This window comes from Mesorhizobium sp. M0563 (assembly GCF_040321065.1).
Taxonomy (GTDB): domain Bacteria; phylum Pseudomonadota; class Alphaproteobacteria; order Rhizobiales; family Rhizobiaceae; genus Mesorhizobium.
On record NZ_JAMYQV010000008.1, the window covers coordinates 1 to 214,644 of the forward strand.

Here is a 214,644-nt window from a genome sequence, read left to right on the forward strand (position 1 = left end):
AGCCCCCCCCCCACCATCCCCCCCCCCCCCCCCCCCCCCCCCCCCCCCCCCCCCCCCCCCCCCCCCCCCCCCCCCCCCCCCCCCCCCCCCGGTTCTCATTCGTCAGAAATCGGCAGGTTTAGTTTAGCTCGCCACGCTGGCCTGCGGCGCCGAGCGCTCGATCAGCATTTGCCGGACGGTCGACATCGAGGCACTCAGTTCGCTGATGGCGTCATCGATCAACGCCCGCTGCTTCTGCAGGCGGGCAAGCTGCTTCTCCGACTTGTCGAGCGCCAACCGCAACTGCTTGGTGTTGGAGCCGTTCGGATCGTAGAGGTCCATCATCTGCTTGACATCACGCAGCGAGAACCCGACCTTGCGGCCGAGCAAGATCAGTTTCAGCCGGGCCCTGTCGCGGCGTGTATAGAGACGGGTTGAGCCGTCACGCTGCGGGTTGAGTAGACCCTTGTCCTCATAGAAACGCAGCGTGCGCAGCGTCACTCCGTATTTCTTGGCCATTTCGCCGATGCGGACAAGCTCTTCACCGGCTTCGCTCGACATATCGTTGGTATTGGCCGCGGCTTGGCCGGGCGAAATAAGTTTCATGGTCACTGGCTTTCCCCGTCTGGTGGCGTCGCGGTCGCGGACCTTGCGTCGCCTGAGTGAAAGCGGGGGCGTGCTTCCACTCGTGGTTTCAACAAACAAATCACAAACGGCGTAATCCGCTCGTTTACGTTTACGTCAATGCTATATCGATAGCCGCCTTACGACGCAAGAGCGTTCTGGGCTTGGAACTTTATGCCGCAGCGCCGGTGGATAACCTAAAAGTCGTGGCCGATTTCGGGAGCGATCATGCGGCTGATCAAAACTCTACAGCGTCTTTTGTGCGTCCAAAAAGACACCCGGCGCCGTCCGCAGCCAGTCGACAAAGTTGCAACTTCTTAAGCTTGGTTAACGCGTTGTTTACCACGTTGAGGCGAAATGTGCGCATGTCGGTTACCCGTGTTTATCCTGTATTGAATTTTTCACGGTTTTTCGGAGCGCGGGTAAGACCCGGGAAGCTCGTCTTCCACTGCAACAAGCCAAGCAGTCGCGTTCGTCCCGGCAGGACTTTGGGAACCTGGTGAAAGCCAGCAATTCTGAAACGGGCGCATTGATGAACAGCAAGCGGTCCTACCTCGATACACTCAACGCCGGCAGGCAGCGCAGGCCGCACACGACGCTTGAAGAGCTCAACCGTTCCCTGGAAACGCTGGAGCAGCGACTGGAGCGGACGCGCGAGGAGACTGCAAGCCATCCCGGTCCACGCCGACCAGCGGCAGAACCGCGCTATCCTAGTGCCCAACCCTATGGCCAGCAGCGCCGGTACGAGGACCCACGCGACGCGCAGCGGCCGAAAGGTCCAGCGGCGGCCGTCGACCAGAACTACCAGGCGATCGCCCGCGATATCGACCGGGTGCGCGGCCAGGAGGACGGCGTCGCCCTAGCCGGCAAGATCGCTGGCGAATTGCGCGGCCTGCGCGAAGAGCTTCGCCAGCAGATGACCTCCGGCCTGCAACGCGAGTTCGACGCACTGCGCAAGAATATCGAGCGAGCCTACCAGTCAAATGGCGGCGGCAAGGGCAGCGCCGAACTCGGCGTCGAATTCGAGCGGCTTTCCGGCGCCATCCAGACGCTGGCCGAAAAAAGCGACGACAGAAGCGTCAATATGTTGCGGCTCGAGCTTGAGCAGGTCAAGGCAGCTCTCGATACGCTGGCGCGCGACGAGAGCGTGCAGGCAGTGGGCCGCCGCTGGGACGATTTCGACCGCCGCTGGAGCGCCTTCGAGGACCGCGTCGACGCCGATCAGCGCAAGCGCTCCGACGCGCCCGGCCTGTCGGCGCTGACCGAGCGGCTCGAACAGATCAGCAATGCCGTCAGCAATCTGCCGGAATCGCTGTCGCTGCGCTCGCTGGAGGAAAAGGTCCGCATGCTTGCCGGAGCGGTCGACCATTTCGCCCGCCAGCAGGACAATCGCGGCAGCGACACATTCAGTCAGATCGACGAGCGGCTCGACGAGATTTCCCGCGCGATCGTCGCCTCGACGGTTGCCGCGCAAGCCAATTCGTTCGACCCCGAGCCCTTCGAACGCATCGAGAAGCGGATCGATTCACTGGCCCAGCAAATCGAAGAAGTGTCGCAGGATCGTCCGGGCCGGGAGGTCATCGACCGTCTCAACACATTGTCGAGCCGCGTGGATGAGCTGGCCGGCCGAGCCAATCTGCCGGAACAAGCTATGGAGCGCCTTGCCAGGCAAGTCGCGCTTATCGCCGACAAGATCGACCATGCACCTGCCATGCCCGACGCCGACTACATCTTCCAGGGGCTCGAGCAGCGCTTCGAGGTGCTGTCCAGCATGATGGAACGTCGCCAGGGCGACGCCATCGAACAAGGCAACATGCTGTTTCGCGACCTTGAGCGCCGGTTGGACGAAGTCGCCGACAGGCTGGATCAGCGCATGCCGCAGGTCGACAGCGCCGGCATCATGGATGCCATCGACGCCCGCTTCACCGCGCTGGCCAAGCGGATGGAGACGCGCGTTCCAGATCCCGCCAGCGAGGCGGCGATCCGCGGCCTGGAGAGCCGGCTCGAAGACATTTCAAGCCGGCTGGATTCGTCCGCGGCACAGGTCGCCAGCATCGACCCGGCGTTGATCCGCAGCCTCGAAGCGCAGGTCGCGGGCCTGACGGCGCATCTTTCCAAGCCCGGCACGCCGCTGCCGGAATTCGACGACATCAGCCCGCGCCTCAACGAGATCGAGAAGTCGCTGGCCGGAACCCGCGATTCCATCCTCGGCGCGGCGCGCGAGGCGGCCGAGAGCGCCGTCCGCTCGCTGGCCGGATCAAGCGCCAACACGGCGGCCGTTACCGGCCTCGCCCAGGACCTGAAGACGCTCGAGGCGCTGACGCGCCGTTCGGACGAGCGCAATTCAAGGACGTTCGAGGCTATCCACGACACGCTGCTCAAGATTGTTGACAGGCTAGGTTCACTGGAGACCGGCGAACCGGCAAGCGCAGAGTTGAGCAAACGCTTCGGCCGGGCATCCAAGATCTCGGTGCAGGACGCACCGTCGATGGACATCGACCAGCCGCTGCCGTTAACGGGCAACATGGCCGATCTGGACGGTCGCACCGCGGCGCTCGTGCGCGACGAGCCAGGTCCGCGTACGCCGGCCGAGGCGGCCGCGGCAGCCGCCCTGGCGGCCCTCGGTTCAGACACGACGCATGAAAAAACCGAGCACGGCGGCGGCAGGAAATCGATGTTAGGCGGGCTGGCGCGCGCCTTGAAGGGCAAGAAGGAGGCCGAGATGCCGCCGCTTGCCGGCTCGGCGTCGAGCGTCGAAATACCGAGCGTCGATCTGGACGAGCCGCTCGACCCCAAGGTCGCCAATCGGCCATTGGAACCCGGCTCCGGCGCCCCCGACCTCAGCGCCATCATGAAACGTGTGCGCGACGAGCGCGGGCAGCCGGCCCGCGAAGGCGGCGCCGAAGCGGCGAAATCGGACTTCATCGCGGCAGCCAGACGGGCTGCGCAAGCGGCGGCCGCCGAGGCGGACGCCCTTAAGCGCCAGTCGACGATGAAAGGCCCGGTCAAGGCGCTCAGGATAGGCGACCTGCTCAAGGCGCGGCGCAAGCCGATCCTGATGGGGGCAATTGCCATCATGCTGGCGCTTGCCGGCCTGCAACTGGGCAAAGCCTTCTTCTCCGATCCGGTCGAAGTCGCCAACAATGACGCGGCGCCGGCTGTGGCCGCACAGCCGGTGGAGACTGCATTGGCCAGCGTTGCCAGCGAACCGAAGGCGGACGCGCAGACGGCAGCGCAGGATAGCGCGCCGTCCTCCATCGTCAGGCAGGCAGAGCCGTCCGCAGCGACGACCAAGGACGACACGGCGGCGCAAACCGGCCCCGCCACACCGGCAACCGAGGCATCGACAGCCCCCGCGGCAGCCCCTGACATGGCGGCGCCAGACGCCACGGCCGCAGTGCCCGCACCGGCAGCGGCGACGGCCAGCGACGCCGAGCCAATGGCTGCCGCGCCTGCTACCACCACAGCTGCGACGCAGGACACGACGGGCACGGTGCCGCCGGCAGATGCTGCCGCGGCAAGCGTTGCCAAGATCGAGGTTCCGGCCGGTGTCGGTCCGGCCGCCCTGCGCGATGCAGCGGCCGGCGGCGACGCCAAGGCACTGTTCGAGATCGGCTCGCGCTACGCCGAGTCGCGCGGCGTCAAGGAAGACATGGCAGCGGCGGCCAAATGGTACGAGAAAGCTGCCGATCTCGGTTTCGCACCGGCAGAATACCGCATCGGCAATTTCTACGAGAAGGGCATCGGCGTCGCACGCGACATCAAAAAAGCGAAGACCTGGTACCAGCTTGCCGCAGAGCAGGGCAACGCCAGCGCCATGCACAATCTGGCCGTGCTGTTTGCGATGGCGGCGGATGGCGTGACCGACAATGAATCGGCAGCGCGCTGGTTCCAGGCGGCGGCGGACCTCGGCGTCAAGGACAGCCAGTTCAATCTCGGCATCCTTGCGGCGAAGGGCGTCGGCATGAAGCAGAACCTCGAGGAGAGCTACAAATGGTTCGCGCTCGTCGCCAAGACCGGCGACAAGGATGCGGCGGCCAAGCGCGACGAGATCGCCAAAGCCCTGAGACCCGAGCAGCTGGAGCGTACGCGTGCCGCGGCCGAGCTGTGGAAGGCCAAGCCGCTCGATCCAGCCGCCAATTCGGCCGACATTCCTGAATCGTGGCAGGACGGCACACCGCAGACGACGGCCGGCATCGACATGAAGAAAGCGGTCCAGAACATCCAGCGCATCCTCAACAAGAACGGCTACGAGGCCGGCAATCCCGACGGCATGATGGGCCGGAAAACCAAGAACGCGATCATGGCCTTCCAGACCGACAACGACATGAAGGCAACCGGCGCGATCGACGAAAAGCTGGTCAAGGCGTTGCTCGCGCGCAAATAACGGCGGATGCGTCGTTTCCGCGACGCCCTTGCCACAGATTTGCCTGTTAACTGATTGAGTTGTTTTTTGTTTCGGCGGTGCGACGAAGTTTGACTTCACCGCCCGGCCGGCGCAAGAACGAGATAGCCTTCTGGCGCAAAATGCCCGCAACGGTTGCATTCGCCAGGAGGCAAACTGATCGAGACTGACGGGTGGGCATCTATCTCCCGATCGCGGAAATTTCCGTTAACGTCTTCGTGCTGCTGGCCATGGGCGCAGCGGTGGGTTTCCTGTCGGGCATGTTCGGCGTGGGCGGCGGCTTTCTCATCACGCCGCTGCTGATCTTCTACAACATACCGCCCGCGATTGCGGTCGCCACCGGCGCCAACCAGGTCATCGCTTCCTCCTTCTCCGGCGCCCTGTCGCACATGAAGCGCGGCACGCTCGACTTCAAGCTCGGCGGCGTGCTTTTGGCCGGCGGCATCGTCGGCTCGACCGGCGGCATCTATGTCTTTGCGTTCCTGCGCCGACTCGGCCAGCTCGATCTGTTCATCTCGCTGCTCTACGTCGTGCTGCTCGGCACTGTCGGCGGGCTGATGCTGGTCGAGAGTATCAATGCGCTGCGCGTCACCCGCAGCGGCGCCGCACCGGTGTTGAAGAAATCCGGCCAGCACAACTGGATCCACCGCCTGCCGCTGAAGATGCGGTTCAGGGCCTCGAAGCTCTTCGTCAGCGTCATTCCGGTGCTTGGGCTGGGCGCGGCGATTGGCTTCCTATCGTCGATCATGGGCGTCGGCGGCGGCTTCATCATGGTGCCGGCCCTGATCTACCTTTTGAAAGTGCCGACCAACGTCGTCATCGGCACCTCGCTGTTCCAGATCATCTTCACCTCGGCTTACACCACGCTGGTCCACGCCACCACCAACCAGACGGTCGACGTCATGCTCGCCTTCCTGTTGATGGCAGGCGGCGTCGCCGGCGCACAATATGGCGCCAAGGCCGGTCAGAGGCTGCGGGGCGAACAACTCAGGGCGCTGCTGGCGCTGCTTGTGCTGGCGGTCGCCATCCGGCTCGCCATCGATCTTTTCGTCACGCCTCCCAATCTCTATTCGCTGTCCGGCGTGGGCCTGAGCTGATGGCTGGCTTGAGGACGCTCGCGGCCGCCGCCTTGCTGTCGCTGCTGGCCGCGGCGTCAGCGGCGAAGGCACAGACGCCACTAACCGAAAACATCCAGATCGGCCTTTCCACCGACAATGTCTCGATTACCGCCGGCTTTTCCGGCGCCGACCTGACCATCTTCGGATCGCTGGAAAATGCCGATCCGCTTGTCGCACGGCAAGGGCGCTACGACGTGATCGTTGTGCTGGAAGGCCCGGCCCGACCGGTCGTCGTGCGCCGCAAGGACCGGGTGCTCGGCGTCTGGGTCAATCTGGAGTCGGAGACCTTCGAAAACGTACCTGTCTCCTATTCTGTGGCGACGACGCGACCGCTGCAGGACGTCACCGATCCGAACAGCTACAAGCAGCTGTCGCTTGGCGCCTCCAACCTCTATTTGCAGCCGGCCGACGCCGAGGACAGCCCGGCGACAATCGAGGAGTTCACCGCCGCGCTGCGCGAGCGCAAGGCGGCAACAGGCCTCTACAGCGAGAATGTCGGCGGTGTGCAGTTCCTGTCGCAGAACCTGTTCCGCGCCACCGTCAGGCTCGCTCCCAACGTTCCGGTCGGCACCCACAAGGCGCGCGCCTTCCTGTTCAAGAGCGGCCTGTTCATCAAGGAAAGCTCCGCCCAGCTCGAAATCCGCAAGTCCGGTTTCGAACAGTCGATCTTCCGCGTCGCCCACGACTACTCCTTCCTCTACGGTGTCTTTGCCGTATCGCTGGCCATGCTGACAGGCTGGCTCGGAAGACTGGTCTTCAGGAAAGACTGAACTCTCGTAAAAGTGGTTTCCCTTTCCGAGGGTATGGGCTAGACCGCGATCCCCGGTCCGACCGGGCACGAGCTGCTGCTCCCCAAATCAGAATATAGGAACGCACGATGCGACCAGCATTTGCCGGTATCGACTTCGGCACTTCGAATTCCACCGTGAGCGTGGTCAGGAACGGGCAGCCGCGGCTGGTGGCCTTGGAAGACGGCCAAGTCACTCTGCCCAGTGCGGTGTTCTTCAATTTCGAGGACAACCGCACCTATTTCGGGCGACGCGCCATCGCCAACTATACGGACAGTATCGAAGGCCGCCTGATGCGCTCGCTGAAGAGCGTTCTCGGCAGCTCGCTCGCTCACGAAAAGACGCGCATCAAGGCGCGCTCGATCGGCTTCATGGAAATTGTCAGCCTATTTGTCGGCCACCTGAAAAAGAAGCTCGAAGAAAACGCCCTCGACACAGTCGAAAGCGTCGTAATCGGACGGCCGGTACAGTTCGTAGACGACGACGCCGGGGCCGACGCCGAGGCCGAGCACGAACTCGAAAATGCCGCTCGCGCTCAGGGCTTCAAGCACATCGCCTTCCAATTCGAGCCGATCGCGGCGGCACTCGACTACGAACAGAAGGTGACGCGCGAGGAACTGGCGCTGATCATCGACATGGGCGGCGGCACGTCCGATTTCTCGATCGTGCGGGTCTCGCCCGAGCGCGCCCGCTCGCTCGACCGCAAGGACGACATCCTGGCCAGCCGCGGCATCCACATCGGCGGCACCGACTTCGATCGGCTGCTGAGCATCGCCCATGTGATGCCGCAGCTCGGCTATCTGACGTCGACTAAGGATGGCAAGCGCAATCTGCCGGCGAGCTACTTCATCGACCTGGCGACATGGCAGCGCATCAACCTGGTCTATACCGCAAGGGCGATGACGCATCTTCGCCAGATCCGCTACGAGGCAGAGCGCGCAGACCTGGTCGACCGCTTCATCCACATCGTCGAGCATCGTTACGGCCACGCGCTAGCGGCGCTGGTCGAAAGGGCCAAGATCGAGCTGACGGATCGATCGTCGGCCGGTATCGAGGTCGCGCTACCGGAGGTGAGGTTCACGGCAGAGATCACGCGCGAAGGTCTCGAAGCCACTATCGCTCGGGATATTGAGCGCGTTGCAGGTACCGTCGAGCAGACCGTCCGCGACGCGCAGGTGAAGCCCTCCGACATCACGGCGGTGTTCCTGACCGGCGGATCGACCGCGATCCCGCTGGCCAGGCAGCAGATCCTGGCTCTGGTGCCGCAGGCGTCGGTTATCGAAGGCGATGTGTTCGGCTCAGTCGGGCTTGGGCTGGCGCTCGACGCACAGCGGAAGTTCGCCTGATCGGCTTAAAGCGGCGCGGCTCTCTCAGCTTTGCCGCCGAGATGCGCCTTGAGCGCCATCTGGGCCAGGCTTGGCTGCCGGTCGCGATGCGTGATCATGGCAAATTCGCGCTTCGGCAGATCGATCGGCACGGAACGCAGACTGCCTTCGGCGACCGCGCGCGCGACGACGAGTTCCGAAATGATGCTGGCGCCGGCGCCGGCCTCGACCGCCTGGCGAATAGCCTCATTGCTCGGCAATACCAGGAATATCTGTAGGTCCGCGAACGAAATCCCGTCGCGTCGGGCAAGGTCCTCCAGCGCCTCGCGCGTGCCCGACCCGCCTTCGCGAATGATCCAGCGAAGCCCGCCAAGGTCGGGATGCCCAGGCGAAACTTCCGCGATCTCAGGGTGCGAGCGCGCCACGACCAGCATCATGCGATCGATATCGACCTTGGCACGCCGCAAAATGTCGGATTCGGTGCGCCCCTCGACCAGGCCAAAATCGGCTGCGCCATCAAGTACATTGGTCTCGACCTGCCTGGTGTTGCCAATGCTCACGCTCAGCCTGACGGCAGGATAGGCTTCGTGGAAAGAAGCGAGCCGGCGCGGCAGCCAATAGCTGGCGATGGTCTGGCTGGCAGCGATCGAGAGACTGCCTGATATCGTCTGCGAGACATGCTCCAGCACGTTGTGGGCGGCCGCCGCCCGCTCGAGAACCGCCTTGGCCTCCGGCAGGAACCGGCGTCCGGTCTCGGCGAGCTCGATATTGCGGCCCACTCGGTTGAACAACTGCACGCCGTGCTGCTGTTCGAGCGAGCGGATGGCGGCGGACGCGGCCGACTGTGAAATGCCTAACAAGTCGGCCGCTTTGGTCATGTGCGCCCGTTCGGCGACGGCGACGAAGATCCGCAATTGGTCCAGAGTCATGCCAGCATTAAGAAGCAAATCCGATTGGAATTACAAGAGCAAGTTGTTAGACAGATTGATTGCTTTGTTCTAAATTTTAGCCCGAAATTGGAAAAAAGTCGCGCCAGAACAGTCGAGGGTAGAAATTGGTTAGGCTGTTCAAATCCGTGTTTACGCACTGGACCCGCAGCCTGCGGTGGCGGCTCGTCGGTGAACGCTATCGGCCGGAACAGCATTACATGCGCGGCCCAGGCCCGAAGACGAGAGCCAAGGCCGCGGAACGCAACAACATCGCCGGATCATGACCAACAAACCGCTGCGCGGCGCCAACTCAGCACCATCCCAACGGCCGCTTGCCGATACGCGCGCGCCCGCCGAAGGCGACGGCGTCGATACTTCGCCTGATGTCTCCGACAGCATCGCCAAGACCACCTGCTATATGTGCGCCTGCCGCTGCGGCATCGACGTCCACATCAAGGACGGCAAAGTCCGCTACATCAACGGCAACAAGGACCATCCGGTCAACCGTGGCGTGCTGTGCGGCAAGGGCAGCGCCGGCATCATGCAGCACTACAGCCCGGCTCGGCTGAAGAAGCCGCTGCTGCGCACCGGCCCGCGCGGCTCGGGTGAGTTCCGCGAGATCGAGTGGGAGGAAGCTTTGTCGATCGCGACGAAGCGGCTTTCGAATATCCGCCGAACCGATCCGAAGAAACTCGCCTTGTTCACCGGGCGCGACCAGTCGCAATCGCTGACCGGCTGGTGGGCGAGCCAGTTCGGCACACCGAACTTTGCCGCCCATGGCGGCTTCTGCTCGGTCAATATGGCGGCCGGCGGCCTCTACACGATCGGCGGCTCGTTCTGGGAGTTCGGCGAGCCCGACTGGGACAACACCAAATACTTCATGCTGTTCGGGGTTGCCGAGGATCATGATTCCAATCCGATCAAGATCGGTCTCGGCAAGCTCAAGGCACGCGGCGCCAAGGTGGTCTCGATCAATCCCTGCCGCACCGGCTACAACGCGATTGCCGACGACTGGATCGGCATCCGGCCCGGTACCGACGGCCTGTTCGTGTTTGCGCTCGTCCACGAATTGCTTAAGGCCGGCCGTGTCGATCTCGACTACCTCTTGCGCTACACCAACGCCCATCTTCTCGTCATTCAAGAGCCTGGTGCTGCCGATGATGGGCTGTTCATGCGCGACGGCGACGGCAATCCGCTGGCTTGGGACAGGGTGGCAAAGATGCCAGTCAATGCCAGTGACGCCGACGCGAAGCCCGCACTGACCGGCAGCTTTCTCGTCGACGGCCGCCGTTGCGTGCCGGTCTTCCAACTCGTCGCCGACCGCTATCTGGATGAGAGCTATTCACCCGAGGCGGTCACTGACCGGTGCGGCATCTCCGCCGATACCATCCGCAGGATCGCCGCCGAACTCGCTCATGTCGCCTTCGAACAGCAAATCGAATTGCCGGTGGCGTGGACGGACTGGGCCGGCCGCCGGCACGAGACCATCAAGGGCCGACCGGTGTCGATGCATGCGATGCGCGGCATCTCGGCCCATTCGAACGGTTTTCACTCTTGCCGCGCCATTCATCTGCTTCAGGTGCTTCTCGGCACGGTGGACGTGCCGGGCGGCTTTCGCTTCAAACCGCCTTATCCACGGTCTGCACCGCCGGGTCCGAAGCCAGCCGGCAAGAATGTGAAGCCGATGACGCCGCTCGAGGGCATGCCGCTCGGTTTTGTCTGCGGACCGGGGGACCTGCTGATCGACGAAGGCGGCAAACCGATCCGTATCGACAAGGCCTACTCCTGGGATGCGCCGCTGGCCGCACACGGGCTCATGCACACGGTTATCCGTAACGCCTGGGCCGGCGATCCCTACACGATCGACACTCTGTTCATGTACATGTCCAACATGGCTTGGAACTCGTCGATGAATACCGTCGAGACGATGGCCATGCTGACCGATATTGATGCGTCGGGTGAGTACACGATCCCGTTCATCATCTATTCCGACGCTTATTATTCCGAGACCGTACCTTTTGCCGATCTGGTGCTGCCGGACACGACCTATCTCGAGCGTCATGACTGTATCAGTTTGCTCGATCGGCCGATCAGCCACGCCGACGGGCCGGGCGACGCCATCCGCCATCCCGTCGTCGAGCCGGATCGCGACGTCAGGCCGTTCCAGACGGTGCTGATCGAACTCGGCGCGCGGCTCAGCCTGCCCGGCTTCGTCGACGACGATGGTTCCGCCAAATACCGCGACTATCCCGACTACATCGTCAATCACGAGCGCACGCCAGGTGTCGGTCCGCTCGCCGGCTGGCGCGGCAAGGACGGGGCCTCGGTCGGCAAGGGCGACGTCAATCCCGACCAGTTGCAGCGCTACATCGATAATGGCGGCTTCTGGCACCAGGATTTCGCCGCCGATCAGCGCTACTACAAGATGGCCAACCGCTCCTATCTCGAATTCGCCGAGAGCATGGGCTTCATCCCGAAGGCCGAGCCGATCGTCTTCCAACTCTATTCCGAGCCGATGCAGCGCTTTCGCCTTGCGGCGCGCGGCCATGGCGGGGTGCTGCCGCCGGAGGCGGAGCGCAGCCGTATCGAGACCTATATGGATCCGCTGCCGTTCTGGTACGCGCCCTTCGAAGAGGCTGCAGTCGATAGCCAAGCCTATCCGCTCCACGCGCTGACGCAGCGGCCGATGCACATGTACCATTCCTGGGGCGCGCAGAATGCGTGGCTAAGGCAGATCACCAGCCAGAACCGGCTGTTCGTGCACAATCGGACCGCCGCCAGCCTCGGGCTTGTCGATGACGACTGGGTGTGGATCGAGAGCATCAACGGCAAGGTCAAGGGGCAGATCAGCCTGATCGACGGCGTCAACGCCGATACGGTGTGGACCTGGAACGCGATCGGCAAACGGCGCGGCAGCTGGGGGCTCAAGGATGACGCGGCCGAATCCAATCGCGGCTTCCTGCTCAACCACATCATCGGCGACCAGACCTCTGCCGATGCGAATGGCAAACGCTATTCGAATTCCGATCCTGTCACCGGCCAGGCGGCATGGTTCGACCTGCGCGTGCGCATCGTCAAATGCGCGGCCGAGGAAGCTGGCTTCACCGAGCCGCAATTCGAGCGGTTCCGGCAGCCGCCACACTTCGAGCCCTCGCCCGACAAGCTCAGTTTCGGCGCCGAATTCCGTCGGGAGAGAGAAGCTGCCGAATGACTTGCCTTCCCGCCCACACCGACAAAAAGCTCGGCCTGGTCATCGACCTCGACACCTGCGTTGGTTGCCAGGCCTGCGTCACCGCCTGCAAGGAATGGAACACCGGCGGCCATATGGCGCCGCTAACCGACATCGACCCCTATGGCGGCAATGTCGACGGCGTCTGGTTCAACCGCGTGCACAGTTATGAGCACATGACCGAGATGGGTGGGCGCACGGTCAATTTCCCGCGCTCCTGCCTGCACTGCGAGACACCGGCGTGCGTCACGGTCTGCCCGACCGGCGCCTCCTACAAACGGGCGTCGGATGGCATCGTGCTGGTCGACGAGGACAAATGCATCGGCTGTAAATTGTGCAGCTGGGCCTGCCCCTACGGCGCGCGCGAATTCGACACGGATGTCGGCGTGATGAAGAAATGTACGCTGTGCGTCGACCGCATCTATAACGACAATCTGGCGGAGGAAGACCGCGTGCCGGCCTGCGTTGCCGCCTGCCCGACCAGCGCGCGGCATTTCGGCGATCTGGGCGATCCGGCATCGGCTATCTCGCAACTGGTGGCGGAGCGCGGCGGTGTCGACCTGATGCCGGAGATGGGCTACAGGCCGACCAACAAATATCTGCCGCCACGCGCCCACACCAATCGCGCCGCATCGGTGCCGGCACAGGCGCTCCAGCCGATGCGAGCCGAAGGCGGTTTCCTTGGCTGGGTCGACCGCATGCTTTCGAACTGACCCGCGCCTTCATGCATCCAGCCTTCTCCGTCGTCTTTTTCACCACCGCCACGGGCGCCGGTTACGGCCTGCTCGCGCTGCTTGGCGTGTTGGCCGGACAGGGCTTTATCCCGCCCGATTTCTGGCTTGGCCTCACCGGCATGGGGCTGTCGCTCGGCCTGATCTCGGCAGGCCTGCTGTCCTCGGCCGGCCATCTCGGCCGGCCCGAACGCGCCTGGCGTGCCTTCTCGCAATGGCGTAGCTCATGGCTGTCGCGCGAAGGCGTTGCCTCGGTCGCCACCTTCGTGCCGGCGGGACTGTTCGGTATTGGCTGGGTGGTCCTCGGCCGTACGAGCGGCTGGGTGGCTGTCGCCGGGCTGCTCGCTGCCATCGGCGCGGTCGCAACCGTCTGCACCACCGGCATGATCTACGCGTCGTTGAAGCCGATCGCCCAATGGCACAGCCGCTTCACCCTGCCCGGCTATCTGATCTTTTCGGCGATGACCGGCAGCGTACTGCTCAACGCCCTGCTGCAGGGATTTGCGGCAGGCTCGAATATGCTTCTGGCGGCTGCCCTGTTGCTGACCGCGCTTGGCTGGGGTTTGAAGCTGGCGACCTGGCGATACAATGATAGGCTGGAGATCCCGACCAATGCCAACACCGCAACCGGGCTTTCCGGCGGCACGGTGCGGTCGATGGAATGGCCGCATACCGAGGAAAACTATCTGCTCAAGGAAATGGGCTTTCGCATTGCACGCAAGCACAGCGCAAAGCTGCGGCTGATCACCCAGGCTCTGGCCTTTGCCTTGCCCGCTTTGCTGCTGATTGCGGCGTTTGCCTTGCCGTGGCCCTTTGCGGCGGCTTCGTCGATACTCTCCGCAATCGCCCAACTCGCCGGCATGCTGGTGGAGCGCTGGCTGTTCTTCGCCGAGGCCAAGCACACTGTTACCCTCTATTACGGACGATAGGGCAGCTCAGCCCGGCCTGAGCATCGAGTGGGAAATCGCGAAGATGCGCTCAGTGCCAAGCATATAGGCCATCAGCGTTTCGCGGCGGAACAGCCCGGCATAGGCGCGGTCAAGGAGATTGAGCGAACCGGTGTAGGCGCCGAAGGCCGGCATGATCATGCGGCCGCCATCGCCGGCAAAGCAGCGCCGCCGCACCGAACGGCCTTGCTGGACGATGCGGGCGCAAGGATGCAGATGGCCTGATATCTCGCCCTCCACCCTTACCGCCGAAGGCTCGTGCCGGAAGAGCAGAGAGCCGATGGCCAGCTCGCGCACGGTGTCGCCCGGCAGGTCGGCCGGTGCTTCCGGGTCATGATTGCCGGCGACCCAGAACCAGTCGCGCCCAACCATCAGCCCTTCCAGCCTTTCGCGAAAGCTTGCGTGCATGCGCGCGGCGCCGCCGCCATCGTGAAAACTGTCGCCCAGGCTGATGACTATCGCAGGCTGATAATCGGCAATCACCGTCTGCAGCCGGAGCAGCGTGGCGCCGGTATCGTAAGGCGGAACCAGCGTGCCGCGCCTGGCCAGTGAGGAGCCTTTTTCCAGATGCAGGTCGGATACGGCCAGAAGCCGGAATTCGGGAAAATAGAGCACGCCGCGGCGGTCGCAGATCGCGCGTTCGCCAGCGATACGGACGGCGCCCGTATCCGCCAGAGTCGCAGCCATTGCCAGCGCCACAGTCATTTCGTCCCCATGGCCTCCTCGACCAGCGTGGCTGCATCCATCAGCAGCGTCTCATCGGCCTCGCCGTGCACCGGCATCTTGCCGATCTCAAGCATGATCGGCACGGCGAGCGGCGATATCTGCTCGAGATTCTTATGCATGATTCGACCCTGGACGCGCGAGAGCATCTCGGCAAGTCTGCTGACATCCAGCAGACCGGTCGCGGCATCGGCCCGCGTCGCCTGCAAAAGGATGTGGTCGGGCTCATGGCTGCGCAGCACGTCGTAGATGAGGTCGGTCGACACGGTCACCTGGCGGCCGCTCTTCTCCTGGCCCGGGTGGCGTTTCTCGATCAATCCCGAGATCAGCGCGCAATTGCGAAAGGTGCGCTTCAACAGCCAGCTGCCGGCGAGCCAGGCTTCGAGGTCGTCGCCCAGCATATCTTGATCGAAGAGCGCAGCCAGCGACGGTTTCTTCGCCCTGAACATGTGACCCATATCGGCCAGCGACCATATGGCAAGCGCATAATCGGTGGCGACGAAGCCGAGCGGCCTGGCTCCCGCCCTGTCGAGGCGGCGGGTCAGCAGCATGCCCAGCGTCTGGTGCGCCAGCCTGCCCTCGAACGGATAGGCCACCAGGTAGTAGCGGTTGCCGCGCGGAAAGGTCTCGATCAGCAGATCGTCGCGTTTCGGCAGCACCGACTTGTCGGCCTGGAAACGTAGCCAGTCGGCGACCTGCTCCGGCAGCTTCTTCCAGCGCTGCGGATCGTCCAGCATGGCGCGCACCTGTTCGGCTAGGTACGTCGAAAGTGGGAATTTGCCGCCGCCATAGTACGGCACCTTGGCGTCGCTGCCCGGCGCGTTCGAGACGAAGCACTCACTCTCGCGGATGCCCTCGAAGCGCAGCACCTTGCCGGCGAACATGAAGGTGTCGCCGTGCGTCAGCGTTTCGAGGAACGCCTCCTCGATCTTGCCAAGAACCCGACCGCCACGCGAAGCCGCGCCTCTGCTGCCGGCCTGGACGTAGCGCACGTTGAGCGCCGGCACTTCAATGATGGTGCCGACATTCAGCCGGTATTGCTGAGCGACGCGAGGATTGGACACCCGCCACAGCCCGTCCTTGTTGAGACGAATACGGGCGTAGCGTTCGTAGTTCTTCAGCGCATAGCCGCCGGTGGCGACGAAATCGATGACGCGATCGAATGTCGGCCGGTCGAGATCGGCATAGGGTGCTGCCGTTCGCACTTCCTCGAACAGCGCATCGGCCTGGAACGGCGCACCGCAGGCGCAGCCCAGCACGTGCTGCGCCAGCACGTCGAGCCCGCCATTGACCAGCGGCGGCGTATCCTGGGCGCCCAGATAATTGGCGTCGAGCGCCGCCCTGCATTCCAGCACCTCGAAGCGATTGGCCGGGATCAGGATCGCCTTCGACGGCTCGTCCATACGGTGGTTGGCCCGACCGATGCGCTGTGCCAGCCGGCTGGCACCTTTCGGCGCGCCGACATGGACGACCAGGTCGACGTCGCCCCAGTCGATGCCGAGGTCGAGCGTCGAGGTGGCGACGATGGCACGCAAGGCGTTCTCGCCCATCGCTTTCTCGACGCGCCGGCGCTGGGCGACGTCGAGCGAGCCATGGTGTAGCGCGATCGGCAAGGTGTCCTCGTTGACCCGCCACAACTCCTGGAACAGCAGCTCCGCCTGGCTGCGCGTGTTGACGAACAGCAGGGTTGTCTTGTGGCGCTTGATCTCGTTGTAGATCTCCGGCGTTGCGTAGCGGGCCGAATGTCCCGCCCACGGCACGCGCTCCTCCGAATCGAGAATGGAGATCTCGGGCTTGGCGCCGCCAATGACAACGATCAGTTCGGCCATCGGCCCCGGTGGATTCTGGCTGACCAGCCAGCGCCGCAATTCGTCGGGCTCGGCGACCGTCGCCGACAGGCCGATCATCTGCAGGGCGGGCACAAACGAGCGCAGCCGGGCCAGGCCAAGCGACAGGAGGTGCCCACGCTTCGAGGTCACCAGCGAATGCAGTTCGTCGAGTACGACATAGCGCAGGTCCTCGAAGAAGCGCCTGGCGTCGGGCGCGGCAATCAGCAACGCCAATTGCTCGGGCGTGGTCAGCAGAATGTCGGGCGGCGCCAGCTTCTGCCGCTGGCGCTTGTGTGCGGGCGTATCGCCGGTGCGCGTCTCGACAGTAACCGGCAGCCCGATCTCTTCGACGGGTTTGCCGAGATTGCGCTCGATGTCGACGGCCAGCGCCTTCAACGGCGAGATGTACAGCGTGTGGATGCCGCGATGCGCCTGCCCTGGCCTTCTCCTTGGCCGGCCGGCCAGTTCGGTCAGCGATGGCAAGAACCCGGCCAGCGTCTTGCCGGCGCCGGTCGGGGCGATCAGCAATACCGACTGCCCGCCCTGAGCCTTGGCCAGCAATTCGATCTGATGGGCGCGCGGCGACCAGCCTTTTTCCGCAAACCATTTGACGAATGGCTCGGGCAGGACGACGGCGGCTTTCTGTTCGGCAAGGCGCGGCTGCTCTGTCACGCGTCAGAGGTAGCGCGGCGGCGCGCGATCGCCAAGCAGAATCAGAACAAAAGGTGATCGATTCGCGTTACGGCCGGCGAAACCCCGTCGGACCGCCATAGAGATAGCCGATACGGGCGATCGCTTCGCTCAGTCCTTCACGCGATACCAGCATGGTGTGGCCATTGGCGTGGATTATCGTCTCGGCGTCGGTCATGATAGCGACGTGGCCTTTCCAGAACACCAGGTCGCCGCGCTGAAGCCCGGAAAAGTCCGGCCCCGGAACGAGCGGCTCGCCGATGGTTGCCGCCTGCATGTCGGAATCGCGCAGCACCTGCCTGCCGGCCATGCGCATCGCCAATTGCACGAGACCGGAACAGTCGATGCCGAAGCCCGAGGCGCCGCCCCACAAATAAGGCGTGCCGAGAAAGCTCTCGGCAACAGCAACGTAGTCGGCGGCCGCCTCGGCGACAGGCCTGAGATGACCCGAGATGACCGCTTGACCGGACGGCAACAGCGCATAATGCGTGCCGCGTGTTTCGGCTGAGCCCGTCACCGTCACCAATGATCCCATCGACAATTGCCCGCTCACCGGAAAGCGCAAGTCGGGTCCTGGATAGAGAAAGGTGCGCGGCACCGAAACGATATGGGTCGGCGCATGGTCCCGAGCGCCCAACGCCGTGTCGGCGACATAGCCGACATAGCCGTCGCATTCGCCCTGGATCCAGGCCCAGCCTTCTGCGTCCTCGAAGACGAGAATGTCATCGCCGAACAGAAGCTGTGTGTTGACACCGGCATTCGGCCGTGGCGCCTTGCGGATGTCGGCCACGGAAGCGGTGATGCGAGCCGGCCGGCCGGCGACGAACCGGTCGGCGGCGACCTCGCCTCTCAGCCTGGCATCGGCGAGATCGGAGCGGAAGGCATGGAGGCGGGCATCCCTGGCGGTCAAATCGGCAACTCGTTCAAATGGACAATTTGGTCAAATCGGCAGCTCTTGGGCTCTGGCAATGATAACATCGCCGAAGCGTTCGACAAAGAGCGCACCTTCGACTGTGCGCCTGACCAGCACGTTGCGCTTGTCGAGCTCGTCGCGGTGGCGCGACACCAACTTCAGCGCCCCCATCGTGTCGAGCGCACGGGTGATCACCGGCTTGGTGACATTGAGGCGGGCAGCCAGACCGCGCACCGTGTGCGGCGGCGGATCGAGATAGATGGTGAACAGGATCGCCGTCTGGCGCATGGTGAGATCGGGTGCGTCGTCGCGCACCTGCGACAGCACCACCTGCTGCCACAGTCGCAAGGCCTGACTTGGACGCATGATAATCGACATCCGTCCAGCATGACGGAAAATTGTTTCGGTTCCGTTTCAGTCAACACCTTCGTCGGCTATGCCGAGACATCATCCGCCGAAGCGGTTCGAAATGACACGCTCCAGCGCCCGGATGCCTTGCGCCTCGCCGCCGGCAAGGCCGTGCGGGCGGTCCGACGGGTTCCAGGCGAAGATGTCGAAATGCGCCCAGCTGGCGGTCTTTTGGACGAAGCGCTTCAGGAATAGCGCCGCGGTGATCGAGCCGGCGAGACCATCCGACGTGACGTTGTTGATATCGGCAATTTTCGACGCCAGCTTGGCGTCATAGGGCTTCCACAACGGCATGCGCCATAGCGGATCCTCGACCGCAATGGAGGCGTCCGCCAGCTCGGATGCAAGCGCCTCGTCACCGGTGTAGAAGGGCGGCAGGTCGGGGCCGAGCGCAACACGGGCAGCGCCTGTCAGTGTTGCCATATCGACCAGCATCTGCGGCTCCTCGGCGTCGGCCAAGGCTAAGGCGTCGGCGAGGACCAGCCGCCCTTCAGCGTCGGTGTTGCCGATTTCGACGGTGATGCCTTTGCGGCTCACCAGCACATCGCCTGGACGGAAGGCGTTGCCGGCTATCGAATTCTCGACAGCGGGGATGAGCACGCGCAGCCGGACCTTCAGCCCGGCGGCCATGATCATGGAAGCGAGGCCCAGCACGTTGGCAGCGCCGCCCATGTCCTTCTTCATCAAAAGCATGCCCGAGGACGGCTTGATGTCGAGGCCGCCTGTGTCGAAGCAGACGCCCTTGCCGACCAGCGTTATCTTGGGGGCATTCTTCGGCCCCCAAATCATGTCGATCAGGCGCGGCGCGTCGGCCGAAGCGCGACCGACGGCATGAATCATCGGAAAGTTGGCGGCGAGAAGATCGTCGCCCTTGGTCACCGATATTTCAGCCTTGTGCGTCGCGGCCAAGGTCCGGGCGGCATTCTCCAGCTGGCCGGGACCCATATCGCTGGTCGGCGTGTTGACCAGGTCGCGTGCCAGGAAAACGCCATCGGCGATGCGTCTGACGCGAGCGGCGTCGGCGCCGGACGGCAGCGCGAAGCGAAGCGTCCTGCCGGGCTTCTTGCCATAGCGGGTGAAGACATAGCCGCCGAGTGCCAGCGCGAGTGCCGTAAGCTCCGGCTTGGCCGGTGCGGACGCAAGACGCCACTCGCCTTCGGGCAAGGCTCTCGCCAGTGCCCCGACGGCCATTGCACCCTCGTCGTCGCCGGTGCCGAACAGGGCTCCGGCAATCGCGCCGTTGTCGCCAGGCACAACCAGCGTCCTGCCGGCCTCGCCAGAAAAGCCGTTGGCCTTGGCCCAGGCGACTGAGGATGGCTCAAGGCCCGCCGCCGCCTGCGCATCCTTCGCCACCAAACGGACCGGCAGCGCATTGCTCAATTTTTTCTCGACGAGTTCAACAGGCATTCGCTGGTCTCCGGCTTCTGAGTCGGCATTTCTTAACTCTCCGTTAGGGTTAACAGAATATTTCTGCGGGAGGGAAGATGACCACGCAAATGGTCACGCGCATGAACGGAGCCCTGGTGCCGATGCCGACCGACCGCAGGATGAACGCCAGCGCAAATAGGCTGATCACCACGGCGTTGATGATGGTGCTTGCCGCAAGCGTCGCTGGCTGCGGAACCAGCAAATTGACGACTGGCTCGATTTCTCGCCCAAGCGGCAAGCCGCTGGAAACAATGTCGGCGGGCGAACTGCACAACGCCACGATGGCGCTCGGGCAGTCCTACTCGAAAAGCCCCAACGACAAGCGGATCGCGACAAACTATGCCGCGGCGCTGCAGATGGACGGTGACGCCGACCAGTCGCTTGCGGTGATGCGCAAGCTGGCGATTGCCTTGCCGAAGGACCGCGACGTGCTCGCCGCCTATGGCAAGGCGCTTGCCGCCAACGGACAGTTCGAGCCAGCTCTCGATGCCGTGCGCCGCGCACAGACGCCCGAATATCCTGACTGGAAACTTGTATCGGCGGAAGCTGCCATTCTCGACCAGCTCGGCCAAAAGGACGAGGCGCGTCAAGACTATCGCAAGGCGCTGGACCTCAAGCCGAACGAACCGTCGATCCTTTCCAATCTCGGCATGTCGTACGTGCTGGAAGGCGATTTGCGCACGGCCGAAACCTATATGCGCTCGGCCGCCCAGCAGCCGAATGCCGACAGTCGCGTCCGCCAGAACCTAGCGCTGGTCGTCGGTCTGCAAGGACGTTTCGACGAGGCCGAGAAGATCGCCTCACAAGAGCTGTCGCCGGAACAGGCGCAGGCCAACGTCGCTTACCTTCGCCAGATGCTGGCGCAGCAGAATGCCTGGAGCCAGCTCAAGGAGCAGGACAAGGCAAAGCCTGCCACCAACTGACCGCTTCGAGCGCCGAACCGGCGCGAGAATTCCGCAACATGTCAAACGCAAGGAGCCGCGCGACACCGGCAGCGCGGCTTTGAATCGTAGCAGCGTTTGTGGCGACGCCGCTTGGGCTACTGGCTGCTCGATTTCGGCTGGTCGCCAAAGATGCCGCGCTGACTCACCTGGATGCCGGCGGGACCCAGAATGATGGCGAACAGCACCGGCAGGAAGAACAGGATCATCGGCACGGTAAGCTTCGGCGGCAGCGCGGCCGCCTTCTTCTCGGCGGCATTCATGCGCATGTCGCGGCTCTCAGCGGCAAGCACGCGCAGCGCATGCGCCACGGGCGTACCGTAGCGCTCGGCCTGAACCAACGCCTGGGACACCGACCTGACGGATTCGAGGCCAGTGCGGCTTGCAAGGTTCTCGTACGCCTGCTTGCGCTCCTGCAGATAGGAAAGTTCGGCATTGGTCAGGATGAATTCTTCCGCCAATGCCACCGATTGCGCGCCGATCTCATCGGCGACCTTGCGAAGCGCTGCTTCCACCGACATGCCGGACTCGACGCATATCAGCAACAGGTCGAGCGCGTCCGGCCACGCCATCTGAATCGACTGCTTGCGCTTGGTCGCACGGTTGTTGACGTAGAGCACCGGCGCGTAGAACCCCGCATAGGCAACCACGATGCAGACGAACAGCTTCACGAAAAGCGGCTGCTCGGGCAGTCCTCCAAGCACGAACAGATATATGGCCGCCAATGCAAAGCCGATGAAGGGCAGGACGAGGCGGAAAAAAAGGAAGCGCGTCAGCGGATTTTGGCCGCGAAAACCCGCCACTTTCAATTTCTGCAAGGTACCTTCGTCCGCCAGCGCACGCCTGAGATCCAGGCGATCGACAATATTGCGCATGCCGACCGACTGCTCTTCGCGCAGGCCCTTGCGGCGGCGGTCGGCTTCGACTGCCAGCCGCGCGCGCTGTTTGGCGCGCAGCTCATCGCGCTCCAGCGCAACGGATTTCATGCGCGCCTTGAGCTGGTTCCCGCCAAAGGCGGGCAGCAGCGTGAAGACCGTCGCAAACACCGCGATGCCGACCAGCAGTGCGATCAGCAGGGACGGGTCGGTGAGAGTTCTGATGACGTGATCGGTCATACGCGCGAATCCTAGACTTCGAAGTTCATCATCTTGCGCATTACCAGGATACCCATCGACATCCAGACGCCGGAACAACCGAGGATCAGATGGCCGGTGCTGGTGGTAAAGAGGGGCATGATGTAGTTCGGGCTCGTCAGATAGACGAGAAAGGCAACGACGAAAGGCAGCGCGCCGATGATCACGGCGGATGCCTTGGCTTCCATAGACAACGCCTGGACCTTGGCCTTCATTTTCTTGCGGTCGCGAAGCACGCGCGAAAGATTGCCCAGCGCTTCGGAAAGATTGCCGCCGGCCTGAGACTGGATCTGGATGACGATGCCGAAGAAGCTCGCCTCGGTGCACGGCATCGTTTCGGGCATGCGCATGGCCGCGTCGGGGATCGACAAACCCATTTGCTGCGAATCGACGATGCGGCGGAACTCGGTCTTGACCGGCTCGGGGGATTCATTGGCGATCAGGCGCACGGCGTCGTTCAGCGGCAGGCCGGATTTTACTGCACGCACGATGATGTCGAGCGCGTTCGGAAATTCGTTGAGAAACGCCTTGACGCGGCGTGCGCGGCGAAACGAGACGAACCAGCGCGGCAGACCCAAGACACCGACCAGCAGCGCAGCCGGCAAGACCAGCAGCGGTGCGCCGATGAAATAGACCAAAGCCGTCAAGACGACGCCGCAGACCGCCGAATAGACATAGAAGCGCTCAATCGAGACCTTCATGCCGGCCTGGCGGATTTGGATCTTCAGCGGTGGTTTCTTGACCAGGCTCTGGTTGGACTTTTGCTTTTGGTCGAGATCCTTCAGCGAATCCTGGACGGATTTGCGACGCTTGGCCGCTTCCGCCACGCGATCGCGCGAAGCCTTGACGACGGAACGATCCGTCTCGGCGGTCTTGATCGATTCAAGCCGCTTGCCGACCTGCTTCTCGGTGCTGATCCGATTGAACAGGAAAGCATAGGCCACTGCGCCGGCGCTGAAGCCGGCGAGCACGACGAATGCCAATACGGTGCTGTCAATCCCGAACATCGACCCTGGCCCCCACGCTTCCAGACGGATCAGTCAGCGCGTTTCTCCATCGCCTCGAGTGCAACGGCTAGGCGCTGCTCCTCGCCATAGTAGCGGGCGCGCTCCCAGAAATGCGGACGGCCGATGCCGGTCGACACGTGCTCGCCCAGCAACCTGCCGTTCGCATCCTCGCCCTTGATGTTATAGAGAACGATGTCCTGGGTGATGATGACGTCGCCTTCCATGCCGATCACCTCGGTGATGTGGGTGATGCGCCGCGATCCGTCGCGCAGGCGTGCAGCCTGTATGATCACGTCGACGGAGCCGACGACAATTTCGCGTACGGTTTTTTGCGGCAGCGTGTAGCCGCCCATGGCGATCATTGACTCTATACGGTTGAGGCATTCGCGCGGGCTATTCGAGTGGATCGTTCCCATCGAGCCGTCATGGCCGGTGTTCATCGCCTGCAATAGGTCGAACACTTCGGGTCCACGCACCTCGCCGACGATGATGCGCTCGGGCCGCATGCGCAGACAGTTCTTGACCAGGTCGCGCATGGTCACTTCGCCCTCACCTTCAAGGTTGGGCGGACGTGTTTCGAGACGCACCACATGTGGCTGCTGCAATTGCAGCTCAGCCGAGTCCTCGCACGTAATGACGCGTTCCTCGCGGTCGATATAGTTGGTCAGGCAATTGAGCAGCGTCGTCTTGCCGGAGCCGGTACCGCCCGAAATGACAATGTTGCAACGGACGCGGCCGATGATCTTGAGAATCTCGGCGCCTTGCGGCGAAATCGAGCCGAACTTGACCAGCTGGTCGAGCGTCAGCTTGTCCTTCTTGAACTTGCGGATGGTAAGGGCGGTGCCGTCGATGGCCAAGGGCGGTGCGATGACGTTGACACGGGAGCCATCAGGAAGACGCGCATCGCAGATTGGGCTTGATTCATCGACGCGGCGGCCAACCTGGCTGACGATACGCTGGCAGATGTTGAGGAGCTGCTGGTTGTCGCGGAAACGGATGCCGGTCTGCTCGACCTTGCCGTTGACCTCGATGTAGACGTTCTTGGAGCCATTGACCATGATGTCGGCAATATCGTCGCGGGCAAGCAGTGGCTCCAGCGGCCCGTAGCCCAAGACGTCGTTGCAGATATCCTCGAGAAGCTCTTCCTGCTCGGCGATGGACATCGCGAAGTTCTTGATCGCGATGATGTCGTTGACGATGTCGCGGATTTCCTCGCGCGCGCTTTCGGGATCGAGCTTGGCGAGCTGCGACAGATCGATCGTGTCGATGAGTGCGGAGAAGACCTGGCTTTTGGTGTCGTAATAGCTCTCGCTGCGCTCACGCTGAATCCTTTTCGGCTCCGGCGCCAATGGCGGCGGCTCGACCGCACGGCGAACCGCCGGCCCTGCAGGCGCGCCGGATGGCGGCAGCGCCCCGGGCCTGGCAGCTACCGCCGCTTCCACAGGGTTCGCGGCCGCCGGCGCGGCAGGTGCGGGTGCTGGCTGACGGAATTCCGGGATGGTCCGGTTGCCGTCGTCGCTGCCTCTTTTACCAAACATGATTGCTTACCAATTCCACCGCTGCGGCATCACTTCTTGTTGCGCGAAAGCTTGCCGAGCAGGTTGCCGAGGCCAGCCTTTTTCTTCACCTTGATTTCGCTGCGCCCCGTCAGCACATGGGCAATCTCGTTGATCGTGGCGACGACGGGGCTCTTGGCATCCATCTCACCGAGCATACGTCCGTTGTTGGCGGCATTTCCGAACAAAAGCGGCTCGAACGGGATGACCGACATCGGCGAAAGGCCGAGCGATTCGGAGAAATCGGACGGCGTAATCTCGGGACGTTTCGGCACACCGGCCTGGTTGATCACAAGCTTTGGCGCAGGATCGTTTGGACGAAGCCGCTTCAGCATGTCGACCAGGTTCTTTGTGTTTCGCAGATTGGCCAGTTCGGGCGTCGCCGTGATGACGATCTCGTCGGCCTTGACCAGCGTGTTCTTGGTCCAGCCGGCCCAGACGTGGGGAACATCGAGCACGAGGAGCGGCGCGCTACGCTGGGCTATGTCGATAAGCTGGGTGAAGGCGTCGGGCTCGAAATCGTAGACCCGCTCCAGGGTCGAAGGTGCCGCAAGCAGCGACAGGTGCTCGGCGCATTGGGCGAGCAGCCGGTCGAGATAGACCTCGTCGACGCGTTCCGGCGAGAAGACCGCCTCGGCAATGCCCTGCGCCGGGTCCTGGTCGAAATTGATGTTGGCCGTTCCGAAGGCGAGGTCGAGATCGGCGACAACCACTTCGGACTTGAAAAGGGACGACATGGCCCAAGCCACATTATGGGCTATTGTCGAGGAGCCGACGCCGCCCTTGGCGCCGATGAAGGCAATCGAGCGGCCGATCGGCTCAGCTTCCGGATCAACGAAGATCGAGGACACCACGCTGACGATGTCGGCCATCGATACCGGGGCGATGACATATTCGGAAATGCCCGATCGGATGAGTTCGCGATACAGGCCGACATCGTTGTAATGGCCGACAACCACCACCTTGGAGGTCGGATCGCAGTGCTCGGAGAGCTGGGCGAGTTGTTCCAGCAACAGCTTCGGCTCGCTGCGCGATTCAAGCAGGATCAGGTTCGGTGTCGGCGCAGACTGGTAGAATTCGATAGCGGTGGGGATGCCCCCCATATGCACCTTCAGATGGGCCTTGGCCATACGGCGATCCTCGCCAGCGCGCTCGACCGGATTGGCTACGCCTTCGGTCTCGCAGAACGCCTGGATCGAAATGCGCGGGATCGGCCGCAACGCCTGCATCGCGGCAATATCCTGCTCCGAGGTTTCGCCGCCTGCTACCTCTGTGTCATAGGCAAGATTGCTCATTGTCATCTCTTTCAGTGACTTGCGCGGCTTAGGTCTGTTGAGCCTCAACACTCGTTAATATTCGACTTCCGAATTGCCGAGGAGTTCGTCCGAAATTCCTCTGTCGCGATAGACGTCGATCACCGCGCTCCGATTTGCCGCGTCGATGGGAGTCTGTTTGCGCGGCCCGATCAGATCGGCCGGATTGGCCATCTGGGCGGCAAGGTTGTTTTGGTACGAACAGCCGAAATCGGCATAATGCTTGTTTTCCGAAGTCTCCAGAAGGTCTTCCGGCCAGCGCCCGCATTTGTCCGTCTGAGCCTTCACCGAGACGTAGGCGACACGGACCGGGGCGGACGCTTCGGCCGAAACGGATTGATAGGACCGCACGGCGATCCGCTTCCGGCTGATGCCGCTGGCTATGGCAAGCCTGGCGAAATCGCGGCCGGCCGCGGCCGCTGCGATTTCGTTAGCCGAGCCGCTCGGGACCTCAATCGTCAGCACCGGAGCCGCGCTCCTGTCGTATCCGTCCAGAAAGCCCAGGAGCGTGTCGCGCTGGAATCTGGTCATGCCACGGTCGCCGGCGCCGACCGGAAGGTCGATCTTCTGGATCTTCTCGGCGATGACGATCGGATGGGTGGTGCGATAGTCGTCCGGTATGGCACCGACCGTGACGCTGTCGCGATTGGCGCAGCCGGCCAGTGATGCCGCCATCACGACCGCCATGATGGGAACGGCAGGCCGCCAGATTCGCAAATGGACCGACCGCATCGCGGTGATCGCCTTTGTCTTCAATGCTGACTGAGACATGTCCGCTTCCCCGCTTACTTGTAGATGAAGCCGACAACGCCGTGATAACGGCCGTTGGGCTTGTCGGTCTGCATGGTGCCGTAGACGCGGTTGACGCGTCCAAGGAACATGGCGGCTCCGTCGCTGGCGGCGTTGAAATTGTCGTCAGGCTTGGCAAGGTCGTTGCGCGCCACCGGCTTCACCAGATAGGGCGTGATGATGATGACGAGCTCGGTCTCGTTGCGAACGAAATCCCTGCTGCGGAAGAGCGCGCCGAGCACTGGAATCTTTGTCAGGCCAGGCAAGCCGTTGACGGCTTGCCTGACATCGTCGCGGACGAGCCCGGCAATCATCATCGAGCCGCCCGAAGGCAGTTCCACCGTCGTGTCGGCCAAGCGTTTGCGAAGCGACAGGGCGTTCATGCCAAGGCTTTTTACGCCTTCGGAATAAGATACTGACCCTTCCGTTGTCGGCTCGGAGACCGACGTCCTGACTTTCAGGCTGATGCGGCCGGGAGACAGCACCACCGGCTGAAATTCCAGGCCAATACCATATTCGATCTTCTCGACTGAATAGGTTTTCAGACCTGTCTGGTTATCGTTGGAGACGGCTTCGGAAACGCCGGTCACCATGTTATATTCACCGCCGACCTTGAAGGTCGCCTTCTCGCCGGATACGGCCGTCAATGTTGGCTCGGCGAGAGTCTTCATGACGCCGGACTGTTCCATGGCGTTGATATAGGCCTGCAGCGTCGAGCTGCTGATAGAGAGGCCCGAGTTCGACAGCGACTTGCCTAAACCGGTGAAATTGTCGCTTAACGCGCTCCAGCTGATGCCGTTGCTGCTGCCGCTGCCGATCATGTTGACGCCGAGCTGCTTCATCACCGAGCGGCTGACTTCGGCAACCGTCACCTTGAGCGTCACCTGGTCGTCGCCGATAATCTGCAGCAGGTTGACGATCTTGCTGACGCGGCGCTCGGTGTCCGGATTGTTGATGTCGACGCCGGCATCGGCGGAGCCGCCGGCAGCGGTCTGCGAATATTGACCCGTGGTCGCTTCGCCGCCTGAGACGAAGATCTCCGCCAGGTCTTGCGCACGCTTGGCGTCCAGCGGAGTGTCAACGGTTCCGGTCAGAACGACATTGTCGTTCAGCAGCTCGACCTTGATCTCCGATGACGGGATGAAGCGCTTGATATAGTCCTCCAGCCCGGCAACATCGCGTTCGACCGCCAGATCAAGGCTGACGATCTGTTCGCCATTCGGGCCAAAGACGAAGATGTTGGTCTCGCCGACCGCCTTTCCGAATAGATAGATGCGCCTGGCGGTGCGGGTCACCGCATCGGCTACCGCGGGGTTGGCAACGAGAATATCGTAGGCATCGCTCGGCAGGTCGATGACCACCGATTTGTTGAGCCCGAGCTTCACTCGCTGGGTGGCCGTCGAGGCTGTGACCCTGGCATTGTTCGCCGCATGGGCATCGAGAGTGCCATACGCATTCGTTCCAAGGAGAAACAGGCCGATCGCCGCAGCCAAGGTGACCGGCAGTTTGGTTTTTAGCTTCATTTCCTCGCCCCCACTTCGGAAACTTCGCCCGACTTGATCAACCGCACCGTTCCGCGCCGACCATTGCCGGAAACCAGGTAGTCGGCCTCCCCCACATTCTTGTCCTGGCTGTCCTTGATTGAGCGCAGTGCCAATGTCAGGCGATCCGCCATCTGCTGAGCGACGGTGATGATCTCGGACTGCTGCGGCGTCAGTTCCAGGGTGGCGGTCTGGCCGACCCTGGTCTTCTTGCCTTCCTCATCCTCCTGAATGGTCTGGTCGATCGCCAGGACGCGAATGTTCTTGAGGATAGTCTCGGTCGTGAAGCCCGGACTACCGCCATTGGCGGTATCGGCTCTGCGGGTCATGATGACGTCGACGAAATCGTTGGGAAGAATAAAGCCACCGGCCGAAGTGTCGGCCGAGATGCTTGTGGCGACAGCCCGCATGCCGGAGGGCAGGATCGACGACATGAAGCTTTGCCCCTCACCGATCAACTTCGAGCGCCGCAACGGCTCGCCGGCATACAGCGCCACGCGCGCGACGCCGCCCTTCAGCTTATCCAGCGCTTCAGGCTCGGCGGCGCGGGTGATGAAATTTGCGTTGATGCCGGCGGACGGCCATGACTCCCAGGAAATGTTGTTCTCTAGCGGACTGCCCATCGGAACATCGCCGGAAAGGACAAGCACGTCCTGCAGCGCGATCGCCGGCGCTTGGGGGCCGGAATCGACAACCGGAGGCGGCGGAGGCGCGACCATGTTCTTCGCGACATAGCCTGCACCTCCGGCCGCGGCTATCGCCACGCCTAGAATAATCAATCGGGATGCTGGCATCTGTCCGAACCTCGCCCTTGGCAAACCACCTGGCCAAGCCGGACTTTGCAGCGGCAATCGTCAAAACAAGGTTAATGTTATACTTACGATCGTGATTAATTTAACGTTTACATAAATTAGAGCGACCAAGCGCGGCCCGAAGGAAAGACGTCGCCAACTCGCCAGGCCCGGCGCAAACGGAGTAACGCAAATCAGCCCGCCAGCCTGGCGAGAGCCCAGGCCATTAACGGCGAGTCCGGATAGGTAAGCAGACCGCCAATGCCAAGCGCAATGCCGTACGGAACACCGGTCGCGTCATCGGCGAAATGGCGCAGGAACGGATTGTGGCTTGTGACGGCGGCAAGCAGCGATTTTCGATAGGCGAGAATGGCAAGCGTCAGCAAGCCGCCTATGAATGTCGAGGCGACGAGATATTCGATGAGATGGACATTCAGTCCCATCCACATGGCAGTGGCGGCCAGAAGCTTCGCGTCGCCGCCGCCCATGCCGCCAAGCGCGAACAGGCCGAACGTCACCGCGAGAACCAGGCCGGCGGCGGCGAAATGCCAGCCATAGGTGGCCCAATCCATGCCGGTCAAAGGCGCTACCAAGGCGAAGACAACCACAAGCAGCACAGGCACGCGATTGGCGATCGTCATCGACAGCATGTCGGAGATCGCGGCAAAAAGCATGCAGAACGGAAAGACGACGAAGATCACGGCTTCAAGCATGGACGCGCGCCTGTGGTCAAATTGTACCTGGCCTAACCTAGGCACATTCTATTAACGACTGATGAGACTTCAAAGTGTTTTGTTACTATAATGCAACAAGGGCCGCAACGGAGCGGCCCCTGTTCTTGAAAAGTGACTGGCCGCGTAGCTTAATTGACGCCGTTGACCTTGCTGGCGATCTTGTCGAACTTGGCGTTCAGCGCGTTGCCGAGCGAGCCGGCGCCAACCATGATGGCGAGCGCGATGAGGGCGGCGATCAGACCGTATTCGATAGCGGTCGCGCCGGATTCGTCCTTCACAAAACGTGCGATGAGGTTAGACATTCGAGCTCCTACTCCAATTGTTACAGCACTTCCGTCAACTTCTCTTGATGGCTGATCGGATGCTGCGAATGTAAGCGGAAGCTGTTTCGATCGGCTTAATAAACAGGCTTACCGATTCCTTTCCCGCTTCGATGACATTGCGTAGTTAACCCAGGACTAAAATACCGGCCACTGGGTCCACAGGCTAACAAAGGGCGCAAAAGGCGCAATTCGGCAAAGAGGTTTGAGCCGTGCCTGCTAGCCCAATGCCGGTTCCGGCTTAATCCTGAACTCCAGCCGCTTAACGGTTGGTTCACCAATCTCGTTCATGTTCTGTTGAACAGTTTGTTGCCGGGGAGCGCCTCAATGGCCGGGCCGAGATCGTCATTTCCAATTGCCGTGGTTCTTGCCGCAGCGGCTTTCGCCGTTCCAGCCAAGGCAGGCGCCGGCATCGAGGTCACGATGAACCAGGCAAAGATCGTCAAATTGTCGCGCGCCGCCGATACGATTGTCGTCGGCAATCCGGCGATCGCTGACGCCTCCGTGCAGGACGCATCGACGATCGTACTGACCGGCAAGGGATTTGGCGTCACCAATCTTGTCGTCCTCGATCAGGAGGGCAACCCGATCGTCGATGAGCAAATAACGGTCGTGCGCCAGGCAGCGTCGTCGGTGCGCATCTATCGGCGTGCCGAAGTACAGACCATGTCCTGCGCGCCATATTGCGAAAGCTCGTACAAGAGCGATGCCGAGAAGGCCTCTGAGGCCGAGATGAGCGCCGGGCATTAGCTAGCCGACTTCTCCACCTTTGCGGGAACGCTTCGGTTATTGCCTGGTTAAGGCCTTTCCGCCGAATTTAACGGTCATTCCAACCGGACTTCAATCGGTTCCGACTAATGGTGGGATCCGATGCAGAACTGGAATCGGCGGGTAGAGGACATGAGCAAGGCAGGACGAGCAGGTTTTCCCGGAAGGTTTTTGGGCGACCGACGCGGAAGCACGGCGATCGAATTCGCCATGCTTGCAATTCCATTCGCGCTTCTTGTCTTCGCCATCCTGGAGAGCTGTATTTCATTTGCCGCACAAGAAGTGATGGCAAACGCCACAGACGACATCGCGCGCCAACTGCGTACCGGCCAATTAAGACCGGCCGATGTGTCCGGGACCAAGCTGCGGGATATGATCTGCACCAAGTTGGAGATCATGGTCGCCAAGACCTGTCCCGGATTGCTGGTGGATTTGCGCGAATATCCGACCTTCGCCGATGCGGCGCTGGCCGGTTTCAAGATCCAGGATGGCGACGTCGTGTTGACCAAGGGCACGAGCACACAGACCTTCACCGTCGCACCAGGCCTGGCAGAGTCGAGAAACATGCTGCGGGTTTTTTACAAATGGCCGGTGATGACCGACTTCATGGCCAAGTCGATGGCCAATCTGAAGGACGGCAAAACGCTGCATTTCGCTTCGATCACTTGGCAGAACGAGCCGTTCGACAACTGAACCACCTAGTCGCTTGAAAAGGGCAAAGCCATGATTCGTGCGGGGGCACAGCTGGGCATCGCAGAGATTTGTACAAGAGCAGTCCGGCTTTGCTCGGACCGCCGCGGTATTGCGGCTGTCGAGTTTGCCCTCATCGTGCCTGTCCTGTTGATCATGTACTTTATGACCATGGAAGCCTCGCAAGCCATCGAGACCAGCAAGAAGGTCAGCCGCATCGGCAGCATGGTAGCGGACCTTGTCACGCAGCAGCAGACCATCAAGGCGGCCGATCTCGATGCCATCATCGCGATCGGCAGTTCCACGCTTCAGCCCTATAATCGTTCGAAACCGAAGATCATCATTACGGCGATACAGGTCACGGACGAGACGACGCCGAAAGTCTTGGTCGTGTGGTCGCGCAAAGTAGTCGATGGTGTCTCTAGCGTCGACGCCATCAAGGATTCCGCCACAACGGTCCCGAGCGCGCTCAAGATCAAAGGCACTTTCCTCATTCGGGTCGAAAGCGATCTCGCCTACAAGCCAATCATCACCTGGTCGGCGGATGGCCAAAGCCGGTTCGGGTTGAGCTCGGCCTTCAATTCGATATCGATGGCGGAAACTTATTATCTACGGCCGCGAAGGAGCCCGACCATTCCGTGCAGCGATTGCTGACGCCTGAAGCCCGCTAACCGGGCTGTAGCTATTGCGTGCGGCCGCGGGCCGAGACCAGGTGCACGATGGCCGCAGCCAGCACATAATCCCTCGGACCGGCAACGGCGAACCCGCCGGAGTGTCTCGGCTCCAGAAGATCGTAAATGTCCGGCGCGGCTGATCTGAGATTGGTGAGAAAGACGGTGAGCCGGCGCTTGGCTTCGGGGTCCAGATCGCTGCGGACGGCGTGCGGACCATACCTCAGCAGGCCTGAGGTCCATACGACCTGAAGCGACGATTTCGAGAGCCCTGCGGCCTCGAGCCTCGCCACCGTGCCGCCAGGAGGATTTGGCCGTCCCTCTGCCACAGCCGGGATCCAGCCGAATATGGCATCGGCCGCGCCCTCGACCAGCATTGCTTCAGCTGCGGCAGCCGAATTGGCGTGGGTCAAAAACGGCGCATCTTCCGCCACGTTGACCCCGTCTGCAGCCAGCCCGGCAAGCGGCAACAAAGCACCACCGACGCTGTCGAAAGGCGCCATGACGACCCGATGGACTGCCATGGCCATCAGATCGGGAACCCTCCCGTCGCGCGTCAGCAGTACGGAGCGGATGCCGATGGCGCCGCCGGAATCGAGCGGCGCCGCGAGCGGTTCGACACATCCGCACCGTTCGGAGGCGGCGGCGTAGGCGGTTGCCGAATAGATTGCATATTCGATCCGCGCATTGGCCTGCGCCTCGATCAACGACGTATAGTCGCGGGCAACGACAAACTCCACCTTCATGCCGAGCGCTTTGGTATAGGCGTCGGTCAGCAGCGCCAGACCTGGAACGGTGTTGCCGGCGCCAGGCTCGGCGACGATACCGATACGGAACGTTCCGATATCATCGCGCCAATCGGCACGCGCCAGGTTCACGCAAGATGCATCCAGCAGCAAGGCCAGTACGGCAGCGAATGCTTTCAGGGCAGGCCTCATGCGAGCTCCATGCCGCGCATTTCGATCGGCAGATCGACCATGCCGCGATTCGTTTCTCCCGGACCAGCACGCCAAGCCGTGCCGTTCGGGTTTCCGAATTGCCAACGGCAGCGCGGAACCCTATGTCTGAGTCAACACCCAGGCAATGATGAACCTTTGATGGCACGCGCCTCCCTTTTTGTCCTTGACTCCTTCGGCATCGGCGGCGCGGCCGACGCCGAACGCTATGGCGACACTGGCTCCAACACGTTCGCACACATCGCGCAGGCCTGCGCGGAAGGCCGCGCCGATCGCGGAGGCCTGCGTGGCGGACCGCTTCTTGTACCAAACATGCTATCGCTCGGCCTCGGCCATGCCGCGGCAACGGCGACGGGTTTCAGGTTCGAGAATGGCGGCAGCGTCGAGTTTGCCGCCGCCTTTCACGGCGCGGCACAGGAGGTTTCGAGCGGCAAGGACACGCCATCGGGCCATTGGGAAATAGCCGGCCTGCCGGTCCGTTTCGACTGGGGTTACTTCCCCGACACGATTCCCGCCTTTCCAGCCGAGTTGACCGAAGCAATGGTGCGTGAAGGGAAGGTGCCCGGCATTCTCGGCAATTGTCATGCCCCCGGCACCGAGATCATCGAACGGTTCGGCGAAGACCATATCCGCACCGGCAAGCCGATTTGCTACACCTCGGTCGACTCCGTCCTGCAGATCGCCGCGCATGAGGTTCATTTCGGCCTGGAACGGCTTTACGACTTCTGCAAGATAGTGCGCGGGCTGGTCGATCCGCTGAATATCGGGCGCGTCATCGCACGACCGTTTATCGGTGAAACCGCCGCCACGTTCGCGCGAACGCATAATCGTCGCGACTATGCCGTACCGCCGCCGGAACCGACGCTGCTCGACCGGCTGACGGCGCGCGGCAGCCGGGTTATCGCAATCGGCAAGATCGGCGACATCTTCGCCCATCGGGGGATCTCGGAAGTCCGCAAGGCTGCCGGCAACATGGCGATGTTCGACAAAGCGCTTGGCGCCATGGAAGATGCCCGCGACGGCGACTTCGTCTTCGCGAACTTTGTCGACTTTGATACCGAGTTCGGACATCGGCGCGACGTCGCGGGGTATGCCGCCGCACTCGAAGCTTTCGACCGGCGCCTGCCGGAGGCATTCGCGCGGCTGAGGCCAGGCGATCTGCTCATTTTGACCGCCGATCACGGCAACGATCCGACGTGGCGCGGCACCGACCACACACGCGAGCGTATTCCGGTTATCGGCACACGGCCGGGTTTCAAAGGCGCGGACATTGGACTGAGGACGACATTTGCCGACATCGGCGAAACCGTGGCCGAACATCTCGGGCTGGCGCCCGGCCCATACGGCACCTCCTTCCATGCCACGATAAGCGGCCATGCCTGAGCTGCCGGAGGTCGAGACAGTCAGGCGCGGTCTGCAGCCGGTCCTTGAAGGTGCCCGCATCGTCGGTGTCGAGGCACGCCGGCCCGATTTGCGGTTTCCATTCCCCGAGAGATTTTCGGAGCGGCTGACCGGCAAGACGATTGCAGCGCTCGGCCGCCGCGCCAAATATCTGACGATGCACCTGGACAACGGCCCGGTGCTGATCTGCCATCTCGGCATGTCGGGTTCGTTTCGCGTCGAAACGGCCGACGAGAGTGCAACACCCGGCGCGTTCCACTATGAACGTTCGAAAAACACCGCTCACGATCACGTCGTCTTCGACATCACATCACCTGCCGGCGTCCGCTCTCGCGTGATCTTCAACGACCCGCGCCGCTTCGGGTTCATGCTGTTTTCGGAAGACGAGCCAGACATGCATCCGATGCTGGCGGGATTAGGTGTCGAGCCTACAGGCAATGCACTGGACGGCGCTCTGCTCGCTTCGCTGCTGAAAGGTCGCAAGTCACCGCTGAAGGCGGCACTTCTCGACCAACGGCTGATCGCCGGGCTAGGCAATATCTACGTCTCGGAAGCGCTTTGGCGGGCCGGCCTGTCACCGCTGCGCAAAGCGGGCACGCTCGCGAGAGCCGGCAAGAAAGCCAGAGAACAGAGCGAACGCCTGGCCGAAGCAATCCGCTCGGTCGTCGCCGACGCGATCGCCGCCGGCGGCTCGTCGTTGCGCGATTATATGCAGACCGATGGATCGCTGGGCTACTTCCAGCATTCCTTCGCGGTTTATGATCGCGAGGGCGAGGCCTGCTCCAAGCCTGGTTGTGGCGGACACATCGAGCGTATCGTGCAAAGCGGTCGCTCAACGTTCCACTGCCGGACCTGTCAGGCTTGAAACACAAGCGAGGAGGAGCAAGCATGGGCTATGAAACCATCATCGTCGAGACCCGCGGCAAGGTCGGGCTGATTACGCTGAACCGGCCGCAAGCGCTCAATGCGCTGAATTCACAAGTGCTGGCGGAACTGGTTGCGTCGGTGAACAGCATGGGCGCAAATGCCGACATCGGCGCTATGGTCATCACTGGTTCGGAAAAGGCTTTCGCCGCAGGTGCCGATATCAAGGAAATGCAGTCGATCTCCTATGTGGATGCCTATCTGCAGGATTTCTTCGTCGGCTGGGAAGAATTTACGCGGGCACGAAAGCCGATCATCGCGGCGGTGGCGGGCTACGCTCTGGGCGGCGGCTGCGAACTGGCGATGATGTGCGATTTCATCATCGCCGCCGATACCGCCAAGTTTGGCCAACCCGAGATCACGCTGGGTGTCATGCCCGGCATGGGCGGATCGCAGCGCCTGACCCGCTTCGTCGGCAAGTCGAAGGCGATGGATATGTGCCTGACGGGGCGAATGATGGACGCAGCCGAGGCCGAGCGTTCCGGCCTGGTCTCGCGCGTCGTGCCAGCCGGCGAGTTGATCGAGGAAGCGCTTAAGGCAGCGGCCAAGATCGCCGGTTTTTCCTTGCCATCGGTGATGATGGCGAAGGAGGCCGTCAACCGCGCCTATGAGACGACGCTCACCGAGGGCCTGCGGTTCGAGCGCCGGCTGTTTCATTCGCTGTTTGCGCTGGACGACCAGAAGGAAGGCATGGCGGCCTTCACCGGCAAGCGGAAGCCGAATTTCACGAACCGATGAGATGACGAAGGCACCGGCCAAAAAGAAAGCGCCGCAGCGTTGACGCGCCGGAAAAGCTGAACTATAAGCCGCACCAACCGAGGCGGCCCTGTGGCTGCCCGTTTGTTTTTTGCGCCCCGCGGTATCCCGCAAGCGCCCACCAGATCAGAAGAGAGGCACCATGGCCAATACCTCCTCGGCCAAAAAGGCAACGCGCAAGATCGCCCGTCGCGCAGCGATCAACAAGAACCGTCGCTCCCGCGTCCGGACCTACATCCGCCAGGTCGAAGAGGCGCTCGCGGCTGGCGACAAGGCGGCCGCACAGGCTGCCTTCAAGGTGGCCGAGCCGGAATTGATGCGGGCCGCGACCAAGGGCGTGGTGCACAAGAACACTGCATCGCGCAAGGTGTCGCGGCTGGCCCAACGGGTCAAGGTGCTGTCGGCCTAATATACCTTTTCCTGAACTGCGCTTCTTCAAACCCGGCCGATCGCGCCGGGTTTTTTCGTTTGCCGGCAAGTACTTAAAAGAAAGCCCGCAAAACGGCGCTCCGCGTGCATTTCAAAGTTCGAAATGCTTTGCCGGCATATACATGCCCGCTGATATTCGCAGCCTTCGAAACCGCCAATGCGAAAATTTCCGAGCGTCACAGATTACCGTTTCTTTTCAGCAGTTTACAGATGGTGATCCACAGCTTGTTCACATCGGCTGCGGTCGATAGGCGACAATTGGCTGTCAAGTGAATTATTTCAGAAAATTTCGCGTTGTGTGGCCTTTTTCATATTCGCCGGAAAAGGGTTTGAATCACAATGGCTTTGTCAAAATCAACTGTTGCGGCATGGCGTCCGAACCGTCCCTTGCTAGTCAGATTCCTTAAAAATCCGTTAGGGGTGGCCTTGCCCTATCCACAGCGATTTCGGTAATGTCTGTCCATCGAAGGGACGGGCCCTTGGCCCTTGACCAGCCTGAAACCGGCCAGCTCAAATTGGCAGAGTTTACAACGCGGATTCAACTCCGCGGACAAGGTTGGTTTGTCTTTTTGATACGGTAGGGGACTGGCGTAATTGTACATGGCAGGTCGACGGTGCGCCGGCGTTTTTCGCCGGACGGCATTTTATTGCCCTGACATGACCAAGGCGGATCGGCACTTCGGCGCCGGACCGATAACGAGGCGATTCATCAGCCGGCGGTGGCGATGGTGTCGCAGCGAAGACACGGTCGCCGGAAACATGGATGCAGGAGGCGCATCCCGGCGGAAAACAGGTACAAGAGACAAGGAACTCGATCATGCAGAGCGGCGGCATCGAAAGGGAGCTTACGGGCGACCTCCCATTTCCTGGAACGTTAATCGGAAGGAACGACATGGCGGCTTCCAATGAAGCTGAACAGAAGTTCGATCGGGTCAAGGCCCAGCTGAAGGCGCGTCTGGGAACCGAGGTCTATTCGAGCTGGTTCGGGCGCATGAAGGTCGCTGAATCCTCCAAGGGCATTGTCCGCATCTCGGTGCCAACCGCATTCCTGCGTTCATGGATCAACGGCCACTATCTCGATCTCATCGCCGAGTTGTGGAAGCACGAGGATCCGGAGATCCTCAAGATCGAGATCGTCGTTCGCACCGCCACACGCCAGGGCCGCAACAGCGTCGAGCCGGAAGTGGCCCCGGCACGCAAGATGACCAGGCAGACGCAGACCGCTCTCTCTGCGGGCACGGCGAGCCCCAGCAGGGTCGAGCGGGTCCCGGCACCCCGCCCAGGAATGCCGGCAGAGACAGAGTTCCGGCACAATGTGCTCGGTTCGCCGCTCGATCCACGCTACACTTTCACCTCCTTCATCGAGGGACCATCGAACCGAGTGGCTTTTGCCGCTGCCAAGGCGGTCGCGGAATCACAGTCGAGCGCGGTGCGCTTCAATCCGCTCTTTCTTCACGCGACGGTTGGGCTGGGCAAGACGCATCTGTTGCAGGCGATCGCCGCAGAATCGCTGAAGCAGAACCCGAAATCGCGGGTCGTCTATCTGACGGCTGAATATTTCATGTGGCGGTTCGCCACCGCGATTCGCGACAACAACGCACTGACGCTGAAAGAACAGCTTCGCGACATCGACCTTCTCATCATCGACGACATGCAGTTCCTGCAGGGCAAGTCGATCCAGCATGAATTCTGCCATTTGATCAACATGCTGCTCGACAGCGCCAAGCAAGTGGTGGTCGCTGCCGACCGGCCGCCGTCGGAATTGGAGTCGCTGGAGCCGCGCGTCCGCTCGCGCCTCAACGGCGGCGTCGCGCTGGAAATGTCGGCCCCGGATTTCGCCATGCGCATCGGTATGCTCAAGCTCAGGCTTGCCACCGCCAAGCTCGACGATGTGTCGCTCGATATTTCCGAAGAGATCCTCAATCACGTTGCCCGCACGGTGACCGGCAGCGGGCGCGAGCTCGAAGGTGCCTTCAACCAGCTTTTGTTTCGCCAATCCTTCGAACCGCAGATCACCATCGACCGCATCGACGAGATCCTTGGCCACATCTATCGTTCCGGCGAGCCGAAGCGGGTGCGTATCGAGGACATTCAGCGCATCGTCGCACGCCATTACAACGTGTCGAAGACTGAACTTCTGTCCAACCGGCGCACACGCACCATCGTCAAGCCACGGCAGGTCGCCATGTACCTGTCGAAGGTGATGACGCCGCGCTCGCTGCCGGAGATCGGGCGGCGTTTCGGCGGCCGTGACCATACGACGGTGCTGCATGCCGTGCGCAAGATCGAGGATCTTTCAGGCGTCGACAACACACTGGCGCAGGAACTCGAATTGCTGAGAAGGCTGATCAACGACCAGGCCTGACGGCGCGAAAAACGCCGGCTCGCGGACTTCGGCCTTTTTATCCCCAGAAAGCCCGTGCAGCCGGCCCGAACCGGTGGCGCGGGCTTGCGTTTGCCGGGTTTTTCCTGTCAGTTTACGCAGATTCTGAGCCTGTTCAGACCTTTCGCGGGGCGCCGCTTGCCGGAGACCCGTTCATTCATTCAAGCGAGCCTGTTTCGTCATGCGTGTTATCCTGGAACGGTCAAATCTCCTGAAGTCGCTCAACCATGTTCACCGCGTGGTCGAGCGGCGCAACACCATTCCGATCCTGTCGAACGTGCTGCTCAGCGCCGAGGGGGCCAGCCTTGAAATGAAGGCGACCGACCTCGACCTGGAGGTGACCGAAGCAACGCCGGCAAAGGTCGAGCGTGGCGGGGCGACGACGGTTCCGGCGCATCTGCTCTACGACATCGTGCGCAAGCTTGCCGACGGCGCGGAGGTGGCGCTGAAGACCGACGAAGACGGCAACGCCATGACGGTGACGTCGGGGCGCTCGAGCTTCCGCCTGCAGTGCCTGCCGCAGTCCGACTTTCCCGAGCTTTCAGCCGGGTCGTTCTCGCATATTTTCCGGCTCGATTCCCTCGGGCTAAAGGGCCTCATCGAGAAGACCCAGTTCGCCATCTCGACCGAGGAGACGCGCTATTATCTGAACGGCATCTATCTGCACACGCACGAGGCTGGCGGCAAGCTGAAGCTGCGCTCGGTCGCGACCGACGGCCATCGGCTGGCGCGCGCCGAGATCGACGCACCAGCGGGCTCCGAGGGCATGCCTGGCGTCATCATCCCGCGAAAGACGGTCAGCGAGTTGCAGAAGCTGGTCGACGACCCCGACATTGCGGTGACCACCGAGCTGTCGGACACCAAGATCCGTTTCACCATCGGCAGCGTCATCTTGACCTCCAAGCTGATCGACGGCACTTTCCCGGACTACCAGCGCGTCATTCCGACCGGCAACGACAAGAAGCTGATCATCGATCGTCAGAGTTTCGCCGCTGCCGTCGATCGCGTTTCGACCATTTCGTCCGAACGCGGCCGGGCTGTAAAGCTTTCGATCGCCGAAGGCCAGGTCACGCTTGCAGTCAACAATCCGGATTCAGGCAGCGCCACCGAAGAACTGGCAGCCGACTATTCGTCCGATCCGATCGAAATCGGCTTCAACGCCAAATACCTGCTCGACGTTGCCGCGCAACTGACCGGCACGGAGGCGAAGTTCATGCTGGCGGATGCCGGATCCCCGACACTGATCCACGACATGGCCGACGAGACCGCGCTCTACGTGTTGATGCCGATGCGGGTGTAGGGCCCGAACGAGGCCATCTGCTGTCGTGACCAGATTTGCAAACCCGCGGCAGACTTACATAAGTAAGCTTACACTTACGAATTTCCGCAATTATGCGGCGTTGGCAATCGACCTTGATCCCGGCGCTGTGGTTTTCTCCGGCGACAATGGCGCCGGCAAGACCAATCTGCTTGAAGCGATCTCGCTGCTCACGCCAGGCCGCGGCCTGCGCCGCGCACCCTATGCCGAGGTGGCGCGCGAAGGCGGCGACGGTGGCTTTGCGCTGCATGCCCGGCTTGACGGGCCGGACGGCCAGGTCGAGATCGGTACCGGGATTGCAGGCAGCGACAGCGAAGGCGGCAGGCGGGTGCGGATCAACGGCGCGGCGGCGCGCTCAGCCGAAGACATGCTGGAATGGCTGCGCGTGGTCTGGCTGACACCGGCCATGGACGGCCTGTTCCCCGGGCCAGCCGCCGACCGTCGGCGCTTCCTCGACCGACTGGTGCTGGCGATCGACCCCGGCCACGGCCAGCGCGCGCTTGACTACGAAAAGGCAATGCGCGGCCGCAACAGGCTGCTCGCCGACGGTTCGCGCGACGGTGCCTGGTTCGATGCCATCGAGATGCAAATGGCGGAGACCGGCGTGGCAATTGCCGCGGCGCGTGCCGAACTGGTGCGCCTGCTCGCCGCCATGATCGACCGTCTGCCCGGCGACGGACCGTTTCCGCAAGCCGACATCGGCATCTCGGGGGAACTGGAAGGCGAAGTCGGCATTTCGCCGGCCGTCGACGTCGAGGAACGGTTCCGTCGTGCGCTTGCCCAAGGGCGCGACCGTGACCGCACCGCCGGACGCACGCTCGACGGCCCGCACCGTTCCGATCTCGTGGTGCGCCACCGGCCCAAGGCAATGCCGGCCGAACTCTGCTCGACCGGCGAGCAGAAGGCGCTGCTGGTCGGCATTGTCTTGTCGCATGCACGGCTAACCGGCGAGATGTCGGGCATGACGCCGATCCTGCTGCTCGACGAGATCGCCGCCCATCTCGACGGCGGCCGGCGCGCGGCCTTGTTCTCGATCCTGGAGGAGCTGAACTGCCAGGCTTTCATGACCGGGACCGATGCCGCGTTGTTTGACAGCCTCAAGGGACGCGCGCAGTTCCTGACCGTCGATCACGGCAAGGTCAGGCCGACCATCTGAACTTCGTCCATGACGCATTTCTGAGCCGCATGCATTGACGCCTGACAAGTTTTTTCCTCCGTTATATGGTCCGGCGATGATCACAGCCGCCCTCACCGACGAAGAGCTCGAACGCTACGCCCGCCACATCGTGCTGCCCGAAATCGGCGGCGCCGGCCAGCAGCGGCTAAAGCGAGCGCGGGTGCTGGTCATCGGCGCCGGCGGGTTGGGAGCGCCGGTGCTCGAATATCTCGCCGCCGCAGGGATTGGCACACTCGGTATCGTCGACGACGACATCGTTTCGCTTTCCAACCTGCAACGACAAGTGATCCACGCCACGGGCGATGTCGGCATGGCGAAAACCGACAGCGCCAAGGCGGCGATCATCCGCATCAATCCAAACGTCGTCGTGGAAGAGCACAATTTCAGGCTGACCGCGGACAACGCCCCTGCCCTCATCGCCGATTATGACATCGTCGTTGACGGCTCCGACAATTTCGAGACGCGCTACGCCGTGGCCGACGCCTGCGCCGCCGAAAGCCGGCCGCTCGTCCATGCCGCCGTTGGCCGCTTCGACGGCTCGGTCACGGTGCTGAAGCCGTTCGAAACCGGTCCGGACGGCACGTTGAACCCAAGCTACCGCGATCTTTTTCCCGAAGCGCCGCCGCCGGGACTGGTGCCGTCCTGCGCGGTGGCCGGCATTGTCGGCGCGCTGAGCGGGGTCATCGGCACGCTGCAAGCCATGGAGGCAATCAAGCTGATCACCGGGATTGGCGAGCCGCTGGTCGGGCGACTGCTGCTCTACGATGCACTGGCGGCACGCTTCGACACGATCCGCTACAAGCGAACTAGCCGGTGAGCCTGCCTGCCGACGTTTCCATTGTGCAGTTTGCGGCCGACTTCGATCGTTGGGACGAGGTCTTGGCACTGGTCATGCGCGCCTTCGCCTTCATGGAAGACGTTATTGATCCGCCGTCCTCGGCGCATCGGCTCACTGTCGAAAATCTTAGGGCTAAAGCGCTGGAGGAGACAGGATTCCTGGCGCTGAAGGAAAGCGAGATCGTCGGTTGCGTCTTCATCCTGGAGCGGGCAGACGACCTCTATGTCGGAAAGCTCGCGGTTGTGCCGGCTCTTCAGGGACAAGGCATCGGAAAGCGGCTGATGCAGGCTGTCGAAGATCTTGCCCGTAGCCACAACCGGGCCGCCATCGAGCTCCAGACCCGGGTCGAACTGACCGGAAACCACGCTGCCTTCGCCCGCCTCGGCTTTCGCGAAACCGAACGGACAGCGCACAAGGGCTACGACCGGCCGACCTCAATCACCATGCGCAAGGCGCTTTCGTAAGCCAACACTATCCAAAGACGAACGCGTGGTTGCCGCGGCAAGGCCATGCCGGCATGATGGCAGGTCACGCCCGCAGCGGCAGCACGCGGTCGGGCGGACGATGGCCATCGAAGAAGGCGCGGATGTTGATGATCACCTTCTCACCCATGTCGATGCGGCCTTCGAGCGTCGCCGAGCCCATATGCGGCAACAGCACGACCTTGCCTTTGTGGGCGAGCTTCAGAAGCTTGCTGTTCAGCGCCGGCTCGTGCTCGTAGACGTCGAGGCCGGCGCCGGCGATCTTGCCGTCATGGATGAGCTTGACCAGCGATTCCTCATCGATGATATCGCCGCGCGCGGTGTTGACTATGTAAGCGGACGGTTGCAGAAGCGCCAGCCGCCGTGCCGAAAGCAGGTGGAAGGTTGCCGGTGTCGATGGGCAATTGACCGAGATAATGTCCATACGGGCAAGCATCTGGTCGAGGCTTTCCCAATATGTGGCTTCCAATTCGTCCTCGATTGCCGGCAGCACGCGGTGGCGGTTGTGGTAGTGGATCGAGAGGCCAAAGGCCTTGGCGCGCCTGGCGACGGCGGTGCCGATGCGACCCATGCCGACAATGCCGAGCCGTTTGCCCCAGATGCGACGGCCGAGCATCCAGGTCGGCGACCAGCCCGCCCATTTCTTGTCCCCGGTCAGCACGTTGGCGCCTTCGGCCAGCCGTCGCGGCACGGCCAGCATCAGCGCCATGGTCATGTCGGCCGTATCTTCGGTCAGCACGTTCGGCGTATTGGTGACGGTGATGCCTTTCTTGGCCGCTGCCGCAACGTCGATCTTGTCGACGCCATTGCCGAAATTGGCGATCAGCTTGAGCTTGTCGCCGGCTTGGGCAATCAGCGCCGCGTCGATATTATCGGTCACGGTCGGCACCAGCACGTCAGCCTCCTTGACCGCCGCCACCAGTTCCGGCTGCGTCATCGGCCTGTCCTCGACATTCAACCGGGCGTCGAACAACTCGCGCATGCGGGTCTCGACCGGGTCGGGCAACTTGCGCGTGATGACGACGAGGGGCTTCTTTTTGCCTGCCATTGTTTCCTCGAACCCGATCTCGTTGAGACCTCTTTAACCAAGAACGGCGAAACTGAGAGCCGATCGCGGTACCGGTCATCCATGTAACAAGTGGTTCCGCCGAAGACAAAGAAAAAGGGGCGCGAAGGCCGATGGGCCGGCGCCGAAAGGAACGAAAGTGTCTGGTTTCGCGTCGCTCCGCCTGACCCTCAGTGCAGCATTCCTCGGCGCTCTCATCCATAGCCCACTGGTGATGGCGCAAAGTGCCGCGGCCCCCGCCCAGAGCGTCACGCTCGGACCAAGCGGCTTGCCGCTGCCGCGCTTCGTCAGCCTGAAATCCGGCCGCGTCAACTCGCGCGTCGGGCCGGGCGTCAACTATTCCGTCGATTGGATGTACATGAAACCAGGCCTGCCGATGGAGATCATCCAGGAGTTCGATACATGGCGCCGCGTGCGCGATGCCGACGGCTCGGAAGGCTGGATCAATCAGTCGCTGCTTTCGGGCCGCCGCACGGCGATCGTCGCCCCCTGGCAGCGCGGCAAGGACGCCCGCATCAACCTCCTCGACGACCCGGCAAAAGATGCAAGCGTCATCGCGATCCTCGAACCGGGGGTGATGGGCACGATCAAGTCCTGCGATGGCCAATGGTGCGAAATGACCTTCGACGGCCATGCCGGCTGGCTCGCCCAGTCGCTCGTCTGGGGCGCCTATCCCGGCGAAAAGGTCAAGAACTGACGCTTCCGAACCGGAGGTCAGGCCAGCGCTGCAAGCACCGGATCCGGCATTTTGTTTCGCTGTTCTTCAATTCGGGGATGATCTAGCCGCCGATGCGGCCGAGATGGGTATCCTGGAAACTGCTCGACAGCTTCAAGCCATAGCCCAGGGCGCGGTCGATGGCGATGTGGGCGATCCAGATCAGCGCAACGGATGTCGCCAATGCATTGTCAAAGACGCTGCCGAAAAGCGCCAGCAGAACGGGCAAGACCAGTATGTGCAAGGTGTTGTAGGCGACGGCCCCGACGCGCGGCCCGGCCATGTAACCCAGGATCGACAGGTCGGGCGCCAGAACGAGCACTGCAAATAGCCACCAGGAAGCACCGGCCATTGCATAGAAGACAAGAGCCGCCACCGCGACGGCGACCCATTCGAGCCGGAGCGTCAAATCCAGGAAATTCATAAGGCGCCGGTCAGTCGCAGCGTTTCGGACGCAGTCTCACCACGATATCGACATTGGCGATCTCCATGCCTTCCGGCGGTTCCGGCAGGTTGGAAACCGTCACCGGGCCGCTGTCGATATCGAAGATCCTGTTTTCGCCCTCGATATAGAAATGATGGTGATCGGAGGTGTTGGTGTCGAAATAGGTCTTCGATCCCTCGACGGCAAGGATGCGCAAAAGGCCAGCCTGGGTGAACTGGTGCAGAGCATTGTAGACGGTGGCCAGAGACACCGGCACGCCGGCGGCAAGCGCTTCCTCGTGCAGTTCCTCGGCCGAAAGGTGGCGGTCGCCCTTGGCGAAAAGCAGATCGGCCAGCGCGATACGCTGGCGTGTCGGCCTCAGACCGGCTTCGCGAACCCGCTTGTCCACAGCGACATTATCCTTCCGGCAACCCAGATCCATCTATCCGTCGCGCCCACAGTTCCGTCTCAGACACGTCCAAAATGGCAGAAATAGAGCATCTGCCGAAATTGGACGTTTCCTGACATATATTCTGTCGGCCGAATGCGATCAATAGCGCGCATTGACCCGGGCAGACGGGCAGGTTAAGCGCAAACGCCGGTTTCCGGCCTGAAACAGATTGTGTTAGGAAACCACCAGCATGGGCGCCTATCGCCCGGGACGATCACGGGGACGAGATTGATGGCGGGTTCGAAATCCAGCTACGGTTACGAGGAATTGCTTGCCTGCGCCCGCGGCGAGCTGTTCGGACCGGGAAATGCGCAACTGCCCTATCCGCCGATGCTGATGTTCGACCGCATCACCGAGATCAGCGAAACCGGCGGTGCGTTCGACAAGGGTTTCATCCGCGCAGAATTCGATATCAAGCCGGATTTGTGGTTTTTCGCCTGCCATTTCATCGGCAATCCGATCATGCCGGGATGCCTGGGCCTGGACGCCATGTGGCAGTTGACGGGTTTCTACCTTGGATGGCTCGGCGAACCAGGCAAGGGAATGGCGCTGTCGACAGGTGAGGTGAGATTCAAAGGCATGGTCACGCCTTCGGTCAAGAAGGTGGAGTATGGCGTCGACTTCAAGCGAGTGATGCGCGGTCGGCTTGTGCTTGGCATCGCCGATGGCTGGCTGAAGGCAGATGGCGAGCCCATATATGCGGCAACGGATCTGAAGGTCGGTCTGTCCAAGCAATCGGCCGCCGGCTGAGCGAAGACCAACAGTGCCACGTCTTGGACATCTAAAGGACGCTGTAGCACTTTAATTTGCGCATGGTTCCGTTCCGGAAACTTAATCAGGTTTCGGAGGTCCGTGCTGGAAGGAGTTGCGAATGAGACGGGTCGTAGTCACAGGTCTCGGCATCGTGTCGTCGATCGGCAACAATGCCAACGAGGTGCAGGCCTCCTTGCATGATGCCAGGTCCGGCATCAGCTTTTCCGACTCTTTCGCCGAGCATGGCTTCCGTTGCCGGGTGTGGGGAGCGCCGACGCTGGATCCGTCGGGAATGATCGACCGTCGCGCCATGCGCTTCCTGTCGCAAGGTGCTGCTTGGAACCATGTCGCGATGGACCAGGCGATCGCAGACGCCGGCCTCGACGAGACCGACATCACCAACGAGCGCACCGGCATCGTAATGGGCTCCGGCGGACCGTCGACCCGTGCAATCGTCGAAGCGGCCGAGACGACGATCAAAAACGGCAGCCCCAAGCGGATCGGCCCGTTCGCGGTGCCAAAAGCGATGTCGTCGACCGCTTCAGCGACGCTTGCCACTTGGTTCAAGATCCACGGCGTCAACTATTCGATCTCATCGGCCTGCTCGACGTCAGCGCATTGCATCGGCAATGGCTACGAGCTGATCCAGTGGGGGAAGCAGGACATCGTCTTCGCCGGCGGTCATGAGGATCTCGACTGGACGATGTCGGATCTGTTCGATGCCATGGGCGCCATGTCGTCCAAGTTCAACGACAGGGCATCAGTCGCCTCGCGCGCCTACGACGTCGATCGCGACGGTTTCGTCATTGCCGGCGGCGCCGGCGTGCTGATTCTTGAAGAGCTCGAGCATGCCAAGGCACGCGGCGCCAAGATCTATGCCGAGATCGTCGGCTATGGCGCCACCTCCGACGGCTACGACATGGTGGCGCCGTCGGGCGAAGGCGCGGCTCGCTGCATGAAGCAGGCGCTCGCAACGGTGTCCTCGCCGGTCGACTATATTAATACGCACGGCACTTCGACGCCGGTCGGCGACTCCAAGGAAATGGGCGCCATCCGCGAGGTGTTCGGCGAGAAGATGCCTTTCATCACGTCGACCAAATCGCTGACCGGTCATTCGCTGGGTGCGGCCGGCGTGCAGGAATCGATCTACTCGATCCTGATGATGCAAGGCGGCTTTATCGGCGAGAGCGCCCACATTGACAACCTCGATCCGGAATTCGAAGGCATGCCGATCGTGCGCAAGCGCATCGACGAAGCCAGGATCGACACCGTTTTGTCCAATTCGTTCGGTTTCGGTGGCACCAACGCTACGCTGATTTTCCAGCGCTATTCCGCATAAGGATTTGCCGACCATGGACGGATTGATGAAGGGCAAGCGCGGGCTTGTCATGGGCGTCGCCAACGATCATTCGATCGCCTGGGGCATCGCCCGCAAACTGTCCGAACATGGCGCGGATCTCGCCTTCACCTATCAGGGTGAGCCCTTCGGGCGCCGCGTCAAGCCGCTCGCCGAGAAACTGGGCGCATCGCTGGTGGTACCTTGCGACGTCGAGGACAGCGCATCGGTCGCCGCGACTTTCGAGACTTTGGGCAAGGCGTGGGGCGGGCTGGATTTCGTCGTCCATGCCATCGGCTTTTCCGACAAGAACGAGCTGAAAGGCCTCTACGCCGACACCAGCCGCGACAACTTCATCCGCACCATGGTGATCTCCTGCTACTCCTTCACCGAGGTCGCCCGTCACGCCGCCACGTTGATGAAGGATAGCGGTTCGATGATCACGCTGACCTATGCCGGTTCGGTCCGCGTCATGCCGAACTACAACGTCATGGGCGTCGCCAAGGCCGGGCTGGAGGCCAGCGTCCGCTATCTAGCCAACGACTACGGCCCGCGCGGCATCAGGGTGAACGGCATATCGGCTGGACCGGTGCGGACGCTTGCCGGCGCCGGGATTTCCGACGCACGCCACATGTTCTCCTACCAGCAGCGCAACTCGCCGCTACGCCGCACGGTGACAATCGACGAAGTCGGCGGCTCAGCGCTCTATCTGCTGTCCGATCTGTCCTCCGGCGTCACCGGCGAAATCCACTATGTCGATTCCGGCTATCACATCGTGTCCATGCCGACGCTTGACGAGTTGAAGCAAACCGACGGCGGGCGGGAATAGCGCGAGCGACGTGTCGCCGGCTTGCCCCGCAGCGTTTCAGCGTCGCGCCGAGAAGACCTTGAACATGCCGTCGCGGGCGAGCTCCGCATGGCTGGAGAAGGCGGCCGCCAGCACCGGTTCGTAGGGAAGCTGACGGTTCGCCACCATGAACAGCCGGCCGCCCGGCTTCAGCGCCTTGCCTGCCGCGCGGATCATGCCGGCACCGATTTCGGGCTCAGTCGCCCGGCTGCGGTGAAAGGGCGGGTTCATGGCGATCACATCGTAGCGGTGCTCGACCGGCTCGCTCAAAAGATCTATCCAGAAGAAACGTGGCTCCAGGCCTGTGTTGCCGACATTGACCTTCGCCGCCTCCAGCGCCTCGAAATCCGCTTCGTAAAGGTCAAGCGCCGATATGCCGGGTGAGCGGGCGGCGACTTCGGCGGCGACATAGCCCCAACCGGCACAGAAATCCGCAACGCTGCCACGCAGATCGTTGGGCAGATTTTCGACCAGCAGCTTCGATCCGGCATCGATCTTGTCGAACGAAAACATGCCTGGGGCCGTGCGGAAGCGGTCCTCGACCACCAAGTCCGGATTGGCGGCGCGAAGCGTTGCCGCGGCAACGGTATCGGCCGGCCGGCGAAACCAGAAGGCAATGCCGTGATGCTTCGGCAGGTGGCCTTCGGGCGGCACAAGGGCGCCGACATGCTTGCGCAGGCTGGCGATACCATCGTCCTTACCGCCGGCGACGACGATCAACCCGCCTGATGCCACGTGCTCGATCGCTTCTGCGACGCGCAACTCGTTTTGTCCGCGATGGCGGCCAGCGAGCACTAGCGCCGCGTCGAAAGCCTTGCCTTCCACTTGCGGCGTGACGGTGAAGCCGGACGCCTGCAAGGCGCGAAAATGCGGCCTGAAGCCTTGGACGAGATGAAGCTTGGCATCGAAGCCTTCGAGCAAGCGAAAGCCGGGCTCGGCACCGAGAAAAAGAATATGTTCATCCTTTCGCGGCAGGGAAACGGTCCCGGCCTCGAAAGGATGGAAAAGCGTCTTCAGCGGCTCGGCGGACATTCACCACTCTTGAACTGCAAGGCTGTTGTTGAAATGCAAACGGGCGCGACCTTCCGGCGCGCCCGCTTCGATTGCTTTATGCGTTCGACGGAACGCAACCCCGCTTAGGCGGCGTTTTCTTCGCCTTCGCTCTTCTTATCGCGGGCGATTTCCTTGCCGGTGGCCTGGTCGACGACCTTCATCGACAGGCGGACCTTGCCGCGCTCGTCGAAGCCCATCAGCTTGACCCAGACCTTGTCGCCTTCCTTGACCACATCGGAGGTCTTGGCGACGCGATCATTGGCGAGCTGCGAGATGTGGACGAGGCCGTCACGCGGACCGAAGAAGTTGACGAAAGCGCCGAAGTCGGCGGTCTTGACGACCGTGCCTTCGTAGATTTCACCGACTTCCGGCTCGGCGACGATGGTGTGGATCCACTTCTTCGCCGCCTCGATTTCCTTGGCGTTGGCCGAAGCGATCTTGACCGTGCCGTCATCCTCGATGTTGATCTTGGCGCCGGTCTTTTCGACGATCTCGCGGATGACCTTGCCGCCCGAGCCGATCACGTCGCGGATCTTGTCGGTCGGGATGTGCATGACCTCGATGCGCGGCGCGAACTCGCCGAGCTCGGCACGCGCGCCGGACAGCGCATGGGCCATTTCGCCGAGAATGTGCTGACGGCCATCCTTGGCCTGGTCGAGGGCGATCTTCATGATCTCCTCGGTGATGCCCTCGATCTTGATGTCCATCTGCAGCGAGGTGATGCCGTAGGCGGTGCCGGCAACCTTGAAATCCATGTCGCCGAGGTGGTCCTCGTCGCCGAGGATATCGGAGAGCACGGCGAAGCGCTCGCCTTCCTTGATCAGGCCCATCGCAATGCCGGCGACCGGCTTGGCCAGCGGCACACCGGCATCCATCAGCGCCAGCGAGGTGCCGCAGACGGTAGCCATCGAGGACGAGCCGTTGGACTCGGTGATCTCCGAAACGACGCGCAACGTATAGGGGAACTGGTCGGCGGTCGGCAGCATCGGCCGGATGGCGCGCCAGGCGAGCTTGCCGTGGCCGATTTCGCGGCGGCCGGGCGAACCCATACGGCCCGTTTCACCGACCGAATAGGGAGGGAAATTGTAGTGCAGGAGGAACTTCTCCTTGTACATGCCGGTCAGCGAATCGACATACTGCTCGTCCTCGCCGGTGCCGAGCGTGGCGACGACCAGCGCCTGGGTCTCGCCGCGAGTGAACAGCGCCGAGCCGTGTGTGCGCGGCAGGACGCCGACTTCCGAGACGATCTTGCGGACCGTCTTCAGGTCGCGGCCGTCGATGCGCGAGCCGGTGTCGAGGATGTTCCAGCGCACGACCTTGGCCTGGAGTTCCTTGAACACGGTGCCGATCTGTTCGGACGTGTATTTGGCCTCTTCGCCTTCTGCCGGCGCAAACGCAGCCTTGACCTTCGCCTTGACGGCGTCGACGGCGGCATAGCGCTTCTGCTTGTCGGTGATCTTGTAGGCATCGCGAAGCTCGCCTTCGACGATCTTGAGCATCTCGGCTTCAAGCGCGGAATAGTCCGGCGCGGTGAAATCGCGCGGGTCCTTGGCGGCGACTTCGGCCAGCTTGATGATCGCGTCGATCACCGGCTGGAAGCCCCTGTGGCCGAACATGACGGCGCCGAGCATCAGATCCTCGCCGAGTTCCTTGGCTTCGGACTCGACCATCAGCACGGCGTCGGCGGTGCCGGCGACGACCAGGTCGAGCTTCGATTCCTGCATCTCGTCGACATGCGGGTTGAGCACGTATTCGCCGTTAATGTAGCCAACGCGGGCGCCACCAACCGGGCCCATGAACGGCACGCCGGACAAGGTCAGTGCGGCGGAGGTGGCGACGATCGACAGGATGTCCGGATCATTTTCGAGATCGTGCTGGACGACGGTGACAACGATCTGGGTGTCGTTCTTGTAGCCTTCGGCGAAGAGCGGGCGGATCGGGCGGTCAATCAGGCGGGAAACCAGCGTTTCCTTCTCGCTCGGACGGCCTTCACGCTTGAAATAGCCACCCGGGATCTTGCCGGCGGCGTAAGTCTTTTCCTGGTAGTTGACCGTCAGGGGAAAGAAATCGAGGCCGGGCTTCGGCTCTTTCATCGAGACGACGGTGGCGAGAACCTTGGTTTCGCCATAGGTGGCCAGCACCGCGCCGTCAGCCTGACGTGCGATCTTGCCGGTTTCGAGAATGAGCGGACGGCCGCCCCATTCGATTTCCACTTTGTGGTAATTGAACATATCTTGTCCTTCGTATGCGGAAAGGGCCGCGCCGTTTCAGCGTGCGCGGATGCCCCTTTCCCTTGGCTTCCTTTCTCGGGCAGCCACGGGCAAGACAACGGGAAGCTCGGCTATTCGGCGCATTTGCCGCACGAGCGTCCTGCAATCCTGCCCCATGACCGTCCATGGGCGGTTTCGAGTGGCCCTCTGCTGTTTCGAAACCGGGTTGGCCAATCGATCCGACTGGCCTTGCGCGTGAACCCGAAAACCAGGTTTTCGGAAAGTATCCTGCGCAAATCTAAAACTTCAGAGCGTCCTTTGCGCATCCAAACCGGTGCGCGGCGCTCTGCTTTCTTCATTGGAGCCTTGGATGATCCGATGCTCCAATGCGCGACCGGCGGGCTCTCGAAAGAACCCGCCGGTCAATTCGTCAACGGCGCAGACCGAGCTTCTCGATCAGCGTCTGATAGCGCGCGTCGTCCTTGCGCTTGAGATAATCAAGCAGGCTGCGGCGCTGGGAAACGAGAGCGAGCAGGCCACGGCGGGAATGGTTATCCTTCTTGTGGTCCTTGAAATGATCGGTCAGGTTCTTGATGCGCTCGGAAAGGATGGCCACCTGGACTTCCGGAGACCCGGTATCGCCCTTGGCGGTTGCGAATTCGCCCATCAATTCCTTCTTGCGTTCGGCAGTAATCGACATCGTGTTTTTCCTTGTCTGTTTGAGGAAACGGGACGCCCTCAGCCGGGATGTCGTCCAGCAGGGGCCGGTGCAAGCAACGCGTCAAAGCGCGAAGCTGCGGCGCATATAGTGCAATTCCGACAAAAAGGCCAGCCCAATTCACAAGCCGGCTTTTTGCTGCATAAACGGGCACTTCCGCATGGTCAGAGCCATTTCTTCCATTTGAAGTATGCGTAGAGCCCGACCGCAACAATCGCCATGAAGACGAGCGACAGGGGATAGCCGTAATAGGCTTTCAGCTCCGGCATGTTCCAGGGCGAGGTGTCGGGGTCGAAATTCATACCCCATACGCCGACGAGAAAGGTGAGCGGCATGAAGATCACCGAGACGATGGTCAAATAGCTGATGACGTCGTTGGTGCGCGCCTGGCTGAGCGACAGGTGCATCTCGATCAGGCCGGTCAGCATATCGCGCTGGGTTTCGACCAGTTCGATCAATCGCAGCGAATGATCCAGCGTGTCGTTCAGGAATAATTTGGTTTCGGCCTTCACATAAGAGACGTCGTTGCGGATCATGGTCGCCAGCGCGTCGCGCATCGGCCAAAGCACGCCCTTCAGCACATTGGCGTCGCGCCGCAATTCGTGAAGCTGCCGCATCTGGTGCTTGTGCGCCTGGTTCAGCATCTGGTCCTCGATGCTGTCGACCAATTCGCCGGCAGCCTCGATCGGCGGGAAATAGCTGTCGACGATGGCGTCGATCAAAGCATAGGCGAGATAGTCGGCGCCGCGCGAGCGCAAGCGGTTGGGCACCGAGCTCGCGATCCGCTTGCGCACGGGATCGAACGGGTCGCCTTCGCGCTCCTGGAAGGTGACGACGAAGTTCTTGCCGAAGAAGACGGCGATCTGTTCGTAACGATGGGCGGTGACATCGTCGATCATCCTGACGACGACAAAGGCATGGTCCTCGAAGAAATCCACCTTGGGCCGCTGACCGGTGTTGACGACATCTTCCAGCGCCAGCGGATGCAGGTTGAAGATCCCGCCGATCTCCTCGATCAGCTGGATGTTGGCGAGGCCTGTGCAGTCGAGCCAGATGATCGGCCAATTGTGGCAATGGGTGTTGACGTCGTCGATGCTGGCATTGTCGATCGTCTTGAACTTCTCAGGCGAGATCAATGTCAGCCTGAGCTCGGAGCGGCGCGCCGCCGGGTCGGCGATCAGCGTGCCCGGCGAAGCCCCGACCGGTGGCCGCCGTGTTTTGAGCGCCGCTCGCTTGTTGACCGTGTCAGCCTTTGCCATGTGCCCCCTCGAGTGCAGCGTCGAACGGCACTACAGCACAGCGCATCTTTTCGGACGACAAACGACGCCGTAGCCCTGTTGATTTAGCGCATGATCCTTTCCCAAAATAGAATCCGGTTTGGAGATCATGCGCCGGGCGACAGCTGTTACCCGACAAAGACCCGCTTTGGCTTGAACATGCCTTGCTCGATGGCGCCGATGGCGACCAGCTTGCCGCGCGCGGTGGCGCAGGCCTCCTCAGCTTCTACCGGCGCGTCACGGCCGCGAATGATGACCGGATTGCCGAGGCGGATTTTGGTTGCCGCATCGTCGCTGATCGCAACCTGCGGCAAGCATTCGAGCGCCGCGGCGGTGTCGACCAGAAGTGCATCGATGGCACCGAAGTCGATCGGCGCGTCCGCTGCTTGCGAAGCGTCCTCGCTCTGTTCGCCGAAGCGGGCGGCCTCCAGCTCGGCCAAGGTGACGAAATCTTCCTGCGTGAACGGCTCGACCTCGACCCGCCGCAGCTCGGCGATGTGACCAAAACAGCCAAGGTCGCGCCCCATGTCGCGCGCCAGCGAGCGGACATAGGTGCCCTTGCCGCATTCGACCTCGAAGATGGTGCGATCGGCCATGTGCTCGACCAGGTCGAGCCGGCCGATCTCGACCTCGCGTGCCGGAATGTCGACCGTCTCGCCGTCGCGGGCAAGGTCGTAGGCGCGCTCGCCGGCGATCTTGATCGCTGAGAATTGCGGCGGTGTCTGCATGATCACGCCGGTATATTTCGAAAGCAGCGCCAGCACTTCGGATTCCGCCGGACGGAGGTCTGAGCTTTTGGTCGCCGCGCCTTCGAGGTCGTCGGTCGAACGCTCCTCGCCCCAGGCGACGGTGAAGCGGTAGACCTTGGCGCCGTCCTGGACGTAAGGCACAGTCTTCGTCGCCTCGCCAAGCGCGATCGGCAGCATGCCCGACGCCAGCGGGTCGAGCGTGCCGGCATGGCCGGCCTTTTCCGCCTGGAACAGCCATTTGATCTTGGAGACGGCTTCGGTCGAGCCCATGCCGACCGGCTTGTCCAGTACCAGCCAGCCCGAGATCGGCCGGCCCTTCTTCTTGCCGCGGCGCGCCACTATTCGCTATCCTTCCGGTCGTCTTTGTCTTTGTCGTCGGCGCTGAGATCGCGCGCCACTTCGGGCGAGTGCAGCAATTCGTTGATCTTCTGGAAATTATCGTAGCTGGTATCGAGCCGGAAGCGGAATTCCGGCATGTACTTCATCTGCCGAAGGGCGCCGGAGACGCGGCCGCGGACGAACTTCGCATGCTTGTTGAGCGCTTCGACCACCGCACCGGCATCCTTGGCGCCGAGCGGCGAGACGAAGGCGGTGGCGATCTTCAGATCGGGCGACATGCGCACTTCGGAGACCGAGACCACTGTGTTCTCGATCAGCGGATCGAGGATCTCGCCGCGCTGCAAGGTTTCGGATAGCGCATGGCGCACCTGCTCGCCGACGCGCAGCATGCGCTGGGATGGGCCTGACGGGGTCGAACGGGGCATTTTCCTCGGTCCTGAAATCGTGAAGCGCGGGATGGAACCGCGCCGCATGTCTCATATGGTTTGGGCGGCGGCCTTTCGACCACCGCCCGGTCTCAATAGATGCTCGAACTCAAGACGCTCGAACTCAGAGCGTCCTGGTTACCATCTCGACGCGGAAGCACTCGATGACGTCACCGACGCGCATGTCCTCGTAGTTCTGGAAGGCCATGCCGCATTCCTGACCGCCCGGAACTTCCGAAACCTCGTCCTTGAAGCGCTTCAGGGTCTTCAGCGTGCCTTCGTGGATGACGACGTTGTCGCGGATCAGGCGCACGCCCGCACCACGCTCGACCTTGCCTTCGGTGACACGGCAGCCGGCGATCTTGCCGACCTTGGTGATGTCGAAGATCTCGAGGATCTCGGCATTGCCGATGAAGGTCTCGCGACGCTCCGGTGATAGCAGGCCGGAGAGCGCCGCCTTAACGTCATCGACGAGATTGTAGATGATCGAATAGTAGCGGATCTCGATGCCTGCCGCAGCCGCGGCCGCACGCGCCTGCACATTGGCACGAACGTTGAAGCCGATGATCGCAGCCCCCGAGGTCTCCGCCAGCGACACGTCGCTTTCGGTGATGCCGCCGGCGCCCGCATGGACGATGCGGGCGCGCACCTCGTCGGTGCCGAGATTGTCGAGCGCCGCGTTGATCGCCTCGATCGAGCCCTGCACGTCGCCCTTGATGACCAGCGGGAATTCCTTCAATCCGCTGGTCTGCAATTGCGACATCATCTGTTCAAGCGAGCCGCGCTGGCCGGCATGCCTGGCCACCGCCTTCTCGCGCGCCAGACGTTGGCGATATTCGGTGATCTCGCGGGCGCGGGCTTCGTTGTTGACAACGGCGAAGCGGTCGCCGGCCAGCGGCGTACCTTGCAGACCGAGGACTTCCACCGGCATTGCCGGCGGCGCTTCCTTGACCTGATCGCCGCGATCGTTGACCAGCGCGCGCACCCGGCCCCACTCGTTGCCGGCGACGAGAATGTCGCCCGGCATCAGCGTGCCGGTCTGCACCAGCACGGTTGCGACTGGGCCGCGGCCCTTGTCGAGCTGGGCTTCGATGACAACGCCTTCGGCGGTGCGGTCCGGATTGGCCTTCAGGTCGAGGATTTCGGCCTGCAGCAGGATCGCTTCGAGCAACTTGTCGAGATTGATGCCCTTGGTCGCCGACACCTCGACATCCAGCACCTCGCCGCCCATGGATTCGACGAACACCTCATGGCGCAGCAGTTCCGAGCGCACCTTCTGCGGGTCGGCGTCGTGCTTGTCGATCTTGTTGATCGCCACGATGATCGGAACGCCGGCCGCCTTGGCGTGGTTGATCGATTCGATCGTCTGCGGCATCACGCTGTCGTCGGCCGCCACCACCAGGATGGCGATATCGGTCGCCTGGGCACCGCGGGCACGCATCGCCGTGAAGGCGGCGTGGCCGGGCGTGTCGATGAAGGTAATCTTGTTACCGTTCTTCTCGACCTGATAGGCGCCGATATGCTGCGTAATGCCACCGGCTTCGCCGGACACCACGTTGGCATTTCGGATGGCATCGAGCAACGAGGTCTTGCCGTGATCGACATGGCCCATGATGGTTACCACCGGCGGACGCGGCTGCAGGTCCTCGGGACGATCGGCGATGTTGAACAAGCCCTCTTCGATGTCGGACTCGGCGACGCGGCGGACCGTGTGGCCAAATTCGGTCGCGACGAGTTCGGCCGTGTCGGCGTCGATGACGTCGCCAGGCTTCAGGATCTGGCCCTGCTTCATGAAGAACTTGACCACGTCGACAGCGCGCTCGGACATGCGCTGCGCCAGCTCCTGGATGGTGATGGTTTCGGGCAGGATCACTTCACGCATGACTTTCTCGCGTGGCTCATTATGCAACGCGCGCTTGAATTTCTCCTGACGGCGGCGCATCGACGACAGCGAGCGGGCGCGCGCATCCTCGTCGGAAAGCGCCGAATTCAGCGTCAGCTTGCCGCGGCGGCGGTCTTCCTCGCCCTTGGTCGGTTTGGCCGGACGCGCCACTTCGGGCGTGACCAGACGGCGCACTGGTGCGCCGGCACCGGTCCGCTTCGGCTTGACCTCTTCCTCGTCATCGACTGTCGCCAGTTCGGCGGCCAGCGGCGCACGGCGGCGTGCCTCTTCCTCGGCACGGCGGCGGGATTCAGCCTCGGCTTGCAGCCGTGCCTCTTCCTCGGCCTGACGGCGAGCCGATTCCTCGCGCTCGCGGCGGCGGCGCTCCTCGTCCTCGCTGCGGCGCTTGGCCTCCTCGATGGCGCGTTGGCGATCCTCGACGTCACGGAGCTTCGAGCCCTCGAGAGCCCGGCGGCGTGCTTCCATTTCCTGGCGCGACAACTCGTTCAGCACCATGCCGCCGCGTTCGACCGGCGGCGGAGGCGGCGGCGCCTTGGGGGCTTCCTGCACGGCAGGCGCTGCCGCGACCGGCTTCGGCGTGAAGACGGACACAGGCGCTGCCGCCGGCTCCGGCTTGTCGCCGGGCAGCGAGAACTTGCGCTTCTTGGTCTCGACAACCACCGATTTGGTGCGGCCGTGCGAGAAGTTCTGGCGCACCGTGCCCTGTTCCATACCGGGGCGCTTCAGCGTCAAGGTCTTCTTCGGCGTAACACTCAGCGTCTTGTCGTCGCCCGATTTCGTATCGCTCATTCCATATCCTCTGCGGCATCATCTTCGTCAGCAACGGCCGCAAGCATTGCCAGATCGTCCGGGGAACCGCCCCGATATCGGTCGAGCGCAACCATGCGCTTCTGGACCGCCCTGCCCGCGTCTCCCGCGAGAACGGCAGCATGTATCACATTTGTACCCCCCAATGCCAAGCTCAACTCGGCCTCGGAGAAAAGTTTGTAAGCGCGGATCGCAGGCCCGCCGAGGTGGACGGTTGCCCGTCGCGCCTGGCTTATCTTGCGGACGCCATCGTCGGAAGCCTCGGTCGCGTGGAGCACGAAAAGTGCAAGTCCGCCGCGCACGGCGCTCTCGACCTTGGTCGCTCCGAGCGCTATGGCGCCCGCCTTGCGGGCCAGGCCAAGCATGCCCAGAGCGGACCTGGAAAGCAGCGCGTCGACCATGCCGCCAAGATCGGCTGGCACGGTCACCTGCGCCTTAAAAGCACGGGCAAACAGGTTTTTCGCCGCTGCCTTGTCTATATGTAGGCGGTCGGCGGTCACCCAGCAACCGCGGCCGGGCAGGTTTCTCTTGATGTCCGGAACGACGGCCGAATCCGGGCCGACGACGAAACGGATCAGCTCATCCGGTTCGGCTTGCCTGCGGGTGACGATGCAGGTGCGATCGTTCATCTCGTCCAAGGGCGGGTTCGGTGCGATGCGGTTTCACCTCACGCACCGACGGTTTCGTCAGCCGGCACGCCCTCGGCGGCAAGCTCGTCTTCGGTGATCCAGCCAGCCTTCAGGCGAGCGGCCAAGACCATTTGCTCGGCATCGGCGCGCGACACGCCGTGGTTGGCGAGCACACCCGGGAATACCTTCGTCTCGCCGTCCTTGCGTTCCTTCCAGCCGGTCAGGTCGTCGGCGGCGTAGCCGGCGAAATCCTCGATCGTCTTCACGCCGTCCTCGCCGAGCGTCACCATCATGGCGGTGGTGATGCCGGGAATCTCGCGCAGCTCGTCCTTAACGCCGAGCGCCTTGCGCTTCTCGTCATGCTCGGCTTCGATCTTCTCCAGATATTCGCGGGCGCGGGTCTGGATCTCCGAAGCCGTGTCCTCGTCGAAGCCGTCGATCGACGCGATTTCGCCGGAATCGACATACGCGACCTCCTCGACGCTGGTGAAGCCTTCGGAAGCGAGCACCTGGCCGACCATCTCGTCGACGTCGAGGGCTTCCATGAACAGCGACGACCGTTCAACGAATTCCTTCTGGCGCCGTTCGCTCTCTTCCTGCTCGGTCAGGATGTCGATATCCCAGCCGGTGAGCTGCGAGGCAAGACGGACGTTCTGGCCGCGGCGACCGATGGCCAGCGACAGCTGGTCGTCGGGGACGACGACCTCGATGCGCTCGGCATCCTCGTCGAGCACGACCTTGGCGACTTCCGCCGGCTGCAATGCATTGACGATGAAGGACGCGGCCGAGGGCGACCACGGAATGATGTCGATCTTCTCGCCCTGCAATTCGCCGACGACCGCCTGGACGCGGCTGCCGCGCATGCCGACGCAGGCACCGACCGGATCGATGGAGCTGTCACGGGAGATGACAGCGATCTTGGCGCGCGAACCCGGATCGCGGGCGACCGACTTGATCTCGATGATACCGTCGTAGATTTCCGGCACTTCCATGGTGAACAGTTTCGCCATGAACTGCGGATGGGTGCGCGACAGGAATATCTGCGGGCCGCGTTGTTCGCGGCGCACGTCATAGACGTAGGCGCGGACGCGATCGCCATATTTATAGTTTTCGCGCGGGATCAGCTCGTCCCGGCGGATAATCGCCTCGCCGCGGCCGAGATCGACGATGACGTTGCCGTATTCGACACGCTTGACGGTGCCGTTGACGATCTCGCCGATACGGTCCTTGTACTCGTCATATTGCCGGTCGCGCTCGGCCTCGCGCACCTTCTGCACGATGACCTGCTTGGCCGACTGGGCGGCGATGCGGCCGAAATCCATCGGCGGCAGCTGTTCGGCGATGAAATCGCCGAGCTGGGCGTCCGGATTGCGCTCGCGCGCCGAGGAAATGGCAATCTGCGTCGCGTAGTCGTCGACCTTCTCGACCACTTCCATCAGCCGCTGCAGCTTCATCTCGCCGGTATTCGGATTGATATCGGCCCGGATATTGGTTTCCTGGCCGTAGCGCGAGCGCGCGGCCTTCTGGATCGCATCGGCCATAGCGGCGATGACGATCGACTTGTCGATCGACTTTTCACGCGCGACCGCATCGGCGATCTGCAGCAGTTCAAGCCTGTTGGCGCTTACAACCATCTTCTTTCTCCCGAGCTTGTTGCCGACCTTACGGCCGGCAGCCCAATCACATTTCCTGTTCGGTTTCGTCTTCCGCACCCTCTGGTGCGTCTTCGGGTTCGCCGCGGCGTTTTCTGGCTTCCTTGCGCGCCCGGTTATCCTTCGACAGCGCATCGCGGATAAGATCATCGGTCAGAACCAGCCGCGCTTCGGCAATCGCATCGTAGGGAACACGCACCGTCGGCTCCTCGCCGTAAGCGGCCTTGTCGCGCTCGATCAGCACACCGTCCGCGTCGCTTTCGGCGATCTTGCCCTTGAAGCGCTTGCGGTCGGCGACGAGAACCGACGTTTCCATCTTCACCAGATGGCCGGTCCAGGCTGCAAAGTCCGATTTGCGGACCAGCGGCCTGTCGATGCCCGGCGACGACACTTCGAGATGATAAGCCTTCTCGATCGGATCATCGACATCGAGCGCCGGCGATACTGCCCGGCTGACCTCTTCACAATCCTCGACAGTCATCGTGCCGTCCTCGCGCTCGGCCATGATCTGCAGCGTCAGCCCGTTCTGGCCCGACAGATGCACACGTACCAAGCGGAAACCGATGGTGCGCAGTACCGGCTGAACGATCAGCGCGATGCGCGCATCGATGCCGCTTTCGCGGATGATGCGGTCGTCGCCTTCGCTTGCCGTCACTGTCATTCGGTCCCTGTCGTTCGATTCCTGCTTGGCCGGCAGGTAATAAAAAAGAGCGGGACCGGGTGGACCCACTCTTCGTCATACCGACCAAGAATTTGAAGCTGATATAGACGATCGTGGCCGTCGTTTCAAGCCCGTCGTGCATGACGGCAAGGCTCCGAGTCCGCAGCGCTGCGCCAAATGCATGGCGCCCATGCAGTAATCCTCCTTTGAGCACCGGCAACGCACGACTATCTATGTTGCATTGCACAATTGGAGCGCTCACTACGCTCGGAAGGATCCGATCATGAACAATCGTGGATTTTTTTCAGCCATAGGCGACTTTTTTAGCGTGTTTGGCAGCGCCGTAGCAGCGTCGCGTGCTGTGGAAAACGGTCGCAAGCCGCGTGCGAATGATCTGCGCAATCTGGGCATGGAGCCGGCAGCCTTCGATAAAATCCGCCGCTTCTAAGCCAAGTGAACAGGAGAGCCTTCGGCCGCTCAGCTCGGACTTCCTGCTATTTCCGCACAAAGGTGAGATAGGCGGGCCGTCGGCCCTCGCGAATGGCCTTGGCCTCATAGCGCGTCCCCGGCCAGCCATCATAGGGCCGACGCCAGTCGGCTGCTTCGTTTGCCTGCCACGTGAAGGCGCCATGCGCCCGGCAATGCAGCAGCGTCCAGTTCACATAGCTGTCGATGTCTGACGCAAAGTGGAACTTTCCGCCGTGCTTCAAGACGCGCGCGAAGCGGTCGAGATTGACCGGGCTGACGAAGCGCCGCTTCCAGTGCTTCTTCTTCGGCCACGGATCCGGGTAGAGAAGGTCGATGCCGTCAAGCGAAGCCTGCGGCAGCCAGTCAAGCAGGCGTGTGGCGTCGTCGTCATAGACGCGCAGATTGGCAAGCGGCCGCTCCCGGACCGCCATCATCATCTTGGCCATGCCGTTGACGAAAGGCTCGACGCCGATAAAGCCGGTCGCCTGGCTGGCCGTGGCACGGTGCAGAAGATGTTCGCCGCCGCCAAAACCGATTTCGAGCTGGACAGCGGAAACTTCGGCTTCGAAAAGGCTGCGCAGATCGGCTGGCGGTTCAACCGTCAGATCGAGCCTGTAGGCGGCGAAGCCGCTCTCCAGCGCCGCCGCCTGCTGCGGTCGAATGGTTTTGCCGCGCCGGCGACCGAAAAACGCCTCGGTCGCACGGCTTGGCCGGCCCTTCGGGTCCATAGGCGCCGCGGTTAGGCGGCGACTGCTTCGGCGACCGGTTCGGCGAGAGCGTCCTTGAGCGCCTTGGCGAGATCGGTCTTCTCCCAGGAGAAGGATCCGTCGCGGCCGGCCTTGCGGCCAAAATGGCCGTAGGACGACGTCTTGGCATAGATCGGCTTGTTGAGATCGAGATGGCGGCGGATGCCGGACGGCGATAGGTCCATCACGGTGCGCAGTGCACGCTCGAGCTTTGCCTCGTCGACCTTGCCGGTGCCGTGGAGGTCGACGTAGATCGACAGCGGCTGGGCGACACCGATCGCGTAGGAAAGCTGGATAGTGCAACGATCGGCGAGCTTCGCGGCAACCACGTTCTTGGCGAGATAACGCGCCGCATAGGCCGCCGAGCGGTCGACCTTGGTGGTGTCCTTGCCAGAAAAAGCACCGCCGCCATGAGGCGCAGCCCCACCATAAGTGTCGACGATGATCTTGCGGCCGGTCAAGCCGGCGTCGCCATCGGGCCCGCCGATGACGAACTTGCCGGTTGGGTTGATGTACCAGTTGCAGTTGTCGGCGATCTTCAGGTCGCCCAGTGCTTCGCGAATATAGGGCTCGACGACGTTGCGCACCTTCTTCGAATCCCACGTCTCATCGAGATGTTGGGTCGACAGCACGATCTGCGTCACTTCCGCCGCTTTGCCGTCGACATAGCGGACTGTCACCTGGCTCTTGGCATCCGGCCCGAGCCTGCCGGCATCACCGCTGCCCTCATGGCGCGCAGCGGCCAGCAATTCGAGGATCTTGTGGCTGTAATAGATCGGCGCCGGCATCAGGTCCGGCGTTTCGCGGCAGGCATAGCCAAACATGATGCCCTGGTCGCCGGCTCCTTCCTCGCCTTGCCGGTCGGAAGCGTTGTCGACGCCTTGGCCGATATCCGGTGATTGGCCGTGCAGCAGGACCTCGATCTTGGCCGTCTTCCAGTGGAAGCCGGCCTGCTCGTAGCCGATTTCGCGGATTGCCTTGCGGGCGACCGACTTGAACTTGGCCGGGTTGACAATCGGATGACCGGCCGCATCCTTCAGGACGTTGCCCTCCTTGTCCTTCTTGAGCAGCGTCTCGGGGACGCGCACTTCACCGGCGATGACAACGCGATTGGTCGTCGCGAGCGTCTCGCAGGCGACGCGGACTTTCCACGGGTCCATGCCGGTCTTTCTAGCCTCGCGGTAGACGAGATCGACAATCTCGTCGGAGATACGATCGCAGACCTTGTCGGGATGGCCCTCGGCAACGGATTCCGAGGTGAAGAAATAATTGTGCCGCGTCACGGGTGTCCCCTCTTGAAAAAATATCGGCAGGCCGCCGATTTTGGCGCGCCAGTTGTTAACGGTGCCGGGCGCCGCTCGTCAAGTCGTGCAGCCGTTCTAGCATGAATTTTGACGTTATTATCTTTGCGTCCAGAAGACGGCGGCAGGGCGCACTACCCTCATCTCTTGCACTCACAGGCTGAAGAGAACGGTTTCGTGGAAGCATGTCGAGCAAAATCGATCCGCGCGTCGGCGCATCTGCGGAATGCACATCCCACGGTGCACTCAGCCACGAGAAATTGCATGCCCGGCTACGGCCAGTCAATCGACCTCGTCGACGGAGAGCGACTTCACAAGCTCGATGATCTTGCGACGCACTTTCACGTCGGCGATCTTGACGAAGGCGCGGTTCAGCTGGAGGCCTTCCGGGCTGCCGCAGAATTCGACGGCGGAGGTCATCGACGCATCCTCGGCAAATCCACGGTTGCCCACGGCCTCCTGACCGGGCGCATCCTCGAAAAAGAAGGCGACGGGAACGCCGAGTATCGAGGCGATTGCCTGCAAACGACTGGCGCCGACGCGATTGGTGCCTTTTTCGTACTTTTGGATCTGCTGGAACGTTATGCCGAGGTTTTCGCCCAGTTTTTCCTGACTCATTCCCAGCATATTGCGGCGAAGCCGGATGCGGCTTCCGACGTGGATGTCGATCGGATTCGGCTTTTTCTTGTTTTCTTCTGTCATTTTTTCCTCGCCGAATTTTTCCGGCTTTTTCTATTTTGCTGCCCAAACGACGCCGCGGCCCGTGCCCCAACAGAACGACCTTATCGACTTCGAGAATTTTCAGGCGCTTACAGTATGAGTTTCTAATGTGTCGGCTGTCAATTCGCCCGTAGCCTTTGCCTTACGTTCAAAATGCATGCCGCAACGGCAAGCAAAAACATGATCAGCATTCCGTTAATGCGTCGTTGGCCGGAGGAAACGATGGCTTGGTTGGAGATCGGCACACGCACATCGATGGCGCCGCGTGCGTCGATAGCCAGCGCGTCGACGATGCGTCCTCGCGGGTCGACAACGGCCGAAATGCCGTTATTGGCCGCGCGCAACAGGGGCACCCCATTCTCCACCGCCCGGATCTGCGCCTGCCTGAAGTGCTGGTACGGCCCTGGCGTGTCGCCGAACCAGGCGTCATTGGTGACGTTCACAATAAGCTCGGCTGACGTGGCGTCAACCGCGACCAGATCGGGAAAGATGACCTCATAGCAAATAAACGGCAGCGCCCGGATGCCGCCGGGCAGCGTGATCGGGTGCCGCTCATTGCCGGCCGCGAAGGTCATTGGGCCGGCGACAAGCTGCTCAAGCCCAAAGCGGCCGAGCAGATCGGCGAAAGGCAGGTATTCACCAAACGGTACCAGATGAACCTTGTCGACGGCATCGACGATTTCGCCCCTTTCGTCGATCGCCACGACCGAGTTGTAGTAACGGCTTCCGGTCGCCGAGCCGCCTTCCTCGCGAACGACGCCGGCGACCAGCATCTGGCCATCGCCGAGCATCTCTCCGATGGCAGGCAAGGCATCCGGACGTTCGGTGAACAGAAACGGCACGGAGGTCTCCGGCCACAGGATCAACTGCGGCCTGTCATGGCCGGGTTCCGGCGCTTTGGCCGAAAGCCCCATCATGGTGGCGAAGATGCGGTCACGCACCGAGGCATCCCATTTTTCCGTGAGGTCGACGGCAGGCTGCACGATACGGACGTCGAGGCTGCGGGCGGCCGGCTTTTCGGGGGCGGCGAGCCTGATATAGCCGAAGCCGGTATGGGCAGCGACCAGAACGACAAGCAATGCCACGCCGAGGCAAAGATGCCGGCGCGCCGCAAGCAGGGCCGGCAGTGCAAAGACGAAGACTGCAAGCGCATTCATGCCGATCATGCCGGTCACCGACACGCTCTGCATCAGCAAAGGCACCGGCATCGCCGCATAGCCGACGGCATTCCAGGGAAAGCCGGTGAACAGGAAGCCGCGCAGCCATTCCGCCAGCGCAAAGCCGAAGGCGAGCGCGGCGATGCGGCCGATGTCATTGCTCCACAACAGCCGGGCAACCACGGCGGCGAAGCCATAGAAGAAGGCGAGCGCGAGGGGGATGCCGACCACCGCGAATGGCAAGGCCCAGGCGAAGCTGTCGGCCTCGACCAGAAGCGCCGAGCCAACCCACCACAGACCGGCAAGGAAGTAGCCGAAACCGAACCACCAGCCGATGGCGAAAGCCGGCAGCAAGCGTCGCAGAAAACCGTCCGAGGCTTCGCCGGTCGCGCCATCGAGAAGCCACACCAGCAGCGGGAACGAAACGAAACAGACGGCGAAGAAATCGTAAGGCGCCTGAGCGAGAACCGCCAGCGCGCCGGCAAGAAACGCCACCAGCGCGCGCCGCCAGCCCCAAAGCAGAATTATCCGGCCGGCCTGGCGCTCCATCTATGCTTCCGAGTCGTGCGAATCAGGAAGCATGATTTATCAGGCCGCGGCCTTGGCTCCAAACCGGATAAGAGCGAACAAGTCCGCTCATAGCTATCGATGCCAGCCTTCGATCTTCAGTCCGCCCAGCCGCTCAGCCTCTTCGCGTGGGACGGAGCGGACAGTCTGGGAAAAGGTCCAGACATGGCCTTCAGGATCGCGCGCCCTGTACTGCCGTTCACCGTAGAACTGGTCGGCAGGCTCCTCGACGATCTCGGCTCCCGCCGCCCTTGCACGATCACAGTGGGCATCTATCCCGCATAGACCGACTGCGTGTTCTTGCCTGCAACTGAAGCCGGGCTGGCTATATGGTCGGCCCATTCGGAATCGATGATGATATAGCCGTCGCCGAACCGCATCTCGGAATGGACGAGCCTGCCATCGGTATCGCTGACCACCATGCTCGGCTCGAAGCCGAAAGCCTTTTCAAGCCATGTCAATGCGGCCCGCGGATCCTGGTAGAAGACGCCGGAGCCCAGTGTCGAGTGCTTGAACGGGTCCTCAATCGGCATCGGGCGAGCCGCGTCTTTCAAGCCTGCTCGGTGCGGGCGGCGCGGCGGCGGCGCTCGCCCTTCAGGGTTTCGACTATGCGCACGCGCTTGACGCGGCGTGGGTCGGCGTCGAGCACATGGAACTCGAAGCCGGGTATGGCCTGCACCACTTCGCCGCGCGCCGGCACCCGGCCAAGCGTGTTGAAGATCATGCCGCCGATCGTGTCGACATATTCGCCGTGCTCGCCGGCGGCGAAATCCTCGCCGATCATCTTGGCGACATCGTCGATCTCGGCCTTGCCGTCGACGATGAAGACGCCTTCGCCGGCCTGGGTGATCATCGGCTCGTCGTCGTCGTGCTCGTCCTCGATGTCGCCGACCACCATCTCGACGATATCCTCGAGCGAGACGAGGCCGTCGGTGCCGCCATATTCGTCGATGACCAGCGCCATCTGGGTGCGCGTCGTCTGCATCCGCCCCATCAGGTCGGAGGCGAGCATCGACGGCGGCACGAACAGCACCGGTCGGATCAGGTTGAGATCGCCGATGGTGCGCGCCAGATCGACCTGGGCGAGATCGAGAACCGTTGCGACCGCGGTTTTCCTGGTCGTCCTGCCCTTTCGGACGCGGGCGACCTTGGTGATGTGCGCCAGCACGTCGCGGATATGGACCATGCCGCGCGGGTCGTCGAGCGTCTCCGAATAGACCGGCATGCGGGAATGGCCGGACTGTTCGAAGAGCCCCAGAAGATCACCCAGCTTCGTGGTGATCTCGACCGCCTCGATGTCGGCGCGCGGCACCATGACGTCCTCGACGCGCACTTCGCGCAGACGCAGGATATTGTTGAGCATGGCGCGTTCGCCGGGCGAGAAGGATTCCGCATCGCTCGCCGTTTCGGCAAGCGCACCGGCAATCTCCTCGCGCAGGCTGGTGCCGTTGCGGTGCCTGAAAAGCCCGAGCACGCGATCGAACAGGGAAGGACCGGCAGGCGATGCCTCGCTGGCGAAGCTGCCGGTCGTGGTACTCGGACTCGAGCCCTCTTCCGTCGTTTCGGAAGGCTTGATCGCACTGCCGGCATCGGGGCGGGCGGCAGTCTCTGGTTTGTCGTTCATCATCGTCCGGTCAATTGATCTTTTGTAATTACGTGTAGGGATCGGGAATGGCAAGCCTCGCAAGTGCTGCGCGCTCTGTCGCTTCCATCAGTTCCGCTTCGGCGTCGGTTTCGTGATCGTAGCCCAGCAAATGCAGCAGGCCATGGATAACGAGATGGGAGATATGGTCCTCGACCGGCTTGTCTTCCAGTGCCGCCTCGCGCGCGACCGTCTCGGCGGCCAGCACGATGTCGCCAAGCATCGGCGGCAGCGGCCCGCCCCGGGCAAACGGAAAAGCCGGAAAAGACAGGACGTTGGTCGGCTTGTCCTTGCCGCGCCAGCCGGCATTGAGCGTGCGGATATGGGCATCGTCGGAAAAGAGGATGCTGAGCTCGGAACGCCCGTCCGCACCGGTTTCGGCAAAGGCGGCCGAGACGGCATGGTCGACCAGCCGCGTCAGCGTCGTCTCGGCGGGCCAATCTCCGGCCTCGATCGCGATATCGATCTCGACGGGAAGCGGCCCCCCCGCCTTTTGCTCCTCAGCCATGCGGCCGCATAATCATATCAGCCTTCGACACCCAAGCCCCTGGCCAGCTTGCCGTCGCGGTCGTAGGCCTTGACGATCTCGGCGACCAGCGGATGCCTGACGACGTCGCCTTCGTTGAAGCGGACCGTCACCATGCCGGTGACGCCGTCGAGGATTCTCAGCGCCTCGACCAGGCCGGACTTGGTGTTTGGCGGCAGATCGATCTGGGTCGGATCGCCGGTGACGATCATGCGCGAGTTCTCGCCGAGCCGGGTCAGGAACATCTTCATCTGCATGGGCGTGGTGTTCTGCGCCTCGTCGAGGATGACGGCAGCGTGCGCCAGCGTACGGCCGCGCATGAACGCCAGCGGCGCGATCTCGATGACCTCGGCGGCAATCGCCCGCTCGACCTTGTCGGCCGGCATCATGTCGTAGAGCGCGTCATAGAGCGGCCGCAGATAAGGATCGACCTTCTCCTTCATGTCACCCGGCAGAAAGCCAAGCCGTTCGCCGGCCTCGACCGCGGGGCGCGACAGCACGATGCGTTCGACCATGCCGCGTTCGAGCAGCATTGCCGCATGCGCCACCGCCAGATAGGTCTTTCCGGTGCCGGCCGGGCCGATGCCGAAGACGAGTTCCGACCGCTCCAGCGCGCGCATATAGGCGTCCTGGTTCAGCGAGCGGGCATAGATCGTCTTCTTGCGCGTCGATATCTGGGCGGCAGACACCTTGCCCTTGCGCTCCAGTGTCGGCAGCGTCAGTTGGTCGTCGGCGGCGATCGCCATGCGCACAGCGCCGTCGACATCGGACTGGCCGATATCGGTGCCTTTCTGCAGAATTCCGTAAAGATTGTCCAAGGCGCGGCGTGCCTGCTCGGCCGCCGAGGAAGAGCCTTTGATGGTCAATTGATTGCCGCGCGAGCGGATGTCGACGCCGAGCTTCTGCTCGAGTCTGGCCAGATTCTCGTCGAATTGGCCGTAAAGGGCGCTGGCAAGCTTGTTGTTGTCGAAAGTCAGTACGATGTGCGCCATATCCGAGGCCCCCGAGGGTAGGTTCTGGGGCAGGTTCTTCACTTCAGCAGCGCTCAACCGTCTCTCCTCATCTGCCGAGACCTTCAGGCCAATTCGGCGAACAGGCTGTTGTAGCCCGTCTTCGTGATTCGTACCTGGATAATGTCACCGATTTCGCCGGCCATTTCATCAACAATAACCGGCTGCAGCCAGGGCGAGCGGCCAACCTTCTGACCGGCCTGGCGGCCCGGCTTTTCGATCAGCGTGTCGATGGTCCTGCCGATCAGGCTTGCGCCGAAATCCTGCTGCTGTTTCAGCAGTAGCGCCTGCAGCCGCTGCAGGCGCTCGTCCTTGACGGCCTCCGGCACGTGATCACTCATCTCGGCGCCCGGCGTGCCGGGGCGCAGCGAATATTTGAACGAAAAGGCCGAGGCATAGTTGATGTCTTCGACCAACTGCATGGTCGCCTCGAAATCGGCTTCCGTCTCGCCGGGAAAGCCGACGATAAAATCGCCCGACAGCGCAATGTCGTTCCGTGCGGCACGGATGCGGTCGATCAACGTCAGATAGTCCTTGGCCATATGCCTGCGGTTCATCGCCTTGAGTATGCGGTCGGAGCCGGATTGCACCGGTAAATGTAGATAGGGCATCAGCGTAGGCAAATCACGATGGGCGGCGATCAATTCATCGTCCATGTCGCGTGGATGACTGGTTGTGTAGCGCAGGCGCGCCAGGCCCGGAATCTCGGCCAGCCTGAACAGCAGCCGGCCAAGGCCCCATTCCGCGCCGTTTTCACCTCTTCCATGCCAGGCATTGACGTTCTGGCCGAGCAGCGTCACCTCGCGCACGCCGGCATCCGCCAGGCGCTCGGCCTCGGCGACGATCTGTGCCACCGGCCGCGAGACTTCCGAGCCGCGCGTGTAGGGCACGACACAGAAGGTGCAGAACTTGTCGCAGCCTTCCTGAACGGTCAAGAACGCCGTCACGCCGCGCCTGATCAGTTCGGCGCGCTTCGGCTGCGGCAGATGCTCGAACTTGTCCTCGACGGCATAGTCGGTCTCGACGATCTTTTCGCCGCTCCGCGCCCTCGCCAGCACACCGGGCAGCCGGTGGTAGGTCTGCGGGCCGATGACCAGGTCGACGGCCGGCGAGCGGCGGATGATCTCGGCACCCTCGGCCTGCGCCACGCAGCCGGCGACGCCGACCAGCATTTCGCGCCCGGCCCTTGCACGCTCGGCCTTCAACTCACGGATGCGCCCAAGTTCGGAATAGACTTTTTCCGCCGCTTTCTCGCGGATGTGGCAGGTGTTGAGCAGCACCAGATCGGCCTCGCCGATAGCGTCTGTCGCGGCATAGCCGTCGGCCGCCAGCGCATCGGTCATGCGCTGCGAATCGTAGACGTTCATCTGGCAGCCATAGGTCTTGACGAAGACCTTTCTGGTCGCGGCAGGCAGAACGACTAGGTTTTCGGCGGCAGCGCCGATGTCGTCGCGTTCTATCGTGTTCAATTCCATTTCGCGGCTTCTAGCGCCTTTCCCTGACAAAAAACAGACGAATCTGGCCGGAACCTGCGCGGCTTACCGGCTTGGGCGCGGTTCGGCGAGAGCCGCCTGTACCATCTCGCGCACCTGGCGTTCCATCTGCTTTGCCGTTTCCTTGCGGCTGGAGCCCTTGGAGAAAGCAATCGCCTCGCCAAAATGCACCTCGACGTCGAGGGCGCCCTCGGCCATCAGCACCTTCAGATGCGGCATCAGCTCTTCATCGCCGATCCAGGCGGCAACCGGCCGATGCCGGCGGCCGAGCGGCACGCCATGCAGGCGCGTATAGACGATCGCCACCGGCTGGATGAAGACCTGTTCGGCCGCCCCTTCCGCAATCGCCATTGTAGCGGCGCCGAACAGCGTACTCTTGAACGGCAGGATCATGTTGCCGTCGCCGGTCGAGCCTTCGGCAAACAGCACCATGGCGTCGCCCTTAGCCATGCGGCCGGCGATCTCGCTCGCCTGGTCGCCCGACGAACGTTTGCGCTCACGTTCGATGAAGACAGTGCGCTGCAGCTTCGACAGCATGCCGATCAACGGCCAGCCGGCCATGTCGGCCCTGGCGATGAACGTCACGTCGACCATCGACCCCAGTACCATGATGTCGGTCCAGGAGATGTGGTTGGCGGCAATCAGCAATGGGCGCTGGCCGGACAGCGCCCCCTTGACATGGATGCGCAGCCCCAGCGCCCTGACGATCATCCTGTGCCAGATCTTCAGGATGAAGGTCTCGCGCCAGAGCCCGGTCCTCATCGACAGGACCTGCAGCGGCACAAGCACCAATGAGCCGACGACAACCAGCCCCAGCGCCAGGAAAATCCTGATTTTTCCGATCATCCGCACACCCCGGCGTTTGGCTAGCGAAGATCGCGGCGCATGACAAGCGCGCCGGTCGGGCCGTGTTCCGGCGATTTGTAATAGTTGGCGCGCTTGCCGACCTCGCGGAAGCCAAGCCGCCGATAGAGCGCGATCGCAGCGACGTTGGTCTCGTCGACCTCGAGGAAAAGTGCCTCGGCGCGCTGTGCGTGCAATTCGCGCAGCACCGCATCCATCAATTGCCAGCCGAGCCCCCGGCGCCGATGCGAGCGTGCCACCGCGACCGTCAGGACCTCCCCCTCGCCGGCCGCCAGCCGCGCCAGCACGAAGCCGACCGGCGGCTTGGCGCCCTGTCCGGTCTCGCGCGCGGCATAGCCGAACACGGTGTCCTGCTCGAGCAGTGCGGCGAATTCGTCGTCGGTCCACGGCCGCGCGAAATCCTCGCGATGCAGCACCGACATGGCCGCGCTGTCGGCAATTGTCAGCGGCTCGAGCGCATAGTCCCTGCGGCGCGGCTGGAGGAACGGAATGCGCATCAGTTTTTTTGCCTCGATAAAACAAAGCCGGCCTGCGGCTTGGCGTCGGCGCCGCGCAGATAGAGCGGTTTCGGCTTTTCGCCCTCGCCCTTGGCTGCGGCCCGATGGGCATAGACGGCGATGTCGGCGGTGGCCGCCGTCCCGCCGAGATCGAAGCTGCGCCCGGCCGCCGCGGCAATTTGGGTTGCCGCCGTGCCCGCCAGAACCGGAGAGATGTCGGTCGCCATGGCTGCGGCTTGCGAGAGCGTGGTCACAGCCGGACCATAGATCAGAACCGACCTCTCATCGTAAAGCGCCGCATGGATCTCCTCGCGGCCTGCATCGAGCGCGGCGAGCACGGCGCGGCGGGGAAATATCGCTGCGGCCTCTGCGGCCAACGCCTCCAGAGTCGTCACGCCGATCGCGGGGATTTTCAGCGCCAGCGCAAGGCCGCGCGCCGCCGAGACGCCGACGCGCAGACCGGTGAAGGAGCCCGGACCGGTCGCAACGGCAATGGCGCCGAGGCCGGTAAAGTCCGTTCCGGCCGCCTTCAACGCCCCTTCGATGACACCCATCAGATGCTCGGCATGACCCTTGCCGAGATCGAGCACCGAACGGCCGAGTTCTTTCCCGGCCGCCGCGTCGTAGACGCAGGCGGCGCAGAGATTGGCGGCACAGTCGATGGCAAGCAACTTCATGAAGCGCCCGGTTGAGACAGTTTCGAAAGCAGCCTCCCTCTGCCCGCCAAGGCTGATCCCCGCAAGGGGAATATCCACAAATCTTCAGGCGACTTGCTTGGAGTGTGGGTCCAAGAAGGTAAGTTTCGACGAACGCAACTGCCACAAACCGTTGCCAGGATTAGCCGATCTGCTCGATACGCAGCACGTGATTGTCCCAGACATAGTCCGGCTCGGAACGGATCGTGCCACCGCCCTCGACAATTTCGCCGGCGCCCGTCGTCGCCATGAAGCTTTTCCCATCGGGCGCCACGCCACAGACCTCGACCAGCGCCTTGGTAGCGACGATGCGGCTGCTGGCGGTGTCGATCACGGCAAGCGAATTCCCCTCAGGCGAAGACACGGCGATGGTGCCGGCGGCAGGGTTGGCGGCGACCGAGCCGATATAGTTCCTGAAGCCGGAGAGCACGTCTTGCGACATGTCGAGCAATTGCAAGTCCTTGCCGCGCGGCGCGCGGCCGACCAGCGGGGGACGATCGGTACCCGGCCCCCTGTATTGACAGCCGAACCAGACGGTGCCGGACCGGTCGGCATCCATATGGCGGATCGACAGTTGGTGCAGCGCCGGCGGCAATTCGTGCTTTTCGGTGAGATCGCCGGTAAGGCGGTCGACCAGAACATAGGACGGCTTCATCGTTGCGATATTGAGCTCTGCGCGGCCATAATCCGGATGCGTCTCGATGCCGCCATTAGCCACAGCAATCGTCCTGCCATTGGAAAGCAGCAAAAGCTCGTGTGGGCCCATGCCGTAGGTCGGGAACTCGCCGATGCGCTTGAATTTCGCATGCGCGTCATAGACGCCGACCACGCCGGCGGCATTGTCGAAATCGTTCTCGGTGGCGTAGAGCAGCGTGCCGTCGGCCGAGAACACGCCATGGCCGAAAAAATGTCGGCCGGCAACGCTGGCAATGGTCTGCGGTTCATCGCGGCCGGTATGGTCGAAGACGACAGCAAAGGTGCCCGGCTGCCTGGCAAACACCACCGACCGCTTCGACACCGGGTCGAAAGTAACGTCGTGGCCCCGATCGGGCAGATCGATCGTGTGCAACAACTTGCCGGCCTCGGACAGGACGGCCGCGCCATAGCTGCCGTCGCGCTTGACGAAAGCGGTGGCGAAGACCGCGTCGGCGTCGAGTGTCTTTGCCCAGGCCGACGGCGCCATCGCCGCTACGAAACCAGCGCCTGCGGCCCTCAGGAAATCGCGCCGATCGATCAGCGGCGTCCTCATGATCAGTCGCCGTCCAGTGACGAGAACCCGGCGGTCAGGCCAAATTCGGCGGTCAGCCTGGTTCCGATCAGGGTCGTCAGGCTGGATGTCACCAGCGAGAAATAATCGAGCTTGCGGCGCAGCGCCGGATCGGCAAGTGCCTTGTCGATCGGACCCCTGATCGCCTTGGCCGCCTCGATCCCGTTGGTGAGCTGGATGTGAACCGATTCCGCCATCCAGCGCGCATCGGGCGGCAGCGCGTCGCCAAGCTGCGAGGCCTGGAACAGCGCGTCCATGCCCGCCAGGTTCCCGGTCAGCGAGCGGGCGGTGTTTTGCGAGCGCCAATAGATCGCCTGTTTCGGTTTGTCGGCCTCCGGCTTGGCGCCCAGGAAGCCTTTCAGGCGCACGTCGCGCACCATTTTCAGCTCGTTGATGAAGACGCCGACCAGTTCGGTCACCGCTTCGGTGCCGCCGTGATAGAGCGCGTTCTGCGGACCCGGATTGGCCCAGAGCGCGGCAAAACCGTCGGGCTTGGTCCAGGCATCGCTGACCTCGCCGGCGATTGCCTCGATATTGCCGGCAATGGCCGCACCGTAGGCGCAGCGATAGGCGGCGTCCCTGCCGGCCAATTGATCGGCGCCGTCACCATGGAGCACGAATTCCAGTGCGCCGAGCCCTTGCATGGCGACGCTCTTTGTCGCCAGCTGGGCCGGATCGGCGGCTGTCGGATCCTTGCCGGCAAGTGCTGCCTGCACCTGCTTCAGGCCGATGCTCTTGCGGTCCGGCCAAAACAGCATGCGCTCAAGCCGGTTGTTTTCGGAGATCGGCCCGAAACGGATGATTTCCACCACCGACCAGGCATCCACGACACCCGAGAATTCGGCGCGTGCCGCATCGAGATTGTCTTGCGAGGGCGCCTGGCAAAGCGCGTGCATGATCTTCGCCAAGCTGTCCGCATGGTCATGCAGCCTGGCATAGGCCGGGCGGACGAAGCCGTCGGTCGCCCGCTGGATCACATCCGAAGCCTTCACCGCCGCGGATGCTGGCAGCGCACCGTTGAGGACCAGCAGAGCGAGCGCAAGCGCAAGACGCTTCGGCATCAGAGCGACTCCAGAAATTTGATCAGCGCATCGCGATCGGCCGCATCAGCGGCGGCAAAGCGGTCACGCGCCTTCTGGCCCTCGCCGCCATGCCACAGGATCGCCTCGGCCAGGCTGCGCGCGCGCCCGTCATGCAGGAAGAAGGTGTTGCCGCTGACGGTCTGGGTGAGCCCGATGCCCCACAGCGGCGGCGTGCGCCATTCGCTTCCCGTGGCCTCGCCCACCGCCTGCCCGTCGGCAAGGCCTGGTCCCATGTCGTGCAGCAGGAAATCGGAATACGGCCAGATCAGCTGGAAGGCCTGCGCCTTATTCGGGGTGCCGCGACGGGTGACGAATTTCGGCGTATGGCAGGAGATGCAGCCCATATCGTAGAACAGTTTTTTGCCGGCGAGCACGTCCGGTCTGTCGAGACCGCGCCGGGCCGGCACGGCAAGGTTTTGCGAATAGAAGGTAACGAGGTCCATGATCGGCGGCGGCGCTTCGACCGGACCGAGGCGCTCCTGCACGCCGTTAGGCAGGGCAAGGCAGGTCTTTTCTCCGGAGGTGCAATCGCCCCAGTGCTTCGGCACCTCGGGCGTCGAAATGCCGATATCACCGGCAAAAGCGTCCGCCGATTGCTGGCGGATCGATGCCGCCTGCGCCTTCCAGCCGAAACGGCCGAGCGTCAGTTCACCGCTGCTGCCGTCACGTATTATGTTGGGCCTGCCGGAAATCCCGTCACCATCGCGGTCGGCCGCATCGGCACGCGCAAGGATGTCGGCAGGAGCGATCTGCTCGACCAGGCCGAGGCCGATCATCGGCGGCGTCATGCGCGGCGACAGCGTGGTGTGCGGGTCGAGCGGCCCGTAGGCGAGGCCCTCGACCGAATAGCTCGGCTTGCGCAGCGACACCGTGCTGCCATCCGCCAATTTCACCTTCTCGTCCTGATAGTCGACATGCATCCTGCCCTCGCCCTGCAGGCCGGGTACCGCCAATTCCTGCAATTGCGTGCCATAGACCGGGTCGGGGAAGTTGAGCACCTTGTGATCGGCGAGCGCGGCTTCCTCCTCCTCGGTACTGGCTTGCCTTGCCAGGCGCAGGAACATCGAGGTGGTGCCGCTGTCGCCTTCGGGCGGATGGCCGCGGCCGTCCTTCAGATGACAGTTCTGGCAGCCGCGCTCATTGAACAGCGGACCGAGCCCATCCGAGGCCTGTGTCGAGGATGGCGAGGACACCCAGTTCTTGCGGAAAATGGCGTTGCCGAGCTTGAAGGTGCCCTCTTCCTCGAAGCTGATGTTGGCAGAGGATTGCGAGAAGGCGTCCTTGTTGACGTCCTTCTTCGAGGTGCCGGCGCCGCCCTGCATTAGCTCGAATTGCTCGGGCTTGGAGAAATCGCTGGTCGGCCTGGTAATGGCGATGACGCGCGCCAGATCCTTCGGCGCCAGATCGGTGCGGCTGGTGGCAAGGCCCGCCGGTTGCGGCGCTCCGGCCAGCGCCGAGGCTGTGAGCGTCGCCACCACGGCAAGAAAAGCGCCGCGAACCATTCCGTATCGCGGCTTCTTCTGAGGCGGCGGGCCGCAATGCTCGGCCGGCCGCAAGCGGCGCATGAAATCTAGGGTGCGCCGCATTCCCGCATGTCCTTATTCCGCCTCGTCGGCCGACGCCGCGTTGAGCTGGCCATACTTTTCTTCGCCGATCGAGGCCAGCAGATCGAGTTGCGTCTCGAGGAAGTCGATGTGACCTTCCTCGTCAGTCAGCAATTCCTCGAACAGCTTCATCGTCACGTAGTCGCCTGCCTCGTTGCAGATCTCGCGCGACCGCTTGTAGGCAGTGCGCGCGTCATATTCGCCGGCAAGATCGGATTCGAGCACTTCCTTGACATTCTGCCCGATGCGCAGCGGCGCCACGGACTGCAGGTTCGGATGGCCCTCGAGGAAAATGATGCGCGCCACGAGCCGGTCGGCATGGTGCATTTCCTCGATCGATTCGGCGCGTTCCTTCTTCGCCAGCTTGGCGTATCCCCAGTCTTCCAGCAGCCGGAAATGCACCCAGTACTGATTGACCGCTCCAAGTTCCAGAAACAGAGCCTCGTTAAGCCGCTCTATGATCTGCTGTTCGCCTTTCATGGGTTCTGCTCCCGTATTGGACGCGCAGGCCTCTGACGCGATCCAGGTGTGAAACGATGTCCACGCCGCTCGCCGCCGAGCGGGTGTGGTAATTTTCGGTGACCCGAATGATCGTTTCGACCACATTTGGGAAGCAGCCGCAACAGCGACCGCGCTTGTGCATGGCATGATAGACCTTCGCCGGCACGATAAGCTGCCAAGGGTCCTCATCCAGCAGTTCGACGATCGTCTGCTCTATCTCCTTTTCGGTGATGATGTTGCAATGGCAGATCAGCATTTGGCGCTCTGGCTGACGGCGCTCATTGCACCGCGTGGCTGGTGGTTTCGATAGTTTACTGGAACACCTTGTCCGGTGAATCGAGGCTGTCCGAGCCCTCGAAGGCTATGGCATTGAGCTTCAGGGTACCGACGGCGCGTTCGATCGACTTGGTCTGATCGACCAGCGCCTCGATCGCCGCCTGCACGGTGGCATTGCCTTCCGTGTTGCCCTCTCCGATCTGCTGGTCATAGGCCTCGCCGGCAAGCGCCCGCGCCTTGATGGCCTCCATCTTGGCGACGGTGACATCCAGTTTGTCCGATAATTCCTTGTCGATCGCCGGATCGGCCGCCTTGACCATGTCGGCCACCGACGGGCCCTCGACGACAGTGCCGTCAAGCCGCGTGTAGCTGCCGCGATAGGCGGCGCGGATGCCGACGGCGTCATTGAGATGGGAGTTGTAAGTGTTGTCGGAGAAACAATCGTGCTCCTCTTCCGGATCGTGCAGCAAGAGGCCGAGCTTCATCCGCTCGCCGGCGAGCTCGCCATAGGACAGCGAGCCCATGCCGGTGAAGATGGTCGAAATGGCGGCGTTCGGCTCGCCATCGACAAGGTTCTTGCGGGCGGCGCCGCCTTCCTTCCAGTCGTAGACCATGTCCTTGAGATCGGAAACCAGAAGGTCGCTCGCCGATTTCAGGTACTGCCCGCGACGGTCGCAATTGCCGCCGGTGCAATTGGCAAGATCGTAATCGGTGTAGGGCCGCTCGCCGGCGCCAGGACCGGTGCCGTGCAGGTCCTGGCCCCATAGCAGGAATTCGATGGCGTGATAGCCGGTCGCCACATTGGCCTCGATGCCGCCGGCTTCCTGCAGGGTGCCGGAGAGGAACTCCGGCGTCAGATTGGTAGCGTCGACCTTCTTGCCGTTGATCTCGATCGACTTGTTGGCGATCACATTGGCGGTATAGAGCGCGTTGGCGTCCGACTCGGTGCCGTAGCCCTTGGCGACATAGTCGATCAAGCCCTCGTCGAGCGGCCAGGAGTTCACCTTGCCTTCCCAGTCATCGACGATCGCATTGCCGAAGCGATAGACCTCGGTCTGCTGATAGGGAACGCGCGATGCCTTCCAGGCCTCGCGGGCGGCGTTCAGCGTTTCGGCCGATGGCTTGGCGAGCAGTGCATCGACAGCCTTGTCGAGCGCCTCGGCCGTGATCAGCGAATCCTCGTATTTGGCGAGCGCAATGTCGGAATAGGTCTTGATGACCGCCTTAGCATCGGTTTGCGCCTTGGCCGGCAGCACGAACACCGCCGCCGTGAGCATCGCGGTGGCGCCGATCGCCGCAAGCCTGCCGCCATACCGCGCCGTGATCATCGTTCTCATGACTGTCTCTCCTCGGGAATCAATGAAATGCCGGCGCCGCGGCGGGCAGTTGCCAGCGGGCAAAGAAGGGTCGCGCCATCGCGCGGTTCGCGGAAGAAAGACACCGAAATGCCTCCAATCGAAAGGGTTCAAGGCCCAGACATCAAAGGGATGCGCTGACGCGCGAGCTTCCATAAAACGGCGAAGACGCCGGATGTCAACTGGTGGTCTAGAAAAAATTCAATTGAAACAACAGTTTAGAATTATTCTAAACTAGAACTGTCAACTTTAACACCGATGTATCAGGAATGCCGGCGCATGACGCGATTGACAGGGGGGCATTCCGGGTGCGACCCGGATCGGCGTTCTTGCGGCGGCGCCGGACAATCGCCAGCTGGCGGGACGTCCTAGATTTGGATGAGGAATCGGGCTGTTATGAAGAACGGGGTTGTCATTGTCGGTGCGGGTCATGCGGGCGTGCAAGCGGCCGCCAGCCTGCGCGAAGAGGGCTATGACGGGCCGGTGATCCTGATCGGCGACGAAAACGAGTTGCCCTACCACAAGCCGCCGCTGTCGAAGACCTTCATCAAGGATCAGCAAGCAAAGCCGCAGCCGTTGCGCGGCGAGGCTTTTTATACCGGCAGCGCCATAGACTATCGGCCAGGCCTCCGGGTCGAGCGCATCGATGTAGGCGGCCGCCGGCTGGAGATATCGGGCGGCGGCGTGCTGCCGTTCGAGCGGCTGGTCCTCGCCACCGGCGCGCGGCCGCGCCTGCTGCCGCTGCCGGGTTCGGAGCTTTCCGGCGTTGTGTCGCTGCGCTCGCTCGGCGATGCCCGCCTGATCCGCGAATTGAGCGCGCAAAGCGAGGAGGCCGTCATCCTCGGCGGCGGCTTCATCGGCCTGGAGATTGCCGCGACGCTCACCGCCGCCGGCCGCAAGGTCACGGTGGTCGAGGCGGTCAACCGACTGCTCGGCCGCGCCGTGGCGCCGGTCATCGCCGGCCATGTGCGCAAGCGGCTGGAAGCCACCGGTGTGCGCGTCCTCACCGGCACCACCATCGAACGGCTGGAGGGCGAGAACGGCCGTGTTTCGGCTGCAATCACCTCGTCCGGCGAGAGATTGCCGGCACAGATGGTCGTCATCGGCATTGGCGTCGTGCCGAATGTCGAATTGGCCGAAGCCGCCGGTATTGCCATCGCCAACGGCATCCGCGTCGACCAGCAGATGCGCACGTCGGTGCCGGAAATCCTCGCCATCGGCGACGCCGCCTCCTACCGGCACTGGTTCACCGGCGGCGATGTGCGGCTGGAATCGGTGCAGAACGCCACAGACCAGGCGCGGCTCGCCGCGCGCACCATCATCGGCCATGCCGACAATTACTCGGCGGTGCCGTGGTTCTGGTCCGATATCGGCGACATGAAGCTGCAGATGGTCGGCCTGATTGCGGGCGGCGACAGCCATGTCGTGCTGGGCGACGTGGCCGAAAACAAATTCTCGATCTACCACTACGCCGCAAGCCGGCTGCTCGGCATCGAATCGGTCAACCGGCCCGGCGACCATATGCTTGGCCGCAAGATGCTCGGCGCCGGCTTTTCGCCGTCGCCGCAGATTGTCGCGACCGGGCCCGACGGGCTGAAGGCGGCGCTCGCCGCCTTCCAGCAGGCAGAGCCTGCAAGAGCGGCCGGATAGCTCAGGCGGCGCGAACTTCGCGGATCGAGCTTTCGAGGATGTCGAGCGCTTCGTTCATGACGGCGTCCTGGATGGTGATCGGCGCGAGGAAGCGGATGACGTTGCCGTAGACGCCGCAGGTCAGCAGGATCAGGCCCTTGTCGAGCGCCTTCAGCCGCACCGCATTGGCGAGTTCCGACGACGGCAGCCCCTTCGTCACATCGTTGAACTCGACCGCGTTCATGAAGCCAGGTCCTCGGATATCGACAATCTCAGGCGCTTCGTCGCGGATCGATTGCAGGCGCTGCTTCAGACGGTTGCCTAGCGTGTTGGCGCGGTCGCAGAGCTTCTCCTCATCGATGACGTCGAGCACGGCATGCGCCGCGGCGACGCCGATCGGGCTGCCGCCATAGGTGCCGCCCCGCCCGCCGGGGCTCGGCGCATCCATGATCTCGGCACGCCCGGTGACGGCCGCCAGCGGGAAGCCGCCGGCCAGGCTCTTGGCCATGGTGGTGATGTCGGCCGCCACCTCGTGGTGGTCCATGGCAAACATCTTGCCGGTGCGGGCAAAGCCGGTCTGCACTTCGTCGGCGATCAGCAGCATGCCGTGCTGGTCGCAGATCTTGCGCAATGCGGTCATGAAGTCGCGCGGCGCCTCGTAGAAGCCACCCTCGCCCTGCACCGGCTCGACGATGATCGCGGCGACGCGGGCCGGGTCGACATCGGCCTTGAACAGCCGGTCGAGCGCGGCCAGCGAATCGGCGACCGAGACGCCGTGCAGCGCCACCGGGAACGGCGCATGGAAGACATCCGCCGGCATGGCGCCGAAGCCGACCTTGTAAGGCACGACCTTGCCGGTCAGCGCCATGCCCATGAAGGTGCGGCCGTGAAAGCCGCCGGAAAAGGCGATGACCGCCGGCCGGCCGGTGGCATTGCGGGCGATCTTGATCGCGTTCTCGACCGCCTCGGCGCCGGTGGTGAGGAAAATCGTCTTCTTGTCGAACTTGCCGGGGAGCATGCCGTTCAGCCGTTCTGCCAGCCTGATATAGCTCTCATAAGGCACGACCTGGTAGCAGGTGTGGGTGAAACGGTCGAGCTGCGCCTTGACCGCTTCGATCACCCTAGGGTGACGGTGGCCGGTGTTGACGACAGCGATGCCGGACGAGAAATCGATATAGCGGCGGCCTTCGACGTCCCAGATCTCCGAATTTTCGGCGCGATCGGCATAGATCTGAGTGGTCATGCCGACGCCGCGGGAAATCGACTGGTTCTTGCGTTCGGAAATGGCTGAATTTGTCATCGTACCCCTCGCCGGGCCGGCGCCCGCTCTCGTTTGATGGCTGTTGAGACTCTTCTGGGCTTATTTCAGTTTTTCCTCAAGTTGGCACCGCCGCCGGGCGATTGGGCCTGCCGGTCGGCGTCAGCAACCGAACGCCCGTCGCTCATGCCGTCCTGACAAACCCCTCGCTGGCCCTCAGCAAATTGCGCGTATAATCCTTGGTGACACGGCGTTCGACAAGGTCGCCGGCGGCGAGGTGCTCGACCGCCTCGCCGTTCTGCATCACCATCAGCCGCTCGCACATATGGGTGATGATGGCGAGGTCGTGGCTGACCATCAGGAAGGTCAGCTTGCGGCGCCGCCGGATCTCCTCCAACAGGTTGAGCACTTCGGCCTGTACGGAAGCGTCGAGCGCCGACGTGGGTTCGTCGAGCAGCAGGATCGAGGGTTCGAGGATCAGGGCGCGGGCGATCGCGACGCGCTGGCGCTGGCCGCCCGACAGTTGATGCGAATAGCGGAAGCGGAATCCGGTTCCCAGGCCGACCTCGTCCAGCGCCCGCTGGATGCGCTTTTCACCGTCAGCGAAGCCGTGAATGGCGAGTGGCTCCTGCAGCAGGCGGTCGACGGTCTGGCGCGGGTGCAGCGAGCCGTACGGGTCCTGGAAGACCATCTGCACCTCGCGATAAAACGCCTTGTCGCGGCGCGCGCCGAGCGTTTTGCCGTTGACGGTAATGGTGCCTGATGCGGCCGGCGCCAGGCCGGCGATTGCCCTGAGAAGGGTCGACTTGCCGGAGCCGGATTCGCCGACGAGGCCGAACGATTCACCGGATTGCACCTCGAGGCTGACGCCTTTCAGCGCGCGGAAGCGGTCGAACATCACCTCCAGCCTGTCGACGGAAAGGGCTGCCGTCATGCCGCCCACTCCGGCTTGCGGTCGAGCACCGGCAACGGGTGGCGGTCGGCGCCGATCTTGGGCATGCAGTTGAGCAGGCCGCGTGTATAGGGATGCTGGGCGCGGCCGAGTTCGGAGGCCTTGAGCTGTTCGACCACCTTGCCGGCATACATGACGATGACACGATCGCAGAAGGACGAGACCAGGCGCAGGTCGTGCGAGATGAAGATCAGCCCCATGCCGCGCTCGCTGACCAGCCGGTCGAGGATGCCGAGCACGTCGAGCTGCACGGTGACGTCGAGCGCCGAGGTCGGCTCGTCGGCGATCATCATCTCCGGCCCGGCGATCAGCATCATGGCGATCATGGCGCGCTGGCCCATGCCGCCGGAAACCTCATGCGGATGCAGGTCGAAGACACGGACCGGATCGCGGATCTGCACAGCCTCCAGCATGGCAAGCGCGCGCTCGCGGGCTTCGGCCTTGGAGACCTTCTCATGCGTGCGCAGCGTCTCGACGATCTGGCGGCCGATGCTCATCACCGGGTCCAGCGAATATTTCGGATCCTGCAGGATCATGGCGATACGCTTGCCGCGCAGCGCCCGGCGCTCGCGCGGCGAGGCGGCCAGCAGGTCGATGCCGTCGAAAGCGAGCGTCTTCGCGGTCACCTCGGCCTGCGGCGGGGTCACTCCCATGATGGCGCGGCCGGTCTGCGATTTGCCCGATCCGCTCTCGCCGACGATGCCGAGCCGCTCGCGGCCGAGCGAGAAGGAAACGCCGCGCACCGCCTCGATCAGGCCGGTGCGCGTCGGGAAGGTAACGCGCAGGTCGTCGACTTCGAGAAGCGTGCTCATTGGTCACCGCTTCGGGGATCGAGCGCGTCGCGCAGGCCGTCGCCGAGCAGGTTGAAGCCGAGGCTGACGATGAGGATGGCAAAGCCCGGCGCGCCCGCCACCCACCACTGGTCGAGCACGAAGCGGCGGCCCGATGCGATCATCGCGCCCCATTCCGGCAGCGGCGGCTGCGCGCCGAGACCGAGGAAGCCGAGACCGGCGGCGGTCAGGATGATGCCGGCCATGTCGAGCGTCACCCTGATGATCAGCGAGGAGATGCAGAGCGGCATTATGTGGCGAAGCACGATGCGGAACGGCGAGGCGCCCATCAGCTGCACCGCCTTGATGTAATCGGAATTGCGCACCGTGAGCGTTTCGGCGCGCGCAATGCGGGCATAGGGCGGCCACGAGGTGATGGCGATGGCGAGCACGGCGTTTTCGATGCCGGGGCCGAGCGCGGCGACGAAGGCCAGCGCCAGGATCAGCTTCGGAAAGGCGAGAAAGATGTCGGTGATGCGCATCAGGATCGCATCGGTCCAGCCGCCGGCATAGCCGGCGACGGTGCCGACCAGCAAGCCGATGGGCGCGGCGATGATGGCAACCAGAATGACGACGTACAGTGTCCAGCGCGAGCCGAAGATGATGCGCGAATAGATGTCGCGGCCGAGATCGTCGGTGCCGAACCAGTGCGCGGCACTCGGCGCCAGCAGCCGCGAGCCCTTGAGGTCGCCGAATGTCGGCGAATAGGGCGCCAGCACATCGGCGAAGGCCGCGACCACCAGTAGGGCGATGATGATGAGCAGGCCGGCAAACGCCAGCCGGTTGGCGGAGAAGCGCCGCCAGGCCACGTAGGCGCGGCCGAGCCTTGCCTGCACGCGCGACGCCGGCCGCTCGCTGAGCAGCCAGTCGCGGCGGGTTTGAATCGCTTCCGTGCTCATCCTGCCTTCGTCCTCATCCTGCCTTGGTCCTGGGATCGAGCACCCGGTAGAGCAGGTCGGAGAATAGATTGATGGCGATGAAGACCGAGCCAATGATGATGGTGCCGCCGAGCACGGCATTCATGTCGGCGTTCTGCAGCGAGTTGGTGATGTAGAGGCCGATGCCCGGCCACGAAAACACCGTCTCGGTCAGCACCGAGCCTTCGAGCAGCCCGGCATACGACAGAGCGATCACCGTAACCATCGGCACCGCGGCGTTGCGCAGCGCGTGACTCCAGATGATGCGCGTTTCGGACAGGCCCTTGGCTCGTGCCGCGACGATATATTCCTGGGTGAGTTCGTTCAGCATGAAGGAGCGCGTCATGCGGCTGATATAGGCGAGCGAGAAATAACCGAGCAGCGAGGCCGGCAGGATGATGTGGCGGAAGGCATCGGCAAATACGTCCCACTGCCGCTGCCAGAGTGCATCCAGCAGGTAAAAGCCGGTAATCGGCGTGAAGGTGTATTCGTAGACGACATCGAGGCGGCCGGGAAAGGCGACCCATTGCAGCTTGGCGTAGAACAGAACCAGCGCCAGCAGCCCCAGCCAGAAGATCGGCACGGAATAGCCGACAAGGCCGATGATCCGCACGACCTGGTCGATGACGCTGCCGCGCCGCACCGCGGCCAGCACGCCAAGCGGCACGCCGATCACCGAACCGATCAATGTTCCCAGCGTCGCCAGTTCGAGCGTCGCGGGAAAGGCGCGGCGGATATCGGTCATCACCGGATTGGTGGTCAGCACCGAGGTGCCGAAATCACCGTTCAGGGCATGTTTGACATAGATGTAGAACTGCTCGACCAGCGGCAGGTCGAGGCCCATCTCGCGGCGCGTTCGTTCGACGACATTGGCCGGCGCCCGGTCGCCGAGCACCGCCAGCACCGGGTCGATCGGGATGACACGGCCGATGAAGAAGGTCACCGCGAGCAGACCGAGATAGGTCGTTATCGCGATGACCAGGAACCGGGCGATCGATGAGGCCACGGCAACGGCGCGGGCGCCGCCGCGCCCTGCCGTCACTTCGCTTTCAGCCACACTCATACGGCGCGTCCGCCGGCGTCACTCCTTCGAGACGGGGCCGACGAAGTTGGTGTCGAAGCTCGGGCCGAGCGCAAAGCCCTTGAGGTTCTTGCGCAGGCCGGCCACTTCCAGCTGCTGGTGGATGATGACGAAAGGACTGGTGTCGAGGATCTTCTTCTCGAGATCCTGGTACATTGTGGCGCGCTTGGCCGCGTCCTTCTCGAGCAGGGCGGCCTCCGTTTGCTTGGTCAGGTCCGGAATGTCCCAGGCGTTGCGCCAGGCCAGCGTCTTGGTCTTGCCTTCATCCGAATTGTCCGGGTTGCTGGCAAAGGTCTGCGCATTGGAATTCGGGTCGAAATAGTCCTGGCCCCACTGGCCGATATAGATGTCGTGGTTGCGGGCGCGGTATTTGGTCAGCGTCTGCTTGCCGTCGCCGGGGATGATCTCCAGCTTGATGCCGGCCTGTCCCAACGTCTGCTGGATCGATTCCGCCATGCCCGTCGTCGGCTGGCCGGTGCGCACGTCCATGGTGACGCTGAAGCCGTCGGCGAGACCCGCCTTGGCGAGCAGTTCCTTGGCCTTGGCGACGTCGAACTTGAACGGATTTTCGTCCAGCTCGCCGAGTACGCCCTTGGGCAGGAAGGTCTGATGGATCTCGCCGATGCCCTTGAGGATGGTCGTGCTCAAGGCATCGTAGTCGACCAGATATTTGAACGCCTGGCGAACCTCGGGCTTGGCGAGGTTCGCGTTCTTCTGGTTGAGGCTGATGTAATAGACCGTGCCCTTCGGCGCGCTGGTGGTGGTGAGGTCGGCATTCTTGGCGATGGCGTCGAGATCGTTCGGCTCGAGATTGCGGGCGACGTCGATGTCGCCGGCTTCCAGCGCCAGGCGCTGGCCCGAGCTTTCCTTCATGTTGCGATAGATGACACGGGCAAGCTTGGCCTTCTCGCCGTTGTAATTGTCGTTGCGTTCCAGCACGACGGCCTCGTTGGCGCGCCATTCGCGCAGCTTGAAGGCGCCGGAGCCGGCATAGCCGGTCTTCAGCCAGGCATTGCCGAAATCATTGTCCCATTTGTAGTCGGCGCTCGGCGTGACCGCGGCGACATGCTCCTTGACCAGCTTGGCGTCGACCACCGAGGCGACCGTCGCCGACAGGCAGTTCAGCACGAAGCTCGGCGCATAGGCCTTGTCGACGGTGAACTGGAACGTCGTATCATCAACGGCCTTCGCCTTCTCGGTGACATTGCCGCCATCGATGCCGAACTGGCCGATGATGAAGGCCGGGCTCTTGTCGAGCTTGATGGCGCGCTCGAACGAATAGGCGACGTCCGCCGCCGTGATCGGATTGCCGGAGGCGAATTTGAGGCCGAGCTTGAGCTTGAACGTGTAGGTCAGGCCGTCGTCGGAGACGCTCCAGCTTTCCGCGAGATCGCCTTTGACCTTGGAGGTGTCGCTGAGGTCGAGGCGTACCAGGAGATCATAGGTGTTGCCGGTGATTTCGGCGGTCGACAATTCGAATGCCTCGCCCGGATCCATGGAGATGATGTCGTCGATGGCGAAACCCTCGACCAGCGTGTCGGCGGGCGTGACCGCGAAGGCAGGCGCAGCGGCCAGAAGCAGCGCGGACATGGCCGCGCCCGCGAGCAAGAAGCGGGAGCGTAGAGCAAACTTTTCCATCATCATTTTAACTGTTCCCTGTTTTTGTTGACCTGAGTTCCCGGCTCAGGGTTGTGGCATTTTCTTGCCGCGTCGAACGGTGATCCCCGGACCATTGTCTTGGCAATTTTTGTGCAGTTCCGGCTCACCATATCCGGCGGTTTCGAGCGCGGCAACGAGCATTTGCAGAACGGTCGATTGGGCCAGACCGGCGGTGCGAAAACCCGGCTATTTCAGCGCGGTAGCCAGGTCGGCGTCGGGAAAGCAGGTAGCGGAACGGCCGTTTCTGGCCTGCCATTTGCCGATCGAGCGGCGCGTCTTGAAGCCGGGCAGGCCGTCGGCGCTGCCGACATCATAACCCTTTGCCTCCAGCGCCCGCTGCAGGGCGGCGATGTCGGAGCGGTAGAGCCCGCCGACCGCGCCCCAATTGCCCGAGAAATTGCTGTCGCCATGGGCGATGCGATCGGCGCCATGGCCGATGAACAGGGCATAGAGATCGCTGGTGTTGTACTGCTTCAGCACGTAGAAATTGGGGGTCACGATGAAGGCCGGGCCGCTGCGCCCGGCCGGCATCAAAAGAAAACCTTCTGCCTTCAGTTCACTCGCCGGGAATGGTTTACCCGACACACGCCTGATACCCATATCAGCCCATTGCGAAATCTTCTTGCCCTGGTCGGGACCTTCGAGCGAGCACGAGACGCTGTCCGGTATCGTCACCTCGAAGCCCCAGCCGCGGCCCCTGACCCAGCCATAATGCACGAGATAATTGGCGATCGACGCCAGTATGTCGGGCCTCGAATTCCAGATGTCGGTGCGGCCGTCGCCATCGAAATCGACGGCATGCTTCAGAAACGACGTCGGCATGAACTGCGGCTGACCGAGCGCACCGGCCCAGGACGATTTTATCGCGCCGACCGGGGCAAGCCCGCGCTCGACGATCTCGAGCGCCGCCAGCAGCTCGGTGCGGAAGAATTCTTTCTTCGTCGACATGAACGCCTTGGTGCCCAGCACCTCGAAGGCGTCGTAGGGCAGCTTTGCCGCACCGAAGCCGCTCTCGCGGCCCCAGATCGCCAGCAGCACTTCGCCGGGCACGCCATAGCGCTTCTCGATAGCGGCAAGGGTCCTAGCGTTGGCCGCCTCGCGGGTGCGGCCGCCGGCGGTGACCGCGCGAACTATCTTTTCGGCGAAATAGGCGCCCGGCGAACCGAACTCGGCCTGATGCTGCTTCCGCGGCGTCGTCGCCTTCTCGCCCGGCAGCACCAGGTCGGGCAGCTTGAGGTTCGGCTTGACGCCGTCGAAGGCGGCATCGAAGGTTTTCCTGGAGATGCCTTTGGCCTTGGCTTCGGGCCAGAGGTCGTTGCCAAGCCAGGCGCGGAACTGATCGTCGATTTTTGCCGCGGAGACGGGGGTGGCGAGGAGGAAGGCGGCAAGTGCGGCGAGAAGAAACGCGACGGCTATTTTGTGAAAGCAGCGATCCGTCCCACCCCCCTCTGTCCTGCCGGACATCTCCCCCGCAAGGGGGGAGATTGGCTGTCGCCTCTGCTTCCGCCAATTTTCGACGTTGAAAGATTGGCGGCGAGATTGACGCTGCCGATCTCCCCCCTTGCGGGGGAGATGTCCGGCAGGACAGAGGGGGGTGTGACAGAGTGCCCGCCTTAAAAAATGCGCAGCAGCCATCATCCGCACTCTCCCCGCCACTCGCCTCAAAACGCCGTCCGCGAGCGCAGTGCGGCGGCCAGCGTGCCTTCGTCGAGATAATCGAGCTCGCCGCCGACCGGAACGCCATGCGCCAGCCGCGTCACCTTGATGTCGAAGCCGGAAAGCTGGTCGGTGAGGTAGTGCGCGGTGGTTTGGCCCTCGACCGTGGCGTTGACGGCGAGGATCACTTCCTTGACTTCGCCGCCGGCGACGCGATCGACCAGCGAACGGATGTTGAGCTCATCAGGACCAATGCCGTCGAGCGGCGACAGCGTACCGCCGAGCACATGGTAGCGCACGTTCATGGCGGTCGCCCGCTCCAGCGCCCAAAGGTCGGCCACGTCCTCGACGACGATGAGCGTGGTGGGGTCGCGGCGCGGGTCGGTGCAGATCATGCAGGGATCGGAGGTGTCGACATTGCCGCAGGTCGAGCAGATGCGCACCTTGTCGACCGCCTCGCCCATGGCGGCGGCGAGCGGCGCCAGCAGCTGCTCCTTCTTCTTGATGAGGTGGAGCGCGGCGCGCCGTGCCGAACGCGGGCCGAGCCCCGGCACCTTGGCCAGCAGCTGGATCAGGCGTTCGATCTCGGGACCGGCGATTCGCTTCGACATCGCACCGGTTTAGGATTTTTCAACGGGTTTTGGAACACCACTGAGGCGCGTGCTGTCCAGCGGGCAGAGAGGCAATCGCCCAGGTTTGCGCCGCCCCTCATTGCCCTGCCGGGCATTTCTCCCCGTATAGCGGCGGGGAGAAAGGGCTGACCGCAACCTCGGTCCCTTTTTTTGCGACGCCGGAAATTGGCGAAATCCTTGGCCACAGCGTCCTTCTCCCGTCACTATACGGGGAGAAGATGGCGGCAGCCAGATGAGCGGCGGCGCCGACGTTGACCGTCTCAGTTTTCTTCCAGCGGCCGGGTCTGGCCGGCGATCATCGCGCCGATGGCGTCGGTGTTCTCGGGCGTCGCCTCGAACGACATTGTCGGCTCTGCCGGCGCTGCCTCGAAGGAGGTGACAGGCCGTGCGCTCGCGGTCCCACCGAAACGGGCCGCATCGGGCTCCTGCATTGGTTCTTGCAGCGCCACCAGCACCGGCTTCTCCTGGGTGGGCTTCTCTGGGGCCGCCCTCTCCGGGGTCGCCATCCCGGCAGTCACCCTTGTCTGCTTTGCCGGCTGCGATGCGGCGGCGGTCACATAGGTCGCCTTGGCGAATGTCGGCTTGGCGTCGCGCGCCGGCTCGGCCGAGGCGACAAGTATGGCCTGAGCGGCAGGCGCTTGCGGCTTGGCCTGGGCCACGGCGACCACCGGTTCGTCCGGCAGCGGCTGCCAGTTGCGGCCGCGCTTTTCATAGAAGGCATTGCCGCCGGCGACCATGGTGTAGTGCATGTTCTTGTAGGGGAAGCGCAGGCCGGCGGTGTGGAAGTACATCGTGTTCTTCAGCTTGGCTTTGCGCTCGCCCTTGAGCACCGCCGCGGCGGCTTCCTCGACATCGGGCATCGCCTTCGAATTCATCGGCCGCGTCATGACGCCCGGCGCGAATTGGCCGCGCTCGCCAACGACCTGGCAGATGGTGTTGCCATGCTTGCCGGACCGCAGCCGGTTCATCACCACCGTGCCGACCGCAATCATGCCGTCACGGCTCGACCGGTTGGACTCGAAGAACATTGCCCGCTCCAGGCACTCCTTTTCCTTCGGCGTGGAATTGTAGGAACGCGAGCTCAGGAAACCCGGCGTAATGGCATCGGTCAGGCTGGACATGCCGTGCGAGGCGGTCTGACTGCAAGCGGCCAAAAACAGCGGCGAGATAACGACGCCGAGCCGCAACGGCGTCTTCCATCGGGTAGAGATCAACAGGCGTCCCCTCATTCTGCTGCCAGCCCGCCCCTGGTTGCGGCAAGAATGAGACACTTTCAGGCAAAAAGATGGCTAAAGCGTTATTAAGTGTGGGGAGTTGCCTAATAGACACAGCCGGCGGAAGAGCAAGCACTGGCTGCTGCACTCTTCGGCCACTGTAACGGCATACCGATTGACTAAAAGCGCGTCGCGTTCGACCGGCCTCAGGCGACGCGCTTTACGTTCTTGTTTCGATGCATGTCGTTACCGCAAAACCGCTGCACACTTTTGCGCGACATGCATTAGCCTTAGAAGGGCAGTTTCATTCCCGGCGGGATCGGCAGTCCCGCGGTCAGCGCCTTGGTCTTTTCCTGCATGGTTTGCTCGACCTTGGTCCTGGCGTCGTTGTGGGCAGCGAGAAGCAGATCCTCGAGAATCTCGACCTCGTCCTCCTTGAACAGCGACGGGTCGATCTTCAGCGACTTCATCTCGAATTTGCCGGTCAGCGTCACGCTGACCAGGCCGCCGCCGGCCTGTCCGGTGGCTTCCAGCGTGGCGATCTCATCCTGCATGGCCTGGAACTTGGCCTGCATTTCCTTTGCCTTGCCCATCAGGCCGAGAAGATCTTTCATCGCACGGTCCTTTGCAGTTGGTGCCGGTTGTTTCAGGTTTCGTCGTCGTCTGCCGGCGGCTCGACCGGCACTTCGCCCTCGGCCGCATCGGCCTCCGGCGCGTCGGGAATGCGCACGTCGATGATCTTGGCGCCGGGAAAGCGCGCCAGGATGGCGGCGACCGTCGGATCGCTCTTGGCATCGAGGAAGGCATTTTCGCGCTTTGTCGATTCCATCTCGGCCAAGGTCTGGCCGCCCTCTTCCTTCGACAGCGACACCAGCCAGTTGCGGCCGGTCCAGGCGCGCAATTTGGCGGTCAAATCGTTGAGCAGCATCTTCGGCGCATCGTCGGTCAGGCTGACGTCGATACGGCCGGGCTCGATGCGCACCAGGCGCACGCAACGCTTGACCAGCACCTTGAAGGCCATGTCGCGCTGGGCGTCGGCAAGGGCAACAATGTCGGCCAGCGATTTCACCGCCACCGGCGGCGCCTTGACCACCGGCTCCGGCGGAGCAACGAAATTGGTCGGCACCGGCTCGGGCTCGACCAGGCGCATCGACTGCGCGCCGCCATTGGCCGTCGGCATCCGCGTCTGCGCCACGGCACCGGCACCACCGCTTGCAGGCCCATGGCTTGCGGGTCCGGGGCTTGCGGGGCCGGGGCTTGCCGGCGCGCCATTCGCGCGCGGCGCGGAGCCGGGCAGCGAAACGCCGCTCTCCAGCGATCTCAGCGCCTCGTCCAGCGTCGGCAGGTCGGCGGCATGCGCCAACCGGATCAGCACCATCTCGGCGGCGCTGACTGGACGGTTGGAAGTCTGCACCTCGGGAATGCCTTTCAAAAGCATCTGCCATGTCCGCGACAGCACCTTGACCGACAGCGTCCTGGCGAAATCGGCGCCGCGCCGGCGCTCGTCCTCGGACAGCGAGGCGTCGTCGACAGCAGCCGGCACGAAGCGCAGACGGGTGACCAGATGGTTGAACTCGGCAAGGTCGGTCAGCACCGCGGCAGGATCGGCGCCGGTATCGTACTGGGCACGGAATTCGGCAAGCGCGGCGGCGACGTCGCCTTTCATGACATGTTCGAACAGGTCGACGATGCGGGCACGGTCGGCCAGGCCCAGCATGGCGCGGACCGCTTCGGCGCTGACCGCGCCGCCGCCATGGGCGATCGCCTGGTCGAGGATGGACTGCGCGTCACGCATCGAGCCTTCGGCCGCGCGCGCGATCATCGCCAGCGCATCGTCTTCGACTTCGATGCCCTCCAGACCCGCTATCCTGGCAAGGTCGGCCTTGATCATTGCCGCATCGATGCGCCTGAGGTCGAAACGCTGGCAGCGCGACAGGACGGTGATCGGCACCTTGCGGATTTCGGTGGTGGCGAAGATGAACTTGACGTGCGGCGGCGGCTCTTCCAGCGTCTTCAGCAGGCCGTTGAAGGCCTGGTTGGAAAGCATGTGCACTTCGTCGATGATGTAGACCTTGTAGCGCGCCGATACCGGGGCGTAGCGCACGCGTTCGATGATGTCCCTGATGTCGTCGATGCCGGTATGCGAGGCGGCGTCCATCTCGATGACGTCGACATGGCGGCCTTCCATGATCGCCTGGCAATGCTCGCCGAGCACGGCAAGGTCGACTGAAGGCTGGTCGACGGTCGATGTTTTATAGTTCAGGGCCCGCGCCAGTATGCGCGCGGTCGTCGTCTTGCCGACGCCGCGCACGCCGGTCAGCATCCAGGCCTGGGCGATGCGGCCGGTGGCAAAGGCATTGGTCAAGGTGCGGACCATCGGCTCCTGGCCGATCAGTTCGGAGAAATTCGACGGTCGGTATTTGCGCGCCAGCACGCGATAGGCGGCAGGCTTGTCCGATTTCCCGGCGTCGTTTCCGGCTTCGCTCATTCGCCCGTTAAGCTCCAAGGGCTGCCACTGGAGGCGGCCGATTCCTGCGCATAGTTTCGCCCGCACGGCTTGGCGCCGTCAATGTCGGGGCAAAAGGCGAAGAGGCGGGAGGCTGGAACAATGACCCGTTCCGGGCTCGTTAGGGCTGCTTCCTTCCGGACCTGACCCGGTTGGCGAGTGGACCGTCCACCACCAACCTCCCGGCCTCCATATCGGCAATCCGGCGATGAAATGCAAGTGCGGATGATAGGAGTCGTGCGCGACGGCGAAAGCTGAAACCAAAAACCCGCCTCGGCGGGCGGGTCGTTGGTGCGAATAATCACCATAGCGACATTAGTAGCATAGCTGCCGGCACAAAGCAAGAACAAAATGTGGCTGCGGTCAAAATTGTCGACCTCGGCGGGGCAGCGCCAACCGTATGCAATGCCCTGGTCCTCGGTTCTTCGCGCACAATCAGCGCCACGACGGCCAATGTTGCTTGCTGCCCCTTGCGGCCCCCCGGTAGCCGCTCTAGCGTCGATAAAGTTCAAAAAACGTCAAAATGCGAGGGAAACGCCGATGCTGCCGGGCCTCAAGGCAGGATTCACGCTTGACGCTCAGCTGGAAGCCGACAGCGAACAGCTGATGTGGCTCGGCCTGTGCGAATTGCGCGTCATGAACGACCGCCGCTGGCCGTGGCTGCTGCTGGTGCCGCAGCGGCCGGGCATCGAGGAAATCCACGACATGACGCCGCTCGACCAGGCGATGCTGACCTTCGAGACCAACATGGTGGCGCTGGCGCTGAAGCGGGTGACCGGCTGCACCAAGATCAACACCGGCGCGCTCGGCAACATCGTGCGGCAGTTGCACGTGCATGTTATCGCGCGCTCGGAAGGCGATCCCGGCTGGCCCGGCCCGGTGTGGGGGCACGGCCTGCGCGAGCCCTACCAGCGCTCCGACATTCGCAAGTTTGCGGAAAAGATCAAGGCAGCGCTATAAGCCTCTCCCGTGTCCATCTTGAACCTTCCCGAGTCCGCATGAGCTTTAGCCTGTTTGACGCGCCCTTGCGCGAGCCGAGCCAGTTCGTCGGCTTCGCCGGCAACATCATCGACCGGCAATCCGAAAACCGCGCCGACGATTCCGTCGAAAAGGCGCTCGCCGATCCGACGACTCGGCTTTTGCTGATGCATGGCGGCCGGCTCTATCTGAAGCTTGCGCAAGACGCATTCGATCCCTGGTTCGGCGTGGCCGAAAGCCGGCCGCTCGAGGCATCGCTCGAAAACGGCGTCCTGCTCGGTTTTTCCGAAAGTGGCCCGGTGCTGGCGGTGCCGGCCGCGGTCGAGCCCGAGCAGCTTCCCGAGACGATCAAGGCGATCGACTATCGCTCGGTCTATATGCAGGGGCTGATCGACGAAGCGGCGGCCGGCGCGCTGGCGCAAGGGGCGGCGCTGCTCGCCTGGCATGCCAGCCATCGCTTCTGCAGCAAATGCGGCACCGAAGCCGAGATGCGGGCCGGCGGCTACAAGCGGCATTGCCCGGCCTGCGGTACGGAGCACTTTCCGCGCACCGACCCGGTGGCGATCATGCTGACGGCGACGCGCGAAAAATGCCTGCTCGGCCGCGGCCGGCATTTCGGGCCCGGCATGTATTCGGCGCTCGCCGGTTTCATCGAGCCGGGCGAGACGATCGAGGCGGCGGTGCGCCGCGAAACGCTGGAGGAAGCCGGCATCCGGCTCGGCCGCGTCGTCTACCACGCCAGCCAGCCCTGGCCGTTTCCCTATTCGCTTATGATCGGCTGCTTCGGCGAACCGCTCAACGACGACATCCACCCCGACCTCAACGAGCTGGAAGACTGCCGCTGGTTCTTTCGCGACGAGGTGCTGTCGATGCTGGCCAGGGAACATCCGGGCGGCCTGGTGACGCCGCCGAAAGGGGCGATCGCCTATAACCTGATCCGCGCCTGGGCCGACAGCGCGTGACACGAAGACATCGCAGGAGCAAAAAATGATCCGTCACACCGTCGTGTTCACGCTAAAACACCCGCCGCACTCGCTTGAGGAAAAAAGGTTCCTCGCCGATGCCAAGAGGATCCTCACGGCGATAAAGGGCGTCACGCATTTCGAGCAGTTGCGGCAGGTCAGCCCCAAGAACGAGTACCGCTTCGGCTTCTCGATGGAGTTCGCCGATCAGCGGGCTTACTCCGGCTACAACGATCATCCCGACCACGTCGCCTTCGTCCGCGACCGCTGGATCCCCGAGGTCGAGGCGTTTATGGAGATCGACTACGTGCCGCTCGGCTGGGGCTGAGACGGGGAAGCGGCGCTCCAAAAAATCAATACCCCGCGTCGCGGTCCACCACATTTTCCAGCGCTTCGCCGCGCTCGAAGGCGTCCATCTGGCGCAGCATGATCGGCGCCAGGTGGACCGGATCGGAAGTTGCCGCCGCATGCGGCGTCACGAACACTTTAGGATGGTTCCATAGTGGGCTGGTCTTCGGCAGCGGCTCGACCTCGAACACGTCGAGGCTGGCTTCCTTCAGCGTGCCGTCGTCCAGTGCGCGCAGAATGTCGGCGTCCTTCTGCAGCCTGCCGCGCCCGGCATTGATCAGCACCGAGCCGCCGAGGCCGTTGCGCTTGCGCAGCTCCTTCAGCACGCCGTGGTTGATGATGCCGTGCGTCTGCGGCGTCAGCGGCAGAAGCACCACCAGGATGTCGGTAGCGTTGAGGAACGGGATCAGGCCGGCCTCGCCCGCATAAGTCGAGACACCTTGCATCGGCCGATCGCTGCGCGACCAGCCATTGACCGGAAAGCCGAGCGACAACAGCACCGACGCCGCCGCGCGGCCGAGCGTGCCGAGCCCCATAATGCCGACCGAGATGTCGCTGGCCGGCCGCTGCTGCGGTTCGTGCCAGATCTTCTTCTGCTGCTGGGCGCGGTAGAGCATGCCCTGGCGATGGTGGTCGAGCACCCGCCAGACGACGTATTCGGTCATGTACTGGGTCAGGTTGTCGGCCACCACCTTGACGACCGGAACGTCGGGCAAGGTGGGATCGGCGAAGATGTGGTCGACGCCGGCGCCGATCGAGAAGATGGCGCGCAGATTGGGCAGCGACGACAACAGGTTCGGCCGCTGTTTCCACACCACCGCATAGGTGATCGACGGATCGGCGGCGCCATTCGGCTCGAGCACCACTTCGCGCTCCGCCGACAGCAGTTCGCGCCAGCGCAGCGGATGAATACCGGTGAGGGCAAGCAGGATGCGGCCTTTTTCCATTGCGGATTGTTTTTCCTTTTTACCAACAGCGTTCGCGTCCCGACGTGCAAGGGCGCGGCAGCGTTTTGATTTTGTGCATGATCTCTGGCGAAAATCTACTCGCTAACGATGCCGACCGGCGCCGTTTCGATCTTGAAGGCGGCCGAGATCAACGCCTTTGTATAGTCGGTCCGCGGGTTGCCAAAAATCTGTTCGGAAGGTCCGGCTTCGACGATCCTGCCATTGCGCATGACGATGACTTCATTGGCGAGCGCGCGGATGATCCTCAGATCGTGGCTGATGAAGAGATAGGCGAGGTCGTGCTTGGCCTGCAGGCTGCGCAAGAGGTCGACGACCTGCGCCTGCACGCTCATGTCGAGCGCCGAGGTCGGCTCGTCCAGCATGACGAAGCGCGGGTTGAGCACCATGGCGCGCGCGATGGCGACGCGCTGGCGCTGGCCGCCGGAGAATTCGTGCGGATAGCGGTTGCGCGTCGCCGGATCGAGGCCGACTTCCTGCAGCACGTCGACGACACGCTCGTCGCGCGCATCGGGCGACAGTTTCGGCTCGTGGATCTTCAACCCTTCCTCGATGATCTCGGCGACCGACATGCGCGGGCTGAGCGAGCCGAACGGATCCTGGAAGACGATCTGCAGTTCGCGCCGCAGCGGCCGCATTTCGTTGAAGGATAGCTGATCGATGCCGCGTCCGTTGAACTGGATATTCCCGGTCGACGAGATCATCCTGGCCAGCGCCAGGCCGAGCGTCGTCTTGCCTGAGCCGGATTCGCCGACGACGCCAAGCGTCTGACCGGCCCGCACGGTGACGTCGATGCCGTCGACCGCCTTCACATTGTCGACGGTGCGCCGGAAGAAGCCCTTCTTGATCGGAAACCAGACCTTGACGTCGTTGCCGACCATCACTGGCTTGGCGGCCTGATTGGCCGCCGGCGGCTTGCCCTTCGGCTCGGCGGCAAGCAGATGCCGGGTGTAGGCGTGCTGCGGATTGGCGAATATCTCCTTGGTCGGGCCGGTCTCGACGATCTTGCCCTTGGTCATCACGCAGACCCGGTCGGCGATCTTCCTGACGATGCCGAGATCGTGGGTGATGAACAGCATCGACATGTTCTTGCGGCTTTTCAGGCCGGCGAGCAATTCGAGGATCTGCGCCTGGACGGTGACGTCGAGCGCCGTCGTCGGCTCGTCGGCGATCAACAGTTCAGGCTCGTTGGCCAGCGCCATGGCGATCATGACGCGCTGGCGCTGGCCGCCGGAAAGCTGGTGCGGATAGGCGTCGAGCCGCTTCTCCGGTTCGCGGATGCCGACCTCGTGCAGAAGTTCCAGCGTGCGCGCCTTGGCGGTGCGATCGCCCAGGCCCTGGTGCAATTTCAGCACCTCGACGATCTGCTGCTCGATCGTGTGCAGCGGGTTGAGCGAGGTCATCGGCTCCTGGAAGATCATGGTGATCTTGTTGCCGCGCACGCGGCGCAAGTCTCTCTCGTCCGTGGCCAGCAGGTCGGCGCCGAGGAACAGGATCTTTCCCGAGGGGTGGCTGGCGGTCGGATAGGGCAGCAGCTTCAGCACCGACAGCGCGGTGACCGACTTGCCGGAGCCGGATTCGCCGACCAGCGCCACCGTCTCGCCCTTGGCAAGGTCGAAGGAAATATGGTCGACGGCGATCGACTGGTTGCCGCCTTGCGTGAAGGCGACGCTGAGGTCTCGTACGGAAAGGAGAGGGGCGGTCATGGCTCAACTTCCGCGACAACCCTGTCCAAGGCGGAAATTTCCGGTCGTATGATCGAAATTTTGGCTGCCATTTGAGGGGGGACGAGACGATTTGGTGCGATAGAATAGGTCTCTTTCAATCTCGTGTCCGCGGTCAGAAATTGTGTGCAGCCGAAGTGCATCGCTGTGGAAAGATGGATCGCGTCCGGTAATCTCAAGGAAAGGAATTCCGAACGCAACTGTGCTGCGTGCCAGAGAACCTCGCGAGTTATCGCCCCAATTGAGATGAAGGCATTGCCGATTGAAATATTGTCGTAGAGTTCGATCAGTCGATCATTGTTCTTTCTCATCAAGGGATCGACCATCAACTCTGCGAGCACGATCTCACTCGTCGCCAAGAAAAGCTGCTTTCTGCCGTCGTTCAGTGAAATGAGCTGAAGCAGTTTTTTTGCAAGCGCATCGTTGTTTTCAAAGGCATAGATGAAAATGTTGGTGTCGACATAAAGCCGGACTGCAGCCATCAATCCTCCCACTCATCGCGGAGGGCACGAACACGCGCGACAGCCTCGTCGAGGCTTGTTCCCGGCGCGTTGGCCTGAGCATTCCGCATGAGTTCAAGCAATTGTTCGCGGCCAAGAGGCCTGTTGGCCTCCTCTTCCACTGTCACTTTGACCGAGGCGCTCGGAGCTATGCCCCTTCGCAGTTCATCCGGGAGCTTCGATGCCGGGTAGTGTTGTTCAAGGATGACCCTATTCATAACCCTTTCCTTCCCCGACGTGCGGCTTGACGGACTGAACCGACGCCAACACCGTCATGGGTCCGGGTTCGCTCGATATCGGCCGGAATATAACATGCCGAATGCCAGCCCGCATCGCTCTCATCTGAACGTCTTGCGCGGATCGAAAGCGTCGCGGGTAGCCTCGCCGACGAAGACCAGCAGCGACAGCATCAGCGAGATGACGACGAAGCCGGAAATGCCGAGCCATGGCGCGTTGAGATTGCGCTGTGCCTGCTTCAACAACTCGCCGAGCGAGGCGGAGCCGGGCGGCAGGCCGAAGCCGAGATAGTCGAGCGAAGTCAGCGTCGAAATCGAGCCGCTGAGCAGGAAGGGCAGGAAGGTCAGCGTCGCCACCATGGCGTTGGGCAGCAGATGCCGGAACATGATGGTGATGTTGGACACGCCGAGCGCGCGCGCCGCATTGACATATTCGAAATTGCGGGCGCGCAGGAACTCGGCCCTTACTACGCCGACCAGTGCCACCCAGGAAAACAGCAGCATCAATCCGAGCAGGATGAAGAAGCCGGGCGGCAGGATGGCGGCGACGATCAAGAGCAGATACAGCACCGGGATGGCCGACCAGATCTCGATGAAGCGCTGGAACAGAAGGTCGGTCCAGCCGCCGAAATAGCCCTGCAAGGCGCCGGCCGCCACGCCGATCAGCGCCGAGCCGGCAGTCAGGACCAGGCCAAACAGCACCGAGATCCTGAAGCCGTAGATGACGCGCGCCAGCACGTCGCGGGCCTGGTCATCGGTGCCCAGCCAGTTCCAGTTGCCGACGTTGCAGTTGGGGTCTGCCTCGCCTTTCGGATACTGGTTGCAGCGCGTCTTCTTGTCGTAGAGCCAGGATGGCTTGGTCGGTGCTGCTTCGGGAATAGCGTTGTTGACGGTCTGATAGGAGTAGCGCACCGGCGGCCAGATCATCCAGCCATTGGCGTTGATCTCGTCCTGGATGACCGGGTCGCGGTAGTCGGTGACCGCATAGAAGCCGCCGAACTTCTCCTCGGGATAGGCGACCAGGACCGGAAACAGGATCTCGCCCTTGTAGGAGGCGATGATCGGCTTGTCGTTGGCGATCAGTTCGGAAACCAGCGACAGCACGAACAGGAACAGGAAAATCCACAACGACCAGTAGCCGCGCCGGTTGGACTTGAAGTTCTGCAGGCGGCGCTGGTTGAGCGGCGACAGAAAGGGCCGCGCGATCCGAGGCGGCGCCGTTTCGGCTGTGGCCTGCGCCATCAGACGTCTCTCCGCTCGAAGTCGATGCGCGGATCGACCCAGGTATAGATCAGATCGGACAGCAGCCCGACGAACAGGCCAAGCAGCGAGAAGATGTAGAGATTGGCGAAGACCACCGGATAATCGCGCTGCACCACCGAGTTGAAGCCGAGCAGGCCGAGGCCGTCGAGCGAAAAGATGTTCTCGATCAGCAGCGAGCCGGTGAAGAAGGCCGAGATGAAGGCGCCGGGAAAACCGGCAATGACGATCAGCATGGCGTTGCGGAAGACGTGGCCGTAGAGCACCTGCCGCTCCGACAGGCCCTTGGCGCGGGCGGTGACCACATATTGTTTGCGGATTTCCTCGAGGAAGGAATTCTTGGTCAAAAGCGTCGTCGTGGCGAAGGCCGACAGCACCAGCGCCGTCAGCGGCAGGGTCATGTGCCAGAAATAGTCGACGATCCTGGCCGGCCACGACAGCTGGTCCCAATTGTCGGAGGTGAGGCCGCGCAGCGGAAACCAGTCCCAGAACGAGCCGCCGGCAAACAGCACCATCAGCAATATGCCGAACAGGAAGCCTGGAATGGCGTAACCGACGATGACGACGCCGCTGGTCCAGACGTCGAAGGTGGAGCCGTCCTTGACCGCCTTGCGGATGCCGAGCGGGATCGAAATCAGATAGGACAAAAGCGTGATCCACAGCCCGATCGAGATCGACACCGGCATCTTTTCCAGGATCAAGTCGAGCACCGAAATGTCGCGGAAGTAGCTGTCGCCGAAATCGAAGCGGAGATAATTCCACAGCATCATGCCAAAGCGCTCGAGCGGCGGCTTGTCGAAGCCGAACTGCTTCTCCAGCTTCTTGATGAATTCCGGATCGAGCCCTTGCGCGCCGCGGTATTTCGAGCCGACGTCGCCGGCCACATCGAAATTGGCGCCGCCGGCATCACCGCCGCCGCCACCGAGGCGATCGCTGCCGCCCTGGTTGGTCAGCCTGGCAATGACCTGCTCGACCGGCCCGCCAGGCGCGAACTGGATGACGGCGAAGGACACCGCCATGATGCCGAACAAGGTCGGGATCATCAGCAGCATGCGGCGCAGTATATAGGCGCCCATCAGTTTTTACCCTCCTTAGGGAGGACCACTGTGGCTGGGGGTGCCCCCGAGGCAATCGCTTCAGGCCAATTGTCGACGCCGGCGCCGCCTCTCATTGTCCTGCCGGACATTTCTCCCCGTATAGTGACGGGGAGAAAGGGGCTGGCCGTAGTCTCGGCGCTTTTGTTGCCATGTTTGTGGTTGGCGAAATCCTCGATGAAAGCCCCCCTCTCCCCGTCGCTATACGGGGAGAGGATGCCGGCAGGCAGGTGAGGGGCGGCGCCAACGCCCGCAAGAAATTCAGCCTTTGCCAATCTTTGCCGCCTTGTCCCTGTCAAACCACCACAGCGCTTCCATCGCGAAGCCGTAGTCGGGTTTCGTTTCGTCGAAACCGAACATGTCCCAGAAGGCCACGCGGTGATTCGCCGAATACCAACTAGGAATCCAGTCCATGCGCGCGCGCAAGACCCGATCCAGCGAACGCAGCACTGTCGTCAGTTCCTGACGGTTTTTGACGCGGTCTATCGCCTCGACAAGCATGTCGATCGCCGGGTCTGCCGTGCCGGACAGATTGCGCGATCCCTGCAGGTTGGCCGAGCGTGAATGGAAGATGCCGTCCATTCCCTCCCGTGTTGGCGTCGGCGAGAACAGCACCGCCATCGCTATCATGTCGAAATCGAAGCTCGCCTGCCTGGCTTGGTGCTGTGCCGACTCGACCAGGCGGATTGAGGCGTCGAAGCCGATGGCCTTCAAATTCTCCGCCCACGGCCCATAGATGCGCACCAAACCTTCGTCGTCAGCAAGGATTTCTAACCTGAAAGTTTCGCCGGCGGCATTCTGGAAAAATTGACCGGACCGTTTCCATCCCGCGTCAGCCATCAGCTTTTGCGATGCGCGCAGCAATTTCCGGTCACGGCCGCTGCCGTCGGATGGGGGCAGAGCATAGACTTCGCCGAAGACTTCAGGCGCAAGCTTGTCGCGAAGCGGCTCCAGCAGCGTCAGTTCGTCAGGAGACGGTACGCCGGTGGCTTTGAATTCCGATCGTTCGAAATTGGATTGCGAACGATCATAGAGGCCGTAGAACAGCGATTTGTTGGTCCATTCGAAATCGAAGCACAACGCAATTGCGCGGCGCACGCGCATATCCCGAAACCGTTCGCGCCGTTGGTTCATGGCTGTCGCGTACATTAACGGGCGCTTTTCGGAAGGAAAGTCGCGTTTAACCACCTTGCCTGCGGTGAGCGCCGGAAAATCGTAGCCGGTAGCCCATACGCGCGACGTTGCCTCTTCGCGGAAATGGACTTCGCCCTTCTTGAAAGCCTCGAAAGCCGCCTGACGGTCGCCATAGAACTCTATGCGCAGCTTGTCGAAATGGAACTGTCCTTTATTGACCGGCAGGCCGCGGCCCCAATAGTCCACGACGCGCTCGAACTCGATTGTCTGTCCCGGACGCACCAACCCGACCTTGTAAGGGCCGGATCCGAGCGGCGCCTTCATGCGGGAGCTGTCAAACGGGGCGATCGCGAAATATGCCTTGGAGAGGATCGGGAACGTTGCGACATCCAGGATGGTACGTTCCGATTGCTTGCCCGAAAAGGTCAATCTCAGCGTTCCAGTATCGGCGGCGACGGCTTGGGTCATCTCACGGAGCGGCAGCGAGAGATCGGGATGGCCCTGATTCTTGAAAAGGGTGAACGTATATGCGGCATCCTCTGCGGTCAGCGGCGAGCCGTCATGCCAGCGCGCCTGCGGGCGCAGGGCGAACTCGAACATGTTGCGGTCCGCCGAGATCGTCACGCTTTCAGCCAGCAGTCCATAGATGGAATCCGGCTCGTCCTGTGCGCCGGTCATGAGCGAATCGAAACACATTTCCATGCGCGGCGGGGCGTCACCCTTGGGCACGAAGCTGTTCAGCGTGTTGAAGGTGTAGGGATTCTGGTTGAACACCCATTGCGAGGGGCCGAAATTAAAGGTGCCGCCCTTGGGCGCGTCGACATTCACATAGTCGAAATGCTTGAAATCCGGCGCGTATTTGAGATCGCCGAAGGCCGACAGGCCGTGCAGTTTCACGCCGGTCGGGGTCGTGGCGAAAGCCCGGCCGGGCAGCCATGCAGCTGCCGCGGCGGCACCGCCCAGGGCGAGGAAGTCGCGACGGGGCAGCACCGTCATCAATTGCCACTCTTGTATTTGGCCGCCAGCGCCTTTTCCTTGACCGGATCGATCCACCAGGAATTCTGGTCGACGCCGCTATAGGCGGGCTGCTTTTCCGGCATACCGAACTTGTTCCAATAGGCGAGCCAGACCACGGCGCGGTAATATTGCGGCACGACGTAGAAGTTCCACAACAGCACCCGGTCGAGCGCATGGGTGGCGGCAACGAGATCGTCGCGGTCGGTGGCATAGATGATCCGGTCGACCAGCGCATCGACGACCGGATTCTTGATGCCGGCGTAATTGCGCGATCCCGGCGAATCGGCGGCCTTGGAGCTCCAGAAATCGCGCTGTTCATTACCGGGAGAGTCCGACTGGCCGAGTATCGAAGTGACCACGTCAAAGTCGAAATGGGTGACGCGGTTGATATACTGGGTCTGATCGATCAGGCGCAGCGTCGCGTCGACGCCGATTTTGCGCAGATTGGCGATGTACGGGCTGGCGATGACCTGGTCGGTGTCGTTCCAGCCGAGGATTTCGAATTTGAACGGTTCGCCGGTCTTGGCGTTGACCATCTTGCCGCCCTTGATCACCCAGCCTGCCTTGGCGAACAGATCGACCGCGGTCTTCAGGTATTTGCGCTCCGCCTGCGGGCTGTCGTAGACCGGCAGCTTGAATTCCTGGGTGAAGACCTCGGGCGGCAGCTTGTCACGGTACTGCTCCAGGATTTCGAGTTCCTTGCCTTGCGGCAGGCCGCTCGACGCCAGTTCCGTGCCCTGGAAATAGCTGCTGGTGCGGGTATTGGAACCGAAGAACAGGGTCCGGTTCATCGTCTCGAAGTCGAACGGGTACATCAAGGCGGCGCGCACCAGGCGATCTTGGAACAGCGGGCGCCTGGTGTTGAGCATGAAGGCCTGCATCGGTTCGGGCGACGCGGTCTTGAATTCCTTCTTGATGACGTCGCCGGCCTGGACTGCCGGGAAATTATAGGCCGTGTTCCAGCGCCTCGAACTGTTCTCCGGCTTGATGTCGTCCAAGCCGCCCTTGGTGAAGGCCTGCCAGGCGGCATTGTCGTCGAGAAAATAGGTGAAACGCTGGCTGTCGGAATTCTCGCGGCCGATCTTCACCGGCAGCTTGGCCGCCCAGTAGTCGGGCACGCGCTGCCAGACGATTTCCGAGCCCGGCTTGAAGCTGGCGATCTTGTAGGCGGCCGAGCCGAGTGGCGGCTCCAACGTCGATTTGGTGACGTCGCGCTTCTTGCCATTGGCGTCGGTACCTTCCCACCAGTGCTTGGGCAATACGACGAGATCGCCGAGAATCTTGGGCAGTTCGCGGTTGCCCTTCTGGTTGAAATGGAACTCGACCTCGCGGTCGGAGATGGCGACCGCGTCGGTGACGTTTTCGAAATAGCGGCTATATTGCGGGCTGTTGGCCTTCAGCACCTGGAACGACCAGATCACGTCGTCGGTGGTGATCGGCTGGCCGTCATGCCACTTCGCCCGCGGGTCGAGCCGGTAGGTCGCTGAGGAATAGTCGGCCGGATATTTGTAGGCGTCGGCGATCAGCGGATGGCTGGTGCTGCCCTCGTCGGTCGCCTGCTCCATCAGCGTGTCGTAGAGCAGGCCGCCGCCGAACTGCGCGAAGCCGGCAGCCGGCGACCCCTGCACGATGTAGGGATTGAAGCTGTCGAACGTACCAAGCACCACGGAATTCAGCGTGCCGCCCTTGGGTGCATCCGGATTGATGTAATCGTAGTGCTGGAAGTTGTCGCCATATTTGGATTCGCCGATCAGCGACGAGGTCGTGCGCCATTCGTCCGCGAGGGCCGCCTGCAGGCCGCCGGCAAAAGCAGCCAGCATAAGCACCGATTTCAGAAGCGTCCGCGCTCGGCCAACCGTCATGCGTTCTCCTCTTCGCGATATAGCGCCGTCACCATAGCGTCTGGGCCCAATCTAGATCATTTGGCGGCGCTGAAAACCGCAACGGAGCGGCTTTGTCGTCGCATATGCATTTTTCCTAACGAAAAAGCCGGGCTGAACCCGGCTTTTTCAAGGATTATGTCATTACAGTTTTGTTATTTTGCGGGTGCAGCCGGAGCGGCTGGCGCCGCGCCTTCTGCCGGCTTGGCAGGGGCTGCACCTTCGGCCGGCTTGGCGGGCGCGTTCTCGGCCGAGGCGCCGGGCGCCGGCAGCGGCTTCGGATTGTCCGACAGCGTGCGCAGATAGGCGATGACGTTGGCGCGGTCCTCATCCTTCGGCAGGCCGGCGAAACCCATCGCCGTGCCCTTCACGAACTTCTTCGGCGAGGTGATGAAGTGGTTGAGGTTGTCGTAGGTCCACTTCTCGCTGCCGCCCTTAGAGAACTCCTTCATGCCGGCAGAATAGGCAAAGCCCTCATGCTCGGCGACCGGACGGTCGATGATGTCCCACAGATCGGGGCCCACCTTGTTGGGGCCGCCCTTTTCGCCGGAATGACAGGCCTGGCATTTCTTGAAGACGGCGGCGCCCGCTTCGGCGTTGGCGGTGGTCAGCAGCTCGGCGATCGGCTTGGCCTCCGCGGCGGGAGCGGCCGGGCCGCCTTCGGCAGGCTCGGTCGCCTCGATGGCAAAGCCGGGCTTTTCCGGCGCCGGCGAGGCAAACAGCGCGTCGGACACGATGCCAACGGAAAAGACAATGAACACCGTGCCGAGGAAAGCGGCGAGCAGCTTGTTGACTTCGTTGGAATCCATACGCCCCAGGCTCCCTTTTCCGGCGGACCGATCCGTCCACTCCGTCCGTCGGTATCGTGAACCACCCTGCGAGGCGGTCAAATCGCGCGGAAACTAGGTCTTTTGCTCCGGCGTTGCAACACCTATAAGGGCGCTGCCAGTGAGACCTTTTGCCACTTTTGTCCTCCTCTTTTTCGAGCCCCTGCCCGCCTCATGTCCACCCTCATCCTGATCCCGGCCCGCATGGCCTCGACCCGCCTGCCGGGCAAGCCGCTGGCCAACATCGCCGGCACTCCGATGATCGTCCACGTCGCCCGCCGTGCTGCCGAGGCCGGCCTCGGCCGGGTCGTCGTCGCCACCGATACGCAAAGCGTCGCGGAGGCGGTGCGCGCGCATGATTTCGAGGCGGTGATGACGCGGGCGGACCACGAAACCGGCTCCGACCGCATCTTCGAAGCGCTGACCATTCTCGACCCTGGCAACAGCGTCGAGACCATCGTCAATGTGCAGGGCGATCTGCCGACCATCGAGCCCCTTGTTATCGGCGCCGCGCTTAAGCCTTTCGAGAACGCAGCGGTCGACATCGCCACGCTCTGCGTCGAGATCGTCCGCGACGAGGAAAAGACCAATCCGAACGTCGTCAAGCTGGTCGGCTCGCCACTCTCGGCGACGCGGCTCAGGGCGCTCTATTTCACCCGCGCCACCGCCCCCTGGGGCGAAGGCCCGCTCTACCATCATATCGGCCTCTATGCCTATCGCCGCGCCGCACTCGAACGCTTCGTTGCGCTGAGGCCGTCGCCGCTGGAGCGCCGCGAGCGGCTGGAGCAGTTGCGGGCGCTCGAGGCCGGCATGCGCATTGATGCGGAGATCGTGCAGTCGGTGCCGCTTGGCGTCGATACGCCGGACGATCTCGAACGCGCCAGGGCGCTCCTTTCCAACTAAGAAATTCTTCCCCCAATTCCCGAGACTCTGCGCATGCCTGAAAAGACCAACAAAATATCCTTCCAGGGCGAGCCGGGCGCCAATTCCGACACCGCCTGCCGCAACATGTTCCCGTCGATGGAGCCGTTGCCGTGCCCGACCTTTGAGGACGCCTTCAACGCCGTCGAGACCGGCAAGGCCGATCTGGCGATGATCCCGATCGAAAACACCATTGCCGGCCGCGTCGCCGACATCCATCACCTCTTGCCGGAATCGAAGCTGCACATCATCGGCGAATATTTCCTGCCGATCCACTTCCAGCTCATGGTGCTGCCCGGCGTCAGGCGCGACGAGATCCGGACCGTGCACAGCCACATCCACGCGCTCGGCCAATGCCGCAAATACATCCGCAAGAACGGCTGGAAGGCGACGGTTGCCGGCGACACGGCGGGCGCCGCCAAGATGGTCGCCGCGATGAAGGACCGCACCATGGCCGCGCTGGCGCCGGCGCTGGCCTCGACGCTCTACGGGCTCGACATCATCGAGGAGAATGTCGAGGACACCGACAGCAACGTCACCCGTTTCGTCGTGCTGACCAAGAACAAGCAATGGGCCGAACGCCCCTCGGCCGACGCCAAGATGATGACGACCTTCATCTTCCGCGTCCGCAACGTGCCTGCCGCGCTCTACAAGGCGATGGGCGGCTTCGCCACCAACGGCATCAACATGACCAAGCTGGAAAGCTACCAGCTCGGCGCGTTTACGGCGACGCTGTTCTACGCCGACATAGAGGGCCATCCCGACGACCCGCTGGTGAAGCTGGCGCTCGACGAGCTCGCCTTCTTCTCGCGCGAAATGCGCATTCTCGGCGTCTACCCCGCCAGTGCCTCGCGCGAGCAATGGAAGGTGGCGGATTAGGGTCCGGTCAGGTCAGGCCGAGCTTGTTCTGCTTGGCCGGCTTGCCGCATTCGCGGCGGCTGATCGACCGGTTCATGGCGTCGATCTTGCCGCTTGCCTGGTCGGCATCACGTTTGGCTTTTGAGCGCATGTCCGGCGTGAACGGGCCGAAGCCCGTCGCCGGGTTGGAGAAGGACGGCTTGGCGTCCACCGGCAAATGATATTGCTGCGCCAGGCCGTTTCGTTGCGCCAGCAATTGGTCGCAAGGCACCTTGTCATATAGCAGCGAGGACTGGACGTTTTCGTCCTGCCGTTCGGACATCGAATTGCCGACGCAGCCGGCCATCGCCAGGCAAGATGCCAAGACCATCATGTTCCAGCGCATGAACGTGCTCCTTGTCTTTCGCAGCTGCCACTCTCCTGTGCAGCGGCAGGAGTCTTAGCCAGATTTTACGCTGCCGGAAAGCAAGCTTGCCAGTACGGCAAGCCCTTCGACCGGTTCGCGGCGATCCTGCCGGATAATGGTTGGCTGCAGCGACAGGACCGAAAAGCCGTTGGCGTCCAGAACCCGCTCTACATAGCTTTGCGAATGCGCGTAGCGGCGCGACGGCTGCAAGGCGAAGCCGGCGCCGCCGGACGATTCGCCGCCGGGGAGCGTCTCGACGGAGAACGCAAACAGACCGCCGCTGGCAAGCATTCCGGCAATCTTGTTCACCACCTTGTCGAGTGCGCCGACATAGATGAACACATCGGCCGCCATCACCAGATCGGCTTTCGGGCCAGAATAGCAAAAATCCTGCAGGTCCGTCTTGACGAGCAGATCGTAGACGCCTTTGGCACGCGCCTGCCTCAGCATGCCGGCCGAGATGTCGTAACCCTCCAGCCGATCGGCGATCGGCCGCAGTCTCTGGCCCATGAGGCCGGTGCCGCAGCCGAGATCGAGCACCAGCGAAAACCGGCCCGGCCGTGCTGCCAGGATAACCCGGTCGAGACATTCGGGCAGACGATAGCCGAGCCTGTCGACCAACTCACCCTCGAAGCTCCCGGCATAGTGGTCGTACAGCGTCTCGACAAAGGCGCTGGGCGGCGCCGGGGCGGGCGCCGCCCTGCCGATCAATTGCAGCTTGAGCACCGCGCCGAGCCTGTCCGCCGGATCGAGCTGCAGCGCCGTCGTCCAGGCCTGCGCAGCGAGATCGGGCGCGCCCGCCGCCTCCTGCATCTCGCCGAGGCGGAACCAGCCGGCCGCCCATTGCGGCGCCAGTTCGAGCGCGCCGAGAAGCAATTCACCCCCTGCCGCATGATCGCCGGATGCATAGAGCATTTCGGCATAGTCGGCGCGGCGGTCGGCGGTCAAATCGTCGGACGAGGTCTGGAGCGGTTTCATTGTGATCGAGTTCCGCCGGGTGTTTGCAGCCGGCCTGCGCTCTATGCTGGAGTCAGCAGTGACTTACAACAGGCTTCCCGCGCCGGAATTAGCGCCTATCTTGGGGCCATGCGCGCCAGCGACCTGCTTCATCCCCGGCCGGAAGGGCTGTATTGCCCGCCCGGCGACTTCTTCATCGACCCGGTGCGGCCGGTCAACCGGGCGCTGATAACGCATGGCCATTCCGACCATGCCCGCTCCGGGCACCGCTCGGTGATGGCGACGCAGCAGACGCTCGATGTCATGGGGCTGCGCTACGGCGACGGTTTTGCCGGAACGACGCAAGCCGCCGTGCTCGGCGAGACGACTGCGCTTGGCGGTGTCGCCGTCAGCTTTCACCCGGCTGGCCATGTGCTTGGCTCGGCGCAGATCAAGGTCGCGCATCAGGGCAGATGCATCGTCGCGTCCGGCGACTATAAGCGCCAGAAGGATGCGACCTGCGAGCCGTTCGAGCCGCTCAAATGCGACGTCTTCATCACCGAGGCGACGTTCGGCCTGCCGGTGTTTCGCCATCCGCCCGATAGCGAAGAGATCGCCCGGCTGCTGAAATCGACCGAGCAGTTTCCCGAGCGCACGCATCTGGTCGGCGCCTATGCGCTCGGCAAGGCGCAGCGCGTCATGCGCCTGCTGCGCGATGCCGGCTACGAAAAGCCGATCTACATCCATGGCGCGCTGGCCAAGCTCAGCGAGTATTACCAGAGCCAGGGCATCGATCTCGGAACATTGGAACCGGCGACCGTCGAGACCGGCGCGAAAAGCGACTTTGCCGGCGCCATCGTTGTCGGCCCGCCATCCGCCTTCGCCGATCGCTGGGCGCGGCGTTTTCCCGATCCGATGTCGTGCTTCGCCTCAGGCTGGATGCGCATCCGCCAGCGCGCCAAGCAGGGCGGCGTCGAGCTGCCGCTGATCATCTCCGATCACTCCGACTGGGACGAGCTGGCAGCAACGATCAAGGAGACCGGCGCGGAAGAAATCTGGGTGACGCATGGCCGCGAGGAGGCACTGGTGCGCTGGTGCGAACTCGAAGGCATCGCCGCCAGGCCGCTGCATCTGGTCGGTTATGAGGACGAGGGCGATTGATGGTGGAAATCGCCGGTATGGCGTTCTGTCGCGCCCCCCTCTGGCCTGCCGGCCATCTCCCCCACGAGGGGGGAGATCGGCAGCTTTGGCGCCGCGCTCGTTCCCTCAACGCTGGAGATTGGCGAAACCAGTGGCGACATCCAATCTCCCCCCTGGTGGGGGAGATGTCCGGCAGGACAGAGGGGGGCGCGAAGGATCGTAAGCTTCCCCCGTTGGCGCGCCTCCCATGAACCGCTTCGCCGAGCTTCTCGACCGGCTGGTGCTGACGCCGTCGCGCAACGGCAAGCTGACGCTTTTGACCGACTATTTCCGCAGCGTCGAGGATCCGGATCGCGGGCTGGCGCTGGCGGCCATCACCGGCGATCTGTCCATCGCCGCGGTCAAGCCGGCGATGCTGCGCACATTGGTGATCGAGCGCATGGACCCGGTGCTGTTCGGCTATTCCTACGACTATGTCGGCGACCTGGCCGAGACGGTGTCGTTGGTCTGGCCGCAAGCGCCGGTCGATATTGCGAACCACGAGCCGACCCTGGCCGAGGTGGTGGCGAAGCTGCAGGCGGCGAGCCGTTCCGACGGGCCGCAGGTGCTGGCCCGGCTGCTCGACAGCGCCAGCACTTCGGCGCGCTTTGCCATCATAAAGCTGGTCACCGGTGGCCTGCGCATCGGCGTCTCGGCGCGGCTGGCCAAGCAGGCGCTGGCCGATTTCGGCAAGGTCGATATCGCCGAGATCGAGGAACTCTGGCACGGGCTGACGCCGCCTTACACGGCGCTGTTCGCCTGGCTGGAGGGCAAAGCGGAAAAACCCAGGAAGACGGCGCTGGCGCTGTTCAGGCCGGTGATGCTGTCGAATGCCGTCGGTGACGGCGACCTCGAAAAGCTCGACCCGGCCGACTACGCGGCCGAATGGAAATGGGACGGCATCCGCGTCCAGGCGGTTTGCGAAGGCGGCATTCGCCGGCTCTATTCGCGCACCGGTGACGATGTCTCCGGCGCCTTTCCCGATCTTGCTGAGGCGATGGATTTTTCCGGCGCCCTCGACGGCGAGCTTTTGGTCGGAGACCCCAGGCAGGCGACGGGCACGTTCTCGGACCTGCAGCAGCGGCTGAACCGCAAGAGCGTGTCACCCAAGATCCAGCAGCAATACCCGGCCTTCATGCGCTGCTACGATGCGCTGCAGATCGGCGACGAGGATGTGCGCGGACTTCCCTTCCGCGAACGGCGCGGCCGGCTCGAGGCCTTTGTGAGGACACTCGATCCGAGCCGCTTCGATCTGTCGCCGCTGGTCGAATTCACCAACTGGCAGGCGCTGGAGGAATTGCGCCGCAAGCCGCTGCATCCGGTCATCGAAGGCGTCATGCTGAAGCGCTGGGATTCGCCTTATGTGGCCGGGCGGCCGAAGGGCCCCTGGTTCAAATGGAAGCGCGATCCGCACACGGTCGACGCCGTACTGATGTATGCCCAGCGCGGCCACGGCAAGCGCTCGAGCTTCTATTCCGATTATACATTCGGCGTCTGGTCCGGGCCGGAAGGATCGGAAGAGCTGGTGCCGGTGGGAAAAGCCTATTTCGGCTTCACCGACGAAGAGCTGAGGCAGATCGACAAATATGTCCGCGACAACACGATCGAGCGCTTTGGCCCGGTGCGCTCAGTGCGTGCCGACCGCAGACAAGGCCTCGTACTGGAGGTGGCATTCGAAGGGCTCAACCGCTCGACGCGGCACAAATCGGGCGTCGCCATGCGCTTCCCCCGCATTTCACGACTGCGCTGGGACAAGCCAGCAGCCGAAGCCGACCGCATCGAGACGCTGCAGGCGCTGCTGGACAGTTAATGCATGTCGCGCAAAAGTGTGCAGCGGTTTTGCGGTAACGACATGCATCAAAACAAGAACCTGAAGCGCGTCGCATGAGGCCGGTCGAACGCGACGCGCTTCTAGGGAACGACTGAAACGCGGATCTCGTAGATGTCGACCGACTTGCCCTGCTTGTCGAAGTCGGAATTGATGGCGATGGTGCCGGCAGCGCCCGGACGCTTGTCGGGAAGGCGCACGTCGAACAGATATTCATTGCGCTCGCGACCGACCGCATAGCGCTTGCGGTCACAGTCGCCGAGTTCGCCGAAATTGCAGTCGACGGAAATCTGCGTCTCCTGCCCCTCCTCGGAGCGTGCGATGATGTCGAATGTGGCATGCTTGCCGGCGATCCGCTCCAGCACGCCTTGCCCGACGTCGAAGCTGATGGCCGAGCCGGATGCGCCCGAGCGGATGCGCAGGAAGGAACCGCTTTCGTCCTGGACAACGTCGGCCTTGGCGTCCGACGGCGCATTGACCTGCGTCGGGTCGCCCGGCGAAAACACGTTGATCCAGTCGCGCGCCTGGTCCTCCTCGCCCTGCTTTGGCGGCGAAGCGGTGTCATCCGGCGTGAAATCGTCGCCGTCGACCGTTGGCGGCACTTCCGGCGGCGCCGTGTCGAGTTCGGTTGCCGATTTGAAGACGCCGGTCTGGTTGGCGAAATAAAGGCCGATGCCGGCGGCTGCGAGCAGCGTCACACCGAGGAAGATCGCGGTCAAAGGCAGGCGCCGCCGCCTCGCCCGCCGGTCGTCGCGGTCGGGCGTCACTTCCGCATCGTCGGTTTCGACGTCGGCTTCGGTCGGAGCCGAGGCCCCCATGTCGATCACCGGCACTTCGGCAACAGGTGCATCGGGCATGATGTCGGGGACGACCGGCAGGACGCGCGACCGGGGCGCATCGGATTCGGGCGGCTGCGCCGGACCGTCAACGACGACATCGGACGACGGCACGGGCTCGGCTTCGGTTTCGGTTTCAGCTGGAGGCTCCACCGCCGGTGCTGTCTCCAAACTGTCGGTCGGCGCGGCGACATCGGGAACCGCCGGCAGGAATTCCGATTCGATTTCGGTGATCTTGGCCTGGACCGCCTTGCGGCGCTTGATGGCGACCTCCACGGTGACGTTTGGATTGGCCTGCAGGGCACGGTCGAGTGCCGCGAAAGCCGATCGATAGACCCGCTCGCGAAACGCCCGGTCGTCGGCATTGCCTTTCTCGAAGGCATTGCGGATCGCTTTTTCGATCGCGTCCAAGCAAATTCCCTCTGCAATTTCATTCACATTGTCATGATCGTTAGCCGCAGGCGACCAATCAATCAACAAGCGAGCGGCCGCATTCTGCCTTGCCGAGGGGTGCAAAGCTCATTTCGGCGGTTTTCGGTAAAGGAATCAACATTTTTCGCTGCTTTTCCGGTCACGGCGGCAACGTGGCGGTCGGGGCGGCCGTGCGAAACGGCGTCGCACGGCCTATGGCGGATCGGCGCGGCTGCTGCCCTTGCGCCCGGCCCGGGACCGATACGATTTGCCAAGCCTCGTCCTTGAATTCGCGGCTGCCATCTTGAATTCAACGCTACCATCTTGAATTAAACGCTGGTTGCGTCTATCACCCAGCCCATCCTGGAAGCTCGGCTTCCCGGGCCGCTTTAGCTCAGTTGGTAGAGCACATCATTCGTAATGATGGGGTCGCGTGTTCGAGTCACGCAAGCGGCACCAAACGACCTATCCCGCGCGCCTCCTTCAACCAGCGCTCAGCCGAGTGGAAAGGCCGACGCCGCCGAGACGAGCGCGAGCATTGCCAGCACGACCCCCGCCGCCCGGCAGATGACCCGATGATGCCGCATCGCGGCAGCGCGCACGACCGGACGCGAAAGGGCGAGGGCCAGAAATCCGTACCAGCCTATGTCGATGATGGCTACGATGGCCGCGACCATCAGCATCTCGTTCGAATTCCGGATCGGCAGCATCAGCCCCATGAAGGCGACGGCAAAGAAAGTGGCGGTTTCAGGCGAGAGAATGCTGATGAGAAACCCGCCGGCAAACAATCCGGCCTGCCGTCTCTGAGGCTCGTCGCCGGCGGCCGGCGGCGCCGTTCTGGCGATGCGCAGGGCCATCCAGCCAAGGACCGCCGCACCGGCGATCTTGACCGCCGGCACCGACAGCGACCCGGAAAGATGAACGGCGCCAAACGCCACCAGGACCGCCAGCACGGCGGTTCCGGCGCCGATCCCGGCCACGAGCGGAATCGTCCTGCCAAAGCCGTGCAGGGAGGCAAGGCTGCCGGTCGCGAGCCCGATCGGGCCTGGTGTGATCATGATCACCGTATATGCCGCCAGGAATTGCAGCATGGCCGTCGACGGCAGAAGCGAATTTGACATTGCAGCCTCCCGTTCGTTGCGTCGATCACAGAGCGGCGAGGAATTCCCGTCGCGCCCCAGCCGCCGGACGCCGGCGGCGGTTCCCCGCACCGCCCGCCGTTGCCCGCCTTCGCCCCCGGATCGTGAAGGCGTCGTGGTGTTGGGAGGTCCATCCACGCTGCGAGCAGAAGCCTACGCGGAGCGGCGGGCATGCAAATCGGTACCGCCACCCATTTTTAGGCGGTCGATTTCCCAGTTTTCGCGGAAATTTCGCGGCGGGAACTACCCAGAGCCTGTTCCATCCCGACAGAATCGGCTGGAATCATGGTCCCGTCTGGTGCGGTTCCAACGGATGGGTGCCGGTCAGGAGCCACGGCTCGCCGCGCAGCCGCAGGAGGATTTCCATGCGGTTTGCGGCGTTGAGCTTGCCGAGCAGCGAGGAGACGTGATGCTCGATCGTGCGGGGCGAGCGCGACAAATGTCGCGCGACTTCCTTGTTGCTGATGCCCTGGGCGATCAGGGCGAGCACCTTCTGCTCGTGCTGTGTCAGGCCGAGTGGATGGCGACGGGCCGCCGCATAGGGTCCGCGCTGCACCTTCGGCAGCAGGCCTGACAGGCCCTGACGCTGCGCGAGCTTGCGCGCCAGCGCTGCGGCCGCGGGCGCGTCGATCTCGTCCAGCATCGCCACGGCGCGAGCGAGCGCCGTTCCGGCATCCGCCCCACGAACCTGCATGAGGGCAAGTGCTGCCTCGTAGGGCAGCGAGAAACGCGTCCACTCCGTCGCGGCGGCCTGCGGGTCGCCGACAAGCTCGGCGGACCAGGGCGACGGTATGGGCGCCGATAGCGCCGGCAGCGATCCGGGCATTCCGCATCGACGCCACCAGACCGACAATTCGCCAAGGTCCCTGGGGCGGAAATTGTCGAGGTTCATGGCCGCCAGCTCGGTAAGCTGCGCGTGGCCGGCGCCGATATCCTCGGCAAGCCAGGCCGCCTCCGTCAGCGCCAGGCGAACCGGGACGATACGCTGCGGCTCGCCGGTCGTCTGCCCCTCCGCAAGGGCCCGCTGCAAAAGGTCGACGCCGTCGGTCTCGCCCAGCCTTACGCGGACCGTGCCAAGCACGGTGAGCGCCGGCAAGTGCATCACCATCGGCAGGCGCTCCACATTCATGACGCCCTGAGCGATGGTTGCGGCCTCGCGAAACCGGCCCTGTTCCATGCAAAGCTGCGCCTGCCGGCCGAGCAGGTATTGCGCCGCCGAATCGAGGTCGTGCCTGGTGCAGAATGCGATGCCTTCGGCCAGCAGCCGCTCCGCCAGCTCGAAGTCCTTGGCCACCACCGCGCATTCCGCAAAGTTCGTATAGGCCCGCGCCGCATGGTCGTGGAGCCCGTGCTCGAGCGCCAGGGCAAGGCTTTCCTCCAGCCGCTCACGGCCGCCGGGACGGTCGGCGAACATGAGCGCGGTGCCGACATTGTTGAGGGCGTGAACGCGCGTCTCGACCTCACCCAGCCGATCGGCCAGGCTGATCGCGCGCTCGCCCCATTCGATCGCCTCGTCGAAACGATAGTGCAGCATGTGGAGCTGCGAGCGTGTGCTGTAGGCCATTGCCACTTCGGGACCCGGCGGCAGCCTTTCCACTTCATGCACGGCCTGGTCCGCATACTCTTCCGCCTGCGGACCTTCGCCGCGCCGCCAGTGCAGCCGCGACAGCCAGCGCAAATTGAGCCCTATCTTGTCGACCCGGTCCAGCTGCCGCCAGATAGCGATGGCGCGATGCCGGGCCTCGATGATGGCGTCATAGACAAGCAGCGCCAGGCCGGCCTCGTAGGCCCAGTCCTCGTGCAACTGCGCGGCCAGTTCCGGCGGGGCTTGGTCGACATATCTGAGTGCGGTCGCCAGATGCGAGGCCGCCTCCCGGTGCGCGCCCAGGCGGGCGGCCTGCCTGGCGGCAAGTGGCGCGAGTTCGAGCACGCGTTCGCCATTGTCGGCGCCGCCGGCGTGATGGACGCGGCGCGAAAGCAGAGCGCTTGCCTGCGACGCCGGAACTTCCGAGAGTGCCGCTTCGACCTTGGAATGAAGCAAACGTTGCAGAGAGGGGGAGAGCCGGTCGAGCGTCGCTTCCCTGGCAAGCTCGTGGCGAAATGTCAGCGCGCCCTGATCGTCCCGCCGCAGCAATCCACGGTCGACGCATCGATCCACGAGCGCTTCGGTCTCGTCCCCGAGAAGGGCCCGGATCAGCCACGGCTCAACGCTGCCCGGCATGATGCTCATGACCTCCAGCACGTCGCGCTCTCCAGGCGTCAGGCGCGACAGGCGGGACCACACCGCGTCGCGTATGGAATCGGGCACGCGCGCCGATTCGGTCTCGCTGCTGGACAGGAGCTCGGTAACGAAGAAGGGATTGCCCTCAGTAATGCGGTAAAGCCCGTCGGCGGAACGGCCGGCCTGTTCGGCCAGCATCGTAACCGCCTGGGGAGACAGCGGTTTAAGCGTCACGCGGCGTACGGAGGCGGCGGGAAGATCGCCGAGCACGTGGGTCAGCGGGTGATCGGCGTTCAAGTCCTCTCTGCGCATGCTGAGCACCAGCATGGTGCGGAGCAGGGAGACGCGGCGACCGAGATATCTTACGAGGTCGAGCGTCGCATTATCCGCCCAATGCATGTCCTCGAAGATGAGCACGGTCGTGCCCTTGGCGCGCTGCAGCGCGTTCAGCAATGCCGGGAAAAGCCGCTCCGGGGCTGCGGTCTCCTCAAGCAGCGCTGCCACGCGCGGGTCGAGCAAGTGCGCCATGTCCTGGAGAGGGCCCAATGGACGCGGCGTGAAGAGCGCCTCGCACCAGCCCCACAGCACCCGGCAGTCCCGGTCGGCGTTTTCCGCGAATTCGCGCAGCAGAGAGGTCTTGCCTAGGCCCGCCTCGCCATGCACCAGCACGGTCCCACCATGTCCGGCAGCAGCTCTCTCGGCCGCGGCCAACAAAGCTCCAAGTGGGTCCTCTCGCTCAAGCAGCATCAAACCCGCGCCTCCAGAATATTGAAGGTACAACAGTAGGCAATGAGTGCAACACGCTCATTTCACATGACCTCACATGACCGCGGCGATTTGGCAAATCACCCCTGGGAAGCGGGCGTTATTTTGTCCCGGAGCCGATATGTTTGCTGCTGCCATAGGCATGAAGACTACAAAACAGGCAGACAACCAAGGCGGCGACAAGACCTAGCGAAGCGGGCTGGATAGCCTCACGTCCGTGATGATAGCGTGAAAGAAACGCGTTCCATCGATCCAGCCCAAAGCCTATCTCATCGTCGGCCGTTCCGGCCTGACGTTCAACAGGGGGTGAAAATCATGGAAGAGGAAGACGATGTCCTAAGCGACCTGAGCTATGTCGCCGAAAATTTCGATGATGTGGCAAAGGAAACGATCGTCCTGGTGCTGGAGGCTGCGATCGCCGAGATCATTGGCCTCAGAATTGCCCTGCAGACTGCCGCGTCGAAGGCGACATGGGCAACAGACTGAGTTGCAGCCGGGGTTGAACGAGCGCCTCAGCTCGGCGAGGTGTCACCCAGCGACGCCACGGTTTTCAGCGCGCCGTCAAGCATGTCGCCCTTCTCGTCCTTCAGCGCGGCTTCGCGCAGGCGTCTGATCCAGTCGGCGGCGTCCGGGCGGCCCTTGAGCAGGTCGAGCGCCGACAGCACCCGGTCGAATTTCGACTGCGCGCGGGCGTGGGTGTCGCTGTAACCCTTGATCAGCCGGCGGGAGTTGAGGATCTCGACGGCCAGCGCATAGTCTTCTCTGACTTGGCCGAGAGCCAGCGCATACCAGCGCTCGAGATGCGCGGTCTCGACCTTGTGGCGCAGCAGGCGGCGGCGCCAGCGGCGCAGGCCGCCGATGAACCACAATGCGGCAAAGCCGGCAAAACTGTCGGTGCGGATGTGGCGGCCGCGGTTGATGCGGCGGTCGAGGAATGCGGCGAGCTTCGGCCGGCTTTCGATATAGCTGCCGAGCCCGGCCGGCAGCGTGCCGCAGAATTCCTCAATGCGCGGATGGAAATATTCGGTCACCTGCAGGACCGAGCCGTCCTTGACGCCGACCTCGCGACGTACGCGTCGGTCGCGGCTCGAGCGCGTCTTCAGGTCGGCGACGCGGATCATGTCGTCGTAGCACATCGCATTGGCCAGATGCTTGGCGGCGGCGATCGACAGCGCGTAGTCATGTTCGGCATTGTCCAGGACGACGGCCCGGTCTAGCCGGTCGAGATACTCGCCGCCATAGGCGATGTCCTGATAGTCGACAACCTTTTTCAGACCGCGCATCGCCATGTCGCGGACAGGAGCCGGCAAAGCATCGACCCGGGCGGCCAGGTGCTGCCAGCCTCGCAAGAGACTTTGCGGGCCGCTGACTTTTGTCGCCGCGCCCGAGCCAGTTTCAGCGGCTGCCGGCTGTGCCGTCTTATCGCCCGAAGGCGCACTCGCGATGCCGCGCGCCCGATCGTAGGAGGCGCCGAAGGCGGCGAGGCTGGCCTTCACACCGCGGCCGCCGGCACTGACCGCCTGCTCGTAGCTCTCGCGTGTGAACGGCAAGGCATCGGAGCCGGCCAGCGCGCCGAGCAGGCTGGCCGAGATCATCGAGCCGTTGTCGGCGGCGATCTTCTCCATGTCGAAGGCGATGAAGCGCTTGGCCGCTGCCTCGGCAGTCGCATGCACCTTTGGCGACGATGCACGTCCGTCGCCGGGCTCGATCTTTTCCGAGACCGCTGCGATGCGGTGCGACGAGGCGATCAGTGTCGTGCGCTCCGGCGTGACGAAGCCGCGGATGATGGCGCGGCCGGCCTCCATCAGTTCGGCGGCGATCAATATATCGACGTCGCCCTGCGACGGCGACAGCGCGAAGACCGGCAGCCGGCCGCTGTCGCGGCACATCTCGACGTAATAGATGGTGGCGCCGGTGCGCTGGGCGACGCCGGCGACCGAGGTCGATTGCGCGACATAGCCGTTGCGCTCGGCGACGTCGGTGATCCAGTCGGCCAGCACGCCGCCGCCCTGGCCGCCGACCGCCAGCACGGCAAGCTTGATGACGCGCTCGTCGTCCGGCGCGCCGGCCTTGGAACGGGCTGATGGGACAGCGTCAAGCATCGGCGAATGTCAGGCGCCGGCTTTCACGGCGCCGCTGCAAGAGGCCGATCATGGCGCGGCGCGCCGCTTCCAGGAAACGGTCCCGGCGGCTCGGATTGTGCACCACGTCGGCGCGGTAAAAGGACGGGCAGAGCACCGCCGCGTCGGCAACCTCGCCGCAATTGCCACAGCCGACGCAGCTCTCGTCGATATGCGCCACCGGATCGTCGCGCAGCGGGTCGTCCAGCGACTTCACCGATAGCGACGGGCAGCCGGAAAGCCGCATACAGGCGTGATCGCCAGTGCAGATATCCTCGTCGACGCCGAATTTCGGCTTGACCGTCCGCTTACCGCCCTTGATCGCCTTGTCGACCAGAGGCTTTTCGCGGCGCTGCCGGTTGAGCATGCATTCGGACGAGGCGACGATGACTTTTGGGCCCTTTTCGTCCGTCGTCAGCGCTTCGCGCAGCGCGTCTTGCATCTTGGTTACGTCGTAGGTGCGGTCGATGTGGCGCAGCCATTTGACGCCCATCCCCTTCACCGCCTCGGTGATCGGATGCTTGGTCGACTTCGTCTTGTTGCCGGCGCGGGACGACAGGATGTCCTGTCCTCCGGTCGCGGCCGAATAGAAATTGTCGACGATGACGATGACGCCGTCATTCTTGTTGAACACCGCATTGCCGATCGATGAGGTCAGGCCGTTATGCCAGAAGCCGCCATCGCCGACGAAGGAGATCGAGCGGCGCCTAGCATCGGGCGAATTGAACGCCGAGGCCGAGGCCGGCCCCAATCCGTAGCCCATGGTGGTGGCGCCGAGCTCGAAGGGCGGCATGATCGAAAACAGATGACAGCCAATGTCGGAGGCGATGTGGTGCTTGCCCAACTCCTGTTCGACCAGCTTGGTGGCGGCGAAGATCGGCCGCTCCGGGCAGCCGACGCAGAAGCCGGGCGGGCGGCCCGGGACGACGTTGATCAGGTCGGCGGTGTCGAGCCCGTCGCCGATCTTGTTCGGCGCGCGGACCTCGCTTGGCAGCAGATGCGGGATGGTGGCGCGCAGGAATGATCCGATGCCATCGAGCATCACCTGGCCGGTGTATTCGCCGGCCATCGGCAGATGTTCCTTGCCGACGAGCTTGGTGCCGCGCCCGGCCTTGTGCAGCATCGCGGCAAAGGCCTGTTCGATGTAGTTGGGCTGGCCTTCCTCGACGACGAGCACGGCGTCCTTGCCTTCGCAGAAGGACAGGAACTCGTCATCGACCAGCGGGTAGACGGCGTTCAGCACATAGAGCGGCACGTCGGTGTCGCCATAGGTGTCGGCGAGGCCGAGCCGCTGCAGCGCCCGGATGACGGAATTGTACATTCCGCCCTGCATGACGATGCCGACCGCGCCGTGCTCCGGGCCGAAGAACTCGTTGATCTTGTTGTCGCGGATGAAATCCACCGCCGCCGGCCAGCGTTTCTGCACCTTTTCCTTCTCGTGCAGGAAGGACGCGGGCGGCAGCACGATGCGGCCGGTGTCGCGGCGCGGCGCCTCGAGCGCATCGGCGACCGTCATCGCCGGGCGCTTGTTATCCTTGGCGATGAAATGGCCGTGCACATGGCAGCAGCGGATGCGCACCTGCAGCATGACCGGCGTGTTGGAAACCTCGGACAACTCGAAGCCGTCCTCTACCGCCTTGACGATCGACGGCAGGTTCGGTCGCGGGTCGAGCAGCCAGACCTGGCTTTTCATGGCGAAGGCGTGGCTGCGCTCCTGCATGATCGACGATCCTTCGCCGTAATCCTCGCCGACGATGATCAGTGCGCCGCCGGTGACGCCGCCGGACGCCAGGTTGGCCAGCGCGTCGGACGCGACATTGGTGCCGACCGTCGACTTGAAGGTCGCCGCGCCGCGGATCGGATAATGCACCGATGCCGCCAGCATGGCGGTAGCGGTGGCTTCCGAGGCGCTTGCCTCGAAATGCACGCCAAGCTCGCCGAGGATATCCTGCGCATCGGCCAGCACGTCCATCAAATGGCTGATCGGCGCGCCCTGATAGCCGCCGACATAACCGACGCCGCATTGCAGCAGCGCCTTGGTGATGGCCAGAATGCCCTCGCCGGAAAACTCCTCGCCGGCGCCGAGTCTGAGCTTTTCGACTTCCTTGGCAAAAGACCGTTCGGCCATTTTGGGCTCCTTCCGTTGCCGCCAGAATCTGGCGGCGCGTAAGATCAGATGTCGTGCTTGCGAATGTTCTTCAGCATCTTTTGCAGCGTCGCGATCAGCGCCGCGTATTCGGCATCGTCGATGTCGTCGAACATCGTCTCGAAAGCGTCGTGCATGGCCGGCCAGGCGCGCGCGAATTCGGCGCGGCCATCGTCGGTCAGGAACACATGGCGGATACGGCTGTCGGTAACCCCCTGCTCGCGCCGCACAAACCCTTGTCCCTCCAGCGTGTCGAGCGTACGGCTCAAGGTCGACTGCTCGATGACGGTATAGACCGACAGATCGTTGACGGTGACGCCATCGGTGACCGACAGGACGGCCAGCGTCCTCACCTGCGGAATGGTCAGGCCCTGCTTGCGGAAATTATCTCGCAAGGTGGCATTGTAGCGGCCCATGATGCGGTTCATCAGATAGGGCGCGAATTGCTGCAGGCCGATCTGGCCCAGTGTCGAGATGCGCTGGCGCACAACCTTCTGTTCCATCACAGCCTCCCCGCCAGGAGGAAGCCGGAGCCGCCACCCAAGCCAGCACCCGGATGGGTCGAGGCGCCGATATGGTAGAGGCCCTTGACGCCGGTATCGTGATTGCGGCTCGTCTTGAACGGCCGCCACAGGAACGACTGGTCGATAGCCGAGGAGCCGCCATAGGGATCGCCGCCGACCAAGTTGATGTTCATCGCTCCCAAATCGGCCGGCGAATAGGCGCGGCGTGCGATGACGCTGTCCTTGAATCCTTCGATATGACTGGCGAGGATCGCTTCGGCGCGGTCGGCATAGGCTTCGCGCAGCGCCTCGGTCCAGCGGCCGTCCGCTGGTGTCTGCAGTTTGCCGGCGGCATCGCCCTTGATATGCCGTGGCGCCTCGGGCAATTGCAGCCACAGGATCGCCTTGCCGTCCGGACAGCGCGACGGGTCGAGCGCATGCGGCTGGCCAACGCAGATGGTCGGCACCTCCGGCAACATACCGCGCACGGCCTCGTTGCAGGCCTTCGACACGCCGTCGAGCCCGGGTGTCAGATGGAGCAGCGCGACCTTGTCCAGGCCCTCGCCGCGCCATGCCGGCGGCTTGTCCAAGGCATAGTGGATCTGGAAATTGCCCTTGCCGTAGAGGTATTTTTGCGCTGCTTCGGCGTCGTCCTTTGCAGCATCCCTGCCGAGCAGCCGGTCGTAAAGCTGGGTCGGCGTGACCGAGCAGATCACGCTCTTCTTGGCGGTCACGATCTCGCCGGAAGCCAGCCGCACGCCGGTTGCACGGCCTCCGCTCTGGACGATGGCCGCGACGTCGGCGCCGGTGCGGATTTCGCCGCCACGTTCCCTGATCAGGGCTTCGAAGGCGGACAGCAGGTTCCTGGCACCGCCCTTGACGATCGGCGCGCCGGCCGCCTCAAGCGCGAAGGCGATGACCTTGGCGATCTGTCCCGAAAACGCATCTTCGGGCCCGAGGCCGGCATGCAGCACCCAGGGCGCCCACAGCGCGCGCATGGTTTCCGACTGGTAGGTGCTTTCCAGCCAGCCGCGCGCCGGCACCAGCGCGTCGCCGACAAAGGCGGCAAGGCCACGCGGGCCGCGCCGCCATGCCTCGCCCGCCAGCAGCTTTGCCGTCGGGTAAGACCACAGGCTGCCGCCGAGCAGCCCGAACAGGAGGCCGGCATTGCGCTCGATCTCGCCGACATCGCTGCCGTGCCGGTCGCCGTCGCCCGCGGCAAGCGCATTGGCCGCCGCGACATTGGCGGCGCGATCGGTGCGCAGGATGGCATGGCTGCCATCCGGACGCAGCACGCCGGTCGGCGTGGAGGTATTGCAGAACTCCAGCCCGTGCCGCGCCAGATCCTTGCCCAGCGCCGCATAGGCCGGCGAGGTGATGAACAGAACGAAGGTCGTCGCCATCACGTCGTGGATGAAGCCGGGCGCGGTGATTTCTTCTGTGCGCATGCAGCCGCCGATGCGGTCGTTGCGCTCGAGCACCAGCACCTTCGCCCCCTTGCCGCCAAGCATCGCGGCGCAGACCAGCGCGTTGATGCCGCTGCCGACGATGATGTGATCAGGAGCGCTCATCGATGCGTGCTCCCGGTGAGCGGAAGGTGGAATTCATTTGCGCGGGTTGGCGTTCCTTCGCGCCCCCCTCTGTCCTGCCGGACATCTCCCCCACTTGGGGGGAGATCGGCTGTCACCGCGGCCTTCGCCACTCTCCAACGTCGCAGGAATGAGCGGGGCGCCGAAACTGCCAATCTCCCCCCAAGTGGGGGAGATGTCCGGCAGGACAGAGGGGGGCGCCGTAGAGCCCCAGCTTTGCAAGGCTGCCGCTCCCAATTCGTCACTACAACGCTGCCTGCGCACATGATCTTCTCCCGAAGACCGCAGCTACCCTATTGCCTTGGCACCAACGCCAACGCGCGGATCGGGCTGCCGGTGCCGTGCTCGATTTTGAGTGGTGCGGCGATCAGGATCGCGCCTTTCGGCGGCAGCCGGTCGAGGTTGCACAGGCTGGCGAGGCCGTAGCGATTGGCCTTGTGCATCAGGCTGTGCGCCGGGAATGGCGGCTCCATGCCGCCGGCCTTGCCGGCATCGGTGCCGATCGTCTCGCTGCCCCAGCCCTTGATGTCCTTGCCGATCAGATACTGGATGGCTTCCGCGGTCGGGCCGGGCGTGTGAGGACCGGTCTCATTGGCGTTGAGGAACTCGGCTTCCGAGCCGTTGCGCTTATACCAGTCGGTGCGCATCACCACCCACTCGCCCGCGTTGATAACGCCATGTTCGGCTTCCCATGCCTTGATGTGATCGACGGCGAGCAGGAAATCGTGATCGGCGGCCGCTTCCTCCGAACAGTCGATGACATTGACGGGTCCGACAAAATTCTGCGCCGGAATGGTGTCGGTGGCGCCGTCCGGATAATCCTTACCGGTGATCCAGTGATTGGGCGCATCAAAATGCGTGCCTGAATGCTCGCCGAGTTTGAGCCAGTTCCACGCCCACCAAGGTCCGTTCTTGTCATAGGCGGAGATGGCGTGGATCTCGATCTTCGGCGTGTCTACCGCCAGTTCCGGCGGCAGCTTGATCAGCGGTGTGTCCGGCCCGAGCGGCGCCGTCAGGTCGACCACCTGGATGGCGCCTGAAAGAAGCTGGCCGGCGACTTCGCCGAGGAGTTGTTGCGTATCCATGGTCTGTGTTCCCTCTTCTTGGATGGCTCTGAAGGCTCGTTGCGGCCCTTAATATCCTACTAGACGAAAACATATGCATCTGCAATTATCTTTAAGCATAAAGGAAATGGGTTGGGTGGGATGTGAGCGAGTTCGACGCCATATTTGTCGGGGCAGGCCACAACAGTCTGGCATGCGCCGCGCATCTGGCGCTCAAAGGCTGGAAAACTGCCGTTTTCGAGCGCGATGCAACGATTGGCGGCGCCGTCCAGACGCGTGAATTCACGCTGCCGGGTTTCCGGCACGATTTCGGCGCGATGAATCTGAGCCTTTTTGCCGGCTCGGCCTTTCACAAGAAATATGCAAATGAATTGAAAACCCACGGGCTGGAATTCGTGCCGGTGGCCGACTGTTTTGCCAGTGCGTTCCCCGACGGCCGCTGGTTCGGTGTCAGCAGCGATCTGGAAACGACCGCTGCACGAATGGCCGCCTTCTCCGCAATCGACGTCGCCACATGGCGCCGCTTGGTTGCGGCATTCCCGGCCGAGGCCGAGCATCTGTTCCGGCTGCTGGGCTCGCCGATGAGCGGTCGAGCGCTCGCCGGCACTGCCTGGAACCTGTGGCGCAAGAAGGGTTTTGCCGGCGCGCTCGATACCGGGCGGCTGCTGCTTTCCTCACCCCGCGCGTGGCTCGAGGAGATTTTCCAGTCGCCGCATGTCAGGGCGACGCTCGCCACCTGGGGCATGCATCTCGACTTCGCCCCCGACATCGCCGGCGGCGCGGTGTTTCCTTACCTCGAATCCATGGCCAACCAGTGCTTCGGCATGGTGCTCGGCAAGGGCGGCGCCGACACCATCATCCACGCTTTGTCGGGGATGCTCACGGCTGCCGGCGGCAAGATCGTCACTGGGGCTGACGTCGCCGAAATCACGGTGTCCGCCGGCAAGGCGACCGGCGTGCGGCTCGCTTCCGGCGAGATCCACACCGCCACCAAGGCTGTTATCGCCGGTGTCGCGCCCAAGGCGCTGATCGGGAAGCTGTTGCCTGACGGTTCGGGCGACGCCGGTTTCGACACGGCCATGAAAAACTTTCGCCACGCGCCGGGGACGATGATGATCCATCTGGCGCTCGACGATCTGCCGGATTGGCGCGCCGGCGCCGAGCTTCGGCAGTTCGCCTATGTGCATCTGTCGCCGTCGCTCGATGCCATGTCGCGGACCTATCAGCAGGCGATGTCAGGCATGCTGCCGGACGAACCGGTGCTGGTCGTCGGTCAGCCGACGGCGGTCGACACATCGCGCGCGCCCGACGGCAAGCATGTGCTGTGGGTGCAGGTGCGCATGCTGCCGGCCGAGATTGTGAGCGATGCGGCGGGCACGATCGCGGCGGCTCACTGGGACGAGGCTAGGGAGCACTACGCCGAGCGCGTCCTCGACATTATCGAGCGCTATGCGCCCGGCCTTCGCCGGAAGATCCTCGACCGCGCCGTGTTCTCGCCCATCGACCTCGAACGCGAGAACCCGAACCTTGTCGGCGGCGACCAGATCTGCGGCAGCCATCATCTGGCGCAGAATTTCCTGTTCCGGCCGGCGCGCGGTTACGCCGGCTGGAACACGCCGGTCGGCAATCTGCATCTGACCGGGGCGGCAACATGGCCGGGCGCCGGCACCGGTGCGGGCTCGGGCTTCATGCTCGCGCAACAGCTTGGCGGGAGGTAGGGTCCATTTTTCATCTAGGGTGAAGGAGGACAAGGCGCGGTTGCCCAAGGAGCCTGAACCCACCGATTGACAACGACACCGCGCATAAAAGCAACAGGGGAACGACCATGACAATCAACAGACGAGAATTGCTCGGATATGGCGCGGCCGCACTTGGCGCCACGGCGCTCGGCCTGCCGCAACAAGCCAAGGCAGCCGGCGAACTGACCATCGCCTACAATGTCAACCTGCCGTCCTGGGACCCGACCACTGGGCCTTCGGCGGTCAACCCGACCATCCAGGGCCTCTACCAGTCGGTGTTCGACCAGTTCATCCCGCAGAAACCGGATCTGTCCTTTGCGCCCGGCCTGCTCACCGAATGGGGCTGGAACGACGACCGCGCCAAGATCATGATGACGGTGCGCGAAGGCGTCACCTGGCATGACGGCTCGCCCTTCACGGCCGAAGACGTGGTCTGGTCGCTGCAGCGGGCGGGCGACGAGAAGACCGGCAACCCGATCCAGTTCGTCTGGAAGAACGTCAACAATTTCAAGATCGACGGCAACAAGATCACCGGCGATGTCGTGCAATTCGACCCGGTGTATTTCAAATGGATGTCGTTCCTGACCGGCTACATCATGCCGAAGGCCTATTACGAGAAGGTCGGCGCCGAAGGCTTCGAGAAAGCTCCGATCGGCACCGGGCCCTATATGGTCGACAAATTCGAGCGCAACGCCTTCCTGCGGCTCAAGGCCAACCCTAACTATTGGGGTGGCAAGCCGGCCTTCAAAAACGTGACCATCAAGTTCGTCACCGATGCGGCGAGCCGCGTCGCCGAGATCGAGTCCGGTTCCTCGCAGGTGACGCTCGAAATCCCCTATGAGGAATATGACCGCCTGATCGCCAAGGACGGGCTTGCCGGCTCGTGCAAGAACGTTTCCGACATCGGCATGATCTTTTTCAACGACATCGATGTGATGCTGGACAAGAACGTGCGCCAGGCGGCGGTGATGGCGGTCGACAAGAAGCTGCTGGTCGACCGGCTGTTGCGCGGCTACGGCCAGCCGATCGGTACGCTGGAGACGCCGGAATACGCTGCCTACGATGCGTCGATCAAGGTCGAACATAACCCGGAAAAGGCCAAGGAATTGCTGGCCGCCTCCGGCTATTCGCCGGAAAAGCCGGTCAAGTTCACGATCCAGACGACCAAGGGCTTCAAGCCCAAGGATTACGAGATGATCCAGGCGATCGTCGGCATGTGGCGCAAGGTCGGCATCGAGGCGACGATCGAGGTCTACGAAATTGCCAAGCACTACGAGCTGCGCGCCGCCGACAAGCTGGCGCCGGCAGCCTTCTACAATTGGGGCAATGCCATCGGCGATCCCACCACGTCCACCGGCTTTGCCATGTATGGCCCAAGCCCGCATTCGGTGTGGGACAGCCAGGACCTGATCGACATGATCAACCCGCTATGGGGCGAGAAGGACGAGGCCAAGCGCATTGCCGGCTGGAAGGCCGTCGACAAATACATCGCCGAGCAGGCCTATGTGCTGCCGCTGATCCAGTATGCGCAGCCGATCGTGCATGCCAAGGGCGTCAATGTCGTGCAGCATGTGTCGGGCGCGCTGTTGCCGGCGCTGATGAGCCCTGCCTGAGATCGGCCCGGGACTAACGCGCGCCGTCTGCAACGACGGCGCGCCTTTTCCGCCAGGCATACAGGCGACCATGCTGCTGCAAAGATTCCTGATCCGTCTTCTGACGATGGCGATCACGCTGTTCGGCGTGGCCGTCGTCGTCTTTATCGTCATCCGCGTCGCCCCCGGCGATCCGATCGCGATGATGCTGCCGCCCGGCGCCACCGATGCCGACATCGCGCGGCTGCGCGCGCTGTACGGGCTGGACAAGACGATCGTCCAGCAATTCTTCATCTGGCTGTCCGGCGTAGTCAGAGGCGATTTCGGCACGTCGATCTCACTGCGGCAGGATGTGCTGGGGCTGGTCTTCAATCGCCTCCCGGCGACGCTGGAGCTCGCCTCCGTCGCGCTTGTGATGGCGATGGCGATCGGCGGCACGATGGCGATCCTCGGCGCGCGCGAGCGCGGCACCGCGGTCGAGGCCGGCATCGACATTGCCAGTGGTGCGGCGCTCTCGATTCCCGATTTCCTGTGGGGTCTGGTGCTGATCTTGTTGTTCGGCGTGCTGGTGCCGGTGTTCCACATTTCCGGCCGGGTGTCGCCGCAACTCGACCTGCCCTTCGCCACGCAATTCTATCTGTTCGAAAGCATCGTGCGACTGCGCTTCGACCTGACCAGGGACCTGCTGGCACACATGCTGATGCCGGCGATCGCGCTGGCGCTGCCGCTGGCCGCGATCATCTCGCAGCTGCTGAAACAGTCGCTGAAGGAAGTGCTCGACCTCGACTATGTCGTGCTGGCGCGGGTAAAGGGCTTTTCGGAAACGCAGGTCATCCTGCGCGAGGCGTTGAAGAACGCGGCGCTGCCGACGCTCACTCTGGTCGGCGTGCAGTTTACCTTTCTGATCGGCGGCACGGTCATCGTCGAACGGCTGTTTTCCTATGAAGGTCTCGGCAATATGGCGATCGATGCCGTCATCAATCGCGACCTGCCGCTGATCCAGGGCATCGTGCTGGTCTTCGCGCTGTTGTTCGTGCTGATCAACCTTGCCGTCGACATGATGTACGCGTTGCTCAATCCGAGGCTGCGCCATGGATGAGGCCCGCATTTCAAGACATGGCTCGCGCGCCCGCCTGTGGCTGGCCGGCGGCTGGCTGCTGATTGCGCTGCTGGCCGCAATTTTTGCGCCGCTGGTCGCACCGCAGGACCCGCTGGCGCAGGATCTGATGCTGGAGCGCCTGCCGCCGTTCTGGCTGGGCGGTGCCGAGCCCGGCTACTGGCTCGGCACCGACAGCCTCGGCCGCGATCTGTTGTCACGGCTGATCTTCGGTGCGCGCATCGCCTTCATCGTCGCCTTCGCGGCGGCCTTTGCCGCCTGCCTGGTCGGCTCGGCGCTCGGCCTGATCGCCGGCTATTTCGGCGGCTGGGCCGACCGCATCATCTCGCGTATCGTCGATGTCTGGATGGCGTTTCCGCCGGTGCTGTTTGCCATCCTTCTGGTCGCCGTGCTCGGCACCGGCTTGAGCTCGGTCATCATCGCCATCGCCGTCATCGACTGGACGCGCTTCTGCCGGGTGATCCGCGCCGAGACCATGGGTCAGTCGCGCATGGACTATGTCGAGAACGCCCGCATCGCCGGCTATGGCCGCATCGGCATCATGCTGCGCGAGGTGCTGCCCAATGTGGTGCCGTCGATTGTGGCGCTGCTGTCGCTGGAGATGGGCATTGCCGTCATCGTCGAGGCGATCCTGTCCTTCGTCAATCTGTCGATCTCGACAGACGACCCGACCTGGGGCGGCATCATCGCCGAGGGCCGCCTGTCGATCCATCAGGCCTGGTGGGTGCTGGTGTTCCCGCTGGTCACGCTGATCCTGACGGTGCTGTCGTTCAGCCAGTTCGGCGAGGGCCTCAGGGCGCGTTTCGATCCGGTGCTGCGATGAACGCGCCTGCGAAACCCTGCCTGGACATACGCAACCTTAGCGCGGTGCTGCCTAATGGCTTGCGCGTGCTGCGCTCGGTGTCGCTCGCCGTCGAGCCCGGAGAAGTCCGCGCGCTGGTCGGCGAGAGCGGCGCCGGCAAGACGATGATCGGCAAGGCCGTGCTCGGCGTGCTGCCACCGAGCGTGCGCATCGTCGAAGGCGATATGCTGCTCGAAGGCGAGGATCTGGGCCGGCTGGCACCCAAGGCAAGGCGCACCCTGATCGGCGCGCGCACGGCGCTGATCCCGCAAGACCCGCTGACGGCGCTCAATCCGTCACGGCGCATCGGCCCGCAAATGACCGACCGGCTGGTGCGCATCCTCGGCTGGAGCGGTGAGAAGGCCGATGCACGCATCCGCCAATTGCTGGACGAGGTGCAGATCCGCGACCCCGAGCGCGTGCTCAAATGCTATCCGCACGAGCTGTCCGGCGGCATGCGGCAGCGCGTGCTGATCGCCGCGGCGTTTGCAGCCGAACCAAGGCTGATCGTCGCCGACGAGCCGACGACCGCGCTCGACGTGACCGTGCAGAAACAGATCTTGCGGCTGATCGCGCAATTACAGCGCGAGCACGGCACGGCGATCCTGTTCGTTACTCACGATCTCGGTGTGGTTGCCAAGATCAGCCAGAAAGTTTCGGTGCTCTATGCTGGCAAGGTGGTGGAAGAGGCCGATACCGCAGCGCTGTTCGCCGCACCCCAGCACCCTTATACGCTGGCGCTGATGGCGGCGACGCCGCGCTACACCGATCCGTTCGCCTCGCTGAAGCCGGTCGACGACAAGGTGCTGGCCGGGCTGGCCGCGGAGATCGCCGCCGCCGATCAGGCATGGAGGCGACCGCATGGTTGAGCCGCTGTTTTCCGTGCGCGGGTTGAAGGTTGCGTTGCCCGATATGACGCGCAAACCGCTGATCGGCCGGGCGCCGCTGGCCGAGATCCTGAAGGGCCTGGATTTCGACCTGCCAAGGGGATCGGTGACCGGCATCGTCGGCGAATCCGGCTCCGGCAAATCGACGCTCGGCCGTGCCTTGGTGCGCCTGCTGGAGCCCAGTGCCGGCAACGTCATGTTCGACGGCCGCGACATCACACATCTGCCTGAGGCCGAGCTCCGGCCGCTGCGCCGCAATCTGCAGATGATCTTCCAGGATCCGATGTCGTCGCTCAACCCGCGCCGCACCATCTTCAGCATCATTGCAGCACCCCTCAAGCAGAACGGGCTTGGCGACAATCTCAAGGCACGCGTCGCGGAGGCGCTGCAGCGCGTCGGCCTGCCGCAGAGCTTTGCCGGCCGCTACCGTCACGAAGTGTCGGGCGGCCAGCGCCAGCGCGTCGGCATTGCCCGCGCACTGGCGCTGTCGCCGAAATTCGTGCTGGCCGACGAAATCGTCTCCGGCCTCGACGTGTCGACCCAGGCGCAGATCCTGACGTTGCTGGAAAAACTCGCCGCCGAAATGGGCCTGACCGTTGCCTTTATCAGCCACGATCTGTCGGTGATCCGGAGGCTCTGCCGACAAGTGATCGTCATGCGCGAAGGCGCGATCGTCGAAGCCAGCGCGACGGATACTTTGTTCGAGCACCCGCGGCAGGCCTACACGCGCGACCTCCTCGCCGCCATTCCGCTGCCCGAGATCGATGACGCCTGGCTGCTTCCCGCCCCAAAGGCGCCGGCATGAAGCACAATCCTATTCGCACGCCGAAGAGCGGGCCTCGGGCGTGCGCCCGGCAAAATGTCCCGCTATGGAGGATGACTGATATGAAGAATGCGATCCGATATGCGACGCTTGCAGCCACCGTGCTGGGAAGCATCAGCACCGCTTGCGCCAGTTCCATACCCGGCATGCGTGGCCACGACCACACCGGCGTCACCGTCCCCGACATGCAGCAGGCGGTCGATTTCTTCACCGAAGTGGTTGGCTGCAAGAAGGCGATGTCGTTCGGCCCGTTCGCCGACGACAAGGGCACATTCATGCAGGATCTGCTGGGCGTCGATCCCAAGGCGGTGATCGAGGAGATCACCCTGGTCCGCTGCGGACACGGGTCGAACATCGAGCTGTTCAAATACACCGCGCCGGACCAGAAGGACCTGACGCCTCGCAACAGCGACATAGGCGGCTTCCATATCGCCTTCTATGTCGACGACATCGCCGCCGCAAAAGCCTATCTTGACGGCAAGGGCGTCAAGACGCGAATGGGACCGCTGCCGGTTACCGAAGGCCCCGCCGCCGGCCAGGCCATCCTTTACTTCCAGGCCCCTTGGGGCTTGCAGTTGGAAGCGATCAGCTATCCCAATGGCATGGCCTATGAAAAGGATGCAGAAACGGTGCTGTGGAGCCCGAAGAACCCGGAAAAATAGCCCGGGAGTCCCTAGCCTGCGGAGCCGACTGCTGGCAAGGCGAGTTATCCGGGGCGGATTGTTTCAATCTTGAAACTTCAAGCTTGAATTAATTTTCCTCAGGCGTAAACTCGACAAACAGAAGCGAAGAGGAGATCGCACGATGAAAGTTGCGGTTCTCGGCGGCGGACCAGCCGGCCTCTACTTTGCCATCTCGATGAAGCTCCGGGATGCGGCGCATGAGGTGACGGTGTTCGAGCGCAACCGTGCCGACGATACGTTCGGCTGGGGCGTCGTGCTGTCGGCCGAAACGCTGGAGAACCTGACCAGGAACGACCCGGTCAGCGCCGTCTGGATCCGCAAGCATTTTGCCTATTGGGACGATATCGCCGTTATCCATGACGGCGTGCGCACGGTCTCGACCGGTCACGGGTTTTGCGGCATCGGCCGCAAGCGGCTGCTCACGCTGCTGCAGCGGCGGGCGCGCGAACTCGGCGTCAAGCTGGTCTTCGAGACCGACATCGCCGATCCCAAGCCATATATGGAGACGCACGATCTGGTCGTCGCCGCCGATGGGCTGAACTCGAAAGCGCGGGGCGCCTTCGTCGACGTGTTCAAGCCCGATATCGATGTCCGCAAATGCAAGTTCGTCTGGCTCGGCACCCGTCAGAAATTCGACGACGCCTTCACCTTCATCTTCGAGAAAACCGAACATGGCTGGGTCTGGGCGCATGCCTACCAGTTCGACAGCGATACCGCGACCTTCATCGTCGAATGCAGCGAGCAGACCTGGCAACGCTTCGGCTTCGGCGCGATGTCTCAGCAGGAATCGATTGCCGTCTGCGAGCGCATCTTTGCCCGCCATCTCGGCGGCCACGCGCTGATGACCAATGCCAATCATATCCGCGGCTCGGCCTGGATCAATTTCCCGCGCGTCTTGTGCGAACGCTGGTCCTACAAGAACCTGGCGCTGATGGGCGACGCGGCGGCGAGCGCGCATTTCTCGATCGGGTCCGGCACCAAGCTGGCGCTGGAAAGCGCGGTGGCGCTGGCCGATTATGTCGAGTCCGAGCCGGACCTCGAGGCAGCCTTCCGCAAATATGAGGACGCCCGCCGCACCGAAGTGCTGAAGCTGCAGTCGGCGGCACGCAATTCGCTCGAATGGTTCGAGGAGGTCGAGCGCTATCTCGGCCTCGATCCGGTGCAGTTCAATTATTCGCTGCTGACACGTTCGCAGCGCATCAGTCACGAGAATTTGCGGCTGCGCGATGCCGAATGGCTGGCCGGCGCCGAGGAATGGTTCCAACGTCAGGCCGGTGCCGGCGGCAACAGTCTGCGTCGCGCGCCGATGTTTGCGCCGTTCCGGCTGCGCGACATGGCGCTGCAGAACCGTATCGTCGTCTCGCCGATGGCGCAGTACAAGGCGGTCGACGGCTGTCCGACCGACTGGCATTTCGCCCACTATGCCGAACGGGCCAAGGGCGGTGCCGCTCTCCTCTACATCGAGATGACCTGTGTCAGCCCGGAAGGCCGCATCACGCCAGGCTGCCCCGGTTTCTATGCGCCCGAGCATGAGGTCGCCTGGAAGCGGCTGGTCGAGTTCGTCCATGCCGAAACCGAAGCCAAAATCTGTGCGCAGATCGGCCATTCCGGCGCCAAGGGATCGACCCGGCTCGGCTGGCAGGGAACCGACGTGCCGCTGACCTCGGGCAATTGGCCCGTCATGGCGGCATCTTCCGTGCCGTGGTCGCCGCAGAACCAGGTGCCGAAGGCGATGGACCGCGCCGACATGGATACGGTGCGCGAGCAGTTCGTCGCTTCGGCCGAGATGGCGGCGCGCTGCGGCTTCGACATGCTCGAAATCCACGCCGCGCACGGCTATCTCCTGTCCTCCTTCATCACACCCTTGACCAACCGGCGCACCGACTCCTATGGCGGCTCGTTGGAAAACCGCATGCGCTATCCCTTGGAAATCTTTCATGCGGTGCGCGCCGTATGGCCGGCTGAAAAGCCGATCTCGATGCGCATCTCCGCCAATGACTGGCTCGGCATCGAGGGCGTGACGCCGGCCGATGCGGTCGAGATCGCGCGGCAGCTGCATGAAGCCGGAGTCGACATCTGCGACGTGTCGGCCGGCCAGACTTCGGCCGTGGCAAGACCGGTCTATGGCCGCATGTTCCAGACGCCATTTTCCGACCGCATCCGCAACGAAGTCGGCATGGCGACCATGGCGGTCGGCAATATCTACGAGCCGGACCATGTCAACTCGATCCTGATGGCCGGCCGCGCCGACCTCGTCGCACTGGCAAGGCCGCATCTTGCCGATCCCTACTGGACGCTGCATGCGGCGGTCACGCTTGGCGATCGCGGCGTCAAATGGCCGGATCCCTATCTGCCCGGCCGCGACCAACTCTACCGGCTGGCCGAGCGCGAAGCGGCGGCGGGGTTGAAAGTATGAGTTCCGCCGCAGCGATTTCAGGGCGACATGCGCTGGTCACCGGCGGCGGCTCCGGCGTCGGCCGGGCGATCGCGCTGGCGCTGGCCGGCGCAGGCATCGATGTGACCATCTGTGGCCGGCGCGTGGAGCCGCTTGCCGAGGTCGCCGCTCAGAACAAGCGCATCTTCGCCATTGCCGCCGACGTCACCGACGAGGCATCGATGGCGTCGCTCTACGAGGACGCGGAAGCGGCACGCGGACCGTTAGACGTCGTCGTTGCCAATGCCGGCATGTCCGGCAGCGCCTCGGCGCAGCGGACCTCGCTGGCAGACTGGCAGCGCACGCTCGACGTCAACTTGACCGGTGTGTTCCTGACGGTGAAGCCGGCGCTGGCCGGCATGGCCGCGCGCAAGACGGGCCGTATCATCTTCATCGCTTCCACCGCCGGACTGAAAGGCTATCCCTATGTTGCAGCTTATGTCGCAGCCAAGCATGGCGTCGTCGGTCTGATGCGGGCACTCGCCGTCGAGACCGCGAAGTCCGGCGTGACCGTAAATGCGGTGTGCCCGGGTTTCGTCGAAACCGAAATGCTGGAAGGCGCCGTTCGGCGCATCCTCGAAACGACCGGCCGCTCGGCCGAGCAGGCGCGGACAAGCCTTGCCGAGACCAACCCGCAAGGCCGCTTCATCCAGCCAGAGGAAATTGCAGCCGCCGTGCTCTATCTGTGTAGCGACGCCGCCGGGTCGATCACCGGACAAACGATTTCGATCTCCGGAGGTGAGACATGGTAGCCGGTCCCCTGCCCGCCCCGTCCGGACCCGGCAAGGACCGCCTGCGGCTGTGGATACGCTTGCTGCGCGCCTCGCGCACCATCGAGGCCGAGCTGCGCGAACGCTTGCGGCAAGAATTCAACACAACGCTGCCACGCTTCGACGTGATGGCCGCGCTCTACAGGGCGCCCGAGGGCATGCTGATGAGCGACCTGTCGCGCTTCCTGCTAGTGTCCAACGGCAATGTCACGGGCATCATCGACCGGCTGGTCTCGGAAGGGCTGGTGATGCGAGCCCGACGCAATGGCGACCGCCGCACCTCGATGGTACGGCTGACGGAAGAGGGATCGAAGACTTTCGCCGTGATCGCCGCCGCGCATGAAAAATGGGTCGGCGAATTGCTGGGCAATGTGAGCGAGGACGAGGCGCGCCGGCTGACCGGCATGCTGACCTCCTTCCGCAGCAATTGGGAGGGACGGGAATGGCAAAGATAGCCGGCCGCAAGCCGAAGCATTTCCTCTGGCAGGTTGAAGGCAAAATCGCAAAGATCCGGCTTGACCGGCCGGAGCGCAAGAACCCGCTGACCTTCGACAGCTATGCCGAATTGCGCGACACTTTTCGCGATCTCGTCTATGCCGACGACGTCGATGCGGTGGTGTTCCTTCCCAATGGCGGCAATTTCTGCTCGGGCGGCGATGTCCACGAAATCATCGGCCCACTGGTCAAGATGGACATGAAGGCGCTGCTCGCCTTCACTCGCATGACCGGCGATTTCGTCAAGGCGATGCTGAATTGCGGCAAGCCGATTATTGCGGCGGTCGACGGCGTGGCGGTCGGCGCCGGCGCGATTATCGCCATGGCCTCCGACATCCGCATCGCCACGCCACAGGCAAAAACGGCTTTCCTGTTCAGCCGCGTCGGCCTTGCCGGCTGCGACATGGGCGCCTGCGCGATCCTGCCGCGCATCATTGGCCAGGGTCGCGCCGCCGAACTGCTCTATACCGGCCGCACGATGAGCGCCGAGGAAGGCGAGCGCTGGGGCTTCTACAATCGGCTGGTCGATGCCGCAACGCTCGAGGCCGACGCGCTCGACATGGCCGCGCGCATCGTTTCCGGCCCAACCTTCGCCCATGGCATGACCAAGACGCAGCTGAACCAGGAGTGGTCGATGGGCCTCGACCAGGCTATCGAGGCGGAAGCGCAGGCGCAGGCGATCAGCATGCAGACCCGCGATTTCGAACGGGCCTACAAGGCTTTCGTCGCCAAGGAGAAGCCGGTGTTCGAGGGGGATTGAGGATGATCGCTTCCATGGGCACGCTGGCAAGACAGCACCCCCCTCTGGCCTGCCGGCCATCTCCCCCTCAAGGGGGGAGATTGGATGTCAGGCCCGCTTTCGCCAATCTCCAACATCGCCGGGAGAGCAGTGGCAGCGAAGCCGCCAATCTCCCCCCTAGAGGGGGAGATGTCCGGCAGGACAGAGGGGGGCGCCGTGGAGCGCCAGCGCCGGAGAACTGTGGAGGCAGAAATGCCTGACCGTTCCTTCCTCACCTGGCCGTTTTTCGAGGACCATCACCGCGAGTTGGCAGAGCGGCTGGAGGCATGGTGCGCCAAGAACCTGCCGGTCGCGCATGACGATGTCGACGCAGCCTGCCGCGAGCTGGTGGCCAAGCTCGGCCGGGATGGCTGGCTGAAACCGACAGCGCTCGACACCGAAAACCCTGCAGCACTCGACGTGCGCACATTGTGCCTCACGCGCGAAACGCTGGCCCGGCATGACGGGCTGGCCGATTTCGCCTTCGCCATGCAAGGGCTCGGCACCGGCGCGCTCAGCCTGTTCGGCACGCCAGACCAGCAGCACTGGCTGGGGAAGACACGGGCCGGCAAGGCGATTTCGGCTTTCGCACTGTCGGAGGCGCGTTCGGGCTCGGACGTTGCCAATATGGAAATGACGGCCACGCGTGACGGCGATAGCTATATCCTATCCGGCGAAAAAACCTGGATCTCCAACGGCGGTATCGCTGACTTTTATGTTGTCTTTGTCCGTACTGGCGAAGCGCCCGGTGCCAAGGGGCTTTCGGCGTTCATCGTGCCGGCCGAGACAAAGGGCCTGACCATCGCCGAGCGGCTGGAGGTGATCGCGCCGCACCCGCTCGCCCGGCTGTCTTTCGACAATGCCCGCGTTCCAGCCTCGGCGCTGATCGGCAAACCCGGTGATGGTTTTCGCATCGCCATGTCGGTGCTCGACGTGTTCCGTTCGACGGTCGGGGCAGCTGCGCTCGGCTTTGCCCGGCGCGCGCTGGACGAAAGCATCAAAAGAGTGGCCGAGCGCAGGCTGTTCGGTGCAGCGATGGCCGAGCTGCAGATGGTGCAGGGCCACATCGCCGAGATGGCGCTGGATGTCGATGCCGCCGCCTTGTTGGTCTACCGCGCCGCCTGGACCAAGGACATGGGGACCGCCCGTGTCACCCGCGAAGCGGCGATGGCCAAGCTGTTCGCCACCGACAAGGCGCAGGAGGTGATCGACAGGGCTGTGCAGCTGCATGGCGGCGACGGCGTCCGCAGGGGCCATATCGTCGAAAGACTGTATCGCGAGATCCGGGCACTGCGCATCTACGAGGGAGCGTCGGACGTGCAGAAGGTGGTGATTGCACGGCAAGTGATGGGAGCGGCCTGAGACCGGAGTTTGTGTGGAAGAATTGATTGTCTTTGAGTTTTGAGCGACCGGATTTGAGCATTGGGAGGCTTTGATATGCACACCATCCTGCAGCCGGAAGGCTGGGCGAAACCCGTCGGCTACGCCAATGGCGTCGCCGCGCGTGGGCAGCTTGTCTTCGTCGGCGGGCAGGTCGGCTGGAACGGGCAGGGCCGCTTCGAGACCGACGATCTTGTCGGCCAGGTGAAGCAGACGCTGGCCAATATTGTCGCCGTGCTCGCCGAGGCCGGCGCCAAGCCGCAGCATATCACCTCGATGACCTGGTACTTTACCGACAAGGCGGAATATTTGGCCAATCTCAAGGGGATCGGCGAGGTCTATCGCGAGGTGATCGGCCGGCATTTTCCGGCGATGGCCGCCATGCAGGTGATGGCGTTGGTCGAGGATCGCGCCAAGGTTGAGATCCAGGCCACGGCGGTTATTCCGGACTGATGGCAGCACGCGGCAATTTTTTAAGCTTAAAACTTTCGCCTTGAAAAGCGCGGTACTTTGGATAGCATCCGATGTCTTACGACTGCCGTGCCGGGAGGGCTTTCCGGCAGTCCGGTTACTTGGCGTATCAAAACCGTGCGGGGCCAACCCGTCCGATCACAACCAGAGGGAACGAAAATGAACTTCACCCGTCGCAACCTGCTTCTTGTTGCTGCCGCCATCGGCATCGCCGGCGGCCCGGCCTATGCCGAAGGCACGCTGAATGTCGGCGCCTATCCGACCAATCCGCCTTTTGAATACAAGAACGAGAGCGGTACATTCGAGGGTTTCGAAGTCGACATCATCAACGAAGCGGCAAAGCGTATCGGCATGACCACTGACATCGCCGACCTCGGTTTCCAGGCGCTGTTCGCCGCCACCACCTCTAAGCGCATCGACGTCGCCATTTCGTCGATCACCATCACGCCGGAGCGGCTGAAGTCGCAGTCGTTCACGCAACCCTACTATGATTCCGACATGGGCATCGCCGCGAAGGCCGATAGCCCAATCAAGGCCGAGGCCGACCTCAAGGGCAAGATCGTCGGCGTGCTGTCCGGCTCGACCGGCGAAACCTGGGTCAAGGCGCACCAGGAAGCGGACGGGTTCAGTGACGTCAAGGGCTACGACACGCAGCAGAATTTGCTGCTCGATCTCAGCTCCGGCCGCGTCGATGCGGCGGTCAGCGATATTCCGGGCCTGGAATATTCTTTCACCAGGATGAAGGATCTCGCCGTAAAAGAGCGCATCAAGACCGGCGAGCAGTACGGCCTGATGATGACCAAGGACCACCCGTTGCTCGGCAAGCTGAACGACGCGCTGACCGCGATGAAGACGGATGGCACGCTGGCCGCGATCCACAAGAAATGGTTCGGCAGCGACGCACCGGCCGATTCCTCGACCGTCAAGGAAATGCCTATGCCGAAGGCCTGAGCGGCAGTTCGCGCTTAAATGTCGTGCCGGCTTTCGGTGCCGGCACGATTTCGGATTTCGGGCTCGGGCTCGAGCGTCGCGGGACGCCAAACGTTTCGGGAATGCTGCGATGTCGCTGCTGGACACCTTCTTCAACGCCGACGTCATGATCTCCAGCCTGCCGGCACTGCTGCGCGGCTTCCTGAACACGCTGCTGCTCGGAATCATGAGCATCGGCATCGGTATTCCCGTCGGCCTCGCGATCAGCCTGGTACGGCTCTATGCGCCAAAGCCGCTTCGGCTGCTGGCTGTCGGCTACATCGACATTTTCCGGGCGATGCCGGTGCTGGTCGTGCTGATCCTGATCTACTATGCGCTGCCGTTTCTCGGCATACGCCTGTCGTCTTGGACTTCCGCGGTGATGGCGTTCGCCATCATCATGGCGGCCTATTCGGCCGAGGTGTTCCGCTCCGGCATAGAAAGCATTCCGCGCGGCCAGTTCGAGGCGGCGCAGGCGCTCGGCCTGCCGTTCTTGCTGACCTTGCGCAAGGTAGTGCTGCCGCAGGCGATCCGCGTCGTCATTCCACCGATGACCAGCAACTGCGTTTCGATGTTCAAGGACACCTCGCTCGCCTCCACCGTGGCGCTGCCCGAACTGCTGAAGGAAGCGACCAACGCGCAATCGCTCTATGCCAACCCCTCACCGCTGATCGGCGCCGCGCTGGTCTATCTCATCTTTCTCTGGCCGATGGTCCGTCTCGTCAGCCTCCTTGAACGCCGATTTCAAACCGAAAAGACCCGCTGAATCTGTCAGCGCACTTCGCAGGAGACGACCTTGAACCAGCATCAGATTTCGAAAACGGGCGATGCCGCAGCTTTCCCGGTCGAGACGATCCGCGCCATGTTTCCCGCCTTGCAGCAGGCCGGCGACTTCATCTTCATGGACAATGCCGCCGGCGCGCAGATCCCGCAAAGTGTGCTCGACGCGGTCACCAACCATTTGGTCGCGCATAATGTGCAGCGCGGCGGCCGCTACGGCCGCAGCGTCACCGTCGATCAAGCCGTCGCCGGCGCGCGCGAAAGCGTGGCCTTGCTGATCAACGCCACCAACCCGGCGGAGATCTGTTTCGGCATGAACGCCACTTCGTTCATCCGCCTGGTCAGCCTCGGCATCGGCCAGATGCTTTCTGAGCGACCAAACGGGGAGCGTGACGAGATCGTCATCACCGACATGGATCACGATGCCAATATCGCGACGTGGCTGGCGCTGGCACCCGCCGGCGCCAAGTTCAAATGGTGGCGGATGCGCGAGGACGGCAATCTGCATGTCGACGATTTGCGCCCGCTGGTCTCCGAGCGCACCCGCCTCGTGGCCTGCACGGTGACGGCGCATTCGATCGGCTCGATCGTCGACGTTGCTTCAGTGGCTGGGATCGCGCATGCGGCAGGCGCCGAAGTGTTCCTCGACTGCGTGCATTACGGCCCGCACGGGCTGATCGATGTGCAGGCATGGGACTGCGACTATCTGGTCTGCTCCGGCTACAAGAATTTCTCGCCGCATATGGGCTTCCTGTGGGGCCGCTTCGAAACGCTGAAGCGTCTGCCGACCTTCCGCGAGGACTTCATTCCCGACGAGCCGCCCTATAAGATCGAGGCCGGCACCTTCATCTACGAGAACGTCTCCGGCATGGATGCCGCGGTGCGCTATCTCGAATCGATCGGCCGCAATTTCGCTCCAGCCAATAACCGATCGCGCCGCGACAACATCGTCGCCGGTATGAATGCCATTCGCGATTACGAGCAGGTGCTGGCGCGCGAAATGCTGGCGGTGCTCAAAGATTGCGGCGCGACGATCTACGGCGTGGCCGAAGAGGCACGCCTCCGCGAGCGCGTGCCGACCTTCTGCTTCAACATCGGCACGCTGTCGCCGCAGAGGATCGTCCAGGAGATGGCCGAGATGCAGATCGGCATTCGCGACGGCCACATGTATGCGCCGCGCCTGATGAAGCGGCTCAACCTCAGCATGGACAGCGGCGCCGTCCGCGCCTCGCTGGTGCATTACAATACGATCGAGGAAGTCCGGCGCTTCGGCGAGGCGCTTCGCACCATCATTGCCCGGCTGTCCTGATCGGGCTGGCCGGCGGCGCCGGCGCGATCCTCGTGAAGGGCGAAGGCGGTCGCACCCGGGTTCTCCAAGCCGGGGCGCAACTGCATGCTTGGGATCAGGTAATCGCCGCCATTCTGCTGCCGATAAGGAATGGGCTGGATTGTCTCGAGCGTCCGCATCCTTTCGCGCAGTCGCTCCGCGACAGGCTCGAAATCGGCCTCCCCGAAACGGTCCACCCTGTAGACCACGAACGGCGGAAGCACGTCGTAGCCCGGATAGTATAGAATCCCGTGGTTGATCGGGAACAGCAGGTCGTCGATCGGGCCGTTGACGCCGCGGGCGGAATAATGCTCCTCCCAGCCGCCGGTGGTAACGATTAGCATCGCGCGCTTGCCGGCGAGCGTTCCCTCGCCAAAGCGGTCACCCCACCTCTTATCGCTGTGCTCGCCGACGCCATAGGCGAAGCCGTAGGCATACACCCGATCGACCCAGCCCTTGAGGATCGCCGGCATGGCGTACCACCACAGGGGAAACTGGAGGATCAGGGTGTCGGCCCATAGCAGCTTGTCGATCTCCGCTTTGACGTCATCGGTCAGAGTGCCGCTCGCAAAAGCTTTTTTGGAGGCGCCGGCCGGCAGGAAGCGTGCTTCGGGCGGCCACGACGGAAAGTCGGCACGGTCCACCTCGGATTTCCAGCCATCGGCATAGAGGTCAGACACCCGCACCTCGTGGCCTTGGGTCTCGAGCTCCCTGATGGCGACGTCACGCAGTGCGCCGTTGAGCGAATTCGGTTCAGGATGAGCAAAAACAAGCAGGACTTTCATGGGTCTACTCCGAAGAAGGACGATAGACACCAAAGGTAGCCAGCCGTCGGCTAATCCACTATATGTCGGAAATGTATAAGATAATGCCGAATAATGGATAAATCGGACGTCACCCTCGAGCGCATGCGCACCTTCGTTCGCGTCGCCGAGCGCGGCAGCCTCTCGGCGGTGGCGCGCGAGCTCGGAGTTGGTCAGTCGACGGTCACGCGGCATCTGCGGGAGCTCGAGGAGGCCGTCGGCGTGCCCTTGCTCAGCAGGACCACCCGGCGTGTCACGATGACCGATGAAGGCAGCCGTTACTATGCCGACAGCGTCCAGATCCTGCGCCTCGTTGAGCAGGCCGGCGATGAGGCGCGAGGCACGCGCGGCGCATCGGCTGGCACGATCCGGATATCCTGCACGGCGGCGCTCGGCGTCTTGCACGTCAGCCGGCTGATCTTCGCCTTTCAGGACCGTTATCCCGACATCGGCATCGATCTCAGCCTAACCGACGAGCGCATCGACCTTGTGCGGGAGGGCGTCGACATCGCGCTTCGCCTCGGTCCGCTCACCGACAGCTCGATGAAGCTGCGGGCGCTCGGTCAGTCCCGGCGTCTGCTGGTGGCGGCGCCGGCCTATCTGGCGGCCCGGGGCAGACCGGCTGTCCCGCAGGATCTGCCTGGCCATGAAGGCATTCGGATGTCGAACATCGCGGGAAGCGACACGCTCGCCCTGCAGGGGCCGGGCGGCGAGCGCTTTGCGGTGCCCTTTGGCGGCCGATTTCGGGTCGACCATGGGCTTGCTGCGCGCAAAGCCCTTGTCGCCGGACGCGGTATCGCACCCGCCCACCACTGGCTTGTCGACGATCTTCTGGCGGCCGGCCGGCTGGAAATTATCCTGCCGGGCTATTTTCCGCCTCCCGTCCCGCTGAGCATGCTGATCGTTCCGGAGCGTGCGGGCATTGCCCGGGTGCGGCTACTGGTCGACTTTCTCGCCGAGCAGATCTCCGGCATTCCGGGGATCGAGAAGCGGTAGCCGGCCGGCAAACCTCGCCGGATCAGGCGGCCTTCTTTTTCGCCAATCTTGCCTTGATGCTGGCGACGTCGGCACGCGGCGTCGCCGCGAACAGCGTCCTGGTATAGCTGTGCTTGGGGTCGGAGAAGACCTCGTCGCGCGAGCCGTATTCGACCGCTTCGCCGAAATACATCACCATCACATCGTCGGCGATATAGCGCACCACCGACAGGTCGTGGCTGATGAAAACATAGGTCAGTTGAAACTCATCCTGGAGGTCGGCGAGCAGGTTCAGAACCTGCGCCTGCACCGAAAGATCAAGTGCCGAGACCGGCTCGTCCAGCACCAGGAGGCTGGGGTTGAGCATCAGCGCGCGGGCAATGGCGATGCGCTGGCGCTGGCCGCCCGAAAACATATGCGGGTAGCGATTGTAGTGCTCGGGGCCGAGACCGACCTTTTTCAGCATCTTCATGGCGAGATCGCGCCGCTCGCCGGCCGTGCTGTCGGTGTTGATGAGCAGCGGTTCGCCAAGCACGTCGCCGATCTTCTGGCGTGGATTGAGCGAACCATAGGGGTTCTGGAAGACAATCTGCACCTTGCGGCGCATTTCCTTCGACAGGCCGTCCCTCGCGATGTCTACCTTCTTGCCGTCGATGAAAAGCTCGCCGGAGGTCGCCGGGTCGATCAGGGTGATGATGCGGGCGAGCGTTGACTTGCCGCAGCCGCTCTCGCCGACGATGGCCAGCGTCTTGCCCTTGTCGACGCTGAACGAAACACCCTTGACCGCGTGAACCGTACGGGAGGGGCGGAAAAGCCCGCCGCCGACATGATAGTCGCGCACGATGTTCTTGCCTTCGACTACCGTCACGCTCATGTGGCGGTTCCTCCCGCGGATCGGGCTGCGACTACAGATGGGGCCGGCTCGAACAGCATGTCGGAAACAGTAGGCAACCGGTCGCCGACGGCGTTTTCCGGCAGCGCCGACAGGAGCGCGCGCGTGTAATTGCTCTTGGGGGATTCGAACAGCGACAGCACGTCGGCCTCTTCCATCTTGCGGCCCTTGTATTGGACGATGACACGGTCGGCGGTCTCGGCAACCACCCCCATATTGTGGGTGATCATGATCAGGCCCATGCCGTATTTGGCCTGCAGGCCGACCAGCAGATCGAGGATCTGCTTCTGGATGGTGACGTCGAGGGCCGTGGTTGGCTCGTCGGCGATCAAAAGCTTGGGATTGCAGGCGATGGCGATGGCGATCATGACGCGCTGGCACTGGCCGCCCGACATCTGGTGCGGGAAGGAGCCCAGCCGTTCCTCAGGGTCGGCGATGCCGACCAACTTCATCAGTTCGATGGCGCGTGCCCGGCGCTGGGCGCGGTCCATGCCCATGTGAAAGCGCAGCACCTCCTCAATCTGGAAGCCGACGGTAAAGCACGGGTTGAGGCTGGCGACCGGCTCCTGGAAGATCATCGAGATGTCCTTGCCGACAATCTTGCGCCGCTCGGACGGGCCGAGCTTAAGCAGGTCGATGCCGTCGAAGGCCATGCGGTCCGCCCTCACCGTCGCCGTGTTGGGCAAAAGCCCCATCACTGCCAGCATTGCCACTGATTTTCCGGAACCGGATTCGCCGACGATCGCCAACACCTCGCGCGGTTCGACCGACAGGTCGATGCCTTGTACCGCCATGAATGGTCCAGCGGCGGTGTCGAAGGAAACGGTCAGGTTCTTGATCTCGAGAAGAGGCATTGGATTATGACCTCTTCAGCTTGGGATCGAAGGCATCGCGCAGACCATCGCCGATCAGATTGATGGCAAGCACAGTGATCAGAATGGCAAGGCCGGGGAAGGTCACTACCCAAGGCGCGCGCAGGATGAACTCGCGCGCCGAGGCGAGCATCGTGCCCCATTCCGGCGTCGGCGGCTGCGCACCGACACCGAGGAAGCCGAGCGCCGCAGCCTCGAGAATGGCGTTGGAGAAGGACAGGGTGGCCTGCACGATCAGCGGTGCCAGGCAGTTCGGCAAGATCGTCCTCACCATCAAGCGAAGATGACCGGCACCAGCCACCTTGGCGGAGATGACATATTCGCGGTTCTTTTCGGCCATCACGGCGGCGCGGGTGAGACGCGCAAAATGCGGCTGCAGCACCAGCGCGATCGCCAGCATGGCGTTGAACAGCCCGGGGCCGAGGATCGCCACCAGCACCAGCGCCAGAAGCAGCGACGGGAAGGCCAGGATAATATCCATGATGCGCATGATCAGCGTGTCGACCCAGCCGCGGAAATAGCCGGCGAGCACGCCAAGCACGATGCCGCTGGTGAGCGAGAAGACGACCACCACCAGGCCGATGAACAGCGAGAAACGCGCCCCGAAAATCAACCGCGAAAGCATGTCGCGGCCGACCGCATCGGTGCCGAGCAGGAACATCGATTTGCCGCCTTGCTGCCAGGCAGGGGGCGCCAGCAGCGCATCGCGAAACTGCTCGTCGGGCGGATGCGGCGCGACGAACGGCGCAAAGACCGCCACCAGCACCAACGCCGAAAACACGACAAGGCCGATGACCGCGCCGGTGTTCATCGAGAAGTAGTGCCAGAACTCGGCGAAGGTGCGTTGCCTGCCGCCTGTCGGGATGGAGGCAGCGGTGGCTTCGGCGGCGGATTCGTCGGTCATCTCACTGCACCCGGATGCGCGGATTGATGACGGCGTAGAGCACGTCGACGATCAGGTTCACCGCCATGACGATCAGCGCGATGATCAGCAATCCGCTCTGAACGACGACATAGTCGCGCTTGCCGATGGCGTCGATCATCCATTTGCCGATGCCGGGCCAGGAAAAAATGGTTTCGGTAAGAATGGCGCCCGCCATCAACGTGCCGACCTGCAGTCCGATGGTGGTGACCACCGGAATCAGCGCGTTGCGAAAAGCGTGCAGCCCGATGACACGGCGCGGCGCCAGGCCCTTGGCGCGCGCGGTGCGGACATAGTCCTCGCCCAGCACCTCAAGCATCGCCGAGCGAGTCTGGCGCGCTATGACGGCAAGCGGGATCGTCGCCAGCACGATGGACGGCAGGATCAAATGGCTGACGGCGGATTTGAAAGCGCCGCTCCTGCCGGAGATCAGGCTGTCGATGAGCATGAACCCGGTCGTCGGCCTGAAGAAATACTGCAGGCCGATGCGGCCGGAAACCGGCGTCCAGCCGAGATAACCGGAGAAGAAGATGATGAGCAGCAACCCCCACCAGAAGATCGGCATCGAATAGCCGGTCAGCGCGACACCCATCGTCGCCTGGTCGAACCACGAGCCGCGCTTGACCGCCGCGAAGATACCGGCAGGAATGCCGAGCAGGACGGCGATGATCAACGCCACCGTCGCCAGTTCCAGCGTGGCTGGAAACAGCGCCTGGAATTCGCCGAGCACTGGCCGCTTGGTGGCAATCGATATGCCGAAATCGCCGGTCAGGACCCTGCCGATATATTCCAGGTACTGGATGACATAAGGCCGGTTGTAGCCAAACTGCTCGATGAGCTGGGCGTAGCGTTCGGGGCTGACGCCGCGCTCGCCGGCCAGGGCCAGAATGGGATCGCCGGGCAGAAGCCGGACGAAAGCGAACGCCGCCAGCGATATGCCGAACACGGTCGGGATGATCAAAGCGAGCTTGTGGAGGAGATAACGGAGCATCTTGCTTCATAGAACGGCGGCGCAGGAAGTCCAGCGCCGCCGTTCAATTTCTCAGGACTTATTCGGTGACGTCGACGCCGTCAAACCGATGAATGCCGAGCGGGTCCATAACGAAGCCCGACACCTTCTTGTTCATCGGCATGAAGACCTTGGAGTGGGCGATGGTCAGCCACGGAGCCTCACGCTTGAACACCACCTGAGCTTCCTCGTAGATCTTGGTGCGCTCGGCCACGTCCGTCGTCGCCTTGCCTTTTTTCAGCAGGGCTTCGAATTCCTGGTTGCACCAGATCGCATAATTGGACTGGCCGATGGCATCGCAACCGAGCAGGAAAAAGAAGTTGTCCGGATCGCCATTGTCACCGGTCCAGCCCAGTTGGAAGGCGCCGTCGCGATCCTTAGCTTTGCCGCGCTGGCGATACTCCGTCCATTCGTAGCTGACGATCTCCGCCTTGACGCCGACGGCGGCATAGTCGGCCTGGATCAACTCGGCGACGCGCTGGGCGTTCGGGTTGTAGGGGCGGCTGACCGGCATAGCCCAGATCTTCATCGACAGATCCTTGACGCCTGCATCGGCCAGCATCTTCTTGGCCGCCTCCGGATCGTAGGGATCGTCCTTGATGTCCTTGTTATAGGACCACATGGTCGGCGGGATCGGGTTGATGGCCGGCGCGCCGGCGCCCTGATAGACCGCGTCGATGATCGCCTTCTTGTTTACCGCCATGTTGAGGGCCTTGCGGACCTCGACTTTGTCGAAGGGCGGCAGCGTCGTGTTGTAGGCGAGATAGCCGATGTTCAGGCCTTCCTGCTCGTCGACTTTGAGGTTCGCGTCACCCTGCAGCCCGGCAATGTCGGCCGGCGCCGGGTATGACATGATATCGCACTCGCCTGCCTTCAGCTTCTGCGCGCGCACGGCCGGATCGGGCGTGATGGCGAAGATCAGATCGTCGATCTTCTGGCGGCCGCCAAAGTAGCCGTCCCATGCCGCATAGCGTACGACCGCATCGACCTGATAGTCGACAAATTGGAACGGACCAGTGCCGACCGGCTTCTGGGTGAACTGCTGCCTGGTGCCGGCCTTGTCGAGCTGGTCGGCATATTCCTTGGAAACGATCGAAGCGAAATCCATGCCGAGGTCCGGCAGGAAGGCGACTTCAGGCTTGTTCAGCACGAACTTCACCGTCAGATCGTCGACCTTGACGATTTCCTTCAGGAGATCGGGAAAGCCCATGCCGGTGAAATACTCCCAGCCGGTGCCTTCCAGGTAGCTGTACCAGGGGCTTTCTTTCTTCCACTGGCGTTCGAAGGAAAAGATCACGTCGTCGGCGTTGAGGTCGCGCGTGGGCGTGAAATAATCCGTCGTCTGGAATTTCACACCCGGGCGAAGCTTGAAGGTGTATTCGAGACCGTCGTCGGAAACCGTCCAGCTCTCCGCCAGGCCGGGCGAGATGGTGGTCTTGCCATGCTCGAACTCGACCAGGCGCGAATAGATGGTGCGCGACGAAGCGTCGAAGTCGTTGCCGCCGCTCCATGGCGACGGGTCGAAGCCGGCCGGCGATGCCTCCGAGCAATAGACCAGTTGTTTTGCATTGGCCATGCCGCCGAGGACGCTTGCAGCCAGCAACGCGGCTGCAAAAGTCAGTTTCTTTTTCATTGAGCACTCCCTGATGTTCTTCCAAGCCCCTCTATCAGGCTCGCGAAGGCCGCATATAAGCACCGTTTTTCTGGCTTTGGAACTGCTTGTTTGCCTAACCCACGGGAAGCAGAAAAAAATTCCGGCATGCGGCGAATTGTGGAAAAAACGAGCCAAATCCGCAGATCACGACATTATTAGCGACTTCAATTTTTTGTTGATCGGCGATGCCGCCAATTCGGGGAATCGAGCCGTTCGGTTCAAGAGATGCGCGTCCGAAAACCGGTCGCGGCCGAGAGCTTTGACGGCAAGTCTTGCCGCACTACCAGGTGGGCGAGGCTTGCACGGCCGCTGCTAGTGGCAATACATAGATAGATGGACAGCGTGGTGGATTCCCCAGGCTCCGGACATTGCGGCAAGCGTGGGATACCTTTGTTTGTCAGGGGCGGCGGTGGCACTCAAGCGTGCCGAACAATAAGAACGATTGAGGGAGCGACAGGTGGCGAAACCGGCAAAGACAACAACCGCGGCGAAAGCAAAGGCCGAGGCAATATCGAAAGCGGTCAAGCCAAAAGCGGCCGCCGCCAAGCCGAAGACTACCGCGAAGGCAAGTGCGAAGCCGGCGACGAAGATCACGGCTGGAAAGACTGCCAAGCCGGCAGCCGGCAAGGCGGCGCCTGCCGCAAAGTACCCCACCGTCAAGCCGGCGGCGAAGGCAGTGCCAGCGCCCAAACAGGCGGCAGCTTCAGCCAGAAGATTGCCGAAGGCGATCACCTCGCTGACCGCCGGCCTGCCTGAAAAACCGTGGCTCCAGAGTTACCCAAAGATCGTGCCGGCCGAGATCGGCGCCCTGCCCTCCAGCTCGATCGGTGACTTTCTCGTCGCCGCCTGCAAGCAGTTTGCGAACCGGCCGGCCTTCGTCTGCATGGGCAAATCGATCACCTATGCCGATCTCGAGCGACAGTCGGCTGCGTTTGGCGCCTATCTGCAATCAAAGGGGTTGCAGAAGGGTGCACGTGTCGCGCTGATGATGCCGAACGTGCTGCAATATCCGGTGGCGATGATGGCGGTGCTTCGCGCCGGCTATGTCGTGGTGAACATCAATCCGCTCTACACGCCGCGCGAGCTTGAGCACCAGCTCAAGGATTCCGGCGCTCAAGCCATTGTCATCCTCGAAAATTTCGCCTGCACCTTGCAGGCGGTGATCGCCAGGACCGCGGTCAAGCATGTCGTGGTCGCCACGATGGGCGACATGCTCGGCGGGCTCAAGGGAACGATCGTCAACTTCGTCGTGCGCCGCGTCAAGAAGATGGTGCCGGCATGGTCGCTGCCCGGCCATGTCAAATTCAACGCCGCATTGAAGGCCGGCGCCGGCGTGACCTTCAAATCCGCCGAGGTCGTGGCCGGCGACATCGCCTTCCTGCAATATACGGGCGGTACGACCGGCATCTCCAAGGGCGCGATGCTTTTGCACAGCAATGTCTTGGCGAACGTCGCGCAGAACGCGCTCTGGGTCGAAGACGCCTACACGGTCAAGCCGAAACCGGCGCATATGAACTTCCTCTGCGCGCTGCCCCTCTATCATATCTTTGCGCTCACAGTGAACGCGATGATGGGAATGCAGCAGGGCGCGCAGAACGTGCTCATCCCCAATCCGCGCGACATTCCCGGCTTCGTCAAGGAGCTGCAGAAATACCCGATCCACATCTTTCCTGGCCTCAACACGCTGTTCAATGCGCTGCTCAATAATGAGGATTTTCGCAGGCTCGACTTCAAGCCGCTGATCCTGACGCTGGGTGGCGGCATGGCAGTGCAGAAGGGCATCGCAGAGCGCTGGAAGGCGCTGACCGGCTGCCCGATCAGCGAGGCCTACGGACTCTCCGAAACCTCGCCGGGGGCGACCGCCAACAAATTCAGCGACGGAGTCTACACCGGCACGATCGGGCTGCCGCTGCCCTCGACCGAGATCGCCATCCGCGACGACGATGGCAACAATTTGCCGCTCGGCGAGGTCGGCGAAATCTGCATCCGCGGACCGCAGGTGATGGCCGGCTACTGGAACCGGCCGGACGAGACCGCCAAGGTGATGACCGAGGACGGCTTCTTCAAATCGGGCGACATGGGCTTCATGGACGAGCGCGGCTACACCAAGATCGTCGACCGCAAGAAGGACATGATCCTGGTTTCCGGCTTCAACGTCTACCCGAACGAACTCGAGGAGGTGGTGGCGCAGCATCCGGGCGTACTCGAGGTGGCGGCAATCGGCGTGCCGGACGAGCATTCGGGTGAAGTGCCAAAGCTGTTCGTCGTCAAAAAGGACCCGGCACTGACCGCCGAGATGCTGACGGCTTATTGCCGCGAGAACCTGACCGGCTACAAGCGCCCCAGATATATCGAGTTCCGCACCGAACTGCCGAAGACACCGGTCGGCAAGATCCTGCGACGAGCGTTGCGGGGCTAGGCGCAGCTTGAGCGATTGCATCGTCGGCTCTAACGCCGTGGATATAGGTTCGCGGCCAGACCCGGCAGAGTTCATCCGGGCGCACATGCGGATCGCCCCCGTGCCCGCGCTTCCCGAAATCCGGCTTTACACCGCCCATCCGGGAAGCGGCCTCAGGCGGCTTCTCGAATGGAACCAACATGGGACCGAAGAAGACGAACCTGAACCGGAGCCACCGTACTGGGCCTATGTCTGGGCCGGCGGCGCGGTGCTTGCCCGCTACATAATCGACCGGCCGGAGACCGTGGCCGGGCGTCGCGTGCTCGACCTCGGCGCCGGCTCGGGCCTCGTCGGCATCGCTGCGGCGAAAGCCGGAGCCAGCGCGGTCGTCGCGGCCGAGATCGATCGTAATGGTGTGGTTGCGCTCAGCCTCAATGCGACTGCGAACGGCGTCGCTATCATGATCGTTGGCGACGACATCACCGGCGGTCCGCCGCCACCGGTGGACATCGTGGTGGTCGGCGACCTGTTTTACGCCCGCGATCTTGCCGGCCGGGTCGTTCCCTTCCTCGACCGCTGCCTTGCTGCCGGCATCGCCGTGCTGATCGGCGATCCGGGCCGCGCCTATCTGCCGCGCTCGCGGCTTCGCCTGCTGGCCGAATACGAGGTGCCGGATGTCGGCGAGGGCAGGAATGCGGCGATGAAACCGAGCGGCGTGTTCTCGTTCGGACCAGATAACTACGAGTCTAGACCGTCTCGCTGACCCGGGCCGCAAGAAAATCGGGCAGATCAGCCACCGAATCCAGGATGACGTCGGCGATCTGTGACAGCGATTCACGTGTGCCGGTGCCGGACAGCACGCCGATCGCCAGGCCGCAGCCGCCGGCGCGCGCCATCTCCAGATCGTGACGATTGTCGCCGACCATTGCGATCGTCGCCGGCCTGAGCCCTGTCAGATCCGAAAAGGCAAGGATCGTATCCGGCGCCGGTTTTGGATTGGCCACCGCGTCGTAACCATAGGCGGCTTCGAAAAGCTGCGCGACGCCCAGCGTGACCAAGGTCTTTTCCGCGCCGCTGGTCGAGTCGTTGGTGGCGACGCCAAGCCGGTAGGATTTTCTGTGAAGCAGCCCAAGCGTCTCGACCACACCCGGCAGCGCCACGGCCATCGCCGATCCTTGCGCCGAGGTGATGGCATTGAAGCGGGCGACGGCAAGCATCTGGTCCTCGTCGGACAGCCGCGGAAACCACAGTTCGACGACGTCCATGTTGGTCCCGGAGGCAAAGATAGAATCCGGCTTGAAGCGCCTGGTGGCGAAGTCGAAGCCCGCCGCCGCAAGCAGCCTGTCTGCCTTCCAGCGATCGCCTTCGGCCGCATCCATCGCCATGAAGTCGGCGATGCCCAGCCATGTCGCGTTGAAATCCACGAGCGTGCCGTCCTTGTCGAACAATATTCCCTTGATGTCCGCCAAGCTTTTCACTCCGGGCCGCGCAAGCGGTGAATGTATTCCACCAGTCCGGCAGTCGAGGCATCCCGCTTTGCGGCATTCTCCTTGCCTTCAACGACGGGCAGCAGCCCGGTCGCCAGTTCCTTGCCGAGCTCGACGCCCCACTGGTCGAAGGAGTTGATGTTGAACAGCGTGCCTTCGACGAAGACGCGATGTTCGTAAAGCGCAATCAGCCGTCCGAATGTATGTGGGTCGAGCTTCCTGTAGAGGATCGTCACTGAGGGGCGGTCGCCGGAGAAGACGCGGTGCGGAGCAATCCTGTCGACATCGGCGGGCTTCATGCCTTTCGCCAGCATCTGCGCGCGGGCTTCCTCCAGCGTGCGGCCCTTCATGAAGGCTTCCGACTGCGCCAGGCAATTGGCAAGCAGAAGGTCGTGGTGATGCTTCAGTTCCGGCTCGTGGCCGACGGCAGCGGCGAGGAATTCGACCGGAATGAAATCGGTGCCCTGATGCAGAAGCTGGAAGAAGGCGTGCTGGCCGTTGGTGCCGGGCTCGCCCCAGACCAGCGGGCCGGTCGGCGTCGTTACAGCGCCGCCATCCAGGGTGACGCTCTTGCCGTTCGATTCCATGTCGAGCTGCTGCAGATAGGCCGGCAGCCTGGACAGACGCTGATCGTAGGGGATGACGGCGCGAGCCGGATATTTGCAGATCACGCGATGCCACCAGCCGATCAGCCCCATCAGCGCCGGCAGGTTCTTCGCCAGCGGCGCGGTGCGGAAATGCTCGTCCATCTCATGGGCGCCGTCGAGAAAGGCGCGAAAATCCTTCGGGCCAATGGCGATCATCACCGGCAGGCCGATCGCACCCCAGACGGAATAGCGGCCGCCGACCCAGTCCCAGAAGCCGAAGACGCGGTCGGCTGCGATGCCGAATTTGGCGACCAGGTCGAGCGCCGTCGAGACGGCGGCGAAATGCTTGCCGACCGCTTCCTTGCCGAGCGCCTTCTCGACCCATCTGCGTGCCGTCTCGGCATTGGTCATCGTCTCAACCGTGGTGAAGGTCTTGGAGGCGATGATGAACAGGGTGGTTTCGGCGGAAAGACCCTTCAACGTGTCGTGGATATGGGCACCGTCGATATTGGACACGTAATGCGCGCGCGGCCCGTCATGATAGGGCGCCAGCGCCAAGGTCGCCATGGCCGGGCCGAGATCGGAGCCGCCGATGCCGATGTTGACGATGTCGGTGATCTTCTTGCCGGTCGCGCCGGCCGCCTTACCGGAACGCACCGCGTCGGCGAAGGCGCCCATCGCGTCGAGTACGCCGAGGACTTCCGCCTTCACGTCCTGGCCCTCGTCGAGCACGATGCCTTTGCCGGTAAGGTTACGCAGCGCGGTATGCAGCACGGCGCGGCCTTCGGTGACGTTGATCTTCTTGCCAGCAAACATCGCGTCGCGCCGGCCTTCGAGGTCGGCGGCCTCAGCTAGGTTCTCCAGCAACTCCATCGTCCGCGCATCGACCGCGCATTTCGACCAGTCGAGCAGCAGGTCGCCGTCGCTGGCGGAGAATTTCTCGAAGCGCTGCGGATCGGCAGCGAAAGCCTCGCGCATCGAGCCCGATTTGGCCGCACGATGATCGCGCAACAAGTCGAGCTGCTTTTGAAAGGACGATTGATCCACTGCTTCGCTCCGGTCTCTTGAGATGCATCTTATCAGGCCGGATGTTTCCGGCGCGTGTCGTCGCGGCAAACTATCGGGTCGAATTCCATCCGTTTCAATGCGCAGCGATGCCGCAGAGCAGCGTGGGCCGGCGCAAAGGATCACTGGCATAAATCCCAGCGATCAGAAAAATTGATTGGCGCAACACCTTGTGCCACCGGTACATTCGACTGGTCCAGCCAAGTGAAAAAAGCTGGCCATCGAGGAACATCTCCCATGCCACAGAGAAACGACACGGCCATATGGTCCGGCCTGTTCCGGATTTCGGCGGAATCCGGTCAGACCCTGCAGGCGCAGATCCGTCAGGCGATCGTCGCCGCCATCCTCGACCGGCAGATCGCGGCTTCCATGCCGCTTCCGTCCTGCCGGATTCTCGCCGAAAAACTCGGCGTAGCGCGTGGCACCGTGGTGCTGGCCTTCCAGCAGCTGGTCGACCAGGGCTTCCTGGTGGCGCGCGAGCGCCGCGGCCACTTCGTCAATCCCGAAGTGCTGGCGACGCCGGCCAAACCGCACCAGAAGGCGCCCGACCAAGCCAACGAGATCGACTGGAAGGCCCGCCGGCAGATCGCGGCGAGCGACATGCCACCGCCGGCCAAGCACGACAACTGGATCAAATCGTCCTACCCCTTCGTCTATGGCCAGTTCGACCCGGCGCTGTTCCCGACCGCCGAATGGCGCGAGTGCAACCGCATGGCGCTGGCGGTGCTCGAAATCCGCAACTGGGCGTCCGACATGGTCGACCGCGACGATCCCCTCCTGATCGAGCAGATCCAGGCACGGCTGCTGCCGCGGCGCGGCATCTTCGCCAATCCGGACGAGATCATCGTGACGCTGGGCGCGCAGAACGCGCTTTACATGCTGGCGACGCTGTTGATGACCAAGGGCTCGAAGGTGGCGATGGAGGACCCGGGCTATCCCGATGCACGTTCGATCTTCCGGCTGGCCGGCGCCGACATCCAGCCGGTTCCGGTCGACCACTCCGGCATCGTAACCTCGGCCATTCCCAATGATTCCGGCTTCGTCTTCGTCACGCCCAGCCACCATTGCCCGACCATGGTGCCGCTGTCGGCAGAGCGGCGGCAGGATCTTTTGGCGCGCGCCAACCGCTACAACCAGATCATCATCGAGGACGGATATGACAGCCAGCTCCTGGACGAGGCGCCGCAGCAGGCGCTGAAGAGCCTCGATCGGTCCGGCCGCGTCGTCTATGTCGGCTCGATGTCGAAGACGCTGGCTCCCGGCCTCAGGCTCGGCTACATCGTCGCCTCGGCCGGGCTGATCTCCGAGCTTCGGGCGCTGCGCCGCTTCATGCTGCGCCACCCGCCGGCAAACAACCAGCGCGCCGTCGCATTGTTCCTGTCGCTCGGCCATCACGAGGCGCTGGTGCGGCGGCTGTCGAGCGCCTTCGACGAGAGGCGCAAGCGTCTGGTCCATGCGATTTCCGCCTTCCTGCCGGAGTGGCGCTCGACCGATTCGGCCGGCGGCACGTCGCTCTGGCTCGAGGGACCGCGCGGCACCGATTCGCGTGGGCTGGCGGAGGCCGCGGCCTCGCGCAGCGTCATCATCGAGCCTGGCGACCGCTTCTTCGACCGCACCGAAAAGCCATCGCGTTTCATGCGCTTGGGCATTTCCTCGATCGCGTTGCAGCACATCGAACCCGGCATCCGCGAACTGGCGACGGCAGCTGGACGCAGGCCGGCAGCGGCCTGATCTCCCTTCCCCGACCGGAGCCTGGCGCATGTAGCGCGACTCCGGTTCTTTAGCTCCTTGGCATATGCGACGGGACCGGCTGGCACATAGGCTGTGCCAATGCCGGCGGCATAGTCGGAGTACATAGGGGACGAAGCAGGCAGATGGTGGACCAACCGCCGCGCCCGCTTCGCAGCTAAAGTTGGAGTGCCTTCATGCCGGTGGCCCATGAGAAGCAGGACGTGTCCGCAGACCAGCGTTCGCGACGATCCGGCGGGCGCGAGGCGCGCCGCGCCATGCGAGCAGCACCGCTTGCCGACGACGTCAAGCCGGTGCGTGCCGGCCTCGAAGGCGGAAGCTACAGCCCGCTCAGCGGCAATGATTGCGAACGTATCCACGAGGCCGTGCTTACCCTTCTGGAGACAGTCGGTTTCGCCAACGCCATCCCCTCCTGCATTGAGGCACTGACCAAGGCCGGCGCAACGCTTGGCGAGGACGGCCGCCTGCGCTTTCCTCGCGCTCTGGTGCTCGACACGATCAAGAAAGCGGCGCGGCATTTCACCCTGCACGGCCAGGATCCGAAGCACGACATGATGATCCAGGGCAAGCGTGTGCATTACGGCACGGCTGGTGCTGCGGTGCATCTTGTCGATGTCGAAAAGCGTGAGTATCGCGAGTCGCTGCTGCAGGACATTTACGATGCGGCGCGCCTGGTCGAGGGGCTCGACAACATCCATTTCTTCCAGCGGCCGATGGTGCCACGCGACATCCCCGACCCGCTCGACATGGATTTCAACACGCTCTACGCCTGCGTCATGGGCACGTCGAAGCATGTCGGCACCTCGTTTACCGTGCGTGAGAACGTCAAGCCGGCGCTCGACATGCTCTATGCCATCGCCGGCGGCGAAGAGAATTTTCGCGCGCGGCCTTTCGTCTCCAATTCGAACTGTTTCGTCGTGCCGCCGATGAAGTTTGCCGAGGACGCCTGCGGCGTGCTCGAAGCCTGTGTCGAGGGCGGCATTCCGATCCTGCTGCTGTCGGCAGGCCAGGCAGGTGCGACGGCACCGGCGGCGATTGCCGGTGCCGTGGTGCAGGCGGTCGCCGAAGTGCTGGTCGGCCTAATCTATGTCAACGCCATCAAGCCGGGCCACCCGGCAATCTTCGGCACCTGGCCGTTCGTCTCGGACCTCCGGACCGGCGCCATGTCGGGCGGTTCGGCCGAGCAGGCGGTGCTGACCGCGGCCTGCGCGCAGATGGCACAATTTTACGACCTGCCGGGCGGTTCGGCCGCCGGCATGACGGATTCGAAACTGCCTGACATTCAGTCAGGCTACGAAAAGGGCATAACCGACGTGATGGCCGGTCTTGCCGGCCTCAACCTGGTTTACGAATCGGCCGGCATGCACGCCTCGCTGCTCGGCTTTTGCCTTGAGAGCCTGATCATCGACAACGACATGCTCGGCCACTGCCTGCGCTGCGTGCGCGGCATCGACGTGACGGACGAGTCGCTGTCCATCGACACCATCGCCGATGTCTGCCTGAAGGGCCCGGGCCATTATCTCGGCAACGAGCAGACGCTGCGGCTGATGCAGACCGAATATTTCTATCCGGCCGTCGGCGACCGCTTTTCGCCGAAGGAATGGAATGAGAAAGGCAGGCCCGACATCTTGCAGCGGGCGATCATCGAGAAGAAACGCGTGCTTGCCGAACGCTTCCCGCGCCATGTGCCGAAGCCCGTCGACGACAAATTGCGCGCCCGTTTCGGCGATATGATCAAGCTGCCGCGCGGCAGAATGGGCGGCTGAGCGTTAGCCGCTCGCCGCCAGCAACAAGACGCCGGCCAGCGCCGATCCGGCAAGCGTCGGCAGCATGCCGATTTTCAGCTTCAGAATGGCGATCATCGAGGCACAGGAAAGCAGCGCCGCGCGCCAGTCTATCGATGAAAGCACCGGCACGTCCATTCCAAGCCCGACATTGCGCACTTCGCCGAAGATGACGTGCAAGCCGAACCATAGAGCGAGATTCATGATGACGCCGACGACGGCGGCGGTGATTGCGCCGAGCGCCGCCGACAGCGCCTTGTTGCCGCGCAGCGCTTCGATGTAAGGCGCGCCAAGGAATATCCACAGGAAACATGGGGTAAACGTCGCCCACAGCGTGAACAGCCCGCCAAATAACCCGGCAAGCAGCGGCGCCAGCGAGCCCGACTGGCGGAAGGCGGCGACGAAGCCGACGAACTGCAAGACCAGGATGAGCGGGCCCGGCGTGGTTTCGGCAAGTCCGAGGCCGTCGACCATTTCACCGGGTGCCAGCCAGCCGAAGTACTCGACCGCTGCCTGCGCCACATAGGCAAGGGCCGCGTAGGCGCCGCCGAAGGTAACGACCGCCATGACACTGAAGAAGCCACCGATTTGCGTCCAGACGCTGGCCGAGCCGGTGACAGCCCAGACCAGCAGAACAGGCCCGAGCCAGATCGGCAGCCAGATCGCCAAGATGCGCGGCGCGTGCCATCGCGTCGGCCTGACGTGGGTCAGTTCACCGCGCTCGAACATCAGATCGACCGCGCCCTTGATGTCGGGAACATCGCCCTTGCCATGCGAAGCGCCGGAAAAAAATGCCGGCGCACTACGGTTGCCGATCCAGCCTGCCAGGCCGGCAAGCAGGACGATCAGCGGAAACGGCACGTTCAACGCGTAGATGGCGATGAAGGCGGCGAGTGCGATCGACACCATGACGGGGTTTTTCAGCGCGCGTCTGCCGATCCGGATCACCGCCTCGATGACAATGGCGAGCACGGTCGCCTTGACCCCGAAAAACAGCGCCGCGACGAGTGGTACATCGCCATAGAGCGCATAGAGGCTGCTCAGGACGAGCATGACAAGCGCGCCCGGCACGACGAAGAGAATGCCGGCAACAAGGCCGCCGACCGTTTTGTGCAGCAACCAGCCGATATAGATGGCAAGTTGCTGGGCCTCGGGGCCAGGCAGCAGCATGCAGTAGTTCAACGCATGCAGGAAACGCTGTTCGCCGATCCAGCGCCGTTCCTCGACCAATTCCTTGTGCATGAGTGCGATCTGCCCGGCCGGGCCGCCAAAGCTGAGCACGCCGATTTTCGCCCAGACTTTCACGGCCTGCCGGAAGCTCGGCACAACCGGCTCTTGGATCTCCGGCGGCTCTTTCGAAAGGACGGCGCTCACGAAGGCTTGCCCGCGCCGAGATTGCCCGTGCCGGCGGCCGGCCAGTTATGCGTCTCCTCGGTGGCATCGCGGCACCAGCGGAAGAACGCATCGTAAAGCAGCATGCCGGCCTCGAGCTGCTCCAGATCGTCGCGAAACATCCGTGACAGGCCAAGCGAGGCGGCCAGGAACCCGGCCGCCTGTGGGACAAGATCGAGGCTCGCAGTATCGGCAGCGCGTATGATCGTGGCGAGGCGATCGAGCGCTTCGGATTTTAGTCCGAACTCCTCGATCATGGTATCGAAGGTGCAGCGTTCGCCGCGGTGGCTCCAGAACACGTTCTCGATGTCGAAAGGCACGGCCTGAAAGCGATCGGCGACGGCCGCCACTTCGGCCGGCTCGACGAAGAGAAAGACCGCGTGAGGATTGATGAAGCGTCGGATCAGCCAGGGGCACGCGATGCGATCGACCTTCGGGCGCGTACGCGTCACCCAAACGGTGCGGCCCTTGGCATCGGCGGGCGGTATCTTGCCGGTGTGAACCAAAAGCCCCTTGGCATCGCGCCATGCCTCAAACCCGCCTTCGAGCGATTCGGCGGCAATGCCCTCGTGCCGCAGCCATGCGGCCACGCCTTGCGAGAGCTTTTTTCCCTGTTGGCAGACGACCGTCACTTGCTGGCCAGTGAATTCGCCAGCCCAGGTGGCGACAGCCTTGAAGTCACGCCGGGTTGAGCCCGGCAACAGGCGCGGATCGGCGTTGTAGTCATCATCGGTGCGGACATCGATGATTGCGGGCGCACCCGGCAGCCCAATCAGACGAGACAGTTGCGATACAGTGATAGCGGTTGTTGACGGCATGGCGTCCACCTCCTTGAAAGAGAAGCTTGGACGCGAACGTTGGGCTGACGCCTCACGGGGTCGTCGCGATGCACCCCTTACGATGATCGTGGATTTGTCACGCCCGCTTGTCAAGCATTCCCGTTCTCGCGGGAGCAATCGCTTTTGACAAATGACCGCGTCCAACTCTGTGGCGGGCATTTCTCCCCGTTAGCGGGCTGTTAACGGGGAGAAATGAGGTGACCGTTACGCTGGCGACCTGACGGCTCGTGCGACGGACCCTGGTCAGTGATTGTCCCTCGGCACGCCGCTTGTATGAGCCACATCCTGGTACTTCACCGCCGGCTTCAGCACCATGCCTTCGGAAAACTGGTCGACCATGCCGCGCTGGATTTCCTGCCACGGCGTCTGGTGCTTCGGATAGTGATAGCCGCCATTGTTCTGCAGCTCGGCGCGGCGCCGCGTGATCTCGTCGTCGCTGACGAGGATGTCGGCGGTACCCTTGCGCAGGTCGATGCGGACGCGATCGCCGGTCTTCAGCAGCGCCAGGCCGCCGCCGATGGCGGCTTCCGGCGAGGCGTTGAGGATCGACGGCGAGCCCGACGTGCCTGACTGACGACCGTCGCCGATACAGGCCAGCGCGTGGATGCCCTTTTTGATCAGATAGGCAGGCGGCTGCATGTTGACGACTTCGGCGCCGCCGGGATAGCCGATCGGGCCGGCGCCGCGCATGAACAGGATGGTGTGCTCGTCGATGCCCTGTGCCGGGTCGTCGATGCGGGCGTGATAATCCTCGGGGCCGTCGAAGACCATGGCGTTGCCCTCGAACGCTTCCGGGTCCTTCGGGTTCGACAGATAGCGTTCGCGGAATTCGGGCGAGATGCCACTGGTCTTCATGATCGCCGAATCGAACAGATTGCCCTTGAGGTTGATGAAGCCGGCATTGGCTTTCAGCGGCTCGGCAACCGTGCGGATGACGTCGAGGTTCTCGTTGACGGCGCCGCTGCAATTGTCGCCGATGGTCTTGCCGTTAGCGGTCATGGCTTCCGGATAGGGCAGCATGCCGCCCTTCATCAGTTCGGCGATCACAGCCGGCACGCCGCCGGCATGGTGATAGTCCTCGCCGAGATATTCGCCGGTCGGCTGCAGATTGACGATGAGCGGAATGTTGAGGCCAACCTTCTGCCAATCGTTGTTGTCGAGCGGCACGCCGAGGTGGCGGGCGATGGCGTTGAGGTGGATCGGCGCATTGGTCGACCCGCCGATCGCCGAATTGACGACTATGGCGTTCTCGAAGGCCTTGCGGGTCATGATGTCGGAGGGCTTCAGATCCTCATGCACCATGTCGACGATGCGCTTTCCAGTCTCATAGGCGATCTGGCCGCGTTCGCGATAGGGGGCGGGGATTGCGGCCGAGCCCGGCAATTGCATGCCGAGCGCCTCGGCCAGCGAATTCATCGTGGTAGCGGTGCCCATCGTGTTGCAATAGCCGGTCGACGGCGCCGAGGAGGCGACGATGTCCATGAACTCGTCATAGCCGATCTCGCCGGCCGACAGGCGCTGGCGCGATTCCCAGACGATGGTGCCGGAGCCGGTGCGCTTGCCCTTGTGCCAGCCGTTGAGCATCGGGCCGACCGAAAGCGCGATAGCCGGAATGTTGACGGTAGCCGCGGCCATCAGCATGGCCGGCGTCGTCTTGTCGCAGCCGATGGTGAGCACCACGCCGTCGAGCGGATAGCCGTAGAGCACCTCGACCAGGCTGAGATAGGCAAGGTTGCGGTCGAGGGCAGCTGTCGGCCGCTTGCCGGTTTCCTGGATCGGGTGGCAAGGAAACTCGAAAGGAATGCCGCCCATCGAGACGATGCCCTCGCGCACGCGCTTGGCCAGTTCGATGTGATGGCGGTTGCAGGGCGACAGGTCCGAGCCGGTCTGGGCGATGCCGATCAGCGGCTTGCCGGACATCAGTTCGGCCCGCGTCAGCCCGTAATTCAGGTAGCGCTCCAGATAAAGTGCTGTCATGCCCGGATTGTCGGGATTGTCGAACCACTCTTGCGAGCGAAATTTTTTCTTGCTGGTGGGGGCGCCTGCCATCGTGGTCTCCGTATTTGTATGACAAATCGATATGACAACGCGCGGGAGCAGGCAAGGGGCACGCGCCATCCGAATCCGCACTTTGGTGCGATAGACACACATCTGCCTCCGCGCTAGACGGGATCGTGGTTTGTCAGTCCGCTATCCCGGAAAAGTTGGAGCGTGTCGCCGCGGACCCCGCCCGGTCCTTCGGGCCACCCTCCGCTCAAAGGGGAGGGATATCCGCATCACTCGAACACGATGCTCGGCACTGCAGCCTCGGCCGCGCCGCGCTCTTCATTGACGCGGTGCCAGACCTTGGCGGCGATGTCGCGATAGATTTTCGCCTCGGCGCTATCGGGCTTGGAGACCACCACCGGCGTGCCGGCGTCGGAGCTTTCGCGGATGCCCATCTCGAGCGGCACTTCGCCAAGGAAGGTGACGCCGAGGCGCTCTGCCTCACGGCGCGCGCCGCCATGGCCGAAGATGTCGTAGCGTTTCCCCGTATCGGGGGCGAGAAAATAGCTCATGTTTTCGACGATGCCCAAAAGCGGCACGTCGACCTTTCTGAACATGTTGAGGCCTTTGCGCGCATCGATCAGGGCCAGGTCCTGTGGCGTCGAGACGATGACGGCGCCGGCCAGCGGCACCTGTTGGGCCATGGTCAGCTGGGCGTCGCCGGTGCCGGGCGGCATGTCGACGACGAGCACGTCGAGCGGTCCCCATTCGACCTCGCGCAGCATTTGCGTCAATGCCGACATCACCATCGGCCCGCGCCAGATCATCGGCGTCTCCTCATCGACGAGGAAGCCCATCGACATGACCTTGAGGCCATAGTTCTGCATCGGCTTCAGGATCTTGCCCTCGACGGTCTGCGGCCGGCCATGAATGTTGAGCAGACGTGGCATGGACGGGCCATAAATATCGGCATCGAGCACGCCGACCCGCAACCCGTTGGCGGCCAGGCCAAGGGCGATATTGACGGCGGTGGTCGACTTGCCGACGCCGCCCTTGCCGGAAGCAACAGCGATGATGGCGTCGATGCCTGGTACGCCGCGCTTGCCATGGCTGTGCGAGGCGGGCGCCTGCGGCGCGGGACGAGCAGGTGCGGCCGGCGGAGCGGGCCTCTGAGCCGGTCTTTGCGGAACCGGCGCCTCCATGCCGCCGCCCTTCTTTTCCGCCGTCAGCGCGACCACGGCGCCGGCGACACCGGGGATCGCCTTGACGACACGCTCGGCGGCCGCACGCAGCGGCTCCATCTCCTGGGCACGGGCGGCGGGAACGGTGATCGAGAAGAACACCTTGGCATCGGCAATGAAAATCTCGGAAACCATGCCGAGGTCGACGATATTGCCGGTGAAATCCGGCCCGTTGACCGTCTTCAGGCGTTCGATGACGATTTCCTTGGTGACGGACATCAGATCTTCCTTATGCAAGCTCGCGCCTGAGATAGTGCAGTTTCCGGAGAGAACCAAGTCGTGGAGCAACAGCCGGCCTGGTGTGCCCCGGAAAACGGACCGACGCTGTCAGATTTGCCTGATCGACGGTCGCCAACCATCCGCTACGACCTATCTGAAGGAGCAGCATGAGCACGACATCAAGGGAAGGAGACGATCATGCTCGCAAACAGCAACGCAACGGCCAATCTCGCAGTGAAGGACCTGGCCAAGGCCAGGGCTTTCTACGAAGGGACGCTCGGCCTGAAAGAGGTGCACAATGAAGGTGGCGAACTGATCGTCTATAAAAGCGGCGATACCAGCATCAACGTGTACCGTTCGAATTTCGCTGGGACCAACAAGGCGACGGCTGTGACCTGGACGGTCGGCGACGAGCTCGGCAAAATCGTTGAGGCGTTGAAATCGAAGGGCGTGGCCTTCGAGCATTACGACATGCCCGGCCTGACGCTGGAGGGTGACGTTCATGTCGGTCAGGGCATGAAGGTCGCATGGTTCAAGGATCCGGACGGCAACATCCTGAACCTTGTGGACAGGTAGATACGGCGTTCACGCACCGCCGCCGCGCAGTGCTGCGGTGCTCTCACCTTGCCAGGCCGACCGCGAGGTAGGTGAGGGCCGCAATCACCGCGGTTGCCGGCAGGGTGATAATCCAGGCAACCACGATGTTGCCGGCAATGCCCCAGCGAACGGCTGAGACGCGGCGGGCGGCGCCGACGCCAATGATGGCGCCGGTGATCGTGTGTGTGGTCGATACCGGAATACCGAGCCAGGTGGCGGCGAACAGGGTGATCGCACCGCCGGTCTCGGCGCAGAAACCCTGCATCGGGTTCAGCCGGGTGATCTTCGATCCCATTGTGTGGACGATGCGCCAGCCGCCGAGCAACGTGCCCAGCGCCAGCGCCGACTGACAGGTGATGACGACCCACAGCGGCACGTAAAAATTCGCGCCGAGCATGCCTTGCGAATAAAGCAGCACGGCGATGATGCCCATGGTCTTCTGCGCGTCGTTGCCGCCATGGCCGAGCGAATAGAGCGAGGCGGAAAAGAACTGCATGACGCGGAAGGTGCTGTCGACGGCGAACGGCGTCTGCCGCACGAACAGCCAGGAGACCGCGAGGATCAAGACGAGCGCCAGCAGAAAGCCTGCCGCCGGCGACAGCACGATGGCCGCCGTCGTCTTGCCCAATCCGGCCCAGACGATGGCGCCGGTGCCGGCCTTGGCAACGCCGGCGCCGACCAAACCGCCGATCAGCGCGTGCGAGCTGCTGGACGGGATACCGACGAGCCAGGTGACGATATTCCAGACGATGGCGCCGACAAGTGCTGCGAAGATCACTGCCGGCGTGACGATGCTGGCGTCGATGATGCCGGTTCCCAGCGTCTCCGCCACGTGAAGACCGAAGAACATGAAGGCGATGAAATTGAAGAAAGCCGCCCAGAACACCGCATAATGCGGCCTCAGCACGCGGGTGGAGACGATTGTCGCGATGGAGTTGGCGGCATCGTGCAGGCCGTTGAGGAAATCGAAGAACAGTGCGACGGCGACAAGGCCGACCAGCACCGGAAAGGCTATCGCGGCTTCCACTATACGTTCTCGATGACGATGCCGCTGATTTCGTTGGCGACGTCCTCGAAGCGGTCGACCACCTTTTCCAGCTGGCCGTAGATCTCGCTGCCGATCAGATAGGCCATCGGATCGCTGCGGCCGTGCCGCTTGAACAGGTCCTTCAGGCCCTGTTCGTGCAGGTCGTCGGCCCGGCCTTCGGCGCGCATGACCTCCTCGGCGATGGCGTTGAGGCGCACCGTATGCGCCCCGACCTTGCCGAGCAGTGGGATCGCCTCGGCCACCAACTTGGCGGCCTCGACGATGACGGCCCCCATTTCCTGCATCAGCGGGTCGAATTCCTTCTTTTCGAACAACCTTACCGTCTTGACGGTCTTGTGCATCATGTCGATGGCATCATCCATCGACTGGATCAGGTCCTTGATGTCGCCGCGATCGAAGGGCGTGATGAAGGAGCGGCGCACGGCCAGCAGAACTTCCGCGGTGATCTGATCGGCTTCGTCCTCGAGATCGATGATCGTCTGACACCAGCGGTCGATGTCGTTGCCCTGCAAAAGCTGCTGCAGTGCCTCAGCGCCGCCGACCACAGTGCGGGAATGCCGCTCGAACAGGTCGAAGAAGCGATCTTCGCGCGGCAAAAGCTTGCGGAACCAGCCCAGCATGTTTCGGTCTCCCGTCGTGTCCAGTCCACGACCCCGTCTCATCCACATAGCGCCGCGTTCCATCGCGGGAAACAGTAAGCCGGCTGAAAGATGTGGATGCGGGCGATTTGCACAGGCGGCTTGCGGCCGAAGGCGATTTCCCCGACCTTGCGCGCTAAGATCGGACATAGCGTCCGTGACAGGCTCCCGACGGCATGATCGACAAGCTGGAATTCTTCATAGCACTCGCCAGGGAAGAACATTTCGGCCGCGCGGCGGAGGTGTGCGGCGTCACCCAACCGACGCTTTCGGCCGGCATCAAGCAGCTGGAGGGCCAGCTCGGCGTGATGCTGGTGCTGCGCGGCTCGCGCTTCCAGGGGCTGACGCCGGAAGGCAAGCAGGTGCTGGTGTGGGCGCGCCGCATCGTCGGCGATAGCAGGACCATGCGCGAGGAGATGCGGGCGGCACGCCACGGCCTGTCAGGACGCATCCGCATCGCCGCGATCCCGACGGCCCTCGCCATGGTGGCGCGATTGACGACGCCGTTTCGGGCAAAGCATCCCGGCGTCACCTTCTCGGTGCTGTCGCGGACATCGATCGAGGTGCTGTCGCTGCTCGGCAATTTCGACATCGACGCCGGCATCACCTATCTCGACAACGAGCCGCTCGGACGCGTCACCAGCGTGCCGCTCTACGACGAGCGCTACCAGTTGATCACCGCTGTCGGGAACCCCTATTTCGACCGCGACAAAGTGACATGGGCGGAACTCTCCCAGCTGCCGCTCTGCCTGCTGACGCCGGACATGCAGAACCGCCGCATCATCGACCAGCATCTGGCCGAAGCCGGCGTGCAGGTGCGGCCGACACTGGAATCCAACTCGATGATCGTGCTGTTCTCGCATATCCGCACCGGCAAATGGTCGTCCATCATGCCGCTTAACCTTGCGGAAACGTTCGGCTTTTCCGAGCCGATCCGGGCTATCCCGATCGTCGAGCCGGATGCCAGCCACACCGTCGGGCTGGTGGCGGCGCCGCGCGAACCGCACACGCCGCTGGTCTCGGCGCTGTTGGACGAGGCAATGGCGCTGGCGGACGATTTCCGCGCCCGCCGCTAGGCTAGATAATGCTGGTGATCGAGATCGATAGAAAATTTCTATCGAGCAACGGATCGGCTTTATTGATTTAGCGGGTTTCCTCTGATTTCCTAAGCACTTAGCGGAAGACCGCCACGACCAGGGAGGGCGCTGCATGACGATGCAGCCTGCAAGTACCGAGATCGCATCGCGCACGGCGGCGATCATCCACGAGCTGAAAGGCCTCGAAGGCCCGCTGTTGCCGATCCTGCACGGCATACAGGAAGAGTTCGGCTATGTGCCGCGGGACGCGCTGCCGGTCATTGCCGAGGCGCTGAACATCTCCAGGGCCGAGGTGCATGGCGTCGTCACCTTCTATCACGATTACCGCAGCCAGCCCGCCGGCCGCCATGTGCTGAAGCTTTGCCAGGCGGAAGCCTGCCAGTCGATGGGCTCGGATGCGATTGCCGCCAAGCTCAAATCAATGCTGGGCATCGGTTTCCACGAGACAACCCGCGACGGTTCGGTGACGCTGGAGCCGGTCTATTGCCTTGGCCTTTGCGCTTGCTCGCCATCGGCGATGCTGGACGGCGAGGTGATCGGGCGGCTCGACGACGAAAAGCTCAATGAAATCGTTGCCGAGGTGCGCTCATGATCCCGCGCATCTATATTCCCGGCGATTCCGGCGCGCTGGCGCTGGGTGCGGAAAAGGTCGCCAAGGCGGTTCGGGCGGAGTTGGCCGAGCGCGGCATCGAGGCCAAGATCGTGCGCAACGGCTCGCGCGGCGCCTATTTCCTCGAGCCGATGGTCGAAGTGGCGACGGCCAATGGCCGCGTCGCCTATGGGCCGGTCAAGCCATCCGACGTCAAAAGCCTGTTCGACTGCGGCTTCCTCACCGGCGGCCATCACAAGCGCTGGCTGGGCGCACCGGACAAGATCCCGTTCCTGGCCAAACAGACGCGGCTGACCTTTGCACGTTGCGGCGTCACCGATCCGCTGTCGCTCGATCACTACAAGGCGCATGGCGGGCTGAACGGCCTGCAGAATGCGGTGGCGATGACACCGGCCGACATCGTCAAGCAGGTGACCGAGTCCGGGCTGCGCGGTCGTGGCGGCGCCGGCTTCCCGACCGGCATCAAATGGAAGACGGTCCTCGATACGTCGGCCGACCGCAAATACATCGTCTGCAATGCCGATGAAGGCGATTCCGGTACGTTCGCCGACCGCATGATCATGGAAGGCGACCCCTTCGTGCTGATCGAAGGCATGGCGATCGCCGGCATCGCCACCGGCGCGACCAAGGGCTTCATCTATATCCGCTCGGAATATCCGCATGCGGTGGCGGTGATGCAGAAGGCCGTCGAGATCGCCCGCAGGGCCGGCGTGCTCGGCGTCAATGTGCTCGGGTCACCCAATTCATTCGACATGGAAGTGCGCGTCGGCGCCGGCGCCTATGTCTGCGGCGAGGAGACCGCCCTGCTCGACAGCCTCGAAGGCAAGCGCGGACAGGTGCGGGCCAAGCCGCCGCTGCCGGCGCATAAGGGCCTGTTCGGCAAGCCGACGGTGATCAACAACGTCATTTCGCTGGCCTCGGTACCGGTGATCATGGACAAGGGTGCCGCCTTCTACAAGGATTTCGGCATGGGCCGTTCGCGCGGCACCATCCCGATCCAGATCGCCGGCAACGTCAAATATGCTGGTCTCTACGAGGCGGCGTTCGGCATGACTCTGGGCGAGATCGTCGACGATATCGGTGGCGGCACGGCAACGGGTCGCCCAGTCAAAGCGGTGCAGGTCGGTGGCCCACTCGGCGCCTATTTCCCGCGCGCCCTGTTCGACACGCCGTTCGACTACGAGGCGTTCGCGGCCAAGGACGGGCTGATCGGCCACGCCGGCATCGTCGTTTTCGACGACAGCGCCGACATGCTGAAGCAGGCGCGCTTCGCCATGGAATTCTGCGCCATCGAGAGCTGCGGCAAGTGCACGCCCTGCCGCATCGGCTCGACGCGCGGCGTCGAGGTGCTGGACCGGCTCGCTGAGAACATCGAACCGGAAAAGCAGATCGCGCTGGTCACCGACCTTTGCAACACGATGAAGTTCGGCTCGCTTTGCGCTCTCGGCGGCTTCACCCCATATCCGGTGATGAGTGCACTCAACCATTTCCCGGACGACTTTCGGCCGACGCCGGTCGCCGAAGCAGCGGAATAGGAGCGGACAGGCATGAACGCGGCATTCGACATCAAATCGCTGGTCCAGGAAATCGACTACGGCACACCCGCCTCCGAAGCGGAACAGCAGGTGACGCTGACCGTCGATGGCAAGCCGGTGACGGTGCCGGCGGGTACCTCGATCATGCGCGCTTCGATGGAAGCGGGCGTTGAAATCCCGAAACTCTGCGCCACCGACATGCTGGACTCGTTCGGCTCCTGCCGGGTCTGCCTCGTCGAGATCGACGGGCGCGGCGGCACGCCGGCCTCGTGCACGACGCCGGTTGGCGAAGGCATGGTCGTGCATACCCAGAGCGACCGGCTGAACGCCATTCGTCGCGGCGTGATGGAGCTCTATGTCTCTGACCATCCGGCTGCGTGGGGCGAGACGGCCGGCACCGGCGCCAGCGAGTTCGACAAGGTCGTCAGGACGGTCGGCCTGACCGAGAACCGCTATGGCGTGGACGGCCGCAACCACGTCGAGCAAGAAAACGGCGTGGCGCCCGGCCATGGCTCGCTGACCATCGACTACATCGCCCGCGATGAATCGAACCCCTATTTCACCTATGATCCGGCGCAATGCATCGTCTGCTCGCGCTGCGTGCGCGCCTGCGAAGAGGTGCAAGGCACGTTCGCGCTGACCATCGAGGGCCGCGGCTTCGAATCCAGGGTCTCGGCCGGCATGCACGAGGCGTTCGTCGATTCCGAATGCGTGTCGTGCGGGGCCTGCGTGCAGGCCTGCCCGACCGATGCGCTGAGGGAGAAAACCGTGCTTGCGAAAGGCCTGCCCGAGCGCTCGACCGTCACCACCTGCGCCTATTGCGGCGTCGGCTGCTCATTCAAGGCCGAGGTCAAGGGCGACGAGGTCATTCGCATGATGCCCTACAAGGCAGGCAAGGCCAACCACGGCCACTCCTGCGTCAAGGGCCGCTTCGCCTATGGCTATGCGACACACAAGGACCGTATCCTGAAGCCGATGATCCGCGAGCGGGTCAGCGATCCGTGGCGCGAAGTGTCGTGGGAAGAGGCGCTCACCCATACGGCGAATGAATTCCGCCGCATCCAGTACCAGTGCGGCCGCACGTCGATCGGCGGCATCACCTCGTCGCGCTGCACCAACGAGGAGACCTACCTCGTCCAGAAGCTGGTCCGGCAGGGCTTCCGCAACAACAATGTCGATACCTGCGCCCGCGTCTGCCATTCGCCGACCGGCTATGGCCTGGGCCAGACCTTCGGTACCTCCGCCGGCACGCAGGATTTCGATTCGATCGAGCAGACGGACGTCATCCTGCTGATCGGCGCCAATCCGACCGATGCGCATCCGGTGTTCGCCTCGCGTATGAAAAAGCGCATGCGCCAGGGCGCCAAGCTGATCGTGCTCGATCCGCGCCGCACCGATATCGTGCGCTCGGCCCATGTCGAAGCGCAGTTCCATCTGCCGCTGAAGCCGGGCACCAACGTCGCCATGCTGACCGCACTTGCCCATGTCATCGTCACCGAAGGCCTGTTCGACGAGGCGTTCATCCGCGAGCGCTGCGACTGGGACGAGTTCCAGGACTGGGCATCGTTCGTGGCACTGCCGGAAAACAGCCCGGAGGTCGTCGGTCAGCTCGCCAATGTCGATCCCGACGACATACGCGGCGCGGCGCGGCTCTATGCGCGCGGCGGCAACGGCGCGATCTATTACGGCCTCGGCGTGACCGAGCACAGCCAGGGCTCGACCACCGTCATCGCCATTGCCAACCTCGCCATGGCGACCGGCAATATCGGCCGGCCGGGCGTCGGCGTGAATCCGCTGCGCGGCCAGAACAATGTGCAGGGCTCCTGCGACATGGGTTCGTTCCCGCACGAACTTCCCGGCTACCGCCACATTTCGGGCGACGCGGTGCGCGCCATCTATGAGAGCCTGTGGGGCGTCAAGCTCGACGACGAGCCCGGCCTGCGCATCCCCAATATGCTGGACGCGGCCGTCGACGGCTCGTTCAAGGGGCTCTATGTACAGGGCGAGGACATCCTGCAGTCGGACCCCGACACCAAGCATGTCGCCGCGGGTCTCGCCGCGATGGAATGTGTCGTCGTGCACGACCTCTTCCTCAACGAGACGGCCAACTACGCGCATGTGTTCCTGCCCGGCTCGACCTTCCTCGAGAAGGACGGCACCTTCACCAATGCCGAGCGCCGCATCAACATGGTGCGCAAGGTGATGGAGCCGAAATGCGGCTATGCCGACTGGGAGACGACGCAGGAGCTCGCCAAGGCGCTCGGCCTCGGCTGGAACTACACGCATCCCTCCGAGATCATGGACGAGATCGCCAAGACGACGCCGAGCTTCTCCGGCGTTTCCTTCGACCTTCTCGACCGGGTGGGCTCGGTGCAGTGGCCCTGCAACGAGAAGTCGCCGGAAGGCACGCCGATCATGCATATTGGCGGCTTCGTGCGCGGCAAGGGCAAGTTCATCCGCACCGAATATGTCGCGACCGACGAGAGGACCGGGCCGCGCTTCCCGCTGCTGCTGACCACCGGCCGCATCCTGTCGCAGTATAATGTCGGCGCGCAGACCAGGCGCACCGACAACGTCGTGTGGCACAGCGAGGATCGGCTGGAGATCCATCCGCATGATGCCGAAAATCGCGGCCTGCGCGATGGCGACTGGGTGCGGCTGACCAGCCGCTCGGGCGAGACGACGCTGCGCGCGCTGATCACCGACCGGGTGTCGCCGGGCGTCGTCTATACGACCTTCCACCATCCCGACACCCAGGCCAACGTCATCACCACCGACTTCTCCGACTGGGCGACCAACTGCCCGGAATACAAGGTGACCGCGGTGCAGGTGGGTGCATCCAACGGCCCGTCGGAATGGCAGCGCGACTATGACGAGCAGGCAAAGCAAAGCCGCCGCATCGCCTCGCTGCAAGCAGCGGAGTAGCGTTTTGGCGTCGTGCCGGAGCACCCCCCTCTGGCCTACCGGCCATCTCCCCCTCAAGGGAGGAGATTGGATGTCATCTCGGCTTTCGCCAATCACCAGCGTCGAAGGGTGCCTTACGTCTGAACTGCCAATCTCCCCCCTTGAGGGGGAGATGGCCGGTAGGCCAGAGGGGGGTGCCGCGTGATGCCCAGACGTCGTGCTGTCACCCAGATCAGCCGCCTCGCGCGCCGCGCCGGCGGCACCGCGGCCGCCAACCGCATGGTGCCGGAAGAGACGCCGGTAGCATTCTCCTTTGCCGGCACCACGCATGCGGTGATGATGGCAAGCCCGGCCGATTTCGAGGATTTCGCGCTCGGCTTCTCGCTGACCGAAGGCATCATTGCCTCGCCAGACGAAATCGAAGCCATCGAGGTCGAGGATCACGGCGCCGGCATCGATATCCAGATCCGGCTGAAGGACCAGGCCAACACCCGTTTCGAGGCGCGTCGCAGACGGCTCGCCGGCCCGGTCGGCTGCGGGCTGTGCGGCATCGAATCGATCGAGGAAGCGATGCGCTCGGTCGATCCGGTCGGTGCGTCGAAACTTACACTTCAGGCCGATGACATCGTCCGCTCGGTCAAGCTTTTGTCGAAGGTGCAGCCGCTGCACGCCGAGACCGGCGCGGTCCACGCCGCCGGTTTTTACCTCCCCGGCAAGGGCATCGTCATGGCGCGCGAGGATGTCGGCCGTCACAATGCGCTGGACAAGCTGGCCGGCGCGCTGGCCAAAGCCGGTATCGACGGCAGGTCGGGGGCCGTCGTCGTGACGTCGCGCGTTTCGGTCGAGATGGTGCAGAAGACCGCGGCGATCGGTGCTGCCTTCATCATCGCCGTCTCGGCGCCGACGGCACTTGCCATCCGCACCGCAGACGACGCCGGCATGACGCTGGTGGCGCTGGTGCGCGGCGATGATTTCGATATTTTCACCCATCCTGACCGCGTGGTTTCCGGAGTTGCCAAGCATGTCGCATGACGAAGGCCACCTCATGAGCACCAGCGAAAAGCTGGTTCGCATGGCCAACCAGATCGCTGCCTTTTTCCACTCCAAGCCGCGCGAGCAAGGCATTGCCGGCGTCGCCGAGCACATCAACAAGTTCTGGGAGCCGAGGATGCGCCGGCAATTGTTCGAGATGCTCGACAGCGGCGGCGAAGGCTTCAACGAGCTTGTCGTCGCGGCCGCCCCACACATCAAGCGGCCGGGCGCGCCGGAGGGCGCAGGTTTTAGCGTCGGCGGAGCGAGCACCGAGACTACGGCTGCGTCACAGAAGTAGGCGCCGCGGGCCTACATTCACACCCTCTAAGGTTTCATCTGCCGCAAGTCTCGCGGCTCTGCTATGATCCGGCGATAAGAAATCGTCGGGTCGGGCGGACAAACCTCGTGAGGCCGATCGAAACTCGCTACGCGCTCAGCGGCGACGTGCGGATCGCCTATCAGGTGGTCGGCCAGGGATCGCTCGATCTCGTCTTCGTGCCGGGTTTCATTTCCAATCTCGACCTGCACTGGGAAGACGAAGGCTACAGCCGGCTGTTGGCGTTCCTTGCGGAACACCGCAGTCATACATCGTCTCTTATGCAAGGTGGCGGCAGCCGGGGCAGCGCAAGCCTCCATGACTACGGAGAGGGAAACCCCCTACTCGCTCTCACCCTCCAGCGCCGGCACCGACACCCCGGCAAGCTCCGCCGCCAGCAACCGCGCGGCACCGGCGCGCGCGATCCTCAGCATCAGCGCCTTGCGCGTCGCCGCCGCCATCCGGTGCTCGGGCGCATCGCGCAGGACCTCGGCACCATAGCCGTCGGAGAGAATGAAGCCGCACTCTTCCGGAAAGATCTCCGCGGGCACGCCGGGATGGGTGGCGAAGAAGAAGCGGTCGGAATGCAGCCGGTAGTCCGGCCATTTGCGGTCGACCCTGAAATCCTCGATCGAGGATTTGATCTCGATGATCCAGATATCGCCCTGGCGGGTCAGCGCTACGAGATCGGCGCGGCGCCCGGTGGCCAGCGACAGTTCGGGCAAGACATGCGCGCCCATCTGCTTGAGCAGCCGCTGCACGCCACGCCTGACCAGCATGGCACGCTCCGACTGGCGACCGTCGAGAAGGGGGTTGAGGGGTAGAGGTGAGATGATAGGCATGGCCGCACCATGTCAGATTTTGTTCACGGTTTGAACCCGGTTTTTGGGGCGATTATCCGGTTGACAAACCCAACCAGAACGGGACACCGCCGGTGCAGAACCCTGAAGCGCAAGCGGCCCACCGTGGGTGTTTTCCTACGGGTATTTACTGCCTGCAAGCTGTCTGGCACGACCCTCGGCAGTGGTTGCCTTGCGGGTTAGTGGGCCGCACATTACCCTTTCTCCACCTGGTGTGTTTATATAATAAGCACGCACACAGTATTTATTTGGAGTGTCCGGAAGACAAAGTTCACGCTTGTGGCCTGACCCCGGCTCAACATAGATTCTACAGGTTTTTTTACTCGTGTCATAAGGAACGTTCGCCTGGCTAGTGCATGCCGATGCACTGACGGCAATGGCTATAACGATGGCTATGCGGATCATGTTTTCCCCCAACACAACCGCATTTGAATCATGTTTTGTCGCCGCTGCCAAGGCGGGTTGCCAACCAGATAATCGCCTTTGTGCTGGGGCCAGTGCTGGTCTAGGAGCTCTTGTCTGTCGGATTAAGCCACTCACGCGCCTTCCGGTTTTTCAAATCAAATCGGTATAAGGAACAGGCGAGCACCGCTGGAAGACCAATGCCTCCGACAATAACCAGCGCGATAGGGCCAAACCAGCGGTAGGCTAGAACCCCAACCAAACTGAGGATCATGGCTCCAATGAAACTACTAATAGGCGCGGGCGTCACGGCTGATTTGTAGCGGAGCTTTGGTCAGCGGTCATCCGGGTTTGTCAAATATATAGCCGCCTTCTGGGCGGCGATTATCTGGTTGACAACCCCCTCTAACTAACCGGCATCATGCCCTCCAGAGCAATGATCCTCGTCTTTGCACAGCGTTCGCGGATGGCTTTGAGGCGGCCGTATTCCGGAGAGTCGTACCATGCGAGGAGCGAGGCCATGTCGGGAAATTCGACGATGACAAGGCGATGAGGCTCCCAATCGCCTTCCAGCACTTTGGTGGCTCCGCCACGAGCGATGTACCTTCCCCCGTAGCGGGCTTCGGTTGCAGGCACGTCCCGGCGGTATTCCTCGAAAACGGCGGCGTCGGTTATGTCGACATCGGCAATAAGATAGGCTGCCATTGACCTTACTCCCCTTAGGAAAGGCATTGAAGCAGGTCCATTAGCGGTCCCGCAACTAAGCCAGCGGTACTACGCCTCGGAAACGACTCGCGTTCTCCCGGATTGGGGCGCTTTACTACATTCGTGGGGGTAGCTCTGGGAGGAGACGAACCATGCCGATGTATCTCACGCGATTCAGCTACAGGCCCGAAACGTGGGCGCGCTTGATGGACAACCCCGAGGACAGACGCGAGGCTGCCCGCTCCTACATCGAGTCGGTGGGCGGAAAGCTGCACGGGTTCTGGTATGCCTTCGGAGAACACGACGGCTGGAATCTGTGGGAGGCGCCGGACAACGTCTCCATGGCATCGGTCATGCTTGCCATTGGTGCGGGAGGCGCGCTCAGCTCCTACGAGACCACCGTGCTGCTAAGTGTCGAAGAGACGATGGAAGCGCTTGGCAGGGCGAAGTCGATCCGGTATCGCCCACCGGGATCGTGACGGCCGCCCGTGCTTTGCGGAGTGTCGAAGGCTAGGTAACGCTTGCTATCGAACGGCGCACGCTCCTAAACTTTTGCGCAAAAGAGTCCGCTGCACCCTCTTGGCAGCGCCGGCAGCTTGCGCTTTCAATGTCGGCCACGGGATTTTTACGAGGAGCATTAGATGACGGACGATGACGGACGCAAATCGGCGACACCGGAGGAAATCCGCACGGCCGTTAGAGGATGGGCGGTGCTTGGGGCAATCATCGTTGCCGTGTTTGGTGCCGCCTACGTCATGATCGATAGTTGAATGGCCGACGATCCTGGTCGCCCCGATGGACTGCCTGAAAAGATCGGCACGGTCCTTGGTGCAGTGGTGGTGATCGGCACGTTCGGGCTTCTGGCTTGGACGGTGCTTCGCGGCGTTCTTTATTGAACCGGCCTATTGAACCAGGCTTGTCAGGATTATCTCCTGCAGCGGCCGCGTCTCAGGCGAGATCAGGCCGATCTCCTCGTAGTAACGGATGGCCTTGGCTGGCCGGCCAGAGCGCCAGCCAGCGTCACCGACATTCATGGTGATTCCCCGTCTCGGCGTTCTTGTTCTTGGCCCATTGATTTTGCAGCATAATCCTGCGGGGGCTGTTGCCGAAATGCCATAGTCGCAGGTTTACCGGCACGCAAGCCCAAGGATATAGGCATCGCCCGCTTGGCAAGCAAAGCAAATGCCAGCATGAATGAAGATGAAAAAAGCGGCCGACTCGAGCCGCTGTTGTTTGGGCAGGCATCGGACCTTTTCATGCGCATGAAGTCACTTGCAATCGTCGCGGCCCTGGCGCTGTCGACGGCTGTCGCCGGTTGCAGCACCATCGGCTCTCAGATCTTCACCAACAACTATGGCGCGGTGACCGATGCCGGCTATCATCTGCCGCGCATCCCGATCGAAAAGGTGCCGTTCAAATACCGCCGGCAGATCGTCGACTACGACACCAGGGAAAAGCCGGGCACCATCATCGTCGATACGCAGAACAAGTTCCTCTATTTCGTCATGGGCGACGGCGAAGCGATGCGCTACGGCATCGGCGTCGGCCGTGAAGGTTTCGAATGGCACGGCACCGCCCGTATCGCACTAAAGCGCGAATGGCCGACCTGGACGCCGCCTTCGCAGATGATCAGGCGACAGCCGGAGCTGGCCAAGTTTGCCGGCGGCATGGAGCCGGGGTTGAAGAACCCGCTCGGCGCGCGCGCCATGTACCTGTTCAACAAGGGCGGCGACATGGGCTACCGCCTGCATGGCAGCCCGGAATGGAATTCGATCGGCAAGGCGATGTCGTCGGGCTGCATCCGGCTGATGAACCAGGACATTATCGACCTCTACGACCGCACCTCGGTCGGCGCCAAGGTCATTGTGCTGTAAGACCATGATCCCGAAAAGCGGGACCCGGTTTTCGGACAAGATCATGGTCAAACAAGAAGAGCTTTATACGCGGACCGTCTAGGCAACACACAGACGTCGCAAACAGAAAACCGGGCACTTTGGCCCGGTTTTTTGTTGTCTATCGACGTTGACGATGGAACGGCGCGTCAGGAGACCTGTTCGACGTGCTGCACTTCCGGCACAAAGTGCCGGAGCAGGTTCTGGATGCCGTGCTTCAGCGTCGCCGTCGAGGACGGGCAACCGGCGCAGGCGCCCTTCATGTGCAGGAATACGGTGCCGTTCTCGAAGCCGCGGAAGGTAATGTCGCCGCCATCCTGGGCCACCGCCGGGCGCACCCGCGTGTCGAGCAGCTCCTTGATGGTGACGACCAGCTCCTCGTCGGCCTTGTCGTAGAATTCGCCGGTCTGGCTGGTCTCGGCGGCGGGGCCGGCCTTGGCCATCACCGGGGCGCCGGACATGAAATGCTCCATGATGGCGCCGAGGATAGCCGGCTTCAGATGCTGCCAGTCGGGACCGTCCTTGGTCACGGTGATGAAATCATAGCCGAAGAAGACGCCGGTGACGCCGGGGATCTCGAACAGACGGCCGGCCAGCGGCGAAGCCGTCGCGGCGCTGTCGGCATCGCGGAAATCGGCGGTGCCTTCTTGCAGCACTTCCTTGCCGGGCAGGAATTTCAGCGTCGCCGGGTTTGGCGTCGACTCGGTCTGGATGAACATGGCCATCTCCGTGCCCGTTTCGGGCAGCTAGTTTGGAATAATTCTAATTAGGCTTTATCCGCCCGACATTCAAGCGAAAGGCATCGCGGGGAACGGCTGGCTGGTGGAATGTTTTGCTAGCTCGCTGAAACAATTGGAGATGTGTTGAGATTCAGGTCAGGCCGAGCCGAAAATGATGGTTTCCGAGAACCGGAGCGGAGCGTACTTTTGGTACGTGAGCACCGGAAGCGCAGGAAGCCGCCATTTGTAGGCCGGCCTCACCTGAATATCGGCACATCTCAGGCGAGGCTGTCGATCTCCTCGTCCGACAGGTTCTGCGGCACCACAGTCACTGGAATCGGAAAGGCGGCGCCCTTGCCGGCAACCGCGCCGACCAGCGGCCCAGGCCCTTCCTTGCCGGCGCCTGCCGCCAGCACCAGGATGGCGATGTCCTGGTCTTCCTCGATCAGCTTGTGGATCTCTTCCGTCGGCTTGCCTTCGCGCACCACCAGTTCCGGCTCGATGCCGAGCTTCTGGCGCACCTTGTTGGCGTAGCTGTCGAGCGCGGCGCGCGCCGTGGCGGTCGCCTCCTCGCGCATGATCTTCTCGACGCCCAGCCAGTGCTGGAAATCATCCGGCTCGATGACATAGAGCAGCACCAACACGCCGCCCGTGCTTTGCGCCCGCTTCGAGGCGTAGGCGACGGCGCGCTCGCATTCCGGCGTGTCGTCGATGATCGCCAGGAACTTGCGGCGATGACCGGCTTCGCGGCTGAGGCGTTTGGAGACCATATTCACCCTGCTCGATGGTTTCGGCCGCAATCTGCCACCGCCACAGCCCGCCCGCAAGCGACCGGCGGCTGTGGCGATATTGGTGCAGCTTAAAGCGCGTCGCGTTCGACCGGCCTCATGCGACGCGCTTCAGGTTCTTGTTCTATGCATGTCGTTATCGCAAAACCGCTGCACACTTTTGCGCGACATAAATTAGCCTTGCAGCAGGCCGATAATGTCGCGCACGGTCTTCATCGTCGCTTCGGCCAATGTGCCGGCACGCTCGCCGCCATCCCGCAGCACCGCGTCGACATAGGCGCGGTCGCCGGAGATGCGGCGCATCTCGCCGGCGATCGGCGCCAGCTTTTCCACCGCGAGATCGGCCAGCGCCGGCTTGAACACCGAAAACTGCTGGCCGCCGAATTCCTTCAGCACCGCCTCTTTCGATATTTCGGCGAGGCCGGCATAGATGCCGACGAGGTTTTCCGCTTCCGGCCGGCCGGCAAGCCCGTCCAGTTCGCCGGGCAAAGCCTCCGGGTCCGTCTTGGCCTTGCGGATCTTCTTCGAGATGGCGTCGGCATCGTCGGTCAGGTTGATGCGCGACAGGTCCGACGGGTCGGACTTCGACATCTTTTTCGAACCGTCGCGCAGCGACATGATGCGCGCCGCCGGGCCGCCGATGACCGGCTCGGTCAGCGGAAAATAGCCGTTCACCGTCTCTTCGCCCACCTGCATCTCGACGCCGACACCAATCGCCGCGATACGGTCCGAAAAATCGTTGTTGAATTTCTGCGCAATGTCGCGGGTCAGCTCCAGATGCTGCTTCTGGTCGTCGCCGACCGGCACATGGGTGGCGCGGTAGACGAGGATATCGGCGGCCATCAGGGAGGGGTAGGCGAGCAGGCCGAGCGAGGCGTTCTCGCGGTCCTTGCCGGCCTTGTCCTTGAACTGCGTCATCCTGTTCATCCAGCCAATGCGCGCCACGCAGTTGAAGATCCAGGCAAGCTCGGCGTGCTGCATCACCCGCGACTGGTTGAAGACGATGTGCTTGGTCGGATCGATGCCGGAGGCGAGAAACGCCGCGGTGATCGAACGCGTCTGGTCCTGAAGATCCTCATAGACGAGCTGCGCGGTCAGCGAATGCAGGTCGACGACGCAGTAGATGCAGTCGGAGGTGTCCTGCAGGGCGACGAATTTCTTGATGGCGCCGAGATAATTGCCGAGATGCAGATTGCCGGTTGGCTGGACGCCGGAAAAGACGAGTGGCTTGAAGGCGGGCTGGTTGAGGCCGGTCATGGTGTATCCCTGGCTTGTGGAGGGCCGTTTCGCGCGCGGCGAAAGTCTTGCGACGGCGCGCTTATGGACGAGAGCGAGGAGACGATCAAGAGGGGTGTTGGCTAGGCCGCGCGGGGCTTTGACCGTGGCCGAGCAAGACGCCACAGAAGGCTGTTTGAAGGGGATGGCGCCGACCAGAATCAAAAACCCGCCTTGCGGCGGGGTCGTCGGTGCGAATCAGCACCATACGCAAATTAGTAGCATAGCTGCAGGCACAAAGCAAGAACAAAATTGGACCTGACGAATTTTCCGCCTCACGAATCCGGAGATTGCTCCTTGACCGGCTGGGAGCCTTTACGCCCGATATTGCGGCGGATCATGCCGAAATCCGCACCCCCGGTGGCAAACGCAGTGACGAAGTAAAGCAGCGCCCCGCCGGCGACGAGCGCAAGCAGCGTTACCGCCTTGATCACCAGCGGCGAGCCCGAGCCGAGACTTGCGGCGAACCAGTGCTCGGCAAAATAGAGCGCCGCCGCCATCACCGCCGCCGACAGCACCAGCCGCGGGATGCGTTTCATGAGCGGCAAGTCGCGGCCCCAGTGGCCGCGCCGGATCAGCACGGCCAGCAGCATCGCCGCATTGACCCAGCCGGCGACGGCGGAGGCAACGGCAATGCCGGGCGCGCCCATCGTCGGAAACAGCGTCAGTGCCGTCGTAATGTTAACCGCCACCGAGATGGCGGCGAAAATCATCGGCGTGCGCGTGTCCTCGCGGGCGAAATAGCCTGGGGTGAAGGCCTTGATCAGCACGAAGGCCGGCAGACCGAGGCCGAAGATCGCCAGGATTGCCGCGACCGTCGGCGTCGAATTGTTGGCGGCGAAGGCGCCGCGCTCATAGACCAGCCGCACGATCGGCTCGGACATGACCAGCAGGGCGGCCGCCGCCGGCAAGGTCATGAACAGGGTGAACTCGACCGAGCGGTTCTGCAGATTGGCCGCCTCGACCAGATTGCCTGACTTCAGCGCCCGCGACAGTTCCGGCAAAAGCACGATGGCGACGGCGACGCCGACAACGCCCAGCGGCAGCTGGTAAACGCGGTCGGCATAGGCCAGCGACGACACCGCGCTGTCCTGCGCCGACGCGATCGCCGTGCCAATCAGCTGGTTGATCTGGGTGATGCCGCCGGTGATCGCCGCCGGCAGTGCCAGGATCAGCAGCCGCTTGACGCTGGGCGTCATCTTCGGCCGGCGGAAGCCGATCGAAATGCCGGCATGGCGCACCGCCGCCCAGACGATCGCCAGCTGCACCAAGCCGGCCGCCAGTACGCCCCAGGCCAGCCCGAAACCGACGGTGCGGGCGTCCGAACCCTTGTACCAGGCATAGGCAAGCACGGCGATGAGGATGATGTTGAGGAACACCGGCGCCACCGCGGCGGCGAAATAGCGGCGCAGCGAATTCAGCATGCCGGCCATCATGGCGCCGAGCGACATGCAGATCAGGTAAGGGAACATGACGGTCGCCAGTGCCACCGTCATCTCGAATTTTCCGGGCGTGTCGGCAAAGCCCGGCGCCACCAGGTAGCGCACGATCAGCGGCATCGCCAATTCCATGGCGATGGTTAGCGCCAGAAGCGCGGTGAACAAGACGCCGAACACCTCTTCGGAAAAACGCTTGGCGCCGTCGGTGCCGTGCGTCTCGATCTCTTTGGCGAACAGCGGCACGAAGGCGGCGTTGAAGGCGCCTTCGGCGAACAGCCGGCGAAAGGTGTTGGGAAACTGGAAGGCGGCGTTGAAGGCGTCGGCGATCGGCCCGGTGCCGAGTGCGGCAGCCATCAGCATCTCGCGGCCAAAGCCGAGGGCGCGGCTCATCAGCGTGCCGGAAGCGACCGTGGCGAATTTCTTGACAAGGCTCATGCGCTTGAAGACTGCCTGTGGGATTGGGGCAAATGGAAGGTAACAGTCACTCGGCGGCCGTTTTGGTCTTGCCGCGCTCGGACGCCGTGCCCTCGAGCACCGCGATCAGCCTGTTGCGGATGGTCGCCGTACGCGACGGGCTGTCGATCTTCTGGCCGGTGAGATCGGTGACGTAGAACGTGTCGATGACCTTTTCGCCGAAGGTGGTGATGTGGGCCGAGGCGATGTCGAGCGACAGGTCCGACAACATGCCGGTGATCTCCGACAGAAGGCCCGGCCTGTCCAGTCCTTCGACCTCGATCACCGAGAACCGGTTCGACAGGGTGTTGCGGATCTCGGCGCGTGGCGGGATGCGGAAGACCTTGGCGCCGCGCCGTGGCTTGGTGCGCTTCTCGATCATTTCGGGCAGCCAGCTCTTGCCCGACAGCACGTCCTCGATCAGCCGGCCGACGCGCTCGGCACGGCGACGCTCGTCCTCGTCGCGGTCGAACTCCCTGGAGATCAGGATGGTGTCGAGCGCGCGGCCGTCCGAAGTGGTGAATATCTGCGCGTCGACGATGTTGCCGCCGGCCGCAGCACAGGCGCCGGCAATCACCGAGAGCAGGCGCGGATGGTCCTGCGCCAGCACCGTGATCTCGGTCACCGCCTCGAACTGGTGGGTCTTGACCATGGTGGCGAGCTTCTTGCCGGCGTGATCGGCCTCGCGGATGAATTCGGCATGGCGCAGCTGGTCGGGAAGATCGACCGCCAGCAGATAGTTCTCGTAGTGCTGGCCGACATAACGCTTGCGGGCCTTTTCCGGCCAGTCGGCAAGTGCCTCGGCCAGTTGTTCGCGCGCCGCCGCAGTCCGCTTGGCGCGCGACACCTCCGAAAACCCGCCGGTCAACAAAAGCTCGGTCTCATAGTAGAGCGTACGCAGCAGCTGGCCTTTCCAACCGTTCCAGACCCCCGGCCCGACGCCACGGATATCGCAGACGGTAAGCACCAAAAGCATCTTCAGCCGTTCGACCGACTGCACGATGGCGGCAAAATCCTCGATCGTCTTGCGGTCGTTGAGATCGCGGGTCTGCGCCGTCATCGACATGACGAGGTGGTTCTCGACCAGCCAGGCGACCGTTTCGGTGTCGGCCGGCGAGAGCCCCATATGCGGGCAGATGCGCCGCGCGATTCTGGCGCCGGCTTGCGAATGGTCCTCAGGCCTGCCCTTGGCGATGTCGTGCAGCAGCACGGCGACATAGAGCGCCTCGCGGCTCTTCTTCAGCCCCGGCATCAGCGCGTGGGAAAGCGGATGCACCTTTTCGCCGTCGCCGCGCTCGATCTCGGCCAGCACGCCGATGCAGCGGATCAAATGCTCGTCCACGGTGTAGTGGTGATACATCGAGAACTGCATCATGGCGACGATCTTGCCGAAGTCCGGGATCAGCTTGGCAAGCAGTCCGGCCTCGTTCATTCGCCGCAGATTGAGCTCGGCGTTGCGGTCCGAGGTCAAGATGTCGAGGAACAGCCGGTTGGCCTCCTCGTCGCGCCTGAGCGCCTTGCCGACGAGGCCGAGAGAGCGGGTCAAAAGCTTCAGCGCATCGGGGTGGAATTCCAGGCCGTGCTTGTCGGCAAACCAGAACAGCCTGAGCAGGTTGACCGGATCGCGCTCGAACACCTCGTCGTCGGCAATGTTGATGCGGTGGTTGTCGACGATGAAATCGGCCGTGCCGGCGAGCTTGCGCTTGCGCCGCGAGAAGGTGAGAAAGATGCGGTTGAAGCCCGGCACATGCTTGGCCTGCTCCTCTTCCAGCGCGGCGCAGAAAATGCGGGTCAGGTCGCCGACATCCTTGGCGACGAGGAAGTAGTGCTTCATGAAGCGCTCGACCGCCGACAGGCCGGGATGGGTGGTGTAGCCGAGCCGCTCAGCGATGTCGCGCTGGATGTCGAAATGCAGCCGCTCCTCCGCCTTGCCGGTGAGGAAATGCATGTGGCAGCGCACCGCCCACAGGAAGTCCTCGGCCTTCTGGAATTCCCTGTATTCGGCGTCGGTAAAGACGCCCTTGTCGACCAGTTCCTCGCCGGTGCGCACCCGGTAGAAATATTTGGCGATCCAGAACAGCGTCTGCAGGTCGCGCAGGCCGCCCTTGCCGTCCTTGACGTTAGGTTCGACCAGGTAACGGCTCTCGCCGGCCTTGGCGTGACGCTCGTCGCGTTCGGCAAGCTTGGCCTGGACATATTCGGGGCCGGTGGTGCGCACCACCTCGTGGTCGAAGCGCTGCAGAAGCTCGTCATAGAGCTTTTGCTCGCCCCACAGGAACCGCGCCTCCAGGATCGAGGTGCGGATGGTGATGTCGGTGCGCGACAGCCTGAGGCACTCGTCGATGTTGCGCGTCGCGTGGCCGACCTTCAGCCCGAGGTCCCACAGCATGTAGAGCATATATTCGACGATCTGCTCGCCCCATGGCGTCTGCTTGTAGGGCAGCAGGAACAGCAGGTCGATGTCGGAGCCCGGCGCCAGCGTGCCGCGGCCATAGCCGCCGACGGCAACGACCGCCATGCGCTCGGCCGACGATGGGTTTTTCACGCGGTAGACATGGGTGGCAGCGAAATCGTAGAGCGCACGGATGATCTCATCCATCAGATGCGACAGCCGGGCGGCGCAGGCGGTGCCGCTGCCGTCGTCCATCAGCATGCGTTCGGCGACAGTGCGCCCGTCGGCGAGCCGGCTTTTGAGCAGCTTGAGGACGCCGCCGCGCGCGGCCTTGCCCGAACCGTCGCCTGCCGTGGCCGCGGTCAGTTCGGTCATCTCGCGGCGCAAGGCTTCGCCGTCGATCAGTTCCTCGAGCTTCAGGGATATTCTTGCCATAAATGCCGTTCGGCCTCGCCGTTTCGGCGGCGTCTATAGCGCGTTTTCGCGGCGCTGGGTATGGGGCGGACGGACGCGTTCTCCGCGGCCGCCGACGGGACGATCGTCTCGTGCCCGCAGCCGGTTCGGTTTGGGCCTGGCCGCGAAAAATCGAAAATCGGCCCTTGACCTTCCAGTTACTGGAAGCACTACCTCCGCTGCAACATCGAAATACAGGGGCTTTCGGCATGACGCATTCCGACCACGATCATCACAGCCATGGCAGCTGCTGCTCGGCAAAGAGCGCCTCGCCTGCCGCGGACGCCGTCGTCCGGGATCCGGTCTGCGGCATGACCGTCGATCCGGCCGCCGGCAAGCCGACCGCCGGGCATGACGGCCATCGCTATCATTTCTGCAGCGAAAGCTGCCGTTCGAAATTCGTCGCCGAACCTGAAAAATATCTGACCGCAACCGATCCCGTCTGCGGCATGAGCGTCGATCGCGCCACGGCCAAGCACTTTTTGCGCCACGAGGGCCAAGGCTTCTATTTCTGCTCCGCCGGCTGCAAGCCGAAGTTCGAGGCCGAGCCGGCAAAATATCTCGGCGACAAGCCGGCGCCGCAGGCGATGCCCAAGGGCACGCAATACACCTGCCCGATGCATCCCGAAATCATCCGCGACAAGCCCGGCTCCTGCCCGATCTGCGGCATGGCGCTGGAGCCGATGGGCGTGCCGACCGGCGACGAGGGGCCTAACCCCGAACTGGTCGATTTCACCAGGCGCTTCTGGGTGAGCGCGGTGCTGTCCGTGCCGTTGCTGGTCATCGCCATGGCACCGATGCTCGGCCTGACATTCCAGGCCTTCATCGACGACCGCGCGAAGGTCTGGCTGGAGCTGGCGCTGGCGAGCCCCGTGGTGCTGTGGGCGGCATTCCCGTTCTTCCACCGCGGCTGGGATTCGATCCTCAATCGCAGCCCCAATATGTGGACGCTGATTTCGCTCGGCGTCGGTGCCGCCTATCTCTACAGTGTCGTCGCCACACTGTTTCCAGGCCTCTTTCCGCACCAGTTCCGCGGCCATGACGGCACCGTGCCGGTCTATTTCGAGGCGGCGGCGGTAATCGTCGCGCTGGTGTTCCTCGGCCAGGTGCTGGAATTGCGTGCCCGCGAGAAAACCGGCTCGGCGATCCGTGCGCTGCTCGACCTGGCGCCGAAGACGGCGCGGCTGATCGGCGCGGACGGTTCCGAAAACGACGTGCCGCTCGATATTGTCAAGGCCGGCGACCGCCTGCGCATCCGCCCAGGTGACGCTGTACCGGTCGACGGCATTGTGCTTGAAGGGCGCTCTTCCGTCGACGAATCGATGATCACGGGCGAGCCGCTGCCGGTCGAAAAGACCGAAGGCGACAACCTCACCGGCGGCACGCTCAACAAGAATGGCTCACTGATCATGCGCGCCGAAAAGATCGGCGCCGAGACGACACTGGCGCGCATCGTCGAACTGGTCGCCAAGGCGCAGCGGTCGCGCGCGCCGATCCAGGGGTTGGCCGACCGCGTCTCGTTCTACTTCGTCCCGGCCGTTGTTCTCGTTGCGATCATTGCGTTTGTAGCCTGGGCGATCGTCGGACCGGAACCCAGCCTGGTGTTTGCCATCGTCTCGGCGGTCTCGGTTCTGATCATCGCCTGTCCGTGTGCACTCGGCCTTGCGACGCCAATGTCGATCATGACCGCCACCGGGCGCGGCGCGCATGCCGGCGTGCTGATCAAGGAAGCGGCGGCGCTCGAGCGCTTTGCCTCGGTCGATACGCTGATCGTCGACAAGACGGGAACGCTGACCGAAGGCCGGCCGCGACTGACCGACGTCGTTGCCGTCGAAGGCATGGCGCAAGACGAGTTGCTGGCGCTCGCCGCCGGGCTGGAAAAAGGCTCGGAGCATCCGCTGGCCGAGGCGATCGTTGACGGCGCCCGCGGACGCGGGGTGAAGGTCCCCGACGCGAGCGGTTTCGAGGCTGTCACCGGCAAGGGTGTTTCCGGCACGGTTTCGGGACAGAAGGTGGCGCTTGGCAATGCCGCGATGATGGCCGATCTCGGCATCGATACGGCTTCGGTCCTGGCCAGTGCCGAGGCGCTGCAGTCCGACGGCAAGACCGCGATGTTCGTCGCTGTCGCAAGCAAGCTCGCCGGCCTCGTCGCCGTCGCCGACCCGATCAAGGCGACCACCGCCGAGGCGATCAAGGCGCTGCATGACAGCGGGCTGAAGATCGTCATGGCGACCGGCGACAATGAGCGCACCGCCAAGGCCATCGCCGCCAAGCTCGGCATCGACGCGGTGCATGCCGGGCTTTTGCCCGAACAGAAGAACGCGCTGGTCGAGGAGTTGCGCGCCGGCGGTGCCGGCGTCGCCATGGCCGGCGATGGCGTCAACGATGCGCCGGCACTTGCCGCCGCCGATGTCGGCATCGCCATGGGCACCGGCGCCGATGTTGCGGTCGAAAGTGCGGGGATTACGCTGGTCAAGGGCGATCTCAACGGTATCGTCAGGGCCAGGACGCTGGCCCGCGCGACGATCCGCAACATCCGCCAGAACCTGTTTTTCGCTTTTCTCTACAATGTGCTTGGCGTGCCGGTGGCTGCCGGCGTGCTTTATCCGCTCACCGGCACGCTGTTGTCGCCGATGATTGCGGCGGCGGCGATGAGCCTGTCTTCGGTTTCGGTCATCGCCAACGCATTGCGGCTCAGGACATTGAAACTCTGAGTAAAACTTCCAGATACACCCTGTTCAAAAAAGGAGACGATGAATGACCTTGGCCAAGAAGATCGTGCTGCTGATGATGGCGGCGGGAATGCTGCTTGCTGTTTTCCTCGAAAGCGTTCCTGCACAAGCCGAGGAGATGAAGCACGACATGGGCGGCATGGGCGCGCAGAGCCCCTCGACCGAGGGCTACAAGGCGGCGATGGACAAGATGCATACCGACATGATGGCGATCGAATATTCCGGCAATGCCGATGTCGATTTCGCCCGCGGCATGATCCCGCATCACCAGGCTGCCATCGACATGGCCAAGGTCGAGCTCGCCAATGGCAAGGATCCGGAAATCCGCAAGCTGGCCGAAGCGGTGATCGCCGCGCAGCAAGCCGAGATCAAGCAGATGCAGGACTGGCTCGCCGCCCATCCGGTGAAGTAGGCGTCACGCTGTCGGGGAATCCAGGCGAGAGGCTTCACCTGGATTTCTGCTTCACCTGGATTTCCCTTGGCGGCTATGGTGCTATCCGGGCCTCGGACTGGAGCATGCCATGCCATCGACGATACGAACGACCACCCTGCCCTGCGGCGAAGCCGTGCCGGTGCTCGGCCAGGGCACCTGGAAGATGGGCGAAGACGGCCGCCGCCGTACCGACGAGGCCAATGCCCTGAAGCTCGGGCTGGATCTCGGCATGACGCTGATCGACACCGCCGAAATGTATGCCAGCGGCGGTGCCGAGGAGGTGGTGGCGGAGGCCATCGCTGGTCGCCGCGACGAGGTTTTCCTGGTCTCCAAGGTGCTGCCGTCCAATGCCTCGCGCGCCGGCGTGAAACGGGCCTGCGAGAACAGCCTGAGGCATCTCGCCACCGACCGCATCGATCTTTATCTGCTGCATTGGCCGGGCAGCGTGCCCTTGACGGAAACGGTCGAGGCATTCGAAGCGTTGAAGGCAGCCGGCAAGATCCGCCATTGGGGCGTCAGCAATTTCGATACCGGCGAGATGGAAGAGCTGGTCCGATTGCCGGCCGGCGGCAACGTCCAGACCAATCAGGTGCTCTACAATCTGTCGCAGCGCGGCGTCGAGTTCGACCTCGCCCCGTGGAGCCGGCAACGCGGTATGCCGCTGATGGCCTATTCGCCGGTCGATCAGGGGGTATTGGCGCGCAATGCCAGGTTAGATGCCATCGCCGCTCGCCACGGTGCGACGCCGGCGCAGATCGCGCTTGCCTGGGTGATGGCGCAGGACGGGGTGATCGCCATTCCCAAAGCTAGCCGCCCGGAGCATGTCCGGCAGAATGTCGCGGCGTTGGACATCGAGCTCACGAGCGAAGATTTCGCCGAAATTGACCGCGCCTTCCCACCGCCGAGGCGGAAGTCGGGCCTGGCGATGATTTGAGGGGGTGGGGCGGAAGGCAAGCCAAAGCAGCGTTCCGTCACACCCCCCTCTGTCCTGCCGGACATCTCCCCCACTGAGGGGGAGATTGGATCTCGCATCGGCTTTCGCCAACTTCGAACGTCGAAGGAAAAAGCGCTGTCAGCGAAACTGCCAATCTCCCCCCTTGAGGGGGAGATGTCCGGCAGGACAGAGGGGGGCGCCGTAGAGCGCTATCGGACGAGCACTACTTCCCCACAAGCCCCTTCAGCCGGTACAGCGCTTCCAGCGCCTCGCGTGGCGTCATCTCGTCGGGATTGATCTCCGCTAGCGCTTCACCCAGCCCATCACTCCTGGCCGGCTTCGACGCTTCCCGCTTCGCCGCCACGGAAAACAGCGGCAGGTCGTCGACCAGACGGTTGGCCTTGCCCGAGACCTCGCCGGCTTCAAGCTGGTGCAGCACTTCTTTGGCCCGGCCGACGACGGCTTCCGGCAAGCCGGCAAGCCGCGCTACCTGGACGCCGTAGGAACGGTCGGCGGCACCCTTGCCGACCTCGTGCAGGAAGACCACGTCGCCCTCCCATTCCTTGACCCGCATGGTGACGTTGGAGAGCCGCGGCAGTTTTCCGGCGAGCGCCGTCATCTCGTGGAAATGCGTGGCGAAGATCGCCCGGCAGCGGTTCTTCTCGTGCAAATATTCGACCGCCGCCCAGGCGATCGAGAGGCCGTCGAAAGTGGCGGTGCCGCGGCCGATCTCGTCGAGGATGACCAGTGCGCGTTCGCCGGCCTGGTTGAGGATCGCCGCTGTCTCGACCATCTCGACCATGAAGGTCGAGCGGCCGCGCGCCAGATCGTCGGAGGCGCCGACCCGCGAAAACAGCCGGTCGACGACGCCGATATGGGCTGATGCCGCCGGCACGAAGGAGCCGGTCTGGGCAAGGATGGCGATCAGCGCGTTTTGCCTGAGAAAGGTCGACTTGCCGCCCATATTGGGGCCGGTCAGCAGCCAGATCGCGCCGGCCTTGGCATCGCCTTGCGGCGACAGATCGCAATCATTGGCGACGAACGGGCCTTCGCCGGAACGCCGCAGTGCCTGTTCGACCACCGGATGGCGTCCGCCCGAAATCTCGAAGGCAAGGCTCGCATCGACCAGCGGCCGGCACCAGGCCTCGCTTTCGGAAAGCAAGGCAAGGGCTGCCGAAACGTCGAGCGCGGCGAGCGCTTCGGCGCCGGCGCGGATCCTGTCGGCCTGGCCGACGACTTCCGCCGTCAGCGCCTCGAAAGCGGCAAGCTCGATCGCCAGCGCCCGGTCGGCGGCATTGGCGATCTTCGATTCCAGCTCGGCGAGTTCCGTGGTGGTGAAGCGCATGGCGTTGGCCATGGTCTGGCGGTGGATGAAGCGCGCCTTGGCGCCGTCGCTGCCGGTCATCAGCGCATGGTGGTTGGCGGTGACTTCGATGTAGTATCCCAGCACATTGTTGTGCCTGATCTTCAGCGAGCGGATGCCGGTCTCGTCGATCAGCGAGCGCTCCAGCCCGGCGATCACTTTTCGCGACTCGTCGCGCAGTGCCCGCATCTCATCGAGTTCGGCGTGGTAACCGGAACGGACGAAGCCGCCGTCGCGCTTGAGCAGCGGCAGCTCGTCGCTGAGCGCCTGTGCCAGATGCGTCGCCAGCGCGCCGGGCAGTGCCTTGATGGCCGCTAGCGCCGCCGCCAGTTCGGCGGGCAAGGCGGTTTGCCCGAACAGTCCGGCGATGGCGCCGGCCGCTTCGAAACCGGCGCGCAGCGCGCCGAGATCGCGCGGACCCCCGCGGTTGAGCGCCAGCCTGGACAGCGCGCGCGGCATGTCGGCGACGCTCTTCAGGCTGGCCCGCACCGCCTGGCAGAGGCGCGTCTCGGAGCGGAAGAACGACACCGAATCCAGCCTTGCAGCGATTGCCGCCGGGTCGGTCAGCGGCGCCATCAGCCGGTCAGCGAGCAGCCTTGCGCCGCCACCGGTCACCGTGCGGTCGATCGCCTTGAACAGCGACCCCTCGCGGCTGCCGGACAGCGTGCGCAGCAGCTCCAGATTGGCGCGCGTCGCCGGGTCGATGAACAGTGTCGATCCCTGCTCCTCGCGCTCCGGCCGCGACAGCGGCGGCCGCTCCGCTTTCTGCGTCTTCTCGACATACGCGATGACGCCTGAGATCGCCGACAGCTCGGCGCGCGAAAACGAGCCGAAACTGTCAGGCGTCGCCACCTCGAAGAAGCGGGCGATGCGGCCGGCGGCCGAAGCCGAATCGAACAGCGACGGCGGCTGCGGGCTGGCGACGCGGCCGAGCACGTCGAACACCGGTTTCAGCTCCGGGTCGTAAAACACCGGTTCGGCGACGATCAGCTCGCGCGGATCGACACGGAAGACGTCGGCGAGCAGCCGGTCGGCGGTGGTTTCAGCGACGCGGAAGACACCGGTCGAGATCTCGATCCAGGCCAACGCGAAGGAATGCTCGGCGCCGCCCTTGACCCGTCCCAGCGCCATCAGAAAACTCGATTCCGACGGCGCCAGCAGTTTGTCCTCGGTGATGGTGCCTGGCGTCACCAGCCGCACAACATCGCGGCGCACCACCGATTTGCCGCCGCGCTTCCTGGCCTCGGCTGGATCCTCGATCTGCTCGCAGACGGCGACGCGGAACCCCTGGCCGATCAGCTTCTGCAAATAATCGTCGGGGGGGTCCACCGGACCGCCGCACATCGGGATGTCGAGCCCCTGGTGCTTGCCGCGCTTGGTCAGCACGATGCCGAGCGCCCGGCTTGCCTTCTCGGCATCGTCGAAGAACAGCTCGTAGAAATCGCCCATGCGGTAGAACAGCAGCGAATCCGGGTTCGCCGCCTTGATCTCGATGTACTGCTCCATCATCGGCGTCGCCGGCGCGAAGGCCGGCGTGGCGTTGTCGCTTCGAATGGGCGTCTCGTCGTTCAAAAAGCTGCTTCCAAAATTTTCCAAGCCATGCTTGGCGGTTTACAGCGGCGAAGTGTAGCCTTAATCCCGAACCTTCCACAAAAGAAAGCATGCGCACCCATCTCAAGCGGTGCCGTACGGGCGAGGAAACCAAGAGTACCATGGCCAAGAAAACCGAAAGCAACGGGCCCTCAGTCAGCGCCCAGGAGGCGCTGGAATTCCACGCCATGGGCCGTCCGGGCAAGCTGGAGATCGTCGCCACAAAACCGATGGCGACGCAGCGCGATCTCAGCCTCGCCTATTCGCCGGGCGTCGCGGTGCCGGTTCTCGCCATCGCCGAGGACCCGAGCCGCGCCTTCGACTACACGGTTCGCGGCAACATGGTCGCCGTCATCTCCAACGGCACCGCTATCCTCGGCCTCGGCAATCTCGGCGCGCTGGCCTCGAAGCCGGTGATGGAAGGCAAGGCGGTGCTGTTCAAGCGCTTCGCCGATGTCGATTCCATCGACCTCGAGGTCGACACCGAGGATGCCGACGAATTCATCAACTGCGTGCGCTTTCTCGGCCCCTCCTTCGGCGGCATCAACCTCGAGGACATCAAGGCACCGGAATGCTTCATCATCGAGCAGCGGCTGCGCGAATTGATGGACATACCGGTGTTCCATGACGACCAGCACGGCACCGCCATCATCTCGGCCGCCGGGCTGATTAACGCGCTGGAAATCACCGGCCGCGACATGAAGACCACGAAAATGGTCTGCAATGGCGCCGGTGCTGCTGGCATCGCCTGCATCGAATTGATGAAGGCGATGGGCTTTGCGCCTGAGAATATCATCCTTTGCGACACCAAAGGCGTCGTCTTCCAGGGCCGCACCGAAGGCATGAACCAGTGGAAATCGGCGCATGCCGTCAAAACCGGCGCGCGCTCGCTGGCCGAGGCGCTGGACGGCGCCGACGTGTTCCTCGGCCTCTCGGCCAAGGGCACGCTGACCACCAGGATGGTGCAGTCGATGGCCAAGAACCCGATCATCTTCGCCATGGCCAATCCCGACCCCGAGATCACACCGGAGGAGGTCGCCGAGATCCGCACCGACGCCATCATGGCGACGGGGCGGTCCGACTATCCCAACCAGGTCAACAACGTGCTTGGCTTCCCCTACATCTTTCGCGGCGCACTGGATGTGCGGGCGACCACCATCAATGACGACATGAAGATCGCCGCCGCCCGGGCGCTGGCGGAGCTGGCGCGCCAGGACGTGCCCGACGACGTCGCCGCCGCCTATCAGGGCAACCGGCCGAAATTCGGCCCCAACTACATCATCCCGGTGCCGTTCGACCCGCGGCTGATCTCGGCGATCCCGATCGCGGTCGCCAAGGCGGCGATGGACTCCGGCGTCGCGCGCAAGCCGATCCTCGATCTCGACCGCTACGCGCAGGAGCTTTCCGCCCGCCGCGACCCGATCGCCTCGACGCTGCAGCGCATCTACGACCGCGTGCGCCGCCAGCCCAAGCGCATCGTCTTTGCCGAGGGCGAGGAGGAGCAGGTGATGCGCGCCGCCGTCTCTTATGTGAACCAGCGGCTCGGCACCGCCATCCTGCTCGGCCGCGACGACATCATCAAGGAAAACGCCCGGAATGCCGGCATCGACCTCGGCAAGCAAGGCATCGAGATCATCAATGCGCGGCTGTCGCGGCGCAACTCCGTCTACACCGATTATCTCTACGAGCGCATGCAGCGCAAAGGCTTCCTGTTCCGCGACTGCCAGCGGCTGATCAACAACGACCGCAACCATTTCGCCGCCTGCATGGTGGCGCTGGGCGATGCCGACGGCATCGTCACCGGCGTTACCCGCAACTATTCGACGGCGCTCGACGACATCCGCCGCGTCATCGACGCAAGGCCCGGCCATTGCGTCATCGGCGTGTCGATCGTGCTGGCGCGGGGTCGCACCGTGCTTGTCGCCGACACCGCCGTGCACGACATGCCGAACGCTGAACAGATCGCCGACATCGCCGAGGAGGCCGCCGGCTTCGCCCGCCGCATGGGCTACGAGCCGAGGCTCGCTATGCTCGCCTATTCGACCTTCGGCCATCCGCAGGGCGAGCGCTCCGAGCGCGTCCAGGAAGCGGTGCGCATCCTCGACAAGCGCCGCGTCGATTTCGAGTATGACGGCGAAATGGCCGCCGACGTGGCGCTCAACGCCCGCGCCATGGCGCAGTATCCGTTCATCAGGCTGACCGGCCCCGCCAATGTGCTGATCATGCCGGCGTTCCACTCGGCCTCGATCTCGACCAAGATGCTGCAGGAGCTCGGCGGCTCGACCGTCATCGGCCCGCTGCTGGTCGGCCTGAACAAGCCGGTTCAGATCGTCTCGCTGAATGCCAAGGATTCAGACATCGTCAACATGGCGGCGATCGCGGCGTATAGCGCGGGGGCTTGAGGAGCGGTTCGCAAAACGGACGCTTGGATGTTGAGCGCTCGACCTGAGAAAATAGTCGGCGTAGCCTTTAGTTATATGTCTCGTTGAAAGGCAGTTGAATGGCTAAGAGTAAGCCAGTCATATTAAACGGTCATCATTTTTCGAAGCGACAAGATGCAATTACCCATTTTCGTTCGATGCTATCGAGATATCCTGCAAACAGCGTCGTTTCTGATGTAGACGCTGCAGATCTTGAAGCGCTTCTCATGCGACACCCAGAGTGCACGGAGAAGGTCGGGAACGGAATTCACCATTTTGAAGTCATTGATGCCGATTATGGCACGACTTGCTTCTGCGTAATCAGAAATAACGGCAGTAGAGTACGTTTTTCATACATCACTTGCGTGAATACAGAGCCATCTCATCAAATTGGCGACCTCGCCTAAAGGCATTGAGATTTTGGCGAAATCCGAGGTCACCTAGCAAAACACGTTGCTCTTTCGACTGCACAGCTTGCGTTCGCGACCGGGGCAGTTCAAGCTTCATAGGGATGAGTCTCAACACCTATTGTCATTGGTAAGCTTTTTGGACAAGCAGTTAGAGGAGGAGGAAGATAAGGCGCGGCTCGATCAAATGATTGCGTCGATGTCCAACGATTTCAGCCACTTAAAGGCTCTCATAAAAACCCTAGAACATACAATCCAATGCACCGACAAAAATGTTCAGATTCGAGCCCACTATCTTCCTTTTAGGAACGGAAAGCCGTGTACAGGAGAATTGCTCGATAACATTAGAGGTTACATTTGCAATTTTGCCATGAGCCGCTCGGAGATCGACCTGGTTCACAAAAGCGCTGCGACGTTCTCCCCTCAACAAATGATGATTGCTTATAATAAACTGAGAGATGATGCGGCAGACTTATTTATAAAAGCGCAAAAATCCACAAGCCGCAATGGCGAATGTGGCGAGCTAATTTTGTATCTATTGATAGAATGGATACTCGAAGCGCCCCAAATTCTGGCCAAAATGTCGCTTAAGACCAGCGGGCAAATGCCGGTCCATGGGTCAGACGGAATACATGTAGAATGCGATCCCGCTACTGACGGTCTAATCTTTTTTTGGGGCGAGGCGAAGTTTCATGCAACGATATCAGGAGCTATGAGCAGCGCGGTTACGTCAATATCCAGTACACTTAAATATGACAAACTGAAAGAAGACATAAATCTTGTCAGACGTTACATCAGTTTCTCAGGGTTGTCTCCTGGAGATCAAACTAAAGTGGTCGAATTTCTTGATCCGCTCAGCCAACAGTATCAGAAGAAGACGGACGCCTCTGCGTGTTTAATCGGTTTCGATTTCGACGGATTTGCGAAGCTAAAAGACTGCGATTCGGCGACATTAGAGCTGCGATTTAGGGAACTGTTGGAGGAGGCTTTGAAATCCGCCGCTGCAAGCCTCGCCTCGAACCTAGAGGCGGCAGGCATTTCACATCATCGAATGGAGGTGTTCTTTATACCAGTGCCTTCCGTTGAGGATTTGAGGATTGAATTCCAGAACCGTATTGGTTGGAAATCGTGATTGGCGCACTGATAGATAAAGTCTGGCAAAATCCGGTGCTAGCACAGGCTCTCGGTGCATTGGAGCAGAACTGGCTCGTGCAGACGCTTCATTTGGAACGGTCTCCGCCTGTTGCGATAAGCAAGGCCGATGCCTGCCGGTATATCGAGGCGGCAGCAATTTTGGCTTGCTCTGAGTTGGCCGCTCAGAGATTGGCTGCTTATAGAATTGCAACCTACACTTACGATCTATTTCGAGGTGAGATCGACGGCCTCGAAGCGTCTGTGAGGGCTGTCTTAACTCGGCTTGGTAATTTTCCAAGCCTTGCGACCGAGCCGGGGATCAATTCGGCCTTATCCAAGGCCTCTTGGGCGATTGCTGAGGAGGAAGTCGTTAGGCGGGCAGCAAATGAGGTAGAAATAGCCGGAGCGGCAGTAGCTTTAACAGATTTTCAGGTGACCCTTTGGCGCGCTTTGTCCACCGGAGAATCTATCGCTATTTCTGCGCCAACCTCCACCGGAAAATCCTTTATACTTCAGGCCTTCATTGCTCAGAGCTTGACAAAGCGGCCTTTATTTTCTGCGTGTTACATCGTCCCTACGGGAGCTCTGATAACGCAGGTTCACGGGGATCTTTCTGATGCGCTGGCAGCGGCAGGCCTGTCAGATGTTGAAGTTGTTACCGTTCCGCTGGAGGAAGGCGATCCGCTCCCTGAAAAGGCTGTCTATGTGCTCACCCAAGAGCGCCTTCAACTGCTCTTACTAAACCATCCGACCAAGAACGTGGATTTCCTGGTAATTGATGAGGCCCATTCGGTGCAGGACGGGGATAGAGGAATAATACTGCAATCCGCAATCGACGATATCCTTATTCGCGGTCCATCCGTTCAGCTCCTGTTTGCGAGCCCGACTGTATCAAATCTTAACGTTTTTTCTGGGATGACCGGCCGAAAGGACGTTTCCATTCAAGCCACCGAGCAGGTCACAGTTTCTCAGAATTTCATCAATATGACGGTCACTTCACCAAAGCTTGGCCGGGTGAAGGTCTATTCGCAATCCGCCAGCGGGGGTGCTGAGGTTGGCGTCGCGGAAATTGGGCAGCAACTTTCCTCTCGTGTTGAGTGCTTGGTTCATATCGCGCAGAAATTTGGTGCGGATAAGCAGTCTATCGTCTACGCGAATGGCCAGGCTGATGCTGAAAAGATAGCCTTTCAGATATCCGATCTCCGTTCCGAGAGTACGCCGGACGGGCAGTCAGGAGACTTGGATGCGCTGGCCGAGTTAGCTAAAGAGGCTGTCCACCCTAAGTATATCCTGGCGCTCACAGTGAAAAACGGCGTTGCATTTCACTATGGAAACATACCAACTGTACTGAGAAACGCCATAGAACAATCTTTTATAAGTGGAGCGCTGAGGTATATCGTATGCACAAGTACGTTATTGTCGGGCGTCAATCTTCCGGCGAGAAACCTCTTTATGTGCTTGCCACAGCGCATGAAGGGAGTTGCGCTGGAATCCGTGGATTTTTGGAACCTGGCTGGGAGGGCAGGTAGGTTACGTCGCGAGTTCCAGGGCAATATTTATTTAATTGACTACGACAAATGGACACACCAGCCGCTTGCCGGACCTAAATCAGCAAAAATTGTGCCAGCAATTGAACATACCATTCATACGCGCACTAACGATTTGGATGCCGTGATTCAAGATAGTCAGTTCTTGATGCCGGGCACTTCAGATGCAGGGCTTGAGACAATTTGCTGACTACAAGCGCGGTCGTATTGGAGTAACTCTGGATCGGGCCAATGTTGCCCGTGACGCTCCCCTAAGGGAGCAACTGGAGAACTCTCTCGCCATAGCAGATCAGCTTGTGCCGCTTTCAGCTGACGTTATTGCCGCTTCGCCTACAATCTCAGCTCATCGACAACAGCGGTTATACGACAGCTTTGTTGGAATAATTGATGGAGGAGGGGAACTCGCCGCGCGAGAATTATTATTAAAGCATCCGAGAGAGACGAAAGCTTTCGATTCCTACGTGGCTGCGCTGGCGCTATGTCATGGGACACTTCTGCGAAGGACCGGAAGTATTAATCAGAATAGGTTCTTTGCGTTGATGCTCCTTAAATGGATGCAGGGCATATCGATTTCCGAATTAGTCGACGGTCGTACGAGCTTTTATCCAAATGAGAAGATCGATACCACGATACGCAGTACGCTCGATTTGGTAGAGCAGGAGCTCCGCTTTAACTATGTGCGTGCTTTTGGCTGCTACAACGCGCTTCTCAGTGAGGCGCTTAAAGTTAGCGGGCACGGTGAACTGTGTAAGAGCATGCCGTCAATCGCGCTCTACCTAGAAATTGGTGCTTCGGATAAAACTATGATTAGTTTTATTGCGCTTGGGTTATCTCGTCTGGCAGCCAAAAACCTGACCAATATTTGTCCGATCAAGACGCTGGATGTCAAGAACGCGCGGGCTTGGCTTTCCCGCCAGGATTTGGAGATATTGGGCTTTTCAACTTACATTCGTAGTGAAGTCAATTTGGCTTTGAAGCGCTCTTCCGTGACAGGTTGAGCTCGCCGCTGGCCAGCAGGTCCTGCGGCATGATGTTGTCGACCGGCGCCACGCTGGCGCGAGCCTACCCCCTTTCGATGGCGCGTGGATGGCTCTGTGCCTAGTATAGGCCCTCGCGCCTACCGCCCCGTTGACAGGTGAAGGGCGCTAAATCAACCCCGCCTGCTCGGCCTCGCGGCGCAGATTCTGGCGTGGCCTTGGGCCGATCTGCTGGATGACCAGCCCGGCGGCCAGCGAGCCGAGATCACCGCACTGCTTCAGGCCGCGGCCTTGCGTGTAGCCGTAGAGGAAGCCGGCGGCGTAGAGGTCGCCGGCGCCTGTCGTGTCGACCAGCTCGCGGATCCTGGTCGCCTCGATGGTGACGGTCTCGTGGCCGCGGACGATGACCGAGCCCTTTTCCGAACGGGTGACAATGGCGATCTTGCAGTCCCTGCGGATCTGCGCCAGCGCCTCGTCGAAGGACGCGGTCTGGTAGAGCGACTTGATCTCGTGGCTGTTGGCAAAGACGATATCCACGGTGCCGGAGCGCATCAGGTCGAGGAATTCGTCGCGGTAACGGTCGACGCAGAACGAGTCCGACAATGTCATCGATACTTCGCGCCCGGCGGCATGGGCGAACTTCGCCGTCTGCCGGAACGCTTCCTTGGCGCGCGGCGGGTCCCACAGATAGCCCTCGAAATAGGTGACGGCGGCGCCCGACGCCTTGTCGGCCTCAACATCCTCCGGGCCGAGCTCGACGCAGGCGCCGAGATAGGTGTTCATCGAGCGCTCGCCGTCCGGCGTGACGAAGATCATCGAGCGCGCCGTCGGCGGTTCGCCATCGAGCGGCCTGGTGTCGAAGGCGACGCCCTGGGCATGCATGTCATGCGCGTAGATTTTGCCGAGCGCGTCGTTGGAGACCTTGCCGAAGAAAGCGGCGCGACCGCCGAAGGAGGCGACGCCCGCCGCCGTGTTGCCGGCGCTGCCGCCCGAGGCTTCAATGGCCGGGCCCATGCGGCTGTAGAGCAGTTCGGCGCGCCGCGGGTCGATCAAATTCATCGCGCCCTTGATGATGCCGTTGGTCTCCAGGAACGCCTCATCGCACTGGGCGATGATGTCGACGATGGCATTTCCGATACAAAGCACGTCATAGTCCGGCATCAATTCATGTCTCCGCCAAAAACCCACCGGCTTTCTGCCATGCCGGGCGCGGGCGGGTCTAGCGGTTTGATGCGGCTTTGCCTAGTCGACAATGCGGCGATCCGACGAATGTCAGCATAGCCACCATCGTTGGATGGCGGCCGAAGCATTTCTCGCGTGCCTGGCTTACAAGCATGGCTGAGATGAGCGATGCCCAGAGGTCCCCGCCGGCCATGTCTATGAAAACCGACACGAGGATCGAGCTGGTGCTGCTCGTCGTGTTGGCAGTGCTCTGGGGTGCATCCTACAGCTTCATCAAGATCGGCGTTGCGACGATCCCGCCGGTGACGCTGATCGCCGCGCGAACCCTGATCGCGGGTGGCATCCTGCTTGCCCTGATCCGCTGGCGCGGGCTGACCTTGCCGGGTGATGCCACAAGCTGGCGCCGGTTTGCATTCCAGGCATGCCTCAACAGCGTCGTGCCGTTCACGCTGATCGCTTGGGCCGAGCGCTCGCTGGATGCCGGGCTGGCCACGATCCTCAATGCGACCTCGCCGATCTTTACCTTCTTGCTGACCGCCCTCATCACCCCCCACGAACCGTCGACCATGCGCAAGCTGTTTGGCGTCGCGGCGGGAATAGCCGGAATATGCCTCGTTGTCGGCGCCCCGGCGCTTGGCGGCCTCGGACAGCAATTGTTACCGCAACTTGCCGTGATCGCGGCGACGATCTGCTATGCCGGCGCGGCCGTTTTCGGCCGCGGCTTCAGGGGGCTCGACCCGATGGTGCCGGCCGCCGGTTCGATGCTCTGTGGCGCCGCGATGCTGATCCCCTTGAGCCTTGCGTTCGACCAGCCATGGACCTTGGCGCCGTCGACAGCTTCGATCCTTGCGCTGCTCGGGCTTTCGGTGTTTTCAACCGCGCTGGCCTTTTGCATCTATTTCCGTCTCCTCCACACGCTGGGCTCCGTCGGCACCACCTCGCAAGCCTATCTGCGGGTGCCGATCGGCGTTGCTATCGGAGCCGTGTTCCTTGGCGAAAGCCTTGGTCCGAGCGCGTGGTGGGGAATGGCCCTGGTCGTCGTCGGCGTGGCGGCGATGACCATTCCCCAGGCGAAGGTCGCGCGCTAGGGCGCTTGCAGCCTACGCTGTCTCCGCCTATTCGGAGATATCAGCCACGGGCATGTTTGACATGGAATTGGAAACGCCGTGATCCTCGACGCCGCCCGCGCCGCCTTGAGCCGGCTGTTCTCGCCCGAATTCCGTTCCGTGTTCGTGAAGACGCTGGGGCTGACCTTGCTGACGCTGGCGGCACTTTGGTTCGGGATCAGGGGCCTGTTCGACTGGCTGGCCTGGCCATGGATCGATGCATGGCTGCCCAGCCTGCCCTCCTGGGCCGGATGGCTGGGCGCCGTCGTCGCCGGCATCGGCCTTGCGCTGGGCTTGGCGCTGCTCATCGCGCCGGTGACGGCGATCATCGCTGGCCTGTTCCTCGACGACGTCGCCGAAGTCGTCGAGCGCACCGACTATCCCAACGATCCGCCCGGCCGCGTCGTGCCGGCGCTGCGCTCGCTGGTGCTGGCGATCAGGTTCTTCGGCGTCGTCATCCTCGGCAACATCGTCGCCCTGCTGCTTCTGCTGGTGCCAGGCATCAATATCGCCGCTTTCTTCGTCGTCAACGGTTATCTGCTCGGGCGCGAGTTCTTCGAGTTCGCCGCCATGCGTTTTCGCCCGGAGGCCGAGGCCAAGGCGCTGCGCAGGAAGCACGCGGTCACCGTGTTCCTGGCCGGGCTGGTTGTCGCCGCCTTCCTCGCCGTGCCGCTGCTCAACCTTCTGACGCCGCTGTTCGCCGCCGCCATGATGGTGCACCTGCACAAGGCGATCTCGGCGCGGGATGATGCTTAGCGCAGCAGAAAGCCGCGCCCCAGTTCGTCGTCGTCCTCGACAATGAATTCGGCCCGCCCTGAGTAGTAAGCGCGGCCGCCGACGCGGGCGATGACGGCGTCATGCGGCCCGGCTTTGGCCGTGCGTACGACCGCGCCGGAAAAGCGCGAGCCGGCGATGCTCTCGAACAGCCGTGTCCGGCCAATCTCGATCTGGCCCTTGGCGTGCATGGCCGCCAGCCGCGCGGTGACGCCCGAGCCGGTCGGCGAACGGTCGACCTCGGCTTCGGCGAAAACGCAGATGTTTTTGGTCGGCGTATCGGAGATCGCATCCTGTCCGTCGGTCAGGATGGTGCCGTAGAGAAAGGCGAGATCGGCATGGTCGGGATGCGACAGCGGCAATTCGGCCTTGAGCTTATTGGTCAGCGCCGTCGCTGCATCGACGAAATCGCGCACCCGGTTCCTGCCGAATTCCAGCCCGAACTGGCGGCAGTCGGCCAGCGCATAGAAGGCGCCGCCATAGGCGATGTCGAAGCCGACTGCGCCGTAGCCCGGCAGCTCGATCCGCTGGTCGCGGGCAAACAGAAACGCCGGCACGCTTTCGAATGACACCGCACCGGCCTTGCCATCCCTTACCTCGACCGCAGCCGAAATCAGCCCGCATGGCGCCTCGATATTGACCGTCGTCATCGGCTCGCGTGGCGCCACCAGCCGCTCGTCGACGGCATAGCGGCCGAGCGCGACGATGGCGTGGCCGCACATCGTCGAATAGCCTTCATTGTGCATGAACAGCACCGCGAGGTCGGCGCCCGGCAGGTCAGGCTCCACCAGCAGCGCGCCATACATGTCGTAATGGCCGCGCGGCTCGAACATCAGGATCTTTCTGAGATGATCGAGATGGTCGCGCACATAGGCACGCCTTTCGAGAATCGTGCCCTTGGGAATGTCGGGGTAGCCGCCGGTGACGATCCGCAGTGGCTCGCCGCCGGTGTGCATGTCGACGACGGTGAGCGTCATTCGCCGGGGCCTACCTAGGCTGAAGATTTGGCAAACAGCGCCTGCAGCTTGCCGAACGGCATGGCGGCGCGGGTGAAGCCGAACGTGCCGTCCTGCTGGATCTCGCGCGCCGCGGTCTCCAGCATGCCGAAGGCGAAATTGGTGAGCCATGGGCCGAGCGAGACGCGCTTTACCCCCGCCATGGCCAGGTCGGCGATGGTGAAGCCAGGCCTGGCCATGACGTTGACCGGCTTGGTCAGCGCCGAGCAGACGGTCCGCACCGTCTCGATGTCGCTCAGCCCTGGTGCATAGAGCACGTCGGCGCCGGCCTTCTCGAACGCCTGCAGCCGCTTGATCGTATCGTCGAGGTCGGGCTTGCCCCACAGGAAATTCTCGGCCCGCGCGGTGAAGACGAAATCGCATTTCAGCGCCCGTGCCGCTTCCGCCGCCGCCGCGACGCGCTCGACGGCATGCGAAAAATCATAGATCGGCTTGTCCGGCTCGCCGGTATGGTCCTCGATCGAGCAGCCGGCAAGGCCAGCGGCCTCGGCGGCGAAGATCGTCTCGCCGGCGCTTGTCGCGCTGTCGCCCTTGCCCTTTTCGAGGTCCGCCGAAACCGGCAGCCCGGTCGCCGCCGACACTTCACGGCAATGATGGATCATCGCCTCGAACGTCACCGCGCCATCGGGCAGGCCGCGCGAAAAGGCAAAACCGGCGCTGGTCGTCGCCAGCGCCTTGAAGCCGAACGAGGCCAAAAGCTTGGTCGTGCCGACGTCCCAGGAATTGGCCATGACGAAGATCGAGGCATGCAGGTCGCGAAAAATCTTGCCCTTATCCATGGATGCTCCCCTCCAGTGCAGAATGTGAGGCAAATTCTAGCCCGGCGGAACGCGCCGGGCAAACAAATGCGGTTGGCTCAGAAGCGTTTGGCGTTCTCATCTGCCAATCGGTCCAGCGCGTCGGAATCCTTGACGTAGTGCGAAGCGTTTTTGTCCCAATGATAGGTGACGGAAATGTCGCGCGAAGACGCCGCTGGCGGCTGCTGGCCGTCGCAGCTTTCTTCGCCCGGCACCGTCGCGTCGGTCACCGTAACCTTGATGGCTGCATAGGGCTGGCCGTCGGCAATCGCCTGGAACGCCGCATTCTGGGTCCTTCGGTTGGTGCAGAGGTTTTCGTCGAACGTATAGATCATGTCGATCAGCTCGAACCTGTCGCTGCGGACCATGATCAGCGGCGTGATCCCATAGCCCTGACTCGAATTGAAATGCATGCTCATGCTGATGATGGCGTCGTCACCAGGCCCGATCGGCAGCTTGCCCGGATCGCGAAGATAGGTGATGCGGTCGACAGCGACATTGACCGCGTCGAGCAGGGCCGGCTTGCCGGTGATGTCGTAGAGTGCCAGCACGGCATAGCCCTCGGCACTGTCAGGCGAGTCGCCGAGGTCGAACAGCATGGTCAGCCGCTCCTTGCCGCCGGCCTTGATGCCGAGCACGCCGGCGTTGGAAAGACCCGACGTCGCCGGCGGCGAGCCGTCGTAGTCCGGACCAGCGATGTGGCGCATCTCGATCGGCATCGAACCCCGGAAAAAGCCGTCCTTGTCCGCGGCCAGATCGGGAATGACCATCCTGGCGAGATCGAGATAGGTGACATCGCCGTGGCCAGGGACGGCGCTGCCGAGCTCCGGCAAGCTGACGGCCTCCGCTCTGCCCGTCCAAAGACAAGGCAGCAGCAGGCAGGCAAAGATGAAACGAAGCAGGGAGAAGGTCATGCGCGCGCTCGTTATGTCGGGCGCGCGCAAGCTAGAGCATTTTGCGGCCAAGGGGAAACACCTGGCGTTGCCTCACTATGTTGGCTTGGCTTCGGTCGCCAGGGTCTGCTGGAAAACCGGCACCAGGTGATCCATGGCGGCTGCGAGCCACGCGCCGAGTTCGTCGGGCAGAGTGTCGTGGATCCAGACCAGGCGGCTCCGGCCCTCGCCCTCGGCAAAGACCTGCATGGAAGTGTTATCGTGGGTGACCTCGTCGCCGAGCCATCCCCACACGATCCGCCGGCTCTGCTCGTCGCGAGCGATGAGCCGCTCTCGCACAATCTTGCCGTCGGCGAACATAAGGGCCCGCACGTCGCCCTCCTCCACCCGGCAGTCGACGAAAACGCCTGGGGCTATCCGTTGGGCGCCGCCGGCGAAGTCGCCGACTGTCGCCCATACGCTTTCCGGTGGAGCATCTACGATGATTTCCCTGACTATCGAAGCCATGTTTCGCCTTCCTTCGTTAACAGGTAGACCTGTCTGTCTACATGTGTAGATATACAGACCTGTCTGCTATACAGTCAAGGCATGTCCACAGCCCGAATCAACGATCGCCCCGAAAGCCTTGCGCGCCGCCGCATCCTCGATACGGCGACCGCGCTGTTTTGTCTGGAGGGGGTCCGTGCAGTCGGCATCGACCGCATTATCGCCGAAGCCGGCGTTGCCAAGGCGACGTTCTATCATCACTTCGCGGCCAAGGACGACCTCGTCCGCGCCTACATCGAGGAGGTCAGCAAGGGAGGACGGGCGGCCATCGCGAGACTTGGCCGGCGGCCACCTCGCCAGATGATCCTTGCCATATTCGATCTCATCGCCGATGCGGCGGATCAGCCGGGCTACCGCGGCTGCCCGTTCCAGAATGCCGCTGCCGAATACCCCGATCCCAGCAGCCCGGTTCGCCAGGCGATCGATAAGCATCGTCACTGGAAGTGGGGCATCCTAAGGGATCTGCTGATCGCGGACGCAAATTCCCATCCGGACCGCACCGCGGACGCGCTAACGGTGGCGGCGGACGGACTCCTTGTCGTCAGTCATCTCGACAGGCCGGCCAATCTGCGCAGTCTTATACGCGACACGGTCGACCGAGTACTTGGAGCGTCACGCCCGGTCTGAGATCGAGCGCGTACAGCCTGCGCAAAGGCGATTAGTGGATCGGCACCAGCCCGGCCAGTTCACGCATGTCGTCGAACAGGATGCCGCCGGCTTCGCTCAGTCCGTCGCGGTCGGAAAGCGGGTCGCCGTGGTAGGAATAGACGCGCATGCCGGCGGCGATGCCGGCTGCCGTCCCGGCGACGCTGTCCTCGATGACGATGCAATCGGCGGGCGCGAAGCCCATCGTCGCTGCCGCATGCAGGAAGAGGTCGGGGAACGGCTTGCCACGCGAGACCATGGTCGAGCTGAACAGCGCATGCTCGAACAGCGGCAGCAGCCCGGTCAGACCGAGTGTGATGTGCATTTTCGATACCCGTGCCGACGAGGCGACGCAGGTGGCGATGCCGGCGGCGTGCACGGTTTCGATGAACTCGCGAACGTAGGGGATGGCCTCGACGCCATGCGCGAACAGGTCCGGCAGGCCGGCGTTCCAGCGCTCGACAAAATCGGCGCCGAGGCTGACGCCGGTCGCCTCGACTTCCTTCTGCACCGAGACCATGCTGCGGCCGGAGAAATTCTTGCGGCAATATTCGAAGCTGGCCGGAAAGCCTGCCGCGCTCAACCATTCGGCGAGGCGCCGGTTGGCCAGGTTCTCGGTGTCGACCAGAACCCCGTCGCAATCGAAGATGACGAGCTTGGGGATCTTCATTTCGCCGCGCTCATCAGGCCGTGCCGGTCGATCCGAAGCCACCGGAGCCGCGCGTTGTGCCGCCGGCCAATGTGCGCTCCTCGACGGTCGCCTGCGTCACCGGGGCGAAGACGATCTGGGCAATCCGCATGCCGCGCGTTACCGCGAAATCCTCGTCGCCGAGATTGATCAGCAGCACCTTGACCTCGCCGCGATAGTCGCTGTCGATGGTGCCGGGCGTGTTGAGGCAGGTGAGCCCGTGCTTGAAGGCGAGGCCCGAACGCGGCCGGACCTGGCCTTCGACGCCCTCGGGAATTTCCAGGACCAGGCCGGTCGGCACCAGTGCGCGCTTTCCCGGCAGGATCAAGAGCGGCCTGTCGTCCGGGACGGCGGCGCGCAGGTCCATGCCGGCGGCGCCCGAGCTCTCATAGGCGGGAAGCGGCAATCCCTCGCCATGCGGCAGCCTGACGAAGCCGACAGCCGGACCGATGACGGAGGTGGGATAAAGTGCTGCGCGCATAAGGCTGATCCTATCGTCGCGAACGCCGGTCCAGTCAACTCGGCGACAATGCTATCAACGGCTTTCTTTCAGCGCAGTTCCGCCTCAGCGCAGTTCCATCGGAACGATCGTGGTCTCCTTGATCTCTTCCATGACGAACGAGGCCGAAACGTCCGACAACGCCACCTTGGCGATCAACCGCTGATAGAGCCGGTCATAGGCTTTGACGTCGGCGACACGGGCGCGCAAGACATAGTCGAGATCGCCGGACATGCGGTAGGCGCCGGTGATCTCGGCAAAGCCGGTCACCGCCGCCCGGAATTTTTGCAGCCAGTCGGGATCGTGATTCGAGGTGCGGATCAGGATGAACACGGAAAGGCCGAGCCCGAGCTTGTCGGCGTCGACCAGCGCCACGCGGCCGGTGATGACGCCGTCTTCCTCCAGCCGCTTGACCCGGCGCCAGCAGGCATTGCGCGACAGCGATATTCTTGCCGAGAGCTGGTCGACGGACAGCGTGCCGTCGCGCTGCAGCTCGGCCAGCAATCTCCGGTCTATTTCGTCGATTTCCGGCGTCATGTGGGATGTTTGTCCCAAAATTCAGCCTTTCACAAGGACAATTTGGGACCGATGAACCGAACACCCATGCCAGGATATTCATCGTCGGCTCTTCATGCTGGCAGGAGGGACCGACATGACCGCACGGCTCGCAAGACTTTTCACCTCTCACCCGGCTGCGGTCGGCGAGAGTTATTTCGGCCATATGGCTTTCGCCGCATGGTTCTCGTCGCGATTGTTCATGGCGGCTTTTGCCGCGCTCATTCATGCTTTCTTGCCGTTTCTGTTCGAGACCACGGCAAGCGGCATCATCCGTGAGCTCTACGAGCGGACGCATAACAGGGGACGTTAGGCGCTATGTGCCGGTGGGCCGCCTATCTCGGCGAAGCCGTCTTTCTCGAAGACATCGTCACGGCGCCCTGCCACTCGCTGATCGCCCAGAGCCACTGCGCCCAGGAAGCCAAATCGCCGACCAATGGCGATGGTTTTGGCTTGGCCTGGTATGGCGACCGACCGGAGCCCGGCCTCTATCGCGACATCCTGCCGGCCTGGTCGGACCCCAATCTGAAAAGCCTGTGCCGGCAGATCAAGTCAGGCCTGTTCCTCGCCCATATCCGGGCTTCGACCGGTGGCGCCACCAGCCGCATGAACTGTCATCCGTTCATTTCGGGCCGCTGGTCGTTCATGCACAATGGCCAGATCGGCGGCTTCGAAAAGATCCGTCGCGCGCTGGAGAATTCGCTCTCCGACGCCGCCTTCGACCAGCGTGAGGGCGCCACGGATTCGGAACTGTTCTTTCTGATGATGACCGAAGAGGACCTGGCAGGTGATCCGCAGGGCGCCGTATCGCGCGCCACCAGCCGCGTCATCGACGCCTCGCGCCGCGGCGGCTTCGAGCCGGCGCTGAAATTGACGGCGGCTTTTTCCGACGGACAATCGCTTTACGCGGTGCGCTATACGAGCGACGGCCACGCGCCGACGCTCTACACGTCCGCCTTCCGCAATGGCGGAGGCCGTTGCGTCGTGTCGGAACCCTTCGACCGCGACGGCAGCGACTGGCAGGCGATTCCGCCCTCGAGCTTCGTCACCATCGGCAGAGACGGCATGAGCATTCGTCCGTTTGTGCCCGCCGCGGCAAAGCTGGCGCTGGCCGTGTAGATTCCTCGCTACGCGTCGCAGGACAGCGCCAATTGCAGCAGGCAGCGCAATTCCGATCAAGCACCGCCTGTCCTCGAATGCTGAACTCGGCTTGAAGACGCGCCGTTGCCCGCCATTTGGTGAGGCTGGCGCCGCTGGCAAGCCGGAGTATTGGTCATGGACCTCGCCTTTTCCTCCGCCACAGAATTGGTTGCCGCCATTCGTGACCGCAAGATTTCCGCTGTGGAAGCGCTGGACGCGCATCTGGCGCAGATCGACAGGCACAATGAGGCGGTCAATGCCGTCGTAACCCTCGATCGGGAAGGTGCGCGGCAGCGCGCCGGCAAGGCCGACGAAGCGCAGGCGCGCGGCGAAGCCCTTGGGCCGCTGCACGGCGTGCCGTTCACACTGAAGGACACGCACGAAACCGCGGGCATGAGAACCACTGTCGGCTTCCCGGCCTTCGCCGACTATGCCGCGAGGGCAGACAGTCCAGTCGTTGCACGGCTGAAGGCGGCAGGCGGCATATTGGTGGGCAAGACGAACGTGGCGACAATGCTTAGTGACTGGCAGTCGAGCAATCCGCTGTTCGGCCGTACCGGCAATCCTTGGGACCTCCAGCGCACCGCCGGCGGCTCCAGTGGCGGTGCGGCGGCGGCGCTCAGCGCTGGAATGACGCCGTTCGAGGTCGGCACCGACATGCAGGATTCGATCCGGCTGCCCGCTGCCTTTTGCGGCGTCTACGGCCTCAAGCCGACCGAGCACCGCGTCTCGCTCGCCGGCGCCTTCCCCGATCCAGGCGGCGCGCCGCGCAGCGTCCGGCGGATCTCCTGCCTCGGACCGATGGCGCGCAGCGTCGAAGACCTGGTACTGATCTACCGCCTCATTGCCGGGCCGGATGGAAGCGACACCGACCTTGCGCCGGTACCGGTCGAAAGCATGCCGGAGTTGGATCTCAGGAATTTGCGCATCGCCATCGCGCCGTCCTTTCCGGGCTTTCCGGTGGTCGGCGAGATCAGCGCGGTGGTCGAAAGTCTGGCAAAAGAGCTTCAGGCCGCGGGCGCCATCGTCGAGGAAGCCAAATTGCCGGAGCTCGACCTGCACGACGACCTGGAGCAGGGCGGCGTCCTGATCGGCATGATGCTGGAGGCGGCGCAGCCCGAACCACCGGAGAAGCCGACGCCGGTCTCGCGCTGGTTCGAGGCGCTCGCCCGCCGCGACCGCTCCATCCTGGCGTGGGATCGGTTCTTCGACGGTTGCGACGCCTTGCTGTGCCCGGTCGCAATGGTCACCGCCTTCCCGCATTGCGAGCCGGGAACGCCGATCGAGGTCGACGATAGCGAGCAAAGCTACTGGATGCTGCCGGCCTATGGCGCGGTGTTCAACTACAGCGGCCATCCCGCACTGTCGCTGCCCCGCGGACAGGACAGCAATGGCCTGCCCATCGGACTACAGCTTGTTGGCAAACGCTGGTCGGAGTCGCGCCTGCTCGGGATCGCCAGGGCAATCGAGCCGCTGGCCGGCGGCTTTCGCCGCCCGCCCGGTTATTGAGTAAACCGCGCCAGCCCGTAGGGATCAAGCAGCGGATCGCGATCGCCGTCGAGGATCTCGCGGGCGGCGAACAGGCCGACGGCCGGTGCCAGCGTGATGCCGGAATGCATAACGGCGACGTAGACGCCGCCCCCGCCTTCGGCGCGGCCGATGATCGGAAAGCCGTCGACCGGCGTCGGCCGGTAGCCAATGGTGTGGAAATCGAGTTCCAGCCCATCTGCGCCGCGCAGCATGGCCTTCATCGCCGCAAACAGGTCGCGGGCGGTCGCCGCGGCATCCATGCCGGGATCGGCGCCGCCGAAATCCGAGCCGGCGATGATGCGGCCTTCCGCGGTCTGGCGCATATGCAGTCGGTCGCCGATCACCAGGCCGTTGAGCAGCTTTTGGTAGGGGCGCGAATGCACGATCAGGCCGGGCGGTGTCCCGATCGGCAGTTCTATCCCGGCTGTTGCCGCTAGTGCCGGAGAGCCGGCTCCGGCCGCGATCACCACCTCGTCGGCAACAATCCGCCCGGCGGATGTGTCGACACCGGAGACCTGGCCGTTGGCCCGCACAAGCGCGGTCGCGGTAACTCCTGTCAGCAGCCGCGCGCCGCGCCGTTCGGCGTCGGCCAGCAGTGCTTGCGTGGCGGCGACCGGCTCGGCGACACCTTCCTCGGCGACATAAAGGGCGAAGTCGGGAAGTTCGGTCAGATTGGGCTCGATGCGCGCAGCTCCGGCACGGTCGACACGCTCGATGCCGTAGCCCCAGGCGGAGTGCTCGGCCGCATAGGCCTCAAGTTCGGGACGTGGCAGGTCCCAGCACAGGCCGCCGCACCATTGCAACGGGATGCCGGGCACCTCGTTCGCCAGTCGCGTCCATTCGGCCATCGACCGAATGCGCAGCCGGAAATAGGGCTCCGGATTGCCCCAGTTGGCATTGATCCAGGCAAAGGAATTCGGCGTCGCGACGCCGCCGGCGCCGCTGCCGGCAATGACCGTCACCTTTGCTCCGGCCTTGGTCAGGTGCCAAGCGATGGAGGCGCCCATGATGCCGGCGCCGGTGACAATCACTTCTTTCGCCTCTGTCATGCTTCACTCCTCGTTCCAACGCCACCACCGCGATGCCATTGCCCGTGGGTTCTGCCAAGAGCGCGCGGTATCAAATATGCTTCTTGACTTTAATACGTACGTACGTATTGTATGAATATGGCTAGACATTCACTTCGCTTAAAGCTTCTCGACGCTGGTTTCAAAACCATCTGGAATTCCGGCTATTCGTCCGCCGGCATACGCGACATCGTCGCCGCGGCCGATGCCCGCCCGGGGTCCTTCACCAATCATTTTGCCTCCAAGGAGGCGTTCACCGGCGAGGTCCTGGACCGCTATTTCGCCTATGTGAGCGGCTTGGTGGAGCAGGCCCTCACCCGGGACGGCACGGCTCCGGTCGGCCGCTTGCGCCGCTATCTCGAAATCATCACGTCGAAACTGGAGGCGCATGATTGGGCACGGGGCTGCATGATCGGCAATCTCAGCCTCGAGACGGCGGCTCACAGTGAGGCGCTGAGGCTGCAACTCGTCGCCATTTTCGAACGCTGGCGCAAGCCCTTCGCCGAATGCATCGCCGAGGGCCAGGCGGCCGGCGACATCACCGACGCGTTCGATGCCGAGGATCTCGCCGATTTCCTTTTGAGCTCCTGGCAAGGCGCGATGCTGCGCATGAAGGTGGAGCGCAGTCCCGAGCCGCTCGAGCGTTTCAAGAACATCGTCTTCAAAACAGTCTTCGCAAAAGGGAGCTGATCCGATGAACCCGAAACTCGAAAAGCAGCAATCCCGGACAATGTTGCCGCACTCGCAAGTCGCGGTACTCGATTCCACCATCTCCTATGTCGAGGCAGGCACGGCTGGCCCGACCGTAATCTTCCTGCACGGCAACCCGACGTCATCCTACGTCTGGCGCGACATCATCCCGCATGTGGCGCCGTTCGGCCGCTGCATCGCACCCGACCTGATCGGCTATGGCCAGTCCGGCAAGCCGGACATCGACTATCGCTTCTTCGACCACGTCCGGTATCTCGATGCTTTCCTTGAGGCGCTTGGCGTCGCCGACATGGTGGTCGTCGCGCAGGACTGGGGCACCGCACTCGCCTTCCATCTCGCGGCCCGGCGGCCGCAGCGGATCCTCGGACTCGCCTTCATGGAATTCATCCGCCCCTTCGAGAGCTGGGACGATTTCCACCAGCGTCCGCAGGCGCGCGAATTGTTCAAGGCAATGCGCACGCCTGGCGTCGGTGAGAAGCTTGTCTTGGAAGACAACGTCTTCGTCGAAAGGGTGCTGCCGGCCGCTGTGCTGCGCACGATGAGCGATGAGGAAATGGCCGCCTACCGGGCGCCCTTCCCGACACCGCAATCGCGCAAGCCGGTCCTGCGGCTGCCGCGCGACCTGCCGATCGAAGGCCAGCCTGCCGATGTCACCGCCATCAGTGAGCACGACCATTGGGCGCTCCGGGCTTCCTCCTACCCGAAGCTGCTTTTCTCAGGCGATCCCGGCGCCCTCGTCTCGCCGCAGGCGGCCCGGGAATTCGCGGCTGGGCTGAAGAATTGCCGCCTGATCGATCTCGGACCCGGCGCGCATTATCTGCAGGAGGACCATGCCGACAAGATCGGCACCGCAATTGCCGAGTGGATTCCCGAGATAGCCACTGAGAGCCGTGCGACCGAACCGGCCTGACGCCGGAGCATGGCCACTGCCGCCGGAGAGGTCGACAGCTCTGCACTCCGCTGCTAGAAGCCCGGCCTCACACGGAAATCCTGAAAAATGTCCGAAATGATTACAGAAGCGGTATCGCGCCGCCGCACTTTCGCGATCATCGCGCACCCCGACGCCGGCAAGACCACGCTCACCGAAAAGTTGCTTTTGTTCGGCGGCGCGATCCAGCTTGCCGGCGAGGTCAAGGCCAAGAAGGACCGTATCCAGACCCGCTCCGACTGGATGAAGATCGAGCGCGAGCGCGGCATTTCGGTGGTCACCTCGGTGATGACGTTCGAATATGAGGACACTGTCTTCAACCTGCTCGACACGCCAGGCCACGAGGATTTCGCCGACGACACCTATCGCACGCTGTCGGCGGTCGACAGTGCGGTCATGGTCATCGACGCCGCCAAGGGCATCGAGCCGCGCACGCTGAAACTGTTCGAGGTCTGTCGGCTGCGCGACATCCCGATCATCACCTTCGTCAACAAGATGGACCGCGAAAGCCGCGACCCGTTCGATATCCTCGACGAGATCGAGCAGAAGTTGGCGCTGGACACAGCACCGATCACCTGGCCGATCGGCCGCGGCAAGACCTTTTCCGGCACCTACCATCTGGCGCTGAACGCGGTGCGCAAGGGCGACGCCGAAAAGGAGCGCACGCCGGTCCACGGCCCCGATTCCAACCGCGTTGCCGGCCTGCTGCCGGAGAACGAGCGCGAGGCTTTCATCGAAGAGCTGGAGCTGGCGCGCGAAGCCTGCCGCCCGCTCGACCTCGATGCCTTCCGCGAGGGCAATCTGACGCCGGTCTATTTCGGCTCGGCGCTGCGCAATTACGGCGTGCGCGACCTGATCGAGGCGCTCGGCGCCTATGGGCCGCCGCCGCGTGCGCAGGAGGCCGACAGCCGCAAGGTCGAGGCGACCGAGGACAAGATGACGTCCTTCGTCTTCAAGATCCAGGCCAATATGGACCCCAACCACCGCGACCGCATCGCCTTCGTCCGGGTCTGCTCCGGCAAGCTCGAGCGCGGCATGAAGGCCAAGCTGGTGCGCACGGGCAAGCCGATGAGTCTGTCGGCGCCGCAATTCTTCTTCGCCCGCACCCGCGTCACCGCCGACGAGGCGTTTGCCGGCGATGTCGTCGGCATCCCCAACCACGGCACGCTGCGCATCGGCGACACGCTGACCGAGGGCGAGGAGATCCTGTTTCGCGGCGTGCCGAATTTCGCGCCTGAAATCCTGCGCCGCGTTCGCCTCGGCGACGCGATGAAAGCCAAGAAACTCAAGGAGGCGCTGCATCAGATGGCCGAGGAAGGCGTCGTGCAATTGTTCTCGCCGGAGGACGGCTCGCCGGCCATCGTCGGTGTCGTCGGCGCCCTGCAGCTCGACGTGCTAAAGGAGCGGCTGAACTTCGAATACACGCTGCCGGTCGATTTCGAGATGTCGCGCTTTTCCGTCTGCCGCTGGATATCGGCCGACGACAGGGCCGAACTCCAGCGCTTCATCGAAGCGCATCGCGGCGACATCGCCCGCGACCTCGACAATGATCCAGTGTTCCTCGCCCAGCACGCCTTCTCGCTAAACTACGAAGCCGAACGCTGGAAGGCGATCCGCTTCGCGGCGGTGAAGGATTACCAGGTCCGCGACAGAGCGGCTTGATGCGGCGCTTTCCTTCTCCCCTTGCGGGAGAAGGTGTCGCCGAAGGCGACGGATGAGGGGTGTTCCAGGAAACACCAACGTCTCATTCCGTCCAACACCCCTCAACCGTCTCGGCGCCTTGCGCCGATCCACCTTCTCCCCTTACAGGGCAGGGGAATCGCATATGGCGATTTTGGGGTTGAGTTTAGGCTGAGAAAGGATTCTTTGGAGAGGCAGTTGAGCGAAGGAGCGACTGCCATTTCCTGCCTTGAGAGCTACTTTGGCGCGGTGCCTGATCCACGCGCGCCCAACGCCACGCACCG

The 214,644-nt window shown here is 63.0% G+C and carries 192 protein-coding genes, 1 tRNA gene, 1 other RNA gene and 2 pseudogenes; 84 read left to right on the plus strand and 112 right to left on the minus strand.

Annotation, left to right across the window (positions count from 1 at the left end; genetic code table 11):
- Positions 1–123: 123 nt before the first annotated feature.
- A complete protein-coding gene (locus tag NKI50_RS12730; RefSeq protein ID WP_023719513.1) occupies positions 124–585 on the minus strand; it encodes a MerR family transcriptional regulator in 462 nt (153 codons plus the stop codon).
- A 550-nt stretch (positions 586–1,135) separates the two neighbouring features.
- On the opposite strand from NKI50_RS12730, the gene NKI50_RS12735 reads away from it, so the two are divergent.
- The 4 genes from NKI50_RS12735 (at position 1,136) to NKI50_RS12750 (ending at position 8,260) form a co-directional block, all read left to right on the plus strand.
- Positions 1,136–4,990 carry a peptidoglycan-binding protein gene (locus tag NKI50_RS12735; protein WP_352716697.1) on the plus strand — a complete coding sequence of 1,285 codons (3,855 nt, stop codon included), beginning with the start codon at positions 1,136–1,138 and terminating at the stop codon, positions 4,988–4,990.
- 191 nt (positions 4,991–5,181) lie between these two features.
- Positions 5,182–6,105, plus strand: a complete 924-nt coding sequence (locus tag NKI50_RS12740) for a sulfite exporter TauE/SafE family protein (RefSeq protein ID WP_023719515.1) — start codon at positions 5,182–5,184, stop codon at positions 6,103–6,105.
- The gene (locus NKI50_RS12745) at positions 6,105–6,896 is read left to right on the plus strand and encodes a TIGR02186 family protein (RefSeq protein WP_023719516.1); all 792 of its coding nucleotides are present in this window, start codon (positions 6,105–6,107) and stop codon (positions 6,894–6,896) included. The genes NKI50_RS12740 and NKI50_RS12745 overlap by 1 nt, the downstream gene beginning before the upstream one ends.
- A 107-nt stretch (positions 6,897–7,003) precedes the next feature.
- Positions 7,004–8,260 carry an Hsp70 family protein gene (locus tag NKI50_RS12750; protein ID WP_352483221.1) on the plus strand — a complete coding sequence of 419 codons (1,257 nt, stop codon included), beginning with the start codon at positions 7,004–7,006 and terminating at the stop codon, positions 8,258–8,260.
- 5 nt (positions 8,261–8,265) lie between these two features.
- Here the strand turns inward: NKI50_RS12750 and NKI50_RS12755 are convergent, their stop codons facing one another.
- Positions 8,266–9,168, minus strand: a complete 903-nt coding sequence (locus NKI50_RS12755; RefSeq protein ID WP_023719518.1) for a LysR substrate-binding domain-containing protein — start codon at positions 9,166–9,168, stop codon at positions 8,266–8,268.
- Between the two features lie 280 nt (positions 9,169–9,448).
- Between NKI50_RS12755 and NKI50_RS12760 the strand changes: the two genes are divergently transcribed.
- The 3 genes from NKI50_RS12760 to NKI50_RS12770 are packed head-to-tail and all read left to right on the plus strand — an operon-like array spanning position 9,449 to position 14,057.
- Positions 9,449–12,379 (plus strand): molybdopterin oxidoreductase family protein, encoded by a 2,931-nt coding sequence (locus NKI50_RS12760; protein WP_023719520.1) that lies wholly within the window; start codon positions 9,449–9,451, stop codon positions 12,377–12,379.
- On the plus strand, positions 12,376–13,110 hold the full coding sequence (locus tag NKI50_RS12765) for a 4Fe-4S dicluster domain-containing protein (protein ID WP_023719521.1): 735 nt from the start codon (positions 12,376–12,378) through the stop codon (positions 13,108–13,110). Before NKI50_RS12760 ends, NKI50_RS12765 begins: the two co-directional genes overlap by 4 nt.
- A gap of 11 nt (positions 13,111–13,121) precedes the next feature.
- Positions 13,122–14,057 carry a dimethyl sulfoxide reductase anchor subunit family protein gene (locus tag NKI50_RS12770; protein ID WP_023719522.1) on the plus strand — a complete coding sequence of 312 codons (936 nt, stop codon included), beginning with the start codon at positions 13,122–13,124 and terminating at the stop codon, positions 14,055–14,057.
- 6 nt (positions 14,058–14,063) lie between these two features.
- Here the strand turns inward: NKI50_RS12770 and pdeM are convergent, their stop codons facing one another.
- From pdeM to NKI50_RS12795, 5 genes are all read right to left on the minus strand, one after another.
- Entirely contained in the window at positions 14,064–14,762 is a 699-nt protein-coding gene (gene pdeM / locus NKI50_RS12775) for a ligase-associated DNA damage response endonuclease PdeM (protein ID WP_502895892.1), read from the minus strand.
- Between the two features lie 14 nt (positions 14,763–14,776).
- Positions 14,777–17,299 carry a ligase-associated DNA damage response DEXH box helicase gene (locus tag NKI50_RS12780; protein ID WP_352483225.1) on the minus strand — a complete coding sequence of 841 codons (2,523 nt, stop codon included), beginning with the start codon at positions 17,297–17,299 and terminating at the stop codon, positions 14,777–14,779.
- Between the two features lie 67 nt (positions 17,300–17,366).
- On the minus strand, positions 17,367–18,227 hold the full coding sequence (locus NKI50_RS12785) for a C40 family peptidase (RefSeq protein WP_352483226.1): 861 nt from the start codon (positions 18,225–18,227) through the stop codon (positions 17,367–17,369).
- Positions 18,228–18,257: 30 nt separating this feature from the next.
- A complete protein-coding gene (locus tag NKI50_RS12790) occupies positions 18,258–18,608 on the minus strand; it encodes a MarR family winged helix-turn-helix transcriptional regulator (protein WP_023719526.1) in 351 nt (116 codons plus the stop codon).
- A 69-nt stretch (positions 18,609–18,677) separates the two neighbouring features.
- Positions 18,678–20,045, minus strand: a complete 1,368-nt coding sequence (locus NKI50_RS12795; RefSeq protein ID WP_352716700.1) for a leucyl aminopeptidase family protein — start codon at positions 20,043–20,045, stop codon at positions 18,678–18,680.
- A 122-nt stretch (positions 20,046–20,167) separates the two neighbouring features.
- Here NKI50_RS12795 and NKI50_RS12800 point away from each other — a divergent pair, with 122 nt between their 5' ends.
- The gene (locus NKI50_RS12800) at positions 20,168–20,989 is read left to right on the plus strand and encodes a tetratricopeptide repeat protein (RefSeq protein ID WP_023719528.1); all 822 of its coding nucleotides are present in this window, start codon (positions 20,168–20,170) and stop codon (positions 20,987–20,989) included.
- A gap of 116 nt (positions 20,990–21,105) precedes the next feature.
- Here NKI50_RS12800 and NKI50_RS12805 read toward each other — a convergent pair whose 3' ends face one another.
- From NKI50_RS12805 to NKI50_RS12845, 9 genes are all read right to left on the minus strand, one after another.
- Positions 21,106–22,122, minus strand: a complete 1,017-nt coding sequence (locus NKI50_RS12805) for a type II secretion system F family protein (protein ID WP_352483228.1) — start codon at positions 22,120–22,122, stop codon at positions 21,106–21,108.
- Between the two features lie 11 nt (positions 22,123–22,133).
- Positions 22,134–23,147: a type II secretion system F family protein gene (locus tag NKI50_RS12810; RefSeq protein WP_023719530.1), complete on the minus strand. Its 1,014-nt coding sequence runs from the start codon at positions 23,145–23,147 to the stop codon at positions 22,134–22,136.
- Between the two features lie 29 nt (positions 23,148–23,176).
- Positions 23,177–24,685 carry a TadA family conjugal transfer-associated ATPase gene (locus NKI50_RS12815; protein ID WP_023719531.1) on the minus strand — a complete coding sequence of 503 codons (1,509 nt, stop codon included), beginning with the start codon at positions 24,683–24,685 and terminating at the stop codon, positions 23,177–23,179.
- A 29-nt stretch (positions 24,686–24,714) separates the two neighbouring features.
- Entirely contained in the window at positions 24,715–25,998 is a 1,284-nt protein-coding gene (locus NKI50_RS12820) for a CpaE/TadZ family protein (protein ID WP_023719532.1), read from the minus strand.
- 54 nt (positions 25,999–26,052) lie between these two features.
- A complete protein-coding gene (locus NKI50_RS12825) occupies positions 26,053–26,787 on the minus strand; it encodes a CpaD family pilus assembly protein (protein WP_352716703.1) in 735 nt (244 codons plus the stop codon).
- A gap of 14 nt (positions 26,788–26,801) precedes the next feature.
- On the minus strand, positions 26,802–28,328 hold the full coding sequence (locus NKI50_RS12830; RefSeq protein WP_023719534.1) for a type II and III secretion system protein family protein: 1,527 nt from the start codon (positions 28,326–28,328) through the stop codon (positions 26,802–26,804).
- On the minus strand, positions 28,325–29,140 hold the full coding sequence (gene cpaB / locus NKI50_RS12835; RefSeq protein WP_023719535.1) for a Flp pilus assembly protein CpaB: 816 nt from the start codon (positions 29,138–29,140) through the stop codon (positions 28,325–28,327). The genes NKI50_RS12830 and cpaB overlap by 4 nt, the downstream gene beginning before the upstream one ends.
- A 191-nt stretch (positions 29,141–29,331) precedes the next feature.
- Entirely contained in the window at positions 29,332–29,850 is a 519-nt protein-coding gene (locus tag NKI50_RS12840; protein WP_023719536.1) for an A24 family peptidase, read from the minus strand.
- A gap of 149 nt (positions 29,851–29,999) precedes the next feature.
- Complete coding sequence (locus NKI50_RS12845; RefSeq protein ID WP_023719537.1) at positions 30,000–30,173, minus strand: Flp family type IVb pilin; 174 nt, start codon at positions 30,171–30,173, stop codon at positions 30,000–30,002.
- A gap of 345 nt (positions 30,174–30,518) precedes the next feature.
- On the opposite strand from NKI50_RS12845, the gene NKI50_RS12850 reads away from it, so the two are divergent.
- The 3 genes from NKI50_RS12850 to NKI50_RS12860 all read left to right on the plus strand — a co-directional run bounded on the left by NKI50_RS12850 (position 30,519) and on the right by NKI50_RS12860 (position 32,303).
- Positions 30,519–30,941, plus strand: a complete 423-nt coding sequence (locus tag NKI50_RS12850) for a pilus assembly protein N-terminal domain-containing protein (RefSeq protein WP_023719538.1) — start codon at positions 30,519–30,521, stop codon at positions 30,939–30,941.
- A gap of 150 nt (positions 30,942–31,091) precedes the next feature.
- Positions 31,092–31,652, plus strand: coding sequence for a TadE/TadG family type IV pilus assembly protein (locus NKI50_RS12855; protein ID WP_031194173.1), 561 nt, complete (start codon positions 31,092–31,094; stop codon positions 31,650–31,652).
- Positions 31,653–31,682: 30 nt separating this feature from the next.
- Positions 31,683–32,303, plus strand: a complete 621-nt coding sequence (locus tag NKI50_RS12860) for a TadE/TadG family type IV pilus assembly protein (RefSeq protein WP_023719540.1) — start codon at positions 31,683–31,685, stop codon at positions 32,301–32,303.
- Between the two features lie 28 nt (positions 32,304–32,331).
- On the opposite strand, the gene NKI50_RS12865 is transcribed toward NKI50_RS12860, so the two are convergent.
- Complete coding sequence (locus tag NKI50_RS12865; RefSeq protein WP_352716705.1) at positions 32,332–33,258, minus strand: phosphate/phosphite/phosphonate ABC transporter substrate-binding protein; 927 nt, start codon at positions 33,256–33,258, stop codon at positions 32,332–32,334.
- Between the two features lie 159 nt (positions 33,259–33,417).
- Between NKI50_RS12865 and NKI50_RS12870 the strand changes: the two genes are divergently transcribed.
- From NKI50_RS12870 to NKI50_RS12910, 9 genes are all read left to right on the plus strand, one after another.
- Positions 33,418–34,659 (plus strand): phosphopentomutase, encoded by a 1,242-nt coding sequence (locus NKI50_RS12870; protein ID WP_352483230.1) that lies wholly within the window; start codon positions 33,418–33,420, stop codon positions 34,657–34,659.
- Complete coding sequence (gene mutM, locus NKI50_RS12875; RefSeq protein WP_023719543.1) at positions 34,652–35,542, plus strand: bifunctional DNA-formamidopyrimidine glycosylase/DNA-(apurinic or apyrimidinic site) lyase; 891 nt, start codon at positions 34,652–34,654, stop codon at positions 35,540–35,542. Before NKI50_RS12870 ends, mutM begins: the two co-directional genes overlap by 8 nt.
- A 23-nt stretch (positions 35,543–35,565) precedes the next feature.
- A complete protein-coding gene (locus tag NKI50_RS12880) occupies positions 35,566–36,339 on the plus strand; it encodes an enoyl-CoA hydratase (RefSeq protein ID WP_023719544.1) in 774 nt (257 codons plus the stop codon).
- A gap of 160 nt (positions 36,340–36,499) precedes the next feature.
- Positions 36,500–36,766: a 30S ribosomal protein S20 gene (gene rpsT, locus NKI50_RS12885; protein WP_023676922.1), complete on the plus strand. Its 267-nt coding sequence runs from the start codon at positions 36,500–36,502 to the stop codon at positions 36,764–36,766.
- Between the two features lie 837 nt (positions 36,767–37,603).
- Positions 37,604–39,151, plus strand: coding sequence for a chromosomal replication initiator protein DnaA (gene dnaA / locus NKI50_RS12890; RefSeq protein ID WP_031194174.1), 1,548 nt, complete (start codon positions 37,604–37,606; stop codon positions 39,149–39,151).
- Between the two features lie 199 nt (positions 39,152–39,350).
- Positions 39,351–40,469 carry a DNA polymerase III subunit beta gene (dnaN, locus tag NKI50_RS12895; protein WP_023719546.1) on the plus strand — a complete coding sequence of 373 codons (1,119 nt, stop codon included), beginning with the start codon at positions 39,351–39,353 and terminating at the stop codon, positions 40,467–40,469.
- 25 nt (positions 40,470–40,494) lie between these two features.
- Positions 40,495–41,643, plus strand: a complete 1,149-nt coding sequence (gene recF, locus NKI50_RS12900) for a DNA replication/repair protein RecF (protein ID WP_352493777.1) — start codon at positions 40,495–40,497, stop codon at positions 41,641–41,643.
- Positions 41,644–41,719: 76 nt separating this feature from the next.
- Positions 41,720–42,481 (plus strand): molybdopterin-synthase adenylyltransferase MoeB, encoded by a 762-nt coding sequence (locus tag NKI50_RS12905; RefSeq protein WP_031194176.1) that lies wholly within the window; start codon positions 41,720–41,722, stop codon positions 42,479–42,481.
- Positions 42,478–42,966, plus strand: a complete 489-nt coding sequence (locus NKI50_RS12910) for a GNAT family N-acetyltransferase (protein ID WP_023719549.1) — start codon at positions 42,478–42,480, stop codon at positions 42,964–42,966. The genes NKI50_RS12905 and NKI50_RS12910 overlap by 4 nt, the downstream gene beginning before the upstream one ends.
- A gap of 64 nt (positions 42,967–43,030) precedes the next feature.
- Here NKI50_RS12910 and NKI50_RS12915 read toward each other — a convergent pair whose 3' ends face one another.
- Complete coding sequence (locus NKI50_RS12915; RefSeq protein ID WP_023719550.1) at positions 43,031–44,032, minus strand: 2-hydroxyacid dehydrogenase; 1,002 nt, start codon at positions 44,030–44,032, stop codon at positions 43,031–43,033.
- Positions 44,033–44,189: 157 nt separating this feature from the next.
- Here NKI50_RS12915 and NKI50_RS12920 point away from each other — a divergent pair, with 157 nt between their 5' ends.
- Positions 44,190–44,747, plus strand: a complete 558-nt coding sequence (locus tag NKI50_RS12920) for an SH3 domain-containing protein (protein ID WP_352716708.1) — start codon at positions 44,190–44,192, stop codon at positions 44,745–44,747.
- 82 nt (positions 44,748–44,829) lie between these two features.
- Here NKI50_RS12920 and NKI50_RS12925 read toward each other — a convergent pair whose 3' ends face one another.
- Positions 44,830–45,189, minus strand: coding sequence for a DUF4260 domain-containing protein (locus NKI50_RS12925; RefSeq protein WP_023719552.1), 360 nt, complete (start codon positions 45,187–45,189; stop codon positions 44,830–44,832).
- Between the two features lie 10 nt (positions 45,190–45,199).
- Positions 45,200–45,631 (minus strand): iron response transcriptional regulator IrrA, encoded by a 432-nt coding sequence (irrA, locus tag NKI50_RS12930; protein ID WP_023676913.1) that lies wholly within the window; start codon positions 45,629–45,631, stop codon positions 45,200–45,202.
- 240 nt (positions 45,632–45,871) lie between these two features.
- Here irrA and fabA point away from each other — a divergent pair, with 240 nt between their 5' ends.
- The 3 genes from fabA to fabI all read left to right on the plus strand — a co-directional run bounded on the left by fabA (position 45,872) and on the right by fabI (position 48,558).
- The gene (fabA, locus tag NKI50_RS12935) at positions 45,872–46,390 is read left to right on the plus strand and encodes a 3-hydroxyacyl-[acyl-carrier-protein] dehydratase FabA (protein WP_352483234.1); all 519 of its coding nucleotides are present in this window, start codon (positions 45,872–45,874) and stop codon (positions 46,388–46,390) included.
- Between the two features lie 121 nt (positions 46,391–46,511).
- The gene (fabB, locus tag NKI50_RS12940; RefSeq protein WP_023719554.1) at positions 46,512–47,732 is read left to right on the plus strand and encodes a beta-ketoacyl-ACP synthase I; all 1,221 of its coding nucleotides are present in this window, start codon (positions 46,512–46,514) and stop codon (positions 47,730–47,732) included.
- Between the two features lie 13 nt (positions 47,733–47,745).
- Positions 47,746–48,558 carry an enoyl-ACP reductase FabI gene (gene fabI / locus NKI50_RS12945; protein WP_352716710.1) on the plus strand — a complete coding sequence of 271 codons (813 nt, stop codon included), beginning with the start codon at positions 47,746–47,748 and terminating at the stop codon, positions 48,556–48,558.
- Positions 48,559–48,594: 36 nt separating this feature from the next.
- Here the strand turns inward: fabI and NKI50_RS12950 are convergent, their stop codons facing one another.
- The 10 genes from NKI50_RS12950 to rimP all read right to left on the minus strand — a co-directional run bounded on the left by NKI50_RS12950 (position 48,595) and on the right by rimP (position 60,999).
- A complete protein-coding gene (locus NKI50_RS12950) occupies positions 48,595–49,608 on the minus strand; it encodes a class I SAM-dependent methyltransferase (protein ID WP_352716712.1) in 1,014 nt (337 codons plus the stop codon).
- Positions 49,609–49,712: 104 nt separating this feature from the next.
- Positions 49,713–51,860, minus strand: a complete 2,148-nt coding sequence (gene pnp / locus NKI50_RS12955; protein WP_023719557.1) for a polyribonucleotide nucleotidyltransferase — start codon at positions 51,858–51,860, stop codon at positions 49,713–49,715.
- Positions 51,861–52,269: 409 nt separating this feature from the next.
- Positions 52,270–52,581, minus strand: coding sequence for a 30S ribosomal protein S15 (gene rpsO / locus NKI50_RS12960; RefSeq protein WP_280940423.1), 312 nt, complete (start codon positions 52,579–52,581; stop codon positions 52,270–52,272).
- A 140-nt stretch (positions 52,582–52,721) separates the two neighbouring features.
- Entirely contained in the window at positions 52,722–53,816 is a 1,095-nt protein-coding gene (gene corA, locus NKI50_RS12965) for a magnesium/cobalt transporter CorA (RefSeq protein WP_023719558.1), read from the minus strand.
- Positions 53,817–53,962: 146 nt separating this feature from the next.
- The gene (gene truB / locus NKI50_RS12970; RefSeq protein WP_352716714.1) at positions 53,963–54,922 is read right to left on the minus strand and encodes a tRNA pseudouridine(55) synthase TruB; all 960 of its coding nucleotides are present in this window, start codon (positions 54,920–54,922) and stop codon (positions 53,963–53,965) included.
- Entirely contained in the window at positions 54,922–55,347 is a 426-nt protein-coding gene (gene rbfA, locus NKI50_RS12975) for a 30S ribosome-binding factor RbfA (protein WP_292653998.1), read from the minus strand. Before rbfA ends, truB begins: the two co-directional genes overlap by 1 nt.
- A gap of 124 nt (positions 55,348–55,471) precedes the next feature.
- Positions 55,472–58,039, minus strand: a complete 2,568-nt coding sequence (gene infB, locus NKI50_RS12980; RefSeq protein ID WP_352716717.1) for a translation initiation factor IF-2 — start codon at positions 58,037–58,039, stop codon at positions 55,472–55,474.
- Positions 58,036–58,686, minus strand: a complete 651-nt coding sequence (locus NKI50_RS12985; RefSeq protein WP_023719562.1) for an RNA-binding protein — start codon at positions 58,684–58,686, stop codon at positions 58,036–58,038. The genes infB and NKI50_RS12985 overlap by 4 nt, the downstream gene beginning before the upstream one ends.
- Positions 58,687–58,724: 38 nt before the next feature.
- The gene (nusA, locus tag NKI50_RS12990; RefSeq protein WP_023719563.1) at positions 58,725–60,320 is read right to left on the minus strand and encodes a transcription termination factor NusA; all 1,596 of its coding nucleotides are present in this window, start codon (positions 60,318–60,320) and stop codon (positions 58,725–58,727) included.
- A gap of 46 nt (positions 60,321–60,366) precedes the next feature.
- Positions 60,367–60,999 (minus strand): ribosome maturation factor RimP, encoded by a 633-nt coding sequence (gene rimP / locus NKI50_RS12995; RefSeq protein ID WP_352716720.1) that lies wholly within the window; start codon positions 60,997–60,999, stop codon positions 60,367–60,369.
- A gap of 283 nt (positions 61,000–61,282) precedes the next feature.
- Between rimP and NKI50_RS13000 the strand changes: the two genes are divergently transcribed.
- Positions 61,283–61,447: a hypothetical protein gene (locus NKI50_RS13000; RefSeq protein ID WP_023719565.1), complete on the plus strand. Its 165-nt coding sequence runs from the start codon at positions 61,283–61,285 to the stop codon at positions 61,445–61,447.
- 46 nt (positions 61,448–61,493) lie between these two features.
- On the opposite strand, the gene trmB is transcribed toward NKI50_RS13000, so the two are convergent.
- From trmB to NKI50_RS13090, 18 genes and pseudogenes are all read right to left on the minus strand, one after another.
- Entirely contained in the window at positions 61,494–62,195 is a 702-nt protein-coding gene (gene trmB, locus NKI50_RS13005) for a tRNA (guanine(46)-N(7))-methyltransferase TrmB (protein WP_352716722.1), read from the minus strand.
- A gap of 11 nt (positions 62,196–62,206) precedes the next feature.
- Complete coding sequence (gene metK, locus NKI50_RS13010) at positions 62,207–63,496, minus strand: methionine adenosyltransferase (protein WP_023719567.1); 1,290 nt, start codon at positions 63,494–63,496, stop codon at positions 62,207–62,209.
- Between the two features lie 300 nt (positions 63,497–63,796).
- Positions 63,797–64,216, minus strand: a complete 420-nt coding sequence (locus NKI50_RS13015) for a helix-turn-helix domain-containing protein (protein WP_023719568.1) — start codon at positions 64,214–64,216, stop codon at positions 63,797–63,799.
- Positions 64,217–64,353: 137 nt separating this feature from the next.
- Positions 64,354–65,940, minus strand: a complete 1,587-nt coding sequence (gene lnt, locus NKI50_RS13020) for an apolipoprotein N-acyltransferase (protein WP_352716724.1) — start codon at positions 65,938–65,940, stop codon at positions 64,354–64,356.
- 93 nt (positions 65,941–66,033) lie between these two features.
- Positions 66,034–66,491: pseudogene (locus NKI50_RS13025) on the minus strand (VOC family protein).
- A gap of 17 nt (positions 66,492–66,508) precedes the next feature.
- Positions 66,509–67,582: a hemolysin family protein gene (locus NKI50_RS13030; RefSeq protein ID WP_352483241.1), complete on the minus strand. Its 1,074-nt coding sequence runs from the start codon at positions 67,580–67,582 to the stop codon at positions 66,509–66,511.
- A 28-nt stretch (positions 67,583–67,610) separates the two neighbouring features.
- The gene (ybeY, locus tag NKI50_RS13035; protein ID WP_352483242.1) at positions 67,611–68,108 is read right to left on the minus strand and encodes an rRNA maturation RNase YbeY; all 498 of its coding nucleotides are present in this window, start codon (positions 68,106–68,108) and stop codon (positions 67,611–67,613) included.
- 17 nt (positions 68,109–68,125) lie between these two features.
- The gene (locus NKI50_RS13040; RefSeq protein ID WP_023719573.1) at positions 68,126–69,118 is read right to left on the minus strand and encodes a PhoH family protein; all 993 of its coding nucleotides are present in this window, start codon (positions 69,116–69,118) and stop codon (positions 68,126–68,128) included.
- An 83-nt stretch (positions 69,119–69,201) separates the two neighbouring features.
- Positions 69,202–70,611 carry a tRNA (N6-isopentenyl adenosine(37)-C2)-methylthiotransferase MiaB gene (gene miaB / locus NKI50_RS13045; RefSeq protein WP_352716726.1) on the minus strand — a complete coding sequence of 470 codons (1,410 nt, stop codon included), beginning with the start codon at positions 70,609–70,611 and terminating at the stop codon, positions 69,202–69,204.
- A gap of 63 nt (positions 70,612–70,674) precedes the next feature.
- Positions 70,675–71,475 carry a lyso-ornithine lipid O-acyltransferase gene (gene olsA / locus NKI50_RS13050; RefSeq protein WP_023719575.1) on the minus strand — a complete coding sequence of 267 codons (801 nt, stop codon included), beginning with the start codon at positions 71,473–71,475 and terminating at the stop codon, positions 70,675–70,677.
- A gap of 20 nt (positions 71,476–71,495) precedes the next feature.
- Positions 71,496–71,990 carry a ribosomal protein S18-alanine N-acetyltransferase gene (rimI, locus tag NKI50_RS13055; RefSeq protein WP_023719576.1) on the minus strand — a complete coding sequence of 165 codons (495 nt, stop codon included), beginning with the start codon at positions 71,988–71,990 and terminating at the stop codon, positions 71,496–71,498.
- On the minus strand, positions 71,990–72,667 hold the full coding sequence (gene tsaB / locus NKI50_RS13060) for a tRNA (adenosine(37)-N6)-threonylcarbamoyltransferase complex dimerization subunit type 1 TsaB (RefSeq protein ID WP_023719577.1): 678 nt from the start codon (positions 72,665–72,667) through the stop codon (positions 71,990–71,992). Before tsaB ends, rimI begins: the two co-directional genes overlap by 1 nt.
- A 160-nt stretch (positions 72,668–72,827) precedes the next feature.
- Positions 72,828–73,934: a DUF1513 domain-containing protein gene (locus tag NKI50_RS13065; RefSeq protein WP_023719578.1), complete on the minus strand. Its 1,107-nt coding sequence runs from the start codon at positions 73,932–73,934 to the stop codon at positions 72,828–72,830.
- Between the two features lie 2 nt (positions 73,935–73,936).
- Positions 73,937–75,013, minus strand: a complete 1,077-nt coding sequence (locus tag NKI50_RS13070; RefSeq protein WP_023719579.1) for an imelysin family protein — start codon at positions 75,011–75,013, stop codon at positions 73,937–73,939.
- Positions 75,013–76,536 carry a di-heme oxidoreductase family protein gene (locus NKI50_RS13075; protein WP_502900362.1) on the minus strand — a complete coding sequence of 508 codons (1,524 nt, stop codon included), beginning with the start codon at positions 76,534–76,536 and terminating at the stop codon, positions 75,013–75,015. Before NKI50_RS13075 ends, NKI50_RS13070 begins: the two co-directional genes overlap by 1 nt.
- Positions 76,537–76,632: 96 nt before the next feature.
- Complete coding sequence (bfr, locus tag NKI50_RS13080; RefSeq protein ID WP_023719581.1) at positions 76,633–77,118, minus strand: bacterioferritin; 486 nt, start codon at positions 77,116–77,118, stop codon at positions 76,633–76,635.
- Entirely contained in the window at positions 77,084–77,395 is a 312-nt protein-coding gene (locus tag NKI50_RS13085; protein ID WP_084642720.1) for a (2Fe-2S)-binding protein, read from the minus strand. The genes bfr and NKI50_RS13085 overlap by 35 nt, the downstream gene beginning before the upstream one ends.
- A 55-nt stretch (positions 77,396–77,450) precedes the next feature.
- On the minus strand, positions 77,451–78,743 hold the full coding sequence (locus tag NKI50_RS13090) for an imelysin family protein (protein WP_502900363.1): 1,293 nt from the start codon (positions 78,741–78,743) through the stop codon (positions 77,451–77,453).
- A 423-nt stretch (positions 78,744–79,166) separates the two neighbouring features.
- On the opposite strand from NKI50_RS13090, the gene NKI50_RS13095 reads away from it, so the two are divergent.
- Entirely contained in the window at positions 79,167–80,420 is a 1,254-nt protein-coding gene (locus NKI50_RS13095; protein ID WP_352716733.1) for an NAD(P)/FAD-dependent oxidoreductase, read from the plus strand.
- 1 nt (position 80,421) lies between these two features.
- Here NKI50_RS13095 and NKI50_RS13100 read toward each other — a convergent pair whose 3' ends face one another.
- The 12 genes from NKI50_RS13100 to ffs all read right to left on the minus strand — a co-directional run bounded on the left by NKI50_RS13100 (position 80,422) and on the right by ffs (position 93,287).
- Positions 80,422–81,699, minus strand: coding sequence for a 4-aminobutyrate--2-oxoglutarate transaminase (locus NKI50_RS13100; protein ID WP_352716735.1), 1,278 nt, complete (start codon positions 81,697–81,699; stop codon positions 80,422–80,424).
- A 142-nt stretch (positions 81,700–81,841) separates the two neighbouring features.
- The gene (locus NKI50_RS13105; protein WP_352493759.1) at positions 81,842–82,591 is read right to left on the minus strand and encodes an ABC transporter ATP-binding protein; all 750 of its coding nucleotides are present in this window, start codon (positions 82,589–82,591) and stop codon (positions 81,842–81,844) included.
- A complete protein-coding gene (locus NKI50_RS13110) occupies positions 82,588–83,421 on the minus strand; it encodes an ABC transporter ATP-binding protein (RefSeq protein WP_352716737.1) in 834 nt (277 codons plus the stop codon). The genes NKI50_RS13105 and NKI50_RS13110 overlap by 4 nt, the downstream gene beginning before the upstream one ends.
- Positions 83,418–84,338: a nickel transporter permease gene (gene nikC / locus NKI50_RS13115; RefSeq protein WP_292653972.1), complete on the minus strand. Its 921-nt coding sequence runs from the start codon at positions 84,336–84,338 to the stop codon at positions 83,418–83,420. Before nikC ends, NKI50_RS13110 begins: the two co-directional genes overlap by 4 nt.
- A 13-nt stretch (positions 84,339–84,351) precedes the next feature.
- Positions 84,352–85,419 carry an ABC transporter permease gene (locus tag NKI50_RS13120; RefSeq protein WP_352716740.1) on the minus strand — a complete coding sequence of 356 codons (1,068 nt, stop codon included), beginning with the start codon at positions 85,417–85,419 and terminating at the stop codon, positions 84,352–84,354.
- A gap of 18 nt (positions 85,420–85,437) precedes the next feature.
- Positions 85,438–87,081 carry an ABC transporter substrate-binding protein gene (locus NKI50_RS13125; protein WP_352716742.1) on the minus strand — a complete coding sequence of 548 codons (1,644 nt, stop codon included), beginning with the start codon at positions 87,079–87,081 and terminating at the stop codon, positions 85,438–85,440.
- Positions 87,082–87,282: 201 nt separating this feature from the next.
- Positions 87,283–88,560 (minus strand): lytic murein transglycosylase, encoded by a 1,278-nt coding sequence (locus NKI50_RS13130; RefSeq protein ID WP_352716745.1) that lies wholly within the window; start codon positions 88,558–88,560, stop codon positions 87,283–87,285.
- 197 nt (positions 88,561–88,757) lie between these two features.
- A complete protein-coding gene (gene recR / locus NKI50_RS13135; RefSeq protein ID WP_352493754.1) occupies positions 88,758–89,363 on the minus strand; it encodes a recombination mediator RecR in 606 nt (201 codons plus the stop codon).
- Between the two features lie 281 nt (positions 89,364–89,644).
- Positions 89,645–90,598: a cell wall hydrolase gene (locus tag NKI50_RS13140; protein ID WP_023719592.1), complete on the minus strand. Its 954-nt coding sequence runs from the start codon at positions 90,596–90,598 to the stop codon at positions 89,645–89,647.
- 290 nt (positions 90,599–90,888) lie between these two features.
- Positions 90,889–91,212 carry a YbaB/EbfC family nucleoid-associated protein gene (locus tag NKI50_RS13145; RefSeq protein WP_023719593.1) on the minus strand — a complete coding sequence of 108 codons (324 nt, stop codon included), beginning with the start codon at positions 91,210–91,212 and terminating at the stop codon, positions 90,889–90,891.
- Positions 91,213–91,244: 32 nt separating this feature from the next.
- Positions 91,245–93,086 (minus strand): DNA polymerase III subunit gamma/tau, encoded by a 1,842-nt coding sequence (locus NKI50_RS13150; RefSeq protein WP_352716747.1) that lies wholly within the window; start codon positions 93,084–93,086, stop codon positions 91,245–91,247.
- A 104-nt stretch (positions 93,087–93,190) separates the two neighbouring features.
- Positions 93,191–93,287, minus strand: an RNA gene (ffs, locus tag NKI50_RS13155) — signal recognition particle sRNA small type.
- A gap of 357 nt (positions 93,288–93,644) precedes the next feature.
- Between ffs and NKI50_RS13160 the strand changes: the two genes are divergently transcribed.
- From NKI50_RS13160 to NKI50_RS13170, 3 genes are read left to right on the plus strand one after another with little or no spacing between them, the layout of a single operon-like run.
- Complete coding sequence (locus NKI50_RS13160; protein WP_023717834.1) at positions 93,645–94,064, plus strand: HIT family protein; 420 nt, start codon at positions 93,645–93,647, stop codon at positions 94,062–94,064.
- Positions 94,065–94,102: 38 nt separating this feature from the next.
- A complete protein-coding gene (nudC, locus tag NKI50_RS13165) occupies positions 94,103–95,044 on the plus strand; it encodes an NAD(+) diphosphatase (RefSeq protein WP_023717835.1) in 942 nt (313 codons plus the stop codon).
- 25 nt (positions 95,045–95,069) lie between these two features.
- Positions 95,070–95,372 carry a Dabb family protein gene (locus NKI50_RS13170; protein WP_352483257.1) on the plus strand — a complete coding sequence of 101 codons (303 nt, stop codon included), beginning with the start codon at positions 95,070–95,072 and terminating at the stop codon, positions 95,370–95,372.
- A gap of 25 nt (positions 95,373–95,397) precedes the next feature.
- Here NKI50_RS13170 and NKI50_RS13175 read toward each other — a convergent pair whose 3' ends face one another.
- The 9 genes from NKI50_RS13175 to NKI50_RS13215 all read right to left on the minus strand — a co-directional run bounded on the left by NKI50_RS13175 (position 95,398) and on the right by NKI50_RS13215 (position 106,011).
- Positions 95,398–96,339: a 2-hydroxyacid dehydrogenase gene (locus NKI50_RS13175; protein WP_023717837.1), complete on the minus strand. Its 942-nt coding sequence runs from the start codon at positions 96,337–96,339 to the stop codon at positions 95,398–95,400.
- Positions 96,340–96,434: 95 nt separating this feature from the next.
- Positions 96,435–98,063, minus strand: coding sequence for an ABC transporter ATP-binding protein (locus tag NKI50_RS13180; RefSeq protein WP_352716750.1), 1,629 nt, complete (start codon positions 98,061–98,063; stop codon positions 96,435–96,437).
- Complete coding sequence (locus tag NKI50_RS13185; protein WP_352483259.1) at positions 98,060–98,563, minus strand: type II toxin-antitoxin system VapC family toxin; 504 nt, start codon at positions 98,561–98,563, stop codon at positions 98,060–98,062. The genes NKI50_RS13180 and NKI50_RS13185 overlap by 4 nt, the downstream gene beginning before the upstream one ends.
- On the minus strand, positions 98,563–98,799 hold the full coding sequence (locus tag NKI50_RS13190) for a hypothetical protein (protein WP_352548783.1): 237 nt from the start codon (positions 98,797–98,799) through the stop codon (positions 98,563–98,565). The genes NKI50_RS13185 and NKI50_RS13190 overlap by 1 nt, the downstream gene beginning before the upstream one ends.
- A gap of 120 nt (positions 98,800–98,919) precedes the next feature.
- Complete coding sequence (locus NKI50_RS13195) at positions 98,920–100,059, minus strand: ABC transporter permease (RefSeq protein WP_352640535.1); 1,140 nt, start codon at positions 100,057–100,059, stop codon at positions 98,920–98,922.
- Positions 100,059–101,153 carry a microcin C ABC transporter permease YejB gene (locus NKI50_RS13200; protein ID WP_023717841.1) on the minus strand — a complete coding sequence of 365 codons (1,095 nt, stop codon included), beginning with the start codon at positions 101,151–101,153 and terminating at the stop codon, positions 100,059–100,061. Before NKI50_RS13200 ends, NKI50_RS13195 begins: the two co-directional genes overlap by 1 nt.
- 279 nt (positions 101,154–101,432) lie before the next feature.
- Entirely contained in the window at positions 101,433–103,301 is a 1,869-nt protein-coding gene (locus NKI50_RS13205) for an extracellular solute-binding protein (protein ID WP_352716754.1), read from the minus strand.
- On the minus strand, positions 103,301–105,184 hold the full coding sequence (locus NKI50_RS13210; protein WP_352716756.1) for an extracellular solute-binding protein: 1,884 nt from the start codon (positions 105,182–105,184) through the stop codon (positions 103,301–103,303). Before NKI50_RS13210 ends, NKI50_RS13205 begins: the two co-directional genes overlap by 1 nt.
- A gap of 173 nt (positions 105,185–105,357) precedes the next feature.
- Complete coding sequence (locus NKI50_RS13215; protein ID WP_352483264.1) at positions 105,358–106,011, minus strand: c-type cytochrome; 654 nt, start codon at positions 106,009–106,011, stop codon at positions 105,358–105,360.
- A 192-nt stretch (positions 106,012–106,203) separates the two neighbouring features.
- Between NKI50_RS13215 and NKI50_RS13220 the strand changes: the two genes are divergently transcribed.
- A complete protein-coding gene (locus NKI50_RS13220; protein ID WP_023717846.1) occupies positions 106,204–106,932 on the plus strand; it encodes a 3-deoxy-manno-octulosonate cytidylyltransferase in 729 nt (242 codons plus the stop codon).
- A gap of 33 nt (positions 106,933–106,965) precedes the next feature.
- A complete protein-coding gene (locus NKI50_RS13225; RefSeq protein ID WP_352483265.1) occupies positions 106,966–107,829 on the plus strand; it encodes a prephenate dehydratase in 864 nt (287 codons plus the stop codon).
- A 7-nt stretch (positions 107,830–107,836) separates the two neighbouring features.
- On the opposite strand, the gene NKI50_RS13230 is transcribed toward NKI50_RS13225, so the two are convergent.
- Positions 107,837–108,193: a hypothetical protein gene (locus NKI50_RS13230; RefSeq protein ID WP_352467478.1), complete on the minus strand. Its 357-nt coding sequence runs from the start codon at positions 108,191–108,193 to the stop codon at positions 107,837–107,839.
- A gap of 54 nt (positions 108,194–108,247) precedes the next feature.
- Complete coding sequence (locus tag NKI50_RS13235; RefSeq protein WP_352716759.1) at positions 108,248–109,192, minus strand: methyltransferase domain-containing protein; 945 nt, start codon at positions 109,190–109,192, stop codon at positions 108,248–108,250.
- Positions 109,193–109,300: 108 nt separating this feature from the next.
- Between NKI50_RS13235 and NKI50_RS13240 the strand changes: the two genes are divergently transcribed.
- Both NKI50_RS13240 and NKI50_RS13245 read left to right on the plus strand, forming a co-directional pair.
- Positions 109,301–110,311 carry a ligase-associated DNA damage response exonuclease gene (locus tag NKI50_RS13240; protein ID WP_352716761.1) on the plus strand — a complete coding sequence of 337 codons (1,011 nt, stop codon included), beginning with the start codon at positions 109,301–109,303 and terminating at the stop codon, positions 110,309–110,311.
- Between the two features lie 226 nt (positions 110,312–110,537).
- Positions 110,538–112,139, plus strand: a complete 1,602-nt coding sequence (locus NKI50_RS13245; protein ID WP_352716763.1) for a cisplatin damage response ATP-dependent DNA ligase — start codon at positions 110,538–110,540, stop codon at positions 112,137–112,139.
- 101 nt (positions 112,140–112,240) lie between these two features.
- On the opposite strand, the gene NKI50_RS13250 is transcribed toward NKI50_RS13245, so the two are convergent.
- A complete protein-coding gene (locus NKI50_RS13250; protein ID WP_352716765.1) occupies positions 112,241–113,404 on the minus strand; it encodes a hypothetical protein in 1,164 nt (387 codons plus the stop codon).
- A 383-nt stretch (positions 113,405–113,787) separates the two neighbouring features.
- Between NKI50_RS13250 and NKI50_RS13255 the strand changes: the two genes are divergently transcribed.
- A tRNA-Thr gene (locus tag NKI50_RS13255) sits at positions 113,788–113,863 on the plus strand.
- A gap of 35 nt (positions 113,864–113,898) precedes the next feature.
- Here the strand turns inward: NKI50_RS13255 and NKI50_RS13260 are convergent.
- On the minus strand, positions 113,899–114,525 hold the full coding sequence (locus NKI50_RS13260; RefSeq protein WP_352716767.1) for a LysE family translocator: 627 nt from the start codon (positions 114,523–114,525) through the stop codon (positions 113,899–113,901).
- A 301-nt stretch (positions 114,526–114,826) separates the two neighbouring features.
- The gene (locus NKI50_RS13265; RefSeq protein ID WP_352716769.1) at positions 114,827–117,511 is read right to left on the minus strand and encodes an ATP-binding protein; all 2,685 of its coding nucleotides are present in this window, start codon (positions 117,509–117,511) and stop codon (positions 114,827–114,829) included.
- Positions 117,512–117,844: 333 nt separating this feature from the next.
- On the opposite strand from NKI50_RS13265, the gene NKI50_RS13270 reads away from it, so the two are divergent.
- A complete protein-coding gene (locus tag NKI50_RS13270; protein ID WP_023717857.1) occupies positions 117,845–118,015 on the plus strand; it encodes a hypothetical protein in 171 nt (56 codons plus the stop codon).
- A gap of 26 nt (positions 118,016–118,041) precedes the next feature.
- Here NKI50_RS13270 and NKI50_RS13275 read toward each other — a convergent pair whose 3' ends face one another.
- From NKI50_RS13275 to NKI50_RS13295, 5 genes are all read right to left on the minus strand, one after another.
- Entirely contained in the window at positions 118,042–119,631 is a 1,590-nt protein-coding gene (locus NKI50_RS13275; protein ID WP_352716771.1) for an indolepyruvate oxidoreductase subunit beta family protein, read from the minus strand.
- Positions 119,624–121,777, minus strand: a complete 2,154-nt coding sequence (locus NKI50_RS13280) for a thiamine pyrophosphate-dependent enzyme (RefSeq protein ID WP_352716773.1) — start codon at positions 121,775–121,777, stop codon at positions 119,624–119,626. The genes NKI50_RS13275 and NKI50_RS13280 overlap by 8 nt, the downstream gene beginning before the upstream one ends.
- Before the next feature lie 44 nt (positions 121,778–121,821).
- Positions 121,822–122,298: a MarR family winged helix-turn-helix transcriptional regulator gene (locus tag NKI50_RS13285; protein WP_023717860.1), complete on the minus strand. Its 477-nt coding sequence runs from the start codon at positions 122,296–122,298 to the stop codon at positions 121,822–121,824.
- The gene (locus tag NKI50_RS13290; RefSeq protein ID WP_023717861.1) at positions 122,298–123,869 is read right to left on the minus strand and encodes a phytoene desaturase family protein; all 1,572 of its coding nucleotides are present in this window, start codon (positions 123,867–123,869) and stop codon (positions 122,298–122,300) included. Before NKI50_RS13290 ends, NKI50_RS13285 begins: the two co-directional genes overlap by 1 nt.
- Positions 123,870–124,180: 311 nt before the next feature.
- Positions 124,181–124,972, minus strand: a complete 792-nt coding sequence (locus NKI50_RS13295; RefSeq protein WP_352716776.1) for a cyclase family protein — start codon at positions 124,970–124,972, stop codon at positions 124,181–124,183.
- Between the two features lie 122 nt (positions 124,973–125,094).
- Here NKI50_RS13295 and NKI50_RS13300 point away from each other — a divergent pair, with 122 nt between their 5' ends.
- From NKI50_RS13300 to NKI50_RS13375, 16 genes are all read left to right on the plus strand, one after another.
- Positions 125,095–126,669: a phytoene desaturase family protein gene (locus NKI50_RS13300; RefSeq protein ID WP_352716778.1), complete on the plus strand. Its 1,575-nt coding sequence runs from the start codon at positions 125,095–125,097 to the stop codon at positions 126,667–126,669.
- A gap of 107 nt (positions 126,670–126,776) precedes the next feature.
- Positions 126,777–128,303 (plus strand): ABC transporter substrate-binding protein, encoded by a 1,527-nt coding sequence (locus NKI50_RS13305; protein WP_352716780.1) that lies wholly within the window; start codon positions 126,777–126,779, stop codon positions 128,301–128,303.
- A 70-nt stretch (positions 128,304–128,373) separates the two neighbouring features.
- Positions 128,374–129,381 (plus strand): ABC transporter permease, encoded by a 1,008-nt coding sequence (locus tag NKI50_RS13310; protein WP_352716782.1) that lies wholly within the window; start codon positions 128,374–128,376, stop codon positions 129,379–129,381.
- The gene (locus NKI50_RS13315) at positions 129,374–130,222 is read left to right on the plus strand and encodes an ABC transporter permease (protein ID WP_352716784.1); all 849 of its coding nucleotides are present in this window, start codon (positions 129,374–129,376) and stop codon (positions 130,220–130,222) included. Before NKI50_RS13310 ends, NKI50_RS13315 begins: the two co-directional genes overlap by 8 nt.
- The gene (locus NKI50_RS13320) at positions 130,219–131,109 is read left to right on the plus strand and encodes an ABC transporter ATP-binding protein (RefSeq protein ID WP_352590791.1); all 891 of its coding nucleotides are present in this window, start codon (positions 130,219–130,221) and stop codon (positions 131,107–131,109) included. The genes NKI50_RS13315 and NKI50_RS13320 overlap by 4 nt, the downstream gene beginning before the upstream one ends.
- Positions 131,102–131,932 carry an ATP-binding cassette domain-containing protein gene (locus NKI50_RS13325; protein WP_023717868.1) on the plus strand — a complete coding sequence of 277 codons (831 nt, stop codon included), beginning with the start codon at positions 131,102–131,104 and terminating at the stop codon, positions 131,930–131,932. Before NKI50_RS13320 ends, NKI50_RS13325 begins: the two co-directional genes overlap by 8 nt.
- A gap of 80 nt (positions 131,933–132,012) precedes the next feature.
- Positions 132,013–132,612 carry a VOC family protein gene (locus tag NKI50_RS13330; protein ID WP_352716786.1) on the plus strand — a complete coding sequence of 200 codons (600 nt, stop codon included), beginning with the start codon at positions 132,013–132,015 and terminating at the stop codon, positions 132,610–132,612.
- Positions 132,613–132,754: 142 nt separating this feature from the next.
- Complete coding sequence (locus NKI50_RS13335) at positions 132,755–135,049, plus strand: bifunctional salicylyl-CoA 5-hydroxylase/oxidoreductase (protein ID WP_352493742.1); 2,295 nt, start codon at positions 132,755–132,757, stop codon at positions 135,047–135,049.
- A complete protein-coding gene (locus NKI50_RS13340; RefSeq protein ID WP_352716787.1) occupies positions 135,046–135,819 on the plus strand; it encodes an SDR family NAD(P)-dependent oxidoreductase in 774 nt (257 codons plus the stop codon). Before NKI50_RS13335 ends, NKI50_RS13340 begins: the two co-directional genes overlap by 4 nt.
- Entirely contained in the window at positions 135,813–136,292 is a 480-nt protein-coding gene (locus tag NKI50_RS13345) for a MarR family winged helix-turn-helix transcriptional regulator (RefSeq protein WP_352716789.1), read from the plus strand. The genes NKI50_RS13340 and NKI50_RS13345 overlap by 7 nt, the downstream gene beginning before the upstream one ends.
- On the plus strand, positions 136,280–137,092 hold the full coding sequence (locus NKI50_RS13350; RefSeq protein WP_352716792.1) for an enoyl-CoA hydratase family protein: 813 nt from the start codon (positions 136,280–136,282) through the stop codon (positions 137,090–137,092). The genes NKI50_RS13345 and NKI50_RS13350 overlap by 13 nt, the downstream gene beginning before the upstream one ends.
- A 231-nt stretch (positions 137,093–137,323) precedes the next feature.
- The gene (locus NKI50_RS13355; protein WP_352483285.1) at positions 137,324–138,472 is read left to right on the plus strand and encodes an acyl-CoA dehydrogenase family protein; all 1,149 of its coding nucleotides are present in this window, start codon (positions 137,324–137,326) and stop codon (positions 138,470–138,472) included.
- Between the two features lie 75 nt (positions 138,473–138,547).
- Complete coding sequence (locus NKI50_RS13360; RefSeq protein WP_352483286.1) at positions 138,548–138,943, plus strand: RidA family protein; 396 nt, start codon at positions 138,548–138,550, stop codon at positions 138,941–138,943.
- Between the two features lie 177 nt (positions 138,944–139,120).
- Positions 139,121–139,912, plus strand: a complete 792-nt coding sequence (locus NKI50_RS13365) for an ABC transporter substrate-binding protein (protein WP_023717874.1) — start codon at positions 139,121–139,123, stop codon at positions 139,910–139,912.
- 109 nt (positions 139,913–140,021) lie between these two features.
- Positions 140,022–140,696, plus strand: coding sequence for an amino acid ABC transporter permease (locus NKI50_RS13370; protein WP_023717875.1), 675 nt, complete (start codon positions 140,022–140,024; stop codon positions 140,694–140,696).
- Between the two features lie 30 nt (positions 140,697–140,726).
- Positions 140,727–142,019, plus strand: a complete 1,293-nt coding sequence (locus tag NKI50_RS13375; protein ID WP_352716795.1) for a cysteine desulfurase-like protein — start codon at positions 140,727–140,729, stop codon at positions 142,017–142,019.
- On the opposite strand, the gene NKI50_RS13380 is transcribed toward NKI50_RS13375, so the two are convergent.
- A complete protein-coding gene (locus NKI50_RS13380) occupies positions 141,950–142,822 on the minus strand; it encodes an NAD(P)H-dependent oxidoreductase (RefSeq protein ID WP_352716797.1) in 873 nt (290 codons plus the stop codon). The two genes, NKI50_RS13375 and NKI50_RS13380, sit on opposite strands and share 70 nt — an antisense overlap.
- Positions 142,823–142,915: 93 nt before the next feature.
- On the opposite strand from NKI50_RS13380, the gene NKI50_RS13385 reads away from it, so the two are divergent.
- Positions 142,916–143,836, plus strand: a complete 921-nt coding sequence (locus NKI50_RS13385) for a LysR family transcriptional regulator (protein WP_023717878.1) — start codon at positions 142,916–142,918, stop codon at positions 143,834–143,836.
- A 22-nt stretch (positions 143,837–143,858) separates the two neighbouring features.
- Here NKI50_RS13385 and NKI50_RS13390 read toward each other — a convergent pair whose 3' ends face one another.
- Genes NKI50_RS13390 through NKI50_RS13410 form a run of 5 tightly spaced genes read right to left on the minus strand, consistent with a single transcriptional unit; the run spans position 143,859 to position 149,143 of the window.
- Positions 143,859–144,689 carry a dipeptide ABC transporter ATP-binding protein gene (locus NKI50_RS13390; RefSeq protein WP_352716799.1) on the minus strand — a complete coding sequence of 277 codons (831 nt, stop codon included), beginning with the start codon at positions 144,687–144,689 and terminating at the stop codon, positions 143,859–143,861.
- Positions 144,686–145,561, minus strand: coding sequence for an ABC transporter ATP-binding protein (locus NKI50_RS13395; RefSeq protein ID WP_352493740.1), 876 nt, complete (start codon positions 145,559–145,561; stop codon positions 144,686–144,688). The genes NKI50_RS13390 and NKI50_RS13395 overlap by 4 nt, the downstream gene beginning before the upstream one ends.
- 4 nt (positions 145,562–145,565) lie before the next feature.
- The gene (locus NKI50_RS13400; RefSeq protein WP_352716801.1) at positions 145,566–146,483 is read right to left on the minus strand and encodes an ABC transporter permease subunit; all 918 of its coding nucleotides are present in this window, start codon (positions 146,481–146,483) and stop codon (positions 145,566–145,568) included.
- Position 146,484: 1 nt separating this feature from the next.
- Positions 146,485–147,492, minus strand: a complete 1,008-nt coding sequence (locus NKI50_RS13405; RefSeq protein ID WP_023676822.1) for an ABC transporter permease subunit — start codon at positions 147,490–147,492, stop codon at positions 146,485–146,487.
- 58 nt (positions 147,493–147,550) lie between these two features.
- Positions 147,551–149,143: an ABC transporter substrate-binding protein gene (locus NKI50_RS13410; RefSeq protein WP_023717882.1), complete on the minus strand. Its 1,593-nt coding sequence runs from the start codon at positions 149,141–149,143 to the stop codon at positions 147,551–147,553.
- Between the two features lie 478 nt (positions 149,144–149,621).
- Here NKI50_RS13410 and NKI50_RS13415 point away from each other — a divergent pair, with 478 nt between their 5' ends.
- Positions 149,622–151,583 carry a long-chain fatty acid--CoA ligase gene (locus tag NKI50_RS13415; protein WP_023717883.1) on the plus strand — a complete coding sequence of 654 codons (1,962 nt, stop codon included), beginning with the start codon at positions 149,622–149,624 and terminating at the stop codon, positions 151,581–151,583.
- Positions 151,584–151,668: 85 nt separating this feature from the next.
- Entirely contained in the window at positions 151,669–152,325 is a 657-nt protein-coding gene (locus NKI50_RS13420) for a class I SAM-dependent methyltransferase (protein WP_084642516.1), read from the plus strand.
- Here the strand turns inward: NKI50_RS13420 and NKI50_RS13425 are convergent.
- Positions 152,309–153,031, minus strand: coding sequence for an HAD family hydrolase (locus NKI50_RS13425; RefSeq protein ID WP_023717885.1), 723 nt, complete (start codon positions 153,029–153,031; stop codon positions 152,309–152,311). The two genes, NKI50_RS13420 and NKI50_RS13425, sit on opposite strands and share 17 nt — an antisense overlap.
- A 5-nt stretch (positions 153,032–153,036) precedes the next feature.
- Positions 153,037–154,683 (minus strand): glucose-6-phosphate isomerase, encoded by a 1,647-nt coding sequence (pgi, locus tag NKI50_RS13430; protein WP_352493739.1) that lies wholly within the window; start codon positions 154,681–154,683, stop codon positions 153,037–153,039.
- A gap of 255 nt (positions 154,684–154,938) precedes the next feature.
- On the opposite strand from pgi, the gene pdxR reads away from it, so the two are divergent.
- On the plus strand, positions 154,939–156,432 hold the full coding sequence (gene pdxR / locus NKI50_RS13435; RefSeq protein ID WP_352467513.1) for a MocR-like pyridoxine biosynthesis transcription factor PdxR: 1,494 nt from the start codon (positions 154,939–154,941) through the stop codon (positions 156,430–156,432).
- Between the two features lie 194 nt (positions 156,433–156,626).
- Positions 156,627–158,216: a trimethylamine methyltransferase family protein gene (locus tag NKI50_RS13440; protein ID WP_352716803.1), complete on the plus strand. Its 1,590-nt coding sequence runs from the start codon at positions 156,627–156,629 to the stop codon at positions 158,214–158,216.
- A 3-nt stretch (positions 158,217–158,219) separates the two neighbouring features.
- On the opposite strand, the gene chrA is transcribed toward NKI50_RS13440, so the two are convergent.
- The 4 genes from chrA to NKI50_RS13460 all read right to left on the minus strand — a co-directional run bounded on the left by chrA (position 158,220) and on the right by NKI50_RS13460 (position 163,914).
- Entirely contained in the window at positions 158,220–159,608 is a 1,389-nt protein-coding gene (gene chrA, locus NKI50_RS13445; RefSeq protein ID WP_352483297.1) for a chromate efflux transporter, read from the minus strand.
- The gene (locus NKI50_RS13450; protein ID WP_023717891.1) at positions 159,605–160,444 is read right to left on the minus strand and encodes a chromate resistance protein ChrB domain-containing protein; all 840 of its coding nucleotides are present in this window, start codon (positions 160,442–160,444) and stop codon (positions 159,605–159,607) included. The genes chrA and NKI50_RS13450 overlap by 4 nt, the downstream gene beginning before the upstream one ends.
- A gap of 264 nt (positions 160,445–160,708) precedes the next feature.
- Positions 160,709–162,514 (minus strand): IlvD/Edd family dehydratase, encoded by a 1,806-nt coding sequence (locus NKI50_RS13455; RefSeq protein ID WP_352483298.1) that lies wholly within the window; start codon positions 162,512–162,514, stop codon positions 160,709–160,711.
- Between the two features lie 227 nt (positions 162,515–162,741).
- A complete protein-coding gene (locus NKI50_RS13460; protein WP_352716838.1) occupies positions 162,742–163,914 on the minus strand; it encodes an Mrp/NBP35 family ATP-binding protein in 1,173 nt (390 codons plus the stop codon).
- Between the two features lie 195 nt (positions 163,915–164,109).
- On the opposite strand from NKI50_RS13460, the gene NKI50_RS13465 reads away from it, so the two are divergent.
- The gene (locus NKI50_RS13465) at positions 164,110–164,487 is read left to right on the plus strand and encodes a VOC family protein (protein ID WP_352493735.1); all 378 of its coding nucleotides are present in this window, start codon (positions 164,110–164,112) and stop codon (positions 164,485–164,487) included.
- 43 nt (positions 164,488–164,530) lie between these two features.
- Here NKI50_RS13465 and NKI50_RS13470 read toward each other — a convergent pair whose 3' ends face one another.
- Complete coding sequence (locus NKI50_RS13470; RefSeq protein WP_352493734.1) at positions 164,531–165,535, minus strand: inorganic phosphate transporter; 1,005 nt, start codon at positions 165,533–165,535, stop codon at positions 164,531–164,533.
- Positions 165,535–166,176 carry a DUF47 domain-containing protein gene (locus tag NKI50_RS13475; protein WP_023717896.1) on the minus strand — a complete coding sequence of 214 codons (642 nt, stop codon included), beginning with the start codon at positions 166,174–166,176 and terminating at the stop codon, positions 165,535–165,537. Before NKI50_RS13475 ends, NKI50_RS13470 begins: the two co-directional genes overlap by 1 nt.
- A 194-nt stretch (positions 166,177–166,370) precedes the next feature.
- Here NKI50_RS13475 and NKI50_RS13480 point away from each other — a divergent pair, with 194 nt between their 5' ends.
- The 6 genes from NKI50_RS13480 to NKI50_RS13505 all read left to right on the plus strand — a co-directional run bounded on the left by NKI50_RS13480 (position 166,371) and on the right by NKI50_RS13505 (position 173,670).
- A complete protein-coding gene (locus tag NKI50_RS13480) occupies positions 166,371–167,270 on the plus strand; it encodes a LysR family transcriptional regulator (protein WP_023717897.1) in 900 nt (299 codons plus the stop codon).
- A gap of 133 nt (positions 167,271–167,403) precedes the next feature.
- Positions 167,404–167,883 carry a formate dehydrogenase subunit gamma gene (locus tag NKI50_RS13485; RefSeq protein ID WP_352590774.1) on the plus strand — a complete coding sequence of 160 codons (480 nt, stop codon included), beginning with the start codon at positions 167,404–167,406 and terminating at the stop codon, positions 167,881–167,883.
- Positions 167,880–169,436: a formate dehydrogenase beta subunit gene (locus NKI50_RS13490; protein WP_352590771.1), complete on the plus strand. Its 1,557-nt coding sequence runs from the start codon at positions 167,880–167,882 to the stop codon at positions 169,434–169,436. The genes NKI50_RS13485 and NKI50_RS13490 overlap by 4 nt, the downstream gene beginning before the upstream one ends.
- A 12-nt stretch (positions 169,437–169,448) precedes the next feature.
- Positions 169,449–172,361, plus strand: a complete 2,913-nt coding sequence (gene fdhF / locus NKI50_RS13495) for a formate dehydrogenase subunit alpha (RefSeq protein WP_352716807.1) — start codon at positions 169,449–169,451, stop codon at positions 172,359–172,361.
- A 180-nt stretch (positions 172,362–172,541) separates the two neighbouring features.
- Positions 172,542–173,372 carry a formate dehydrogenase accessory sulfurtransferase FdhD gene (fdhD, locus tag NKI50_RS13500; RefSeq protein ID WP_352716809.1) on the plus strand — a complete coding sequence of 277 codons (831 nt, stop codon included), beginning with the start codon at positions 172,542–172,544 and terminating at the stop codon, positions 173,370–173,372.
- Positions 173,362–173,670 carry a formate dehydrogenase subunit delta gene (locus NKI50_RS13505; RefSeq protein WP_352483304.1) on the plus strand — a complete coding sequence of 103 codons (309 nt, stop codon included), beginning with the start codon at positions 173,362–173,364 and terminating at the stop codon, positions 173,668–173,670. Before fdhD ends, NKI50_RS13505 begins: the two co-directional genes overlap by 11 nt.
- A gap of 26 nt (positions 173,671–173,696) precedes the next feature.
- Here the strand turns inward: NKI50_RS13505 and NKI50_RS13510 are convergent, their stop codons facing one another.
- The 3 genes from NKI50_RS13510 to NKI50_RS13520 form a co-directional block, all read right to left on the minus strand.
- Entirely contained in the window at positions 173,697–173,957 is a 261-nt protein-coding gene (locus NKI50_RS13510; RefSeq protein ID WP_198030469.1) for a hypothetical protein, read from the minus strand.
- A 72-nt stretch (positions 173,958–174,029) separates the two neighbouring features.
- The gene (locus NKI50_RS13515; protein ID WP_352493730.1) at positions 174,030–174,530 is read right to left on the minus strand and encodes an MmcB family DNA repair protein; all 501 of its coding nucleotides are present in this window, start codon (positions 174,528–174,530) and stop codon (positions 174,030–174,032) included.
- Between the two features lie 825 nt (positions 174,531–175,355).
- A complete protein-coding gene (locus NKI50_RS13520) occupies positions 175,356–175,655 on the minus strand; it encodes a DUF1330 domain-containing protein (RefSeq protein ID WP_023717905.1) in 300 nt (99 codons plus the stop codon).
- A 152-nt stretch (positions 175,656–175,807) separates the two neighbouring features.
- Between NKI50_RS13520 and NKI50_RS13525 the strand changes: the two genes are divergently transcribed.
- The 3 genes from NKI50_RS13525 to NKI50_RS13535 all read left to right on the plus strand — a co-directional run bounded on the left by NKI50_RS13525 (position 175,808) and on the right by NKI50_RS13535 (position 176,551).
- Positions 175,808–176,134 (plus strand): GYD domain-containing protein, encoded by a 327-nt coding sequence (locus NKI50_RS13525; protein ID WP_352483306.1) that lies wholly within the window; start codon positions 175,808–175,810, stop codon positions 176,132–176,134.
- A 162-nt stretch (positions 176,135–176,296) separates the two neighbouring features.
- On the plus strand, positions 176,297–176,425 hold the full coding sequence (locus NKI50_RS13530) for a hypothetical protein (RefSeq protein ID WP_352590769.1): 129 nt from the start codon (positions 176,297–176,299) through the stop codon (positions 176,423–176,425).
- The gene (locus NKI50_RS13535; RefSeq protein ID WP_352483308.1) at positions 176,426–176,551 is read left to right on the plus strand and encodes a hypothetical protein; all 126 of its coding nucleotides are present in this window, start codon (positions 176,426–176,428) and stop codon (positions 176,549–176,551) included.
- Positions 176,552–176,605: 54 nt separating this feature from the next.
- Here NKI50_RS13535 and NKI50_RS13540 read toward each other — a convergent pair.
- Positions 176,606–176,689 (minus strand): annotated as a pseudogene (locus NKI50_RS13540) (Cu(I)-responsive transcriptional regulator); the annotation flags it as partial.
- 222 nt (positions 176,690–176,911) lie between these two features.
- Between NKI50_RS13540 and NKI50_RS13545 the strand changes: the two are divergent.
- Positions 176,912–177,529 carry a L,D-transpeptidase gene (locus NKI50_RS13545; protein ID WP_023717909.1) on the plus strand — a complete coding sequence of 206 codons (618 nt, stop codon included), beginning with the start codon at positions 176,912–176,914 and terminating at the stop codon, positions 177,527–177,529.
- Positions 177,530–177,696: 167 nt separating this feature from the next.
- Here the strand turns inward: NKI50_RS13545 and NKI50_RS13550 are convergent, their stop codons facing one another.
- The 5 genes from NKI50_RS13550 to NKI50_RS13570 form a co-directional block, all read right to left on the minus strand.
- Positions 177,697–178,266: a NifU family protein gene (locus NKI50_RS13550; protein WP_023676386.1), complete on the minus strand. Its 570-nt coding sequence runs from the start codon at positions 178,264–178,266 to the stop codon at positions 177,697–177,699.
- A 278-nt stretch (positions 178,267–178,544) separates the two neighbouring features.
- Positions 178,545–179,036, minus strand: a complete 492-nt coding sequence (locus NKI50_RS13555; protein ID WP_023717912.1) for a universal stress protein — start codon at positions 179,034–179,036, stop codon at positions 178,545–178,547.
- A gap of 192 nt (positions 179,037–179,228) precedes the next feature.
- Positions 179,229–180,311 carry a tryptophan--tRNA ligase gene (gene trpS / locus NKI50_RS13560; RefSeq protein ID WP_352716812.1) on the minus strand — a complete coding sequence of 361 codons (1,083 nt, stop codon included), beginning with the start codon at positions 180,309–180,311 and terminating at the stop codon, positions 179,229–179,231.
- Positions 180,312–180,604: 293 nt separating this feature from the next.
- Complete coding sequence (gene murJ / locus NKI50_RS13565) at positions 180,605–182,203, minus strand: murein biosynthesis integral membrane protein MurJ (protein WP_352493727.1); 1,599 nt, start codon at positions 182,201–182,203, stop codon at positions 180,605–180,607.
- Between the two features lie 46 nt (positions 182,204–182,249).
- Positions 182,250–185,048, minus strand: coding sequence for a [protein-PII] uridylyltransferase (locus NKI50_RS13570; protein ID WP_352483311.1), 2,799 nt, complete (start codon positions 185,046–185,048; stop codon positions 182,250–182,252).
- Positions 185,049–185,275: 227 nt separating this feature from the next.
- On the opposite strand from NKI50_RS13570, the gene NKI50_RS13575 reads away from it, so the two are divergent.
- From NKI50_RS13575 to NKI50_RS13585, 3 genes are all read left to right on the plus strand, one after another.
- Positions 185,276–187,780, plus strand: a complete 2,505-nt coding sequence (locus tag NKI50_RS13575) for a heavy metal translocating P-type ATPase (RefSeq protein ID WP_352548829.1) — start codon at positions 185,276–185,278, stop codon at positions 187,778–187,780.
- A gap of 43 nt (positions 187,781–187,823) precedes the next feature.
- Positions 187,824–188,210, plus strand: coding sequence for a CopM family metallochaperone (gene copM, locus NKI50_RS13580; protein ID WP_352483313.1), 387 nt, complete (start codon positions 187,824–187,826; stop codon positions 188,208–188,210).
- Between the two features lie 109 nt (positions 188,211–188,319).
- Entirely contained in the window at positions 188,320–189,165 is an 846-nt protein-coding gene (locus NKI50_RS13585; protein ID WP_352483314.1) for an aldo/keto reductase, read from the plus strand.
- Positions 189,166–189,388: 223 nt separating this feature from the next.
- Here the strand turns inward: NKI50_RS13585 and mutS are convergent, their stop codons facing one another.
- Positions 189,389–192,037 (minus strand): DNA mismatch repair protein MutS, encoded by a 2,649-nt coding sequence (gene mutS / locus NKI50_RS13590; protein ID WP_352716841.1) that lies wholly within the window; start codon positions 192,035–192,037, stop codon positions 189,389–189,391.
- 203 nt (positions 192,038–192,240) lie between these two features.
- Here mutS and NKI50_RS13595 point away from each other — a divergent pair, with 203 nt between their 5' ends.
- The 5 genes from NKI50_RS13595 (at position 192,241) to NKI50_RS13615 (ending at position 198,624) form a co-directional block, all read left to right on the plus strand.
- Positions 192,241–194,520 (plus strand): NADP-dependent malic enzyme, encoded by a 2,280-nt coding sequence (locus tag NKI50_RS13595; protein WP_023717919.1) that lies wholly within the window; start codon positions 192,241–192,243, stop codon positions 194,518–194,520.
- A gap of 176 nt (positions 194,521–194,696) precedes the next feature.
- Positions 194,697–194,945 carry a DCL family protein gene (locus NKI50_RS13600; RefSeq protein WP_352684386.1) on the plus strand — a complete coding sequence of 83 codons (249 nt, stop codon included), beginning with the start codon at positions 194,697–194,699 and terminating at the stop codon, positions 194,943–194,945.
- 139 nt (positions 194,946–195,084) lie between these two features.
- On the plus strand, positions 195,085–196,077 hold the full coding sequence (locus NKI50_RS13605) for a HamA C-terminal domain-containing protein (RefSeq protein ID WP_352716815.1): 993 nt from the start codon (positions 195,085–195,087) through the stop codon (positions 196,075–196,077).
- Positions 196,074–197,816, plus strand: a complete 1,743-nt coding sequence (locus tag NKI50_RS13610; RefSeq protein WP_352716844.1) for a DEAD/DEAH box helicase — start codon at positions 196,074–196,076, stop codon at positions 197,814–197,816. Before NKI50_RS13605 ends, NKI50_RS13610 begins: the two co-directional genes overlap by 4 nt.
- On the plus strand, positions 197,791–198,624 hold the full coding sequence (locus NKI50_RS13615; RefSeq protein WP_352716817.1) for a hypothetical protein: 834 nt from the start codon (positions 197,791–197,793) through the stop codon (positions 198,622–198,624). Before NKI50_RS13610 ends, NKI50_RS13615 begins: the two co-directional genes overlap by 26 nt.
- A 147-nt stretch (positions 198,625–198,771) precedes the next feature.
- On the opposite strand, the gene NKI50_RS13620 is transcribed toward NKI50_RS13615, so the two are convergent.
- Entirely contained in the window at positions 198,772–199,764 is a 993-nt protein-coding gene (locus NKI50_RS13620) for an adenosine kinase (protein ID WP_352682999.1), read from the minus strand.
- A gap of 218 nt (positions 199,765–199,982) precedes the next feature.
- On the opposite strand from NKI50_RS13620, the gene NKI50_RS13625 reads away from it, so the two are divergent.
- Both NKI50_RS13625 and NKI50_RS13630 read left to right on the plus strand, forming a co-directional pair.
- Positions 199,983–200,873 (plus strand): DMT family transporter, encoded by an 891-nt coding sequence (locus NKI50_RS13625; protein WP_502900364.1) that lies wholly within the window; start codon positions 199,983–199,985, stop codon positions 200,871–200,873.
- Positions 200,874–200,951: 78 nt separating this feature from the next.
- A complete protein-coding gene (locus NKI50_RS13630) occupies positions 200,952–201,647 on the plus strand; it encodes a sulfate transporter family protein (protein WP_023717923.1) in 696 nt (231 codons plus the stop codon).
- On the opposite strand, the gene NKI50_RS13635 is transcribed toward NKI50_RS13630, so the two are convergent.
- From NKI50_RS13635 to NKI50_RS13650, 4 genes are all read right to left on the minus strand, one after another.
- Positions 201,644–202,642, minus strand: coding sequence for a proline racemase family protein (locus NKI50_RS13635; protein WP_023717924.1), 999 nt, complete (start codon positions 202,640–202,642; stop codon positions 201,644–201,646). The genes NKI50_RS13630 and NKI50_RS13635 overlap by 4 nt on opposite strands.
- A 14-nt stretch (positions 202,643–202,656) precedes the next feature.
- Positions 202,657–203,460: an isocitrate lyase/PEP mutase family protein gene (locus NKI50_RS13640; RefSeq protein WP_023717925.1), complete on the minus strand. Its 804-nt coding sequence runs from the start codon at positions 203,458–203,460 to the stop codon at positions 202,657–202,659.
- Positions 203,461–203,537: 77 nt separating this feature from the next.
- Positions 203,538–204,392: a hypothetical protein gene (locus NKI50_RS13645; RefSeq protein ID WP_023717926.1), complete on the minus strand. Its 855-nt coding sequence runs from the start codon at positions 204,390–204,392 to the stop codon at positions 203,538–203,540.
- Positions 204,393–204,467: 75 nt separating this feature from the next.
- The gene (locus NKI50_RS13650; protein ID WP_023717927.1) at positions 204,468–204,878 is read right to left on the minus strand and encodes an SRPBCC family protein; all 411 of its coding nucleotides are present in this window, start codon (positions 204,876–204,878) and stop codon (positions 204,468–204,470) included.
- Between the two features lie 81 nt (positions 204,879–204,959).
- Here NKI50_RS13650 and NKI50_RS13655 point away from each other — a divergent pair, with 81 nt between their 5' ends.
- Positions 204,960–205,544 carry a TetR/AcrR family transcriptional regulator gene (locus NKI50_RS13655; protein WP_352716824.1) on the plus strand — a complete coding sequence of 195 codons (585 nt, stop codon included), beginning with the start codon at positions 204,960–204,962 and terminating at the stop codon, positions 205,542–205,544.
- Between the two features lie 31 nt (positions 205,545–205,575).
- Here the strand turns inward: NKI50_RS13655 and NKI50_RS13660 are convergent, their stop codons facing one another.
- From NKI50_RS13660 to NKI50_RS13670, 3 genes are all read right to left on the minus strand, one after another.
- Entirely contained in the window at positions 205,576–206,232 is a 657-nt protein-coding gene (locus NKI50_RS13660) for an HAD family hydrolase (protein WP_023717929.1), read from the minus strand.
- A 13-nt stretch (positions 206,233–206,245) separates the two neighbouring features.
- Positions 206,246–206,731 (minus strand): dUTP diphosphatase, encoded by a 486-nt coding sequence (gene dut / locus NKI50_RS13665; protein ID WP_023717930.1) that lies wholly within the window; start codon positions 206,729–206,731, stop codon positions 206,246–206,248.
- Positions 206,732–206,815: 84 nt separating this feature from the next.
- Positions 206,816–207,286, minus strand: a complete 471-nt coding sequence (locus tag NKI50_RS13670) for an Lrp/AsnC family transcriptional regulator (protein WP_023717931.1) — start codon at positions 207,284–207,286, stop codon at positions 206,816–206,818.
- Positions 207,287–207,401: 115 nt separating this feature from the next.
- Here NKI50_RS13670 and NKI50_RS13675 point away from each other — a divergent pair, with 115 nt between their 5' ends.
- The 3 genes from NKI50_RS13675 (at position 207,402) to NKI50_RS13685 (ending at position 209,953) form a co-directional block, all read left to right on the plus strand.
- Complete coding sequence (locus NKI50_RS13675) at positions 207,402–207,617, plus strand: DUF6356 family protein (RefSeq protein WP_023717932.1); 216 nt, start codon at positions 207,402–207,404, stop codon at positions 207,615–207,617.
- Positions 207,618–207,622: 5 nt separating this feature from the next.
- A complete protein-coding gene (locus NKI50_RS13680) occupies positions 207,623–208,423 on the plus strand; it encodes a class II glutamine amidotransferase (RefSeq protein ID WP_352484936.1) in 801 nt (266 codons plus the stop codon).
- A 156-nt stretch (positions 208,424–208,579) separates the two neighbouring features.
- A complete protein-coding gene (locus NKI50_RS13685) occupies positions 208,580–209,953 on the plus strand; it encodes an amidase (protein ID WP_023717934.1) in 1,374 nt (457 codons plus the stop codon).
- Here NKI50_RS13685 and NKI50_RS13690 read toward each other — a convergent pair.
- Positions 209,947–211,023, minus strand: coding sequence for an NAD(P)/FAD-dependent oxidoreductase (locus NKI50_RS13690; protein WP_352716827.1), 1,077 nt, complete (start codon positions 211,021–211,023; stop codon positions 209,947–209,949). The genes NKI50_RS13685 and NKI50_RS13690 overlap by 7 nt on opposite strands.
- 117 nt (positions 211,024–211,140) lie before the next feature.
- On the opposite strand from NKI50_RS13690, the gene NKI50_RS13695 reads away from it, so the two are divergent.
- The 3 genes from NKI50_RS13695 (at position 211,141) to NKI50_RS13705 (ending at position 214,342) form a co-directional block, all read left to right on the plus strand.
- Complete coding sequence (locus tag NKI50_RS13695; protein ID WP_352716829.1) at positions 211,141–211,731, plus strand: TetR family transcriptional regulator C-terminal domain-containing protein; 591 nt, start codon at positions 211,141–211,143, stop codon at positions 211,729–211,731.
- 4 nt (positions 211,732–211,735) lie between these two features.
- Complete coding sequence (locus tag NKI50_RS13700) at positions 211,736–212,662, plus strand: haloalkane dehalogenase (RefSeq protein ID WP_352716831.1); 927 nt, start codon at positions 211,736–211,738, stop codon at positions 212,660–212,662.
- Positions 212,663–212,749: 87 nt separating this feature from the next.
- Positions 212,750–214,342, plus strand: coding sequence for a peptide chain release factor 3 (locus tag NKI50_RS13705; RefSeq protein WP_352716833.1), 1,593 nt, complete (start codon positions 212,750–212,752; stop codon positions 214,340–214,342).
- Positions 214,343–214,644: the final 302 nt, after the last annotated feature.

Bases quoted from the DNA above. Each gene is read 5' to 3' on its own strand.
- NKI50_RS12730 (WP_023719513.1), bottom strand. From the start codon at position 585: ATGAAACTTATTTCGCCCGGCCAAGCCGCGGCCAATACCAACGATATG.
- NKI50_RS12735 (WP_352716697.1), top strand. From the start codon at position 1,136: ATGAACAGCAAGCGGTCCTACCTCGATACACTCAACGCCGGCAGGCAG.
- NKI50_RS12745 (WP_023719516.1), top strand. From the start codon at position 6,105: ATGGCTGGCTTGAGGACGCTCGCGGCCGCCGCCTTGCTGTCGCTGCTG.
- NKI50_RS12750 (WP_352483221.1), top strand. From the start codon at position 7,004: ATGCGACCAGCATTTGCCGGTATCGACTTCGGCACTTCGAATTCCACC.
- NKI50_RS12755 (WP_023719518.1), bottom strand. From the start codon at position 9,168: ATGACTCTGGACCAATTGCGGATCTTCGTCGCCGTCGCCGAACGGGCG.
- NKI50_RS12760 (WP_023719520.1), top strand. From the start codon at position 9,449: ATGACCAACAAACCGCTGCGCGGCGCCAACTCAGCACCATCCCAACGG.
- NKI50_RS12765 (WP_023719521.1), top strand. From the start codon at position 12,376: ATGACTTGCCTTCCCGCCCACACCGACAAAAAGCTCGGCCTGGTCATC.
- NKI50_RS12770 (WP_023719522.1), top strand. From the start codon at position 13,122: ATGCATCCAGCCTTCTCCGTCGTCTTTTTCACCACCGCCACGGGCGCC.
- pdeM (WP_502895892.1), bottom strand. From the start codon at position 14,762: ATGGCTGCGACTCTGGCGGATACGGGCGCCGTCCGTATCGCTGGCGAA.
- NKI50_RS12790 (WP_023719526.1), bottom strand. From the start codon at position 18,608: ATGTCGATTATCATGCGTCCAAGTCAGGCCTTGCGACTGTGGCAGCAG.
- NKI50_RS12795 (WP_352716700.1), bottom strand. From the start codon at position 20,045: ATGCCTGTTGAACTCGTCGAGAAAAAATTGAGCAATGCGCTGCCGGTC.
- NKI50_RS12800 (WP_023719528.1), top strand. From the start codon at position 20,168: ATGCCGACCGACCGCAGGATGAACGCCAGCGCAAATAGGCTGATCACC.
- NKI50_RS12805 (WP_352483228.1), bottom strand. From the start codon at position 22,122: ATGACCGATCACGTCATCAGAACTCTCACCGACCCGTCCCTGCTGATC.
- NKI50_RS12810 (WP_023719530.1), bottom strand. From the start codon at position 23,147: ATGTTCGGGATTGACAGCACCGTATTGGCATTCGTCGTGCTCGCCGGC.
- NKI50_RS12815 (WP_023719531.1), bottom strand. From the start codon at position 24,685: ATGTTTGGTAAAAGAGGCAGCGACGACGGCAACCGGACCATCCCGGAA.
- NKI50_RS12820 (WP_023719532.1), bottom strand. From the start codon at position 25,998: ATGAGCAATCTTGCCTATGACACAGAGGTAGCAGGCGGCGAAACCTCG.
- NKI50_RS12825 (WP_352716703.1), bottom strand. From the start codon at position 26,787: ATGTCTCAGTCAGCATTGAAGACAAAGGCGATCACCGCGATGCGGTCG.
- NKI50_RS12830 (WP_023719534.1), bottom strand. From the start codon at position 28,328: ATGAAGCTAAAAACCAAACTGCCGGTCACCTTGGCTGCGGCGATCGGC.
- cpaB (WP_023719535.1), bottom strand. From the start codon at position 29,140: ATGCCAGCATCCCGATTGATTATTCTAGGCGTGGCGATAGCCGCGGCC.
- NKI50_RS12840 (WP_023719536.1), bottom strand. From the start codon at position 29,850: ATGCTTGAAGCCGTGATCTTCGTCGTCTTTCCGTTCTGCATGCTTTTT.
- NKI50_RS12845 (WP_023719537.1), bottom strand. From the start codon at position 30,173: ATGTCTAACCTCATCGCACGTTTTGTGAAGGACGAATCCGGCGCGACC.
- NKI50_RS12850 (WP_023719538.1), top strand. From the start codon at position 30,519: ATGGCCGGGCCGAGATCGTCATTTCCAATTGCCGTGGTTCTTGCCGCA.
- NKI50_RS12855 (WP_031194173.1), top strand. From the start codon at position 31,092: ATGAGCAAGGCAGGACGAGCAGGTTTTCCCGGAAGGTTTTTGGGCGAC.
- NKI50_RS12860 (WP_023719540.1), top strand. From the start codon at position 31,683: ATGATTCGTGCGGGGGCACAGCTGGGCATCGCAGAGATTTGTACAAGA.
- NKI50_RS12865 (WP_352716705.1), bottom strand. From the start codon at position 33,258: ATGAGGCCTGCCCTGAAAGCATTCGCTGCCGTACTGGCCTTGCTGCTG.
- NKI50_RS12870 (WP_352483230.1), top strand. From the start codon at position 33,418: ATGGCACGCGCCTCCCTTTTTGTCCTTGACTCCTTCGGCATCGGCGGC.
- mutM (WP_023719543.1), top strand. From the start codon at position 34,652: ATGCCTGAGCTGCCGGAGGTCGAGACAGTCAGGCGCGGTCTGCAGCCG.
- NKI50_RS12880 (WP_023719544.1), top strand. From the start codon at position 35,566: ATGGGCTATGAAACCATCATCGTCGAGACCCGCGGCAAGGTCGGGCTG.
- rpsT (WP_023676922.1), top strand. From the start codon at position 36,500: ATGGCCAATACCTCCTCGGCCAAAAAGGCAACGCGCAAGATCGCCCGT.
- dnaA (WP_031194174.1), top strand. From the start codon at position 37,604: ATGCAGAGCGGCGGCATCGAAAGGGAGCTTACGGGCGACCTCCCATTT.
- dnaN (WP_023719546.1), top strand. From the start codon at position 39,351: ATGCGTGTTATCCTGGAACGGTCAAATCTCCTGAAGTCGCTCAACCAT.
- NKI50_RS12905 (WP_031194176.1), top strand. From the start codon at position 41,720: ATGATCACAGCCGCCCTCACCGACGAAGAGCTCGAACGCTACGCCCGC.
- NKI50_RS12915 (WP_023719550.1), bottom strand. From the start codon at position 44,032: ATGGCAGGCAAAAAGAAGCCCCTCGTCGTCATCACGCGCAAGTTGCCC.
- NKI50_RS12925 (WP_023719552.1), bottom strand. From the start codon at position 45,189: ATGAATTTCCTGGATTTGACGCTCCGGCTCGAATGGGTCGCCGTCGCG.
- irrA (WP_023676913.1), bottom strand. From the start codon at position 45,631: ATGGATCTGGGTTGCCGGAAGGATAATGTCGCTGTGGACAAGCGGGTT.
- fabA (WP_352483234.1), top strand. From the start codon at position 45,872: ATGGCGGGTTCGAAATCCAGCTACGGTTACGAGGAATTGCTTGCCTGC.
- fabB (WP_023719554.1), top strand. From the start codon at position 46,512: ATGAGACGGGTCGTAGTCACAGGTCTCGGCATCGTGTCGTCGATCGGC.
- fabI (WP_352716710.1), top strand. From the start codon at position 47,746: ATGGACGGATTGATGAAGGGCAAGCGCGGGCTTGTCATGGGCGTCGCC.
- NKI50_RS12950 (WP_352716712.1), bottom strand. From the start codon at position 49,608: ATGTCCGCCGAGCCGCTGAAGACGCTTTTCCATCCTTTCGAGGCCGGG.
- pnp (WP_023719557.1), bottom strand. From the start codon at position 51,860: ATGTTCAATTACCACAAAGTGGAAATCGAATGGGGCGGCCGTCCGCTC.
- corA (WP_023719558.1), bottom strand. From the start codon at position 53,816: ATGGCAAAGGCTGACACGGTCAACAAGCGAGCGGCGCTCAAAACACGG.
- rbfA (WP_292653998.1), bottom strand. From the start codon at position 55,347: ATGCCCCGTTCGACCCCGTCAGGCCCATCCCAGCGCATGCTGCGCGTC.
- infB (WP_352716717.1), bottom strand. From the start codon at position 58,039: ATGAGCGATACGAAATCGGGCGACGACAAGACGCTGAGTGTTACGCCG.
- NKI50_RS12985 (WP_023719562.1), bottom strand. From the start codon at position 58,686: ATGAACGATCGCACCTGCATCGTCACCCGCAGGCAAGCCGAACCGGAT.
- nusA (WP_023719563.1), bottom strand. From the start codon at position 60,320: ATGGTTGTAAGCGCCAACAGGCTTGAACTGCTGCAGATCGCCGATGCG.
- rimP (WP_352716720.1), bottom strand. From the start codon at position 60,999: ATGACAGTGACGGCAAGCGAAGGCGACGACCGCATCATCCGCGAAAGC.
- NKI50_RS13000 (WP_023719565.1), top strand. From the start codon at position 61,283: ATGAACAATCGTGGATTTTTTTCAGCCATAGGCGACTTTTTTAGCGTG.
- trmB (WP_352716722.1), bottom strand. From the start codon at position 62,195: ATGGACCCGAAGGGCCGGCCAAGCCGTGCGACCGAGGCGTTTTTCGGT.
- NKI50_RS13015 (WP_023719568.1), bottom strand. From the start codon at position 64,216: ATGACAGAAGAAAACAAGAAAAAGCCGAATCCGATCGACATCCACGTC.
- lnt (WP_352716724.1), bottom strand. From the start codon at position 65,940: ATGGAGCGCCAGGCCGGCCGGATAATTCTGCTTTGGGGCTGGCGGCGC.
- NKI50_RS13030 (WP_352483241.1), bottom strand. From the start codon at position 67,582: ATGAACGACAAACCAGAGACTGCCGCCCGCCCCGATGCCGGCAGTGCG.
- ybeY (WP_352483242.1), bottom strand. From the start codon at position 68,108: ATGGCTGAGGAGCAAAAGGCGGGGGGGCCGCTTCCCGTCGAGATCGAT.
- NKI50_RS13040 (WP_023719573.1), bottom strand. From the start codon at position 69,118: ATGGCGCACATCGTACTGACTTTCGACAACAACAAGCTTGCCAGCGCC.
- miaB (WP_352716726.1), bottom strand. From the start codon at position 70,611: ATGGAATTGAACACGATAGAACGCGACGACATCGGCGCTGCCGCCGAA.
- olsA (WP_023719575.1), bottom strand. From the start codon at position 71,475: ATGATCGGAAAAATCAGGATTTTCCTGGCGCTGGGGCTGGTTGTCGTC.
- rimI (WP_023719576.1), bottom strand. From the start codon at position 71,990: ATGCGCATTCCGTTCCTCCAGCCGCGCCGCAGGGACTATGCGCTCGAG.
- tsaB (WP_023719577.1), bottom strand. From the start codon at position 72,667: ATGAAGTTGCTTGCCATCGACTGTGCCGCCAATCTCTGCGCCGCCTGC.
- NKI50_RS13065 (WP_023719578.1), bottom strand. From the start codon at position 73,934: ATGAGGACGCCGCTGATCGATCGGCGCGATTTCCTGAGGGCCGCAGGC.
- NKI50_RS13070 (WP_023719579.1), bottom strand. From the start codon at position 75,013: ATGCCGAAGCGTCTTGCGCTTGCGCTCGCTCTGCTGGTCCTCAACGGT.
- NKI50_RS13075 (WP_502900362.1), bottom strand. From the start codon at position 76,536: ATGGTTCGCGGCGCTTTTCTTGCCGTGGTGGCGACGCTCACAGCCTCG.
- bfr (WP_023719581.1), bottom strand. From the start codon at position 77,118: ATGAAAGGCGAACAGCAGATCATAGAGCGGCTTAACGAGGCTCTGTTT.
- NKI50_RS13085 (WP_084642720.1), bottom strand. From the start codon at position 77,395: ATGCTGATCTGCCATTGCAACATCATCACCGAAAAGGAGATAGAGCAG.
- NKI50_RS13090 (WP_502900363.1), bottom strand. From the start codon at position 78,743: ATGATCACGGCGCGGTATGGCGGCAGGCTTGCGGCGATCGGCGCCACC.
- NKI50_RS13095 (WP_352716733.1), top strand. From the start codon at position 79,167: ATGAAGAACGGGGTTGTCATTGTCGGTGCGGGTCATGCGGGCGTGCAA.
- NKI50_RS13100 (WP_352716735.1), bottom strand. From the start codon at position 81,699: ATGACAAATTCAGCCATTTCCGAACGCAAGAACCAGTCGATTTCCCGC.
- NKI50_RS13105 (WP_352493759.1), bottom strand. From the start codon at position 82,591: ATGACGGCAGCCCTTTCCGTCGACAGGCTGGAGGTGATGTTCGACCGC.
- NKI50_RS13110 (WP_352716737.1), bottom strand. From the start codon at position 83,421: ATGAGCACGCTTCTCGAAGTCGACGACCTGCGCGTTACCTTCCCGACG.
- nikC (WP_292653972.1), bottom strand. From the start codon at position 84,338: ATGAGCACGGAAGCGATTCAAACCCGCCGCGACTGGCTGCTCAGCGAG.
- NKI50_RS13120 (WP_352716740.1), bottom strand. From the start codon at position 85,419: ATGAGTGTGGCTGAAAGCGAAGTGACGGCAGGGCGCGGCGGCGCCCGC.
- NKI50_RS13125 (WP_352716742.1), bottom strand. From the start codon at position 87,081: ATGATGATGGAAAAGTTTGCTCTACGCTCCCGCTTCTTGCTCGCGGGC.
- NKI50_RS13130 (WP_352716745.1), bottom strand. From the start codon at position 88,560: ATGTCCGGCAGGACAGAGGGGGGTGGGACGGATCGCTGCTTTCACAAA.
- recR (WP_352493754.1), bottom strand. From the start codon at position 89,363: ATGTCGAAGCGAATCGCCGGTCCCGAGATCGAACGCCTGATCCAGCTG.
- NKI50_RS13145 (WP_023719593.1), bottom strand. From the start codon at position 91,212: ATGAAAGATCTTCTCGGCCTGATGGGCAAGGCAAAGGAAATGCAGGCC.
- NKI50_RS13150 (WP_352716747.1), bottom strand. From the start codon at position 93,086: ATGAGCGAAGCCGGAAACGACGCCGGGAAATCGGACAAGCCTGCCGCC.
- NKI50_RS13160 (WP_023717834.1), top strand. From the start codon at position 93,645: ATGCTGCCGGGCCTCAAGGCAGGATTCACGCTTGACGCTCAGCTGGAA.
- nudC (WP_023717835.1), top strand. From the start codon at position 94,103: ATGAGCTTTAGCCTGTTTGACGCGCCCTTGCGCGAGCCGAGCCAGTTC.
- NKI50_RS13170 (WP_352483257.1), top strand. From the start codon at position 95,070: ATGATCCGTCACACCGTCGTGTTCACGCTAAAACACCCGCCGCACTCG.
- NKI50_RS13175 (WP_023717837.1), bottom strand. From the start codon at position 96,339: ATGGAAAAAGGCCGCATCCTGCTTGCCCTCACCGGTATTCATCCGCTG.
- NKI50_RS13180 (WP_352716750.1), bottom strand. From the start codon at position 98,063: ATGACCGCCCCTCTCCTTTCCGTACGAGACCTCAGCGTCGCCTTCACG.
- NKI50_RS13185 (WP_352483259.1), bottom strand. From the start codon at position 98,563: ATGGCTGCAGTCCGGCTTTATGTCGACACCAACATTTTCATCTATGCC.
- NKI50_RS13190 (WP_352548783.1), bottom strand. From the start codon at position 98,799: ATGAATAGGGTCATCCTTGAACAACACTACCCGGCATCGAAGCTCCCG.
- NKI50_RS13195 (WP_352640535.1), bottom strand. From the start codon at position 100,059: ATGGCGCAGGCCACAGCCGAAACGGCGCCGCCTCGGATCGCGCGGCCC.
- NKI50_RS13200 (WP_023717841.1), bottom strand. From the start codon at position 101,153: ATGGGCGCCTATATACTGCGCCGCATGCTGCTGATGATCCCGACCTTG.
- NKI50_RS13205 (WP_352716754.1), bottom strand. From the start codon at position 103,301: ATGACGGTGCTGCCCCGTCGCGACTTCCTCGCCCTGGGCGGTGCCGCC.
- NKI50_RS13210 (WP_352716756.1), bottom strand. From the start codon at position 105,184: ATGACGGTTGGCCGAGCGCGGACGCTTCTGAAATCGGTGCTTATGCTG.
- NKI50_RS13215 (WP_352483264.1), bottom strand. From the start codon at position 106,011: ATGGATTCCAACGAAGTCAACAAGCTGCTCGCCGCTTTCCTCGGCACG.
- NKI50_RS13220 (WP_023717846.1), top strand. From the start codon at position 106,204: ATGTCCACCCTCATCCTGATCCCGGCCCGCATGGCCTCGACCCGCCTG.
- NKI50_RS13225 (WP_352483265.1), top strand. From the start codon at position 106,966: ATGCCTGAAAAGACCAACAAAATATCCTTCCAGGGCGAGCCGGGCGCC.
- NKI50_RS13230 (WP_352467478.1), bottom strand. From the start codon at position 108,193: ATGCGCTGGAACATGATGGTCTTGGCATCTTGCCTGGCGATGGCCGGC.
- NKI50_RS13235 (WP_352716759.1), bottom strand. From the start codon at position 109,192: ATGAAACCGCTCCAGACCTCGTCCGACGATTTGACCGCCGACCGCCGC.
- NKI50_RS13240 (WP_352716761.1), top strand. From the start codon at position 109,301: ATGCGCGCCAGCGACCTGCTTCATCCCCGGCCGGAAGGGCTGTATTGC.
- NKI50_RS13245 (WP_352716763.1), top strand. From the start codon at position 110,538: ATGAACCGCTTCGCCGAGCTTCTCGACCGGCTGGTGCTGACGCCGTCG.
- NKI50_RS13260 (WP_352716767.1), bottom strand. From the start codon at position 114,525: ATGTCAAATTCGCTTCTGCCGTCGACGGCCATGCTGCAATTCCTGGCG.
- NKI50_RS13265 (WP_352716769.1), bottom strand. From the start codon at position 117,511: ATGCTGCTTGAGCGAGAGGACCCACTTGGAGCTTTGTTGGCCGCGGCC.
- NKI50_RS13270 (WP_023717857.1), top strand. From the start codon at position 117,845: ATGGAAGAGGAAGACGATGTCCTAAGCGACCTGAGCTATGTCGCCGAA.
- NKI50_RS13275 (WP_352716771.1), bottom strand. From the start codon at position 119,631: ATGCTTGACGCTGTCCCATCAGCCCGTTCCAAGGCCGGCGCGCCGGAC.
- NKI50_RS13280 (WP_352716773.1), bottom strand. From the start codon at position 121,777: ATGGCCGAACGGTCTTTTGCCAAGGAAGTCGAAAAGCTCAGACTCGGC.
- NKI50_RS13285 (WP_023717860.1), bottom strand. From the start codon at position 122,298: ATGGAACAGAAGGTTGTGCGCCAGCGCATCTCGACACTGGGCCAGATC.
- NKI50_RS13290 (WP_023717861.1), bottom strand. From the start codon at position 123,869: ATGAGCGCTCCTGATCACATCATCGTCGGCAGCGGCATCAACGCGCTG.
- NKI50_RS13295 (WP_352716776.1), bottom strand. From the start codon at position 124,972: ATGGATACGCAACAACTCCTCGGCGAAGTCGCCGGCCAGCTTCTTTCA.
- NKI50_RS13305 (WP_352716780.1), top strand. From the start codon at position 126,777: ATGACAATCAACAGACGAGAATTGCTCGGATATGGCGCGGCCGCACTT.
- NKI50_RS13310 (WP_352716782.1), top strand. From the start codon at position 128,374: ATGCTGCTGCAAAGATTCCTGATCCGTCTTCTGACGATGGCGATCACG.
- NKI50_RS13315 (WP_352716784.1), top strand. From the start codon at position 129,374: ATGGATGAGGCCCGCATTTCAAGACATGGCTCGCGCGCCCGCCTGTGG.
- NKI50_RS13320 (WP_352590791.1), top strand. From the start codon at position 130,219: ATGAACGCGCCTGCGAAACCCTGCCTGGACATACGCAACCTTAGCGCG.
- NKI50_RS13325 (WP_023717868.1), top strand. From the start codon at position 131,102: ATGGTTGAGCCGCTGTTTTCCGTGCGCGGGTTGAAGGTTGCGTTGCCC.
- NKI50_RS13330 (WP_352716786.1), top strand. From the start codon at position 132,013: ATGAAGAATGCGATCCGATATGCGACGCTTGCAGCCACCGTGCTGGGA.
- NKI50_RS13335 (WP_352493742.1), top strand. From the start codon at position 132,755: ATGAAAGTTGCGGTTCTCGGCGGCGGACCAGCCGGCCTCTACTTTGCC.
- NKI50_RS13340 (WP_352716787.1), top strand. From the start codon at position 135,046: ATGAGTTCCGCCGCAGCGATTTCAGGGCGACATGCGCTGGTCACCGGC.
- NKI50_RS13345 (WP_352716789.1), top strand. From the start codon at position 135,813: ATGGTAGCCGGTCCCCTGCCCGCCCCGTCCGGACCCGGCAAGGACCGC.
- NKI50_RS13350 (WP_352716792.1), top strand. From the start codon at position 136,280: ATGGCAAAGATAGCCGGCCGCAAGCCGAAGCATTTCCTCTGGCAGGTT.
- NKI50_RS13355 (WP_352483285.1), top strand. From the start codon at position 137,324: ATGCCTGACCGTTCCTTCCTCACCTGGCCGTTTTTCGAGGACCATCAC.
- NKI50_RS13360 (WP_352483286.1), top strand. From the start codon at position 138,548: ATGCACACCATCCTGCAGCCGGAAGGCTGGGCGAAACCCGTCGGCTAC.
- NKI50_RS13365 (WP_023717874.1), top strand. From the start codon at position 139,121: ATGAACTTCACCCGTCGCAACCTGCTTCTTGTTGCTGCCGCCATCGGC.
- NKI50_RS13370 (WP_023717875.1), top strand. From the start codon at position 140,022: ATGTCGCTGCTGGACACCTTCTTCAACGCCGACGTCATGATCTCCAGC.
- NKI50_RS13380 (WP_352716797.1), bottom strand. From the start codon at position 142,822: ATGAAAGTCCTGCTTGTTTTTGCTCATCCTGAACCGAATTCGCTCAAC.
- NKI50_RS13385 (WP_023717878.1), top strand. From the start codon at position 142,916: ATGGATAAATCGGACGTCACCCTCGAGCGCATGCGCACCTTCGTTCGC.
- NKI50_RS13390 (WP_352716799.1), bottom strand. From the start codon at position 144,689: ATGAGCGTGACGGTAGTCGAAGGCAAGAACATCGTGCGCGACTATCAT.
- NKI50_RS13395 (WP_352493740.1), bottom strand. From the start codon at position 145,561: ATGCCTCTTCTCGAGATCAAGAACCTGACCGTTTCCTTCGACACCGCC.
- NKI50_RS13400 (WP_352716801.1), bottom strand. From the start codon at position 146,483: ATGACCGACGAATCCGCCGCCGAAGCCACCGCTGCCTCCATCCCGACA.
- NKI50_RS13405 (WP_023676822.1), bottom strand. From the start codon at position 147,492: ATGCTCCGTTATCTCCTCCACAAGCTCGCTTTGATCATCCCGACCGTG.
- NKI50_RS13410 (WP_023717882.1), bottom strand. From the start codon at position 149,143: ATGAAAAAGAAACTGACTTTTGCAGCCGCGTTGCTGGCTGCAAGCGTC.
- NKI50_RS13420 (WP_084642516.1), top strand. From the start codon at position 151,669: ATGCGGATCGCCCCCGTGCCCGCGCTTCCCGAAATCCGGCTTTACACC.
- pdxR (WP_352467513.1), top strand. From the start codon at position 154,939: ATGCCACAGAGAAACGACACGGCCATATGGTCCGGCCTGTTCCGGATT.
- NKI50_RS13440 (WP_352716803.1), top strand. From the start codon at position 156,627: ATGCCGGTGGCCCATGAGAAGCAGGACGTGTCCGCAGACCAGCGTTCG.
- NKI50_RS13450 (WP_023717891.1), bottom strand. From the start codon at position 160,444: ATGCCGTCAACAACCGCTATCACTGTATCGCAACTGTCTCGTCTGATT.
- NKI50_RS13455 (WP_352483298.1), bottom strand. From the start codon at position 162,514: ATGGCAGGCGCCCCCACCAGCAAGAAAAAATTTCGCTCGCAAGAGTGG.
- NKI50_RS13465 (WP_352493735.1), top strand. From the start codon at position 164,110: ATGCTCGCAAACAGCAACGCAACGGCCAATCTCGCAGTGAAGGACCTG.
- NKI50_RS13475 (WP_023717896.1), bottom strand. From the start codon at position 166,176: ATGCTGGGCTGGTTCCGCAAGCTTTTGCCGCGCGAAGATCGCTTCTTC.
- NKI50_RS13480 (WP_023717897.1), top strand. From the start codon at position 166,371: ATGATCGACAAGCTGGAATTCTTCATAGCACTCGCCAGGGAAGAACAT.
- NKI50_RS13485 (WP_352590774.1), top strand. From the start codon at position 167,404: ATGACGATGCAGCCTGCAAGTACCGAGATCGCATCGCGCACGGCGGCG.
- NKI50_RS13490 (WP_352590771.1), top strand. From the start codon at position 167,880: ATGATCCCGCGCATCTATATTCCCGGCGATTCCGGCGCGCTGGCGCTG.
- fdhF (WP_352716807.1), top strand. From the start codon at position 169,449: ATGAACGCGGCATTCGACATCAAATCGCTGGTCCAGGAAATCGACTAC.
- NKI50_RS13505 (WP_352483304.1), top strand. From the start codon at position 173,362: ATGTCGCATGACGAAGGCCACCTCATGAGCACCAGCGAAAAGCTGGTT.
- NKI50_RS13510 (WP_198030469.1), bottom strand. From the start codon at position 173,957: ATGACTGCGGTGTTCCGCAAGGAACGCCAACAGCCGGCTGTAGCCTTC.
- NKI50_RS13515 (WP_352493730.1), bottom strand. From the start codon at position 174,530: ATGCCTATCATCTCACCTCTACCCCTCAACCCCCTTCTCGACGGTCGC.
- NKI50_RS13520 (WP_023717905.1), bottom strand. From the start codon at position 175,655: ATGGCAGCCTATCTTATTGCCGATGTCGACATAACCGACGCCGCCGTT.
- NKI50_RS13525 (WP_352483306.1), top strand. From the start codon at position 175,808: ATGCCGATGTATCTCACGCGATTCAGCTACAGGCCCGAAACGTGGGCG.
- NKI50_RS13530 (WP_352590769.1), top strand. From the start codon at position 176,297: ATGACGGACGATGACGGACGCAAATCGGCGACACCGGAGGAAATCCGC.
- NKI50_RS13535 (WP_352483308.1), top strand. From the start codon at position 176,426: ATGGCCGACGATCCTGGTCGCCCCGATGGACTGCCTGAAAAGATCGGC.
- NKI50_RS13545 (WP_023717909.1), top strand. From the start codon at position 176,912: ATGCGCATGAAGTCACTTGCAATCGTCGCGGCCCTGGCGCTGTCGACG.
- NKI50_RS13550 (WP_023676386.1), bottom strand. From the start codon at position 178,266: ATGTTCATCCAGACCGAGTCGACGCCAAACCCGGCGACGCTGAAATTC.
- NKI50_RS13555 (WP_023717912.1), bottom strand. From the start codon at position 179,036: ATGGTCTCCAAACGCCTCAGCCGCGAAGCCGGTCATCGCCGCAAGTTC.
- trpS (WP_352716812.1), bottom strand. From the start codon at position 180,311: ATGACCGGCCTCAACCAGCCCGCCTTCAAGCCACTCGTCTTTTCCGGC.
- murJ (WP_352493727.1), bottom strand. From the start codon at position 182,203: ATGAGCCTTGTCAAGAAATTCGCCACGGTCGCTTCCGGCACGCTGATG.
- NKI50_RS13570 (WP_352483311.1), bottom strand. From the start codon at position 185,048: ATGGCAAGAATATCCCTGAAGCTCGAGGAACTGATCGACGGCGAAGCC.
- NKI50_RS13575 (WP_352548829.1), top strand. From the start codon at position 185,276: ATGACGCATTCCGACCACGATCATCACAGCCATGGCAGCTGCTGCTCG.
- copM (WP_352483313.1), top strand. From the start codon at position 187,824: ATGACCTTGGCCAAGAAGATCGTGCTGCTGATGATGGCGGCGGGAATG.
- NKI50_RS13585 (WP_352483314.1), top strand. From the start codon at position 188,320: ATGCCATCGACGATACGAACGACCACCCTGCCCTGCGGCGAAGCCGTG.
- mutS (WP_352716841.1), bottom strand. From the start codon at position 192,037: ATGATGGAGCAGTACATCGAGATCAAGGCGGCGAACCCGGATTCGCTG.
- NKI50_RS13595 (WP_023717919.1), top strand. From the start codon at position 192,241: ATGGCCAAGAAAACCGAAAGCAACGGGCCCTCAGTCAGCGCCCAGGAG.
- NKI50_RS13600 (WP_352684386.1), top strand. From the start codon at position 194,697: ATGCTATCGAGATATCCTGCAAACAGCGTCGTTTCTGATGTAGACGCT.
- NKI50_RS13615 (WP_352716817.1), top strand. From the start codon at position 197,791: ATGCAGGGCTTGAGACAATTTGCTGACTACAAGCGCGGTCGTATTGGA.
- NKI50_RS13620 (WP_352682999.1), bottom strand. From the start codon at position 199,764: ATGCCGGACTATGACGTGCTTTGTATCGGAAATGCCATCGTCGACATC.
- NKI50_RS13625 (WP_502900364.1), top strand. From the start codon at position 199,983: ATGAAAACCGACACGAGGATCGAGCTGGTGCTGCTCGTCGTGTTGGCA.
- NKI50_RS13635 (WP_023717924.1), bottom strand. From the start codon at position 202,642: ATGACGCTCACCGTCGTCGACATGCACACCGGCGGCGAGCCACTGCGG.
- NKI50_RS13640 (WP_023717925.1), bottom strand. From the start codon at position 203,460: ATGGATAAGGGCAAGATTTTTCGCGACCTGCATGCCTCGATCTTCGTC.
- NKI50_RS13645 (WP_023717926.1), bottom strand. From the start codon at position 204,392: ATGACCTTCTCCCTGCTTCGTTTCATCTTTGCCTGCCTGCTGCTGCCT.
- NKI50_RS13650 (WP_023717927.1), bottom strand. From the start codon at position 204,878: ATGGCTTCGATAGTCAGGGAAATCATCGTAGATGCTCCACCGGAAAGC.
- NKI50_RS13655 (WP_352716824.1), top strand. From the start codon at position 204,960: ATGTCCACAGCCCGAATCAACGATCGCCCCGAAAGCCTTGCGCGCCGC.
- NKI50_RS13660 (WP_023717929.1), bottom strand. From the start codon at position 206,232: ATGAAGATCCCCAAGCTCGTCATCTTCGATTGCGACGGGGTTCTGGTC.
- dut (WP_023717930.1), bottom strand. From the start codon at position 206,731: ATGCGCGCAGCACTTTATCCCACCTCCGTCATCGGTCCGGCTGTCGGC.
- NKI50_RS13670 (WP_023717931.1), bottom strand. From the start codon at position 207,286: ATGACGCCGGAAATCGACGAAATAGACCGGAGATTGCTGGCCGAGCTG.
- NKI50_RS13675 (WP_023717932.1), top strand. From the start codon at position 207,402: ATGACCGCACGGCTCGCAAGACTTTTCACCTCTCACCCGGCTGCGGTC.
- NKI50_RS13680 (WP_352484936.1), top strand. From the start codon at position 207,623: ATGTGCCGGTGGGCCGCCTATCTCGGCGAAGCCGTCTTTCTCGAAGAC.
- NKI50_RS13685 (WP_023717934.1), top strand. From the start codon at position 208,580: ATGGACCTCGCCTTTTCCTCCGCCACAGAATTGGTTGCCGCCATTCGT.
- NKI50_RS13690 (WP_352716827.1), bottom strand. From the start codon at position 211,023: ATGACAGAGGCGAAAGAAGTGATTGTCACCGGCGCCGGCATCATGGGC.
- NKI50_RS13695 (WP_352716829.1), top strand. From the start codon at position 211,141: ATGGCTAGACATTCACTTCGCTTAAAGCTTCTCGACGCTGGTTTCAAA.
- NKI50_RS13700 (WP_352716831.1), top strand. From the start codon at position 211,736: ATGAACCCGAAACTCGAAAAGCAGCAATCCCGGACAATGTTGCCGCAC.
- NKI50_RS13705 (WP_352716833.1), top strand. From the start codon at position 212,750: ATGTCCGAAATGATTACAGAAGCGGTATCGCGCCGCCGCACTTTCGCG.